General features: G+C 33.7%; 173 protein-coding genes and 2 tRNA genes (1 of these 175 running past the window's edge). 77 read left to right on the forward strand and 98 right to left on the reverse strand.

The window, feature by feature from the left end; all coding sequences use genetic code 11:
• From C1X07_RS07865 to C1X07_RS07885, 5 genes are all read right to left on the reverse strand, one after another.
• Nucleotides 1-1,050: the 5' portion of a molybdopterin-dependent oxidoreductase gene (locus tag C1X07_RS07865; RefSeq protein ID WP_103069425.1), read on the reverse strand. The gene continues 1,275 nt to the left of window position 1, outside the view; the window shows 1,050 of its 2,325 coding nt (coding positions 1-1,050); its start codon is at nucleotides 1,048-1,050; the stop codon falls past the left edge of the window.
• 4 nt (nucleotides 1,051-1,054) lie between these two features.
• The gene (locus tag C1X07_RS07870) at nucleotides 1,055-1,294 is read right to left on the reverse strand and encodes a hypothetical protein (RefSeq protein WP_103069426.1); all 240 of its coding nucleotides are present in this window, start codon (nucleotides 1,292-1,294) and stop codon (nucleotides 1,055-1,057) included.
• A gap of 7 nt (nucleotides 1,295-1,301) precedes the next feature.
• Entirely contained in the window at nucleotides 1,302-2,564 is a 1,263-nt protein-coding gene (locus C1X07_RS07875; protein ID WP_103069427.1) for an alginate export family protein, read from the reverse strand.
• Nucleotides 2,565-3,113: 549 nt separating this feature from the next.
• Nucleotides 3,114-3,725: a pyridoxamine 5'-phosphate oxidase gene (pdxH, locus tag C1X07_RS07880; RefSeq protein ID WP_103069428.1), complete on the reverse strand. Its 612-nt coding sequence runs from the start codon at nucleotides 3,723-3,725 to the stop codon at nucleotides 3,114-3,116.
• A complete protein-coding gene (locus C1X07_RS07885) occupies nucleotides 3,722-6,124 on the reverse strand; it encodes a heavy metal translocating P-type ATPase (protein WP_103069429.1) in 2,403 nt (800 codons plus the stop codon). The genes pdxH and C1X07_RS07885 overlap by 4 nt, the downstream gene beginning before the upstream one ends.
• Before the next feature lie 139 nt (nucleotides 6,125-6,263).
• Here C1X07_RS07885 and C1X07_RS07890 point away from each other — a divergent pair, with 139 nt between their 5' ends.
• From C1X07_RS07890 to C1X07_RS07930, 9 genes are all read left to right on the forward strand, one after another.
• Complete coding sequence (locus C1X07_RS07890) at nucleotides 6,264-7,112, forward strand: universal stress protein (protein ID WP_103069430.1); 849 nt, start codon at nucleotides 6,264-6,266, stop codon at nucleotides 7,110-7,112.
• Nucleotides 7,113-7,122: 10 nt separating this feature from the next.
• The gene (locus tag C1X07_RS07895) at nucleotides 7,123-7,974 is read left to right on the forward strand and encodes a universal stress protein (protein WP_103069431.1); all 852 of its coding nucleotides are present in this window, start codon (nucleotides 7,123-7,125) and stop codon (nucleotides 7,972-7,974) included.
• A 792-nt stretch (nucleotides 7,975-8,766) separates the two neighbouring features.
• On the forward strand, nucleotides 8,767-11,979 hold the full coding sequence (locus tag C1X07_RS07900) for a VPS10 domain-containing protein (protein ID WP_103069432.1): 3,213 nt from the start codon (nucleotides 8,767-8,769) through the stop codon (nucleotides 11,977-11,979).
• A 373-nt stretch (nucleotides 11,980-12,352) separates the two neighbouring features.
• Complete coding sequence (locus C1X07_RS07905) at nucleotides 12,353-13,216, forward strand: universal stress protein (RefSeq protein ID WP_164914117.1); 864 nt, start codon at nucleotides 12,353-12,355, stop codon at nucleotides 13,214-13,216.
• A 72-nt stretch (nucleotides 13,217-13,288) separates the two neighbouring features.
• A complete protein-coding gene (locus C1X07_RS07910) occupies nucleotides 13,289-14,137 on the forward strand; it encodes a universal stress protein (RefSeq protein ID WP_103069434.1) in 849 nt (282 codons plus the stop codon).
• Nucleotides 14,138-14,201: 64 nt separating this feature from the next.
• Nucleotides 14,202-15,056, forward strand: coding sequence for a universal stress protein (locus tag C1X07_RS07915; protein WP_241507213.1), 855 nt, complete (start codon nucleotides 14,202-14,204; stop codon nucleotides 15,054-15,056).
• Between the two features lie 82 nt (nucleotides 15,057-15,138).
• Complete coding sequence (locus tag C1X07_RS07920; protein WP_103069436.1) at nucleotides 15,139-15,561, forward strand: hypothetical protein; 423 nt, start codon at nucleotides 15,139-15,141, stop codon at nucleotides 15,559-15,561.
• A 33-nt stretch (nucleotides 15,562-15,594) separates the two neighbouring features.
• On the forward strand, nucleotides 15,595-16,107 hold the full coding sequence (locus tag C1X07_RS07925; RefSeq protein WP_103069437.1) for a hypothetical protein: 513 nt from the start codon (nucleotides 15,595-15,597) through the stop codon (nucleotides 16,105-16,107).
• 27 nt (nucleotides 16,108-16,134) lie between these two features.
• Nucleotides 16,135-16,800 (forward strand): hypothetical protein, encoded by a 666-nt coding sequence (locus tag C1X07_RS07930; RefSeq protein WP_103069438.1) that lies wholly within the window; start codon nucleotides 16,135-16,137, stop codon nucleotides 16,798-16,800.
• Nucleotides 16,801-16,817: 17 nt separating this feature from the next.
• Here the strand turns inward: C1X07_RS07930 and C1X07_RS07935 are convergent, their stop codons facing one another.
• The 17 genes from C1X07_RS07935 to C1X07_RS08015 form a co-directional block, all read right to left on the reverse strand.
• The gene (locus tag C1X07_RS07935; RefSeq protein WP_103069439.1) at nucleotides 16,818-17,231 is read right to left on the reverse strand and encodes a DUF6691 family protein; all 414 of its coding nucleotides are present in this window, start codon (nucleotides 17,229-17,231) and stop codon (nucleotides 16,818-16,820) included.
• Between the two features lie 4 nt (nucleotides 17,232-17,235).
• Nucleotides 17,236-17,793: a YeeE/YedE family protein gene (locus tag C1X07_RS07940; RefSeq protein WP_103069440.1), complete on the reverse strand. Its 558-nt coding sequence runs from the start codon at nucleotides 17,791-17,793 to the stop codon at nucleotides 17,236-17,238.
• A 78-nt stretch (nucleotides 17,794-17,871) separates the two neighbouring features.
• Nucleotides 17,872-19,284 (reverse strand): MBL fold metallo-hydrolase, encoded by a 1,413-nt coding sequence (locus C1X07_RS07945; protein WP_103069626.1) that lies wholly within the window; start codon nucleotides 19,282-19,284, stop codon nucleotides 17,872-17,874.
• Between the two features lie 117 nt (nucleotides 19,285-19,401).
• Nucleotides 19,402-20,199: a sulfite exporter TauE/SafE family protein gene (locus C1X07_RS07950; RefSeq protein ID WP_103069441.1), complete on the reverse strand. Its 798-nt coding sequence runs from the start codon at nucleotides 20,197-20,199 to the stop codon at nucleotides 19,402-19,404.
• Nucleotides 20,200-20,271: 72 nt separating this feature from the next.
• Nucleotides 20,272-20,898 (reverse strand): Crp/Fnr family transcriptional regulator, encoded by a 627-nt coding sequence (locus C1X07_RS07955; RefSeq protein WP_103069442.1) that lies wholly within the window; start codon nucleotides 20,896-20,898, stop codon nucleotides 20,272-20,274.
• Nucleotides 20,895-21,674 carry a patatin-like phospholipase family protein gene (locus C1X07_RS07960; protein ID WP_103069443.1) on the reverse strand — a complete coding sequence of 260 codons (780 nt, stop codon included), beginning with the start codon at nucleotides 21,672-21,674 and terminating at the stop codon, nucleotides 20,895-20,897. Before C1X07_RS07960 ends, C1X07_RS07955 begins: the two co-directional genes overlap by 4 nt.
• Nucleotides 21,675-21,687: 13 nt before the next feature.
• Nucleotides 21,688-23,109, reverse strand: coding sequence for a cardiolipin synthase (gene cls, locus C1X07_RS07965; protein WP_103069444.1), 1,422 nt, complete (start codon nucleotides 23,107-23,109; stop codon nucleotides 21,688-21,690).
• 25 nt (nucleotides 23,110-23,134) lie between these two features.
• A complete protein-coding gene (locus C1X07_RS07970) occupies nucleotides 23,135-23,971 on the reverse strand; it encodes a universal stress protein (protein WP_103069445.1) in 837 nt (278 codons plus the stop codon).
• A 91-nt stretch (nucleotides 23,972-24,062) separates the two neighbouring features.
• Nucleotides 24,063-25,106, reverse strand: a complete 1,044-nt coding sequence (moaA, locus tag C1X07_RS07975; protein ID WP_103069446.1) for a GTP 3',8-cyclase MoaA — start codon at nucleotides 25,104-25,106, stop codon at nucleotides 24,063-24,065.
• A complete protein-coding gene (gene moaCB, locus C1X07_RS07980; protein ID WP_103069447.1) occupies nucleotides 25,099-26,010 on the reverse strand; it encodes a bifunctional molybdenum cofactor biosynthesis protein MoaC/MoaB in 912 nt (303 codons plus the stop codon). The genes moaA and moaCB overlap by 8 nt, the downstream gene beginning before the upstream one ends.
• 75 nt (nucleotides 26,011-26,085) lie before the next feature.
• Nucleotides 26,086-26,529, reverse strand: a complete 444-nt coding sequence (locus C1X07_RS07985) for a molybdenum cofactor biosynthesis protein MoaE (protein ID WP_103069448.1) — start codon at nucleotides 26,527-26,529, stop codon at nucleotides 26,086-26,088.
• Nucleotides 26,530-26,539: 10 nt separating this feature from the next.
• Complete coding sequence (gene moeB, locus C1X07_RS07990) at nucleotides 26,540-27,640, reverse strand: molybdopterin-synthase adenylyltransferase MoeB (protein WP_103069449.1); 1,101 nt, start codon at nucleotides 27,638-27,640, stop codon at nucleotides 26,540-26,542.
• A 23-nt stretch (nucleotides 27,641-27,663) separates the two neighbouring features.
• Nucleotides 27,664-27,900, reverse strand: a complete 237-nt coding sequence (locus tag C1X07_RS07995; protein WP_103069450.1) for a MoaD/ThiS family protein — start codon at nucleotides 27,898-27,900, stop codon at nucleotides 27,664-27,666.
• Nucleotides 27,884-28,468 (reverse strand): molybdenum cofactor guanylyltransferase, encoded by a 585-nt coding sequence (gene mobA, locus C1X07_RS08000; RefSeq protein ID WP_103069451.1) that lies wholly within the window; start codon nucleotides 28,466-28,468, stop codon nucleotides 27,884-27,886. The genes C1X07_RS07995 and mobA overlap by 17 nt, the downstream gene beginning before the upstream one ends.
• 25 nt (nucleotides 28,469-28,493) lie before the next feature.
• A complete protein-coding gene (locus tag C1X07_RS08005) occupies nucleotides 28,494-28,829 on the reverse strand; it encodes a winged helix-turn-helix domain-containing protein (protein ID WP_103069452.1) in 336 nt (111 codons plus the stop codon).
• Between the two features lie 122 nt (nucleotides 28,830-28,951).
• Complete coding sequence (locus tag C1X07_RS08010) at nucleotides 28,952-30,127, reverse strand: molybdopterin molybdotransferase MoeA (protein ID WP_103069453.1); 1,176 nt, start codon at nucleotides 30,125-30,127, stop codon at nucleotides 28,952-28,954.
• A 227-nt stretch (nucleotides 30,128-30,354) separates the two neighbouring features.
• Complete coding sequence (locus tag C1X07_RS08015) at nucleotides 30,355-30,909, reverse strand: hypothetical protein (protein WP_103069454.1); 555 nt, start codon at nucleotides 30,907-30,909, stop codon at nucleotides 30,355-30,357.
• 339 nt (nucleotides 30,910-31,248) lie between these two features.
• Here C1X07_RS08015 and C1X07_RS24980 point away from each other — a divergent pair, with 339 nt between their 5' ends.
• From C1X07_RS24980 to C1X07_RS08025, 3 genes are all read left to right on the forward strand, one after another.
• Nucleotides 31,249-31,410, forward strand: coding sequence for a hypothetical protein (locus tag C1X07_RS24980; protein ID WP_164914118.1), 162 nt, complete (start codon nucleotides 31,249-31,251; stop codon nucleotides 31,408-31,410).
• 169 nt (nucleotides 31,411-31,579) lie between these two features.
• A complete protein-coding gene (locus C1X07_RS08020) occupies nucleotides 31,580-33,445 on the forward strand; it encodes a tetratricopeptide repeat-containing sensor histidine kinase (protein ID WP_103069455.1) in 1,866 nt (621 codons plus the stop codon).
• Nucleotides 33,446-33,461: 16 nt separating this feature from the next.
• The gene (locus C1X07_RS08025; RefSeq protein ID WP_103069456.1) at nucleotides 33,462-34,130 is read left to right on the forward strand and encodes a response regulator; all 669 of its coding nucleotides are present in this window, start codon (nucleotides 33,462-33,464) and stop codon (nucleotides 34,128-34,130) included.
• Nucleotides 34,131-34,893: 763 nt separating this feature from the next.
• Here the strand turns inward: C1X07_RS08025 and C1X07_RS08030 are convergent.
• Genes C1X07_RS08030 through C1X07_RS08040 form a run of 3 tightly spaced genes read right to left on the reverse strand, consistent with a single transcriptional unit; the run spans nucleotide 34,894 to nucleotide 38,916 of the window.
• A complete protein-coding gene (locus tag C1X07_RS08030; protein WP_103069457.1) occupies nucleotides 34,894-37,452 on the reverse strand; it encodes a TonB-dependent receptor plug domain-containing protein in 2,559 nt (852 codons plus the stop codon).
• Complete coding sequence (locus C1X07_RS08035) at nucleotides 37,453-38,361, reverse strand: FecR family protein (RefSeq protein WP_103069458.1); 909 nt, start codon at nucleotides 38,359-38,361, stop codon at nucleotides 37,453-37,455.
• A gap of 12 nt (nucleotides 38,362-38,373) precedes the next feature.
• Nucleotides 38,374-38,916: an RNA polymerase sigma factor gene (locus C1X07_RS08040; RefSeq protein ID WP_317046076.1), complete on the reverse strand. Its 543-nt coding sequence runs from the start codon at nucleotides 38,914-38,916 to the stop codon at nucleotides 38,374-38,376.
• A gap of 289 nt (nucleotides 38,917-39,205) precedes the next feature.
• Here C1X07_RS08040 and C1X07_RS08045 point away from each other — a divergent pair, with 289 nt between their 5' ends.
• The 18 genes from C1X07_RS08045 (at nucleotide 39,206) to C1X07_RS08130 (ending at nucleotide 61,059) form a co-directional block, all read left to right on the forward strand.
• Complete coding sequence (locus C1X07_RS08045) at nucleotides 39,206-40,231, forward strand: zinc-binding metallopeptidase (RefSeq protein WP_103069460.1); 1,026 nt, start codon at nucleotides 39,206-39,208, stop codon at nucleotides 40,229-40,231.
• Between the two features lie 95 nt (nucleotides 40,232-40,326).
• Nucleotides 40,327-40,752, forward strand: coding sequence for a DUF6438 domain-containing protein (locus tag C1X07_RS08050; protein WP_128755220.1), 426 nt, complete (start codon nucleotides 40,327-40,329; stop codon nucleotides 40,750-40,752).
• A gap of 801 nt (nucleotides 40,753-41,553) precedes the next feature.
• Complete coding sequence (locus C1X07_RS08055) at nucleotides 41,554-42,351, forward strand: glycerophosphodiester phosphodiesterase family protein (protein WP_103069462.1); 798 nt, start codon at nucleotides 41,554-41,556, stop codon at nucleotides 42,349-42,351.
• A gap of 183 nt (nucleotides 42,352-42,534) precedes the next feature.
• Complete coding sequence (locus tag C1X07_RS08060) at nucleotides 42,535-43,854, forward strand: lysine N(6)-hydroxylase/L-ornithine N(5)-oxygenase family protein (RefSeq protein WP_103069463.1); 1,320 nt, start codon at nucleotides 42,535-42,537, stop codon at nucleotides 43,852-43,854.
• Nucleotides 43,855-44,087: 233 nt separating this feature from the next.
• Nucleotides 44,088-45,713 (forward strand): class I tRNA ligase family protein, encoded by a 1,626-nt coding sequence (locus tag C1X07_RS08065; RefSeq protein ID WP_103069464.1) that lies wholly within the window; start codon nucleotides 44,088-44,090, stop codon nucleotides 45,711-45,713.
• Nucleotides 45,710-46,048 carry a cupin domain-containing protein gene (locus C1X07_RS08070; protein ID WP_103069465.1) on the forward strand — a complete coding sequence of 113 codons (339 nt, stop codon included), beginning with the start codon at nucleotides 45,710-45,712 and terminating at the stop codon, nucleotides 46,046-46,048. Before C1X07_RS08065 ends, C1X07_RS08070 begins: the two co-directional genes overlap by 4 nt.
• A gap of 11 nt (nucleotides 46,049-46,059) precedes the next feature.
• On the forward strand, nucleotides 46,060-47,106 hold the full coding sequence (locus C1X07_RS08075; protein ID WP_164914119.1) for an FAD-dependent oxidoreductase: 1,047 nt from the start codon (nucleotides 46,060-46,062) through the stop codon (nucleotides 47,104-47,106).
• Between the two features lie 7 nt (nucleotides 47,107-47,113).
• Nucleotides 47,114-48,586 carry a class I adenylate-forming enzyme family protein gene (locus tag C1X07_RS08080; protein ID WP_103069467.1) on the forward strand — a complete coding sequence of 491 codons (1,473 nt, stop codon included), beginning with the start codon at nucleotides 47,114-47,116 and terminating at the stop codon, nucleotides 48,584-48,586.
• Complete coding sequence (locus C1X07_RS08085) at nucleotides 48,576-49,493, forward strand: amidohydrolase family protein (protein WP_103069468.1); 918 nt, start codon at nucleotides 48,576-48,578, stop codon at nucleotides 49,491-49,493. The genes C1X07_RS08080 and C1X07_RS08085 overlap by 11 nt, the downstream gene beginning before the upstream one ends.
• A complete protein-coding gene (locus C1X07_RS08090) occupies nucleotides 49,494-49,730 on the forward strand; it encodes a phosphopantetheine-binding protein (protein WP_103069469.1) in 237 nt (78 codons plus the stop codon).
• A gap of 92 nt (nucleotides 49,731-49,822) precedes the next feature.
• A complete protein-coding gene (locus C1X07_RS08095; protein ID WP_103069470.1) occupies nucleotides 49,823-50,251 on the forward strand; it encodes a GNAT family N-acetyltransferase in 429 nt (142 codons plus the stop codon).
• 15 nt (nucleotides 50,252-50,266) lie between these two features.
• On the forward strand, nucleotides 50,267-52,018 hold the full coding sequence (locus C1X07_RS08100) for a C45 family peptidase (RefSeq protein WP_103069471.1): 1,752 nt from the start codon (nucleotides 50,267-50,269) through the stop codon (nucleotides 52,016-52,018).
• 12 nt (nucleotides 52,019-52,030) lie between these two features.
• Nucleotides 52,031-54,130, forward strand: coding sequence for an alpha/beta fold hydrolase (locus C1X07_RS08105; protein WP_103069472.1), 2,100 nt, complete (start codon nucleotides 52,031-52,033; stop codon nucleotides 54,128-54,130).
• Nucleotides 54,123-55,244, forward strand: coding sequence for a hypothetical protein (locus C1X07_RS08110; RefSeq protein ID WP_103069473.1), 1,122 nt, complete (start codon nucleotides 54,123-54,125; stop codon nucleotides 55,242-55,244). The genes C1X07_RS08105 and C1X07_RS08110 overlap by 8 nt, the downstream gene beginning before the upstream one ends.
• Nucleotides 55,228-57,447 (forward strand): GMC family oxidoreductase N-terminal domain-containing protein, encoded by a 2,220-nt coding sequence (locus C1X07_RS08115; RefSeq protein ID WP_103069474.1) that lies wholly within the window; start codon nucleotides 55,228-55,230, stop codon nucleotides 57,445-57,447. Before C1X07_RS08110 ends, C1X07_RS08115 begins: the two co-directional genes overlap by 17 nt.
• Nucleotides 57,440-58,063, forward strand: coding sequence for a class I SAM-dependent methyltransferase (locus tag C1X07_RS08120; RefSeq protein ID WP_103069475.1), 624 nt, complete (start codon nucleotides 57,440-57,442; stop codon nucleotides 58,061-58,063). The genes C1X07_RS08115 and C1X07_RS08120 overlap by 8 nt, the downstream gene beginning before the upstream one ends.
• Before the next feature lie 243 nt (nucleotides 58,064-58,306).
• On the forward strand, nucleotides 58,307-59,566 hold the full coding sequence (locus C1X07_RS08125) for an aminotransferase class I/II-fold pyridoxal phosphate-dependent enzyme (protein ID WP_103069476.1): 1,260 nt from the start codon (nucleotides 58,307-58,309) through the stop codon (nucleotides 59,564-59,566).
• 131 nt (nucleotides 59,567-59,697) lie between these two features.
• On the forward strand, nucleotides 59,698-61,059 hold the full coding sequence (locus C1X07_RS08130; RefSeq protein WP_103069477.1) for an MATE family efflux transporter: 1,362 nt from the start codon (nucleotides 59,698-59,700) through the stop codon (nucleotides 61,057-61,059).
• 240 nt (nucleotides 61,060-61,299) lie between these two features.
• Here the strand turns inward: C1X07_RS08130 and folE are convergent, their stop codons facing one another.
• The gene (folE, locus tag C1X07_RS08135; protein WP_103069478.1) at nucleotides 61,300-61,971 is read right to left on the reverse strand and encodes a GTP cyclohydrolase I FolE; all 672 of its coding nucleotides are present in this window, start codon (nucleotides 61,969-61,971) and stop codon (nucleotides 61,300-61,302) included.
• A 451-nt stretch (nucleotides 61,972-62,422) separates the two neighbouring features.
• Here folE and C1X07_RS08140 point away from each other — a divergent pair, with 451 nt between their 5' ends.
• The 5 genes from C1X07_RS08140 to C1X07_RS08160 all read left to right on the forward strand — a co-directional run bounded on the left by C1X07_RS08140 (nucleotide 62,423) and on the right by C1X07_RS08160 (nucleotide 67,479).
• Nucleotides 62,423-63,055, forward strand: coding sequence for an ATP-binding cassette domain-containing protein (locus tag C1X07_RS08140; protein WP_103069479.1), 633 nt, complete (start codon nucleotides 62,423-62,425; stop codon nucleotides 63,053-63,055).
• A 2-nt stretch (nucleotides 63,056-63,057) separates the two neighbouring features.
• Nucleotides 63,058-64,254 carry an ABC transporter permease gene (locus tag C1X07_RS08145; RefSeq protein ID WP_262494903.1) on the forward strand — a complete coding sequence of 399 codons (1,197 nt, stop codon included), beginning with the start codon at nucleotides 63,058-63,060 and terminating at the stop codon, nucleotides 64,252-64,254.
• Nucleotides 64,247-64,690: a hypothetical protein gene (locus C1X07_RS08150; RefSeq protein WP_103069627.1), complete on the forward strand. Its 444-nt coding sequence runs from the start codon at nucleotides 64,247-64,249 to the stop codon at nucleotides 64,688-64,690. Before C1X07_RS08145 ends, C1X07_RS08150 begins: the two co-directional genes overlap by 8 nt.
• A gap of 617 nt (nucleotides 64,691-65,307) precedes the next feature.
• Complete coding sequence (locus tag C1X07_RS08155; RefSeq protein ID WP_103069481.1) at nucleotides 65,308-66,576, forward strand: S8 family serine peptidase; 1,269 nt, start codon at nucleotides 65,308-65,310, stop codon at nucleotides 66,574-66,576.
• Nucleotides 66,577-66,963: 387 nt separating this feature from the next.
• The gene (locus tag C1X07_RS08160; RefSeq protein ID WP_103069482.1) at nucleotides 66,964-67,479 is read left to right on the forward strand and encodes a hypothetical protein; all 516 of its coding nucleotides are present in this window, start codon (nucleotides 66,964-66,966) and stop codon (nucleotides 67,477-67,479) included.
• A 79-nt stretch (nucleotides 67,480-67,558) separates the two neighbouring features.
• Here the strand turns inward: C1X07_RS08160 and C1X07_RS08165 are convergent.
• Nucleotides 67,559-67,640 (reverse strand) — tRNA-Leu (locus C1X07_RS08165).
• A 250-nt stretch (nucleotides 67,641-67,890) separates the two neighbouring features.
• Entirely contained in the window at nucleotides 67,891-68,613 is a 723-nt protein-coding gene (locus C1X07_RS08170; RefSeq protein WP_241507214.1) for an aspartyl/asparaginyl beta-hydroxylase domain-containing protein, read from the reverse strand.
• Between the two features lie 45 nt (nucleotides 68,614-68,658).
• Here C1X07_RS08170 and C1X07_RS08175 point away from each other — a divergent pair, with 45 nt between their 5' ends.
• The 9 genes from C1X07_RS08175 to C1X07_RS08215 all read left to right on the forward strand — a co-directional run bounded on the left by C1X07_RS08175 (nucleotide 68,659) and on the right by C1X07_RS08215 (nucleotide 81,621).
• Nucleotides 68,659-70,047: a dipeptidase gene (locus tag C1X07_RS08175; protein WP_103069484.1), complete on the forward strand. Its 1,389-nt coding sequence runs from the start codon at nucleotides 68,659-68,661 to the stop codon at nucleotides 70,045-70,047.
• Nucleotides 70,048-70,270: 223 nt separating this feature from the next.
• On the forward strand, nucleotides 70,271-73,396 hold the full coding sequence (locus C1X07_RS24985; protein ID WP_164914120.1) for a M43 family zinc metalloprotease: 3,126 nt from the start codon (nucleotides 70,271-70,273) through the stop codon (nucleotides 73,394-73,396).
• Nucleotides 73,397-73,531: 135 nt separating this feature from the next.
• The gene (locus C1X07_RS08190; RefSeq protein ID WP_103069485.1) at nucleotides 73,532-73,903 is read left to right on the forward strand and encodes a BlaI/MecI/CopY family transcriptional regulator; all 372 of its coding nucleotides are present in this window, start codon (nucleotides 73,532-73,534) and stop codon (nucleotides 73,901-73,903) included.
• Nucleotides 73,900-75,858: a M56 family metallopeptidase gene (locus C1X07_RS08195; RefSeq protein ID WP_103069486.1), complete on the forward strand. Its 1,959-nt coding sequence runs from the start codon at nucleotides 73,900-73,902 to the stop codon at nucleotides 75,856-75,858. The genes C1X07_RS08190 and C1X07_RS08195 overlap by 4 nt, the downstream gene beginning before the upstream one ends.
• A gap of 112 nt (nucleotides 75,859-75,970) precedes the next feature.
• Entirely contained in the window at nucleotides 75,971-77,071 is a 1,101-nt protein-coding gene (locus tag C1X07_RS08200) for a DUF4407 domain-containing protein (protein WP_103069487.1), read from the forward strand.
• Nucleotides 77,072-77,262: 191 nt separating this feature from the next.
• Nucleotides 77,263-78,969: a helix-turn-helix domain-containing protein gene (locus C1X07_RS08205; protein ID WP_103069488.1), complete on the forward strand. Its 1,707-nt coding sequence runs from the start codon at nucleotides 77,263-77,265 to the stop codon at nucleotides 78,967-78,969.
• Nucleotides 78,970-79,097: 128 nt separating this feature from the next.
• Entirely contained in the window at nucleotides 79,098-79,259 is a 162-nt protein-coding gene (locus C1X07_RS24990; RefSeq protein ID WP_164914121.1) for a hypothetical protein, read from the forward strand.
• Nucleotides 79,260-79,601: 342 nt separating this feature from the next.
• Entirely contained in the window at nucleotides 79,602-80,561 is a 960-nt protein-coding gene (locus tag C1X07_RS08210; protein WP_103069489.1) for an ornithine cyclodeaminase family protein, read from the forward strand.
• The gene (locus C1X07_RS08215) at nucleotides 80,554-81,621 is read left to right on the forward strand and encodes a proline racemase family protein (protein WP_103069490.1); all 1,068 of its coding nucleotides are present in this window, start codon (nucleotides 80,554-80,556) and stop codon (nucleotides 81,619-81,621) included. The genes C1X07_RS08210 and C1X07_RS08215 overlap by 8 nt, the downstream gene beginning before the upstream one ends.
• 140 nt (nucleotides 81,622-81,761) lie before the next feature.
• On the opposite strand, the gene C1X07_RS08220 is transcribed toward C1X07_RS08215, so the two are convergent.
• From C1X07_RS08220 to C1X07_RS08250, 7 genes are all read right to left on the reverse strand, one after another.
• Nucleotides 81,762-82,982: a M24 family metallopeptidase gene (locus tag C1X07_RS08220; RefSeq protein ID WP_103069491.1), complete on the reverse strand. Its 1,221-nt coding sequence runs from the start codon at nucleotides 82,980-82,982 to the stop codon at nucleotides 81,762-81,764.
• 18 nt (nucleotides 82,983-83,000) lie between these two features.
• Entirely contained in the window at nucleotides 83,001-84,293 is a 1,293-nt protein-coding gene (locus tag C1X07_RS08225; RefSeq protein WP_103069492.1) for an aminopeptidase P family protein, read from the reverse strand.
• Between the two features lies 1 nt (nucleotide 84,294).
• Nucleotides 84,295-85,542: an NAD(P)/FAD-dependent oxidoreductase gene (locus C1X07_RS08230; RefSeq protein ID WP_103069493.1), complete on the reverse strand. Its 1,248-nt coding sequence runs from the start codon at nucleotides 85,540-85,542 to the stop codon at nucleotides 84,295-84,297.
• A 122-nt stretch (nucleotides 85,543-85,664) separates the two neighbouring features.
• A complete protein-coding gene (locus tag C1X07_RS08235; protein WP_103069494.1) occupies nucleotides 85,665-86,675 on the reverse strand; it encodes a 4-hydroxyproline epimerase in 1,011 nt (336 codons plus the stop codon).
• Nucleotides 86,668-88,404 (reverse strand): DUF885 domain-containing protein, encoded by a 1,737-nt coding sequence (locus tag C1X07_RS08240; protein ID WP_103069495.1) that lies wholly within the window; start codon nucleotides 88,402-88,404, stop codon nucleotides 86,668-86,670. Before C1X07_RS08240 ends, C1X07_RS08235 begins: the two co-directional genes overlap by 8 nt.
• Before the next feature lie 83 nt (nucleotides 88,405-88,487).
• Complete coding sequence (locus C1X07_RS08245) at nucleotides 88,488-90,071, reverse strand: aldehyde dehydrogenase (NADP(+)) (RefSeq protein WP_103069496.1); 1,584 nt, start codon at nucleotides 90,069-90,071, stop codon at nucleotides 88,488-88,490.
• Between the two features lie 70 nt (nucleotides 90,072-90,141).
• A complete protein-coding gene (locus tag C1X07_RS08250; RefSeq protein ID WP_103069497.1) occupies nucleotides 90,142-91,071 on the reverse strand; it encodes a dihydrodipicolinate synthase family protein in 930 nt (309 codons plus the stop codon).
• Nucleotides 91,072-91,291: 220 nt separating this feature from the next.
• On the opposite strand from C1X07_RS08250, the gene C1X07_RS08255 reads away from it, so the two are divergent.
• Entirely contained in the window at nucleotides 91,292-92,152 is an 861-nt protein-coding gene (locus C1X07_RS08255; protein ID WP_103069498.1) for an AraC family transcriptional regulator, read from the forward strand.
• A gap of 41 nt (nucleotides 92,153-92,193) precedes the next feature.
• Here C1X07_RS08255 and C1X07_RS08260 read toward each other — a convergent pair whose 3' ends face one another.
• The 14 genes from C1X07_RS08260 to C1X07_RS08325 form a co-directional block, all read right to left on the reverse strand.
• On the reverse strand, nucleotides 92,194-93,426 hold the full coding sequence (locus tag C1X07_RS08260; protein ID WP_103069499.1) for a phytanoyl-CoA dioxygenase family protein: 1,233 nt from the start codon (nucleotides 93,424-93,426) through the stop codon (nucleotides 92,194-92,196).
• A gap of 65 nt (nucleotides 93,427-93,491) precedes the next feature.
• Entirely contained in the window at nucleotides 93,492-94,268 is a 777-nt protein-coding gene (gene speB, locus C1X07_RS08265; protein WP_103069500.1) for an agmatinase, read from the reverse strand.
• A gap of 12 nt (nucleotides 94,269-94,280) precedes the next feature.
• The gene (locus C1X07_RS08270; protein WP_103069501.1) at nucleotides 94,281-94,850 is read right to left on the reverse strand and encodes a GNAT family acetyltransferase; all 570 of its coding nucleotides are present in this window, start codon (nucleotides 94,848-94,850) and stop codon (nucleotides 94,281-94,283) included.
• A 23-nt stretch (nucleotides 94,851-94,873) separates the two neighbouring features.
• On the reverse strand, nucleotides 94,874-95,386 hold the full coding sequence (locus tag C1X07_RS08275) for a hypothetical protein (protein WP_103069502.1): 513 nt from the start codon (nucleotides 95,384-95,386) through the stop codon (nucleotides 94,874-94,876).
• A gap of 15 nt (nucleotides 95,387-95,401) precedes the next feature.
• The gene (locus C1X07_RS08280) at nucleotides 95,402-95,989 is read right to left on the reverse strand and encodes an alpha-ketoglutarate-dependent dioxygenase AlkB (protein WP_103069503.1); all 588 of its coding nucleotides are present in this window, start codon (nucleotides 95,987-95,989) and stop codon (nucleotides 95,402-95,404) included.
• A 131-nt stretch (nucleotides 95,990-96,120) separates the two neighbouring features.
• Nucleotides 96,121-96,576, reverse strand: a complete 456-nt coding sequence (locus C1X07_RS08285; protein WP_103069504.1) for a DoxX family protein — start codon at nucleotides 96,574-96,576, stop codon at nucleotides 96,121-96,123.
• A 51-nt stretch (nucleotides 96,577-96,627) separates the two neighbouring features.
• Nucleotides 96,628-97,194 carry a Crp/Fnr family transcriptional regulator gene (locus tag C1X07_RS08290; protein WP_103069505.1) on the reverse strand — a complete coding sequence of 189 codons (567 nt, stop codon included), beginning with the start codon at nucleotides 97,192-97,194 and terminating at the stop codon, nucleotides 96,628-96,630.
• A 56-nt stretch (nucleotides 97,195-97,250) separates the two neighbouring features.
• Nucleotides 97,251-97,889, reverse strand: coding sequence for a hypothetical protein (locus tag C1X07_RS08295; protein ID WP_103069506.1), 639 nt, complete (start codon nucleotides 97,887-97,889; stop codon nucleotides 97,251-97,253).
• A 160-nt stretch (nucleotides 97,890-98,049) separates the two neighbouring features.
• On the reverse strand, nucleotides 98,050-99,741 hold the full coding sequence (locus C1X07_RS08300; protein WP_103069507.1) for a hypothetical protein: 1,692 nt from the start codon (nucleotides 99,739-99,741) through the stop codon (nucleotides 98,050-98,052).
• A 79-nt stretch (nucleotides 99,742-99,820) separates the two neighbouring features.
• On the reverse strand, nucleotides 99,821-100,879 hold the full coding sequence (locus C1X07_RS08305) for a response regulator transcription factor (protein ID WP_103069508.1): 1,059 nt from the start codon (nucleotides 100,877-100,879) through the stop codon (nucleotides 99,821-99,823).
• Between the two features lie 195 nt (nucleotides 100,880-101,074).
• A complete protein-coding gene (locus C1X07_RS08310; protein ID WP_103069509.1) occupies nucleotides 101,075-102,844 on the reverse strand; it encodes a MutS-related protein in 1,770 nt (589 codons plus the stop codon).
• Between the two features lie 70 nt (nucleotides 102,845-102,914).
• Nucleotides 102,915-103,271: an MmcQ/YjbR family DNA-binding protein gene (locus C1X07_RS08315; protein ID WP_103069510.1), complete on the reverse strand. Its 357-nt coding sequence runs from the start codon at nucleotides 103,269-103,271 to the stop codon at nucleotides 102,915-102,917.
• 3 nt (nucleotides 103,272-103,274) lie between these two features.
• A complete protein-coding gene (locus C1X07_RS08320) occupies nucleotides 103,275-103,682 on the reverse strand; it encodes a GNAT family N-acetyltransferase (RefSeq protein ID WP_103069511.1) in 408 nt (135 codons plus the stop codon).
• Nucleotides 103,683-103,689: 7 nt separating this feature from the next.
• Complete coding sequence (locus C1X07_RS08325; protein WP_103069512.1) at nucleotides 103,690-104,307, reverse strand: DUF4230 domain-containing protein; 618 nt, start codon at nucleotides 104,305-104,307, stop codon at nucleotides 103,690-103,692.
• Between the two features lie 815 nt (nucleotides 104,308-105,122).
• On the opposite strand from C1X07_RS08325, the gene C1X07_RS08330 reads away from it, so the two are divergent.
• A complete protein-coding gene (locus C1X07_RS08330) occupies nucleotides 105,123-107,252 on the forward strand; it encodes a T9SS type A sorting domain-containing protein (RefSeq protein WP_103069513.1) in 2,130 nt (709 codons plus the stop codon).
• A gap of 192 nt (nucleotides 107,253-107,444) precedes the next feature.
• On the opposite strand, the gene C1X07_RS08335 is transcribed toward C1X07_RS08330, so the two are convergent.
• The 10 genes from C1X07_RS08335 to C1X07_RS08380 all read right to left on the reverse strand — a co-directional run bounded on the left by C1X07_RS08335 (nucleotide 107,445) and on the right by C1X07_RS08380 (nucleotide 117,855).
• Complete coding sequence (locus C1X07_RS08335; RefSeq protein WP_103069514.1) at nucleotides 107,445-107,810, reverse strand: DUF4260 domain-containing protein; 366 nt, start codon at nucleotides 107,808-107,810, stop codon at nucleotides 107,445-107,447.
• Nucleotides 107,807-108,559, reverse strand: a complete 753-nt coding sequence (locus tag C1X07_RS08340) for a cyclase family protein (protein ID WP_103069515.1) — start codon at nucleotides 108,557-108,559, stop codon at nucleotides 107,807-107,809. The genes C1X07_RS08335 and C1X07_RS08340 overlap by 4 nt, the downstream gene beginning before the upstream one ends.
• 1 nt (nucleotide 108,560) lies before the next feature.
• Nucleotides 108,561-109,346, reverse strand: a complete 786-nt coding sequence (locus C1X07_RS08345; protein ID WP_103069516.1) for a class I SAM-dependent methyltransferase — start codon at nucleotides 109,344-109,346, stop codon at nucleotides 108,561-108,563.
• A gap of 18 nt (nucleotides 109,347-109,364) precedes the next feature.
• A complete protein-coding gene (gene hemW / locus C1X07_RS08350; protein WP_103069517.1) occupies nucleotides 109,365-110,501 on the reverse strand; it encodes a radical SAM family heme chaperone HemW in 1,137 nt (378 codons plus the stop codon).
• Nucleotides 110,502-110,556: 55 nt separating this feature from the next.
• Nucleotides 110,557-111,114 (reverse strand): crossover junction endodeoxyribonuclease RuvC, encoded by a 558-nt coding sequence (ruvC, locus tag C1X07_RS08355; protein WP_103069518.1) that lies wholly within the window; start codon nucleotides 111,112-111,114, stop codon nucleotides 110,557-110,559.
• Between the two features lie 49 nt (nucleotides 111,115-111,163).
• Complete coding sequence (locus tag C1X07_RS08360) at nucleotides 111,164-111,643, reverse strand: hypothetical protein (RefSeq protein WP_103069519.1); 480 nt, start codon at nucleotides 111,641-111,643, stop codon at nucleotides 111,164-111,166.
• A gap of 98 nt (nucleotides 111,644-111,741) precedes the next feature.
• Nucleotides 111,742-112,197, reverse strand: coding sequence for a hypothetical protein (locus tag C1X07_RS08365; protein WP_128755222.1), 456 nt, complete (start codon nucleotides 112,195-112,197; stop codon nucleotides 111,742-111,744).
• A gap of 233 nt (nucleotides 112,198-112,430) precedes the next feature.
• The gene (locus tag C1X07_RS08370) at nucleotides 112,431-114,305 is read right to left on the reverse strand and encodes a M64 family metallopeptidase (RefSeq protein ID WP_103069521.1); all 1,875 of its coding nucleotides are present in this window, start codon (nucleotides 114,303-114,305) and stop codon (nucleotides 112,431-112,433) included.
• Nucleotides 114,306-114,920: 615 nt separating this feature from the next.
• Nucleotides 114,921-117,317, reverse strand: a complete 2,397-nt coding sequence (locus tag C1X07_RS08375) for a fibronectin type III domain-containing protein (RefSeq protein WP_103069522.1) — start codon at nucleotides 117,315-117,317, stop codon at nucleotides 114,921-114,923.
• Nucleotides 117,318-117,351: 34 nt separating this feature from the next.
• Nucleotides 117,352-117,855, reverse strand: coding sequence for a hypothetical protein (locus tag C1X07_RS08380; RefSeq protein WP_103069523.1), 504 nt, complete (start codon nucleotides 117,853-117,855; stop codon nucleotides 117,352-117,354).
• A 327-nt stretch (nucleotides 117,856-118,182) separates the two neighbouring features.
• Between C1X07_RS08380 and C1X07_RS08385 the strand changes: the two genes are divergently transcribed.
• Nucleotides 118,183-118,683 (forward strand): DUF456 domain-containing protein, encoded by a 501-nt coding sequence (locus C1X07_RS08385; protein ID WP_103069524.1) that lies wholly within the window; start codon nucleotides 118,183-118,185, stop codon nucleotides 118,681-118,683.
• Between the two features lie 15 nt (nucleotides 118,684-118,698).
• Here C1X07_RS08385 and C1X07_RS08390 read toward each other — a convergent pair whose 3' ends face one another.
• From C1X07_RS08390 to C1X07_RS08415, 6 genes are all read right to left on the reverse strand, one after another.
• Nucleotides 118,699-119,430, reverse strand: coding sequence for an SIMPL domain-containing protein (locus C1X07_RS08390; protein ID WP_103069525.1), 732 nt, complete (start codon nucleotides 119,428-119,430; stop codon nucleotides 118,699-118,701).
• A gap of 280 nt (nucleotides 119,431-119,710) precedes the next feature.
• Nucleotides 119,711-119,784: transfer RNA gene (locus tag C1X07_RS08395), tRNA-Asp, on the reverse strand.
• A gap of 86 nt (nucleotides 119,785-119,870) precedes the next feature.
• Nucleotides 119,871-120,800 (reverse strand): DUF58 domain-containing protein, encoded by a 930-nt coding sequence (locus C1X07_RS08400; protein ID WP_103069526.1) that lies wholly within the window; start codon nucleotides 120,798-120,800, stop codon nucleotides 119,871-119,873.
• Nucleotides 120,801-120,932: 132 nt separating this feature from the next.
• The gene (trxA, locus tag C1X07_RS08405; RefSeq protein ID WP_034247085.1) at nucleotides 120,933-121,250 is read right to left on the reverse strand and encodes a thioredoxin; all 318 of its coding nucleotides are present in this window, start codon (nucleotides 121,248-121,250) and stop codon (nucleotides 120,933-120,935) included.
• Between the two features lie 185 nt (nucleotides 121,251-121,435).
• Nucleotides 121,436-122,125: a hypothetical protein gene (locus tag C1X07_RS08410; RefSeq protein WP_103069527.1), complete on the reverse strand. Its 690-nt coding sequence runs from the start codon at nucleotides 122,123-122,125 to the stop codon at nucleotides 121,436-121,438.
• Nucleotides 122,126-122,385: 260 nt separating this feature from the next.
• On the reverse strand, nucleotides 122,386-124,281 hold the full coding sequence (locus C1X07_RS08415) for a tetratricopeptide repeat protein (protein ID WP_103069528.1): 1,896 nt from the start codon (nucleotides 124,279-124,281) through the stop codon (nucleotides 122,386-122,388).
• A 307-nt stretch (nucleotides 124,282-124,588) separates the two neighbouring features.
• Between C1X07_RS08415 and C1X07_RS08420 the strand changes: the two genes are divergently transcribed.
• Entirely contained in the window at nucleotides 124,589-126,142 is a 1,554-nt protein-coding gene (locus C1X07_RS08420) for a thiol-activated cytolysin family protein (protein WP_103069529.1), read from the forward strand.
• Nucleotides 126,143-126,216: 74 nt separating this feature from the next.
• On the opposite strand, the gene dnaE is transcribed toward C1X07_RS08420, so the two are convergent.
• The gene (gene dnaE / locus C1X07_RS08425; RefSeq protein ID WP_103069530.1) at nucleotides 126,217-130,599 is read right to left on the reverse strand and encodes a DNA polymerase III subunit alpha; all 4,383 of its coding nucleotides are present in this window, start codon (nucleotides 130,597-130,599) and stop codon (nucleotides 126,217-126,219) included.
• A gap of 225 nt (nucleotides 130,600-130,824) precedes the next feature.
• Nucleotides 130,825-131,667, reverse strand: coding sequence for a DUF6252 family protein (locus tag C1X07_RS08430; protein ID WP_103069531.1), 843 nt, complete (start codon nucleotides 131,665-131,667; stop codon nucleotides 130,825-130,827).
• 342 nt (nucleotides 131,668-132,009) lie between these two features.
• Between C1X07_RS08430 and C1X07_RS08435 the strand changes: the two genes are divergently transcribed.
• The 3 genes from C1X07_RS08435 to C1X07_RS08445 all read left to right on the forward strand — a co-directional run bounded on the left by C1X07_RS08435 (nucleotide 132,010) and on the right by C1X07_RS08445 (nucleotide 133,803).
• On the forward strand, nucleotides 132,010-132,522 hold the full coding sequence (locus tag C1X07_RS08435) for a 30S ribosomal protein S16 (RefSeq protein ID WP_103069532.1): 513 nt from the start codon (nucleotides 132,010-132,012) through the stop codon (nucleotides 132,520-132,522).
• Nucleotides 132,523-132,536: 14 nt separating this feature from the next.
• The gene (rimM, locus tag C1X07_RS08440; protein WP_103069533.1) at nucleotides 132,537-133,061 is read left to right on the forward strand and encodes a ribosome maturation factor RimM; all 525 of its coding nucleotides are present in this window, start codon (nucleotides 132,537-132,539) and stop codon (nucleotides 133,059-133,061) included.
• 82 nt (nucleotides 133,062-133,143) lie between these two features.
• Entirely contained in the window at nucleotides 133,144-133,803 is a 660-nt protein-coding gene (locus C1X07_RS08445; protein ID WP_241507215.1) for a tRNA1(Val) (adenine(37)-N6)-methyltransferase, read from the forward strand.
• Between the two features lie 126 nt (nucleotides 133,804-133,929).
• Here C1X07_RS08445 and C1X07_RS08450 read toward each other — a convergent pair whose 3' ends face one another.
• Nucleotides 133,930-134,241: a hypothetical protein gene (locus tag C1X07_RS08450; RefSeq protein ID WP_103069535.1), complete on the reverse strand. Its 312-nt coding sequence runs from the start codon at nucleotides 134,239-134,241 to the stop codon at nucleotides 133,930-133,932.
• Between the two features lie 600 nt (nucleotides 134,242-134,841).
• Here C1X07_RS08450 and C1X07_RS08455 point away from each other — a divergent pair.
• Nucleotides 134,842-136,020, forward strand: a complete 1,179-nt coding sequence (locus C1X07_RS08455) for an acyl-CoA dehydrogenase family protein (protein WP_103069536.1) — start codon at nucleotides 134,842-134,844, stop codon at nucleotides 136,018-136,020.
• Between the two features lie 120 nt (nucleotides 136,021-136,140).
• Here C1X07_RS08455 and C1X07_RS08460 read toward each other — a convergent pair whose 3' ends face one another.
• The 3 genes from C1X07_RS08460 to C1X07_RS08470 form a co-directional block, all read right to left on the reverse strand.
• Entirely contained in the window at nucleotides 136,141-136,413 is a 273-nt protein-coding gene (locus C1X07_RS08460; protein ID WP_128755223.1) for a helix-turn-helix domain-containing protein, read from the reverse strand.
• 289 nt (nucleotides 136,414-136,702) lie between these two features.
• Entirely contained in the window at nucleotides 136,703-137,449 is a 747-nt protein-coding gene (locus C1X07_RS08465; protein ID WP_103069538.1) for a tetratricopeptide repeat protein, read from the reverse strand.
• A 4-nt stretch (nucleotides 137,450-137,453) separates the two neighbouring features.
• Entirely contained in the window at nucleotides 137,454-138,035 is a 582-nt protein-coding gene (locus tag C1X07_RS08470; protein ID WP_103069539.1) for an RNA polymerase sigma factor, read from the reverse strand.
• Nucleotides 138,036-138,529: 494 nt separating this feature from the next.
• Between C1X07_RS08470 and C1X07_RS08475 the strand changes: the two genes are divergently transcribed.
• The 4 genes from C1X07_RS08475 (at nucleotide 138,530) to C1X07_RS08490 (ending at nucleotide 141,938) form a co-directional block, all read left to right on the forward strand.
• Nucleotides 138,530-139,210: a glycerophosphodiester phosphodiesterase gene (locus C1X07_RS08475; RefSeq protein ID WP_103069540.1), complete on the forward strand. Its 681-nt coding sequence runs from the start codon at nucleotides 138,530-138,532 to the stop codon at nucleotides 139,208-139,210.
• Nucleotides 139,207-140,418 (forward strand): BaiN/RdsA family NAD(P)/FAD-dependent oxidoreductase, encoded by a 1,212-nt coding sequence (locus tag C1X07_RS08480; RefSeq protein WP_103069541.1) that lies wholly within the window; start codon nucleotides 139,207-139,209, stop codon nucleotides 140,416-140,418. The genes C1X07_RS08475 and C1X07_RS08480 overlap by 4 nt, the downstream gene beginning before the upstream one ends.
• Before the next feature lie 100 nt (nucleotides 140,419-140,518).
• Nucleotides 140,519-141,073, forward strand: a complete 555-nt coding sequence (locus C1X07_RS08485; protein ID WP_164914122.1) for a DUF1697 domain-containing protein — start codon at nucleotides 140,519-140,521, stop codon at nucleotides 141,071-141,073.
• Nucleotides 141,074-141,149: 76 nt separating this feature from the next.
• Nucleotides 141,150-141,938, forward strand: a complete 789-nt coding sequence (locus C1X07_RS08490) for a hypothetical protein (protein WP_103069543.1) — start codon at nucleotides 141,150-141,152, stop codon at nucleotides 141,936-141,938.
• Nucleotides 141,939-142,001: 63 nt separating this feature from the next.
• Here the strand turns inward: C1X07_RS08490 and C1X07_RS08495 are convergent, their stop codons facing one another.
• Both C1X07_RS08495 and C1X07_RS08500 read right to left on the reverse strand, forming a co-directional pair.
• Complete coding sequence (locus C1X07_RS08495) at nucleotides 142,002-142,571, reverse strand: TetR/AcrR family transcriptional regulator (protein ID WP_103069544.1); 570 nt, start codon at nucleotides 142,569-142,571, stop codon at nucleotides 142,002-142,004.
• A 26-nt stretch (nucleotides 142,572-142,597) separates the two neighbouring features.
• Entirely contained in the window at nucleotides 142,598-143,071 is a 474-nt protein-coding gene (locus C1X07_RS08500; RefSeq protein WP_103069545.1) for a TspO/MBR family protein, read from the reverse strand.
• A 100-nt stretch (nucleotides 143,072-143,171) separates the two neighbouring features.
• Between C1X07_RS08500 and C1X07_RS08505 the strand changes: the two genes are divergently transcribed.
• Genes C1X07_RS08505 through C1X07_RS08515 form a run of 3 tightly spaced genes read left to right on the forward strand, consistent with a single transcriptional unit; the run spans nucleotide 143,172 to nucleotide 146,164 of the window.
• Nucleotides 143,172-144,257, forward strand: a complete 1,086-nt coding sequence (locus C1X07_RS08505) for a diphosphomevalonate/mevalonate 3,5-bisphosphate decarboxylase family protein (RefSeq protein WP_103069546.1) — start codon at nucleotides 143,172-143,174, stop codon at nucleotides 144,255-144,257.
• Nucleotides 144,258-144,307: 50 nt separating this feature from the next.
• Complete coding sequence (locus tag C1X07_RS08510; protein ID WP_103069547.1) at nucleotides 144,308-145,243, forward strand: mevalonate kinase family protein; 936 nt, start codon at nucleotides 144,308-144,310, stop codon at nucleotides 145,241-145,243.
• Between the two features lie 12 nt (nucleotides 145,244-145,255).
• Nucleotides 145,256-146,164, forward strand: a complete 909-nt coding sequence (locus tag C1X07_RS08515) for a geranylgeranylglycerol-phosphate geranylgeranyltransferase (protein WP_103069548.1) — start codon at nucleotides 145,256-145,258, stop codon at nucleotides 146,162-146,164.
• 60 nt (nucleotides 146,165-146,224) lie between these two features.
• On the opposite strand, the gene C1X07_RS08520 is transcribed toward C1X07_RS08515, so the two are convergent.
• Complete coding sequence (locus C1X07_RS08520; protein WP_103069549.1) at nucleotides 146,225-146,578, reverse strand: hypothetical protein; 354 nt, start codon at nucleotides 146,576-146,578, stop codon at nucleotides 146,225-146,227.
• A 1,022-nt stretch (nucleotides 146,579-147,600) separates the two neighbouring features.
• Here C1X07_RS08520 and C1X07_RS08525 point away from each other — a divergent pair.
• The 3 genes from C1X07_RS08525 to C1X07_RS08535 are packed head-to-tail and all read left to right on the forward strand — an operon-like array spanning nucleotide 147,601 to nucleotide 151,027.
• A complete protein-coding gene (locus C1X07_RS08525; protein ID WP_128755224.1) occupies nucleotides 147,601-148,221 on the forward strand; it encodes a hypothetical protein in 621 nt (206 codons plus the stop codon).
• 11 nt (nucleotides 148,222-148,232) lie between these two features.
• Nucleotides 148,233-148,751, forward strand: a complete 519-nt coding sequence (locus tag C1X07_RS08530; RefSeq protein WP_103069551.1) for a T9SS type A sorting domain-containing protein — start codon at nucleotides 148,233-148,235, stop codon at nucleotides 148,749-148,751.
• A gap of 5 nt (nucleotides 148,752-148,756) precedes the next feature.
• Nucleotides 148,757-151,027, forward strand: a complete 2,271-nt coding sequence (locus C1X07_RS08535) for an autotransporter outer membrane beta-barrel domain-containing protein (RefSeq protein WP_103069552.1) — start codon at nucleotides 148,757-148,759, stop codon at nucleotides 151,025-151,027.
• A gap of 227 nt (nucleotides 151,028-151,254) precedes the next feature.
• On the opposite strand, the gene C1X07_RS08540 is transcribed toward C1X07_RS08535, so the two are convergent.
• On the reverse strand, nucleotides 151,255-151,611 hold the full coding sequence (locus tag C1X07_RS08540; protein WP_128755225.1) for a hypothetical protein: 357 nt from the start codon (nucleotides 151,609-151,611) through the stop codon (nucleotides 151,255-151,257).
• A 449-nt stretch (nucleotides 151,612-152,060) separates the two neighbouring features.
• On the opposite strand from C1X07_RS08540, the gene C1X07_RS08545 reads away from it, so the two are divergent.
• Together C1X07_RS08545 and C1X07_RS08550 are read left to right on the forward strand one after the other, a co-directional pair.
• Complete coding sequence (locus tag C1X07_RS08545) at nucleotides 152,061-153,017, forward strand: carbon-nitrogen hydrolase family protein (RefSeq protein WP_103069554.1); 957 nt, start codon at nucleotides 152,061-152,063, stop codon at nucleotides 153,015-153,017.
• Between the two features lie 48 nt (nucleotides 153,018-153,065).
• Complete coding sequence (locus C1X07_RS08550) at nucleotides 153,066-153,905, forward strand: pseudouridine synthase (RefSeq protein ID WP_103069555.1); 840 nt, start codon at nucleotides 153,066-153,068, stop codon at nucleotides 153,903-153,905.
• A gap of 34 nt (nucleotides 153,906-153,939) precedes the next feature.
• Here C1X07_RS08550 and C1X07_RS08555 read toward each other — a convergent pair whose 3' ends face one another.
• The 7 genes from C1X07_RS08555 to C1X07_RS08585 all read right to left on the reverse strand — a co-directional run bounded on the left by C1X07_RS08555 (nucleotide 153,940) and on the right by C1X07_RS08585 (nucleotide 161,941).
• Nucleotides 153,940-154,767, reverse strand: a complete 828-nt coding sequence (locus tag C1X07_RS08555) for an alpha/beta hydrolase (RefSeq protein WP_103069556.1) — start codon at nucleotides 154,765-154,767, stop codon at nucleotides 153,940-153,942.
• Nucleotides 154,768-154,769: 2 nt separating this feature from the next.
• Nucleotides 154,770-156,179, reverse strand: coding sequence for a DUF2029 domain-containing protein (locus tag C1X07_RS08560; protein ID WP_103069557.1), 1,410 nt, complete (start codon nucleotides 156,177-156,179; stop codon nucleotides 154,770-154,772).
• The gene (locus tag C1X07_RS08565; RefSeq protein ID WP_103069558.1) at nucleotides 156,179-157,651 is read right to left on the reverse strand and encodes a cellulose synthase family protein; all 1,473 of its coding nucleotides are present in this window, start codon (nucleotides 157,649-157,651) and stop codon (nucleotides 156,179-156,181) included. Before C1X07_RS08565 ends, C1X07_RS08560 begins: the two co-directional genes overlap by 1 nt.
• Nucleotides 157,651-158,343, reverse strand: a complete 693-nt coding sequence (locus C1X07_RS08570) for a glycosyltransferase family 2 protein (RefSeq protein ID WP_103069559.1) — start codon at nucleotides 158,341-158,343, stop codon at nucleotides 157,651-157,653. Before C1X07_RS08570 ends, C1X07_RS08565 begins: the two co-directional genes overlap by 1 nt.
• Entirely contained in the window at nucleotides 158,344-158,826 is a 483-nt protein-coding gene (locus C1X07_RS08575) for a toxin-antitoxin system YwqK family antitoxin (RefSeq protein ID WP_103069560.1), read from the reverse strand.
• 150 nt (nucleotides 158,827-158,976) lie between these two features.
• Nucleotides 158,977-160,578, reverse strand: coding sequence for a 4Fe-4S binding protein (locus tag C1X07_RS08580; protein WP_103069561.1), 1,602 nt, complete (start codon nucleotides 160,576-160,578; stop codon nucleotides 158,977-158,979).
• A 61-nt stretch (nucleotides 160,579-160,639) separates the two neighbouring features.
• On the reverse strand, nucleotides 160,640-161,941 hold the full coding sequence (locus C1X07_RS08585; RefSeq protein WP_103069562.1) for an NAD(P)/FAD-dependent oxidoreductase: 1,302 nt from the start codon (nucleotides 161,939-161,941) through the stop codon (nucleotides 160,640-160,642).
• A 323-nt stretch (nucleotides 161,942-162,264) separates the two neighbouring features.
• On the opposite strand from C1X07_RS08585, the gene C1X07_RS08590 reads away from it, so the two are divergent.
• The 8 genes from C1X07_RS08590 to C1X07_RS08625 all read left to right on the forward strand — a co-directional run bounded on the left by C1X07_RS08590 (nucleotide 162,265) and on the right by C1X07_RS08625 (nucleotide 169,190).
• Nucleotides 162,265-162,975: a DUF547 domain-containing protein gene (locus C1X07_RS08590; protein ID WP_103069563.1), complete on the forward strand. Its 711-nt coding sequence runs from the start codon at nucleotides 162,265-162,267 to the stop codon at nucleotides 162,973-162,975.
• A 105-nt stretch (nucleotides 162,976-163,080) separates the two neighbouring features.
• Nucleotides 163,081-163,959, forward strand: a complete 879-nt coding sequence (locus C1X07_RS08595) for a hypothetical protein (RefSeq protein ID WP_103069628.1) — start codon at nucleotides 163,081-163,083, stop codon at nucleotides 163,957-163,959.
• Nucleotides 163,960-163,991: 32 nt separating this feature from the next.
• Entirely contained in the window at nucleotides 163,992-164,996 is a 1,005-nt protein-coding gene (locus C1X07_RS08600) for a glycoside hydrolase family 113 (RefSeq protein ID WP_103069564.1), read from the forward strand.
• Nucleotides 164,983-165,726, forward strand: coding sequence for a hypothetical protein (locus C1X07_RS08605; protein ID WP_103069565.1), 744 nt, complete (start codon nucleotides 164,983-164,985; stop codon nucleotides 165,724-165,726). The genes C1X07_RS08600 and C1X07_RS08605 overlap by 14 nt, the downstream gene beginning before the upstream one ends.
• Before the next feature lie 4 nt (nucleotides 165,727-165,730).
• Complete coding sequence (locus C1X07_RS08610) at nucleotides 165,731-166,993, forward strand: BamA/TamA family outer membrane protein (protein ID WP_103069566.1); 1,263 nt, start codon at nucleotides 165,731-165,733, stop codon at nucleotides 166,991-166,993.
• A 167-nt stretch (nucleotides 166,994-167,160) separates the two neighbouring features.
• Nucleotides 167,161-167,574 (forward strand): nuclear transport factor 2 family protein, encoded by a 414-nt coding sequence (locus C1X07_RS08615; RefSeq protein WP_206604216.1) that lies wholly within the window; start codon nucleotides 167,161-167,163, stop codon nucleotides 167,572-167,574.
• 8 nt (nucleotides 167,575-167,582) lie between these two features.
• On the forward strand, nucleotides 167,583-168,143 hold the full coding sequence (locus tag C1X07_RS08620; RefSeq protein WP_103069568.1) for a TetR/AcrR family transcriptional regulator: 561 nt from the start codon (nucleotides 167,583-167,585) through the stop codon (nucleotides 168,141-168,143).
• Nucleotides 168,144-168,212: 69 nt separating this feature from the next.
• Nucleotides 168,213-169,190 (forward strand): alpha/beta fold hydrolase, encoded by a 978-nt coding sequence (locus tag C1X07_RS08625; protein WP_206604217.1) that lies wholly within the window; start codon nucleotides 168,213-168,215, stop codon nucleotides 169,188-169,190.
• A 106-nt stretch (nucleotides 169,191-169,296) separates the two neighbouring features.
• Here the strand turns inward: C1X07_RS08625 and C1X07_RS08630 are convergent, their stop codons facing one another.
• The 14 genes from C1X07_RS08630 to C1X07_RS08695 all read right to left on the reverse strand — a co-directional run bounded on the left by C1X07_RS08630 (nucleotide 169,297) and on the right by C1X07_RS08695 (nucleotide 181,530).
• Nucleotides 169,297-169,902, reverse strand: coding sequence for an FMN-dependent NADH-azoreductase (locus C1X07_RS08630; protein ID WP_103069570.1), 606 nt, complete (start codon nucleotides 169,900-169,902; stop codon nucleotides 169,297-169,299).
• 6 nt (nucleotides 169,903-169,908) lie between these two features.
• Nucleotides 169,909-170,838, reverse strand: coding sequence for an NAD(P)-dependent oxidoreductase (locus tag C1X07_RS08635; protein WP_317046077.1), 930 nt, complete (start codon nucleotides 170,836-170,838; stop codon nucleotides 169,909-169,911).
• Nucleotides 170,839-170,870: 32 nt separating this feature from the next.
• Entirely contained in the window at nucleotides 170,871-171,737 is an 867-nt protein-coding gene (locus C1X07_RS08640; RefSeq protein ID WP_103069572.1) for a helix-turn-helix domain-containing protein, read from the reverse strand.
• Between the two features lie 72 nt (nucleotides 171,738-171,809).
• Nucleotides 171,810-172,520, reverse strand: a complete 711-nt coding sequence (locus C1X07_RS08645; RefSeq protein WP_103069573.1) for a TIGR04283 family arsenosugar biosynthesis glycosyltransferase — start codon at nucleotides 172,518-172,520, stop codon at nucleotides 171,810-171,812.
• Between the two features lie 30 nt (nucleotides 172,521-172,550).
• Nucleotides 172,551-173,264 (reverse strand): DUF547 domain-containing protein, encoded by a 714-nt coding sequence (locus C1X07_RS08650; protein ID WP_103069574.1) that lies wholly within the window; start codon nucleotides 173,262-173,264, stop codon nucleotides 172,551-172,553.
• A gap of 386 nt (nucleotides 173,265-173,650) precedes the next feature.
• Nucleotides 173,651-174,538: a DUF547 domain-containing protein gene (locus C1X07_RS08655; protein WP_103069575.1), complete on the reverse strand. Its 888-nt coding sequence runs from the start codon at nucleotides 174,536-174,538 to the stop codon at nucleotides 173,651-173,653.
• Between the two features lie 84 nt (nucleotides 174,539-174,622).
• Complete coding sequence (locus C1X07_RS08660) at nucleotides 174,623-175,510, reverse strand: sterol desaturase family protein (protein WP_103069576.1); 888 nt, start codon at nucleotides 175,508-175,510, stop codon at nucleotides 174,623-174,625.
• Nucleotides 175,511-175,683: 173 nt separating this feature from the next.
• A complete protein-coding gene (locus C1X07_RS08665; RefSeq protein WP_103069577.1) occupies nucleotides 175,684-176,799 on the reverse strand; it encodes an inorganic phosphate transporter in 1,116 nt (371 codons plus the stop codon).
• A gap of 195 nt (nucleotides 176,800-176,994) precedes the next feature.
• Nucleotides 176,995-177,963: an arsenosugar biosynthesis arsenite methyltransferase ArsM gene (arsM, locus tag C1X07_RS08670; protein ID WP_103069578.1), complete on the reverse strand. Its 969-nt coding sequence runs from the start codon at nucleotides 177,961-177,963 to the stop codon at nucleotides 176,995-176,997.
• A gap of 97 nt (nucleotides 177,964-178,060) precedes the next feature.
• A complete protein-coding gene (locus tag C1X07_RS08675) occupies nucleotides 178,061-178,873 on the reverse strand; it encodes a purine-nucleoside phosphorylase (RefSeq protein WP_103069579.1) in 813 nt (270 codons plus the stop codon).
• A gap of 10 nt (nucleotides 178,874-178,883) precedes the next feature.
• Nucleotides 178,884-179,489, reverse strand: a complete 606-nt coding sequence (locus tag C1X07_RS08680; RefSeq protein ID WP_103069580.1) for a TIGR04282 family arsenosugar biosynthesis glycosyltransferase — start codon at nucleotides 179,487-179,489, stop codon at nucleotides 178,884-178,886.
• Entirely contained in the window at nucleotides 179,486-179,983 is a 498-nt protein-coding gene (locus C1X07_RS08685; RefSeq protein WP_103069581.1) for a rhodanese-like domain-containing protein, read from the reverse strand. Before C1X07_RS08685 ends, C1X07_RS08680 begins: the two co-directional genes overlap by 4 nt.
• A gap of 14 nt (nucleotides 179,984-179,997) precedes the next feature.
• Nucleotides 179,998-181,065 (reverse strand): arsenosugar biosynthesis radical SAM (seleno)protein ArsS, encoded by a 1,068-nt coding sequence (gene arsS / locus C1X07_RS08690; RefSeq protein ID WP_103069582.1) that lies wholly within the window; start codon nucleotides 181,063-181,065, stop codon nucleotides 179,998-180,000.
• Nucleotides 181,066-181,194: 129 nt separating this feature from the next.
• Nucleotides 181,195-181,530: an arsenosugar biosynthesis-associated peroxidase-like protein gene (locus C1X07_RS08695; RefSeq protein ID WP_025742421.1), complete on the reverse strand. Its 336-nt coding sequence runs from the start codon at nucleotides 181,528-181,530 to the stop codon at nucleotides 181,195-181,197.
• A gap of 261 nt (nucleotides 181,531-181,791) precedes the next feature.
• Between C1X07_RS08695 and C1X07_RS08700 the strand changes: the two genes are divergently transcribed.
• A complete protein-coding gene (locus tag C1X07_RS08700) occupies nucleotides 181,792-182,829 on the forward strand; it encodes a LacI family DNA-binding transcriptional regulator (protein WP_103069583.1) in 1,038 nt (345 codons plus the stop codon).
• Between the two features lie 168 nt (nucleotides 182,830-182,997).
• Entirely contained in the window at nucleotides 182,998-186,177 is a 3,180-nt protein-coding gene (glpK, locus tag C1X07_RS08705) for a glycerol kinase GlpK (protein WP_103069584.1), read from the forward strand.
• Nucleotides 186,178-186,710: 533 nt separating this feature from the next.
• On the opposite strand, the gene C1X07_RS08710 is transcribed toward glpK, so the two are convergent.
• Nucleotides 186,711-187,580 carry a phosphatase PAP2 family protein gene (locus C1X07_RS08710; protein ID WP_241507216.1) on the reverse strand — a complete coding sequence of 290 codons (870 nt, stop codon included), beginning with the start codon at nucleotides 187,578-187,580 and terminating at the stop codon, nucleotides 186,711-186,713.
• A 492-nt stretch (nucleotides 187,581-188,072) separates the two neighbouring features.
• Nucleotides 188,073-188,420, reverse strand: a complete 348-nt coding sequence (locus C1X07_RS24765) for a hypothetical protein (protein ID WP_164914123.1) — start codon at nucleotides 188,418-188,420, stop codon at nucleotides 188,073-188,075.
• 113 nt (nucleotides 188,421-188,533) lie between these two features.
• Between C1X07_RS24765 and C1X07_RS08715 the strand changes: the two genes are divergently transcribed.
• From C1X07_RS08715 to C1X07_RS08725, 3 genes are all read left to right on the forward strand, one after another.
• Nucleotides 188,534-189,178: a hypothetical protein gene (locus C1X07_RS08715; protein ID WP_103069585.1), complete on the forward strand. Its 645-nt coding sequence runs from the start codon at nucleotides 188,534-188,536 to the stop codon at nucleotides 189,176-189,178.
• An 884-nt stretch (nucleotides 189,179-190,062) separates the two neighbouring features.
• Entirely contained in the window at nucleotides 190,063-193,944 is a 3,882-nt protein-coding gene (locus tag C1X07_RS08720; protein ID WP_103069586.1) for an RHS repeat domain-containing protein, read from the forward strand.
• Nucleotides 193,945-193,989: 45 nt separating this feature from the next.
• Nucleotides 193,990-197,683, forward strand: a 3,694-nt coding sequence (locus C1X07_RS08725) for a DUF6443 domain-containing protein (RefSeq protein ID WP_241507217.1), incomplete at its 3' end; no start/stop codon positions are given.

Genomic DNA, 197,683 nt, shown 5'->3' on the forward strand with positions numbered 1-197,683 from the left:
ATAATAAGCAGCCATGTACTTAATATCTTTAGCAGATACTCCAGATATTTTTTCAACTTTTTCTGGAGTATAATCTTTTAAAAACTCTTTATAAGCTTCAAAATCAATTTTTTCTGGTTTATCTTTAAATTTGAAATTATCTTCTAAACCATACCCCATATTAGTTAGACCTTTACTAAAGTTGCAATGCTTCTCAACAAAAGATGTATTTACCCAACCATTGTTTATAATTTCATAACAAATCGCATTTCCAACGGCTAAATCTGTTTGAGGCAGGAATAAAATTGATTTATCCGACGCCATACTTGTACGTGTCGTACGAGTAGCAAAATCAATAATTTTTACACCTCGTTTTAATCGCTGATCCAACAATCTAGAAAATAACACAGGGTGCATTTCTGCCATGTTATTTCCCCATAAAACAAATACATCTGCATGGTCGATATCTTCATAACATCCCATTGGTTCATCAAGTCCAAAAGAGGTTAGAAAACCAGTTACTGCGGTAGCCATACACAGACGAGCATTGGCCTCTACATTATTGGTTCCTATACATCCTTTAAAAAGCTTAGAAGCTACATATCCATCTGGAATAGTCCATTGCCCTGATCCATATATGGATACTGCATCTTTACCATGGTCTTTTATAGTTTCCTTCATTTTGGAAGCAATAAGATCCAGAGCTTCTTTCATTGAGGTTTCTACATATTGTCCATTTTTCTTAACCAGCGGTTTTGTTAATCTGTCTTTGCCATACATTGCCATTATAGAATGGTATCCTTTTACACAGCACAATCCCTTGTTTACGGGGGATTTTGGATCTCCTTTTACCGCTACAGCTTTTCCGTTCTCTGTTCCTACGAGAACTCCACATCCTACACCACAAAACCTGCAAGGAGCTTTTTTCCAGTCAATGTCTCCACTGGGTAGTCCCTTTTCTTGTTCATCGGCAAATAATATTCCGGGAAACATAGTTGCTGCTGCGGTCATAGCAGACAACATTGCCATCTTCTTTATGAATTTTCTTCTATTTGTGAGAGATGTATACATAATGCTAGTTGTTTTGTGGTGTATTAAATCCAGAAACCATAGCTAACAATTTTAAGCTGTCTATTGTTTCTATTTTTTCTTTAAGAATAGCTTCTTCGGCTTTGTTTTCTGTTTCTGTAATTAAGATGAGCAAATCCTTATTATCTGCAGGCATAACTTCGCATTGATCTATTGCTGATAAAGCATTGATGAGTTCATTTTTTTTTCCTTCGTGTGGATGTGCTAGATAGCTCTTAATAGGCATAATTTTGTTATTTATCTGTTGTAAATAGTGTTGGTTTAATTGTTACCATAATCCACCCCCAGTTATTGGTGTTACCATCAGAATTGTTTTTTAGGATTTCCATTCCGTCTGAAGCAAATAAGTGAGAGTAACCGGCTTTGATATTTATATTCTTTTGAAAGTTATAGGAATACACAAGGTCTATTTCTGATCCTAATTGTTTGGAGTCATCCCCAGGTAGATCAGAAGCCGTCATAAAATTATGAGCTGCAATGTTTAATGTAGATTTAGGATTAAACTTCACACTAGCTTTTAAGTACAGGTCAACTAGTCCTACATTACCAATATGATTACCAACATAGAAATAATCCATTAATCCATTAAATTTATGATTGGTGCCATAGAAAGGAGTAAAAGCTTCATTGTTTCCATTTGCTGGTGCACCGTTGTCATTACCACTTTGTAGTTCTCCTCCTAATACTAATTTCCATTGATCAGAAACTTTATAGTTTGCTTCTAATCCTAATAAGTAGGCACTTAGATCATTATTGTTAACATCGCTTCCAAATTGATAAAAGAGATTTGATACAAGACCAAATTTTTCTTTATTATATTTTAAATGAGAACCTACAGTTTGGCTATATCTGGTTTCATTATTATCAGAATTATCGGGATCTGTAAATTGTAATCCATTATTTAGAAGAAGAAGGCTTCCAGAAAAATCCTGCCAGTCTTTATGTAACCACGCATATTGAATACTTTTATAGGTGTTAGGAGTGGTTAAAGTAGTTTCTGTTAAAGACTCTTCTCCTTGGTTAAAAGCAAAACCTACATCAAACTTAAAAGAGGCTTTATTATATCTAAAAAGTGCAGCATCATGGCTTCTTGCTTGTTGCGCCCAACCAACATTACCAAATATACGTTGATCATCATATGAGATTTCCTGGCGACCTAATTTTAATGAGACATTGGGAGTAAAAAGAATTTCACCCCAAGCTTGATGAACGCTAAAACCATTTTTGTCTGCGGTATTAAGTTGTGGTACATCACCCCATACTCGTACATCTTGCATACTTAGATAAAAGTTTAATTTATCCATTTTGTAACCAGCATTGAGTCGGGTACGTTGGGATACAAAAGCCGCTGGATCTGTATTGTCTGGGAAAAGTGTTTTAAACCCATGTCGATATTCAAATCGCGGACGTACTTCTGCATCAATTTTTAATTGAGCATTAACGTTGATAAAGAATAATGTGAAAAAAAATAGGGTACTGATTTTAAAGAGTTTCATAGGAAGATTTGATTATAAATTAACTACAGTAAATGTTGATTCATTAATAATTACACTCAACTATATGTGTCAGATTTAGTGTTCGTAACGTAAAAAATGATTATATATAAAAGGTGTAAAATTTAACAAGCATTCTTGCTCTTCAATTAAATCCTAAGGAACCTATTAGCTTTTCTGGGATAAGAGAATAAACCAAATAGTTAGATGTCTTTTTTCACCTTATAATATAAGCATAAAACTATTCTCAAATGAAGTTTTAAAGCATGATAATTGTCATGAAACCAGTATATTAATTGAGTCTAAATAAGGATAAAATACTTTTTAGTCTTTTATTTTTTTTGGAAGTAACTCTAACATCCAGTGAACTAAATTAATATGAGAAAAAAGCAGGGAATTCTACAAAGTATAGTATTAAATATTAGCCTTTATAAATGTTAAAATTAACATTTAAAACAAGTCAAAATCTTTTTTGGTTTGTCGAAGTTTTTGGGGATTAAGAAAAATTATGTAAATTCATGTATTCCGTATTCATTTTTGATATTAGACAGATTACATCTCTTTATGGGTATAGCTGGTTTTTTTTGACCACCTATAATCCAACAATAACTGATATGTAATAATGCGTTGGATTCCTGTTAATGTATCTTGTTCTATAAATTCAATCTTATTGGGCTTAACAAGATAGCCTCCCCAATACTCTGGCTTTGGGATAGTTTGGTTTTTAAATTTAATTTCAAAGTATTTGAGACGGTCATCTAATTCTTTTCTGGAAGTAACTATTTGGCTTTGCTCAGATGCCCATGCGCTTAATTTGCTTCCTTCTGGTCTTGATTCGAAATACCCTTCGGATAGGTTTTTGGCAGTTTTTTGAGCTTTCCCAGAGATTAGAACTCTACGTTTTGCAGCTACCCAATTAAAGGCAAGAGAGACATTGTTGTTTTTTTTAATTGCTTTTCCTTTTTCGCTATTATAGTTTGTAAAAAAAACAAACCCTTCCCAGGTAAACCGTTTTAATAATACGATTCTGCTTTTAGGAAAACCATCTTCTCCATGGGTAGAAAGTAACATAATGTTGGTTTCATCCTCAGGGTGAGCTTTGTCTACTTCATAAAACCATTTTTGAAAATATTGTATTGGATTATGTTCTACAGAAGAATTCATTGATTTTTTTGAGTTAGTTTTCTTCCATGCCAGTTTGTGAGAACAGTAACATAGGCTACTATAGAAATAGAACTTAGAGGCATTAATATCGCTGCAATTACTGGGGAAAGTTGTCCAGTTACAGCAAAATATAACCCGACACAGTTATACAAAAATGATAAAACAAAACTTGACTTAATGATTCTGATAGTCCTTTTGGAGATGTCGAGATAGGTTGAGATTTTATCAAATTTTGAAGCATCCAGAATCGCGTCACATGCAGGGGAGAAAACATTTACGTTTTCTGATACCGAAATACCAACATCACTTTGAGCCAAGGCACCAGCATCATTTAATCCATCACCAACCATAATTACCTTTTGGTTGTTGTATTGTAATGATTTGATGTAGTTTAATTTGTCATCGGGTTTTTGATTAAATGATAAAGAAGTGTCTTTAGGAAGTATTTGTTTTAAATACTCTTTTTCACCATCATTATCTCCTGATAATATAGCAAGCTTATAATCCTTAAATAGTTGATTAAAGACTTTTTTTACGCCTTTCCTATATTGGTTGTGAAAAACATAACGACCCTTGTATTGTTGATTAGCACTTATGTGAACAGCTGTATTTGTTGTTTTAGAGTTTGGGTTATTTCCTACAAATTTTGCAGATCCTATTTTGATAGTATCTTCCTGTAATTTGCCTTCAATTCCTTTTCCTACATGTTCTTGATATTCGTCTAATGTTAAGATATCATGTTCTGCGAGTATATCATAGAGTGTTCTACTGAGGGGGTGATTTGACGCACGCAATGTGTTTTTTAGTAATGATTCTTCTTCTTGAGTAAGCTCCATCCCTTCATATGTAACCTTATTGGTAATTGTGGTTGTAATGGTGCCTGTTTTGTCAAAAATCATAGTGTCTGCCATTGCCAATCGCTCGATAGCGTCAGCATTTTTGAGGTAGAACTTTGTTTTTCCGAAGATACGGAGAATATTACCTAAAGCAAATGGTCTGGCTAGTGCTAATGCGCATGGGCATGCTATAATAAGCACAGCAGTAAAAACTTGCGCTGCTTTTGATGTATCTGCAAATAGCCAAAAAGACGTAGCGATAATTGCGATACACAAAATTGTAATAGTAAAATATTTACTAATTGTATCAGTAAGATTGGTAAAAGATTCGGATTTATCCTTATTAAATACATCATTACTCCACAATTGGGTAAGATAGCTTTGTTCTACTGATTTTAAGACTTCGACCTCTATTGCTCCATAGAGTTGTCTCCCCCCGGCAAAAAGAGTATCTCCGGATTGTTTGGATACGGATTCGCTTTCTCCTGTTACAAAGCTATAATCAATTTGAGCATTGCCCTCGATAAGGATTGCATCAACAGGAATTAATTCTCCATTTCGGATTAATAGTCTATCTCCTTTTTTAATATCATATACTTGAATATTTTCTTCTTTCCTTTCTTTTTGATGTAGTGCAGAAGAAATTCTTGTGACAGCAATGGGAAAATAGGATTTATAATCTCTTTCAAAAGATAAAAAGGAGTATGTTTTTTGTTGGAAAAATTTACCTAATAGTAAAAAAAACACTAACCCCGTAAGGCTATCAAAAAATCCAGTACCCCAGTCAAAAATGATTTCTGCGGTACTCCTTAGAAAAAGCACTAAAATACCCAATGCAATTGGAACATCTATATTTAATATTTTGGATCGTAATCCTTTATAAGCTGAAACAAAATAATCCTGAGCCGCATAAAACACTACAGGTAATGAAAAAGCAAACATCAACCAACGAAAGACATGTTTATATTGCTCTAGCCAGTACTCTGACACTTCAAAATACTCTGGAAAAGATAAGAACATTACGTTGCCAAAAGCAAAGCCAGCAATACCTAGTTTATAAATCAGGCTTCTGTTAATTTGTTGCTTTCCTGCAGAGTAATCATCTAGACTAATATATGGTTCGTAGCCTATAGAGTTTAATAAAACAACTACTTCTTTTAGAGAAATAGAGTTACTATTATATGTTATGCGTACGGTTTTTTTAGGAAAATTAACATGCGAAGCCGTAATTGTGGGTTGAAGTTTATGTAAATTTTCTAAGATCCATATACATGAACTACAATGTATATGCGGGATGTATAGTGTGATAATCTGAGTATTACCATCATTAAATTCGATTAGCTTTTCGGATATGGCAGCTGTATCTAGATAATCGTATTTCCCTTTTACTTCTTCGGGTATAGCACCTGGAGCAGATTGCAAGTCGTAATAACAATCTAAGTCGTGGGACGAAAAAATTTCAAACACCGTTTTACATCCATTACAGCAGAATGTTTTTTGATCAAATTTAATTACTGTTTTATTACAGTCATTTCCACAATGAAAGCATGTATGCTCAGACATAGAATTTATTTGTTACAAATTTCAAAAAGTTCTGTATGATATTATATGATAAATATCATGATCGTTTCACTGATAAAAATCATAGTTTTTAACTCTATTATTTTTTAGTTTTGATTGTAAGATATTGAAAACTAGAACAATGAGAAAAATATTAATTCCTACCGATTTTTCAGAAAATGCAATGAATGCTCTACGGTATGCCGTTGAGCTTTTTAAGTACGAACGCTCTGATTTTTTTATTTTGCATGCTTATAGCGATGAAGTTTATGATCATAACGATTTGGTTTCAAGAGATGTTTTTGAAGAATTAAAAGAAACCACGCATAAAAAATCTGATGCGGCTTTAGAAGATATTCTGATGTCTTTACATGAGATTTCTCCTAACCCAAGACATCAATATAAAATATTATCCAAGTTTGGAAGCTTAATTGATGAAGCAAATGATTTGGTAGATAAAGAAAATATTGATCTCGTTATTATGGGAACTAAAGGGGAAACGGATGATCGAAAACTAACTTTTGGAAGTAATACTTTACAAGTCTTAAAATATGTAAAATGTCCTCTATTGGCAATACCAAGTGAATGTGATTATAACCAACCAAAGAATGTTTTGTTTCCTACGAACTACATGTTGCCATTTAAAAGAAGAGAGCTAAAATTACTAAGTACATTAACCAAAAGCTTTAGATCTGTCGTTAACTTTCTTTATGTATCAGACTATGACACGCTATCGATTAGGCAAGAGGATAATAAAACTTTTTTGAAAGCATCGTTATCAGAGTCAGAATTAGTATTTTATCAAGAAAAAGGAGAAGATCTTACAAGTGCAATAAATCAGTTTATTGAAAAGAATCAAATAGATTTTTTAGTGATGATAAACTCTAGGCGTTCATATTTAGAGAGTATTATATATCAATCTACTATAGATAAAATAGGATTACATATTAAAATCCCTTTTTTGGCCATGCAGAATTTACAACGATATTAAAACCAATACGATGAAACATATATTATTGCCCACTGATTTCTCTGATAACGCATTTAATGCGATTACATATGCTATGAATTTCTTTAAAGATGAAGAGGTTACTTTTTATCTGCTCAATACCTTTACTCCTGTATCATATCATACGGGATATCTTGTTGAAAATCCCAACCCTTATGGTATGGAAGATATAGCTATGATGAACTCTAAGCGAGATGTTGAGCGAATAGAAGAAAGAATCAAGAAAGAATTTGCTAATCCAAAACACAGTTTCGTTAGATTATCAGCGTTTAATACATTGATTGGAGAAATTAAAGAAGTTGTCGAAAAACATGATATAGACCTTGTGGTAATGGGGACCAAGGGAGCTACTGGTGCCAAAGAAGTTTTTATAGGTACCCATACTATGTATACCATTAAAAAAGTAAATTGCCCGGTGATAGCAGTTCCTTCTGGTTATATATATGAAGAACCTAAGGAGATTCTGTTTCCTACAGATTTTAATCTAAATACCCATAATAGATATCTGTCTTTGATAAAAACCATTTGTGATAAACATGCGAGCAGGCTTAATATTTTGAATGCGTATTATGGAGAGCCTTTAAAAGAAAAACAGGAGGAGGTTAAAGGCTTTCTCGATACGTATTTTAGTGGGAATACTCACGCTTTTCATATTGCAGAAGGGGTGGATGTTATAGAGGCTGTTGAAGATTTTGAAAAGAAACAAAAAATCAATTTGTTGATTATGATCCATAACAAACATTCGTTTTTCGAAAATCTCTTGTTTAAACCAGTAATTAATCAGGTAGCGTATCATACCAATATTCCGTTTTTGGTAGTTCCTTCAGAAGAACGAATTCGCTAATTATCTTACGATATATTTTGATAATAAGTTAATTCATTATTAACTTGATAACAACATGCCCAAAGTGATTTGTAATCTTCTTTGGGTATGTTAATTTTTTTGAATTAAGTAAATTTTTTCAATGTACGTTTTTTCCTACACTGTATATTTGAAGTGTAATTCGCGCCATGTTAGTTGGTTGTTGATAGTTTTACTTGTATAAAAAAATGGAGAATCAGGATTTTAATGACCGTTTAGAAACAGATTAGAATTTATAATTCTTGTTATTTGTAGGTTTAATCGGTATAACTAAATTATAAAATTGATAAAATATCCTTGTAAAACAGCTATTTAAGGACTCTATATGTACTTAATCGAAAAAAATAATTATGCTCTGATTTATATTATTTTTTTATGAAATTTGTATTCTCAATTTAGCATTAGGTTTTTTAAAACGATTTTCACACAATAAAATTAAACCAATAAACCAATGATATACCCATTATATTTTCAAAAAATTAAGCAATAGCACTCGTTAAACAGACCATTTTTCTCTTAAAACGCATATGTAGTCGGTCGATATGAGTCGTTATATGTAAATAAATTTGTGTAACCAACAAATTATTTTTTTCTCATCAAACAGTTTCTGTTAGACAAGAAATTGTATGGGCAATGGCTTCTTATATCTTACGATATATCTTATACAAATAGGAAAATTACTTTAATGTTTATTTGAGTAAAAAAACTCAGGATCTATACTATATGATCTTGCTTGTTTGTAAATCTTAAAATCAAATCTTTCAATTAATTATTATGAAAAAACTATTTATTGCCCTTATTGGGTTTGCATGTACTATGTCTTATGCACAGTATAATATAGATGCCCCATGGGCTCAGGAAATCAACAGATTTGAAAGTTCAAATCAATTCCAATCAGAAGTAGAAGCATTTAATGAATATTGGAAAAACCATGACCCTAACCAAAAAGGAAGTGGATATAAACCTTTTAAGAGGTGGCAACAACACTGGCAATATGCGCTAACACCTGACGGAAGTATATCAACACCTCAAAATTTATGGGATCAGTGGGAGAAAAAACAAAAAATGCAACCAACTTCGGGAAGTCCGGTAACATGGACTTCAGTGGGGCCTTATGCTCATACGAATACGACTAGTTGGTCACCGGGTCAGGGTAGAGTAAATGTGGCGGTTACAGATCCTAGTAATCCTAATATATATTATGTAGGAACTCCGGCTGGCGGTATTTGGAAATCATCCGACAGAGGGCTTAATTGGACTCCACTGTCTGATTATTTACCACAAATAGGGGTTTCTGGTATTGCCATTGACCCAAAAGATTCTAACACAATATACATATCAACCGGTGATGATGATAATTCAGATTCTTATAGTGTGGGTGTGATGAAATCTATTGATGGAGGAGTTACTTGGAGTCATACAGGACTAAAATTTACCTCATTTTATGCTTCGAGCAATGATATTTTTATTCATCCAACTAATTCAAATATTTTGTGGGTAGCTACTGATCAGGGAGTTTACAAAACTACAAATGCGGGAACTACCTGGAGTAATACTTTGGTTGGTAATATTAAAGATATCAAAATTAAGCCAGGAGACCCTAATGTGGTTTATGCGGTTACCAATAATGAGTTTTACAAATCGATAAACGGAGGCGATAGCTTTACTAGAATACAAAGTAACCTTCCTTTACATTCAGGGAGGATGACTATTGATGTTACTCCAGCCAATCCTAATTACGTATATGTATTAAGCTCTAAAACTGATCAAAGTTTTCAAGGCTTATACAAATCTACTGATAGTGGTGTTTCTTTTACTAAAACTTTAGAAACGGCTAATATATTCGAAAACAAGCAAGCATGGTATGATATGGCTTTGGCAGTTTCGGATACAAACCCCGAAATAGTTTTTGTAGGTTGTCTAAACGTGTGGAAATCTACTAATGGAGGAGATGCCTTTACCAAAATTAACCATTGGAGCAATCATACACAAGTTACTTATACCCACGCAGACATCCATTTTTTAAGATACTATAATGGTAAGTTGTTCTGTGGAAGTGATGGTGGTTTTTATATTTCAGAAAATGATGGAGCTAGTTTTACAGATTTGACCAAAGGATTACAAATAGGTCAATTCTATAGAATATCAGTAGCAGAGAATGGAAGCTCTGATGCGCTCGTTGGTGGATTGCAGGATAATGGAGGATATGCTCGTAATGGTAATACATGGAATGTATATCACGGAGCAGATGGTATGGATTGTGCGGTAGATCCTGCAAATGAAAACAGGTATTTTGGGTTTATTCAAGAAGGAGGTTCTTTACATTTTACAAGTGATAAAGGATTAACGCATGAAAAAACTGTTTATGGTCCCGAAAAAGGAGAATGGATTACCCCATTGATAGCTTCTCCCGATGGAAATATATATGCAGGGTATTCTAAGTTTTATAAATTAAATCTTACAACCAATTCCTTTGTTAAGGTATCTGATTTTAATTTTGGAGGAAGGCTTAAGCATTTAGAGCAGGATCCAAATAATGTTAATGTTATATATGCTGCTACTTGGAGAACACTATATAAAACAACAAATCAAGGAGTGAATTGGTCTTTGGTACGCCATTTTGTTAACCCAATTTCTTCAATAGAAGTGCATAATGATAATAGTAATATATTGTATGTTACTACTGGAGGCTCCTATAATGGTGGTGGAGTTTATATGTCTGTTAATCGAGGAACAACTTTTGAAAACATTAATAATAACTTACCTGATGAAGGAAAGTTGGTTATAAAACATCAAAAAGGTACTCAGAATATTTATGTAGGAACTCATCTTGGTGTATATCTCAAAGAAGGTGATAAAAACTGGGTAAATTATTCTTCGAATTTACCAAATACCTCTGTAAAAGATCTTGAAGTAAACCTGAAAGATCAAGTACTGATTGCGGCAACTTATGGTCGTGGAATATGGAAAGTTCCTTTGGCAACCTCAGGAATCGGGGACACTATAGCGCCAACGTCACCTACAGGATTGGTTGCTTCAAATATTACAGAGGCTTCTGTTGTATTATCTTGGGAACCTTCTACAGATAATGTAGGTGTTATAGGCTATGACGTGTATCAGGATGGAGTAGTTGTGGCATCTGTAAATGGAACCACTGCAACAATTGGTAATTTATTAGAAAATACTACTTACAAATTCAATGTTAAAGCATGGGATGCAGCTGGTAACCTTTCTCCTTTTAGTGATATGATTGTAGTAACCACAGGGAGTAGGCTCTCCTATTGTAGGTCTTATGGAAACTCTACAGAGAATGAGTATATAAGTAGAGTGCAATTATCTGGGGTTAACAATGAAAGCAGAGGGAGTGTTCCTGGTTATGAGGATTATACATCGATAAGTACATCTTTACTTAAAGAAAAGACATATACTATTTCTATAAGCCAAACCTCTTTGGGTACTCAATACTTATTAGGGTATACAGTATGGATTGATTTTAATCAGGATGGCGATTTCGAGGATAATGGAGAAGAAGTAGTTCGAGTTTGGCCAACAAAAAATAAAACGGTAAGCGAAGTTTTTACTGTGCCATGGGGAGCTCTTTTAGGAAAAACTAGAATGAGAGTAAGTATGAAGCTTGCAGGGTTTCCAAAGAGTTGCCAACAATTTAGTTATGGAGAAGTAGAAGATTATTCTGTAGAAATTATTGACAATCCGAATATGAGATCTGGGAAAACAGAAGTAGGAAGGTATGGTGTCAACAAAGAATTAACCATTGTGCCAAATCCTGTAAAGAATGGGATATTAAAGTTAAAGTTTTCTGCTACTAAGGATGCTAGGTACGAAATTGTAGATCTGGGAGGTAGAGTACTTGTTTCTGGAGCATTGGTGTCTGATTCTATTTCAATTACTCAGTTGAAAAAGGGACTTTATGTATTAAAAGTCATTACAGAAGGGCAAGAATATTCTGAACGGTTTGTAAAAGATTAGTAATCTGCTTACCAATAAGAAAACGAGGCTGTCTGAAGAGTATGTTTAAAAACCACATTGTCAGTCAGAGCTTGTCGAGGACTAATTGATGATTAGTAGTGTAAAAACTTCAACAAGTTCACTTTGACAAAAAGGTTAGCTTTTCAGACGGCTTCGTTTTTTTAGCAAGTCAATACATTGATATACAATTAATTGGTAAAAAATAAGTTGTGTATCAATGTGTTGATCATTTAAAAAAATATAAATAAGTGCTTTGTTACTATCTCATCAGTTATGAAGTAATCTTAAAACAATTCATCAAAGAGCTGAGATTTGTCATAGAATTACTGGTGTTTTAGAAATATTTTAGTGATATGATAATATGATAAAAGAGATGAAACAAATTCTAATTCCAACAGATTTTTCTGACAATGCTTGGAACACGATATTATACGCTATAGAAATGTATAGACATTTTTCTTGCGAGTTTTGTTTGCTTAATACTTATGATCTCGATCCGGTTCAATTGTTAAATACGGTAAGCTCCCAACGAGTAGGGCATTTATACAAAGCCGTTAAGATAGAATCCGAGCAAGGACTAAAAATGACTCTCGATGATATCTATAATTCTGAACCTGGTTTTGATCATACTTTCAAAACTATTAGTGAAAAAGGAGATTTAGTAAAAGTTATTGATAAACTCCAAAAAGAGATTTCTTTTGATATGATTATTATTGGGACCAAAGGAGCAACAGGTGCCAAAAAAGTTTTTTTAGGGAGTAATACACAAAGAGTAGTTAAGAATATATCGAATTGCCCCGTTCTAATTATACCAGAAGAATCTTACTATAAGAAAATTTCGGAAATAGCTTTTGCAACAGATTTTGAAAGAATGTACTATAAATCTGAGGTAATTCCAATATTGGATTTTGCAAAAAGTAATGAGGCAACTATTAGAGTAATTCATATTTATGATAGACCAGGGTTAGATGCTATCCAGCAATATAATTCTACCTCTTTAGAACAGCATTTTAAACATGTAAAATATGACTTTCATGTTATTTCTAATTTTTCAAACATCAAAAATGCTATTCAAGCATTTATAGAGGAGTTAGAGATTGATATTTTGATAATGATTAATTATAAGCATAGTTTTATAGAAGGGGTGTTAAAGGAAATGGTTATCAAAAAGATGACATTTGATATTACTATTCCTTTTTTAGTAATTCCAGGAGATGTTGAGGTGAAAAGTGTTTAAGGATATGAGATTTGTCATAGTAATTATGATATTTTAAAAATAATTTTGAGGTATAACCTAAACCTTAAAGCAATGAAAAAAATACTTGTCCCAACTGATTTTTCTAATAACGCTTATAGTGCTCTTTTTTATGCAACTCGTCTATTTCAAGATCAAGCGTGTCAATTTTATATTTTAAATACATTCGAGGTAGATACGCCAACTCTAACTAGTAGAATAGATACTGAAAAGGGAGAAAAGTTATACAAAAGATTAAGTAATGAATCTCAAGAAAAGCTTACAGAGACATATCATTCTATTGTTAGGGATTCTGAAGATTTTAAACACACCTTTGAAACTATTTCTGTGTCCAAAAAACTTACTGATACTATTAATAAAACAATTAAAAGTAAGAAAATTGATCTTGTAGTTATGGGAACCAAAGGAGCCAGTGGTGCCAAAGAAATTCTTATAGGAAGTAACACAGTACAGGTTATAGAAAAAATTAAGGATTGTCCAATATTAGCTGTGCCAGATGAGTTTGATTTTAAAAAACCAACAGAGATAGGTTTTGCTACGGATTTTAAGTCACTTTATAATCCCGAAGAACTAAAACCTCTTTTGGAAATTGCTACTGCGTTTTCATCCAATATAAGAGTAATGCATATTCATGAAGAAGAAAAGTTAGATGAAATGCAAGAATATAACCTAGAGAGTCTTAAAGAAAATTTTAAACAGCTTAATTATTGTATACATTGGATTCCTCGGTTTGCTCAAAAAGCAAAACTTATTAATGAGTTTATAGACAAAATGAATATTGATATGCTATGCATGTCATACTATAAACATGGTCTTATGGAAAGTATCACGCGCGAACCTGTTATTAAAAAAATTGGTTTCCATCTTTCTGTACCGTTCTTAGTTATTCCTGAACTAAGCTGATAATTGTCATAGTTTTTAGTGGGTCAGATTCCTAAATTTATGGAACTAATCTTAAAGACCTATTATGATGAAAAAGAAGGTTTTATTACCCACAGATTTTTCAAGAAATGCTTGGAATGCTATAACATACGCTTTAGAATTGTACAAAAACGAAACTGTTGATTTTTATGTTCTTAATGCTTTTAATGTGTCAGGTTACGCATTAGATAGTATGATGGTTCCCGAGCCAGGAGAACGCCTATATGATGAGGCAAAAGAGAAATCAGAGCAAGGATTAAGCAAAATTCTGGAGAGATTGAGTTTTAGAGATGACTACCCCAATCATGCGTTTTTTATGGTTTCTCAATACAATGATTTATTAGGAGCTATAAAGAATATTGTAGAAAAGCAAGATATAGAGATGGTTGTCATGGGAACCAAGGGTACAACCAATGCCAGTGATTTGATTTATGGTAGCAATACGGTTTTGGTTATGGAAAAAGTAAGAACATGCCCCGTAATGGCAATTCCTTCAGAAGCAAATTATAAAGAGCCTAAGGAGATTGTATTTCCTACTGATTATAGAACTTCTTTTAAACGTAGAGAACTTCAATATCTTATAGAAATAGCAAAAATTACCAAAGCGGCTATACGAGTCCTTTATGTTACGAATGAAGATGAATTGGATGAAGAACAAGAAAATAACAAGAAACTTCTTGAAGAAAATTTCCAGGGTCTCGATCATAGTTTTCATACATTAAGTAATGTAGATGTAAAAGGAGGTTTAAGCGCATTTGTAGAAAGCAGAAGCAGTGATATGGTGACTTTTATTAATAGAAGACATAGCTTTTTTGGAAGTATTTTTTCTAAACCAATGGTTAAAAATTTAGGATATAATTCTAAGGTACCCGTCCTAGCATTACATGATTTTACAAATTAGACAACTTAAGAGATAAATTCGGCAAGCAGTTAGATTGTGATAACTGCTTGTTGATTATTGTATAACGATAAAATATAAACAGATGAAGTACATAGGAATCTGGATAGATAAAGAAAAAGCTCATGTGATCACACTAAAAGAAGGTGGCGAAGACATGATTACAATAATGTCAGAAATAGAAAACTTTCGTATTCATGGTGGCTCTGGAACAAAAGTTAAAGGAGGACCTCAGGATGTTGTACAGGATAGTAAATTTTTGGAACGTGAAAAACATCAATTTAAAGCATATTTTAAGAGAGTAATAGCTTATGTAAAAGAAGCAGACAAGATCATAATTTATGGACCAGCAGAAACTCCAGAAAAATTCAACAAAGAATTAATCGAAAACTATAAAGAAATTGGTAAGAAGGTACAAGATGTTCTTAAGGCAGATAGTATGACTGATAACCAAACGAAAGCTTTGGTGAGAACATATTTTAAAAAATACCAGCAGCATACTCTTTAAAAAACACTTACTGCAAAATGATATTGTAAACACATGAAATATACCATTAAAATTATATTATTGTCAGTTTCGGTATTGTTTGCAGGGTTTTGGGCGTGGTATGAGTATACATATTCTATGGATACAGTCATTCCTTTCGAGGTTCATAACCCCAACCTTGAAACTAAAGTCTTAATAGCTTCTCAAGGAAGTAAATTCAAGGACTCATTGGTCAAAAGCATCCTTAAGTATTATCAGAAAGATGACATATATTTTAAGGTAATAGATGCGTATACGTTATTTACAGTAGATATTGATAAGTGGGATGGTCTAATCATAATAAACTCATGGGAGTATGGTAGCCCTCCTCGCAATGTAAAAAAATTTATTAAAAACCATCCCGATCAGGTAGGTAAATTAATTATCCTTTCTACTGTAGGGAGTAGTAATATCCTTTTGAAAGATGTAGATGTAATATCTGGAGAATCAATTATCGAAAAAACACCAGAGTATACGAAGATAGTAGTAGAAAGGTTAAACAGAATACTGTATAAAGAAAACTATTAAAAGTTTAATAAACTAAAACTGGTATATATGAATAAGTTAGTTGTATTTCTTATAATTGCGATTGGATCATTTTATGGTTGCACATCTAGTGAGTTGGTTGAAAACTGGAAAAACCCTGATATTGAAACATTCGAAGCGCAAAAAGTTTTGATAATTGGGATGACTCAGGATGAAGGTGTAAGGAAAGTATTCGAAAAGAAACTGGCAGCAGAACTCAAAAAGAGCGGGGTAAATACTGTTAAAAGTATAGACTTTTTTGAAAACTCTTTTACCAGTTCTCCAAAAACAGAAGAAGAATTAATGAGTTTAGAATCTAAGCTAATAGCCCAAGGTTTTGATGCAATTTTACTTTCCAAAGTATTAGGAGTAGAGGATAAGGTTACCGTAGTAAAAGCATATAGAAATCTAGACCGAACTTTCAAGAGTTTTAGAGATGATTATTATCAAAACCAAGAAATATATCATGATGAAGATTATTATGAAGAGTATCAGGTTTTTCATGCAGAATCATCTCTCTATTGTATTTGCCCTGATAAAGAGAGAGAATTAATCTGGAAAGGATCTATAGATATTACGGAGCCCGAAAACATCAGAAAAGCTGTTGGTGATTATGTTAAAGTATTGGTTTGGGCATTAAAAGGGCAACAATTACTAATTGTAGAGGAACTTATCGGGGAAAATATCGATATATAATGCCAAATATTACAGAATTAGTGGGGTAGTTTGTTTTTAACAATTCCATACAAAAAAGTACCAAGAATTGAAGATATAAGAACAATAATTATAGGAAAATAACCCGCTCCTAATAATGCAAATATTGGACCAGGACATGCTCCCGCTAGCGCCCATCCCAATCCAAATAAAATCCCACCTAGGATATATCTACTAAATCCTTTTTCTTTTGGGGTAATAGTAATAGGAGCTCCATAAAAAGATTTTGGAGCATATTTTTTTATAAGTTGTGTTACGATAATGCCTATTCCTACTGTAGAACCAATAATTCCGTACATGTGAAAGGATTTAAACTGAAACATTTCATAAATTCTAAACCATGAAGCTGCTTCAGATTTAAATAAAATAATTCCGAAAAAAACACCAATACCTAAATATATAATTGAGCGCATATGTTTAAAAGATTAGAGGGAAAATAATATGTACCATAGTTAATCCACCAATAAAAAAGCCGATTACAGCTATAAGTGAAGGTATTTGTAGATTGCTTAGCCCAGAGATAGCATGACCAGAGGTGCAACCACCCGCATAACGTGCTCCAAAACCTACCAGAAACCCACCTATAATGAGTAAAAGAAGTTCTTTAGGTTGGGTGAACACTTCGTTAGAAAATAATAAATCAGGCATATACATCTCTCCAGCAGTTGTAAAGCCCTTAGATTGAAGGTCATAAATTACTTCGGGATTAATATGTACAGTATTGTCTGTAGATAAAAAGTTAGCAGCGATAAACCCGCCAATAACTACTCCAAGAACAACAATAAGATTCCACTGCTGAGATTTCCAGTCAAACCTAAAAAAACTCGATACTTTTCCGGCGCCACAGATGGTACAAATTGTTTTTAGATTTGAAGACATTCCAAATCGTTTTCCGATCATTAATAGTATTGTTAATACTAATGCCATTAGTGGGCCAGATAGATACCAAGGCCAGGGATTATAGATCCAATTCATTACATGATATTTGCAACAAAGAAAAAGAATTCTAAATTGCTCGTCAGTAACATATGTTACATAGCCCTTATTTTTAGGTTACTTTAAAGTAGACGGGCATACAAAATCTGTGGTTGTAATACCTACATTTTTAATATCCTTAAATCCACCAGCAATGTCGATGAGGTTATGAATACCACGACTTTTTAGGATTGATGCTGCAATAACAGAACGATATCCTCCTGCACAATGTATATAAAATGTTTTGTCTGTAGGAAACTCGGTTAGATAATCATTTATAAAATCCAGAGGAGAGTTATGAGCCTTGTCAATATGTTCTGCTACAAATTCACTTTCCTTACGTACATCAAAAATTGGGACTTCTTCGTTGTTTATAATGTTTTTCAGTTCTAAAGCAGGAATAGAAGTTACCGTATCATAATCTTTACTTGCTTTTTTCCAGGCTTCAAACCCACCTTCAAGATATCCAAGCGTATTGTCAAACCCTACTCTTGATAATCGTGTAATCGTTTCCTCGACTTTTCCTTCAGGTGTTACTAAAAGTATGGGTTGCTTTGTATCGGCAATTAAGGCACCAACCCATGGAGCAAACCCGCCAGCAATACCAATAAATATAGATCTGGGAATATGTCCTTTTACATATTCATTCTGATGTCTTACATCAAGAACTACAGCGCCACTTTCGTTAGCCAGAGCTTCAAAATCTTCTGGAGACAAGGGTTTTGTTCCTTTTTGGATGATTTGGTCAATATCTTCATATCCCTCCTTATTCATTTTTACATTAAGAGGAAAATATTGAGGTGGAGGTAACAATCCATCGGTCACTTCTTTTACAAACTCTTCTTTGGTCATATCAGCTCTAAGGGCGTAGTTCATTTTCTTTTGATTACCCAGTGTATCTACCGTTTCTTTCATCATATTTTTGCCACAAGCCGAACCAGCACCATGAGCAGGATATACGATGACATCATCTGCCAAAGGCATGATTTTGTTTCGTAAACTGTCGTAAAGCGTTTCTGCCAATTCTTCCTGAGTCATATTAGCAGCTTTTTGTGCAAGATCGGGGCGCCCTACATCACCCAAAAACAAAGTGTCTCCACTAAAAATCGCATGATCTTTACCATCTTTATCTCGAAGAAGATAAGTAGTACTCTCCATAGTATGCCCTGGAGTGTGTAATGCAATTATTGTGATTTCACCCAAACAAAATTCTTGACCATCATTAGCGATAGTAGCTTGAAACGAGGGGGCGGCACTTGGTCCAAATATAATATCTGCGCCGGTCTCTTTGGCTAGGGTTACATGACCACTTACAAAATCTGCATGAAAATGTGTCTCAAAAATATATTTGATTTTTGCATTATCATTATTAGCTTTCTCTATATATGTTTTTATTTCCCTAAGAGGGTCTATGATTGCTACTTCACCATTACTTTCAATATAATAAGCTCCTTGAGCTAGGCATCCTGTATATAGTTGTTCTATCTTCATTCGTTCTAGTTTTAAGATTTCCTCCATTTTGTAAAGAAAAACTTTCAATTATTGTTTATTGTTCAAAAGTAAGGCAATTATTAGTGCAATACAGTAACAATTGTTACAAAGCTTATTTTAGCTTAATTCTTTAATCAAAATATAAATACCCATAGCCAAAACAAACCAACCAAACCATTTTTCTAATTTTTTACCTTCGATAAAATTGGATAAATACATGCCTGTAAAAATACCAATTATTGAGATTGTGGTAAAAATGAATAAAAAACTCCATTCTATCTTCAGGTTTTCTACATCTCCGATAAAGCCTATTAGAGATTTAATAGCGATGATAAACAAAGAAGTAGCGACTGCTTTTTTCATCGGTAGTTTTGCCAATAAAACCAAAGCAGGAATAATCAAAAAGCCACCACCAGCTCCAACAATACCTGTTGTCACTCCGACAACAGTGCCTTCTAATATAATCAATAGGTAGTTATATGGTGTCTTAGCTTTTGGAATAGTACTCTTTTTATTGTTTTTTATCATTGATATTGAAGCCAAAAGCATGATAATGGCAAAGAAAATCATGATCCCAATGTTTTTGGTGACCATAAAATTGGTAACACGAAAAAGATGATCAGGTATTGCAGAGACCAGATATTTTCGAGTTAAGTAAACTGCGATAAACGCTGGTGTAGCAAATACTATTGCAGTACGGATATTCACTAACCCTTTTTTTAAATTATTGATAGTACCGACCAATGCAGAAACTCCTACTACAAAAAGCGAATAGGCAGTTGCCGTTACAGGATTTATATGCATCAGATATACAAGTATAGGTAAGGTTAGGATAGACCCTCCACCTCCTATCAATCCTAGAACTATTCCTATGATAAGTGCCCCTGTATATCCAAGAATTTCTGTAACCTCCATATTGTATTTTTTCTCAAAAATAGCTTGAGAGAAGAGGTCTTACAGTAACATTTGTTACATTGGAACTATAAATTATAGTACTTCAAGGTTGTTTCTGTTGAGCTTTACAATACCATCTTTTTCAAGCTTTTTTAGTAATCTCGAGATAACTACCCTAGAGGTATGAAGATCATATGCTATTTGTTGATGGGTAGTATTGATTGTTTTTGATTGATTGATTTTGGTTTTTTCTTTAAGGTATTTTAATAGTCTGGTATCCATTTTCAGAAAGGCAATACTGTCTATCGTTTCGATCGTCTCTATTAATCGCTTATGATAACTGTCAAAAACAAAATTCCTCCAAGATTTATATTTTGTGGTCCATTCTTCCATTTTTTCAACTGGTATCATGACTAATTTGGTATCTGTTTCTGCAATGGCTTTAATTTCACTCGTATGATGCCCCAGGCAGCAAGAAAGGGTCATTGCGCAGGTATCTCCGCGTTCCAAAAAGTATAATAATAATTCATCTCCCTCGGTATCACCTCTCAGAACTTTAATGGCTCCACTAATGATCAAAGGCATGAATTTGATATAACTCCCTGGTTTAATGAGTTCAAAACCTTCAGGTACTTCTTTAAAAGTACCTATTCTGTTTATTTCCTGTAGGAGCTCCTCTTCAAAAAGGTTACCGTAATTGCTTTTTATTTCTTCAATCATTCTTCTAGATTTTTTAGAAATAATTCTAATTGTAATTTTGCTTCGTCGTATCCCAGATCATACACTTTATCCTGATTGCTAGTATTGAAAATACCGTGATTAGCCAGGTTTTTTGGTTGGATTATAATATCACATTGATTAAATTTAACTTCAGCATTTGGCATGGCTCTTAAGTAGTATGCACGTTGCATTACATTGTATGAGTGCTTAAAATCTGTAATCTTAGGTTTCTTGATTGGAGATACATCGACACCAATGATAACATCACAATAGTTTTTTAGTGGTAAAACAGGGAAATTGTCCAAAATACCTCCGTCTGCATATAAACTTTCACCGACCATAACGGGAGTAAAAACACCAGGAAACGCTGCAGAAGCCAGCAAGGGTCTAGTCAATTCTCCGCTCTTAAATACTTTTGCTTTTCCTTCTATTAGGTCAGTAGCAGTAACAAATAGTTTTTTTTGTAATGTCTCAAAAGAGTTTTCAGGAAAGTATGTCAATAGATCGCTTTGAAATTTTTCAGAATCCAAAAAACCTGGTTTTTTACGAGAAAATCGATTAAAATTAAATAAAGGGGTTTTTTTGAAAAAATCTTTCATTTCATTAGGAGAATACCCCCCAGCATATAGTGCGCCAACAATAGCGCCTGCGCTAGTACCAGAAACAAAATTGGGGGTTACTCCTGCTTCTTCCAAAGCCTGTGTAACACCAATATGGGCAACACCTTTAAATCCTCCTCCTGAAAGAACCAATCCTATGTTTTTTGAAATTTTCATACTAGTAGTGAATTTATAAAACCGGGCTAAAGATTTTTGCAAAACCTTCTTTTAATTTTTCGCTCCAAGGGCGTTGTATAAAAGTATTAAAATCTAATGATTTACTGTTTTCAGAATCTCTTAAAAATTCATCTCTAAGTTCTAAAGCAAAACTATCATCATAAATAACTGCATTTACTTCATAGTTTTGTTCAAAACTTCTAACATCGAGATTTGTTGTTCCTACAGATGATATTGTATTGTCGGCTACTATAGTCTTACTATGTATAAAACCCTCAGGAAACAGATGTATTTTTACTCCTGCGTGTAGTAGTTCTTCAAAATACGAACGAATACACCATTTTACAATAACATTATCAGATTTTTCTGAAAGTAATATCCGTACATCGACCCCGCTCATTGATGTAATTTTTAGTGCGTCGAGAATTGATTCTCCAGGAATGATGTAAGGGTTGGTGATATAGACATATTCTTTGGCTTCAGTGATGATAGAAAAATACATCTGTTGAGTTGCTGAAAAATCAGAATCAGGACCACTATGCACAATCTGAACCGTAGATCCTTTTAACTTTGGATATGAATAGAAATATGATGTGTCTAATATATCATCATTAGCACTTACCATATACCAATCCATAGCAAAAATGCTTTGAAGACTATGTACTACAGGTCCTTTGAGTTGTAAATGAATATCATGCCATACTCCAAGGTTAACATCTCCTTTTACGTATTTATCAGATACGTTAATACCTCCAGTAAAAGCAATTTTGCCATCTACAACTATTATTTTGCGATGATTCCTATAGTTTATTGATGATAAAAACTTGCCAAATCTTATCGGGAGAAATTTATGGACTTCTACTCCGATGTATTCAAGTTTTCGAATATATTTTTTGCTTAGAGATATACTGCCAATACCATCATAAAGAACCCGTATTTTTACTCCGTTTTTTATTTTTTCCTGAAAGAGATTATAGAGATTAGCTGTTAATTCACCTTCTTCAAAAATGTAATATTCCAGATGAATAAAGTGCTCTGCGTTTTTTAAAGCTTCAAAAATTGCTTGAAAAGTAGCCTCGCCATTCTTAAGTAATTTTACTTCGTTTCCTGTACAAGGTGCAAAATAAGAGTTTCTGGTAATTAGAGAAACCATCTTATGATGTTCTGCGTATTCTTCTTTTGTTATAGGAGAATAGAGGTTTAACGCTTTTTTTATGTATGAGGTTACTTTTGGTGTGTGTTTGAGTTTAAAAAGTTTGTTTTTTCTTCGGTTTCTGCCTAACATCAGGTACAAAAAGATTCCACCAATAGGGATAGTAAAAATGGTAAATAACCAAGCTAATGTTTTGGTAGGGCGCATCCCATTTAAAAGTAACCTGATGACAATAAAGCCTCCAACTAGGATATAGAGTACTATAGCTATAGATAATAACATTAACGATTCAGATTTAATCGGTACGTCAGCTATGCATGATTAGTAAAGGAACTCTTGTTCCATAACTTATTTTTGAGGTTTCAGAACCTTTAAAAAAGCGTTCTAAAAAAGTTTCCCTTTGAATAAACATGGCTGTCATATCTACATCCATGATTTGAACAAAGCTGTTAATCGCTATTGCCGTCGGTACATTAATAATTGAATGAAATGTATGATTTATTTCTTTAAAAAAGCTCTTCATGTGTTTTTTATCATCAAATTCAGCCATAGTAATCGTCTCGTCTTCTTTGATTTTAAGGATTCGAAGGGAGGATTTGTATTTTAGAACGGTATCCATTAGTGGTTCGATACCTTTGGTATTAAAATGATCCCAATAATCAATCGTATATAGAATTGTTTTAGGAACAGAAAAAGTAGCTCCTTGTGGTATAGCAATCACCGGGCAATTAATTTTGCGAATAACATTAAGAGTATTACTGCCAAAGATAACTTCTGATGCTCCTGTAGCACCGTTTGTTCCCATAATGATGATATCAATATTTTTGGATTTTACAGTTTGCATAATTGCATCTGTAAAAATATCATAATCTGTGATGGTGTGAAATGTATAATTTTCTTCTGTGCATCTATCTTTTAGCTCTAGAGCAATTTGATTAAGTTTCTTTTTGGCATCGCTAATCACTGATTGATGAATAGAGGTATTGGCAGGAGCAGACATTAGCTCATCAGTTGTATATCTGGATGCTTTTTGTACATTTAGGATATAAAAAGTACAGGGCTCATTTTTAAAAAAATCCAGTGCATAATGCATCGCATTTCTGGAATTGTCAGAAAAATCAGTAGGGAGCAGTATATTTTTCATAGGTATATTATTTATACCTTTAAAAGTAAGTGAGATACGATCAAATAACTATGATATTGGTCATGGTATATAGTCTACTACAGAGGCAGTTTTAACCACCAATGGCAATCATACTTCTATTGTTAGAGTGCGCACTGGGTTGACCAAACTTATCTAGCGTATCCATTCCGTTACGAATTTTTAATTTGGATTGCACTGTTTTTTGAATAATGGGAGTTATTGATTTGCCTGCTCTTAACGGAGTTAGGAGATCAGATTCTTTTGAGGAAAATAAGCAATTTTTTATCTGTCCATTGGCAGTAAGGCGTATTCTGTTACAGCCATCACAAAAAGGATTGGTAACAGAGCTTATAACGGCAAAATTGCCTTGATATCCTTTTATTTGATAACTTTTGGTAGTATCATTGGGAGCATCTTCGAGCTTTACAATATCTTCTTTTTTATAGGATGAACGCACTTTTGATAAAATTTCTTCCAAAGAAACCAATTTATCCATATTCCATCGGTTTCCATCAAAGGGCATAAATTCTATAAATCTAACTTGTATGGGGAGTTTTTTGCTTAAGTTAATAAAATCGATAATTTCGTCATCATTAAAGCCTTTCATCAAAACACAATTTACCTTTACAAAAAAACCTTCATTAACTAATAAGATGATGTTTTGATACACTTTTTCAAAATAAGATCGTCGGGTAATCTCTTTATTTTTATGAGAGTGTAAAGAATCAAGACTAATATTAAGGGTTTTGATTCCGCACTTTTTAAAATGATCTATAAATCTATCTACGATAACACCATTTGTTGTTAGTGTTAATTGTACTGGCAGCGAGGCAAGTTTTTCGAGGATAAGAGCGGCATCTTTACGTACTAGAGGTTCTCCACCAGTGAGGCGAATTTTTGTAACTCCCATTTGCACAAATTTTTTGGCAATGGTGTAAATCTCTTCATAAGTCATAATGTGCTCCTTGGGGGAAAGTTGTATGCCTTCTGCTGGCATACAATAGGTGCATCGCAGGTTACATCGCTCAGTAAGTGAAATACGAAGATAGTTATGCTTTCTGCCAAAGGTGTCTGTAAGAGGAGAACCTTCTTCGAATTTCTTAGCGGCATGCGACCTGAAGCTTAATTTAGTCATGTCTTGCTCCTTTTAAAATTCTAAATACATGCAATACTTCAGGGAAAATAGACTCCATAGACTCTTTAGCCCCGTTAGTAGATCCAGGAAGCGCTAATACCAGTGTGTTTTTGATTGTGCCTGCTACACTTCTAGAAAGCATAGAATATGGCATGCGGTCTTGCCCATATTTTCGTATTGCTTCTTCAATTCCAGGGATATTCCTATCCAGTATCGGGCGTAATGCATCCGGGGTTACATCCCGTTTGGATAAGCCCGTGCCTCCGGTATAGATGATAAGATCAGCCCCTTGTTGTTGATATTCTTTGGCTTTTTTCTGTATGATTTCTGCCTCATCGGGGATAATGATATAATCCATAATGGCTACATCAGAGCTCTCTAGTTTGGATGCAATAGCTTTACCTGCTTTATCTTCTTTCTTTCCTTCAGAAATAGAATCAGAACATACAATGACCGCTGCTTTAAGATCTCTTCTGAATTTATCTTGATAATCTGATTTTCCTCCTTTTTTCTTAAGCAGTTTAATATGATGAATTTCGACTCCTTTATCGATAGGTTTAAGCATGTCATACATGTTTAGTGCAACCACGCTTGCTCCATGCATGGCTTCTACTTCGACACCTGTTTTGTAAATAGTTTTTATGGTTACCAAAACTGTAATTTCGAGACCATCGACAGTATATTCAATTCCTGTATATTCTATCGGTAGAGGATGACAATCAGGAAGCAGATCAGGGGTTTTTTTTACACCAAGTAGACCAGCTGCTTTGCTCATAGCAAAGACATCCCCCTTTGGTACCGTACCTTTTTCTATAGCTTTGATAGTTTCGGGTTTACTAACTTTTACTATTGCCTGAGCAGTAGCAATTCTTAATGTAGATGTTTTATGCGTGATGTCAACCATATTGTAAGTCTCTATTTTTTAGTACCAGTATCTCTTTATTATTCTATTGCTTTATTCAAGAATTCTTTAATGAAATCAACTATTTTGTTTCCATTGATGAGTTTGGTCTTCGAAAATCTCTTTTCCAAAAACGGGAACATCTGCTTTGATGGCTTCAACGACAAATTCGAGAGCTTCAAAAACTACTTTTCTTCTGGGAGATGATACAAAAACAAAAAGGCATATCTCTCCAGCTTGTACAGTACCTAAACTATGATAAATATGCATACAAGTAAGGTCATATTTTTCGAAAGTAGCTTCTCGTATTTCATAGAATTTTTGATTTGCCATTTCTTCATAAGCAGAATAATCTATAGCAGTAACCGTTTTGCCATCAATCTGATCGGCACGTACCTGTCCTAGAAAAATATTATGTGCTCCGATACTTGTTTTTGTTTGATGTTTGGCGATAGATGTGCCGATAAATTCTGATGAGATAGCACCTTGTACAAATACATTTTTGGGTTTCTTTTTTTCCATATTATTTTTTTTAACCAGTTAAATTGGATTCTGATATTGTATTGTAAAGAGCAATAGCTCCTCCTTTTATATGAGATACATCTTTAAAGCCGTTCTGAAACAGAATTTCGACAGCCTTTTTACTTCTTATACCAGATTGGCAAAAAACTATTGTTTTCTTTTCTTTAGAGATAGTAATTAGTTTTTGCTCCAAAGATCCTAATGGGATATAAATAGGATCTAAATAATCTATTTTTGGTTGTTCATGAGTTTCACGAACATCGATAAATTGTGCATTTTCTATCGTAGTGGCATCATTTGCGGTAATTTCCATGATTTGACTCACGCCGCAAAATAGATCATAGTCAATTGTCTCAAAACTATTGGCAGATGCCTGTACTTTTGATATTTCAGACTCTACACGGTTAATTGTAAAAGTCGATGATTGCGTGGATAGGCAATCATACATAAATAATTTTCCGGCAAGAACATCGCCTAGACCTAAAATGATTTTTAAAACCTCATTGGCTTGCATACTACCTATAATGCCTGGAAGTACTCCCAAAACACCTATTTCTGCACAAGAAGGAACACTACCTGCTTTTGGTGGTTCGGGGAAAAGGCATCTATAGGTAGGTCCGTTTTGATAGTTAAAAACTGATACTTGCCCTTCAAATTTAAAAATAGCTCCATAAACCAAAGGTTTATTTGCAATAATACAGGCGTCATTAATCAAGTATCGGGTAGAGAAATTATCAGTTCCGTCTACGATTATATCATACTCAGAGAAAAGAGAAACTGCGTTTTTTGGAGTTAGTTTTTCTGGATATGCGGTTATAGTTATCTCTGGATTAAGGTCTGTAAGGCGTTGTTTTGCTGCCAGAGCCTTATTTATTCCCAAAGATGTTGTGCCGTATAGAATTTGCCGATGCAGATTAGAGATATCTACGGTATCATAATCAACAATACCGATTGTGCCAATTCCTGCAGCGGCTAGATATTGCAATATAGGGCAACCTAATCCTCCGGCTCCAATAACCAATATTTTGGAAGCATCTAGTTTCTCCTGACCGGCAGAGCCTATTTCTGGCAGAATAACTTGTCTGTGATATCTAGAATTAAAAGAATTCATTATCTATATTTTGATGATTTAGATTACCCTCCTGCAAATGGTGGCAACAAAGCTACTTCTACTTCTGAGTTAATAATATGACTTTGATCAACTAATTGTTGATTAATAGCAACTTTAAAATCTGTACCCTTTAGTTTTGGGTATTGATTTTTTAATTTCTCTACTAATTGAGAAACAGAACAGGCATCTGTTTGCAGCTGTTCTTCGCTAATTGTGGTAGCTTCTGCCAGCATACCAAAATATTTAATGTTCAATTGCATTTGTAATTGCTTTTAGATCTTCGATAGTATTTATATTGGCTACCAAAGCATATTCTTTTTTTAAAAGTGAGATCGTTTTTGTTTGTAATGCCGAAACTAGTTTACGCAAGCGCCTTTCTTCAAGAAGAAGTAATTCGAGGCACTTGTGCGAGCATCGTTTTTTATATAAAGCAGTTAACGGAATAGTTTTTCCTTCTGCTTCAAACTGAACAATATCGTTGTCTTCTTTTTTATAATGTAATAGCTTTTCTAAGAGTGTAGTGGTTAGTAGAGGGGCATCGCAACTTACAACTAGATTGTTTTCTGTTTTAGAATGAGTTAATCCTGCATGCAACCCTGCTACTGGTCCAGAATCGGGTATAATATCCTCAACTCTTTTAATACCAAAAACATCATAGTCTGTGTTACTGCTAACGATAATGATTTGATTAACCAGAGGCTGTAGGGCTTCGATACTATATTGAATAAAAGGCTTGTTATTAAGTAATAGCAGACCTTTCTCCTTGCCCATTCTCGAACTTTTGCCCCCTGCAAGGATAATTCCTGTTATGTCTTTTTCTTTATTCATAGGGGTATTATTCGATATTTTATAACTATAAAGAGATTCGTTTCAGTTCTTTGTCCAGAAACTCCCAGCATTTTTGGTTGATAGTGTCAAAAGTTTGGATTACTTTTTCTCCATAGACGGTTAGGTTTGCACCGCCACCGCCTTTGCCGCCTGTAGTAGTAACAACCAATGGTTCTTTGGTAGCTTTATTCATACTATCCAATAGATTCCATGCTTTTTTATAAGACATTTCTAAAGAACTTGCAGCTTTACTTAATGAGCCGGTCTGTGCAATGGCTTTTAATAATTTTACTCTTCCCTCTCCCAAAAACATCCCATGCTCAGACTCTATCCAGATTCTACTTTTTATCTTATAATCCATGTTATATTGTATAAAAGCGTTATACCTTCAAAGATACAACGATTTTTGTAGATATATTTTTCTTTATCAGAATTTTAATAAAATAATACGGAATAGATAGTCTATTGATATTTTTTACGCATTTATGGCAAATTAATGATCTGTACGGTATCACCAATGGCAACTTCTGTAACTTCTTCAGGTAGGTAAACCATTGCATTAGCTAATGCAAAAGATCTAAGCATAGAAGAAGCCTGCCCATCAAGGATAGTTACTTTGCCGTCTTTTAGAGATGCTTTTAAGAACTCTGCTCTTTGTCCTTTTTTTACGTAATTAGCTGTAGAAGTAGCTGAACCTCGCTTTAAATAGTGATCTCGAAGTCCTGATATTTTGAGCAGTGTAGGAAGTACATAGATGTAAAAACAACTAAGGGCAGAAGCAGGATTACCTGGTAAAGCGAATATGGTTGTTCTTTGTTTTTTTGCAAAGTAGAGAGGTTTTCCCGGTTTTTGTTTCACTTTATAAAAAACTTCTTCAACATCCAATACATTTAGAGCTTTGCCTACAAAATCGTAATCTCCTACAGATATTCCACCAGAGATAAGTACTAGATCATAGTTGTTGATGGTATTTTCGATAAGAGAAAGTGTAACATCATATTCATCTTCTACTTTAAAAAATGATATGTCATCAAATCCCTTTTGTGCAAGTGCTGCCGAGAGCATTATAGAGTTGCTCTCATAGATTTGTCCGTGTTTTAGCACTTGTCCCGGGGGGACTAATTCATTTCCTGTAGCAATAATAGCGATAGATGGTTTTTGATATACATCGACATGTGTTATCCCCAGTGATGCCAGATACCCAATCCCTGCGGCAGTAATAGCGGTGCCTTCTGATAGGGCGATATCTTTTTCTTTTATTTGCTCTCCAAGAGGGCGAATATTAGCGCTTACAGCTACTGGCTCTTGCAGTATCACTTGGCTATTTTGTATGGCTACTTTTTCTTGCATCACTACCGCCTTTGCACCAGCTGGAGCAGGGGCACCTGTAAAAATCCTTATAGCTTCTCCTTGCCCGATTTTTGGATCGGTATCATCACCTGCCTTTACTTCGCCAATAAGATTATATGTTTTCTCATCTATGGACCCAAGCGCATACCCGTCCATTGCAGATTGCCTGAAAGGTGGCATATTGATAGGAGATAAAATATCTTTTGCAAGTACATATCCCAGTGCTTCTGAAATAAGTATCGTAATAATAACATCTGTTTTATTGATATTGCTATTCGTTAATTCGAGAGCTTTTTCTACAGTGACCATAAGATGATTTTGTTGTGTATGCAAAGATACTTCGAATTTTGATATGTGTTGCAACGTATTGTATAGTAGATCAAATAAAAAGACCTCGTAGGTATAAAACCTATGAGGTCTAATTTATACTTTACAGTGGGGTTGTCTGAAAAGGGAAAGAAGTATTGTCTGATTGAGCTATTATTTGCGTTTTCCAATTACATTTCGACAAGCTCGGTTTGACAATTTGGGGGATATCATAAAGATACAATTGTAGTAATCCTGAGAGTTGGGTTGATTTGAGAGATAATAGTAATACTCTTATCCGTTTTTTCGATCACCTTGGTCTCAGGGATAATGTCTACCACTTGGTTTTTATTTTTGAGGTAGTAAGCATTTTCTTTTTTTTGAACTGATTTGAGGGCTGCTTTTTCATGTTTAGGTTCTTTATCCGCTTTTAAATAAATAGATAATGGTCGTTGTTTGAAGTCAATTAACCATGCAATCAACTCTAAGTTTGCCGGAGTAGTTGATTTTGTTTCTCCTGTTAAGAAGTTGATAATGGGTTTAAACTTATCACCATTAATTCGATCGATCGCATACGATTTGTTTTCACCTTCTTCGAATTGAAAAAAACGATTTAGGATACTCTCATCATATTTTTCTTTTCTTCGGTTTAACAGCCATAGGCAAGCTTCTTTGATCTGTTTGCGGGTAGGTGCGAGAAGGTAGCTACTCATCTCTCCGCCTTTTTCACTGTTGTACTTTTCGAGAATCTCGTTCATGTAGGTCACACTTGTTTTTGTTTTCATAGGTATTCGGGTTATTAGGAATTTTTAGGATTTCTAAGGAATCTTTGGAATCCTTGGAATTGTTTATACGTGTAGACTTGGGGTCTCTATATATTCGCATCAACAACTAATCCCAGTTTCATTTTGCTAACATAGTAAATGTATGGATTTAGTTCTTACGGGAATCCGTAATTCGATGGTTAAAGCTCAAATGGAAAGCGGCTAAACATCATCGAACTGGATTCTGACTTTCCGAAAAAACAAAAGGAGTACTCCTTTATTAATTGATTGCCACTCCCAAATCCCTGGTCAAAATCAGGCGGCAATCCCCCATGTTAAACCTTATAAAAATTTAAAATTATGAAAGCGATATTTTATATACTAATAGCCCTACTTATGACCGCAAGCATTACTTCATGTACCGCCGAAAACATTAATGATGATACTAATATATCTGCAGAGCAATTTGCAACTGATGGAGACAACGGAAGTGTTGATCCTGCAGATCCTAGTGAAGGTTAAATTAAAAAGTTAGTTGATAGGGTGTATATAGTATGATGATTATACTATATGCACCCATTTTATTTAGTATTTTAGAAGAATGAAACTTTGGCGTGTCATTTCCTCTTTTTATCTCATAGTACTATCTTTTATTTTATGTAGTACTATAACCGGTTTTAGCCAATCGAGAATGAAAAATGTATTGTCTTCTAGTGAATTAGATGATCTTTTGGAATATTATGAATTAAGCAAAGCAGATTCTTTGAGTAGTCAAGAACGATTACAATATCTTAATTCTTTTATAGAAGGAGCATTATCTTCAAATCAAGATTCATTAATTTATAAAGGGTTGATGAGAAAGACATGGTTGCTAAGTAAAATTAAACAATATGATAACGCTATTAAATATTCTCATCAGTTGTATGATTTGGCTAAGAAAAATAAAGATACTCTCTATATTGGTTATGCTTTGACCAAATTAGGGAGATATCATAAAAATAATAATGAACTAATCGAAGCTTTTAAGTATTTTAATGAATCTTTTAAAATTAATAGAGCTGTTAAGGATAGTTTGAAAGCGGGACAAAACTTACTCTATTTGGCTAACATTCAAACCTTTTTAGGTGACTATTCTGGTAGTAAGACCACAGCGATCGATGGAGTTAAATATTTAGAAAATGGATCTGATTTAAGAACTCTTGCAGGACTATATCATCGTATTTCTGTCGCTAATTTGGAACAAAAAAGCTATCCCGAAGCTTTGAAATATAATACTCGAACTATTGGATTGGCTAAGGACAGCACATCTATTCGAGCTATTGGAGTTAACAATATTTTGATATTTAAAAACACCAAAGCTTTGATATTAGCAAGACAAGGGAATTATCAGCAAGCAATAAATTTATTGAAGACATTATCTTCAGATTCTATTTTACAACAAGATAAAAGAGAATATACCAGAGTACTTAATAATCTTGGATATATTCAATGGCTAGAGAATAACGAAAATAAAGAATCTGAAGAGTTATTACTCACCGCATTAAAAATCCGAGAAGACTTAAAGGATATTCAGGGCTTAATTTCGAGCAATTATTCTCTCGCGAAATATTACTTTGACAAAAATAAAGTAAAATCCCTATCCCATGCGGAAGCCGAATACTATAATGCGAAACAACGACGTAGTTTAAGGGCAATATTAGAAGCCTTGGGACTTATATTTGAGCTAAGAGAGGCGACTAGCGAAGAAGCTAAAGAGTTTAAACAAATCCACAATGAATTAAGAGAGATTAACCAAAGCAACCGGGAGATCTATGCCGTAACTCGCTATGAAAATGATAAACTCTCTAATGAAAATTTGATCCTTAAGGCAGAGACCGCCAGAAAGGAGCGACAAAGAGTAATCTATTTGTTTACAACACTATTTCTTATTCTGGGAGGGGGAGTGGTTTTTTATATGTTTAGACAACAATATAAACGAGAAAAAATACGCGAAGTCTATAATGCCGAGGCACGTATTTCTAAAAAACTACATGATGAACTGGCCAATGATGTATACCAGCTAATGACCCAGATGCAAAATGATCAAAGTGATCCCGAGGTATTAGATAAGTTAGAAGAGATTTATCATAGCACTCGAGATATATCCAGAGAGTATAATAGTTTTAGAACCGGTAAAGAGTATGTCACAGAGCTTAGTGGTATGTTAAGCAGCTATAGCTCTAATGGCACCAAAATTATTATAAAAGATATTGAAGAGATAAATTGGCATGCCATAACTCCTGAAAAAAAGATCATTGTTCACCGATCTTTACAGGAATTAATGGTAAATATGAAAAAACATAGCCAGGCCGCAATAGTCGCAATCACCTTTAAGAAAACGCCCAAAGGTATAGTAATTACGTATGCAGACACGGGTATTGGCGTATCAGCAGAAGAAATAATATATAGTAATGGACTTCGAAATACGGAAAACCGTATAAAAACAATTGGAGGATCATTTATCTTTGATTCAGAGAAAGGAAAGGGCTTTAAAGCCAAGATAAATTTTCCTACTTAATTATAATAGAGAGCTTATGTTTAAGAAAGTACTAGTTTCAGAAGACCTTGGTAGTATCAGCCATGGTATCGCTCATATTCTTCGTGAAAGAACTGGGATTGATGAGATACAACAAGCACAATATTGTGATGATGCCTTTTTAAAATTTAGAAGGGCAAATAGCGATCAAGCTCCTTTTGATCTATTGATTACAGATCTTTCGTTTAAAGAAAGTCACAGAGAACGAAAATTGGTCTCAGGCATTCAACTTGTTGAAGCTATAAGATCAATACAGCCTAACATTAAAGTTATTATATATTCTATGGAAGACAGACCCGCTAAAATCAAATCTTTTTTTGCCGAACAGGGTATAGATGGGTACGTATGTAAAGGACGCTATGGATTAAATGAATTGGTAAAATCTGTTACCGAGGTATTTAATAATCTTAGATACGTATCGCCCCAGTTAGAGAGTGCAATGAACAAAAACAACGTATTCGAACTACAAGACTATGATATTTTGTTGCTAAAACATTTATCAGATGGTCTCACCCAAGAACAAATTGGGGATTATTTTAAGAAGAATCATATTTCTCCTAATAGTACAAGCTCTATAGAAAAGAGACTGAACAAATTGAAATATAATTTTAAAGCCAAAAATGCAATTCACCTCGTTGCTATGACCAAAGATCTTGGATTGTTGTAATTGGGCACCGGTAGACAGGTATCTGGTGTTAGAAGTTAGAACCTTCTGGATCTGGAGTTGGTTTTGACACTTCTCGATTATAGTAAAAACGTTTTTTACAAATGAGTGTATAAAAAATTAAGAGTCAGGAGATTGAATTGTTGCACTATTAGATTCACATTTTTTTAACGCTATTATTGCCAAAACCCAGATGTAATTTTCGTTTATTAGCTTTAACTTTGATGAGTCTTATGAGCTACTAGGATTAGTTATAACCTGTAGCGAAAATCTTTTAAAAGCATAAGTTACTTAGTCTTCATAAAACTAAAATCAATCGTAAATTTATGATGTAGCTTCGTTATAAAACAGAAACAACCCCGCAATTGTAAAACTTTGGCGAGCCAACAAAAGCAGGGTCTGAATAACGATTGATTTAATAAACCAACCATTATAAGGATATGTACTATGATTTAGTTTGGTATTTTCCTACAAGCACAAGATAGTAAGAAGCTTTTAAATAATTACGGTTTCCCGTAAAATATTTACTGCTTTTTTTATCCTTTTCCTCTTTAATTACTTTTAGGCACAAAATAGAAAGCTGTAAAATCAAGCAGTTGAAGTTTGGATATAGGTTTTGATATTAGAAAATCAAGCCTTAAAGCTAGTGCTATTTGTTATAAAACGTGATGTTTAGTTAAAAAATACTGTACCTTTTTTACCTCTAAGTACAATTTTAGGTAGAGGGTAGATATCTCATCGTTTTATAAGAAAACAATTAAGTTACTTAAAAACTAAGTCTAAAAGTAAGATTAGGAGTGATCCCCAGAGATGATTTGTTAACTTCTCTTAATTCGTAGGAGATATTATTATCAGCATCGGTTAGCTGATAGAGGGGGTAACTTCGGTTTAGGATATTTTTTTGTGCGTATAGATTCAATAATGAGAAGCCCATACGGCTTTTAAATTTGTCATTTTTTGCAGACCAGTTAAAATCGTACACTACAGAAAAATCTAGTCTGTGGTAGTCAGGAAGATTCTTAGAGTTTACTATATCATATTGAATAAATGCCTGATTGTTTTCTACAGTAAAGCCTAATGCAGGAGTGTATGGAGTTCCTGTACGGTATTTCCATCCAAGAGAAAATTGAAATTTTTTCCATTGATAGGCATGTGACCAGGAAAGAGAATGAGCAATGTTATTATTCCCTTTAAAGGATTTACCTTGATTAAGTGTGTCAAATACAAATTCGGTATCAGAAAAAGAATACCCTAACCATGTAGAATATTTTCCTGATTTCTTTTTGATTAAAAGGTCGATTCCTTTGGATACACTTTCTCCTTCAGATAGCAGACCCAACGCAGACTCGAATCCTCTGGTTAATGAAGTCAATCCTTTTAAATGCTTATAATAAGTGTCTAGCTCAATATTCCAGTTATTTTTATGAAATAAACCTCCCAATGTATATTGATGACTTCTTAATAGGGGTACTTCTCCCTCTTGTGCTATGGTCCATATTTGATTTTCGAGACCAAAGTTAAAGGTGGCAAATTCTATAACCTGACTGATAGATTGATTTTTGACCTCTGCAGATCCTTTGACCCTAAAGCGTTTTCCTAGTTTTCGTTCTACATAAAATCGAGGCTCAATAAATGTAGATTGTAATCCAGAGTAACAACTACCTCTTGCTCCTATGCTGATAAGCCATGTTTTGGGGGCACTGTATTGCAATTGAGAATAAAAACTATGAGTAGCATTATCCTGATCATTTTGGACAACAAAATCATTTTCTCGTATAAAAAAGTCGACTTTATTATTATATAACTGGTATCCGTTAGAGAATGTAAAAAGAGAATTGATAGCCCAGTCAGAATGAAATAACAGACCATACTCTTCGATAGTGTTTTCCTTTACTATGGTTTGATCTTGATTGATAAAGAGATTTCTTCCGTTATAATCTAGAGTATATTCAGAGTATGATGCTTGGGTTTCTGTAGAGAATTGAGGATTCCACTTGCTTTTCCAGGAGATATTTGTTCCAAAATTTTTGATTGCCAACTCATCACTGGATGTATCATCAAATTCAATATCCTCGTAAGAGTAATCGAGCTTGTTTTGAGTAAAAAGATTAGAGATAGAAATATTATCCTTTTCAGAGATGTTGGCGATTAATTTTAAGGAGGCATCGGCAAAATAGAATAGTTCTTTGCTTTCAGAAAACTGGGGGTCAAAAGTAGATCTGTTATCCGTAATACTGGTGTTCTGGAAAGCACGATCAGAATAGGTATTGATTGTTGGGGTTTCGATAATATCTGTTATAGACCTTCTTGTAGATAACAAAACAGCAAGTTTTTTTGATAGAGGTAGTTTTAGGTATCCATCTGCATGAGTCATATTAATTCCTAAGCCACCATGAGTTTTGTCAGGAATTTTCTGATCTGTTTTGATGTCAATAACTCCCGAAACACGATCTCCATATATAGGTCGGGTGCCACTCTTGTAAATAGTAATATCTTGGGTAATGTAAGGATTGAAAGCAGAAATAAGCCCAAAGAAGTGATCCGAATTATACATTTTAATACCGTCCCATAAAATTAGATTTTGATCAGGAGTCCCTCCTCGTATATATATTCCAGAAGCAGTCTCAAGAGGACTTTCTATACCGGGCAATAGCTGTATGTTTTGCAAGATATCTGGCTCTGATAAACCCGAAATTATATTTAGGTTATTCGGTTGGATTTTTATAGAGCCATCTCGGGTTTTTACAATCCCAGAGGTTAGATATTCTTTGATGATCACTTCGTGTAGCATAAATCCTTCAGGGGATAATGCATAGGTGTTACATTCTTTAGGAGCTATGTCTTTTGCGCGAAACATGAGGGTTTTATAGCCCAGATAAGATATAGAGAGCGTGTCTGAAGGTTGGTTGTTTTTTAATGTAAAAAAACCTTTTTTATCAGATACAACTCCAGTGTTTTGTGCTTCGTTCAGTATAGTGGCACCTTCTATAGGGGTGTTTTTTTCATTGGTTAAATACCCGCAAAAGGTAATTAGTGGATTAAGTTTTACAACGTAATAGCGATGATCAATTTGATTAAAAAGTATAGGGTGTTGCTTAGATATTATTGCTATAATTTCTTTTAGAGAGACAGAGTTCTGTTCTATGGAGATCACTATATCAGAAAAGGAAGAGGTATTATACGAGAATTTTACATCAAAAAGAGCTTCTACCTCGGTTAGAAAGTCATCTAATGAGAGATCAGTATAGGATACGTCTTTCTTTTTTTCTTGTGCATGAATGTGTAGTGAAAAAAGAAAAACAAACAATAAGAATAGGTGTTTCATTTATTCTTCAGACAATTCTATAGTATCATTGTTTGTAAAAATAAACTTAATATTCATGGCGTCAAAAATAGTCTGTAAGGCATTTTGCAAATTATTGTGTGCAAACCCTCCTGTATATCGTTGGGCAAGGTCAATATTTCGAGATTTGATAGTGATTTTGTATTGTTTTTCCAAAGCAGAGATTACTTGTTGTAATGGAGTATTAGTAAAACTACTCTCTCCTATAGTCCATGAGGGAACGGAATCATTTAGTTTCCATTCTTCAAATGATGATTTGATACTTCTTACTGCTTGCCCTCGGGTAATAATTCGTGAAGAAGTACTGTTTTCTACCTTAACCTTACCTTCATAACAGATCACCTCAAAAAAACCAGCGCTAGCATTAACATTAAATTGAGTGCCTAATACAGAAACCGAATTTTTATCTGATTTCACAGTAAATGTATTTCCTTTTTTAACTTTAAAAAAAGCTTCCCCTTCTAAAAAGACAGTCCTTTCTGTTTGTTCCCAGTTTCCTTTTTTATAATAAAGCTTGGATTTGGCATTTAGAATAGCTTCAGAGCCATCGGGTAGCGTAACAGCTAACTGCTCTCCAAAACCTGATTGGTGAGTGATATTTTGATTAAAAAAGAAAGTATATCCCAGTATTAACGCTATACTTGCCACAGCAGCATATGCCCATCGGGGAATAAGCGGTATTACTTTCTTTTCTTTTGAAACATCTTCTTTTATACGGTCAAAAAGTTGTTCTCTATCTACTGTAGGTACATCCAATAATTTTGTTCCTTCCAGAATGGTTTCATACAAAGTATAATCCTTAGACTTCTTAAAAGCATTGATTTCTTTTTCGGATAATTCACCGCTAGCCCATTTGGCTAAAAAATCATCTGTGTTATCTGGTTTTTCCATCTTAATACTTGGTTAGACGACTTGACCTAATTTTTCTCTTAACTCTACTAATGCCAAATGCATTCTTCGTTCTACTGCTTTTTGCGTTAAGCCAATAATCTCTGCAATCTCTTTATATGTCTTTTTGTCTTTTCTGCTTAATAAAAATACTTCTCGTTGTTTTGGAGGAAGTTCAGAAATACTACGTTGCAATCGTATCATAAACTCTTTTTCTTCCATTAAAAACTCTGGACTATAGTCGTACTGTATAGAAGAAAAACTCTGTTGATTGTATTTTAAGATTACTTTTTTGTGTTTTGCTTCATTAAAAAAAGCATTTTGAGCTACTTTCATCAAAAAAGATTTAGCTTTTTCAAAAAGCACTTTTTTACAATTTTTCCAAAGCTTTACAAACGCATCTTGTGTTATATCTTCTGCTTGTGTCATGTCTCCGCATTTATAATAAATAAAATTTAGAATCACCTCAGAATGATTATCAAAAATCATCTTAAAAGTTTTTTCATCACATACAGACTTTTGTTTTTCAGGCATCTTAGAAATACTTAGCTTTTTCAAAACTAAGATATTTAAAGAAAAAGTATAGAAAGATGTTATTTTTTCTTTCTATGCCGTGGTTGAGTATTACTATCATTACTTATCAGGCATTCTTTTTTTCCTATGATCTGTAGTTGTGCTATTCCTATCTATTATAACAACACCACAAGTTGCATTTACCCTATTTTCTTAATTATAATACTTGAAGAATTTTGATGAGATTGAAAAAAGTGAATAAAAAAATAGGGTGCATTACCAGTTTGTTGTTGTGTAAGAAAGGACGTTTAATTTTTTTTAAAACTGATAAAATATGAAGAGCCTAAAAAGATGGAATTACATAATCATCATTTTCTTAAGTGTTATTACAATTTCTATACAATCCTGTAGTAAAGATGATGATGCTGTAGCGCCTCAGGAAAATACTGATGTAAATGCTGATAATGATGCCGATGGCAGCACAGGAGGAGATACCGGAGGGGATACTAGTGGTGATAATGATAGTGGGAATGAGGACGAAGAATTAAAAATGATAACCCTTTATAAAGTTGATGGCGAGAAAATAATAAAAGAAAAAGATTATGATGTAACAGGAAGAGCGTTGGAATTTCAAAAAGACACTAAAAAACACGAAGAGATATGGGAATTGGTAAAAAAGATTGTTCCGTTGGTGTATAGATTAAAAATGAATGAGTTTGTAATCTATTCTGCCCAGGAAAGTGGTGTTGCAGGATATGTTGTAGAACGAACAAAAGATCTTTCGCAATGGCAAATGGGGATAGCAATTGATTATGCCTATTATGGAGGGTTTAATGTAGATGGAGAACTGGCATATACTATTGTACATGAGTTTGGGCATATTATTACTCTGGATAAAGTACAGGTTGATTCTTCTGTAGAACCAGCTGATTGCAAAACCTATTTTACTGGAGAAGGGTGCTCTAGAGAGAGTTCTAATATCAATAACATATATCAAAATCATTGGGCAGATGTTTGGCCAGAATTTGAAGAAATAAAAGACGAAAAAGGAAGGCAAAAATTCTATAATAGTTATAAAGAGCGTTTTGTTACCCAATATGCATCTACTAATCCAGGAGAAGACATAGCAGAAGTCTTTGCTACGTTTGTTACACGGGCATCTGGTGTAAATGGAGATAGTGGCGCAGAAAAAAAGATCCAGATCATGTATAATGATAGTGAAATGGTAAAGCTGCGAGATTATATCAGAGGGAATATTGCAAAAAGTAGCAGAAGCTTCTTGCCGGCTCCAGGATCATGGAAAAATGCGAATACTTTTGGTAATAAAAAGAAATCACATTGTAGCCTCCGTAAGCACTAAAAAGAAAGCCAGACGAGTGGCTTGATAAATCAGACCACTCATGTTTATAAAATAATAAATATAAGTAGATGAAATATATGATAATACTATTGGTAATGATAAATTTTTCATGCCAATCCACCAAAGGTACTTCCGAGATTACTACAAAAACCGAACCTCTGGTGTTTTACTCCAAGGGACCTTGTCGAGGCAAATGTTCGGTTTATGATTTAAGAATATATAAGGATGGTTCAATTTCATATTTTGGAATTGATCATGTTATTGTCAAAGGAGATCTACAAAGTAAACTGGAAGATCAAGAGCTCAAAGAATTAAAAGCGATGCTAAAAAGAGGCGAACACAAGAACCCAAACTTTAAAAGGGTTTTGGATTGGTCGGTTACTACATTAAGGATTAATGGAGAAGAATATCGATATTATCCTTCCACGGTCAGTGGTTTTGTAAAAGAACTTGATGTTAAATTAAGAAAAATTGTTCATAGAATAATACACAATCCTAATGTTCAGAGTGAAGAAGGTTAGTTATGATATGGCTAACCTAGTATTATAAGAATAGAAAAACTAAGGGATAATACATAATGTGATTTGATTTTATAAAAGGTTTGCCCTTATTCTCTATTTTTCTTGAGTCTGGTAAGCTATTAGCTTATCAGACTTTTTTAGTTTACGAGCTATACAATATTATCTATTGTTATGTTCGGTAATTTAAAGATGTAGGCTCAAAAAAAACGTGTTAAATAATTATCAAGGATTAATGATCAGTAAATAGATAATTATCATTGATGACATCCGTATTTTAAAAAGATTTAGCCGTAAATGCCTCATTATCTGATGTTATATTTTTGATATTTTTGAAATAGAAAACAAAGAAATTCAGTTTTTCTAAAAAAAAATTGTTATACTTGTACTAATAAAATCATAATTATTTCGAAAAAGTCTACCCTCAAAGAAATAATTTATTCAAATTAGGGTTTTCCCCTCCCTTAAATATGTTTTGTAAAAGATATCTCATGTGACTGAGAGAAGCATAGCCATGCCTTAAACGAAAAAACAGTAAGAAAGTTAATACTTATATATTTTCTATAGCATAGTATTTAATGTTAAACAAAGTAACTTGAATACTATACAAAAGCAACTCCATACTAGAATGTAAGTATAATCATTTATTAGAATTTGTACAATCCTACCCCCTCCCCAGAAAATAATACCCGGCAAAATAGAATGTATCATATCCTAAAAGTAAAGCAAAACTAATATAGGATAAGTATTAGTACTCCTTAGAAGTAGATATGACTTTTAATTTTTTGTTATAAAATAAACTTTATGGAAGTGATTTGCTATAGTTGTGGAGGAGGAGAAAAACCAGAAAATACTATTGAAGCAATACAGCATTGCCAAAATGTAAATCCGGATTGGAGAATAGAAATGGATTTACAAATGAGTAGAGATGGAGAGGTAGTTTTGTTTCATGATACGGATACAAAAACAAAAACAGGAGTTAAGCATTGTATAGCTGACCTGAACTTAAGTGAGATAAAACAATTAAACTGTGGTTATAATTTTAAGTTAAAAAATGAATATCCATATAGAAAGAACGCTGTAAAAATCCCAACTCTGAAAGAAGTATGTGACTTTTTTCCAAATGCCAAATTACTACTTGATATACATACCAAAAAAAGGGAAGCGATAGATGAAATTGTAAGTATCATCGAACAGAGAAATATGCAAAGTAATATTGTGGTGGTTAGTCACTATGATAATGTTCTGTTAAGGTTTAAGAAAAAAAGACCTAACTGGAAATATGGTGCTGCTACCATGGAGACAGCAAAGATGGTATATAGTAGTTTTCTGTTCTTAGATAGGTTTTTTCCTGTTCGATCAGACATTTTGATAGTACCTGTTAAGTTCGGAATCATGAAACTTTTAACGTCTAGGGTAAGTAATCATGTAAGTAAAAGAAATAAAGAACTTTGGGTGTGGTTGGAGCTATGGATTTGGTTAAAAAAGGGAAAACAAATATCCACCATCAAATCAAGACAAGAATTAAATAAATTGAAGAAAAAAAAAGTTGATGGGATATTCACTGAATACCCTGAGAGGCTAAACAAAGAACTTACTTAACTTATATAAACAAAAAAACAAAGGGATAAACCTTTCATTTATAACCTAAAACACAAAATACTTTTTGAGAAACAGATGAGTTTTTTGAAACCGAAGATTTTGGTTTCATTGCCTTTAATGTTTTCGATCTTGTAAGGGGCTTTAAGTAAGAATTAGAGAAACAAATAATAAAGTAATAAGAATATGAAAACTCCTTTTTATGACTTAATAGGTGTAGGAATTGGTCCTGCTAATTTAAGTTTGTCTGCGCTTTTAACTCCTGTAAAGGAGATTAAATCATTATTTCTTGACATGAAAGCATCATTTATATGGCATGAAGGAATGTTATTGAATGGCACTACCCTTCAGGTGTCTTTTCTTAAAGACTTAGTCACTCTGGTAGATCCTACAAACCCTTTTTCATTTCTTAATTTTTTGTCAGAAAATAAAAGAATTTACAGGTTTTCAATTGCGGGAATCCAAGAAATTAAAAGAAAAGAATTTGATCAATATTACAAGTGGGCAATTCGTAAGATGAATAATCTAGTTTTTAATGATAAAGTTATTAGTGTAAAATTTGTTAATGGTCATTTTATCATTGGTACAACCAATAACTCATATTATTCTAAGAACTTGGTTATTGGAACTGGTCTTGTACCTTCTGTGCCCAAGTTCGAAGCGGTTTATTTTGGTGATAATGTATTTCATAGCTCAGAATTTTTAAAGAGAAATATATCATATGAAAATAAAAAAGTAGTAATAATAGGAGGAGGACAAAGCGGAGCCGAGATCGTAAACCACCTTATTAACTTGCCCGATAAGAATGTACCTCGACGAATTGATTGGGTGTCAAAAAGATATAACTTTCTTCCAATGGATGATTCTCCATTTACAAATGAGTTATATACACCATCGTATAGCGAATATTTTTTTAAACTACATAAAGAAAACAAAAGAAGATTGATCAAGGATCAAAAACTCACCTCAGATGGTATTAGCGAAAGCTTGTTGTTGGATATTTATCAAAAATTATACGAAATTGAAGTTGTTAGTGATAAAAACAAACTATGTTATTTCCATCCATCATGTGAGCTTAATGATATCTTTAAAGAAGGTAATCGCTATAAGATAGTACTCAATCAATTGTTAAATTTAGAAAAGAATGTTATTGATGCAGATATTGTAATTCTGGCAACAGGTTATAAAGAGAAGTTACCTGATTTTATGGAATCTATAAAAGGAAGATATAAGAATGATGAGCAACTTCTAGAAACAAATGATGATTTTTCGCTTCCTTGGTATGGTCCCGATAAAAACAAAATTTATGTTCAAAACGGAGCAAGAAAAATATGGGGAGTTCCAAATCCAAATTTAAGCCTTAATGCATGGAGAGCAGCCAAAATTATTAACTCGATATTAGAAAAAGAACAGTATCGCCTGGATGGTGAAAGCTCTGTTTTTGATTGGAAAAACAAAAAAGAATTACCTAAAATAATGACTCAAAGAAAAATTGAAACTCCGTGATTTTTCTTTGAAAACATTTATCCTCTTCTTTAATGAGATAATTATAGCGTTGTTTTACCCCAAATGGTAAGTATATCTTTTAGTTCTGCTCAAAACAAGTCATTAAGAAGTAAAGAAGCTCCAGTCTCAAAACACTTTCAATAGTATGTAATAAGCATAACTAAGTATTTCAATACTCACCGAAATGATTCTATGCGATTCCATCTGACTTCTAAAATATATAATACAAACAGATGAAAAAAACTAAGAAATATTTATTAATTCCGGCGATGCCTACTCCAAATGGAAGGCTTCACCTAGGGCATATTGGAGGACCTTTTTTAAAAATGGATATTCTTGCCCGATTATTACAATGTAGAGGAGCAATCGCAAAAGTGATGTCCGCCTCAGATATTTATGAGTCATACGTATTACTCAAATCCCACCAGCTTAATAGATCCCCATATGAGGTAAGTAATCATTTTCATAATCTTATGAAAGAAGATTTGAAAGCTTTAATGATCGACTGTGAGTATATAAACCCCTTTGACGAAGCTTATAAAACACAAGTAGACAATACATATAGAAATACGATAAAAGAGCTTTGTGAACAAGGAGCTACGCATAATCGTAAAGAAAAGGTTTTTTATAGTAAGAGGACAGATCGATACATTGCAGGTGCTTGGATTCAAGGAGATTGCCTTTATTGCAAAAATCCTACAGGGAGTTATTTATGTGAGGCTTGTGGTATGCAATATAATCCAGAAGATATACTAAATGTAAAATCAACTCTAGGAGAAAATGATATTGAAGACTGTGAAGTTAATACACTTTTTTTGAGAGTTAAACGTCGCAAAGAGCTATTAGATCACATGGCGCATATGGGATCCCGCAAAGAATTTGTCGAGATAGTGAATAAGTACCTCAAAACTTATAACGGAGAGATAAGATTGACAAACCCAGGTAATTGGGGAGTGCAATGGGGAGAAGAGAAACTTGAAGGAAGCAATTACCATGTAATTTTCCCATATACAGGATTGTTTTCACTTTCTAGAGTATGTGGTCATATATATGCCAAAAACCAAAAACTTGATAAAAATCCATTTGATAAAGATTCTGATGTGATTACAATGGCAAGCTTTGGTATTGATAGTACTGTACCTTGGTTTGTTGGAGTCTTGGGATCAATGATAGAATCAGACAAATTTAAACCTTTTGATTACTTGCTTACCAATCATTTCTATAGATTAGAAGGACGCAAGTTTTCTACAAGTAGACTGCATGTTATTTGGGCAGGAGATATAATAAAAAAGACCAAGGCAACAAGTGATGCGGTTAGATTTTACTTGATTAAAAACCATCCAGAACAGTGCGAAACAAATTTTGATGTTAGAGAGTTTATTAGGTTTAACAATAACTTTTTGTTAAAAGAAGTAGATGCATATATCCAGATTCTACGTCAACCTTTATTCTCTGAATACTCTATAAAAGATATTCCAAGAGAATTGATAGAAGCGTTAATGAATGCATTGGATAAACAAAAATCATTCTTGATGCCACCTAATCAGAAATTGACAGAAGCATCACAGTTTATGCAATCTTGGTTTGGAACCTTACAAGAAGAATGGAAGCAATATCCATATTGGTCATTAAAAGCAATCTCGATGTTCTATTATCCTGTAATGCCTGAGATGAGCATTGCGATATGGAAGGAATGCGGACATAAAGATAAACCTGTATTTGATCAGTTTTTAGAAAAAAGAACTATTAATAAAAAGTTTAGACAAGAGCATTTTTTCGAATTTTTGAAATACAGTGAGTTATCACCCTGTCTCCCAAAAACAATCACTGATTCTACCTTAAAACTAAGTAAAATATGAGTACAGCAAAATTAAGCTTTCTACCTCCTACAGAAAATAAAGATGTTATGGTTGTAGAAGAATTACTTATGAATCTCGAAGAACATAATAAAGCACCTTTTAAAGTTTCTAGATGGGAAGTTTATCCAGATAAATCCAGCCCTATTGATACTCACGAGGTTAGAGAGTGTTGGTTTATTGCCAGAGGAAAAGGAGAGCTAATTCGTAATGGAGTTAATGAAGGAATAGTCTCACAAGGAGATGTGCTGTTTTTTGATTCCTATCAATCTCATTCAATTCATAATATAGGAATAGAGAATCTGTTAGTTTTTTCAACATGGTGGAATGCTAAATGATCAATAATAATATGCAAAATCTTATAATTATTGGAGGGGGCTACATTGGAGCATGGTGTGCTTATTTTGCCGCTAAATCTTACCCTGATTGGGAAATTTCTATTCTAGACAAATCTATTTTAGGAAGCGGAGCTTCTAGGTATAGTGCCGATTTGGACTTTCCAAATAATCGTACAGAGGTAACAAAAGAAATTTCAGATGAATCGCGAAGATATTTTGAAGAAATTAAATCAGAAATATCCGATTTTCCATCAATAAAAGTACGAGCATATGCAATTGGAAATTCATCTGGTTTTGATCAAAATAATTTAAGGAAGAATGCAGCAGGGACACAAGCAAAAAATACCTCTTTACAGATATCTGGGAAAAACTTTGTTCTCAAAAAAGAACAACGACTAGTTAAGCTTACAGAATGTTATCGTGCCAATGCAAAAACATCTATCCCCAAACTCATTTATAAGGCAAAACAGATTGCCGCAAATACTAGAGTAATTGAACAAGCTAAAGTAATTGATGTTGTTTATGATTCTAACACCAATATAAATAAAGTAATAGTAGAGGATAAGCGGGTTTTTTACTCAAGATTTGTAATCACGGCCGTAGGACCCTGGGCGCTAGAAAAGACATGGATAAAATATTTTAGAACAGAATGGCGTATCAAAAAGATCGTCTGTTTTTATGTTCTTTTACCTCCGGATGATAAAGATAGTGTTCTGTATTTACTTGATGACGATGCTTTTTTAATGCCAATGAAAGAAGAAAAAAAATGGCTATTGAGTATAACCAGTTATCAATGGGATTGCATTCCCGAAGAAGAGCTGAAAATCAACCCTGATGAAACCAAAAATGCACGTAGTATTTTGTCCAAATATGCTCCTGACTTAGTTCCCTATTTGGCTCCAGGGCGTGTGTTTTGTGATACGTATTCGACATCAAGAAGTCCAGAATCTTTTCTTGCCATCAATAACAATACGCATATGCTGGTAGGTGGATCCAGTGGTTCTGGGTATCGGTTGGCACCAGCAGTGGCAAAAAGAACAATAGAATCTTTAATATGATCACACAATGAAATTCAATAATAAAAATTTCTCAAAAATTGATCCCGAAAAGATAGCTTTATATGGAGTTACAGAAAATGTAGAGATTTCTTTTCAGAAACTTCTTAATGGAGTTGCCAATCTAGAGAAGATATGTAATACCTATAATGTACCCGAGAATAGTGTAATTACCATAAGTTGTAAAGGAAGATTACATCAGGCATTGTATCTTTTGTGTGGTCTTAATCTACCCTATATTATTAGTCCGCTTAATCCAGAATACAAAAAAGAAGAGCTAGAAAGAATCTTGAATCATTCAGAAAGCAAACTTGTGATATCTGATCAGGATTCATTTGAAGGGATTACCGATTGCACGCTGCTAGTAAAGGCTGATATAAACTCTTTATGTGATAAAACAGCAACAGCAAAAACAGAATTAAACATCAAAGGAGAGTTACTCATTTATACTTCAGGAACTACAGGAAATCCAAAAGGAGTGCTTCTATCGGCTTCGCAAATACTCAAAAACACCGAAGTAGCAATTAACTCTTTTGGATATAATAAAGATTGGATTTCTGCTAGTCTTCTTCCAATGTTTCACACCTTTACTCTAATAAGTGATCTGATATCCATATTACGTGTAGGAGGAAGATGCATCATCTGTCCTACATTTAATGCACTTACCTCGTTAACAATTAAAACAATTTTAAAAGAAAAAAGTATAAAATCCTTTAGTGCCGTACCCATAATTTTTCAAGCGATAAATGCACTATTCCAATTAGAGGATATGTCAAATCTCATGTTTGCTATTTCGGGAGCGGCGCCTCTTACCGAAAAAGTCAGATTGGATTTTTATAGCAAATTCCATGCTCAGATTGTACCATGCTATGGTCTAAGTGAAACTACTTGTTTTGCAACAATAAGCCCTTTACAGGAAATAAAACCAAAGGCAGTAGGCAAACCTGCTGGAATTATGATAAAAGTTGTCAATATGCAGTGTTTGAAAGAAGAATTATTACCAGGACAAGTAGGAGAGATAGTTATGAAAGGTGCCAGTGTGATCGGTTCTGGATATTTTAAAGATCAGGTGCACAGAGACAGTTATACATTGGACGGGTATTTTAGGACAGGTGATCTCGGATACTTTGACAGTGATGGCTATTTGTATATCTCAGGAAGAAAAAAGAATATGATCATAAGAGGAGGTAAAAAAATATACCTCGAAGATGTAAATCATTGTATTGAAGAGTTATCATGGGTTAATGAATGCGTAAGTATTGCCATCGTTCAAGAAAACGAAGAGGATGAAAGTATAGCTTTTATTGTAATACAACAGCCAGAAAAAAGAAGCAAACAAGATATTTTACAGCATGTGAGTGCTAAGTTAACACTACTTCACTTACCTGATCATATTGAGTTTATTGATAAAATACCAAGAACTAAGACTGGTAAACCAAGAATTCAACAATTAAAAAACATAATGTTATCCAATGGTATTTGATTGTCATGCACATATCGCCTCTTCCAAAACGCTTCCGATTTCCTTTGTTAAAGGAATGGTCAATAATCTTGTCGCATCCATGCCGAAGCAATTAGAAAAGAAACAAGAAGAATATCTTCAAAAGGTTATATATCAATTAATGAATCATGATGATGAAGGAGAGATGATGATAGAGGAAATGAACAAAGCAGAAATTTCGAAATCTGTTTTATTAATTATTGATTACGGAATTGTTTTTCCTGATGATTTCCCTGTATTGGAAGAAGTCTTTCAGCTTCATAGAAGAGTTCTAGAAAAATATCCAGATCGTTTTATCGTTTTTTCGGGAATTGACCCCAGAAGAGGAAAAAAAGGGTTGGATCTTTTCGAAAAATCAATAAAAGAATGGAGATTTAAAGGGTTAAAATTGTATCCTCCCTGTGGATTTAATCCTAGTGATCCCATTGTTTTTCCTTTTTATGAAATAGCACAAAAATATCAGATTCCTGTATTGTTACATACAGGACCCACAAGTCCTTCTTTGCCTTTTAAATATAGTGCTCCCGAGTTAATTGATGAAGCCGCATATCGGTTTCCAAAAGTAAATTTCATACTTGCTCATGCTGCATTTATGATGCATGAGCAAGCTAGTATATTGGCTGAGTACAGACCAAATATATATTTGGATGTTTCTGGATTTACAAATGCTATAAGAATGGAACGATTTAAAAGCATACTCCTGGAGCATAAAAAAAGAGGAATCTTAAATAAAGTCTTATTCGGTACCGATTGGCCCATACATCGCTTGAATGGAAATCAAAAAGACCTAGTAGAAATGTTTAGAACAAAGGCAGAAGAAGTCTTGACAAGTGAAGAGATAGAAAATATAATGTACAATAATATACATAAAATCATAAAGCCGAATTAAATGAACGATATTTTAGAATTAATAGTCGCCAAAACAAAACCTTTACGGGATATTGAATCCATAAATAAAGAAGATGAATTAGGAGCATTAGGAATAGATTCATTGAATTTTTTATTACTCATCCTTGATTTAGAAGCACATACTCAACAAAACATCTTTAAACCTGAAAATATAGCAGAGTTAAAAACTGTGGGAGATATTTTGAGTAAAATAGAACATTGTAAATCCGAAGAATAGAATAAGACGAGCCATAACAAGATTTTTTTGATATATAAAAGAATGATCATTGGGTGAGTTCTATGTGATATCTAAAACAATATAATAAACACATGAAACAAATAATTAAACTACTGAAAGAAGATGAAGAAATAATGTCTTCTTTTTTGACAATGAAAGAATTAAGACCAAATATAGAAGAAGAGAAATACCTTTCATTAATAAAAGAATTAGAAGAGATTTCGAATTATCAGTTGCTGGGGGTTCAAAAAGGAGATAGAATTGAAGCTGTAGCTGGATTTAGAATAAGTAAATCAATAGCTTGGGGCAAGTATTTGTATATCGATGATTTAGTCACTCTTCCTGGTAACAGATCAGAAGGGGCAGGGAAACTAATGCTAGACTGGTTATGTAAATATGCAAAAGAACATGATTGTAATCGGTTGGATTTGGATTCTGGAGTGCAGCGTTTTGGAGCACATAGGTTTTATCTAAGAGAACGTATGGATATTCTCTGCTATCACTTTGTTAAGACTCTCTAAACTTCTTTTTAAGCTATGTTGACAAAATCTGCGTTAAAAAGTTCAGGGTTAAAAGGATCATTTAAATCAACAAATGATATTTTTAAAGCTTTTGAAATTGATGGTTACAAAGTAGTCAAAGAGATAGAGTATCATGGGATGCGAGGTTTTATGGCTACTAGCAGGTATGCTACCAATTATGAATCCAGGCAGCCTAAGAAAACCTTTTATGTAGAAGGAAATTCCTATCAAATGGGATATTTGCTGGGACAACTCGACCCCAAGGCAGTTAGTAAAATGGCAAATGAATATGTGTATAATTTTATTCCTGCCATGATTAATCCACAAGTCGACCCTAAAAAATTTCGTGTTTTATGGAAATTGCTCTGGAAATTTATAACAGAAAAAACAAAACAATTAAATAAAAAATATCCTGAAGATATACCAGAGATGTACACTCAAGAGATCAAAGGATTGGTAGATGGAGTATCAGATACGTCTGATGAATTAGTGACTTTTGAGAATTTATGGAATTTGAACACAGCTTTTGATCTTATTTTATCAAATCTATATACGGGATATGGGGCAACAGATTTGGAAATATACATTAGAAAAAAGATGCCGTCTTTTCATACAAATATGCTGATCCCTCCAATTTTTTGTAATGGATTCTCCGTATTTGGAAATGCAACCGCTTCAAAAAAAGACCATTATTTTGGCAGAGATTTTATGTTAAGCGCCGCCGAAGTATTACAATATACTGCGACAATGATCATATATAACTCAACAGATACATGTAAGGGTAAGACTCCTATTCCTTTTGTAAGTGTATCGGCTCCGGGATTTGTTGGTTCCCTTACAGCAATGAATGCTGCTGGGATTGGGATTGGAGTAAACACTGTACCGGCTGCTAATTGCAATCGTAAAAGACCAGGTCTAAATTCAATTATGCTTGTACGTCATTGTGCCCAATTTGCAAGCTCTGCAAGAGAAGGAGTAGAGATAATTAGAGATGCTCAAAGAGGAGTCTCATGGCTATACATACTGGCAGATGGCTTCAGTGATAAAGCAGTGGTTGTCGAGGCAGGAAGAAAAGAAGATCACATAGAATTCCTAAAATATATACCAAAAAAGTACAAAAAATTACTGCCGAATAAAGAGTTTATTAAAAAAAATCAGTCAGAACCAAAACAATGTAAAGGAATCATGGAACGTTGGAATGACTATGAATATCCAGAAGAATACTTAAGGTTTAATAAAAAGTTATTTACTTATTTTAAGAAAAACTATAAGTCATCAGAGTTTTCTATAAATGGATTTATTGATAATCATTTTAAAGAAACCAACTGCCCCAACACCTACTATTTTGCACCCATTAGAAGTCCACAAAAAGAAGTACTTGTAGTCACCAATATGTATATTATTCCTGAGATGAGGTGCTGCATGATGAATACATATACAGTAAAAAAAATCAAGACCCCAAAAGGCGTAAAAACAGCTAATAATACCTATGATGATATCCAGTGGAGATACGATATGCTTAATTACCTTATTCAAAAAGAGTATGGAAAAATCAATTCTAATGTAGCAATGGATATTTTATCTTTTTTGGATCCCGAAGAAGAATTTCCTGGGTACTATATGAAAAATCCAACGAGTACAGATGGTATGACCAGAACCATAGAAGGTACAAAATCTGTTTGTGACCTTAAGAACAAAATCATAAAGAGTCAATTCGGCTATTTTATGGATGAATGGATACAATTAACATTACCTAATTATATTTAAAAAGCTTTATATATGAAAAAGAATATATTCCTCACAGGAGGGACGGGTTTTCTGGGTGGGTATCTCATTGCAGAATTGTTAAAGACAACACCGCATACAATATATTGCTTGGTACGAGAAGCTAGAAGAACTTCTGGGGCTGATCGACTTTGGCAGCGTATTGAAAAAGAAGTAGAACTGGAAAAAATAGATAGGTCTCGAATTATTCCTATTGAAGGAGATATCACAGAACATAAGTTGGGATTAGAAAAAGAATTTACAAAACGTATTGATGAATTTTGGCATTGTGCGGCAGTATTATATTTTGAGCATCATAAGAAAGAGGAAACTTTAAGGGTTAACTGGGGAGGGATGAAAAATGCACTGCAATTTGTTGTTGATCATAAAATTCAACATATCAACTTTGTTAGCACAGCTTATGTTTCAGGAAAAGAAACAGGGTTAATCAAAGAAGAGATTTACGAACATACGTCAGAGATACACAATCCATATGAGCTTTCTAAAAGAATGTGCGAAAAAGAGCTATTAGATTGGCATAAAAAATATGGCTTTACTTTTCGAATTTTAAGACCATCAATAATTATTGGTGACTCTACCAATTACGGGGTAGATTCAAACTCTGGTCTCTATGGATATCTAGCTATTTTATTAAGGCTAAAAGACAAGCTAGAACTTAAAATGCCAGAATATTTTAAGTACAATTCTCTAAAAATGCTAATTACAGAAGGAGCTTCAGCCAACCTCATCTGTGTTGACCATGTTGTTAAATTGTTAATGGCGGTTTGTGAAAAAGAGGATACCAAAAATGATGTTTTTCATTTAACTAATCCACACCCTACTCCTTTAATACGCTATATGAGTACAATTGGCGATGCTTTTGGGATTAAGTCATATGCTGTGTATGATAAGAATGAATTAGGTCCAATTGATAGATTATTATTACATGAAGAAGATATTTTTGATTCATACCTTCAGACAGTTCATTATTTTCAATGTGATAAAGCCTTTGCTATTGCAAAAATGGACAAGGATCTCCCAAAATTGGGGTACGATGTAGAGTATAAAGTAACTGTCAATGCCAAAATCAAATTCGATGAAGATAAAAAGGTACAACGAAAAAGATTACAAAGTGTAGTACACAGGTTAACTGCAAAAAAACTTAAAAAGAAAGGGAGAGAAGACCTCGTATACTATGTTGGAGGAAATGGACCTACCTTGGTTATTCTAAATGCTTATGGACAAAGTTTGTCTTTTTGGGATTGGGTGGTCAATGACCTTTTTAAAAAATACAATGTAGTCATATGGTCCATGCGAGGAACTGCTTCGCAAAAAGGAGGAGTCGAGCAAATTTTTCCAATTCAAACACATGTTGAAGACATTAAATACATTTTGGATAATGAACATATAGAAAAGTGTCATATCATGGCTTGGTGTACTGGTCCCAAAATAGCATTGCAGTTTCAGGCAGATTATCCAGAACTTGTTCATAAAATGATCTTTTTGAGCAGTTGTTTTAAAGGAATCTCAGGTTTTGAAGAATATCATACAGCCTATGAAAATGATATGCAACAAATATGTGATAGAGTAGATCAAAACCCTCATATAGCTTCTATTATTATAGAAGCATTAAAGAATATCCTGATCAAAGAAGAAGAAGTCATAGCTTTTAAAGAATTGCAGGATGATGACCAAAAAAGAGATTTGGTTCAGGATATCTTATCCCTTATAGGAGAGGATATTAAACCAATGATTATAGAACCTTTTTTAACCCCCTCCAGTGTTTTAAATTACGCAAGACAACTTCTTTTATTATGGGAAAAAGATGTGACAGACTTGTTGACTCAACTTAACATCCCGGTACTAATGGTAACAGGAAAAGAAGATAATATTTCCTCTTGCGAAATATCACGAGCGGCGGCACGACTATCCAAAAATGTAGATTGCGCAATCATTGAAGGAGGTACTCATTACTTACATTTTGATAATACAAAATTACTATTAGAAATTGTAAACAGTTACTTATGTGCACCAATGAATTTCGAATTTAAACATGGTTTGGTAAAGCTGGAAAATGAAGTAGTTTCTAAAATTGAAAATGTCATCAATGAGTAGTTATACGGTAATACAGGTGACAACCTCAAAACTTTTGAATGCTTTTATTGATTTTCCTTATCAATTATATAAGGAAGACTCTAATTGGGTACCGCCCATAAAATCTGTTTATAAAGATCTTTTTGTGCCAACAAAGAACCCCTTTTTCAAAAAAGGTGATATGCAACTATTTATGGTCGTTGAAAAAGACAAAATCATAGGAAGGGTTGCCGCTATTGATAATACAGAGCACAATGAGCTTCATAAAGAAAATATAGGTTTTTTTGGGTTTTTCGAATGTATTGATAATCAAGAGGTAGCCGATTTGCTTTTTGAAAAAGCAGCTGAATGGGTAAAAGAAAAAGGAAGATGTGCTCTTAGAGGACCTGTAAGTCCTTCGACGAACCACGAATCTGGATTTCTGGTAGAGGGGTTTGATGATACACCTCGTCTTATGATGCCATACTCCAAAGTGTATTATCCCGATTTGGTCAGACAATCTGATTTTGTAAAAGTCAAACAACTTTGGGCATATAAAATTGCCAGCAAAGATGTAGCAAACACGCCTAAAATTGAAAGAGTAGCAAGGCTCATAAAATCAAAGAACAAAGTTCAGCTTAGAGAGATTAATATGAAAAAGTTTCAGGAAGAAATTCATACAATTGTCGATATATACAATAGATGCTGGTCAGATAACTGGGGATTTGTTCCTATCTCTAAAGAAGCAGCTGTTTTGATGGCAAAAAGCATGAAACCCATTGTAGAAAAATCATTGATTCTATTTGCTGAAATTAATGATAAACCGGTTGGAATGATCGTAACATTGTATGATTATAATGAAATACTTAAAAAGATGAAAGGGAGATTATTTCCCTTTGGTATTTTCCATCTATTCAATGCCAGAAAAAAAATTACATGGTTACGCATGATGCTAATCGGGGTGATTCCAGAATATAGAGGAAAAGGACTAGATGCTCTATTGTATTACCAATCTTCCGTAAATGCCCTGAAACTAAAAAAAGAGTATTGCGAAGGAAGTTGGACTCTGGAAGATAATGATGCCATAAATAAACTGGCATCTATGATGGGAGGACAAATTTATAAAAGATATAATCTCTATGAGAAAGCTATTTAATAAAATATTAGGGAGTAAAGAAAAACTCTTACTTAAGTTTTTGCTACCGTCAAAAGAAAAACTATGGCTCTTGCACAGCTCTCTTTTTGATTTTTTTCTTCCTTATGAAGGGAAGGACCCTAAAATAAAAGAGGCAATCATTATGTCCAAAAAACAACAGTATGAATCGCTTCAAACCAATGATCAGGCAAAATGGATCATGATTATCATGTTTGATACGAAACGGTTGTTAAGATTGGGGTGGATAAAAATGTATTACAAATATGTAGAAAAGATTGAGCCTCCTCTTAGTGAGATTTATTCTTCTCGAAAAAAAATCGAGGATTTCTTTAAAGAGATTAAACAACATTCATTACTCAAAATGAGTTATGAACAAAAATTACGATTTGTCAATCTACTTACAGGATCTGAGATAAATTTTTACCGTAGAATTGGATCAGGATTAAGAGTGTATTATATCGTAAACGCGTATAAGGGAGAAGTCGGGAGACGTATTTCTAAAATTGGAGATTATAAAAAAGATGCTTTTACTCCAGACCTTGATATAGAAATCCCTCAATTTAAAACACCTCTAAAGTATGACCCAAAACGCAAAGAAATTATTGGTGATCTAGATTATGTAATAATTGGAGCAGGACCTTCAGGATGTCTGGTAGCATCAGAATTACAAAAAAGCGGAAAAAAAGTAGCGATTTTAGAACTAGGGTCTTTTTTTATTCCTGGTACATTTGATGGTAGAGCAGGCTTGCATTTTTATGAAGATAAAGGATTTAGAACAACCATGGACGGAGGTGTGTTTGTTCTTAACGGAAGTGCCGTGGGTGGAGGAGCTACAGTAAATGTAGATATGGCGTTTCAACCTTCGTTGCCAACGATAAAATCCCGTTTTGCCTTATGGCGAGATAAAGAATATATTGATGATAATTTTTGGACTCAAGAAGATTTGACAAATGCCCACTCCAAAGTATTATCAAAATTAGATACTCGATTAGTAGCTTCTGATGAAGTGAATGCACATAATAATATCCTAAAAGAAGGAGGTGAATTGCATGGGCTTACTGCATCGTATTATAGATTAAATACCTATAAACCAGGAGCTTCTCCTTATAAGCGAACAGACAAGAAAGACCCTGTAGAGTATTACCTCTTAGAACCCATGCAGGATCGATCAAATCCCTTGACGCTTATTCCTAATGCAGAGGTATTACATATTGAAATGGAAGGAGAAAAAGCAACAGGCGTCCGATTTAGAATCCGACAGCCAGAGAAATTTCCGGGAACTATTCATGATCCTTTCAAATTAGACTTACCTGTTCAGGTTCCTATTTTCATAAAATCTAAACACATTATTACCGCTGCAGGAAATCTGGGAACATCAACACTTTTAAAACGGTCCGGGTTCAGAAACAAAATGATAGGAAAAGGATTTGTAATGCATCCTTTTATGTTGGTTTTAGGTCTCTTTGAAAAGAAAATTGACAATCACCTGGGAACACAATCTTCAATTTACATTGCTGATTATCTGACTTCAAATCATAAGTCTCCAAAAGCAGATTTTCTTTTGGAGTCAGCAAGTGCGCGTCCAGAAATTGGAGCTATGCTTTTTCCAGGAAGCCCAAAGCAAGTATTAAAAATAGTAGAAAATTATAGGCATATAGGAGGGTTTGGAGTATTGCTTATAGAAGAAATGCAAAAAAAGAACAGAGTAGAAAGAAGTATAGAAGGAAAACCAGAAATCTATTATGAGCTTAGTAAAAATGATCTTTCCAGATTTAGATTTGGAGTAGCAGAAGCTGTCAAAATAATGTTTAAAGGAGGTGCAAAAAAAGTCATTATTCCAAGTTTTGAAAAGCTTTCTGGGGACCCCAATTCTGATAATGGTTTTAACATCGTAAATAGTATTGAAGAAGTAGATGAAATTGTTCAGAAGCTACAATTTAGACCTAATCAAACGATGCTTTTTGCCGCCCATATGATGTCTGGAGTTAAGCTAAGCAAGAATGCAGAATTAGGATGTATAGATCAGGAATACAAGCTTTATAATACAGAAAATGTCTATGTGGTAGATAGTAGTGTTTACCCCTCTTCTGTTGGAGCAAACCCAATGGAAACTATCTATACAACAGCACAAGTATTTGTAGATACGCATCTAAATGTAACGTCTAAAAAAGAAGAATTTTTAAACACAATAGATCATGGATGAAAAAGAATTTGTAATCTATAACACAGAACTTTTTAAAAAGATAGCTCCTAGGTATAAATGGTTAGATTTTATAGCATCAAGATGCCGGATCACATTTTGTAAATTTACAGGATCGGTCAATTCATTAAAAATATTGGATGTTGCCACTGGAACCGGTAAACAGGCTTTTGCTTTTGCCAAGAGAGGTGCAGAGGTAATGGGTGTAGACCTTTCTGAAGATATGCTTCAATTTGCCAGACAAAACAATTCTTTTAAGAATGTTGATTTTAGATTAGCAAATGGTACAAAACTACCTTTTGAAGATAAAAAATTTGATTTGACAACCATGTCTTTTGCGTTGCATTGTATGACCGAAAAAGTAAGAGAAGATACTTTGGCAGAAATGAAGAGAGTTACCAAAGATAAAGGTCGGGTTTCTTTTATAGATTATCATAAGCCTAAAAAGGGATTAGGAGTTCTTATTTACAAAGGATTGGCAAAACTTGAAACTCCTTTGTACAAAAAGTTTCTTGATACAGATTTTGATGAGACGTTACAAAAAACGGGTTTAAGAAAAGTAAGGCATAAAAAAATTTTTTTTGGGACAATGCAAATGATTAGTTGCGAATTTGATTGACTTGACCAAAAAATAATTTTATGGGCTTAAATTGTAATTAGAATTTGTAGTAAATACTTGCTGATTATTATGTTAATATTGATAAATTAGTACTTTGATAATGCTGTAATACAGCTACTTGAAGAGTGATTTTTTTCATTGTTTTTTTGAGTAACGTATGATTTTAAAGAAAATAAAGGTTTTTAAAACATTACTTTTTACACAATAGATACTACCATATAACCTCTTAAATTAAACACGTAAATGAAAGATATTTTTCACAAAATAAGAAAGAATAAAGGACCGCTAGGGAATTGGGCAAAACAAGCAGAAGGATACTTTGTTTTTCCAAAATTAGAAGGAGAGCTCTCTAGTAAAATGAAATTCAATGGAAAAGATGTAATTACTTGGAGTATTAATGATTATTTGGGACTCGCTAATCACCCCGAAATTAGAAAAACAGATAATGAAGCTGTCGCAGAATATGGATTAGCCTATCCTATGGGAGCTAGGATGATGTCTGGGCATACCGTATTACATGAAGAACTTGAGGAGAAACTTGCCGCTTTTGAAGGCAAGGAAGCCGCATATCTTTTAAATTTTGGATACCAAGGAATGGTCTCGGGAATTGACACATTAGTCAACAGAAAAGATATTATCGTATATGATGCAGAATCTCACGCTTGTATCATTGATGGGGTTCGATTACATCATGGAAAAAGATTTACATTTAAACATAATGATATAGAAAGTCTGAGGCTAAACCTGAGTAGAGCTACTAGAATTGCTGAAGAAACAGGAGGAGGAATTTTGGTTATCTCTGAAGGCGTTTTTGGTATGAGTGGGGTTCAGGGAAAACTAAAAGAAATTGTAGCTCTGAAGAAAGAGTTTGAGTTTCGTCTTTTGGTAGATGATGCCCATGGGTTTGGGGTTTTGGGTAAAACCGGAGCAGGAGCCTCTGAAGAGCAAGGAGTAATGGATGGAGTCGATGTTTATTTTGCTGCTTTTGCCAAATCTATGGCAGGGATTGGAGGTTTTTTTGCAGGAGACAAGGATGTTATTGATTACATGAAATATAACATGAGATCACAAATGTTTGCCAAATCGTTACCAATGGCAATGGTAAAAGGTGCTTTGAAAAGATTAGATATGATCATGACAATGCCCGAATTAAAAAGTAGGCTTTGGCAACGTACGTTAGCCTTGCAAAATGGACTTAAAGTAAAAGGATTTGATATAGGAAAAACGAATTCGTGCGTTACCCCTGTGTTTTTGAAAGGTAGCATCCCAGAAGCGATGCGGTTAGTGTATGATTTAAGAGAAAATCATCATATTTTTTGTTCTATAGTAGTGTATCCTGTTATTCCTAAAGGACTTATTTTGCTTCGATTGATTCCAACAGCCGCTCATACGGAAAGCGATATAGAAAATACAATTAATGCGTTTTCAATCATTAGAGAAAATCTAAAACAAGGAGCTTATAAGGAAAAACAATTGGATGAAATGAAAAAAATTGCCTTGTAGCCATTTATAGCCGCTACCCAAATATCAATGTTTAATATCTAATACTTATTTCACTAGGAATTCTATTTCGGTAAATGCATAGTGCCAATAGTATAATTAAGCCTTTTCCAACTTAAACTTGTCAAGAATTAATGAATCAGATTTTATTAGTATTTAGAAATGAAGAAAATCAAAAACTTCTAAAAAAAATGTTTTTGAATTCTTTGCCTTTAGCTTTTGCAGGTTTGTTATCTGTATTAATAGGTTTTATCGATGCGTTTTATTTATCTAACTACTCTTTGGATGCTTTTAAAGCTTTGTCTCTTGTTATTCCAATACTGGGAATTGTAGGTAGTATAGGGATAGCAATAGGAGCAGCTCTGATAAATTCTATTGCAAACTATGAGCGCGCAGGGAAAAAGGATGTTGTCTATTTTTCGACACTTTTTCTTACAATTTTTTGTTATGTCGTGATTGCTTTGGGAGCATTTTTATTCCACGATAGTTTTTCTGGATTTAATGACCTTAACCTAGACTCTAATCAAACGATTCAAGAGTATTTTACCGAGTATTGGTTTGCTATTATTCCACTCTACTTGTTGGTTTTGATCATAAATATCATCACGCAATATCTTTCTTATAGAGATAATAATCGAGAGATTATTAATGTTTTACTAATAGTAGTATTTCTAAATGTCATTTTGAACCCTCTACTTATCTTTTATTTTGATTTAGGAGTACGTGGAGCTGCCTGGGCATCTATATTGTCATTGTTTTTTGGGATTGTCTTTTTTTCTATGAGAGACAATAGGCTAGTTAAGCTAGGAAGGTTGCTATCTAGTTCCTTCACTTATGCAAAGCAAATGGGGGTTGTTATAAAGGCACAATTTAAAGTTGCCTTTTCGGTATTTTTGGCAATAGCCATATTTGCAATCGGAAGTATTTTCTTTAATCAATTGGCAATAAAACAAGGGAGTGAATTTTTGGCTCTAATTGGACTAATAGAACAATTAAAATTAATGATGATTTTTCCTACTCGTGGAGTTACAGGATCTTTTTTAATTATGTTTGAAAAGTCTATTGCAGAAAAAGAAACTCAAAAGTATTGGAAGATATATTGGTCTGCGACTTTAATTATCGGTTTGATATGTCTTATTGAAGGCGTTTTGATATTTGTTTTTTCTGATTCATTGTTAAATCTTTTTAATATCGAATCAGATAGTTCCAGAGATATGATAGCAATTTTATTAACTTCACTATATCTCTATTTTCTTGTCAATATACTTCCGAGAGCCAGTCAGGTAGGGTTTATTACTTTAGGAAAAAGCTACTTACTTTTTTTGCAAAGTCTTTTTTCGATTCTTCTGGGATATCTATTTACCTATTTTCTGGTCGAATATTTTGGAAAAAAATGGTTTGTAGATGGTCAAACAATAGGAGTTCTGGTAGCTACAACGGTTTTTCTTATTCTATTCAGGAATATGCTTAATCAAAGAATACACCGCGACACATGAGTAGATTAACTTTTAGTATGAGGTAGGTATAAATAGGTGGTAAACTTTATCAGAGGATTTTATTTTTTAATGCAACAATAAGATTATATAAAAGCTCTAATTGATATCCTATTACTACTAGTTATATGGTAAGTAGGGGTACTAAACAAAACCCAAATCTACTGATTTGGGTTTGTTTTACTATCTAAACCTAGGTGCAGTTGTATTTTGTTCAATGAATTGAAATTGTTTTTAGAGCTTTTAGAAAGACGAATTATTACTCTGTTTAACAATCTCAAAAAACTCACTTCGGAAAGAAGATTCTAGAAATTTTCCGCCATATTCAATAGTCGTTGTAAAACTGCTTTTATCTTTAATTCCTCTAGAAGAAACGCATAGATGTTTAGCATTTACAACCACAATTACATCTTCTGTTTCCAAAGTTTGTTGCAAATCCTTTAAAATTTGTAAACAAAGTCTTTCCTGAACTTGAGGGCGGTGAGAATAATAATCTACCAATCGATTAATTTTTGACAACCCAACCACTTTATCTTTTGGGATATACCCTACATGGGCGGTGCCAACTATAGGTAAGAAATGATGTTCACAGGCAGAATCAATTATAATATCTTGCTCTACCAATATTTTCTGATATTTATATTTATTTTCAAAAGTCGATATTTTTGGACGATTTTTGGGATTTAAACCATAAAACAACTCTTTCACATACATTTTGGCAACTCTATAAGGAGTTCCAGAAAGACTATCATCCATCAAATCGAGACCCAGTTCTTTCATTATTTCTGAAAAATGATATTGAATTTTTTTGATTTTATCATCGTCAGATTTTTCAAAAGCATCTTTTCGTAAAGGAGTTTCTGTGTTTTTGGAAAAATGCATATCTCCTGTCCACTCTATTTCTGTTTTATTCATTTCGTTACTACTAATTAGTTTTACAATTTTTTTGTCAGAACCGACAATTCGTTGTTGATAATCAACATTTAGGGCAGGTTGTCTTTGTCGTCAAAGTAACCAGACTATCTTTAACAAAAGCCAACTTATCCCGGAGCATATTCATATTTCAGTTTTAATTGATCAGATCTCTGGATCGTATTAGGAGAATGTACTAACAAGTTCCACACAATAAAATGATCGTTTTGAAAAAATATTGACCTTCTGCAGAATAGGAAAAGAAAAGGAGTTATTAAGCAATGTATTACATATAAACTACTAGCCGTAATTTTTGGTAAATATGAGTTGTTATAAATGCGTGATACGTTCAAAATAATATATAATGATCTAAGTTAAAGCAAAGGTACTATTATTTATTTAACGCAACTTTGTTGCATTAATAAAGTTTGTTTATTTTTGTCAAAATAATTTGATGATACAAACTAGTTCTCTTGAGTTTACATATCAGGGTAGAGAAAAATGTACTTTAAGTTTTCCAGATATTGATTTGCCTCCACAAGAAGATTTATTGATTTTGGGACCTTCGGGTATTGGCAAAACTACATTATTGCATCTTTTGGCAGGTCTCTTACCTCCAAAAGGAGGAGATGTTTTCATTTCTAATACTTGTATAAATAAGCTTACAAGAAAGCAATTGGATTGTTTCCGTGGGCAACATATAGGATTAATTTTTCAACGACCGTATTTTGTAAGGTCTTTAACCTTGCTAGAAAATTTAAACATACGTGAGCAACTTTCGAAAAAGAAAAAAGATCTTTATAGACGAGAGGAACTGGTTGAACAATTGGGTCTCTCGAATCTTCAGAACAAAAGAATCCACCAATTAAGTGAGGGGCAACAACAACGACTGTCGATTGCTTTAGGTGTTATACATAAGCCCAAAGTTATATTAGCAGACGAGCCTACATCTAATCTAGATGATATTAATTGCGAAAAGGTTATTCGCCTACTAAAAAAAGAGGCTCAAATCTGTAAAAGTAATTTAGTGATCATAACTCACGATCATAGGGTTAAAACACATTTTGATAATCATTTAGTTTTATAGAATTGTTATATCTGGCTTACAAAAATCTGATTTCTAAACCTTTAAACACTACCTTAAGTGTTTTGCTATTGATGTTAAGTATTTCATTAGCAACTTTTGTTTTACAAGTAAGAAATCAATTGAACCAACATTTAGAAAAAAATATTAAACCCTTCGATATGGTTATTGGGGCAAAAGGGAGCCCTTTGCAGCTAGTGTTATCTTCTGTTCTACATATTGATAATCCTACGGGAAATATACCATTTAAAGAAGCTTTGAAGATTAGTAAAAACCCTATGGTTAAAGAAATAACTGCGGTTTCTTATGGAGATAATTATAAGGGAGTTAGGATTTTAGGAACACCAATTGAGTATTTGACTAAATACAATGCAAAATTGCGTGAAGGAAAGTTGTATGAAAAACCATTTGAGGTGGTTATTGGAAATTATGTAGCCAAAAAGAACAACTTGAGTGTAGGAGATACTTTTGTAAGTGCCCATGGTCTAGCCGAAAACGAATTAGAAAAACATAATGAGAAACCTTTTGTTGTTACAGGAATATTAAAACCAACAGGGTTGATTATTGATGATCTAATTATTACTAATCTAGAAAGTATTTGGGAAGTACACGAGCATGAAGATGAGCATATCCACCATGAAGAAGAACATGATGAACAGCGGGAAGTAACCTCTTTACTAGTTAAATTTAGAAACCCTATCGGAGCTTTACAAATGTCCGGGCATATCAATAAAAATACTACAATGCAAGCAGCACTTCCTAAATTTGAAATCGAACGATTAATGAAATTTTTAGGAATCGGATTTAAGACAATTAATGGTATTGCTATTGCAATACTACTGGTAGCTGGACTCAGTATATTTTTTAACTTAATAAAAACGGTAAGAGAAAGAAAACAAGAGCTAGCCTTATTGCGAACCTATGGAGCTAATACCTTGCAATTAGTGAAGTTGGTTTTCCTAGAAGCACTTTTTTTATCTTTATTAGGATCTGTTTTAGGGTGGTTGATAGGGAGAATAAGTCTTTGGTTTTTTTCAACGTTTGCACAAAATTTATATGGATATCATTTTGTATTTAGTCCTCCTAACAATAGAGAGCTTATAGTATTAATACTGGTTATCTTGACAACTTTGTTAGCAGCAATTTTAGCCTCATTGTCGTTGTTTAAATTAAATGTTTCTAAAACAATATCAAATGCATAAAACAATCTTCTTAATTCTATTTTTTGTACTAATCAAATTCAATTTGTTTTCTCAGGAGAAATTGACCTGGAAAGAATTTGCCAATGTAAAGTTTCATAATATTTATAGTGCGGCGTATGATGATTTCTTTTTAAAACCTAGCTTTGGTTCTACCATAAAGTCATATCGAGGTAAGAAAATCCGAATTAGAGGTTACTTTTTGGATTTTTCTTTTGACGGGGATGAGTTCTATATGATTTCTAAGAATCCAAAATCTTCTTGTTTTTTTTGTGGAGCTGCGGGACCAGAGAGTATTATTGAAGTTATTTTTAAACAAAAACAAAAATTTAAAACAGATCAAATTGTGGAGATTACAGGTGTTCTTGAGCTTAATGCAGATGATGTAGATCATTGTAATTATATATTAAAAGAGGCTGTTGGTAAATTAGTAAATTAAAGAGAACTAAGCTCTTGGGTAAATAGAACACTTTTTTTGATAAGGTTTTGTCTTTTGCAAAATCAATTCTTAGCCATTAATTGTTATGAAGATTTTATGGATGTATCTATAAATGGCTGCAGTATGTAAAAAGCGATGTCATAGTTTTACGGGTGATCTGACATATTTATTTTTAAGCTTTATGGCTATGTAAAGGGTTTTTATTCGATCTAAAATTGCTCTCCTGCCAATTTCTAATACGTATGCAATTCTTAAGTTTTTAGAATATTTGTGAGATTTTCCTTATCCCAAATTAGATAAATACCTGTATTGAGAAGCATTTACTGGGCATGGTTGCGATTATTTATAGTTAAAATAAAGTTAATTAAAGTTAAATTTAGTTAATGTTTGATGATAAATATTCAGTGTTTTCCTACAGTTATCTTGTGCAAGATTTTTCTTATCAAATACTTTTTAAACGCTATTTTTACTAAAGCAACAGAGTTGCAACAAATATTTTTTTTATGTAGTAATTTTCTCTTAATGTTTGTTGCTTAAGGGGTTGACTTACGGTTTTGCCATAATGTGTTTTCTTGAAGAATGTATAATTTTGCGGTCTAACACAAAACTCAAGTATTATGAAAAATTTCAGTAAACTTGCTTTGGGCACTATGCTTACGGCATTAGTTATTACTTCCTGTCAAAACGAAAACTTATCTGATGGGGCGGTAGAATCGGTTGTAGAACCAACAAGTACAGAGGGGAAAATCATTCCTGGTCAGTACATAGTTGTTTTTAAAAACGCTAAAATTGCACCTACTTCAAAAACTCTGGAGAAATCTTCATTTTCTAGCAGAACTGAAAAAGCCAAATCTGTTAGGGATCTTTCAGAAGTTTCTATTAAAAAAATGAATTCTATTTTGTCTGATAATGATTTGGATCAAAGACAAGTTCTTGATTATTATACTACAAAATTGTCTGGGATGGCAATTAAATTGGAAGATGATGAATTTCAAAGATTGTCAAAAGATCCTAATGTAGCTGCAATTGAATTTGATAGGATAGTAGAGTTACCAGAATTTGAAGTTGAAGAAGTGATTTCTCAAGGAAAATCACAAAAAATGGCTCAGCAAACACCATGTGGTATAACAAGAGCTGGAGGTGCTACAAATGGTGCTGGTAAGGATACATGGATTTGGGTAATTGATACTGGTATCGACCTAGATCATCCTGACCTTAATGTGATTACAGATAGTAGATATGCAAAATCTTTTGCAGGAGGTTCTGCTAACGATTGTAATGGACATGGAACTCATGTTGCTGGGACTGCCGCAGCTATTAACAATAATGTTGGTGTTGTAGGGGTTTCTGCCGGGGCTAGTGTTGTGCCTATCAAAGTTTTGGGATGTAATGGTAGTGGTAGTACATCTGGGATACTATCAGGAATCAACCATGTAGGGCGATATGATCTTGCTGGTGATGTTGCTAACCTTAGTTTAGGAGGTTACCACGGTTCAGGATGCTCTAGTAATTCTTCTTACCGTAGCGCGCTATTAGCGTTAAGTAATGCAGGGACTTATGTAGCACTTGCAGCTGGTAATAGTAGAGCAGATGCTTCACTTTATGCACCAGCTTGTATTAATGGTAGTAACATATATACCGTTGCATCTATGACTTGTAACCGTGGATTTTCTTCTTTTTCAAATTATAACATGAATCCGATAGATGTTATTGCTACAGGAAGTAGTGTAAGAAGTACTTATTTGAATGGAGGATATGCTACATTAAGTGGTACTTCAATGGCTTCTCCTCACGTAGCAGGAATTATGCATGCCAGAGGTAGCGGACCAAGATCTTCTGGATCTGTTTCACATCGTGGAGAAAGCTACCCTATCGCTGTAAGATAAAAAATCATTTTTTACGTTGAAAAACGTGTAGTTACAAAACCACTTGTTGGAGAACAGGTGGTTTTACTATGCTTTTTTGTTACAGATACAGCTAGCAAAAACTAGATTTCTTGAATCCTTAAGTGTTTAAGCCAGGTATGATTATGAATCGTATGCGAAGTACCATAATCACCGCAAAATACATAGTAAGTCTTGCCATATTTTACAAACCAATCTAAAATTCTATAAAGTCGATCTCTTGTTATAAATGTCTTTTACAAGATTTTGTTTTTTTAGTATTTCATGTTTTATGGGGGTATACTAATACTATTCAAAAAAATGATATTAGATAAATAGAATTTATACTTTATTCATAACTTTGAGATACAACTAAATACAATAAATATCATGAAAAACATCAGTAAATTAATCTTCCTTGTCTCGTTATTAGCTTATACTTCTTGTAAGCAAAACCCTGCTGAATCTCCAGAACACAAAGCTATGGTAGAAAAACATGGAGAAATGGAAACTTCTCACGAAACTATGACCAAAGAGCATAGCAACATGAAAGATGATCATCAAGAAATGGTAGATGCTCATAAAAGTATAGAAAACGACTCTATTCATTTAGTTATCGAACAAAAGCATTTATCCCTATTGGCTAAACATGGTGAGCTTATTAAGACCCATGAAGCTTTAATGCAAAAACATGCTGATTTGGAAACTAAACACGCTTCTGGTGAGATTACTTTAGAGCAAATGACTACAGAGCATGAATCTATGAAAGCAGAGCACGAAAGTATGGAGAAAGAACACCAAGAAATAACTAATGAACATAGACATATTACAGAAGAAGACGAAAAAATGATGAAAGAAGATCAGGAAAAAGCAGCAGAAACAGAGTCTGATCAAAACAAAGAATAGTTAATTCTATCCCAAAAGAAAATCTCTTCTGATTTCAAATAAAAAAACCAGATCAATTGATCTGGTTTTTGTTTTGCTGTGCGGGCGGAGAGACTCGAACTCTCACACCTCGCGGCACTAGATCCTAAGTCTAGCGTGTCTACCAATTCCACCACGCCCGCATTAAAAACTTTTACAATACTTAGGACTTTTTGCAAAAGTGAGTGCAAATATACATAATACTTATAAATCTCCAAGAACTTAAATTATTTTTTTTCAAGAATATTGAGAATAAAAGAACTATTTGATTTCTTATCTCTAAACTTTAATCTGATTGAAGTATTTTAAAACGAAATTGAAGGAGTTACAAGTGTTGTATTCCAGTAGTTTAAGTTTGTTGTGTTTCAAAGAGGTCTTCTCTTTTATCACTAATCACAATTCTGATTCTAATTGATTAATCAAAGCAATAGAAGTTTCAGAATTCATTTTTTTTAGCTCTTCGATCATTCTAAGCTTGGTTTCCTTAGAATATTGAGGAGGTTTGTTTTCTAATTCAAAATTATAACCAGATTGTAAGAATAGCTCATCAGACCATTCATTACGAATGCAATCTATAATCAAATGAATACGATCAGTTGTACCATTATTTTCTACCCAATGAGGTAAATTAAAGTTTCCGTACCAGGATTCTCCAACGGACATGGTTACTTTTTGATTATTTATATAAAAAAGAACATTGTTATTTGTAGTAATTGGAATATGTATTCTAAAGCTATTGTCTTCATACCCCAAATTATGATCCCGATGTTCCTTTATTTTACCGTTAGGAGAAAGATTAAGTAAACGGATAGACTCTTTCTCGCATTCAAAAAAAGCGATTACTTCTCTAAAATATGGGCAATTATCAAGTAAAGGAGTGTTCTTGTAATTCTCTGAACCAGAAGAATGCGCATAAATCTGATTGACCTCTCCATTTAATGACCTAAGGGCAATAGATTTCCAATCTCCCGAGTAATCATTAGTATTAAAATGAGAAGTGAATTGGTATGATTGACAATAATTCAAGTCTCTTAATAGGCGATCTTCAGAAAATAAAAAGGGGAGTTTTAAGAATGCATTTTCCATCAAATGATAACATGACTTTAAAACAGCCAAATTACTTCATTTTTATTACTTTTAGGCGAAAATAAATTCAGATTCATGCAAAACATACAATCTTACGTTCAAGAACATAAAGATCGATTTATAAATGAGCTAATCGAATTGCTTAAAATCCCTTCTGTTAGTGCAGATACGGCTTATAAGGATGATGTTATCAAAACAGCAGAAGAGATAAAAAAAAGCCTTGTTAATGCAGGGTGTAGTGCTGTAGAAATATGTGAAACTCCTGGGTATCCAATCGTATATGGAGAGAAAATTATAGATAAAAACCTTCCTACTGTATTAGTATACGGTCATTATGACGTGCAACCAGCAGATCCTATTGACTTATGGGACAGCCCTCCTTTTGAACCAATAATAAAAAATACTGATATTCATCCCGAAGGTGCCATTTTTGCAAGAGGAGCCTGTGATGATAAAGGGCAGATGTATATGCATGTTAAAGCATTAGAGATCATGACACAAACTGATCAATTACCATGCAATATAAAGTTTATGATAGAAGGAGAAGAAGAAGTAGGAAGTAAAAGTTTGGGATGGTTTGTAGAGCGTAATCAAGAGAAACTTGCTAATGATGTTATTCTAATTAGTGATACAGGGATGATAGCCAAAGATGTTCCTTCTATCACTACTGGTCTGCGAGGGCTTAGTTATGTTGAGGTTGAAATAACAGGTCCCAATAGAGATTTACATAGTGGCCTGTATGGAGGAGCTGTAGCGAATCCTATTAATATCTTAACAAAAATGATAGCATCCCTGCACGATGAGAATAATCATATAACTATTCCTGGTTTTTATGATAAGGTAGAAGACCTTTCTACAGAAGAACGGGCAGAAATGGCTAAAGCACCTTTTTCACTTGAAGATTATAAAAAAGCATTGGATATTAATGCAGTATATGGAGAAGAAGGATATACAACCAATGAGCGTAATGCTATTAGACCAACATTAGATGTAAATGGAATATGGGGAGGATATACAGGAGAAGGAGCTAAAACAGTTATTGCTAGTAAAGCTTATGCAAAAATATCTATGAGATTGGTTCCTAATCAGGATTGGCAAGAAATTACAGAGTTATTCAAAAAGCATTTTGAAAGTATTGCTCCTAAAGCTGTAACCGTAAAAGTAACACCACATCATGGTGGGCAAGGGTATGTAACTCCAATAGATAATATCGGATACAAAGCTGCTAGTAAAGCATATCAGGATACTTTTGGGAAAACCCCAATCCCGCAACGTAGTGGGGGGAGTATTCCTATTGTTTCTTTGTTTGAAAAAGAATTAAAAAGTAAAACAATCTTAATGGGATTCGGATTAGATAGTGATGCCATTCATTCCCCCAATGAACATTTTGGAGTATGGAATTACCTAAAAGGAATCGAAACGATTCCTTTATTCTATAAATATTTTACCGAGTTAAGTAAATAACTTCAATCTCAAAAAAAGCTATAGAAAAGCCACCTTAAACAAGGTGGCTTTTTTTGATGGGATTATTATTTTTTAAGACTTAATGAGTAGTTATTTGTGTTTAAATGTTAAAAAAATAAAATATAGGTAATATAGTATAGTGTTTGGTTATAATAGTATAATTCTAAAAGAGCTAATAGTTTTAATTTCACATCCTAACTATAACACACAAACCTGATTAATTATGAAAATTAAGACTTTTTTCTTAGCTGTTTTGCTATGCGGTTATGCCCCATCTATTACTGGGCAACAGGAACATGTTGATGCAAAACGATGTAAAACAAAAAATGCAAACGATTATATTTTTTCTGCTAGCCCAATGGCTAAAGCAGAGTACGACAACTTTAATAAGTATACCAAAAACTTTGTTCAAAGTAAAAAGCTATCTCATAAAGCTGGAGAGACCTATACGATACCGGTAGTTGTTCATGTGTATGGGACGCAGCAGCATGGAAAAACTGTTGATTACAATAAAGTAAAAGGAGCGCTAGATGCTCTTAATAAAGATTTTAATGGACTCAATGATGATTTTAATAGTATTGATCCTGTTTTTGATGGGCGTAAATCAACATTAAACATACGGTTTGCCTTAGCAAAAATTGATCCTAATGGGGGGAGTACCAATGGAGTGATTATCCATCCTGTAGCCTCAGGAATGGGAAACTATAATAGTCCAGTAGTAGCGGCAGATGGCTGGGATAATTATAAATACATGAATGTTTATATCACAGGTGATCTTTATGGAGATGGGGTATCTAATAATTCTGGAGTAGCATGGTATCCAAATACAACAATGTCTAACGAAAATATTGCACGAGTGGTTTATAATGGGCAATATTTACATGGCAATACCAATAAAGAATTTGCATCTGTGTTTACACACGAATTTGGACATTGGCTTAATTTGATACATACTTTTGAAGGTGGGTGTAATGATCCCAACGGGGATCAGGTGAGTGATACTCCAAAAGAAGATTCTAATTCTGGAGACAAAGGATGTACAGTAGGGGCCAGTGAGTGTGGTAACTTAATTAACTATGAAAATTATATGGGGTACGATTCTGCTTCTGGTTGTGCAAAAATGTATACCCAGGGTCAGGTAAATAGAATGCTGGCAGCTTTACAACACCCTACAAGAAAACCATTGTGGCAACCGGCAAACTTAATTGCTACAGGAGTAAATTTAACCGGAGCTTCATTGGTAGTTGCTAATAACACTGTTGAAGAATCCTTGTCTAATAATGGAGCATTGGTAGATGAGTTTTATGATATAGATATCCAGGGAGGAACTTTTTCATTAAACTCAGGAACATTATCAGAAGGAACTCATTTTAATTCAAACCTTCCTCAGGGAATTTCTGCGACAATAACCGTAGTAAATAACACAAAATTAAGAGTGACATATAATGGAAGTGCTAATAATCATGCTGTTGTAAATAATTTTTCAGGTTCCATTACTCTTAAAAATGCGATTATTTCAGGAGGAACAAGTGTACTAAACTCGGATAAGGTTTCATTTGATTTTTCATTTTATGACCCATACAAAGTAGTGTATGTAGATAATGATGACTATACAGCAAATGCAACTACTACATGGACATTTTTTAGAATAACCGGAGCAGATAGTAACAGTTTTGGAACTTTCTTTGAAAATAATGCTCTTAAGTTAGAAACATATACAAAAGCATTAGTTTGCCAATCAGGAACTAGAAACCCTATGCCAATTGCAGAAAATACGGTGATCTCTTCAACAAGTAGCTGGGTTAATGGAGGCGCATATCCGGATTTACATGTGATTAGAGATTCTGGGTATACAGCTTGGGATGGTAAAATAGCGTATATAGGGTTTCAGTTAGAATTATATTCTGGAAAAACCAATTACGGATGGTTTAGAGTTCAGGTTAATGCAGACGGATCATCATATACCCTTTTAGATTATGCATATAGTACAGAACCATTTGGAGCTATTAAAGCAGGGAGTAAAATATGGGGAGGAGGAAATAACCCTACTTGTAATGATGGTATACAGAATGGAGACGAAACAGGTATAGATTGTGGAGGGTCATGCGCGCCTTGTGTTGTAATTTCCTATTGTAATTCTAATGGTAGAAGTACAGTTGATGAATATATTAGCCGAGTGCAGTTAGGTACTATTGATAAAACATCTGTAGGAGAGAGCTCAGGATATGCAGATTTTACTGCAGAATCTACAATATTGTCCAAAGGAAATCCAAATACAATTACGATTACCCCTACCTGGAGAGCAACCGTATATTCTGAAGGATATAGCGTGTGGATAGATTATAATCAGGATGGAGATTTTATGGATGCAGGAGAACAAGTATGGAGTAAAGTAGCTTCAAAAGCTACATCGGTAAGTGGAGATTTTATAGTTCCATCTGAAGCTAAAAACGGAAACACACGAATGCGGGTTTCTATGAAGTATAATGGGATACCATCATCATGTGAATCCTTTAGCTATGGAGAGGTCGAAGACTATACCGTTTCTATAAAGACAGGGGGTACACCCACTTGCTCAGATGGTATTCAAAATGGAGATGAAACAGGCATAGATTGTGGAGGCTCATGTATACCTTGTAACACTAATGATGGAGTCGTATATGTGGATGTAAATGATATCTCTGTAAATTCATCCAGTACCTGGAATTTCTTTAGAATTGAAGTTGGTGATGATAAAGATTACGGAGCATGGTATACATCAAACTCTATTAGATTGGTAACTTATAACAAAGATATAGTGTGCGAGGGTAGTAGTAAAAACGTAACTTTAATCGGAGAAGGAACAGAAGTTGGACCGACAAGTAATTTTATATCAGAATCTAATAGCTACGTTATAAGTTCTTCTGGATATACCAATTGGAATGGAAAATCGGGATACGTAGGGTTTACTTTTAAGATTAATAATAACACCCATTATGGATGGTTCTATATTACCGTTGCCAACGATGGACTGTCGTATACTATTTTGGACTACGCATATAATACTAATCCAAACCAAGGACTTTTAACAAAAAGAACAGCTGTTGCAAGTTCTGTAAGAACAGAGAATTTGATTAAAGTATATCCTAATTCATTTACTCAAATTACTAATGTTGATGTAACAAAATTAGGAAAGGAAAGATTTACAATAAGTATATATGATATGTTAGGAAGACGTATTGATTATAAAGAATATGATAAAAATCCTGGAGTAATATCTCTTGGCGAAAAGATAGCGAACAAAGGGAGTTATTTTATGAAGATAAAATCAAAAACAATGTCAGAAATACACACTTTGGTAAAAAAATAGTCTGGTATATTGATTTTTTTTTGCAAAAACTACCTAGAAAATGTAAACGTAATTTTACTACATTTTTAGGTAGTTTTTTTGCATATTTAAAATATTGTTCTACATTTGTAGAGTAAACTCTAACTATGTAGAACAATGCAATTGTCAAAAGCAGAAGAACAGTTAATGCAATACCTCTGGAAACTAGAAAAAGCCTTTCTTAAGGATTTACTGGATTCTTTTCCGGAACCTAAACCAGCAACTACTACAGTAGCAACACTACTGAAGAGAATGACCGATAAGGGGTATATAGCGTATAAGCTTTATGGCAAGTCAAGAGAATATTACCCATTGGTAAAAAAGACAGATTATTTTTCTAAACATGTAAATGGGTTGATTAAGAATTTTTTTAATGATTCGGCGTCACAATTTGCCTCTTTTTTTACTTCAGAAACTAATTTGTCTACTTCAGAATTAGAAGAGCTAAAAAAAATAGTAGATAAACAAATTCAAAAACAAAAGCAATGATTGTATATTTAATAAAATCATCTCTTTGCTTAGCGCTGTTATGGGGGTTTTATGCCTTGTTTTTAGAGCAAGAGAAGATGCATCACCTCAAAAGGTTTTACCTTCTTTTTAGTTTGATTTTTGCATATACTATTCCGTTGATCACCATAACCTATACAAAAGATGCAGTAGTTAGTCTCGAAGAATCACAACAGCCGGTAACCTATATTACCCAGGTGCATAATTTACAACCTAAAGAATCTTCTATAGATTATATTTCTTGGGTCTTATGGATCATTTATGGGGTGGGAGCTCTTATTTTTGCGACTAGATTTGTAAGGAATATTTATAATTTGATCAAGAAAGTAAAGAAGAATGAGAACCTAAAAGAATCATCTCATATTAATGTGCTACTTAGTAATTCGATTGTGCCCTACACTTTTTTAAAATATATATTTGTTCCTAAGAAAGAATTTCAGAAAAAAGCTATTCCAAAAGAAGTGTTACTGCATGAGAAAACTCATGTACAACAAAAACATACCTTAGACATTCTATTTGTAGAAATTTTGCAGGTGGTTTTTTGGTTTAATCCACTATGGTTTTGGATAAAGAAATCCATTAGATTAAATCATGAATTCCTTGCAGATCAAAAAGTGTTGAAACAACAATTTTCTATACACCAATATATGAACTTACTTGTTAATTATCCAAACAGTACTCATCATGCTGAATTAACAAGCTCTATTAATTATTCATTAACTAAAAAACGAATCGTTATGATGTCACAACAATTTTCTAAAACAAGAGCAGCAGCTCGTGTGTTGCTGCTCTTACCAATGCTCTTAGGTTGTATGCTATTATTTAATAACAAAATTATAGCACAACAAAAAACAATTAAATACAAAAAAACAGTAGCGTCTACTCATCCTGATAAAAAGATTAAAATTCGTGTAAAAAACGAACAGATTACTGTAAATGGTACTGCAACAAGGTTGTCGGATTTTGCCAATACAATTGATAAAGTGACAAAGCAATGGAAAGACGATGAGCTATCAGAATTTCAATTTGATGTTCAGATTATGAATTCTGAAGATTCATTTGTTCAAAAACTTAATGATGCCTATAGAAATACCAGGTTATATAGTGCAAATCCTGATGGGCATGATTTGATTCCACCTCCACCACCTCTTCCAAAGCGTTTGGGGATAAAAAAAGAAAAACATAGTAGTATACCTTCTCCTGCACCAATAGTTAAAAAAGGAGAGGAAAGTGATATTCCGCCACCACCAGCACCTCCCAAAGCACCTGAACATACCCCAGATTCTCAAGAAGAACTTCATGAAATAGAAGTTGAATTAGAGGAACAGGCAATGAAAGCGATAGAAGAAGCAGAACAGGCGATGGAAGAAGCAGAACAGTCTAGAATAGAGGTCGAAATAGAAAGTATGACAGAAAGAGAGCAGGCTGAAATAGAAAAAGAAATAGCAATGACAATGGCAGAGAATGCCCGCTATGAAGCTGAAGAGATGAAGGCAATTGCTATGGTAGAGGTCAGGGAAGCCAGAGAGATAGCTATGGAAGCCGCCAGAGAGGCAAGAGTAAGGGCTATAGAAGAAGTGCATAGAGCTCAAGAGAGATCTCATAGAGTGAGAGAAGAAGGAATGAGGAGAGCCGAAAGATCGAGATTAGAGGCAGAAGAAAAAATGATGAGGCGCACAAGAATTGCCAGAGAAGAAGCACGAGAAGCTATGAGACATGCAGAGAAAGCTAGAGAAAAAGCAAGGTATGGAGCAGAGAAAGCTAGAAAACGAGCCGAAAAAGCACGCGATAAAGCAATGGATCAAGCCCGAAAAGCACATAGTGAAGCAAGAAAACAGGCTGAAAAAGCTAGAAAAGAAGCCCAAAAAGCTATGATGGAAGCTCGGAAAGAGCAAAGAAAAGCAATAGAAGAGGCAAAAAAAGAGATGAAGAAATAAATTACCTTTTTTTCTAACCTTACTATAGAAAACTCCCTTCGAGGGAGTTTTGTTATGCAACATTTAGCTATAAATCAGCGTTATACCTATTGTCAATCAAAACCCTTAGATCATGTTGAAACGTTTTTTTATTTTATGCTCAGGAGCTGATGCTGATGTATTAGCCGATTGTTCTGGAGGAGAACAAAACAAATATGTTGGTATTGGAGCAACCGTTTTTTTTACAGCAATAATGGCTTTTATTGCAGCTAGTTATGCATTGTATACAGTATTTGATAATTATATTACAGCTGCCTTTTTTGGATTAATCTGGGGATTTTTAATTTTTAACCTGGATAGGTTTATTGTGTCAACCATAAAGAAAAAAGATAGTTTTATGGATGAGCTTTTGCAAGCATCTCCTAGGATTATTTTAGCGATAATCATTGCCATTGTTATTTCTAAACCCTTGGAATTAAAAATTTTTGAAAAAGAAATTGATCGTGTATTACTCGAACAAAAAAATGAATTTACGCTAGCCAATAAAGAACAAATAGCAACACAATATACTCCAGCGATTACTACTTTAGATTCTAATATTAGTACATTGAAGGAAGAAGTGTCAACCAAAGAAACGGAAGTCAATAATCTTTACGAAACCTATATTGCCGAAGCAGAAGGAAAAAAAGGAACTGAGATTATAGGAAAAGGTCCCGTGTATAAAGAAAAGCGTGAAAAACACGATGCGGCTTTGGGAGAGTTAACTGAATTAAAGAAAACGAATGCAGAAAAGATCGCGTTGTTAGAACATAAAAAAAATGAATTAACAATAGCCTATAACAACCAAGTTTCTACTTCGCAGCCAATTATTGATAATTTTGATGGATTGATGGCTAGGGTAAACGCTTTAGGTAAATTACAATGGTTACCATCTCTTTTTATCTTTTTGCTATTTCTCGCGATTGAAACCTCTCCAATTTTCGCAAAATTACTTTCTTCAAAAGGAGAATATGATTTTAAGTCAGAAGATATAGAGAATGAAGTAAAAACATGGGTAGCGCAAAAAGAAAGCCAACGAAAAGTAGTATTAGAAGCAGATCATACTATTAATGATAAAGTGTATGGAGATCTTACCGAAGAAGAAGAATTATATGCGTACAAAAAGAAAATAGCTAGAGAAATGATGAAAAAACAACAGGATGCCTTTTATAAACGGCAAACGGGAATCCTATAATGTATTATTCTGGATAAGAAAAAATACCTCTCAAATTATGACTATGATTTGAGAGGTATTTTTATATCAACTCTAGCTTTATTTTATCAAGTCTGGTGTATAGAGATATTTCGGTTTTAAGAAAATTTTACGATTTTTTATAGAAATCATAATCCATCTCTTATATTGCAACGGATATATGAAAATACAGTATGTTGGACAAAAGAATAAAGAATATTTATGGTATTGTTTTGCTTTTTGCAAGCTTCATCTTTTTCTCTGGAAAAGATATTGATATTGTAGTGAAAAAAAAAGATGATAAAATAAAATATTCCGTTTCAGATTCTTTAGAGAATAAATCATACGACGAGTTATGGAAGCTTTTTGTTACACATTATAAAGATTCAGTTTTTGCCAAAAAAATATCGAACACCTACCTTAATAGAGCAAAGAACGATAATGATGTTATTAAAACAGCAAATGGATATCGAATGTTTTTTGAAATTAATGCAGATGATCCAAAAATAGCCTTGGTGTACGTAGACTCTATGATTGCTATTACCAAAGGAGTAAAACATGAATACTATCCGGCAAGAGGGCATCTTTTAAAAGGGTATCTTTTACAAAAAACAGAAAAATTTGATCAAGCGCTAGAAGCGTATATGCTTTCTAAAAAGTATGCCGAGATAAGTAATAATATGGAACATTTAATTGTAATAAGGCATAATATTGCAATACTCAAGACAGCCATAGGAAAAGATTCTGAAGCCTTAGAAACCTATAAAGAGAATTATAATCTTTTAGTGACCAAAGACATCATTAAAAAATTTAGAAGTGAATATATAGGAACGCTCTATCAGTTATCTGATAGTTATAATCGATTAAAGAAATACGATAGCGCACATTTTTATTTAAAAAAAGGTATTAAAGCTACTTTATCTGGTGATAAACCCTATTTCTACACTAATTTGTTATCATCTTATGGTATTAATAGCTATTATAGAAAAGAGTATACTACGGCATTAGATAGTTTAAAAAAATCATTAGCATTATCTGACAGAAAAAAACCTTTTATTACCTATTTATATTTGGGAAAAACACTATTAAAATTAAAGCAAGAAGAAAAGGCTATTGACTATTTGAAAAAAGTAGATTCTGCAGTACATGTATCTAACTATAGCCTAGAAACAAGAGAAGCATTTACACTATTAATTGATCATTTTAAAAAGAACGATGATAAAAGTAATCAGCTTAGAATAATGGAAAAACTGATTACCCTGGATAGTAGTTTTAGTATAAAAAATAAAAGATTACATATAGATCTTGTAAAAAAATATAACGTAAAGCTTATCCAGGATAAAGAAGAATTAATAAATAGTATTAAGAACCAAAGTGAAACAACTATAAACAGAATATGGCTTTTTGGTGGGATAGTAGTGCTGATAATAAGTCTGGGATATTTCTATTATTACAAAAGGAGAAAGATAGGCTATGAAAAAACATATAAAGAAATACTACTAAGCGTACAAAAGAAAAAGCAAAAGACAAAAGATATAGAACTGGCTCCAGAACTTAAACAGGAAATTTTAAAAAGATTAGATGAGCTAGAGAAAAACATGTTTTTTCTAAAAAATGATTTAACACAATCTAATGTGGCCAAAAAGTTAAAAACAAACTCTACCTATTTATCCAGGATTATTAATATGGATAAACAAAAAAACTTTGCAAATTATATTAATGATTTGCGTATAGAATATTGTTTACAACAAATTAAAAATGACAAAAAATTCAGGCATTATTCTATAACATCGATGGCAAAAGAAGTTGGTTTTAACAACATTCAGTCCTTTGTTAAGGCATTTTATAAGCAAAAGGGGTGTAATCCGACAGAATATTTAAAAAGCATTGAAAAGCATTGATTTATATGTGTTTTGGGTGAAAAAAAGCACTATATATTTATAAATCTTACCCAAAACGAAATCGAATGTTTACCAAAAATTAATGTTTCTTGTTTACATTTATCGTATAGTATCATTCAAAAATAATTATGAAAACAAACAAAAAAAAGAAGATCGGATTTAAAAAAATAGAGGTAACAAAACTTACTAATCCCAGTCAAAAAGAAATAAAAGGCGGAAATTTGGGAGGATGTAGTGATGGTCAAGTTCTTTTTACTAAATTCCCCGACGATCTTAATGGCTGTGTATAAAAATAATGTTTAGTTTATAACTAAGGTTGTTCGATATATGGGCTATTACAAAAAATAGCAAAAATCTAAGATGTGTATCTAGAAAAGTGATTTTTATTCTAAAAACCTGATCTCGATATACATCTTCTTCATATCTTTTAAGAACTACACGGTTCGACAATTTTCTTAAACATAAAAAAACATAAAATTACTTTCAATTCATAATAGATTATGAATGTAAGGATATAGTGAGAATCCTATGACAATAGTGAACTGATACTATATTATCTAAGTATGATATGATTTTGATGACATTAGGGTTAAAGCGTATATGGCAAATTTTGATTTGCTTACATTTAACCTATGGATAAAATCATTCAGATTAGTAGTACATTTATCGAAAACAACACTGATTTTAAAGAGCTAATATCTAGATTAGGTAAAGGTTTTGCTTCAAATTCTGTTTTGGTACCAATGAGGCATCATCATGATTTTCCAAACCCTTCGGTTAAGGAAGATTCTACTTTACTATTGATGCCAGCCTGGAATCCAGGTAAAGAAGCTGGAGTAAAGATTGTAACCGTTAGCCCTGAGAATGGACAGTTTAATTTGCCTTCTATCCAAGGGACTTATCTATATATGGACGCAGTTAAGGGCACGATTAAAGCTATTATTGAAGCAAAAGGCTTAACTGCAAAACGTACTGCTTCTGCTTCTGCATTAGCATCACTTTATCTTTCTAAAACAAATGCATCTTCAGTATTAATGATAGGAACAGGAGCACTTTCTATAAATCTTATTAAAGCACATGTAAGTGTAAGACCGATTAAAGAAGTATATGTTTGGGGAAGAGATTTTGAAAAAGCAAAAAAAATAGAAAGAGAGCTGGATACAGAAAAATTTGAAGTACGGGCAATAAAAACAATAGAAGAAAAAATTTCTACTGTTGATATTATATCCTGTGCAACCTTATCCAAAGATCCGTTGGTTTTAGGGAAATATTTACGTCCCGGACAGCATATCGATCTTGTTGGAGCCTACAAAAAAGATATGAGAGAAGCAGATAATGAAAGTATAAAAAAGGGTTCTGTATTTGTAGATACTTTTCAAGGAGGGCTTAAAGAGAGTGGAGATATTGTTATTCCTCTTCAAGAGGGAGTCCTTAACGAAAAAGAGATTAAAGCAGATTTGTTTGGGCTATGTTCAGGTAATGCTCTAGGTAGAGTAAACAATAATGAGATAACTATTTTTAAATCAGTAGGACATGCTCTTGAGGATTTAGTTGCAGCGAAATATTATTATAATAAATATACTAATGAGTAGTAGTACATATCAAAAAATTCTAAAAAAGATAGTCTTAAAACCAAAAGAAGAGTGGTTGCAGATTAAGACTATTGATATGCATACCGGTGGAGAGCCGTTACGGGTAATAATTTCGGGGTTTCCTGAACTAAAAGGAAACTCGGTATTAGAATACAGAAGGTATTGTATGAATAATTATGATCATTTACGAACCTCCTTATTATTTGAACCTCGAGGTCATGCGGATATGTATGGCTGTGTTTTAGTACCTCCAAATGACGATGATGGTGATTTTGGAGTTTTGTTTATACATAACGAAGGGTATAGCACCATGTGTGGCCATGCAATTATTGCACTATCAACGTTGGCTGTAGAAATGGAATGGATAAAAGTTAAAGAAGGTGACAATGTGATAAAAATCGATGCTCCTTGCGGTCGGATTACGTCTTATGTAAAAGTGAAAAACGAAAAAGTAACCGGGGTTCGTTTTCATTGTGTTCCCAGTTTTGTTGTAGGACTTGATAGAAAGGTTTTAGTCAAAGAGATAGGAGAAGTTATTTATGATTTAGCATATGGAGGAGCTTTTTATGCTTATGTTGATATGACTAAAAACAACCTTGATTTTGATTTAACTTCGGATTCTTATAAGATGCTTATTTCTGCAGGAATGGATATAAAACATGCGGTGATAGAACAGGATAAAAGTATTTTACATCCATTTGAAGAAGATCTTAGTTTTCTGTATGGAACTATTTTTATTGGGGATTCTTTACATAAAAATGTAGACAGTAGAAATGTATGTGTTTTTGCTGAAGGTGAGGTAGATAGGTGCCCTACAGGATCAGGAGTTTCTGGTAGGATGGCTATTCATAAAGCAAGAAATGAAATAGATTATGGAGAAACTATGGCAATAGAAAGTATAACAGACTCAATATTTATAGGGTCTGTTTTTTCTGAAGAAGACTACGGTTCTTATAAAGCTGTAATACCACAGGTAGAAGGAACGGCATATATTACAGGAATGCATACCTTTATAATAGATCCTGATGATCCAATGAAAAATGGATTTATACTGAGGTAATTAATAAAGGAAACTCGATCAAATAAACCTATTCGTATATCCTATAACAATTAACTCTTGACATGGAGTTATTTTTTGGTTAGAATGACCTCCTCTACAGTATAGAGGAAGTTATTCGTTTAGTATTGTAAGGAGTGGTATTATGATGCAACCCCAAAAGGATCATCTATAGAATACGCAGGTTGCGTAAACCATTTGGGACCATTATCTGTCATATAGATATGGTCTTCTAATCTAATACCAAATTGACCTGGCAGACATATCATTGGTTCGATACTAAAGCACATTCCTGGAGCGAGTATTGTGTCTTCATGCCTTGCGATATATGGCCATTCATGTATGTCTAATCCTATGCCATGCCCAGTTCTATGAGGCAATCCAGGAAGGTTATAATCTGGTCCCAGACCCTTTGCTACTAGAGTATCTCTAGAAGCGTTATCGATTACTGCACATGATTTTCCTAATTGTGCCGCTTTAAAAGCAGAAAGCTGAGTCTCTTTTTCGAGATTCCAGATTTTGCGTTGTAAATCATTTGTTTTGCCATATACATATGTACGTGTAACATCTGAAATGTAATCATGCAATACACACCCGGTATCTATCAATACCATTTCATTTTCTTCTAGATTTTTTGGAGACTTTACTCCATGAGGGAAAGAAGAATCTACACCAAATAATACAATGCAAAAATAAGAACCAGAAGCAATACCATATCGTTTATGAGCTTCATTAATAAAATAAGTAACTTCTTTAGCACTAATTCCTGGTCTTAATATCCTGGCTGCAGCTTTCTGAACCTCCAAAGTGATATCCATTGCTGTTTGTATAATAGCTATTTCTGAAGGAGATTTTATCATTCTACAACCCGCGGTAACAGGCTTGGCATTGATTAATTGATATGTGGATTGCACTTTTAGGATTCCATCAATAACAAAAAAAGGAGTAGCTTCGTCCATTGCAACTTTTCCTTGATTTATATTTTTTGTACCAAGTATTTCAATACACAATGAATAGGGGTTTTCGTGCTCTTCCCAGCAATGAACAGGACCTTTAACTACCATAAAATCCAAAATAGTTCCTTTTTCAAATTGTGGAGCTATATAATGGATCTCTCCATCAGAGAATAGTAATGCGCCTACCATTCTTTCACTTGGATTCCATTTTGTTCCTGTGAAATAGAATAAATTGGTTCCGGCATGAAGGTATACTACAGCAATCTCTTGCTGTTTCATAAGCTCACATGCTTTGTTTATTCTGGATTGAAACTCTTCTTTCTGTATAGGTGTAGCAAGATGAGCTTTTGGCTGTATGGCGTTTAATTCTGTCTCGATGGTAGAACCACCTATTCCCAATGCATTCATAATATTAAAAGAGTATTGTTATATATTTATCAAGTCTTCAATTTCTTCAATTTCAATTGGCATTTCCTGTGTAAGGTTTATATTTCCGATATCTGTAATTAGGTAATCATTTTCCAAACGACAGCCAATACCTTCTTCAGGAATATAGATTCCAGGTTCACAAGTAAGTACCATTCCTGGTTGTAAAGCTTCTGAGTATAAACCTACATCGTGTACATCTAAGCCAAGATGATGAGCCGTTCCATGCATAAAGTATTTTTTGTATAAAGGTTTTTCGGGGTCTTGTTTCGCCACCTCAGAGGCATGTAATAATCCTAATTTGATAAGCTGCTCTTCTACTAAATAAGCCATTTGTTTTTCGTAATCAGCAGGGATTACTCCTGGTTTTAATAATTTACTTCCTTCCTTAAGGCAATATAAAACTGCTGAATATATTTCTTTTTGCCGTTCCGAAAATTTACCATTTACAGGAATACAACGTGTCGTATCACTGTTGTAATTTCCATAACAAACACCAAAATCCAATAGTACCATATCTCCTGCTTTACAAATATTATCATTTGTATTATAATGTAGAGCACAAGCATTTTTTCCTGAAGCGACTATTGGTTTAAATGCATGCCTTGTACCTCCATTTTTTATTATTGAAAAAGTGAGTTCTGCTTCTAACTCATATTCTTTGCAATTGGGTTTAATTGCTTTGAGAACTCGATGAAAACCTTCAATACTTATATTAGCGGCTTTCTGAATTAGTGTAATTTCCTGGCTTGCCTTAATAGGGCGCAAAGCCCTTGTGATTTTTGCAGCTCTATGATACTGATGTAATGGGTATTTTTCTTTACACCACTGTATTGTTTTATCTTGTAGTGTTTGTTGATTATAGGTAGCTCGTTTTACATGCTCATTATGACCTAAATAAAAGCCGTCTGCTTCAAAAGCGATAAGTTGCAGGATTTTCTCAAAATCATTAGTCCATTCAATTCTTTTAATTCCTGAGATTTTAGAAGTATGTTCTTTGCTTAGTTTCTCGCCATCCCATATTTTTATATGTTCATTGGTTTCTTTTACAAAAAGAATTTCTCGATTTTCTGATTTGTATGCGTTGGGATATAACACTAATATTGTTTCTTCCTGATCTATTCCAGATAGATAAAACAAGTCGTTGTTTTGGGCAAACCCCATTACATCATCAGCATTAGTATGTTTGATATCATTAGAAGAAATAATGGCAATAGTATTTTTCTCCATCATAGAGGTGAATTTTCTCCTATTTGTAATAAACAATGTACTGGGTATAGTTTCGTAACGCATATCAGAAAGTTCTATCAGGGTGAAAAGGACTGAGGTCTAATGATGGTTTTTTATCAGAAACAATTTCTGAAACCAGTTTTCCTGTAGCAGGTCCCAAGCTCCATCCCATCATAGCATGCCCTGTGGCTATTGTTAAATTTTTATAAGATTTGGTTCTGCCAATATATGGTAGTCCATCTGGAGAACATGGTCGGAGTCCGCAGTCTGCACTTTTTATCTCAGAATCTTCTATCTGAAAATTATTATAGTAAGAGGTAGCTGCTTTGGCAATGGCTTTAACACGAACAGGGTTAATCTTATGATTGATACCTCCAATTTCCATTGTTCCTGCAAATCTTGTAAAACCATTCATTGGGGTTACTGCAACCTTAGCTTCTATTAAGATAGCAGGAGTCTCAATTCCCGTATTTCTATGTACATTAATTCGATATCCTTTTCCAGCTTGAACGGGTATTTTGATACCTAATTTTTTTGTTAGTAAGGGACTCCATGAACCTGCTGAAATAATTACTTCATCTGCATTTAGAATTCGTTCTGAGGTTTGTACCTGACTGATTGTTTGATTAGAATATTTAACATCCTGTACTTCTTCATTAGTATAGAAAATTACTCCTTTTGATTTGAGGTGGCTCATCATATCTCTCATAAACTCATGAGGAGTCATATGAGCATCAGAATCATAATATATAGCTCCTTTGATGTTCAGGTCAATATTTGGTTCATATTGCTTTACATCTTCTTTGGTCAAAAGTTTGACGTTTAGACCTTCAGAAATTCCTCTCTGTCCGGTTTTCCATTCTTCTTCACCCGATTTTTCGTTTTGATAGAGCATAAGAAGCCCTTTTCTTTCATAATGAAAATCAAATTCCTTTACAGTTTTTAGTTCTTCATAAAGAGTTCTACTTAAGAGATTGATGTCTTTTATAACAGGAATAGCTTTTTCTACATTGGTTTTGGTAGATGATTTTTTGAAGGCCCATGACCATTGTAAAAAATCTTTATTCAGTCTTGGTTTAACATAAAAAGGACTGGCAGGATTAAACATCCACTTTATTCCTTTGTTGATCATTCCTGGTGCGGCCAGTGGTATAATATGGCTGGGGGTTATGTATCCAGCGTTAACAAAAGATGCTCCTTTGGTAATGTCAGATTTATCAATTATTGTGATTTGATGCCCTTCTTTTTGAAGATAATAGGCAGAACATAAACCGATGATTCCACCGCCAATAATAATAATTTCTTTACTCATAATCGTATATATTTTAACAAGCTCAGTGTGGTCTTCTACTACGTTTAACTTTTTATACTATTTTCATTTGTTTTAGCAAAATCAATAACTAATTAAAAACCCGCCTGAGCTTGTAAAAATTTCTAAATAACCTGAAACCCATGCGCGTAGGGATCATCTTCATCATCAATGATTATAGTATTGTACCCATACACTTTTGCCCATCCTTGAATGCTGGGGATAATAGCTTTTATTTTACCCAGTTGGGTTTCTTCTTCGATTCTACCAATAAAGGTACTTCCTATAAAACTCTCATGAATGAATTCTTGCCCTTTTTTTAATGCTCCTTTAGCATGCAATTGTGCCATTCTTGCAGAAGTTCCTGTGCCACATGGAGATCTGTCAATAGCTTTATCCCCATAGAAAACGGCATTTCTGCCTGATGAATTGGGATTAATAGGATCACCTGTCCAGAGCATATGAGTCACATCTCGAATAGTGTTGTTTTCTGGATGAATAAATGTCTCAGGATATTTTTTATTGATACCCTCTCTTATCACCTGAGAGTATTGAATTAATTTGCTAGCTGTAAAATTCTGAATCCCATCAAAGTTTTTTTGAGGATCTACAATGGCATAAAAGTTTCCGCCATAAGCAACATCAAAAACGAGCTCTCCCAGTTCTGGGCATTCTATAGTTAATCCCTCGGCAGCCAAATAAGATTTGACATTTTTGAGTTTTACCCAATCTACTTTTTTGCCCGTTTGTTGATATTCTATTTCTACCAAACCTGCAGGAGCTTCCATTCTAATTTTTCCGGGAGTTTTGGGGTGTATTAACTCTTCTTCAATACCGATGGTAATGGTTCCTATGGTTCCATGACCACACATAGGGAGGCATCCTGAAGTTTCTATAAACAAAATTGCAAAGTCATTATCAGGGTGATGAGGCTCAAATATGAAACTTCCGCTCATCATGTCATGACCCCTGGGTTCAAACATCAATCCTTTTCTTATCCAATCATATTGTGCAAGGAAATGTTGACGTTTTTCGCTCATCGTTTTTCCGATAAGATTAGGTTTTCCTGTGGCAACAACTCGAACAGGGTTTCCGCAGGTGTGGGCATCTATACATTTGAAAGTAGTTCTACTCATTTTTCGTTTTTTGGAGATAAGTATCGACTCTATTTTCTAAAATAGAAAGTGTTACTGTTCCTTGTTCTAAGATAATTTCATGAAATTCTCGTATATCGAATTTACTTCCTAACGTTGTTTCGGCTTTTTTGCGAAGTTCTCTAATTTTTAACTCTCCGATTTTGTAGGATAAAGCTTGTCCAGGCCAGGAGATATATCGATCAGTTTCTGTATGTATTTCATGTAATGATAGTGCTGTGTTTGAAGACATAAAATCTATGACTTGTTCTCGCGTCCAACCTTTGGCATGAATACCTGTGTCTACAACAAGGCGACATGCTCGCCACATTTCATAAGTTAGTTTTCCAAAATGCTCATATGGAGTAGTGTACATTCCCATTTCTTCAGCAAGAAACTCTGAGTACAAGCCCCATCCCTCTCCATAAGCCGAGAGATATAGATCTTTTCTAAACTGTGGGATACTATCTCCTAACTCATTATTTAAACTTCCTTGTAAATGATGTCCTGGTACAGCTTCGTGTACCGTGAGTGATGGTAGTGTATAGAGGGTTCTGCTAGGCAAATCATAGGTGTTTACCCAGTAATACCCTGGCTCAGTGCTATTAGCTTCTGTTCCAATATATCTACCACCTGTATATTTTGGAGCTATTGCATCTGGTACAGGTGCTACACCATATGGCTTTCTGGGTAGCGTTTTAAAAAACCGGGGTAATTGCTCATCTGCTCTTTTTGCCATATCTCGTGCAATCATAAGTAATTCTTCAGGTGTTTTTGCGTAGAATTGCTCATCGGTGCGCAGAAATTTAAAAAAGTCATCAAAACTACCATTAAAATTGAGGTCTTTTATAATTTGCTCCATTTGAGCTTTTATTCTGGATACTTCTTTTAGACCAATAGCATGGATGTCATCTGCAGTGTATTTTGTACTTGTAGTATAAAAGTTTATTCTATTTTGATAATACGCTTTTCCGTTTGGAGTTTGAGAAACCCCTATGGTATTTCTTGTTTTTGGTAAATACTCCGTTTCAAAAAAGGTTTTTATTCTTTTGAACTGTGGAGTAACTTTGTTTTTGATTATTTTTTTTGCAGCATTACGGATAGAATCTTTTTGATCTTGGTGTATAGATTCTGGAAGGTTTTTAAAGGGAGAATAAAAATAGCTATTTTCTGTACTGTCGACTATATGCTTATTATAAGAAGATTCGTATCCCTCAAAAATCACTTTAGGTTGAGAAACTCCTTTTTCAAGCCCTTTTCGTAAGTTTACTAAGTGTTGATCTACAAATTCTGGTATTGCGTTAAGAATATTAAGGTAATTTTTAACTTGGTTATAATTCGTTAGCGATTTAACACTGTAATTAAGATTGTTATGAAATCCTGAATCTGATAATAAAGGGTTAAGGAAGCTTTCAAATTCATAAAAATCAACAGTTTGCTGTAATACAAATTTTAATAATTCATAGGATATTTGATCCGTTTCTTTGAATTTTGATGTATCAAGATTATTTAATTCGTCTATCTTTTTTTTTGCGAAATCAGCTTCTTTTTTAAAGTGCTCCTCAGTGAAAAGACCCAGAGGGTATTTTTCATGATCATATCCTTTTCGTTCTTCAACTTCAGAGATGATGACATGTAATAGATTTACAGTGTTTTTTTCTTGCTTTTCTGTTTTAGTACAACCAAAACAGAAAAGCAATGCTAGTATTAGGGGGATTTTAATAAACTTCATTTCAATAAATATATAATACCAGTTCTTATATTTTGATACAAGAACTGGTATAGGGGTTAGCGATTTATTTTTTTAAAGCAGGATCAAATTTTACTATCTGTATACTTGCCATTAATCAATCTCAAAATTCCTAATGGGTTTTCATTTTTAAGAGCATCTGGTAACAACTCGTTTGGCCAGTCTTGATAGCTAAATGGTCTTACCCAACGTCTAATAGCGTTTGTACCTACTGCCGAAAATCTAGAATCTGAAGAAGCAGGATATGGACCTCCATGAGTCATAGAGGGGCATACTTCTACTCCTGTAGGAACTCCATTAAGAATTACACGTCCTACTCTGTTTTGAAGAGCATCAGTAACATCTTCTAAATCTTGATATTCAGTTTTTTCTGCAAGAATGGTTCCTGTTAATTGTCCTTCTAAGCTATTAATGATTTCAATAAGTTGGGCTTCATCTTTACATCGCACTACTAAAGAAAAAGGTCCAAATACCTCTTGGTGCATTTCTGGATTGATTAAAAAATCAGTACCTGAGACTGCCGAAACTTGAGTAGGCGCATAATTTGGTTCTATCTCTTGTGTTAACGAGGCTATTACCTCTACGCCAGATTGAGAAGATACATTTTCTCTATTTTTCACAAAATCCCTTTTAATATTAGGATGTAACATGCATTGAGGTGCAATAGCAGTAGATTTTTTTGCTAAATCTTTAATGAAATTACTAGTATTTTCATTGTCTATAGTTAGGATTAGTCCTGGGTTGGTACAAAATTGTCCGGTACCCATAGTAATAGAGTTAGCATAGGCAGTTGTAATTTCATCAGCACGTTGTGCAATAGCTCCTGGCGTAATAATCACTGGGTTAATACTGCCCATTTCTGCAAAAACAGGAATTGGCTCTTCTCTGTTTGCCGCAAGGTCAAATAAGGCTCTTCCGCCAGAGATACTTCCTGTAAACCCAACAGCTTTAACTTTTGGGTGTTTAACCAGAGCAGTACCAACAACTCTACCACTACCAGTGATATTAGAGAATACTCCGTTCGGCATGCCTGTTTTTTCAGCGGCTTTTATAATAGCTGACGCTACCAGTTCTCCTGTTCCCGAATGCATAGAGTGTGATTTGACAATAACGGGAGATCCTGAAGCTAGAGCGCTTGCTGTATCCCCGCCAGCTGTAGAATATGCTAACGGAAAATTACTGGCTGCAAATACTACTACAGGACCTAATGGAATATTAGTTTTTCTAATATCTGGCTTTGGAACGGGAGATCGTTCTAAATCGGCAGTGTCAATATTATTTTCTCTCCATTCATCCGTACTGATCAGCTTTGCAAATGAGCGTAATTGCCCGATTGTCCTTCCTCTTTCTCCTATTGCTCTTCCTTCAGGAAGCCCTGTTTCTGAAGTGTATGATTGTATTAATTGATCGTCTAATGCCAGTATTTCATCAGCAATTGCATTTAAGAATTCAGCTCTTTTGGCTCCAGAAATATTTCTATATTCCTTAAAAGCTTGGTGCGCTAGTTTTACCGCTTGATCCACTTCTTCGGTAGTGGCTTCATAAAACTCGACCTCATTTTCAATATTCAGTTTTGGATTGAATGTTTTATGAGAAACAGACCCTAAGGCGGATAGTTTATTTCCTATATAATTTTTTCCTGTTATCATATTGATCAATGGTTTTAATGTAATTTGTTAATTGTATTTCTGCTTAATACTATTTTGGGGTAAAAAAGATTTAGTTAATCACAGGATTTAACTCTTTATAATCTGGAAGAACTGGTCTGTTTTTTATTCCATTTTCAATAATTTCCAAAACTTTTTTACGCTCATCTCCAATAAGAGGTAATCTGGGAGCACGTACATTTTCTGTACCAATTCCTGTAGCTACTTCTGCAAGTTTTATATTTTGTACTAATTTAGCATTTATATCTAATTCAAGTAAAGGTAAAAACCAACGATAGATTTCGATAGCTTCTTTAATTTTTCCTGCTTTTTGAAGTTCATAAATAGCGACAGTTTCTGCAGGAAAAGCATCAACCAATCCAGCTACCCAACCATCGGCACCCATTAGTAAACTTTCTAAAGCTAATGTGTCTACGCCACTAAGAATCTTTAATCGATCGCCAAAACGATTTTTAATTCTGGTTACATTCGAGATATCTCTTGTAGATTCTTTTACTGCCTGTATGTTATCAAAAGCCAATAACTCTTCAAACATATCTAAAGTGACTTCTATTTTGTAATCAACAGGATTGTTGTATATCATTATAGGTAGATCTGTGCTTTTGGCAACTTCTTTGAAGTATTCTACTGTTTCCCGATCGCCTGCATTGTATCGCATAGGAGGAAGCATCATTAAACCGCTTGCACCATCTTCTTTTGCTTTTTTAGCCGCCTCTATTGCTCCTTTGGTTGTTTGTTCTGCGATATTCATGATAACAGGAACTCTATTATTTACAATATCCACCGTGGTTCTCACTAAAACCCTCTTTTCATCATCGCTTAAAGTACTGGCCTCGCCCAAAGTTCCACCAAGTATAATTCCATTAACCCCTGCTTCTAGCTGTGCATTGATATTAACTTCAAACATTTCTAAGTCTAAAGTATCGTCTTTGGTGAATTTTGTAGTCACTGCAGGCATGACACCTTTCCAATCTATTATCATAATTATATTTTTTTATTCAAAGATATTGGGAAACTAATTAATGATATACTGAGAAATTATCTAAACCTGATACTATATTACCCTATATTGGCGTAATTTACTTAAATAATGAATAATATTAATTAACTTCGGTGAAGTAAACATGGTTAAAGAGTTTTAATATGGATTAGAATAATTACTATGTGCGTTCTATAGATCTTTATAAAATAGATATGAATAAATGAAAGTTTTACCCTTTAAAATACCGAAGACTTCTACAGATACGCTAATTGTTCAGGAGGATAAAGGGACTATGTTTTATGATACCCTACATCAACATGAAGAAATCCAGATGTCATTAATTGTGTCTGGAGAAGGTAGTTTGATCGTTGGGGATACAATTACAAATTATAAGCCCGGTGATATTCTTGTTTTTGGTAGCCAGGTACCACATGTGTTAAAAAGTATTTCTTCTACTCTGGATTCGTATATGATATCAATATTTTTTACTAAAAAATCATTTGGAGAAAGTTTTTTTGAGCTAGCGGAATTTAATGAAACGACGAACTTTTTCAATAGTTTATCTTATGGAGTTAAAGCACTTTCAAAAAGAGAAGAATTAAAAGATCAGTTTTTAGAAATTCAGAAAAAGAAATATCGATTAGATCGGTTTATAATTTTTCTACAGATTTTAAAATTGTTTGGTAATTCTGATATAGAGACAATATCTACATCAATTACAAGAAAAAATTATACTGATAACGAAGGAAAACGAATGGCTAATGTTTTTCAGTTTGTTATGAATAATTTTTATAGAGATATGAGTTTACAAGAAATTTCTGATGTTGCTAGTATGACTCCCAATGCTTTTTGTAGATATTTTAAGCAACGTACTAATAAGACTTTTTTTCAGTTTTTAACAGAAGTAAGAATAGAGAATTCTTGTAGAATCCTTTCTAAAGAACCAGATGTTTCTATTACCGAAGCCTCTTATTCGAGTGGATTTAAAAATTTATCAAATTTTAATCGAAAGTTTAAATCAATAAAGGGAATAACCCCGTCTAAATTTAGGAAAAACCTACATGATAGTCATCTTCTGTAAAATAATGTTTTTTCTTAGTTATAAGAATCATTAATTACTTCTCAAATTGGAGGGTACTCTGCAATTTTATTATTGGTTTTTGGGCTTTTAGGGTTGCCACAAACGGGAATAGAAGGTTCGTGGTTTATGTTATAAGGTATGCCTCCGCTTTTAGTGGGTAATATAGAAGTTGATTCGTGTTTAAAAACATGAACATCTGATCTGGTGTATCTCCCTGCCATAGCTAACCGTACACGATCATCAGATGTATTTGCATAAGAAGCATGAGTGTTTAAAGAGGTGAAAATGATGGCTTCTCCCGCTTTCATTTCTAGATTTCTGATCGTGATATCATTAAAAAGAGAAGGGATTGTTTTTTTTATTTTTTCGAATATGAGCTGTGCTTTTTTAAAATTACCGGTTGTGTACCAAATAGTTTTTAATGTTTTAATGATTTCAGAATAGGATAAGGACATGAGGTAACCAAATAAATCATCTTGGATATTGGTTACAATTCTCTCAAAACGACCATCACGAAAAGAGCCTTCTATCATACGGAGGCAGCCAGTTTCTTTATTAGTATCCCGAAGCGCAATCCAAACTGTTAGTTGTACAATTGCAGGATGTGTTGGGTTGGTTGGTTCTAATTTTGGTTTTTCGTCAGATTCACGAAAAGTACCGGTTTGATGCCAAAATGTTCCTTCCTGACCAGGTTTTTTTTCGAAGAACTGGGATCTCCAACATAGTAAATCATCTCCTAAAAGACTTTGAAGGGGCTGTGATAATTTTGGGTGTACCAAAACATCCCAAAGTCTTCGATATTTTGATCCCTGAAAAAATCCCAGATAATTAATAGAATAGTCATTAGATGCTTTTAGAGAATGTAAGATGTCTTCTCCAAAAGCAGTGGTTTTATGAAAATGATTCTTAAACAAATTATCACACTCGTTAGCAAGGTCTTCTGCTTCTTTGGTATTCATGACTTGAAATGGACCATGGATACCACTATTTATAAATTTGTCTATTTCTGATTGAGAAAGATAGTTTTCTTTATACTCTTCTTTTCTTTTACTTCCCAATACATCAAATTCACCTAAATCTTCATCAATATTTGCCAATAAATCAAAGCTTTTGCCTAATAAGAACCGAAGAGGTTTAATGATGAGTTTAAGTACTGTAGTCAAAACGGCAATAAAATGTAATTCTATGGTCTGAGATGAGTTTAATTTTGTTCGTGCCCAATAGCTATCGAGAGCTTCATAGCCATCTGTCATAAAGTGATCTTTTGTATTCACATATTATATTTTTGTTATTAATATTTAATCAGTTGTATAGATATAAAGATTAGGACAGTTTTGGGTTAAATCATTTTCCCTAGAATTTCTTTCATCATTTTCGCAGCCAAAAAGGCAGTCATATTTTGAAAATCCCTGTTAGGGTTATATTCTACAATATCCGCTCCAATCACTTCACTTTTGATGTTTTGAATTATGTCAATTACTTGTCTTGAGGATAACCCGCCAGGTTCATGATGCGAAACTCCAGGAGCATATGCCGGGTCGAATCCATCCATATCAAGAGAGATGTAAAGAGGGTTTTTAAATTCTGGAATTTTATGTATATCCAAATTCTTCATTTGATGAATTTCTACATTAAACCTTTCTGCCTGTTCAGCTTGGTGAGTATTTAGTGTTCTAATACCAACCTGAACTAATTTGGCTGCAAATTGATTTTCCATAATCCTGGCAAAAGGGCACGCATGGGAGTATTTATCACCATCAAAGACGTCATATAAATCAGAATGTGCATCAATATGCAAAATATCTAATTTTGGGTATTTAGTTTGGTAAGCCTTAATGATCGGAAATGTAATAGAGTGATCCCCTCCGAGGGTAAATATTTTGTGGTTGGATTTTAAATGATTTTCGGTTATTTTTTCAATTTCAAAATATTCTGAGATATTGAAGTCTCCTTTGTCTTTTATAGTGTCAGTTTTAATAGTTTTCCCGTTTTCTGTAAATAGATTTAACGATCCACAATGAAGTGCTTCTCTTATTAAGGGAGGAGCAAGCGCAGAACCTCTTTGGAAAGAAGATTTTTTGTCAAACTGTATTCCTTGTATAATTATTTGTTTCACTGTGTTTAGGTGTTACTTCTTTAATACAGATTTTTGCATGTCAAAAGCTAATCCGAGATAGGTGTTATTGTTAAAGTCAAATTCATCTATTATTTCCCATCCTAACTTTTTGGTATGTGCTTTTTCTGAGATTACATTAACTTTATTTATAAATGTAATACTTATAGGGTATTTCTTCGAAAATTCAATTCTCATTTCTTCAAAAATTAAATTTAATAAACCTTTACCGCGATAGGCTTTATCAATACATACTGGTCCATATTGAAAGCTGTTTTTTGTTGAAATTTTACGTTCGCCAAAAGATAATTTGGGAAAGCGAGATACCATAAAATTAAAAATATCCCATTGTTTAAAGTATTCCCAACTTCCTGCAAATGCATATGCTACTATTGTTTTTTCTTCATTTTTGGTAATAAAAATTCCATTCTGCCTTATGATTTCTTCAATTTGGGCAGGGGTGAATGGGGTGGTGACAAAACCAAATTCTCGCTCTTGCAAAGTTAAATTACTATACAAATTCTTTGCCTGAAGTGAAAGAACTCCTTTTATATCAGATGTATTGCCAATACACGTTTTTATCATTTTTTTTGATTTACTCTTGGTTTTTATTCGATAGTAAAACTTTGTTCAAGACGATCAAATCCAGCTTTGTTCATAGATTTATCTTCGATAGCTTCTTGCTTTAAAATAGCAATTGTTTTATTGTTTTTGTAAAAAACATGGATGACCCCTTCATGGGTAACTCCAAGTAGATTCAATTGAAATCCAGTGGCGATAGAATGTATATTGTTGAAGTTATCGTTGGTCGGGGTTTTAAAGTTTAAATTTGAGTTTTTATAAATACTATTGTTTCTAAGTTCCTCCTGAAAATCAGATAGCCAGGTGTTTAGATCCAGACTGTCATTGATCCAAGATATAGTAATAACACCACTAGAATCAAATCCATCTTTTTCGACAGATACATAGAATCCTTTATTATCGTAGTCTTGCTCATCTGTTATTTTCCAACCCGATGGGCAGATGAATTGTATCCTGTCTTTTTTAAACTTGGTCTCTGGAGATTCTTTACAAGAAATTAAAATACAGAAAAATAGTAAAATAGATAAGGGATGTTTCATTTTTATCTCTTTTGTTTACTTAAACCCAGATTCTCGAAAAGTTATATTTATTCTACCATTCTTATATTTGGGGTTTTTGAGTAGACTATGAGTATATCTGCTTTGACAGTATTCGCCCATAATTAGTAAACTTCCGTTTTCTAAGTCTAAGGTATAAATATTTTGATTAAGATTTTCTTTGAAGCTAAATTCGCGAACTTCACCTAGACTAATTGAGGGCAAAATAGTTTTGTGTCCAGATGTTTGTTGGTCATTATGATAGGGTGCATAATAGTTTCCGTTTGGGTAATATAGGCACATAGCAATATCAAATTCGAGGGTTGTTAATCTCTCGATTCTTTCCTTTAGTTTGGCCATTAGCCCTGACCAGACAAAAACTTTTCCATGAATATGCTCTGGATGACTATTTTGTTGAATTAAGCTTTCTGTAGAAAATAATATTTTAAAACTATCGGTTGTTATGGTTTTTCCACCTGCCCGAATGGTAAGTTGAGATTTATCTATACGACACTCATTAATTAACACATGATAAAGCTCTTCGGCTTCTTTTTTACTTAAGAAATCATGTATATAATCTACAGAGCAGTGTAATGGTAGTTTCATTGAGTGTCTTGGCTTAGAATCGTATCTCGCTATGATCAAAACGAGTGAGATTCTCTATTTATAATAGGAAAAGATACAGTTTTATACGCTCTTTTTACTTCATAACTACAACGAAACTATTCTTTCTTATGTCATTGAGATTGTAAAGAGCTTATGTATACCCATGCAATAAATAAAATTTGTAACGGAATTCTAAACCATAAATACATTAATCCATTACCATCATATGTTCCTTTTTGGTAGTTTATATGCTCTATACAAGCTTTGATATTTGTCGGTAATATCATCAAAAAGAATAAAATTAATAGCCAAGCTGTTAATGGTCGGATATAAGAGATATGCAGACCAATAGCAGCAAGAATTTCTATGATTGCAGTAAAATATATTATTTCTTTTTTGAAGGGGACAAAATTGGGGATCATCATTGCCATCCCATTAGTAAACATAAAGTGTCCTAAGGCTGTAAAAAGCAACATTGCAGACATTCCTATTCGGGCAGAAAAGGCAAAGTCGTATTTACCTAAAACCATTCTTATGGATAGTAAAGAAAGTATAGAAATGGCACAGAGTATAATAAGTGGCTTCATTTTTTTTTTACAAATGTCAGAGAAAGTCTTTGCTCAAACAATGAACCCAGGTTAAGAAATTCGTTTTCTTATGCGACTAAGCGCTTGCGGGGTTATCCCTATATAAGAAGCCAGATATTTTAAAGGTATTTTTCTAATCAAATAAGGCTGTTCGGTAAGTAGTTTTATATACCTTTCTTCTGCAGTGTCATTAAGTAGGGATTGTTCTCTTTTGGATTTTGTAAGGAAAATGTTTTCAGCTATTTTTCTTCCTATCTTATTACCGATTTCTGTTTGATTATAGATCTCCTGAAGATCTTTGTGTGTTATCTTCCAAAGAATTGTTTCGGTCAGGGTTTCTGTTTGATAAGTACTTGGAGTTTGGGTTATAAACGAGTTATACGCACTGATGAATTGATTTTCAAAATAGAACCCAAATGTTATATCATTTTCTTCTTTCGGAATAAAAAAACGTATCGAACCTTTTTCTATAAATGAAAGGTGTTTTTCAATTTGTCCTACTCTTAGGAGTGTTGCTTTTTTCGGGTAGTGACTTTTGGTAAGTTTAGAGGAAAATATTTTCCAATCATTATCACTTAAGGTAACAATTTTTTCAAAATATTCTCGAATTTGGTTCATTTTTAAAGTAAGGTTGTGATGTTTATTAATGAATTAATATCTTATATTTTTTTTGATTACAGTTTTATTTCTATAAACATATTCTTGGTGTTTTTTTCAGTTGGAGGAGGCTCTAAGTGGGCATGTTGGGCGTCATAGATTTTACCAGATATTTTTTCTATTTTGTATGATGATTCCTGAAATTCTGAAATGACAGTTATGTCATAATAATTTTTATTTTCTCTAATGATCATATCGTTTTCAGAATTTACAATGGTAATAGGATCAACCTCATGGCTTACATTCATGCTTTCTATTACAAAATCAATGTTCTTCTTTATTTCTTCTGTTTGTTTATAAAAAGGAATGTTTTTTTGATCACTACCATTTATAGGATTAGAAATAGAATTATAAGAGGCTGTTTTTTCTAATAAATTTATTACTACATCAAAATATAGAGTTGTTTTTTTGGGTAAGTATTTTATAGGGTTGATAAATGACACAAGAACTTGCTCTCCATTGGTCATCACTTTGGTTTTGGAGAAATTTTTTACATCCGCTCTATCGTCAATCAGCTTTAGAGCTAATCTCACGATTGAATCTTTTCCTAATTGTATTGTTTCTTCTACTTCTTTGGTCATTTTTACTTCCTGAGAAAAACAAAGTATTTGATTGAGTAAGAATAAAACTAAGGTAGATGTTTTTAAGGCTTTCATGAGCTATTCTCTTATTAAAATTATCATATGGAAAAAATAAATCTAGGATAATCAGGTATAATTTATAAACTTATAAAAAAAACCTTTTACAAATTAGAAAAACAGATGCTTGGTATGGTAATATTGTTTTCTTTTATATCAAAAACTAATTTTTTTACGATTACTTTTTTCTTTTTACGATTTTTAAATCACCTTTAACATTGGTTTTTATGATTTCCCATCCTTTATTTAACTCTATTTCGTAAAACTCTCCAAGTATTTTGTTTCCGTCAATTTGTATGGGTAATGGAAATGAAAATTTTAATAGATCTTCGATCCAGGTTCCTAAAACACCTGTAGTCCCTAGTTTGCCGACCTCATCTTTAATATGAAAATTTCCAAAATCCGATTTGGAGTTTGCTGTGCCTTTTATCGAAGCATAAACGGTTTCTTTAGGGTTTAGAGATAGTGTACCATACATGTCGTAAGAACGACCATAAAAGGGGTCAATAGAAGTGACAGATAAGGTTGGTTTATCCATAAACATCTCTGTGTAGAAACTAATTAGTTTTTCTTGCTTTACTTTTTTTTCTAATTCTTCTTTGTGTATTAGGTCGAAGTTATTCCTCTCATTTGCTTTTTTTACAGTGTTTTTATCAATGAAAATTGGTTCATTGAGATATTGAGTTTCGTATATATTTAAAAAATTGTATATGTGATCTAGACCATTTCTCCAATCGATTTGTAGATAGTCGAAAATCAATCCATATGCGGGTCCGGTGGCATATGGAAATGGTCGGGTATAGGTAGGAGCTGCTTCTCTTTCATTAATTTGGGAAATCGCATCGTCATATTTATTTTTGGTATTAGAGAGTCTTATGCCTGTGTACTCTGCTAATCCTTCTAATGTTTCTATTTCGAGCTCTTTGGTGAGAAATTCATTGTATTTAGTTTGCCTAAGTTTTCTAAAGATCATAGCATCAGTAACATGGAGTTGGATTTCTGATAAATCTTTATTATTGTTAATTGCATGTAGCGCAAGTTGCAGGGCATAGAATTCTAAGCGAAGCCATTGTCTGGCATCATAATTATCCAGATAAGATATTGGTTCGCCATTAAAGGTTTTGTGTTTTCTTTGGAGTGTATGAAATAATTCGTGTATAATTGTTGCTCCACCATCATTAAGATAATTGGTTAAAATTGTTGCGTATTCTTTTCCCTTATATTCTTGAACAGAATTGGTAAGACTTAGCGCATTTTTGGAGACTTTTGTATAAAAAAGAGTAGTATCTTTTGTTTTACTATTGGCTAATGGATTTAGAGAGTAAATTGTATAATCAAAGTCTAAAATAAGAAAATCGTTATGCCAAATATTTTCTCCCCATAATTTTCCATTATCATTTGTTAAGAGAGTTTTTGTCTCTAGAATTCTTTTTTTTATGAACTTAGAATTTCTTTCGGGTAAACTTGATAGGTTGTTTTTTACCTTTTTGAGCAGGGTTGACCATTGGTTAGAAATGTGTAAATTCTTTAAGTCATCATCTGTTGAGATTTGGTCGTATTTTGAGTACCATTTTTTATCCGCAAGATATTCTAACAACTCAAAAGCTTGGTTTGATTGATTATTCAATGCGTATATGCAAGCTCCACTATAATAAACTCCTTCATTTTTTATTTGAAAATCAACTTTATCAAGAAGTAGTGTGAATTGATTAGAAGCTTCTTGATAATTTTGTGAATCATATGCTTTTATTGCTGATTGGTATACTGCATTAATATCTATTTCTTGAGTGAAAGCAGAGAACTGGGTAAAGAAAAGTAAGATTGAAATTATTTTACTATTAGATCTATTGATAAAATTTGATATTTTCATTTGTATTTTTTATGAGATATATCTACAAATGAATGTTTTTGGTAGCGAAAAAAGTGATAAACTGGGGGTGAGATTAGTACTAGTCTGGGGGATGTTTTTTTAATTTTTTAACCAATTCTTGTCTATTAGAGATTTCTAATTTTGAATATAGGTTTCGAATATGTGTTTTTACGGTACTGAGAGAAATAAAAAGACTAGAAGCAATTTCTTTATTAGACATACCCTTACAGATGAGCTTGGCAACTTTCTCTTCTTGACTAGTTAAACTAGAAACCTCATATACAATTTCTTGCTTTCGTTTTGTTTTTACTCTCTGAAACATGAAAAAAATGATTACAGATAAGATTAATACAACTGTGCTTAAAAAATAGTTTATGTTCTTATGGTATATGTAGTTTTGTTTAATGGCAGAAAGTGATAGTACAGAAATTTTTTCATGATATTGTAAATGATATGATGTCCCAGTATAATATTGATTTAGCTGGTTCTGTATGTTGTAGTAAAAATTAGAGTCTTTCTTAAAATCTTCTTCTAAATCAATAATATTTTTTTTGATATGGGAAAAAGCCAACAGTTTAACCAAGGGATCAGATAAAGAATCAGTACAATACGATTTAAATTCTTTAGAGAAACTTTTTTTTGCTTGTAGTATTGCTTCAGTATTTCTGGTTTCGATATATTCCTTGAGTAGTTTGGATTCGTATTTTAAAGATTTTCGCCATAGCTTATCTGCTGAATTGGAATTTTTTGAATTACTAAACCAAACTTTATTGTTGTTGGGAAAATAAATAGTATCGGTATTTGAAAAAATAAAATTGTGGTAATTTTTGTTAATACCATTATCAAACAATTGAAAACCAGTATTACTTTCTTTGAGGTTAGAATGGATACGATATAGTTTATTTTTATCGGATAGCAATTTTCCGTTCATCTCAAAATAGCCTGTGCTATCTGTTTTTACAGAGAATAAGACTTGTTCTGTAGAAATTAGATTTTCTTCATCATATCTCAATAAACTAAGATATACCACCTTGTTTTTTTCTTTTGAATTGATATAGCCTGATATACTATACTGACTATAACAGGATATGTTAAAGAGAAAAAAAATAAAAATTGGTAAGTAAACCTTATGTTGCATCTTAAACCTTTTATCATTATTTAAATCCAGTAATTTTTAACTAAATAAAAATGGAAGTAAAACAAATATGTCTGTATAAATCTGTTTTTGCGCTTTAATTTTTCTTTATAAACTTAAAAAAAAATGGGCTATTACAAATAGGAAAAGATCATGATATTTAGAGAATTTGGATATTATATAGATTAGATTCTTATGCTATACAATACCCATCTTTTTTAATAAGAAGGAAGCATTCATATTTTGGCAAACCCCGTCTTTAAATTTGTAATCAAAATATAATTCATCATTTACGATTTGAGCATCAAAAAATCGATTTTCAACTTGGGGTAATTCTATTGCTATTTCGCAAAGACTTAAATCATGTGTTGCAATGATTCCTGTAGCCCCAGCTTTTACCAGTTTTTCTACAAATTTTCGCGAACCGGCAGCTTTATCCTTACTATTGGTTCCTTTAAGAATTTCGTCCAAAATGATAAAATATTCATCATTTTCGAGGGCATTTACGATTTTTTTGAGTTGTGTTAATTCTGAGAAGAAATATGAAGCATCATCACTTAGCGAATCTGAGGTTCTCATACTACTAATCAATTTGATGGGGCGATAATCACAAGATTTAGCACAAATAGGGAGTCCTATGTTAGACATTACAATTTGCAGAGCTACTGTACGTAAGAAAGTACTTTTTCCAGCCATATTAGCTCCAGTAATGATTAGAAATTGTTCATGATTAATCGTTATATCATTATCCACTCTTTTATTTGTGTTAAGCATAGGGTGCCCTAGTTCTTTTGCTTTAAGTATGTTATCGCCAGTAGTTATTTTTGGATAAATATAATCGGGATGATTAAAAGCAAAATTACCCAGAGAATTGTAAGCATCAAAAAAAGCAATAACTTCAAACCATTGATCAACTTTGTTGTGGTTTTTGTCAATCCATTGCTCAATACGATAACACTGCATAATATCCCAAAGCATTAATCCATTTGCCAGAACACCAAACATCATATTGTTGCGTTGATCTAAAGCATTTAGAATACTAGCAAACTTTTTAAGTGTATTCGAAGCTTTTTCTTTTTCATGAATCACCAACTGTTGTTTTTCTTGCAATAAAACAGACTCAAATTTGGTGTTTTCAATTTTATCAACAAGCTTATAATATTGCTCAAAGGTATCTTTTGCCTGATTCGAATCGGTGTATAATTTGTTCACTTTTTTTAGTTGTGTTCCTGTTATACCGAGACCTATAAAAAACCACATTAAAAAATGATTGAAGGTGATAATCTCAGTAAATAATAAAATTAGCATTACCAAAGAAATTCCTGATACAACGATAGGAAGCCAACGCATAACTTTAGGGACAAAGGAGGTGTAGTTTTGTAGCCATTTTTGAATCATAGAGACTGATACAGTTGTATTTACCAAAGAAGCAATAGCACTAAATTCCTGACGCCACACTCCTAGTTTTGAAGTATTTTTTATGGCTTCTTGATTTTTTTCAATATGATTAATCGAATTTGCACTAAGTACTTCGGCTAATTTATTTTTGCCGGCTAATGTAGCAGTTCGATTGGCATATTGAAAGAAAGATTGTTGCCCGAACAAATCAATATCATGACTATAAAAATGAGAGGGATCAATATACTCATTTCCTGGGCTAAGATCATCTATATGACCATTAAAAACGTCAAGCTCTAATTGGTTAATTTCTATAAGTTTCTCTAATTTATTTTTGACATATGATAGATTGCTATGTCTGGTTACCAGATAAATAAATGCTGCAATCCCAATAACGATACTACCTATTATAATTTGAGTATTCGGATATCCAAAATAGATCCCAGCTATTAATAATAAAAAAACCGTTAATCGTACTGTACTGGATATTGCCAGTTGGTTTTTTATTTTTTTTAAAGAGGTTGTATGTATAGAGATTTGTTCTCTGTAAAATTCTTTTGGGTTGTTCATTTTATATTTATGAAAAGCATAGAAAAAGAAGCTTCTTTAGTATTGAATCTGTTATTTTTCCTTTTTGCTGTTAAAGATTTTCTAATTCTTGTTTTACTTTTTTGGTTAGACTGCTTACGACTAGATCATAGGAGTGATCAATCAATTCTAGTATCATATTAGTCGGTAAACTTTCAGAAACGTTAACAGTATTCCAATGTTTTTTATTCATGTGATATCCAGGGGTAATTTCTGGATGATATTCTCGAAGTTCGACTGCTCGATCAGGATCACATTTTAGATTTATACTAAATGGGATTCGTTCTAATCCTGTAAGAGCAAACATTTTTCCCATTACTTTAAAGACAAGGGTGCTTTCATCGAATGGAAATTCTTCTGTAACACCTTTTTTAGAGAGGCAATAGTCTCTGAACACTTCGATATTCATTTTTTAATCATTTAAGGTTTTTCCCATAATCTTTGATGGATCCAGAATAGCTTTAAAACCAAATTGATTATACAATTTATGTGCATCATTGGTGGCTAACATCCATCTACCTACACCTTGTAGATCCGGGTGATCCATAATAGATTTTAGTAATAGTTTAGAATATCCATTTCCACGATATTCTTCAATAACAAATACATCCATCAAATACCCAAAAACAGCGTAATCAGTTAATACCCGTGCAAAACCAATTTGTTTACTGTTAAGGTACACTCCAAAAACCATCGAGTTTTCTATAGTGGTAATCACTTCTTTTTTTGTTCTGCCTTTAGCCCAGTATGAGCGGGTTAAAAACCGATGGATAAAATCGACATCTAATTTTTTTTTATTGGTAGAAATAATTACATCCATTGTTTTTTTATTCTAACTGTTTTGTGTCTTGATTATTGTCATTAAGTTTTAATGCCGAATAATCTAAAGTCCATCCAATAGACTCTGCTAGGGTTTCCATAAGAGAAATTGCTGTTAAAGCTTCTTTTTTTGCCGAATCCATAAGACCGCTTTGAGGTATTTTATCTTTAATAAATTGTTTGGCTTCTTTGTTAAGGTCAGTAAGATCTGCAGAAGTAAAAGGGTTTAACCAGCCTTCTTTTTTGTCATAGTATTTAAAATCTGTTTCTATGGTTAAAAGTTTTGGTTGTGGGAAATGAGTGAGTATAATCCGTTTGTTTTTGGTATCACTTTCTAGTGTTACCTGCGATAAATCAAATCCTACATAAGCTTTGGCTTCGATAATAATTAAAGCCTTTTTTGTACCCGAGAGTAATTTGAAAAATTTATCCTTTACACTTTCATAATGGTAAATTTCGGCAAAATCACCTTCGACGGTAACAAGCTTGCAAACACTTTTTATTTTTTCTTTAAGAACTGTTGATTGTGTTTGTATAGATGATTTGTTTTTTGCAGCGCTAAATCTGGCAAAAATAAAATATGCAAGAAATGCACCTCCCAAAAGTCCTATAAACAATAACTCCATGGGTGTAAATATAGGAAGAATATGATTTAAAGAAGTGAATGTTTTATGTTAATCCGAGGTATAAGAAAGGCTATGGATAAGGAGGGAATAGCAACTAAAACTTTTCGTTTTGAGTATAGAGAATATAATAAGTGGGTGAAATTTCCCCACATTTAGTGGAAATTTCCCCATGTTCTACGGATATTTCCCCGTTTTGATAAAGGAAACAAGATGAGGTTTTTTTACTAAGTGATATATGTGTGGCTAAAAAAAGATAGTGTAATTTTTTTATAATCAATATTTTAGAGTTTGTTGTTTAAGGGTTTTCTTACAAATTTGTATAAAAAACAATTTTTCATTTTTTGTTAAATAAAATACAGGCATGAATATTGTTTTTGTTTAAGAGAATTAAACTTAACGTTAAACATTAAGTCATAAGAAGACCGAATATGATTAGAGATTGATGTAATACTAACCACACTACAGATTTCTCTAATTGTATTCTTTACCCTTAAAACCTAAATATTTATGAAGTCTATTTTATCTTCACTGACATTTTTATTTGTCAAAAACATTCTACACGAGATTCAGAATAACAACCACAGAATCAATCTTCAGAGGAAACAAAGTTTATTGAAAAGAACATATAGGATATGAAAAGGAGAATTCAGTTTTTTAAACAAACTCCTTGGGTCATCTTATAGTATAATTTATTTGAGTAGCATATCAACGCTATTCCTACAAGGTGTTCTTATTTATTATGAGTTTTAGCCAGTACCACTCATACTATCTAATATGCAAATTTTCTAATACCAACACACAAAAACCTTTTAATTATGAAAAATACATTACTCTTATTTTCCGCTTTATTTGTTTTTAGCTTTATGTACTCAAATCCGTGGGATAAGCACCAACCTATTGTTAAGAAGAAATATCATAAATCGATGAAAAGTTGGGCTTCCTACTTCCTTCCATACAATCAGCGATATCAATTAGATGATTCTTCTTCATGCCCTTCGGGTTATTGTGTAGGATCTTCATTCTATTTTTTAAGTAATGCTATGGCAGGAAATCAAAGCCCTGTGGATGTAATCCATACAATGTCTGTTCAGGGGGCTACTAGTGGCTCTGTAGAAATGAGAGAAATTATCTCATTACAAAATCAAGTAAATCAGATATATCAGGGTGCAAGTCAAACAATGATTAATCAAAATTGGAATAGCTTTTTTACTGGTTTAGGATTGACATCATCGAACTACCCTGGAACTATTCCTAGCGAGATAAATGCTGTAGTTTCTAATTATCAATCAGGACAGGGAGTTAATTCACCGAATATTCAGAACCAGCTTGATGTTACTATAGAGCGTGTTCTAAATACAATGAGGCAACATTTTTCTACTAATCCGGTTGGCGGATTAACAATGACCAATCTGATCTTTGAATACAGTGGATCTTCTGTACTAAGTAGATTGGATATTGGGCATATGGTAACCATATTTAGAACCCCTAGTAACAATTACATATTTTTTGATTCGAATGTCGGATTTGGTCTTTTTGAAAACTTTACTTCATTGAGTGGATTTCTTAATGAATATTATAGAAGAGCTAATAGAGTAGATTCAACAAATAGATATAGAATTGAAATTCCATCTAATATAAGAGTTCATACCAATGCTTCTGGTAATTATGGTCCTAATTATCAATTATGTGTTCAGGCTTCTGCTTCGAGAGCTAAAAATAGTGATATCACCATTTCTGCAGAGTTAGAAGACAGGTTAGATTTTTGTAGTAAAAAACTTATTCTAAAAAACCTGAATTATGAAGATTTAAATGTAAATGTTTGGGGGTACAATTGGGCAGGGGCATATTCTATTATAGAACATGGTGTTTCGCTAAAAAGCGGAGAGGAAATAAAACTATCGTATAGAGATGATAACTATTACTATAAAGACAATAAGGTAACTTTTATTGATTTGGATAGTTATGGTACGCCGCCCAATCTTGATTTTACTGACAATCTAAATTTTGCAACTTCTAAAGTGACAGGAGCAATAACATATAAACCTGCTGTGTTATGGGATGAATCAGTAATTGTTGGAGATTATAACTCAGATCAGGTTGTGTATAATAAAACATTAGATCTTGATGGTATTGGGAATCATTCTAAGAATAATCGAATAAATGGCTATGTTATTGGAGAGACCCAGTATATAGAATTATCAAAATGGGATATGCAAAAGTTTGATGTCTCAAAATTGAAGAAGATAAAGTTCGAAAATGTAAATTATGATAATATGGCGACCAGGAGGGTAAGATTAGGGAATAGCGCATGGGATTTGTGGCCTGATATTAATCAAGGGACAGTATTGGAGTTTGATTATAAAGGTGATGGTAATGTCAGCCATGAAGGTAGTGTTGTGCAGCAGATTGATTTGTATCATACAGGACCTGCCAACTATTATTCTGGGGATGAATTTGATTTTAATTGGTACAATGCAAAGCAAATAAATTACCGCCCTTTTTGGTTGGGTAGCGGAGATATTCCAGTGTTTACACTTGTAGATTTTGAGAACGGATATTATTCTGGCTATGTGGATCCAGATGGAGTAAATAGTCATTCCAGGCAGATGTATATCAATATTGATATTAGTCTGGATGGAGAAACATTATCAATACAGCTTTATGGTCATGGAGATAGAGTAAAGCAAAACCAAAATGTTAACGAGGTAGAGGAGGATTTGAAGTTAATTTATCCTAATCCTGTGAAGGGCAGTTTTTCGATTAAATCGAAAGAGAAACTTTATAGTAATACAATTAAACTAATTGATTTAAAAGGAACTGTGCATGTTTTAAAGATTAGTCAAAATAATAAGGTTGATATCTCGGGATTAGCCAAAGGGATGTATGTTGTAAAGTTACAAACAGGAAAAAATACTAGTAAAACCTATAAGATTATTAAGGAGTAGAGGTATGGACGAATCTTGTTGCTGAGAAAATTTTTATAGCCTTAATTATTAAATAAAAAGAACAATTGAAACTTTATTATGTATGAGTTGAGTTTGTGTTAAATGCACGTTGTTTCAATTGAGGCTCTCCAGGTGTGAATAACTGGAGAGCCATTTTTTTTAGGTTTGCCGTTTAAAAAGAGTAATACAGGACTATTTATGAGTCGTTCTTTCCCCAATTACACCTAAGTGAGTGAATTTGAAACCTTTTTCGTATTTAAGACCGTATCTAAGAACTCTGTCAAATGCAGCATGAGAAAAAAGAATTACCCCGACTAGCTGTAGCGCTTCTGTCGACATGTAAAAACCAAAACCATAAATTAAGATAGCTACGCCTTTATGATGAAATAGGTTGTAACTTAATGTTCCGACTTTAGTATTTATGATGTACCCTAGTATTCCAATATCTGGCAACATAAACAAGACAAGAAATAACCACCATGGATATGATAATACGCTAAAAGTACAAACCCCCAGTCCTAACATTGCAATTTCTTCAAGTTGTAAAATTGTTTTCATTCTTCGAATATTTTATAGAGTACAGGCTTGCTTGGAGAGGCATCATTAACAAAGGGTGCTATCTGGAGGTTAAGAAGGTATTGCCCATCAAGGATTTTGTCATTTACATAAATCATTTCTGTGATAGTTGCAGCATGTCTTGGTTTTTCAGGGTAATTCCAAAAAGCTTTATGAGCCAATAATTTCCCTTCGTCTTTTTCTTTGTCGACCGATGGTAGATCAATAAGAAGATGTTCGATACCTAATTCTCTAAGATATATAACAGCTTCTTCTTCTAGGTAAGGCCAATTGGTATTAGAATACTGTCTGGTATTTTTGTCGTTTGTGTTGGGTAGTGTTCTTATAATTATAGCTTCAGGAGTTACAGAAGATAATGAGTTTACAATATGCTTCTTGGTGAATACCTTATCTCCTCCCTGTTCTTCTGGTTGAAGGGAAACAACTTCGGCAATAAAAAAAAACTGCTTTAGAGCATCATTGATACTGTGAAACTCTGGAGTAATATGACCAACACATTCTGTATGAGTTCCGTGACCATGTGGATTAAAAAAAATATTATTAAAGTTAGTCGAAGCACCTTTGGATACTTGCCCAACCCATTGCCCATCAGTAACAGGCTCTATCCTTGGTTTGGGAATATACCATGCATTTACATTTTCTTTATCAGCTCGTAAAGGAATGGATATATCCAGAGGTTTGGAAAGATCAACTTTATAAGATTGATTGTTGTGTTCTATTGTTGTAATCATATTAAACTTTTTCGACTACTATAAAAAGATAGTCACCTTTGGTATTTTTGTAAGTTGAAATTATATCTTTTATTTTTCCTGAGACAATATCTTTTTCGAGAGTAGCTAACCCTTGATTTACTTCTTTGATGTTTGCCAAAGATGAAAAAGAGGATATACCATGGCGTACTGTAGGTTTTAGATATAGCGAAGGGTTGTTTTTTCCTGAGTACAAAAAAAGATCTTGCAAATCAGGTAAGATATTGTATTTCTCGGTAGTTTTTATATATAAGTTATTTGCTTTCAAAGTGGATTCTATCTGGTGGTAGGGTGGCATTTGGGCAATAGAATCTGCCATCATTTTTGGAAAATAATGGTTTAGCCAATACCCTTTCATTTGATTTGGAGTGGCTGTGAAGATTACAATTTTTCCATTTGGTATTAATACCCTATTAAGTTCAGAAAACCCTTTAAATATATCAGACCAATGATGTATGGTTAGGCTTGCAATAATCCCATGAACACTTTCTTTGGGTAATTCTATATTTTCAGCTTTTCCTATTTTCCAGCTTATTGAATTATTTCTAGATGCAGCTTTTTCTAGCATTTCAGAAGAAGGATCAATTCCGATAAATTGATATCCTTTTTCCGAAAAAATAGTAGTATAATTTCCTGTTCCACACCCTATATCAAGGTATGTTTCTTCTAATGAAGGGCTTAAAAGTGATTGTAGTCTACTAAAAAGGTAAGGGTCAGCTTTTCGGGTCAGATTGTAGTTAACGCCGATTGTGTCATATTTTTCTTGCATAGCCCCAGATTTACAATATCACTCTAAATTTAATAAGAAAAGATCACTTGCAATACCATCGGTTAAAAACTTTCCTTTTTTGCTGACTAGTAAAGTGTCATTGTCTAAGGATATAAGGTGTTGATCTATAAATTTTTGAACTTGTTTTAGAAGATGTTCTTTATATTTTTTCCCAAAATCCTTTTCTACTTTTTGTATTGATACACCCCAGATAGTACGCAATCCTGTCATTATGTATTCATTGTAAACATCTGTAGTGGTTAAATTTTCGATTTCTTTTGGGAGTATATTTTGATGAATTTCTTTGAGGTATTTTGTATTGTTGTTAATGTTCCAGCTTCGTTGTTTTCCATTAAACGAATGGGCAGAAGGTCCTATTCCCAGATAATGTTTTCCTTGCCAATAGGCAGTATTGTTTTTGCTGAAATATTCTGGTTTGCCAAAATTAGATAATTCATAATGAATAAAACCTTCATGTTCTAGGGTGTCTACCAGAATTTTAAAATGTTCTTGTGCTAAATCATCATCAACAGAAGGGATTTTTCCTTTTTCAATCAATTTAGGTAATGCAGTGTTAGGTTCAACCGTTAAAGCATAACATGAAATGTGTGGAACTCCAAAGTCCAGAGCCAATCTAATGTTCTGTTTCCATCGTTGCATGGACATATTTGGGATGCCGTAGATTAAATCTATTGAAATATTATCAAAATAACTAGTAGCGATAGTGAGGCATTTTTTGGCTTCCTCTGCATTATGTGCCCGGTTCATCATTTTAAGATCTGTTTCAAAAAAAGATTGAATACCAATACTTAATCTATTTACTTTGCTTTTGGCTAGAGATGTTATTTTTTCTTCGGTTAGATCATCTGGGTTTGCTTCTATTGTAATTTCTGCGTCTTGATCAACTTTGTAATTCTTATAGATTGTGTCTAAAATAAGTTGCAATTCATCTACGGATAATACTGTTGGCGTACCTCCTCCAAAATAAATGGTTTTGATTGTTTCTTCAGAATCCACTTCTGATTGTCTTAATTTGATTTCATTGCATAATGCAGTAATCATCTCATCTTTTTTTTTCATAGAAGTAGAGAAATGAAAATCGCAATAGTGGCAAGCTTGCTTGCAAAAAGGAATATGTATATAGATACCGCTGATGATGTTTAATTTTATTTAGTTGAGAGAAATTAAAATCAGAAAATTTGTTTACACTTTACTTCTTTACTCGTTTCTCATTTTGTTTTACAAAAGCTGCCCAACCTGTGTAGCTTTTACCAATAATATCTGCCCTACCCATATTATAAAAATGGCATACTGCTGCAGCGAGACCATCTGTAGAATCCAGGTTTTTAGGTAAGGTTTTAAGTTTTAATAAGCTTTGTAGCATTTTGGCAACTTGTTCCTTGCTAGCATTACCATTACCGGTGATAGCCATTTTGATTTTTTTGGGAGAATATTCTGTGATAGGGACTTCTCGACTTAATCCAGCCGCCATTGCTACTCCCTGAGCTCTACCTAGCTTAAGCATAGATTGCACGTTTTTACCAAAGAAAGGTGCTTCAATGGCTATTTCGTCTGGATGATAAGTGTCTATTAGCTCTATTGTTCGTTCAAAGATGAGTTTTAATTTTAAGTAATGATCATCGTATTTACCAAGTTGAAGTTCATTTAATTGTAAAAAAGACATTTTTTTCTTGTGAACTTTAATAAGTCCAAATCCCATAATGATGGTTCCTGGGTCAATACCCAATATGATTTTTTCGTTTTCCAATTGAAAGCTGCATTTTTACAAAACTACGCAATTATGAATAAGTATTGTCTTATTCGATATGTAATACCAAAGGAAGTTTGTATAGTGTATTAACTGGCGTGCTACGTGTATGTGCTGGTTTAACTTCTGGTAGAGAAGCAATACTTTTTTTTAAACTATCTTTTAGATCAGGAATATGAACTTTTATAGAGGGAGGTAATTCGAAATCTTCGAGTATTATCTTGCCTTGATTAGTAATAAGTAATGGTACCCATATGGTGTCGTTAATAGGTTCTTTTACTGTTATGGTGTGTTTGGCAAGATAGTTATATATGTGTTTGGTGATTGTATTTTGGAAACATTGCTCGAGCTCTTCTACAGCTTTGTACTTACAAGCAGCAAATAAAGGAGGTTGTTCTACTTCGTTTCTATTAAGTTTTTTCAGCCCTTCTTCTATAATGTCGTCTTTGCTTTCTTTTTTTAGCACAAAATCTTTGCATGAAAATACCATAACAACCAATAGACTTATATACCAATATCTTAGATTCATTATCCGTAAACTATTTCGGATTGCCAAGCTACATAAAATTTTTAAGAGATAGAAAGGAATAGAGGGTTAAAAGATAAAGCAGAGTGTAATCTTAGATGTTAATCATTATCGATATTTTTTTTATGTGAAGATAGGTCTATTACGCTATTATTAATTTGAAAAATTATAGGTAAAGTGTATGTGTTTTCAAAGGTCTTTTCTTCTTCCAAACCAGTGTCAGTTTGCAACCAAGGAATCGTATATGGTAGGGCTTCAAGAGTTCTTATCGCTTCTAGTTCTAGTTCTGGGGATGATGATTTTGCTTGTATATCTATAATTCGCCCAATTTGATCAACTTTAAAGCGGGTGTAAATCCTATTGGTTCCGGATTTTGCATATGGTACAATTGCAGAAATATTGTAATTAGTATCCACAAAGGTTTGTATAGCACTAGTAATGCAGTTTCTTCTTATACGTTCGTTTGTTTCATTTTTACATTTTAAGAAAGGGTTGTTTTGTGAAAATGAGGATAAGAATACCATTAGTGAAATGGATAGTGTTAAAAATGATCTCATATTTTGGGGAAATTTTATGATCAATTAGTAATTTGTTTGCCGTTTACTAAGGCAAAAAAAATAAATAAAAAAGTAATGGAAAGCACAAAGAATTATTAATAACCTATAAGATGAGTATATTCATATTGGCGTAACAAATCTGAAACATTATGGACATATTTATTAAAATAAAAAGAAGGATTTTGTACTGAAACAAAATCCTTCTTTTGGTTTTTGTAATACCAGGTTATAGTTTATTTCTTAATAAATCGAATAGTTTTGTTAATTTCTTTTGATTGAATGTTCAAGATGTAAATTTTGGGATCTAAATGGGATAGATCCAGCATTAGATTATCTCCTAATGTTTTTTGAAGGAAGATATTTCCGTAAATATCCATCACTCTTATAAAAGGGTTTTCTAGATTACCTTTGATATATAGTACATCACTTACTGGGTTTGGGTAAATGACTAAATTTTTATATCCTATATTCAATATTGGAGGCGCCTGAGTCGATCCCAGTTGTATAGATTTCCAATTAGAATAGTCACTACTACCTGCACTATTTGTAGCTCTTATACGAAAATATTGCGTGCTTGCTGATGCTAATCCAGTAAAATTATAAGTATTAGTTGTCGAGGACTCTTTGGTTTTCCATGCCCCATTTTCCCATAATTGAACATCATATGATGTAGCTCCTGAAGAAGCTGTCCAGTTTGCCGTAAATGATGATGATAATATATTAGAGGCATTTAGCCCAGAGGGTGTAGAAGGAATTGTTGTTTGTCCCCCACCAGAAAGAAGTTTAACTGTAGAATAATCAGAATATTCACTACTACCTTTACTATTAGTAGCCCGCACCCGAAAATATTGCGTGCTTGCTGATACTAACCCAGTAAAACTGTAAGTATTTGCAGTAGAAGATCCTTTAGTTTTCCAAGCTCCGTTTTCCCATAATTGAGTATCATAAGAAGTAGCGCCTGTTGATTGATTCCAGTTTGCGGTAAACGAAGTGGCTGTTACATTAGATGAGTTCAATCCAGAAGGTGTAGCCGGAATAGTAGAATTAGATGTAAGATTCACTGCCAGGTAATTAGAATAATCACTACTGTTTGTGCTGTTAACAGATCTTACTCGAAAATGTTGCTCACTATTTGGTTGTAATCCAGTGAAATTATAAGTGTTTGTTGCTGGAGATCCCTTGGTTGTCCATGTTCCATTTTCATATAACTGAACATCATAAGAAGTAGCACCCGTTGATGTATTCCAGTTTGCTGAAAAAGAAGTTGAGGTGATATTGGATGCAGACAAGTTGGTTGGTACTCCAAGTGTACCGCCTCCAGAATTTCCTAAAAGATCGTTGGTTATTGTTTTTATTTCATTTTGACATACTTCGCAAAAGGTGCTATTAAGGTATCTCATTTTGCAATTTTGATGAGGGCGATACCATGAAGGGCTTTCTTCATGTTTATAGACACCCACACCGTTTTTTCCTATAAGTTTATTCCATTTAACAGTAATAGCATCTCCATTTTGAGTTAGGTTAGCTTTTTCGGCGGCATATTGACTTCCTGCCCAATATTCATCTGCTAGTTTTGCATATGAGTGCCCTGCTTCGTGCAATGCAAGACCTAAGGCATCTGTATGTGTCGAAAAAGTTGCTATTTCACCACCAGAACCTCCATATTTTGAGTCATTGACAATTAGAAATATTTGATCATAATAGGGTGTGTTGGCATTTGCTACTTGGGTGACGAGACTTGTTTTTGAAGCAACTAAAAGACGATCCATCCCGGCATAGCCATATGTACTACCAAAATAATTGTCAACAGGACTTTGTGGAGTACGACCTGCTCCACTTGCATTAGACGGTGCTTTAATCGCAAAAACATTGAAACTTGTTTTAATGGAGTTATACGGAGCTGTTTTAAAATAACTGTCTGTTACCTTTCGTACATCTGTAAGGTATTTATTCATCTCATGACTCTGATAACCATCTCCTAAAAAAACGATATTGACTTTTTTAGAGGTAGAACCGTTATTCATGATATTAATAACTTCAAAATTTTGAGCTTGTAAACATTGGCTTAATACTAATATGACCATTAGTAATAGTTTGGCTTTTTTCATTTGATTTGAGTTTGTGGTTAATTCTTAAGATTTGCTGGGATTTTTTAATAAGAAACTTCGATATGAACCAAGATGTTTAATGGTTATATAAATAATTCTTATGTGTTTTATAAAAGAAGTTAGAGGTTTTTTAAAACAACAAATGTTTTTGTATTCAACCTAGATTATATTTTTTTGTTTTGATTATTGAAAATCAATTTATGACTAAAGAAATACAAGTTTTTACTATAAAATATAGGAAGGATCGGTTAATATTTTCTAAGTTTTCCCTTTTAGAAAAATTAAGATAATGATGAGGTGTAATTCCAATAATTATTCTCACATAAGAAAATTGAAAGAAAAAGAGTTTGAGTGATCATGTGTTAGAGTTTGTGTTAATTTGTTGAACAATATACAAAATTAAATTAACATAAATTTAGAATATGTAAGAAATTACCTATTAAATTAATTGTTTTTTAAAATGTAAGATTTGTATTTTATTTTTTTATGATCAAATGACGTAGTTTTCATCATATTTGGAGGAAATGAAATAAGGGATACGATTTAAATAAAAAAGAAGGGTTTTAAAATATTTTAAAACCCTTCTTTTCGCTTCTATGAATAGAGCATTATAATTTATTCTTTGATAAAACGAATGTTTTCGTTAATATCTTTTGATCTAATGTTTAAGATATAAACCTTAGGGCTTAAATGAGATAGATCTAATTCTAAATGATCTCCCAAAGATTTTTCTACAAAAACATTTCCATAAACATCCATTACTTTTACAACAGGATTCTCTAAGTCACCTTTGATAGACAATATATTGCTTACAGGATTAGGGTGTATAAAAATATTATTTTCTACAGGTGGAGCAGCAGGAGCCGTGGGAAGTTGAATAGACTCATAGTTAGAATATTCACTACTGCCAAGGCTATTAGTAGCCAGTACACGGAAATATTGAATACTTCCAGAAACTAATCCTGTAAAATTATAAGTATTAGTCGCAGGAGATCCTTTTGTAACCCAGGCTCCGCCTTCCCATAATTGAATATCATATGAAGTAGCTTCTAAAGAAGCAGTCCAGTTTGCAGTAAAAGATGTTGGAGTAACATTAGCAGTACTTAAACCTGAAGGGACAGCAGGGATACTACTTGGTGCAGTAGATACAAGAGTTACTGTGATATAATCGGTATAGTCACTACTACCTGCAGTATTAGTAGCTCTAATACGTAAGTATTGAGTACTTTCTGATGCTAAATTTGAGAAATTATAAGTGTTGTTTGGAGTAGATCCTTTTATGGTCCACGCTCCATTTTCCCATAGTTGCATATCATAAGTAGTGACACCAGTAGAAGTAGTCCAGTTTGCTGTAAACGAGGTTGTTGTAATATTACTAGAACTTAGATTGGTTGGGATTCCTGGAATAACAGGACTAACAAGGTTTACTATAAAAGAAGCAGAGTAGTCACTATTTCCTGCGCTATTCTTGGAGCGAACACGGAATGTTTGCGAACTATCCAACGCAAGACCAGAGAAATCAAAAGTATTCGTTACAGGTGATCCTTTTGTGATCCAAGTTCCATTTTCCAGTAGCTGAATATCATATGATGTGGCTTCAGCTACTGCTGTCCAATTGGCTGTAAAAGATGTTCCAGTAATGTTAGAAGCATTCAAACCAGTTGGGATTCCTGGAGTAGCCGGGGCAACAAGGTTTGCTGTAAAAGAATCAGAATAATCGCTACTTCCAGTGCCATTATGAGCCTGTACTATAAAATGTTGAGTACTATTCAAAGCTAATCCAGAAAAATTATAGTTATTCGTTGTTGGAGATCCTTTTAAAACCCAGCTATTATTTTCCCATAAATAAACATCATAAGAAGTAGCACTAGGAGATTTATTTGCTGTCCAGTTAGCCGTAAAAGAGGTTCCAGTAATATTAGCGGTATTTAAGCCTATAGGTACTGTTGGTACAAGAACAACTTGAAAGAAATCAGAATAATTACTACTACCAAGACTATCAGTGGCACGTACACGAAAATACTGATCTTCATCTTCTGGAATTACAAGTTGAGAGAAATCAAAACTATTGGTAGTTGGAGATCCTTTGGTAACCCAAGCGTCGTTTTCATATAATTGAACATCATAAGTAGTGGCTCCTGGTGATGCTGTCCATGTACCTGTAAAAGAGTTCGTCGTTATGTTTATTGCTGCTAGATCGGCTGGTACTGGTAAGCCAATCCCTGTATTGGTCATAAGAGCGTTAGTTTTGACTTTTATTTGATGTTGACATACAGGGCAAAAGGAAGCCGCTAAAAATCTCATTTTACAATTCTGATGAGGACGATACCAGGTAGGAGCCTCTTCATGTGGGTAAATACCAACACCTGATTGCCCTAGAAATTGATTCCAGACTATAGTTGTTGAATCTAAATTTTGAGTTAAATTAACTTTTTCGGTCTGTGCTGTTCCTGCCCAATACTCATCTGCCAATTCGCCATAAGAATGACCACCTTCATGTAGTGCAAGATCAAGAGCATCTGCATGAGTAGAGAAAGTTGCATAATTACCTCCTGATCCACCATATTTGGTGTGATTGACAATTACAAATAACTTGTCATGAAAAGGTGTGTTTTGATTAACAACGTTATTAAGTAAATCTTGTTTTGAAGGAACCAAAAGGCGATCCATTCCATAGTTACCATATGTACTACCAAAATAGTTGTCAACAGGAGTTTCTGGTGTTAGACCTGCACCACTCTCATTTGAGGGTACTTTAATAGCATACACATTAAAACTTGTTTTAATTTCGTTATATGGTGCAATATTAAAATAAGCATCCACAACTGCTTGTACATCATTGATATACTTCGTCATCTCATTGCTCTGATAACCATCTCCAACAAAGACGATATTTACCTTTTCGGAATTAGATCCATTATTCAACATATTCACAACCTCAAAAGTTTGAGCTTGAGGATACTGCCATAAAATGAGCATAAGGGTAATAAGGGTGGGGTAGAGTTTTTTCATTAGTTTTGGGGTGTTTGGGGTTTGCGTTATTAAGTTATAGTTTAATTTTTTTTAAAAATTGGGAGTTAGGTTTATCATCAGCATACTCTATAATTACGTATTCTATAGCTTTCTCATATCTTGCTCTAAAAGAAACAATAGAAGACTCTTTGGTTATCGGTTTATATTGTAATTGATGTTGGTCATTTTCATATTCAACATGCTGGTGTAGAGGATTTTCAATAATTGTACTTTTGATAATATGAAAATCTGAATTAGCAAGAGATATTTTATACTTATCTTTAGGAATAGAAGGGATACGATCAAAATCTTTTTTTAGAAAACCTTCGGCTAGGTTTTTATCTCTTAGTGAGATGGATATACCTCCTGATTGGTTGTTGTCTTTTTTGAACTCTAAATTAAATATTAGAATGATATCCTCTTTTGGTGGAGATATACGATCAGTATCTTCCAGGTAACTGTTGTTTTCAGAAGTTGTGAAAACTCCTTTTGAACAGGAAATTAATAATAAAAACGATGTTATAAAGATTAATTTCATTTTGTAGGTATGAATTTTCTTACATAAATATATGTAAAAAAATGATAAAAACAAAAATAAGTTAAAATACAGTTAAAATTTTAACAAATTTGTAAAATTATACTAGTGTAAATATTTAAAAATAAGATCATTTTATGGTTTTACAGTATTATTATAAAGTGTTAAGTGTATTTTTAGGCGTTGAATATTAGTCGTTTGTAAAGTTTTATTCCAAGGAAAAAAGCCATGCTGTTTTAAGTGTTAATGTTTTTTTCTTCTTTTTGTAGGTAGTTTTTGAGAAGCGTAACAAACTTGAAACATTACCGTCATATAGTTAAAACAGAGCGCATGGATATAGCATTAATCATAATTGGTTTTTTATTTTGTCTTTTGGGGATAATAGGGAGTTTTCTTCCTGTACTGCCAGGACCATTTACTTCTTGGATTGGGTTGTTAATTCTTCATATTACCGATGCAGTTCCTCAAAACTGGACTTTTTTGGGAATTACACTTGGGATTTCGCTTGTAGTTTGGGTTTTGGATTATGTTGTTCCGGCTTTGGGAACTAAAAGATTTGGAGGAACCAAATACGGGATGATTGGTAGTTCTATTGGTCTTATTATAGGTATAATATTTATGGGACCTTTTGGGATCATTATAGGACCTTTTGTTGGGGCTTTTATAGGAGAGTTGATAAAAGATAGCAATGAATCTTCAAAAGCCTTAAAAGCTGCGTTTGGTTCTTTTATCGGCTTTTTGGCAGGGACCTTTCTTAAGTTTATAGTATCAGTTGGTTTTCTGATCTTCTTTTTTATTAAAGTATCAGAGAATTGGGGGAATCTATTCTAGTAGATGTGGTTTGAATTATTTTATGGTATACACTAGTTTTGTAGTGATTGAAGCGGTTTTTTCTTTGGAAGAAGTGTTTAGTGCTCCACCCCAGGAGTGATCTTCTCCAGAATGTCTTCCTGTAATTTGAAAAATTCCCATTTTGGCAACAGTAAGTTCGTCCAATGTTGATCCAGAATTTTTGGCTATTTTCTCAGCTCTTAATTGTGCATTCTCGGTAGCTTTAGAAATCATTTCTATTTTTAACTCGGCAAGTTTGGTATAGTAGTATCTTGGTTTTTTTGAATAAAACTGAACTCCTTGATTAAGGAGCTCCGTAATCTCCCTGGATATTACCTCGACTTTTTCTATTTCACAAGAGCTTATTTTAAGAGTTTGCGATAATTGATATCCAGTAGGACTTTCTCCAAGATAATTACCAGTGTCAGAGTAGTTCGATTTTGTAGTGCGATTCGTGATTACAGCATCAAAAACTACAGTTTTGGGATCGATGTTATTAGAAGTCAAGTATTCTGCAACTGTATTTTTGTCTGTTTTAAGGTCTATGTATGCTTGTTGTAAATCATTATTTGTTTTTGTGAATTCTCCTTCCCATACTATAAGGTCAGAAGAAAAGCTTGTTGTGCCATGTCCTGTAACGGCGATTGTTCTTTCTGGCTTATTTCTGTTCATATATGCATTTCCAAGAACAATAGAAGAGGTGATAATGGCTAATGAGAATACAACAGAGCTAATGTTAGTTTTCATTTTCTTTAAATTTTCTTAGGTCTAAAGTATAAATAAGGGTTGTTTTAAAACGCCCTGAATTCAGGGTTTTTGAAAATGCTAAACAGGGATAAAGAATACCCAAGGTTGTTTTTGTTGAATAAAACACGAAAAGAAATGAATTAAAAAAAGCCTCTCCAAATTTATATGGAAAAGCTTCTCATTGGTTTACTACTAAACCACTCACGCTAGGCGTGAGACAACACAACATCTTCTTGCTAAAAAAAAGCCTCAATATATATTGAGGCTTTTTGCAATTTTGCGGTCTGGACGGGACTCGAACCCGCGACCCCCTGCGTGACAGGCAGGTATTCTAACCAACTGAACTACCAGACCAAAGCCTTATTGCGGATGCAAATATACACCTCATTTCATTATCCGCAAGCATTTTTTGTGTTTTTTTTCAAAATAGTTTTATGTTTCTAGGCAAACTTCTGTCTTTCAATAAAATATGTAGTCAAAATTTTATCAAAATTTTTAGTGACATCCGCCTCTACATACTTTATCCCATATTGAGCACATTTCATTTTTAAATCATAAAAATATGAGGATACCGCTTCTTGATAGTTTTCTTTAATATTATCGGCATAGAGATTAATAAAATCTCCTGTTTCTACATCTACAAATCGAGTAGGTTGATTGCTAAAATCAAAATGGAGTTCTTTCTCACTATCAAATGTGTGAAAAAGAATAACTTCATGTTTATTGTATTTAAGATGCCGAAGAGCTTCAAACAATTTCTCAGGATTTGAAGTGGCTTGAAACATGTCTGTAAACAAAAAGATTAGCGACCTGCGGTGTATTTTCTCTGCAATCAGGTGTAGAAAAGTATAAGTGTCGGTGTTTTTGCCTTCAGAAACGTTGGTTATGGTAGAGTTTAGCCTATTAAGTAGCATCTGATGATGTCTCTCACTACCTTTCTCAGGAGCATAATAATCATACTCATTGCTATAAATGCTAAGCCCTATAGCATCACGTTGTTTCTTTAATATATTCATTAAACAAGCAGTTGCTAGTACCGAAAAACTTATTTTGTTTAATGACTCCAGATGGTGTTCTTTTATTTTGGGGTAATGCATTGAGGAAGAATTATCAATGATAATATGGCACCTTAGATTTGTCTCTTCCTCATATCTTTTGGTAAAAAGCTTATCCGTTTTGGCAAAGAGTTTCCAGTCAATATGTTTTGTGCTTTCTCCATTGTTATATACTTTATGCTCTGCAAATTCTGCAGAGAAACCATGAAAAGGACTTTTGTGCATGCCAGAGATAAAGCCCTCTACAACTTGTTTTGCAAGTAATTCAAGATTGGTGAATCCACCTGTTTTATTGATTTCTTTTTGAATATCCATCAGTTATTCTTTCATAAAAAGTGAAAACATGAATGATTAGTTTGGTAACAATATACGTATTGCAAAATAGTATTCATAAAAAAAGGTTTGACTTTTAGGTCAAACCTTTTTTTATTTTTAAATGCCAAATTTTTACAAAAGAGAATCTAATGCTTCAGCATATACATTTTTTGGAGAAACACCTACCTGGCGACCTACAACTTCTCCATTTTGGAAAACTAATACTGTAGGAATATTTCTTACACCATATTTAGCAGCAAACTCTTGATTAGCATCAACATCTACTTTACCTACAACGGCTTTCCCGTCATATTCTTCGCTAATTTGTTCTATGATAGGGCCAACCATTCTACATGGACCGCACCAAGCTGCCCAAAAATCTACTAATACAGGTTTGTCACTTTTAAGTACTACTTCGTCAAAAGTAGCGTCTGTTATTTCTAGTGCCATAGTAATTTATTGTTTAAAAATTCTTGTTATTTTAATATTCACAAAATTAGTCAATAATTCTGCCAAAGCTTACATTCATAATATTAGTTTTGACTATAGAGTTATTTGATTTTCTGATACCAAATATAATATGAAAGTATTACTTTATAACTAATTAGGTGTCAAAATGATGATTATAAGTCGAATTATTTTAGAATTTTAAGCTCTTTTAATAAGTAATGTATTGAGACCAAATGAGAAAATAATACAATTGGAACTATTACAGAGGGTAACCATACGTAAGGAAGATATAGTAAGGCAATATTAGGCTGATCAAAAGCAAATTGCTGAAAAGGAGAAGGGAAGGAGAGAATCGCATTAAGTATAATAAATAATAATAACAATAAACAAACAATATTCCAGGTTAGGAGAACTCTAGGTCTAATGATTTTATTTATATATCCAAAATAGAATATAAAAGGAGCTGTGATTCCTGCAAGAATGTCAAAATTTCTACCCGAAAATGTCATAAGCTCAGGTATAGCTTTGTGCAAAAACAACCAATATAAAACAAGCTCTACGGGTATCCTTACAGTATGAAGTAATGTTAATGTTTTAATACTAAGAGTATGGATAAATAGCTTCCCTTTTTTGGTAAAAAATAAAGAAATAATTAGAAGTAAAGGTGGTACAAGAGCTAAGCCAAAACGAGGTGGAAAAGATGTAGTATCTTGATAGAAAAATGAATATCCCAATATTCCTTGTATAGATGCCCACCCAATAAGTATGAACAAAACTTTTTTTGAATTGTTACATGCTTTGTAAAACAAAAAAACACTAATACCTGTGGTGAGTATAAAAACAATTGAGACATACGATGCTATATTTTCTAACATAACTATGGTTTTATGATTAAAAAAACTATTCCAGGTGTTTTGTTTATCACATTTTTTTTAAACAGATAAAAAATGAACTAGCCAAAAAAAGGCGTAAATGGTTTGTTTTGTACGATATAGCAAATGTAAAAGGTTTGCGAATTAATACACTTGTCCTATGGCAAGAAAAGAAATGGATGTTTTTGATGTAGTAAGACGTATTAAACTGTTTAGAGCTGAAGGTATATGATCGCTTCATTAAAACAAAGGATTCTTTGTGGCTAGAGAGTGTCTAAAAACTGATATAAATCTGTGTTTTTGTCTAAATTAAGTTTCTTTTTGAGGCGGTATTTTGATTTTAATACGCTATCAGGGAGTACATTAAGAATGGAAGCGATTTCTTTGGTTGTTAGTTTCATTCTTAAAAAAGCGGCTAATCTAATTTCTTTTTCGGTAATCTCACTGTAGATGTTTTTTAGCTTAAGATCAAAATTATTGTGTACGTTGATAAAATATGATTTGAAAACTTCCCAATCTTTATCTTCTGCACTTTCTTTCTTTAATAGCATCACTAAGCGTTTAAATTCTACTTTAAAAAGATCAGGAGAATTTTTGATTCGCTCTAAATTTTCTTTTAATTCCTGAATAAAGCTATTTTTTTGTACCAAATGCAGGGTCTGAGAAGTCAGCTCTTTCTTCTTATGCTCAATTTCTTGTTTGTAGATTGTCTCTTGTTTTTCTCTTTCGATTTTATTCTTTTTTAGCCGTTGTCTGAAACCAAAGAACAAAAGCCCTGATATTACTATAAAAGAAGCCATTCCTCCGGCATATAAGGCTTTGCGAAGATTACCAATTTCTACTTGTTGGGTTAATGTTTTGATTTCTTCTTTTTGTAGCGCAATTGCAGCTTCTTTTTTTTCTGTTTCATATATGGTGCGTAGTTCTTCTATTTGTTGCGCTTTTTTTATAGAAAAAAGACTGTCACTTATTTTTTGTGATTTGTGTAAATCCTGTAGGGCATTTTTATCTTTATTTAGTTTCTCGAGAATAGTAGATCGTTTTGTATACAGATCTTTTAAATGTGACATTGCCCCAATTTTTTCGGCAATGTCTACCGCTAAATTAATGTGAGTGAGTGATTTGTTATTGTTTTTTAGGTTTTTATGGACATCGCTTAACCCTTTTCGTGAATTTATTAAAGCAATTTTTATATCTTCTTTCTGGGCTATTTCTTTGGCTTCTGTAAAATTCATTTTGGCTTTTTTATATTCCTTTTGGTCAATTTGTAATTGCCCCAGATCATTAAGTGAACTAGCTAAAGAAGCCTGTGTTTTGTGCTTTCTTGATAACTCTATTGTTTGTTTTAGATAAGTTTCGGCATCACTAATTCGTCCTAATTTTTTTAAAGTTTTTGCTGCGGAATTCTTTGCGTATGCCAAATAAACCACATCGTTTTCTTTGGTATAAATAGCAATTGCTTCTTCAAAATATTTTAAAGAATTTTCATAATTCTCTGATGCGTACTCTAAATCCCCTAAAAGCTTTAAAATATCAGCCTTTCTGGTTATATCCTTTATCTCAGTAAATAATTCCAGGGCTTTTATTGCTTGTATCATTGCCAGTTTATAGCTCCCTTTTTCCACATATATATTGGTAAGACTATTGTATTGGGCTCCTGTAAATTTTGCCTTAGCTATATTGTTTTTCTCTTCCTTTTCTATAAGTTGAAGGTTTTCTTGTGTAAGTTTTATTGCACCCTCAAAATCTCCTTTACTTCTTAAGATATCTGCAATTGAGTGATTTGAAAATAATAAGCCTCGATAAGAACCGATATCATTAAAGGTAGCCTTGGCTTCATTGTAATAATACAAAGCAGAATCTGAGTTGTTTCTATTGGTATAAAAGTCAGCTAGATGTAATAAACCTTTTCCTATACCTTTTTTATAATTAATTTTTTTAGATATTTCTAGTTCCTCTTCGGCATATCGTTTAGCTTCTAATGGTTTGGAAAACATCAATTTTTCATGAAGTAGTGTAAGAATAGTTACTCTTGTACTATCTTGATGGGGATAGCTGTTTAAAACATTTTTTAAGCTATCTACTAATTTCTTGTCTTGGGCAGATAATTCGGGAATGAATAGAATAAAAGTAAGAACTAATAAAACTAAGAATCTCATAATATAGAAATGTTTATCTTCTGTCTAAGATAAACATTAATTACTCAGAAACCTTTCCTTGTCCGTGTTGTAATGAATCGAAGTTTATGATCGAAGTTTGCTTTTTTGCCTCATTTTATTTGTGATTTCATGTTAACTAGCTGAAAATAAAAAATTTAATAATGACAGATTGTAAGATGTCTCAATACGTTTTTGTTTTTTGAAGTAGTGATTTTGACATCTGTCCATGCTTTGTCTATACCTTAAATTGGGTGTGAGTCTTGTTTTCATCTAGTTTTGAATTGTTGAATCAGTAAAACAAAAAAACATGAAAACTTCAATTTTAAAAATGCCCCAAGCATTCATTTTGATTTTTTTAGTAATGGCTTTAGTGGCATGTAATTCTTGCAGTAAAGACGAGGATGGTGGTGGGCCGGAAGTTCCGGAAAATCCAGAAGCAAATACGATTAATGACTTTGTGAAAAACCTGGACTATAATCAGGATGAGCTACTGGGTGTAGAGGATACAGGGGGAGAAGCCCTGTTAAAAACTTCTGGTGATAGTTCTACCGATAGCTCTTATGGAGAGGGGATTAATACAACCTGTGTGCGTGTCGATTATAATTTAAAAGCTAATTTCGAGGATGTAGCTATCCTTAGACCTACTAATGGTATCGTGTGGCCAGGGGCGTTAGTAAAAGGAAATGGATCAATGCGAGATGGTTTGCCAGAGGCTTTTACGTTAGGGAGAGCGCCAATGACATTGCGTTTGGATCTTCCTGGTATTGGAAATCAAGGAAATATAATTGTAGAAGATCCTAGAAATTCAAATGTACAAGCTAAGATTGATGATGCTCTTGAGTGGTGGAATGCTAATGCGTATCAAGAGGGGTATGTTAATGCTGCTAATTCATCATATAGCGCTTCTACATCGTATTCTTCGAAACAAATGAGTTTGGAAGTTGGTCTAAATACAGAATGGGCAACTGGAGATGTTTCTGCACAGTTTAACTATGAAAGTACTACAACAAAGAGAATTGCTATGATGGTTTTTAAACAGGTTTTTTATACCATTACGATGGATACTCCAGATAATCCTGCGTCTGTTTTTGGTGCTACAGTGGGATTGTCAAATATAAAAGCTGCTTTTAGCTCAGCGGTGCCTCCAGCTTATGTACATTCGGTTAATTACGGAAGGATTATAATGTTTCGAATGGAAACTACGGCAGAAGCTACCGAAGCTCAGTTAACAGGTGCTTTTAATTATGCAAGTGGGTTAACAAGTGCCTCTGGAACTGTAGAAGCTAAGTATAAAGAAATATTGCAAGAATCTAATATTACCACAGTTACTATCGGAGGAAATGCAGCTGTGGCTTCAGAAGCTGTTTCTGCACAGAATTTCGGGGATTTACAAACCATTATTAAAGGAGAAAATGCGGTGTATAGCAGAGATAATCCTGGGGTGCCTATCGCGTATACGATTAGGTTTTTAAAAGATAATACTTTGGCGAAAATGGGGTATTCTACGGGTTATGTGGCGCTCAACTGTACTACTGCAGGAAGAGTGCATAATGAAATAAGATTTGTGAATGAGGTAGCGGATAATTTTAGGATAGGGATAGAATATAAAAATAAGCTAAGTAGTACTGTAACATATGATAATATAGTGTGGAAAAATAATAAGGTTGATGGAGAGACAACTTCTATTATACCTCCTGAAGGTTCTTATGATATTTTCTATCATGTAGAAAGAGCAAAGATTGGTGCTGGTTACGAAAGTAAATTAAGAGATAATATTGGAGGATATGTACATGATCATGAAGATTGTTGGGAGTCTTATAGAGAACCATGGTTAGAGGTAAAGGTAAGAACTTGCAGATAACTTGAGTTTAATTTGGAGCTGACATCTTAAGTTGTGATTCAACAACTTGATGTCGGCTCCTGTATTTTTACTTTTTAATTCAACTTATAATGTATAGATTCCTCTTCCAGTGCAACGAGTAGTTCTGGAGAAATGTTTACTTTTTGTTTTCGGCTAGGCATATGTAGCTTTAGTTTTTCTGCCATTTCATAAATCACAAAATTTAAAGTATGATTTCCCGAATGGGTGTCCAGTAGTTCTTTTAAGTGATCAATCCCAGTGTCCGAAAGTGTGTTTATATCTAGTTGTATCGTAAGTTTTCTGGCATAGGTCTCCATAACGTCATGTAGTAGTTGGAAACTATTAAACTGTATTCTAGGGTCTCCTTTTTTACCTGTATCACGATTTACCCACCCCTCTTTTATAAAGGCTTTGGCATATACAAATGTGCTTTTTACCAGAAAAGGGCGGTGTTTTAGATATTCTTCACCAAAAATCCTGAATTCATGAGCTGTGTTATAGTCTTCGATTATAAAAGTTGCCCACCCTTTACCATTTTTAGATGTACGGTGTTCTACATTTGTAATTACACCCCCAAAAGAAATTTCGCGATTAACATTATTTTCCATATCTGCAAAATTTAGCAAGGTGCCATTGCAGAAATATTTTATTTCATATTTAAAATCATCGAGTGGATGTCCTGAAAGATAGATTCCAACTACTTCTTTTTCGCGCGCTAATTTTTCCATAGTTCCCCACTCTTCACAAGGAGGGACTACAGGTTCTGGTATTTGAACATCACTGGCTTCTCCAAACAAGCTTACTTGAGAAGAGTTTTCGCTTTCCTGAAATTTAGAACCATAACGTACAGCTTTTTCTAAGAAAGTCACTCCATCTCCTTCTTCATGAAAGTACTGACCTCTATGGGTGTCAGAAAAAGAGTCAAAACCTCCAGCAAGGGCTAAACTCTCAAATGCTTTTTTGTTAGCCGCACGAAGATCAATACGTTTGGCTAAATCAAAAATAGATCTATATGGAGCTTCTTGTCTGTTTTCAACGATAGTAGCTACAGCACCCGTTCCTACTCCTTTAATCGCTCCCATTCCAAAACGAACAGCTCCATCTTTATTTACAGAAAACTTACGAAATGATTCATTAACATCGGGACCTAGTACATCTAATTTCATTCGTTTACATTCTTCCATAAAGAAAGTAACCTGCTTGATGTCATTCATGTTATTGGATAATACAGCCGCCATATATTCTGCAGGATAATGAGCTTTTAGGTATGCGGTTTGGTAAGCAATCCAAGCATAACAAGTAGAGTGAGACTTGTTAAAGGCATAGGCAGCAAAAGCCTCCCAGTCTTTCCATATTTTTTCGAGCCTATCTTCGGCATGTCCTTTTTCTGAAGCCTGTTTAATAAATTTAGGTTTCATTTTATCAAGAACGGCCTTTTGCTTTTTACCCATGGCTTTACGCAAGACATCAGCTTCACCTTTGGTAAAATTTGCCAGTTTTTGAGAAAGCAACATCACTTGCTCTTGATAAACGGTAATTCCGTAGGTTTCTTTTAAATACTCTTCACAAGCTTCGAGATCATATATTATCTCTTCGGTTCCATGTTTTCTATTGATAAAACTAGGGATGTATTCTAATGGTCCTGGTCGATAGAGCGCATTCATTGCAATAAGATCGGCAAAAACAGTAGGTTTAAGCTCCTTCATGTATTTTTGCATCCCTGGGGATTCGTATTGAAACACCCCTACGGTTTCTCCACGTTGGAAAAGAGCGTATGTTTCTTCATCGTCTAGCGGAAAATTTTCAGGATCTAATTCTACTCCGTGTTTTGCTTTTACGATTTTAACGGTGTCTTTGATTAGGGTAAGTGTTTTTAACCCTAAGAAATCCATTTTTAGTAGACCAGCATTTTCAACCACGGAGTTGTCAAACTGGGTACAATACATGTCGGAGTCCTTAGCTAATGCTACAGGAACGAATTTGGTGATATCATCAGGAGTAATGATTACTCCACAAGCATGGATTCCGGTATTTCTTACAGAGCCTTCTAATACTCTTGCCTGGTTTAGTGTTTCTGCTTCAAGGTCACTACCGTCGGCAATATTAAGTAGCTCATTAACTTTTTCTAATTCATCACTTCTAAATTTTTTCTTCAGGACAGCTTCTTCTACGCCAAAAATTTTCCCCAGTTTGGACATGTTGGGGATAAGTTTGGCAATACGATCAGCATCTCCTAAGGGGAGGTCTAATACTCGGGCAGTATCTCGTATAGAAGATTTTGCTGCCATTGTACCATATGTAATAATCTGTGCAACCTGATTAGCCCCGTATTTCTCAATTACATAGTCCATAACTCGTCCTCTTCCTTCGTCATCAAAATCAATATCAATATCGGGCATACTTACACGATCGGGATTTAAGAAACGCTCAAAAAGGAGATCGTACTTAATGGGATCAAGATTAGTAATCCATAAGCAATAGGCTACTGCTGATCCAGCTGCTGATCCACGACCGGGACCTACAGAGACTCCCATATCCCTTGCTGCCCTAATAAAATCTTCTACAATAAGGAAGTATCCCGGATACCCTGTTTTTTCAATTACCTGTAGCTCAAAATCAAGTCGCTCGTCAATTTTTGGAGTTATTTCTCCGTATCGTTTTTTTGCTCCTTCGTAGGTAATATGTCTGAGGTACTTGTTTTCACCACGCTTACCTCCATCAATTTCGTCTTCTTTAGATTGAAACTCTTCAGGGATATCAAAAGCAGGTAATAATACATCTCTGGCAAGCACAAAAGGCTCAATTTTATCGACAATTTCCTGAATATTTATAATGGCTTCAGGCAGGTCTTTGAAGAGATCTTTCATCTCTTCCTGTGATTTAAAATAATATTCCTGGTTAGGTAAACCATAACGATACCCTCTACCTCTACCAATAGGAGTGGCTTGTTTTTCCCCGTCTTTTACACATAATAGAATGTCATGGGCATTGGCATCTTTTTTTTCGCAGTAATATGTATTATTAGTTGCAACAGTTTTGATGTTATACTTTTTAGCAAATTGTATCAATACCTGATTTACCCTATTTTCATCTTCTTGATTATGGCGCATAATCTCGATATACAGATCATCACCAAATTCTTGATGCCACCAGAGTAGCGCTTGTTCGGCTTGCTTTTCTCCAATATTCAAAACCTTACTAGGGACTTCTCCATACAAGTTTCCTGTAAGAACAATGATATCTTCTTTGTATTTTTTGATAACTTCTTTGTCAATTCGAGGGACGTAATAAAACCCGTTAACAAATGCGGTAGAAGACATTTTTGCCAGATTGTGGTATCCGTTTTTGTTTTTGGCTAATAGTACAATTTGGTATCCATTATCTTTTCGGGATTTATCGGTATGATTTTCGCAAACAAAAAATTCACAACCTACAATGGGTTTTATCTCTACACCTTCGGGTTCTTGACCGTTTTCTATTGCTTCTTCATTTGCTGCTTTTACACTTTTATTGTGATTGGCAACTCCCTGAACAAAATGAAAAGCTCCCATCATGTTGGCATGATCAGTCATGGCAACCGCATTCATTTTATGCTGTGCCGCTACTTTTACTAAGTCAGGAATGCTTGTTGTTGATTGTAAAACAGAGAATTGGGTGTGGTTGTGTAAGTGGGCAAAACCAACCTCATCTAGTGCAGCAATATTCTCATCAATCTCTTGCTGGGAGAGGTCAGATCCTCCTTTTTTTGCAAGTGCTTCTTGTATTTTTTGAGAAGCCTTTTTGAGATTGATATGTTTTAGCCCGATTAATTGAATTGCTTCGGGATTAGCAGTTTTAAAATTTTGGAAATAATCAGGTTCTACATCAAGTTCCTCTTGTGTGTAGACTTGTTGACGGATTAACTCTAGAAAACATCGTGTAGTGGCTTCTACATCGGCAGTTGCGTTATGTGCTTCTCCGAATGCAGTATCAAAAAGATGTTGATGTAGTTCTGTAAGTGTAGGAAGTTTAAATTTACCTCCACGACCACCTGGGATTTGACATAATTCTGCGGTGGTCTCCGTACATGTATCTAAAACGGGGAGTTCCTGTAAATCGTTTTCTAAGCCAAGACGATAGAATTCTGCTCCCATAATATTAACATCAAATCCCACATTTTGTCCAACGACAAACTTGGTTTTTGATAATGCGATATTAAACTTGTCTAATACCTCTTGTAATGTAATTCCGTCTTGAGCTGCGAGCTCGGTCGAAATACCATGAATCTTTTCTGCATCATATGGGATATTAAATCCATCGGGTTTTACCATGTAATCCTGGTGTTCAATACAATTTCCCATAGCATCGTGTAGTTGCCAGGCAATTTGTATACATCTAGGCCAGTTGTCACTATCACTAATAGGAGCGTCCCATCGTTTTGGTAATCCGGTGGTTTCAGTATCAAAAATCAAGTACATAAAAAGAGGTATTTCAAGAAAATTATCCCTTACAAAGGACTTTCAAAAATAACTAAAATGATACTTCGATTTTCTAAAAGTTATTCAGAATTATTAACGATAACCATAATAACATATAAATTGCTATCAAAACATTAAAAAAGCGCTTATTTATTTAAATAAGCGCTTTTCATAAGCTTAGTTGAGTAGGGTAATATCTAGGGGTAGTTTTGGGGGTTATTTTATTTAATAGCCAAATTCAAAGTAGCCATTTGAGACATTAATACCACTTCTGGTATCAAATTCAAAACTTCCACTAATACATTTGGTTTCAATATTGTGTTCTGCTATAGTTAGTTTTCCTGATAAAGCAGAAGATTTATCATTCTTTAAGGTATAAGAAGCACTATAATTTCCAGATCCGCTTAATGAATATTCTCCTGGGGTAGTTGTAGCCATAAATACTATTGCTATCTCTTCGGTTTCATTCATCGCAGTAATAAGGATAGAGGCGTCATCGACTCCAAATAATTTGGCTTTATGATTATCTGTAATCATTTCTGTGCCATCAATCATAGCTGTTAGAGAAGCATTGAGTAAGCAGGTGTTTACTACAGGAGGAACTTCTTCCTCTTCTATAACACCATTTTCTATTGGTAATCTATAGAACCATCCGTTATTAAAATCTGTAGTATTGCCGTTACTGTCCTTAAGGTTTTTAAAATGAAAATTACCTGAGATTTCATTGTTATAAACCTCTGTAATGGTAACTTCACCTTCAGTTTCTTCTTCTTTGGATGTAAATTCGGTCTGGTTTTTCTGAAAACTTGCTTTACTAATTGTTTTTTGCGTGATCTTATAGGTTCCTACCTTGGTAGAGGTAGTTGTAAAGCTTATCGATCTATCTGCATCGCTTCCAGATATTACTAATGTTCCATCATCATAGATAACAGCCTTTTTGATAGACGATCTAAATAATTCGCCATCAATTTTTGCCTGTAGAGCAGGGTTATTGATTTCGATATCAGTAGAACAAGAGATAAAAAACGAACAGATTACTGCTAATAGTAGGGTAGTTTTTTTAATCATAGGCTTGGGGCTTTAATATGATTTATTTATGGGTAAACCATAAACTTACATTTGCGCTAACAAACATATAATGAATATTTTAAGAAAACAATTTTTTCATCGAAAAAAAGCATGTTTTATCGATGAAATACACAAATTGATTGTTTTTTGAATAAAAAAGTAGGTGAATTAGTCGGTTTTTGTCTTAGAAAGAATATTTCTGAGGTTGATTTTTTTCTGTATTTACGTAAATAGTTATCGTCCAGAGAATAAACTTTTGCGTTATTAATTTAGTTTCACTTAAAAGTGTTACCTTTGCGCCCTTAATTATGAATAGGGTCGTGTACCCAAAAATTAATTTTTATGCCTGTTAAAATTAGATTACAGAGACATGGTAAAAAAGGAAAACCTTTTTACTGGATCGTAGCAGCAGATGCTAGATCAAAAAGAGATGGTAGATTTCTTGAGAAGTTAGGTACTTACAATCCTAATGTAAACCCAGCAAGTATTGACTTAGATGTTGATGGGGCTGTAAAGTGGTTACAGAATGGTGCGCAACCTACTGATACTGCAAGAGCTATTTTATCTTATAAGGGAGCTTTACTTAAAAACCACCTAGCGGGTGGAGTAAAAAAAGGAGCTTTAACTGAAGAACAAGCGGCAGAGAAATACCAAGCTTGGTTATCAGAAAAAGAAGGAACTGTTGATGCAAAGAAAGAAGCATTAGCAAAAGCTGAAGCAGATGCAAAAGCAAAAGCTTTAGAAGCTGAGAAAGAAGTGAATGCTAAGCGTGAAGCGGCTGCAAAAGCAGAAGAAGCTGAAGCTGTAGCAGAAGCAGAAGAAGTAACCAAAGAAGCTGGCAACGAGGAAGAATAGTTGTATTATTGACGATGAAGAAAGAAGATTGCTTCTATCTAGGTAAAATCGTAAGTAAATTTAGTTTCAAGGGGGAGGTACTTATTAAATTAGATACTGATGAGCCCGAAAGTTATGTAAAAATGGAATCAGTATTTGTTGACTATAACAACAATATGGTTCCATTTTTCATTGAGAAATGTTCGTTACATAAAAGCGATTTACTACGTATAAAATTTGAGGATGTAGATTCTGAAGAAGATGCAGATGACCTCATGAAGGCAGAATTGTACCTTCCACTCACACTATTGCCAAAACTCGAAGGGAATCAGTTTTATTTCCATGAAATAATAGGTTTTACAATCGTAGATGCCTCATTTGGAGAAGTAGGGGTTATTAAAGCCATTAATGACTCAACAGCGCAAGCTTTGTTTGAGATAGATCGTGATGGAACGGAAATCCTTATTCCTATGAATGACGAATTCATTGATAAAATCGATAGAAAATCAAAAACAATAACTGTGCATACTCCAGAGGGATTAATTGATTTATACTTATAAAATTGTTTTATTACTATTTTAATATTAAGAGATGAAACCTTTTGCATTTAAACAGTTCATTGTTAATCAAGATAGATGTGCTATGAAGATTGGCACTGATGGCGTACTTCTTGGTGCATGGACTCCATTAGATGATACGCTAACTTCTATCTTGGATGTTGGTGCAGGAACTGGAGTAATAGCACTAATGGTGGCTCAGCGTTCTCATGCAGAGGTGATTGATGCGGTTGAAATAGATGATGATGCTTATGAGCAGGCAGTAGAAAATTTTGAAGCTTCTTCATGGGGAGATCGATTATTTTGTTACCATGCCTCTTTTCAGGAGTTTGTAGAAGAAATTGATGATCAATATGATTTGTTGATAAGTAACCCTCCTTTTTATACTGAAGATTATAAAACGTCAAGTGCCAAACGTGATATGGCAAGGTTTGAAGATGCACTTCCTTTTGAGCATTTGTTAGTTGGAGCCTCTGGATTATTGTCTGATCATGGTAAATTAGCATTGATTGTACCCTATCGAGAAGAAGAGCGAGTTTTACAAATAGCTATGAAGGTAGGTTTGTTTATGCAAAAAATTACTAGAGTAAAAGGGACTCCAACATCAGAGACAAAGAGAAGTTTACTTTTGTTAGGACGTGATGAGAAAAGTATAGAAATTGACGAGTTGATAATTGAAAATTCTAGGCATCAATACACAGATGAATATATCAATCTTACTCAGGATTTTTATTTGAAGATGTGAGCGGCTTTTTCTTGAAAAAATAAAAAAGGAAGGTGTATGAAAACCTTCCTTTTTACTAAATTCAATCACTCTACAAAGTCTAATTTATTATCACCATAAATTTAAACTCTTACTTGTTATCAAGGTTTACTTTTTGGTAATCCATTTTCCGTGTGCATCACAGAAAACTACCATTTCTTTTTCACCTTGTTTTATCATTAATTTAAATTCTGAAGCATCCTCTTTTGCAGCTGCTTTCTCGATTGTTGCGCCAGCATAATCTTTTGCAACAGCATCAAGAACTGGTTGAGGTAAGTTCTCAATTGCTAGATCTACATACTTTTCCTGAATGGGAACAATAACTTCATTGTCACTAGATGCTACTTCTTGAGCATTTGTGTTTTGAGATACTGTTAATAATCCAATAGCCAATACAGGTACTACAAATAAATTTTTCATCGTTATCATTTTAATTTTATATAGTTTGTTACATCATTTTGATTTTATCATATAGAATAATTGTGCCAATGGGGTTTAAAAATAAAATGCAAATATAAAATACTGTATATTAGGATATTGCGTGTTATTGCGCTAGTATTGTTCAATTTTAGAGTTTTTTGGTTTGTGTAGAAAAAAGAGATTAACTGCGGAATTTATACACGAATTTTTGTTTTAAACCATTACAATATTTATTAAGATTAATGATAGTTTCAGAATTAGTGTTTTTACTATAGTGTAGAATTTGATTTTAAATAGAAACTGATGTTAGAGAATCAATTTTGAATCACGAGTAGTTTGTCGTATTTGGTTTGCTTTGTATCTAATTAGAGGTTAGTTTTTTTGTGTGATATAGTGATATTTTGATTTTGTTATCGCTAATGAATACTCTAGATGAAGATATTTAGCTATTTTTTTGATCAAAATCAATTAATAGTATATGTAAAATGATCAATAATTTTAAAAATGTCAAAAAAATTGGCTGCTTTTTTTTCATTACCTACATTTGTTTAGTAGCATACTATTAGATAGATACAGTAATTTTGAAAATACCTTAAAAAGATGAAACCAGATTTATTTCAGGCACCGGATTATTACCAGATTGATGAATTATTAAGCGATGAACATAAGATGGTTCGTGATGCAGCTCGTAGTTGGGTAAAACGAGAAGTATCTCCTATTATTGAAGATTTTGCCCAGCGAGCAGAATTTCCGACACAAATCATCAAAGGTCTTGCAGAGATAGGTGCATTTGGACCGTATATACCCGAAGAGTATGGTGGAGCAGGATTAGATCAAATTAGTTATGGTTTAATAATGCAAGAAATAGAAAGAGGTGATTCTGGAGTTCGGTCTACATCATCTGTGCAATCTTCTTTAGTGATGTATCCAATTTGGAAATACGGTTCTGAGGAGCAACGAAAAAAATATTTACCTAAACTAGCTTCTGGAGAGTTTATAGGATGTTTTGGTCTTACCGAGCCTGATCATGGATCGAATCCTGGAGGTATGACTACTAATTTTAAAGATAAAGGAGATCATTATTTGCTCAATGGTGCCAAATTATGGATTTCTAACGCTCCTTTTGCTGATATTGCTGTAGTATGGGCAAAAAATGAAGAAGGAAGAATTCACGGTCTTGTTGTAGAACGTGGTATGGAAGGATTTACTACTCCAGAAACACATAATAAGTGGTCGCTTCGTGCATCTGCAACGGGAGAATTAATTTTTGATAATGTAAAAGTGCCAAAAGAGAATTTGTTACCTGGTAAAAGTGGACTTGGCGCGCCACTGGGGTGTTTAGATTCTGCGAGATTTGGTATTGCATGGGGAGCTATAGGAGCGGCTATGGATTGTTATGATACTGCTTTGCGATATGCTAAGGAACGTATTCAGTTTGATAAACCAATTGCGGGAACCCAATTACAACAAAAGAAATTGGCAGAAATGATTACAGAGATCACCAAGGCACAGTTATTGGCATGGCGATTAGGGGTGTTGCGTAATGAAGGTAAAGCTACTTCGGCACAGATTTCTATGGCAAAACGTAATAATGTAGAGATGGCGATTAAGATTGCCAGAGAAGCAAGACAGATTCTTGGTGGGATGGGGATTACTGGAGAATACAGTATTATGAGGCATATGATGAATCTAGAAAGTGTAATTACTTATGAAGGAACACATGATATACATTTATTAATTACCGGGATGGATATTACAGGTCTGCCTGCATTTAAATAAGAGAAGAGAAGAAAAAAATGCCTGTCATCCTGCATTATTTGTTGAAGGGGCAGGCATTTTTTTTGAATACATTTTTTAGATTATAAAAATACATGTCTGCTGATACTTTAGATTAAGTATTTATCCTACTATGGGGTGTAATTCCCTGACTTTTGTTTCTTTTGTAAAAAAGCCAAATCTAAACCCTACCGCTTCTTCATAAACATAACTTTGTAAAGCAATATTGTACTGTACTGGAGCATTTAGAGATTTCATCATTTTGATCAAACGATATAATTTGGTTCTTGAAACTCCTAATTTTGTCGCTAATTCTGCTGGCGTTCCTGTAGCTTGCATGCGAATCAATTGATCGATTCGCTCAATAAGCTCAATGTGTTTAATGATAACATTCATAATTGTTTCTTTTAGTTAAGATTGAATTATTAGATTAATCAATGTTTATTAATGGGGTTAGTTATAGGTTTATGTCATAAGAAACCATTATGTTACCCTGATGAATGTTAAATTTTATAAAAGAGGTATGTATTAAGTTTTACTATTAGCTTATTCCTAGGTTTTTAGTGATACTTTGTTGTGAAAGAGTAATGCTATTTATAGATTAGATGTAGTAAGAGAAAGAGTAAAGAAGTTTATTGCTTTGTTAGGTAAGAAATAGAGAGAAAAGGATATAGGTTTAGCCGGGTTACTTTGCTAATGCCTTGAGTAAATTTGATGCTTGTTTCTTGTAGACTCCATCATATCCTACTATTTCTTTAAGTATAGAAGTTGCTTTTTTGGGTTTATTTAATTTTAGATAAGTGAGAGATAAATACCATTGTGCAATTTCATAATATTTGCCTTTCTTTTTAATTTCTTTAAATTGAGAAGCGGCTTTTTGTTCTTCATTTAGATTAAGATAGCTATTTCCTAAATATAATTGTAATTGTTGCTGTTCTGCCAGTTTGGGGTGTTTTTCTAATGCAAGTACAACAGAATCATATGAACCATTAATATAGTGTTTGATAATGCTCTTTACCTCGGTAATAGTGTCAAAACTTCCTCGCACCATATCATTTACCGGAAGAGGTTTGTAGTAAGAACTATATAAATTCTGGGTTTGGTTTCTGGAAGTGGTGGTACGCCAGATTAACGAGCCTATTCCTAATAATACGATAATAGAGGCGGCAATTTTCCAAGAAGAAGAAGGTATAAAGGAAGAAGTGATCTTTTTTTCTTCTTTGATATCGATGCTGATTTCTCCTAATTGCTCTTTAAAGTTTAAAATATCTTTATCCCCCAGGGTTTCATGAATTGCTCTGTGTTTTTCAACTTCCTGTTGTAGCTCAATACTATTAGCCATCTCTTTCTCAAAAGCCACCAAATCTTCCTGGGATAATGTGTTTGCAAGATATCCTTCTATTTTCTCAAATATTTCTGGAGTTCTTTCCATGGGATCAGTCTTTTTCAGAATTTAGCTGTAGCTCATGATAGAAAGGATCATTTTCAATCATTTCTATAAGAGATTGTTTACATTCGAATTTTTTCTTTCGGGTATATCCTTCAGAATATCCCGTAATACGAGCAATTTCTTTCATGCTATTTCCTTGGAAAAGCAAGCTTAATACTTCGCGGCAAGTGCCACTTAGATTAAGAAAATGCTTTCGGTATATATGTTCACGTTCTTTATGTTCGATATCTTCTATGATTTTAGGAGGAATACTCTCTGCATCAGTTTGTAAATCCTCTGTGATCACTAGTTTTTTAATTTTTCTTAATCTGTTTCTCCATATGTTTTTACAAACTCCATAAAAATAGGTTCGTAATGACGACTGAAGCTCTAAAGAATCTGTCTTTAGTTTTTGATAAATAAAGACCATTGCATCCTGAAATACATCTTCAACATCTTCTTCGTTACCAGAATTTTGAAGAATATAGTGCCTTATATAAGGTAAATTTTTCTTATAAAATGCAGTTATAACAAGCTTATTTCCGGTGGCAATACCTTCTATAATTTTGTGATCTTCGGTGTTACTCATAAGTTAATGTTCTATAACAACAAATTGTTACCTTTTTGGATTATAGTTATTATATGATTACTTATCTATAAAGGGGATAATATTATAAAAAAGAACCAGAATACACTTAACAACAGAATTCGTTTTAAAGTATAAAATTAGATGTAAAAGTAACAATTTTACCTGCTATGCTATTAACATAACAAGAAACAATTTAAGAAATTAGTCTTGTTTTTGTGAAAAAAGCATAGTTTGTACTAGATTAGATAGAGGTGATTGTATGGATTGATGGTAATGATTATAAGTTAGAAAAAAAAGGAATCTGTATGGGTTCAGGTTGATTTTTTTTAGCATAGTTGTGTTGTTGACTTGCGGTGTTGATAGAGGTCAACGTTGTGTGCGTCAACGATAGTCATGGATTAAAGAGTTTATGTTTATTAAGGTATATCAATACTTGTCTTATGATATAACAAAAGTTATAGTACCTTAGCCTTTAGTAAAAAACATCTGTACCTATGAAAATATTCGGACATCGTGGTGCGACAGGTTTAGTAGCCGAAAATACTTTGGAGTCTATTTCAGAAGCCCTACAGTATCCTATAGATGGGATTGAGATTGATGTGCATTGTTGCAAAAGTGGTGAGCTGGTGGTGATTCATGATGAAACATTAGATAGAACCACTAATGGCACAGGAAAAATATCTGACTATACCTTGCAGGAGTTACAGGAGTATAGAACAGAAGAAGGGTTTGCGATTCCTACCCTTATTCAGGTTTTGAATCTAGTAGATGCTAAATGCGTACTTAATGTAGAGTTGAAAGGAATGCAAACTGCAGTTCCAGTAGTTCTTTTGCTAGAAGAATATATAGCGACTACCGATTGGAAATATGACGATTTTGTTATTTCTAGTTTTGATCACCAACAATTGTCTGAAATTAGCGCAATCACTACAGGTTTTAGGATAGGGGTATTAACCGAAGAAAATATAACCGAAGCTTTGTCGGTAGCAAAAGAGCTGAGTGCTTTTGCTATACACCCTCCGATCTCTTCTCTTACAAAAGAAGAAGTAACTCTGGCTATTGATCAAGGGTTTAAAGTGTATGTGTGGACTGTTAATGACGTAGAATTAATCCAAGAATCAAAATCGTGGAAAGTTGATGGTATCATTACAGATTTTCCGAATTTTGCAGTATGAATTATGATTTAATTATTGTTGGTGGTGGTGCGGCAGGGTTTTTTACGGCTATTAATGTGGCTGAGAGGGATTCTGGATTAAAAATTGCTATTCTCGAAAGAGGTAAAGAGGTATTGTCCAAAGTTCGTATATCTGGTGGAGGGCGTTGTAATGTAACCCACGCGGAGTTTATCCCTAATGAGTTAAGCAAAAACTATCCCAGAGGAGAAAAAGAGCTCAAAGGACCTTTTCATACATTTATGACAGGGGATACTATGGATTGGTTTGATCGTCGTGGGGTAGCACTCAAGATCGAAGATGATGGTAGGATATTTCCCGTTTCGGATTCTTCAGAGACTATAATCAATTGTTTTTTATCTGAAGCAAAACGACTGGGGATTGAGATTTTGAAAAACCATGTAGTTAAGAATTTTTATCCAAATGATGCCGGATGGGAGTTACAGACTAATCAAGGGGATTTTACCGGTACAAAATTAATGATAGCTACCGGTAGCAGTCCCAAGATCTGGAAACAACTTGGAGATTTAGGGCTTAGAACCGTTGATGCAGTTCCTTCGTTATTTACGTTTAATATTAAAGATTCAAGGATTGCAAATCTACCAGGAGTGGTTGCAAATGCTTCAGTAAAGGTTAAAGATTCAAGATTATCAAGTGAAGGTCCTTTGTTGATTACGCATTGGGGTATGAGTGGTCCGGCAATTCTTAAGCTTTCTGCATGGGGAGCTATAGAACTTAATACCAATCAATATAAATTTGAGATTATAGTCAATTGGCTTCATCAGTATTCGCAACAAGAAATTTTTGAAGAGTTGAAGGAGTTAAAAGCCCAAAGCCTAAAACAACAACTCTATACCTACTCGCAGTTTGAATTGCCAAAACGTCTTTGGCAGAGTTTGGTTTTAGCTTCAGGGATCAAAAATAATACGCGTTGGGCAGATGTAAATAAAGCACAACTTCACAGGTTGTCAGAACAGCTAACACAAGGAGTGTATAGTGTAAAAGGTAAAAGCACATTTAAAGAAGAATTTGTAACAGCAGGAGGTATTGACCTAAAAGAAGTAAACTTTAAAACTTTTGAAAGTAAAAAACACCAACATTTGTATTTTGCTGGAGAGGTATTAAATATCGATGCAGTTACGGGAGGGTTTAATTTTCAGAATGCCTGGACAGGTGCGTATATTGCAGCACAGGCAATAACGACTGGTTAGTTTTGTTTTTAAGAAGAATATGTTATGAGGAACTTGTTAAGCTTGTTAAAGAATGTATAACAAGTGATGTTTATAGTATATTTTGAAAAATTGTATGCAGATGAAAACATATATAGCTTTATTAAGAGGGATTAATGTAAGTGGTCAAAAAGTAATAAAAATGGCTGATCTTAAAGATAAGCTCCAAAATATTGGATTAACTTCAGTTACGACTTATATACAGAGTGGAAATATTATTTTTAAATATAATAACGATAGTACAAAGACTGTGAGCCAATTGATTAAAAAAGAGATTTTAAAACAATATGGATTTGAAGTCCCTGTTTTGGTTCTTACTCCAGAAATATTAGTATCTATTTATAAGAACAATCCATTTGCAAAACGACTCGAAACTGAAGAGTTAGAAGAAAAAAAAATGTTTTTTACGCTACTCTCTGATGCACCTGATATGGCCGCAATAAAAGAACTTTCTTCTGATTTATATAAGCCAGAAGAATTTATAATTACTAATCGGGTGGTTTATTTCTACGCAGCTAACGGGTATGCCAGAACGAAGTTAACTACCAATTTTTTTGAAAAAAAGTTACACTCTATAGCTACTACCAGAAATTTAAAAACAATGATTAAGCTATTGGAATTAAGTGATTTGAGTTAAATGATTACGGTATTTCTATTAGTTGTTCTCAGTAATTTTTCGTAACTTAATAGAGTTTAACCAATACCTCATTACTATGAAAAAAATTACTTTTATTATTTCCCTCATATTTTTGTTAAATAATGTTTTGCAGGCTAAAACATTTAATGAAAAAGACCCGGTGAAGAGGTTGCTAGTAGATTATATTAATAAAATGAATGCATTGACTCAAGGGACTCAAAAAGAAGATGTATTGAATTTATTTGATGATAAATATAGTGGAAATACGGTATTTGTGAATTTGTCAGGAACTTTGGTGAGAAAGAACTATAGTAAAAAAGATATTTCTTCTCAGTTAGATGATATTATCCATGATGATAATTATAAGTTTAGATTGACATTAGACAAAGTTGTTTTTCAGAGCCAAAAAGAAAGAGCAGGAACCATTTCGGCGGTGATAAATTTTGAATCATTTATAAATAAAAGATTGGCAGAAAAAGGAACTATGTTAATGGACATGGTAGTTGTACGTGTTAATGGAGGGTGGAAGATTGTGCAAAATAATATGGTTCGGGTCTCTGAAGCAAAAGATATAGGAGAGTGTGTATGTTATTTTTATGAAAAAGGAACAACAAAATTTGTTACCGAAGTATATTTTCCTTCAGGGCTAGAATATAGCCAGGAGCTTAACGCATTTCATGTAATTACCAAGGATAAGAAACGTATTGTGAAATCTGACAAAAAAGAATATTACTGGAATGAAGATACAGGAAAGCTGAGTTATAAAGGTGGCTTAATTGGTCAAACCAGTGATTCTAGAAAAGCAATTGAATATGTATTAAAAAATATGTATAAAGAATCTTGTGTAAATATTGTATTTAACTAAGGTCTTGTATAGTTGATTTAAAAAGGATCCAGCTAAGAAGCTGGATCCTTTTTTATACTTCTTTTAGATAATAGTTTGATCTTTCAGAAAACCTCGCCACGAAATTTCTATAGCTTGATTGATATGCTTTTCCTGAAGTTTTACCTGCTCATTTTCATGAATCTTTACCAGTGATACTACATTTCCAAAAAACAATTCTTCCATTACCAACGTGTTATACGACTTAAAAGTTTTTTGCTTAATACCTTTTTTAAAATAGTCTTCAATATCTCCATAGTATTGTCGTGCTTTATCTTTTAGAGATTGTGGGATTTCTGGAGAACGAGCAATCTGTTCAGAAAAAATAAATGCTAGAGGATTGTTTACAAAATAATAAAACAGATTAAGCCACATAACGGTAAACTGTTTTTTGATATCGTCCTCAGGGATATTACGCATAACTACTGTCCCAAAATCCTGAGTTAGCATTAAATAAAGTTCAGTAATAATTTCTTCCTTATTTTTAAAATGATGATAAACTGTTCCATTCGCTACACCAGATTCTTTAATAATCTGAGAAAGAGAAGTAGCATTGATACCTTGCTTAGTTATTAATTCTAGAGTAGTCTGTAAGACTATTGCTTTTTTACTCATACAAAATCATATTCCTTATTCCTAGTTTAATTTAGTTGCCATATACCAAAGTTTAATGCAGTCACAAAAGCGACCCAAATGACATAAGGGATAAGTAGGTAAGCAGCCGTAGAATTAACTACAGTAAACCATTTGATCGTAAACAGCAATAGGATAAAGAGGGCTATAATATCCAGTAATGCGATCAATGGGTTTTGTAATCCAAAAAAAATAATGGGCCAAGCTGCACTAAGCAATAACTGGAACCCAAAATGGTATAACGCTGTTTTTACCCATTTATGATAAAAACCTTTGCTCCAAACAATTCCAGCTGCAATTCCCATTAGAATATATAGTAAAACCCAAGTAGGCCCATAAATCCAATTAGGAGGAGTAAAAGAAGGTTTGTTTAAAGATGAATACCATGTGTTAAGTGATGTTTGAGTGGCAATACTACTCAAAAATCCAATTAAAACACACAATAATAACGCAATACTAATACGAAATAATTTTTTTTTCATTGAAATTAGTTAGTACAGTACTAAAATAGCAATTTATTTTTACTACCCTATGCTTATAATGTACTATAGCACTTATCTTTGCATAAAATTATTATATACTATGACAGATTATCCCGAGTTTGCCTCTTCTGTAATTTCAGAATTACCTGAGAAAGGAGTGATATCATGCTCTTCTCCTAGTAATATTGCCTTGATTAAATACTGGGGTAAACGACCAATTCAATTGCCAGAAAATGCGTCAATTAGTTTTACACTAGATAGTTGTAAAACAACCACGGATTTATCATACAGGAAAAGAGATGTTGAAGGAGATGATTTTGATTTTGAATTGTTTTTTGAAGGGAAGCCTAAGCCAGATTTTAAACCTAAAATTGAAAGCTTCTTTGAAAGAATATATCAGTACCTTCCTTTTTTAAAGAACTATGCTTTTACTATCCATACTACTAATACATTTCCGCATAGTAGCGGTATTGCGTCCTCAGCAAGTGGGATGAGTGCTTTGGCTTATTGTCTGATGCAATTAGAAAAAAGAATTAACCCAGATATTTCTGAAGCAGAATTTATACAGAAATCTTCATTCTTGGCTCGCCTAGGGTCTGGAAGCGCGTGTAGAAGTATTGAAGGGCCCGTTACTGTATGGGGGGAACATTCTGATATTGTCGGTAGCAGTGATGCTTTTGCGATACCTTTTCCGTCACCAATCCATCCAAATTTTGAAAACTATCAGGATACCATTTTATTGATCGATAAAGGAGAAAAACAGGTAAGTAGCACTGTAGGACATAATCTAATGCATGGTCATCCATTTGCGTCGAAGAGATTCGAGCAGGCTTCGGGTAATATATCTTTGTTAAAAGAAATATTGACATCAGGAGATTTAGATGCATTTATTGAGGTCGTAGAGAGTGAAGCACTGACTTTACATGCGATGATGATGACATCCTTGCCTTATTTTATTTTGATGAAACCTAATACGTTATCCGTTATTCAGGAAATTTGGGAATATCGTAATACTACAGGATCCAAAATTTGTTTTACCTTGGATGCAGGTGCTAATGTACATATATTGTATCCCGATTCAGAAAAAAAGCAAGTTTTAGAATTCATAACCAATAAGTTAGTTGCGTATTGTCAGAATGGACAGTATATTTGCGACAAAATAGGATTAGGGGCAAAATTATTGTAACTTTATCTTAAGTAAGGAGACATATTAGATATAACCAGGACAAAAAAATAATGAAGGGACCGTTATTTTATTCAAAAATACTTTTATTCGGAGAATATGGCATAATTAAAGACTCTAAGGGTCTTTCGATACCATATAATTTTTTTAAAGGAGCGCTAAAGGTTTCGGAAACACCTGACCAAAACGCTATACAATCAAATGATAATCTTAAAAATTTCGCAAAGTATCTTGAAGAGATTCAAGAAAAAGGAATAGTACAATTTGATTTAGAGAAACTCCACGCTGATATCAATTCAGGAATGTATTTCGATAGTAGTATCCCTCAAGGATATGGAGTAGGGAGTAGTGGTGCTTTGGTGGCTGCTATTTATGATAAATATGCATCTGATAAAATTACGGTATTAGAAAATCTTACTCGAGATAAATTGTTAAAGCTGAAAGAAGTTTTTGGTCTTATGGAATCTTTTTTCCATGGTAAAAGCTCAGGATTGGATCCACTAAACAGTTACCTTAGTTTGCCAATTCTAATTCATTCTAATGACAATATAGAACCAGCAGGGATACCTTCGCAAAGTGTAGAGAATAAGAAAGGAGCAGTTTTTTTATTAGATAGTGGGATTGTAGGAGAAACAGCACCAATGGTCAGCATTTTTATGGAAAACATGAAACAGGAGGGTTTTCGTAATATGCTCAAAAACCAATTTGTAAAATACACCGATGCATGTGTAGAAGATTTCTTGCAAGGAGATGTTAAATCCTTGTTTTCTAATATAAAAGAACTATCTCATGTGGTTTTGGATAATTTCAAACCAATGATACCTAAGCAGTTTCATAATTTATGGAAAAGAGGGATAGAAACTAATGATTACTATCTCAAACTATGTGGTTCTGGTGGTGGAGGCTATATATTAGGCTTTACACAAGATTTTGATAAAGCAAAAGCTTCACTTAAGGATTATAAACTAGAAGTGGTTTACAATTTTTAAAAAGCATCGTTTATGCTTACCAGAAAAAATAAACTCATTCTTCTCAAATTACTGAGTTTGTTTTCTGTGGTTAGAGGATATAATATTCTTATTATTGTATTTGCACAATATCTTACATCAATATTTATTCTGGCACCACGAATTAGGATACGAAATGTTATTCTTGATCCTAATCTGTTTGTTATCGTATTAGCATCTGCAGGAGTGATAGCTGCAGGATATATTATTAATAATTTCTATGACAAAGAAAAAGATTTAATCAACAGACCTCAGAAAACCATGTTGGATCGTTTGGTCAGTCAGCGAACCAAGTTGACAGGGTATTTTGTTCTTAATTTTCTTTCGGTTGTATGTGCCAGTTATGTTTCGTTCAGAGCTGTTGTTTTTTTCTCTTTATATATTTTCGGGATTTGGTTATACTCACATAAATTAAAAAAATTCCCAATAGTAGGTAATATAGTAGCTTCTTTACTTGCGATTACTCCATTTTTCGCAGTATTTATCTATTATAAAAATTTTGATGAAGTGATTTTTGTGCATGCTACATTTTTACTTCTAATGTTAGTAATGAGAGAGATGATAAAGGATTTAGGAAACCTTAGAGGGGATCTTGCTCAGAATTACAAAACAATACCTATAGTCTATGGAGAGTTAATTTCTAAAAGAATAGTAAGTGTTTTGATTCTAGCATCTGGCGTCCCTATTTATCTGCTGTTAACCCGATACGAGATTGGGTATATGTACCTTTATTTTTACTCCTGTATTGCGCTCCTTATTATGTTTTTATTAGGCTTATGGCAATCCAAAGGAAGAACGCATTATGTCTGGTTACATAATATATTAAAATTAATCATTGTAGTGGGAACATTTAGTATTATTCTTATTGATGTGAATATGGTTTTAGATAGAGTTCTTTGGTAAAAAAAAGCAGCTGAGTATATTACAGCTGCTTCGTTTGGTTTAATGAACGGGTGGCTAAACTTATGCTCCCAGAGGTTTTTTAATTCTTAAAGAGATATGGTATACTCTGTTAGGTGATTCTGATGTCTTAAGATCTGTTTTCTTGTAGTTTAGTCTTGATTTTATGTAAGATTTAATTATGTGTCTTTTAGAATCTACATTTAATACTACGATTTCTCCTTCTGTATTAATCGTGAATTCAATTTTTGCTTGAAGCTCTTCTTGCTCTAATAACTTAATTTCTGGTTTTTCTAATAGAGATGCAATTTGCTCTCTTAATTGTTGATTAGTGTCTTTTTCTGGATTGTTGTTGTTTGCAAATAACTGGCTTGTACTTAATACAACTGCGAATAATAAAACTGTTAACTTTTTCATTTTTTTGGTTTTTTTGATTTGAGTATTTAAGTATTGTTTGTTTTAATTTGATGAGACAAATGTAGTGTCGAATACCTCATTATTTTTAATTCTTATTTTATTAGAATGTGTTACTATGATTACGTTTAGGTTAAAAGGAGTATGGTTTAACGAAAATTAAACTTTGCAGAATAAATACTATTTAGAGGTGTACTTTTTAAGAATGGATAAGAAAATGAAGATTGAATATCAAATTCTTAATGTTCCTACAGTAATAGTATCATATTCTGACTTTTTGTAGATGTTCTAATGTTACCTTAGGATTAAAATATGGTTTTCCCATAATGCACAAGAGAATGGTTAAAGGTTTGTGAGTCAAAATTTTATTAGAGTTTTGCCACCATAATACTGGTTTTGTATTATGCAAAGAAAATACATTGCTAATAGTAAATAATTTAGACTAGACAACATTCCAAATCGCCTAGTATCTTATTAAAAGATTTTATAAAAGCCCTGATCTACATAAAATAGGGCAAGTTTTTTAAGTGATTTAACCTTTCGAGGTTAGGAAGAACTGAAAAACTATCAGGAATTGACTCCAAAAGTATACCTAAGTTAGTTTTTCAGGTTTAACAGCTATTAAAAATGGAGGCAATAACACTAAATTGTTTTTAGTATAAAAGTTATCTAATTCTACTGCTATACCTACTTACTATATAGAGGTCAAGTAATTAATAAAGGAGGAATTAGAAGGAGATTGTTATCTATTTCGCTCTCTACACCCATTAAGGTCGTAAGCTTAAATTCGAATTAAAAACAAACGTATTAAATCCATAACAGCTTACCTTGTTATATCTAAGTATTTCCTACAATGTTTTTGAAGTATAGTTGATATTATTTTGAAGTTAAATGACTGATTTGTAAGTTTTTGATGTTTGTATAAAAAATGTTAATAGAGATATAATGAAAACGTTTACTTATCTATGATTCCTTTTGTTTTTAATTACTAATCTTGTCAAGTTTTAAAAAAATAAGGATTTAGTATGAATAAGTATTTTGCAATATTTGTTATTAATACAATAATGTGTTTCACATCGTTTTCACAAGATCTTTTTGTAGATGTGGGTATCAATTATACCAAATTTGATTATAAAAACTCATTAGGAGACTCTAATATAGAATTATTGAAAGAATCTGGTTTGTTTTTTGCCACTGGAGTATCACATAGTATTTCTTCAAAAGACAGATTGTATCATTTGGTTAGTTTGAATTATAACCAATATAATTCTCGTGCATTTAACAACGAAAAGATTTATTCTTGGGAAACATCCTATATAGGTATTCAGAATATGTTAAAGTATAAGGTGTTTGAGGCTAGGAGTAGTTTTAGCTTAGATGTTGCAATTGGGTTGAATATCTCTCATATAGTTTATGGTAGGCAAACTCTTAATAATAAGATTATTAATATTTCAAGTCATGAAGAGTTTTCAGGGATTTTCCTACAACCTGTAATAGGATTAGAAACTTCTTATAAAGTAAGTCGATTTTTAGCGTTGAAATTAGGGTATAACTACTCAATAGCATTTAACACAAAAAAAAACATAGAAAAATTAAAGTTTTTAAATAATCAAGTATTCATAGGAGTAGTTTTTCCTGCTCAATAAAATTATTATTTATGAAAAAAAAAGTACTTTGCTTTTTGTTGTTCTGTGCAATATTTTTAATTTCTTCAATCACATTTTCTCAAAATGCTAATAAAATATTGTTTAGATCAACTTTGAGTCGACTGTCAGGACTTCAATCGAAGACTATTTCTGAAAACAATAAAAAATATACTGTTATACAAAGTGTTGGCCAATCTAGCATTATCGGAACTTTTTCTAAAAATAAAATCATTGTGAGACAAGGTTTTTTACAACCACTTACAGCCATTGAATATCATTTAAAAACAAACAAGTTAAAGTATTGTGTTTATCCCAATCCATTTATAAGGAATTTAAATATAGTATTTAAAGAAGAGATCAAAACAAATATTCTTGTAAAAATCTTTGATTTATCAGGTAAACTACATTTTGTGAAGACTTATAACGCAAGGGGTAGTATTGATTTGCTCCTGGATTTACCTAGTTCAGTATATGTTGTAATAGTTACTGCCAACAATAAAAGAAGCGATAATTTAATATTAAAAAAATAAACAGTATGGGATATAAATTATTAATTATGTTATTCCTGGTTAGTCTTAATTTAATAAGTCAAACTGATGGGATGAGTTACCAAGCAATTATTTTAAACCCTGAAGGCGTTGGAACAGAATTACCTGGAGAAAATGATTATAATGGAGTTTTTAAAAGTAAATCTATTTCTTTAAGGTTTACTGTAACAAATCATACAAATAGTATTGAGTATGCAGAAAAACATTTCACGAAAACTGATGAATTTGGTATGGTTAATGTCGTGATAGGTGCTGGAATACCAGAAATTGGTGAGTACACTGATATTTTTTGGGATGGTGAAAAAAAAACATTAAAGGTTGAAATTAGCTTTGGGGGTAATTATGAAGAATTAAGTATTCAAGAACTTTTATTTACGCCGTACGCATTTCATAGAGAGATCATTGCAACGGGGGATTTGAGTATAGAAGGAAATACTCTTTTTGCGGGGAACTTAGTTGTAGACGGAACCACAGATCTAAATAACTCTCTTTCTGTTAATGATGGTTTTTCAACGAATTTGACAGGTACTTTAACGGTAGGAGGCGAGACTACTTTAAATGAAAATTTAGTTGTAGATGGAACTACAGATCTAAATAATTCTCTTTCCGTTAACAATGATTCTCCCACGAGTTTGACAGGTACTCTAACAGTAGGAGGAGGTGTTACTTTAAATGACAATTTGGTTGTAAATGGAATTACAGATCTAAAGAACTCTCTTTCTGTTAATAATGGTTCTCCCACGAGTTTGACAGGTACTCTAACAGTAGGAGGAGATGTTACTTTAAATGAAAGCCTGGTTGTAGATGGAACCACAGGTCTAAACAACTCTCTTTCTGTTAATAATGGTTCTCCTACGAATTTGACGGGTACTCTAACAGTAGGAGAAGATGTTACTTTAAATGACAATTTGGTTGTAGATGGAACCACAGATCTAAATAACTCTCTTTCTGTTAATAATGGTTCTCCAACAAGTTTGACAGGTACTTTAGAAGTTACTGAGTCTACAACTTTAAAAGACAGATTAGATGTTAATGGACAAACTACGATTAAAGCAGTCCTTAGTGGAGGAGACGAAAATTATAACAACTACCCGTTTAGAGTAGAAGGAGGAAGCAATGGGGTTGCAATAAAAATTGATTCTGAAACCCCAGATAGTAATAATAATTTTATCACCTTTTTTGATAAATTAGATAATCCAATAGGGCGTATAGAAGGTCAGACTGCTACAGATGTACGTAATGAACCTGATTTTATTTATGACCAAAGTATACTAGTTGCAGAGCAAGCAAAAGCGATTGCTAATCAGGCGTTAGCAGCTATTCCTGTGACTAGTGGAGGGGTTGTAGTCACAGTTGGTGTTTGTGGAGGTTGTATAGCAGCGGCAGCGGCAGACCTTGTGTTGGCTACAGCTAACTTAGCCGCATTCAATGTGTTTGCTTTTGAGAATTTAGGTGTTTCCTACCAATCAGGGTCGGCAGATTATGCAGAATGGTTAAAGAGACAAAACCCTGAAGAAATAATAAAGCCATCTGATATTGTTGGGATAAGAGGAGGGATGATTTCTAAAAATACTACGAATGCTAATCAATTTTTGGTTATTTCAACAAAGCCGGTTGTGTCCGGAAATATGCCTTCAGTTGACCAAAAGAAACTATATAACCAAGTAGCTTTTTTAGGACAAGTTCCTACTAAAGTTAGAGGAAAAGTTAATGTAGGAGATTATATAATTCCTTCTGGAAAAAATGATGGAGTTGGGGTGGCTGTATCTCCAGAGGAAATTTCTCCAAAACAATATAAACTTATAGTTGGTATTGCTTGGTCTCCAATCTTATTTGATATAGATAGTTACTCTCTTATCAATATGGCTATCGGGTTAAAGTCTAATGATCTAGCTGTGTTGGTGGAGAAGCAAGAAGAAAGAATATCTAATTTAGAATATAATTATGAAGTATTAAATCAAAGAATGACAGCTTTTGAATCTGGTAAACTCATTGAACCAATATTGAGTAGTGATAAAGTTGTACATAAGGATATGACAATATCTAAAAATAAAGATACGGTTAAAATGCCAATGGAACTTACTGATAAAATTTTAAATGATGCGATTACCTATTTACAGGAAGAATACATGAGAATAGGTGTAGATATAAATAAACATATTGGGTTAAGTAAGTTACTTAATGATAAAGATTATCAGAAAGAAATATTTAATAAGACAAAAAAGCGATATAAAGAAATGTATAATAAGTACTATTGATAAGCAGTAAGTATTTATATTTTGTGATATGTCTGATTGAATAGTAAAAGTTTTCTATAATGTAAGTAAGTAGATATTTATTATGGGTTGAATGCAAGTCAGAATACGGATTCTCCAATTTCCAGGCAGGTATTTCTTAAGTCTTAATAAATCTTGATAAGATTTTTAAATAAAAAAGCAGCTGTACTATTTTACAGCTGCTTTATCTTATAATAGGTGGTTAACTATTATGCTCCGATTGGTTTTTCGATTTTTAAAGAGATTTGATATACTCTATTTTTGATATCGGATGCTTTAACTTTGATTTTTTTATAATTCAGTCTTGATTTTATGTAAGATTCTATAACTTGTCTTTTAGAATCTACATTCAATACTACGATTTCACCTTCAGTATTTATGGTGAATTCAATTTTAGCTCTTAATTGTTGTTCTTGTTCTAATAATTTGATTTGAGGTTTTTCTAAAAGAACTGCAATTTGATCTCTTAGTTGTGGGTTAGAATCTTTTTCTGGTTTGCTATTAATAGCAAATAATTGACTTGCACCTAGTACAAGGACAAATACTAAAACTGTTAACTCTTTCATTTTTTGTGGTTTTAAATTAAGTTTATAAATATTGGTTATCATACTGTTACATAACAAAAGTAGAATTGAATATTACCTTATTTTAATTTTTAATGTTACGATAATGTTTCATTAATGTTATGTAAACGTTAATTAAAGAGAAATTTAACTTTAATTAAACTTTGCAGAATAAATACTTTTTTATGTTTACTTGTAAAGAATATATATGAAATTGAGTCACAAGTGTTAAATTTGTATTTTTTAGATTCAAATACTATAGGATTTTCATTTTTCATCAACTTTTCAATGTTACCTTAATGTTAAGTTGTGGTTTTTCCGCAAGACAGATTTGAATTATAATGCACTGAAAATCAATTTTTTATATGTTAACTAATTGTTAACTATATGTTGGGAATTTCCTAAAAACCTGAATTATTAGGGCATAGAACCTCATTACTAACACATTTTTTATGAAAGATCAATTACTAACAGTTGCATTGGCTCAGATTTCACCAGTTTGGTTAGATAAAACTGCAACCATAAACAAAATAGAGAAGGCCATTAAGGAAGCGGCATCCAAAAAATCAGAGCTTGTTGTTTTTGGAGAAACACTTCTTCCTGGGTATCCATTTTGGATATCTCTTACAGATGGAGCTCAATTTAATAGTACAGTGCAAAAAGAAATACATGCGCATTATGCTCAAAATGCAATCGTAATAGAAAATGGAGATTTGGATTCTATATGCGATCTTGCAGAGAAGAATAATATAGCGATTTATCTGGGTATTATTGAACGACCACTTGATAGGGGAGGTCATAGTTTATACGCGTCATTGGTGTATATCGATCAAAAAGGAGAAATAAGGTCTGTACACCGTAAATTACAACCCACTTATGAAGAACGATTAACATGGTCTCCTGGGGACGGAAATGGACTTCTAGTACATTCTCTTAAGGCGTTTACTGTTGGGGGATTAAACTGTTGGGAAAACTGGATGCCTTTACCTAGAGCCGCGTTGTACGGTCAGGGAGAGAATTTACACATATCTGTGTGGCCAGGAAGTGATTACAATACTAAGGATATCACTCGTTTTATAGCCAGAGAATCACGATCATATGTGATTGCCGTCTCTGGTTTGATGAGAAAAGAAGATTTTCCGCCAAATACTCCATATCTAGATGAGATTTTAGAAAATACTCCTGAGGTTTTGGGTAATGGTGGATCATGTATTGCGGGGCCTGACGGTGAATGGGTGTTAGAACCTGTGTTGTATAAAGAAGGATTGCTTATAGAAACATTAGATTTTAATAGAGTATTACAAGAACGTCAAAATTTTGACCCTGTAGGTCATTATTCACGACCTGATGTAACGCAACTACATATAAATAGAGAGCGGCAAAGTACAGTTCGGTTTGCTAAAGAATAGTTGTTGTACCTATGCTTTAAACAATTATCTTTGCACAAAATTTAAGATATGAGTCGTGGAGATAATTCCCCAGGAGGGAAAAATAGAGGAAGACAAGATGGGAAATCAAAAGGGAAGTCGTATGGTCGAAATAATGCGTCAAGAAAAAAGACAAGTGCTCCCCTTAAGAAGATTTCTGATTCTGATGAGATAAGACTTAATAAGTTTGTAGCGAATTCTGGAGTTTGCTCCAGAAGAGAAGCAGATCTATATATAGAAACAGGAAGTGTGTGGGTAAACGGTAAACCGATTACCGAAATGGGCTATAAAGTAAAGCTAACCGATGAGGTTAAGTTTGATGGGCGACTAATCACCCCACATAAAAAAGAATATGTTCTTCTTAATAAACCAAAAGGTTTTGTGACCAGTACAAGTCCTGAGAAAACCAGAACAGTAATGGATCTAGTATCCAATGCCTCTAAATCAGTACTTAAACCAGTAGGTAGATTAGAGAGAAATACTACTGGATTGCTTTTGTTTACAAATGATGTAGACTTAGAAAAAAAATTAACACATCACAAGAGTGAGGTGCGCAAAATATTTCATGTAGAACTAGAACGTAATTTAAAATATGAAGACCTACAGAAGATAGAAAAGGGAATCAAATTAGAAGAAGGTTTTGTAAATGTAGATGAAATCTCTTACATAGAAGGAGCTTCTAAAAATGAAATAGGGATTCAATTACAATCTTCTAAAAATGGAATAATTCATAAACTTTTTGAACACCTTAATTATAGTGTTGTTAAGTTGGATCGAGTAATTTTTGCTGGATTAACTAAAAAAGACTTACCTCGTGGACATTGGAGGATACTTACAGAGCAAGAAGTAATTAATCTTAGGATGATGTAGTACTTTTGCAAAACAACAATAATTTGATAATACTCTAGTATCTGCTTAATAATTCCTTGAGTTCATCATAGTATTGCTTGGTAATATAAATGCCATTATGACCAGCACCTTTAATCGTACTATATTCGATTTTATTAGGGTATAACGATTTTAATCTTTTAGAGTTTTCTTGGGGGTTAATTAGTACATCATTGGTGCCATGAAAAATTTGAATTGGGCATGCTACATTCTCTAAAAATTTATAAGAAGGAATCTCGTAACGAATAAGCATTTTTGGCACAGGGGTGATGTTTGCTATAAAATCATCCCAGGCATAATAAGGTGCTTCCAATATTAAGAGTTTTGGATTGTTTTTTGAAGCGGTATATGAAGCAAACCCTGTACCTATAGAAAAACCTAAAACAATGATGTTTTTTTCAGGATATCGTGTTTTTGTATAGTCATATATTTTTTGGGCATCATTATATAACTCAGATTCTTTTTGATAAAAACCATCACTTTTTCCATAACCTCTGTAGTCAACAAACAAGATGTCATAGTTGTTTTTTGTATATAAAGAAGCACGTCTTCCCCATTCATGAATTGCTCCGGCATTACCATGATAATATAAAATAACACCTTTGCTGATGCCTTTAGTTTTAAAAAGTACTGCATTTAAGATCACATCTTTTTCTACAGGAATATTAATTTCTTCAAAAGGCTGGTTAAATGAATAGGTATAGTCTTTTTCAAGAATTTTAGGGCTGAAAAAAAAGTGCTCTTGCCTAAAATATAGATATAAATACCCAAAAAGAATAAGAATAGTTATAAATAGGGTGAACCTAATAAATCTACGCCCTATTTTTCTATAACTAATCTTCAAAATTATGGAGCTTCTTTTAAATTGCTTTCTTGGATTAAGAATTTTGGGGTAGAATAATCCTTTAAAATCTCTCTACCAAAAATAATAAAAACAATAATATACTCTAGCGATACCATCCAGAGGTTTTCTTTAAAATCAGGATGGATATATGCTGTATAGCTAAAAATGATCATAAAAGACCAGGCAATTGGGAATTTGTAATTAGTAAATATACAGAGAGATAGTGGTACAGCAATATACCAGGGGTGTACAGTTGTTGATAGGAAGTAATATCCAGAGATACCCAAAAGCATACCTGCAATGAGTTGTGGTGTTTTTTCGTTATTTCTAATAAAAGACAGACCTAAAAGAATTGCAATTACTATTAAAGGTAAAATCTTACCTGCGGTTTCAATAACATTCCAGCCCACGATTTGATAGCCTATCCAGCGAATAATAAAAAAGATACTTGCATTAAATTCAAAATTTTGAAACCACAGACTAATTGTTTTACTGAAATTATTTAAGAACTCTACTGATAGAAAAGGCGCAAATGTTAAAAAGACAGTACAAATGACTATACTATAAAACCCTGTGAGTTGCAGTAATCCTAACCTTACACTACGTTTGTCAAAGCCTTTTTCTTCTTGAAGAACAAACTTTTGAAAAAACAGGGGTAAGAATAACAAAGGAATAAGTTTTACAGAAACAGAAAGCCCTAAAATGATTGCAGCCCAATACCAATATCTTTTTTGTAAAAGATATAATGACCAGACGATAAAAAACACCATTATGGCTTCAAAATGAAGGTTCCCTGTTAACTCTATAATGATAAAAGGGTTTAAAATGTACCAAAAGATTCTTTTTTCAGGAAGATTGAAAGATTGTAATAATCTTCTTCCGAAGAAAAAAGTACCAATATCTGCCAAGATAATGAGTATTCTAAATACTATTGCAGAACCCAGAATACTTTTACTAGCAAATAAGGCAGCAATAAAATAACAAAATTGGCTTATTGGTGGGTAATTGGTATAGTGACTTCCATTAAGTTTACCCATGCCATTATACAATTCCTGAGCCTGTGCTATTGTAGCATTTCCTTGTGATATCCAGACCTCAGGAAGTGAGAGATAAGGATTAAAACCTTCAAGAAGCATACGTCCATCCCAAATAAATCTATAGAAATCTTGCGAAAGATTAGGGGTTGCGATTAAAAAAACTACACGAAACAATAGCGCGGCAATAGCCAGAAGCTTCCAGTTATTAGGATTGAGTTGAATGATTTTATAAGAGACTAAAAATAAAGCAGTCCAAAGACCGATCATTTTAATAAAATCAGTACGTTCTAATTGGTAAGCGAAACTCCAATAAAAAAGAATCGCAGTAAAAATAAGGAGTATAGAAAATTTATTATATTTCCATTGCTTAAGCATTATAACTTTGAAGTTATAGATTTAAAAAATACAAATCCAAAACCTAGAAACAACATAATGTGAAATATAAAGAGTCCAAAATCCTGGAGTTTAAAAGCGCTATATAAAGCAAAGCCAAAGTATCCCATGAGCATTGCCTCAATTACGGTATTTCCAGAAATATTTTTGTTTACATATTTGTTGCCTTTCCAGGAGTCCTTTAGTGTGTTTATATTAAACTTTGGGGTACGTACAAATTCACTTTTCTTCCCAAAGTGTCCTTCTAGAACTGCCATAGAGTTATGTACAGAGAAGCCCATCGCAATAGAGAAAAAGGTGAAGAACATTTTTACATATTCCATAAAATTCCAAAACCCTTTGCCATGAATCTTTTTAAAAGTATGCCAATAACAAAAGAAAAATATAACAGTACTCATTGCGAAGAATGCAATTACATTAAAGTACCAGCTAAACAATGGATTGTTATTTTTGATATACATTACAGGAACACTTAGTATTGCTACCAGTAATACCAATAAAAACATACTACTGTTTAATAAGTGGAAAAAGCTATGAAATTTAGTCTTAAAAGATACAGTTTTGTCTTTAAGCATATTCCAGTATAACTTCTGAAAGTTTTCTGCAGCACCTTTATTCCATCTAAATTGTTGAGATCTCGCAGCGCTAATTACTACTGGTAGTTCAGCAGGGGTTTCTACTTCTTCCAGATATTTAAATTTCCATTTCTTTAATTGCGCCCTGTAACTTAAATCCAAATCTTCGGTTAAGGTATCTCCTTGCCAATTACCAGCATCCTCAATACAGGTTTTTCTCCATACACCTGCAGTACCATTGAAATTAATAAAGTGATCTTTATAGTTACGTCCTACCTGTTCCATGGTGAAATGAAAATCCAAAGCAAAAGCTTGTATTTTGGTAAGCATCGAATAATCTCTATTGATGTGCCCCCATCGAGTTTGTACCACACCAATATTTTGTTCTTTGAAATACGGAATGGTTTGTAGAAGCCAGTTCTTTCCAGGAAGGAAATCGGCATCAAAAATAGCTATAAATTCACCTTTGGCAATTTTGAGACCTTCTTTTAAGGCGCCAGCTTTAAATCCAGTTCGATCCTCACGACAAATATGTTTTATATCTAAGCCTGTTTGTTGCAACTTTTTGATATGATCAGCAGTAGAGGTAACAGATTCATCAGTAGAATCATCTAACACCTGAATCTCTAATTTATCTTTCGGATAATCGAGTTCCGCAATATTATCCAATAAACGATCCATTACATATAGTTCATTATAAACAGGTAACTGAACCGTAACATAAGGAATTTCTTCTGTTTTTGAAAAATCAAAAGTAGGAGAATTGTCCGGTTGCTTTCGAGACTTCAGATAATTAAAAAGTAAATTCAGCTGAGCCAAACTATACATAAATATAATTAGCAAAGCTAGTGTGTAGGTTATGATGATAGCAATATCCATTACGTAAAGCTATATTTAAAAATCCAACTTAAAATCTTAACGCCTGCAAATATAGCACCTTTTATGGTTCCTGAAACTTTTGAGACACCAATTCTCTTTTTGTAATGCACGGGTACTTCTGTGTAGTTATAACGTTTCTTTAACACTTTTAGCTGCATCTCTACGGTCCAACCATAGGTTTTATCTACCATCCCGAGCGCTAGTAGTTTATCATAGCGTATAGCTCTAAAAGGACCTAGGTCTGTGAAATTTGCCCTAAAAAAAAGTTTCATCAGCCCCGTAGCTAGCCAATTTCCAAAAATTTGAGGTATAGTCATAGAGCCAGATTCTCTTAATTCCTTAACTCGGGATCCAATTACCATGTCTAGATTATCTTCTATAATAGGAGCAACTATCTTTGTGAGTTCTGCTGGATAATCACTATAATCTCCATCTAAAAACACAATTATATCTGGTTTTATTTCCTTTTTAGCTATGTGTTCCATTCCTTTCAGACAGGCATAGCCATACCCTTTTTGTTCTTCTTTTACAACTGTCGCACCAGCATTTTTAGCAACTTCTTCGGTACGATCTGTTGAATTATTGTTAACGACAATGATTTCGGATACTATATCCGGAATCTCTTTGATTACATGTACAATGGAATCTTCTTCGTTAAAAGCAGGTATGATAACGTTTATAATGGGAGGCATTTATAAGGAAGCATTAGGATTGTCTCTTTTAAAACTAAAGATATCGGTCCATTCACCGGTTTTTTTATTATTGATATATCGTTCGGCTTTAAAAAGTTTATTCTTTTTATATAATAAACAGTATCCTTCTTTTTTATTATTTCTGTATTGATACTTTCTGGTTATTTTGGCTGCAATATCGTAAATAATCCACCATTTCTCCGCTTTATCGTTCACAAAATGTCCTTCTTTCAGTAATTTACCATTTTCAGAGTGAAAATACCAGTATCCATTTTTCTGATTGTTTTTGAAATGTCCTTCTTTAGAAACCTTTCCGGTAGGGTGATAAAAATACCAAAAATCTACTTTGTTATCTCCCAGTTTCCATCCCTGTGCTTTGATAGTGCCGTTTGAATAGTATTCATAGTGGTATGCTTTTGTAGATATAATTTGCTTTCCAGAAAAGGAAAGGAAGAATAAAAGAACAAATAACTTTTGAATCATGATAATGATTTTATGTACTATCTCTTAGACGTAGGCAGGTAGCGTTACTAACATTTTTGAGAATAATTTTAATAAAAAACGCCATACCCAAAATGATATTGGATATGGCATTTAGACTAAATAGTTATGTCGACTATTATTTTGGTAAGATTACTTTTTGTTTACAAAATCCATTAGGTCAACATCATTTCCTAATAGAATTTCATTAGAGTTAATTCGCCCATCTAGAGTGTCATTTTCTAATTTTAACACACCTCTGGGGCAAACGGCAGAACAAACCCCGCATCCTACACAACTAGAGCGTACAATATTTTCTCCTTTTTGGGCATAGGAACGTACATCTATTCCCATTTCGCAATACGTAGAGCAGTTACCACAAGAGATACATTGCCCACCATTAGTAGTAATTCTAAATTTAGAAAATAAGCGCTGTTGAAACCCAAGAATTGCGGCCATAGGACAACCAAATCTACACCATGCGCGGTTACCCAAAATAGGGTAAAAACCTGTGCCAATTACACCAGAAAATATAGAGCCGATGTATAATCCATAAGCTGATCTAAGACTTCCTGATTTAACAAAAAAGACTTCAGTTGTAGTACCAGTGTAGTGCATCACTAATAATGAGATGATAACAACAAAGTATCCTATTGCACCATATCTGGCATCTTTACCTAATTCTTTTCTTTTAAAAATCATTACAATAGAAAAGACTAGGGTCAGTATAGTAGTAATGATGATAAGAAATGTGCTTCTGGTTAGCCAGTATTTATTAGGATCACTTCCTAGATACGTATATATCATTGCTGTGGTCATTACAACAGAGAATACCAATACGGTATGGATTAACCAACGTTCTATCCTCCAGGCACTAACTTTTTTACTTGATAGTTGTCTGAAAGAATCTCCGGCAGTTTCTGCCAATCCACCACAACCGCAAACCCAGGAGCAGTACCATCTTTTCCCAAATTTATAAGTTAATAGAGGCGATATAACGAATATGGATACTATACCAAAAATTAGCATTCCCAAACCTAGGTTTTGGGATGATAGCAATCCATCAATAGACCAGTTATCAAATAAATAATAGTTAAGAGGCCATACACTTTTTAAATCATAATAGGGTAGGTTATAATCAGGGCTTGTATTTAATCTAGCCATAAATTCTGGGATCAGAAATGCGAATCCAAGTTGAAAGAACATTACTGAAACCGTTCTTATCTGCTGATAACGATTGTGTCTATATTTAAGGATAAATTTATACCCAAATGCTATGATGGCAACAGTGTATAAGGTTCCATATACAAACCATTGACTGGCAGGGTTACCACTTAAAATTCTACTAAGAGGGTCAAACAAAGCAACCAGACCAGTATTAGGTTCTCCATTTGTACCTAATCCAAGTAATTCGGCTTTAAAATATAGTACAATGTAAAAGGCAGTTAGTCCTACACCGGTAAGCCACCCTAAAATACCTCGCGAAGAGATGGATTTAAACCAGACACCATCATTTTTAATACCTTCCAATTTTTTGAGGTAGATATCATTTGCAAATAGAATAGTTCCTACTGTAATGAATACCAAAGACAAGGTCAAAAATATTTCTTGATTCGGGAAATTAGTATTAAAAATGGCGAGTGCCAAAATAAAAAGCCCAATCAACCCAACTGCCAGAGCTATTTTTTGTTGTATTGAGACACCCTTGGTATTAGGATTTGCAAGAGACATGCTATGATCTAATTTATTACTCATTTTACATTTTTTAATCAGATCTTTAAAATATTGGAGATTTAAAAGATCATCAATTTATTATTTACGCGGTTTGAAACAGTGATTTTTTATAAGCTGAGAGAATGTCAGGCTCATGAATGGTATAGAACTCTGGGTCAAAATTGGCTTCTGGTAAGTGTTGCATTACATAGTCAACATCTCTTTTTTCGGTGAGCCATCGATCAAAAACTTCATGGCGCATTCGTATTCCAAACGTATTTATTCCTAAAAATTCTCTTGATTCTTTATGGTATGATACTGTAATACATTTGGTGTCATCTTGATGAATCCAATGAAATTGTTGTTCGTATTCTTTGGGTTTGCCAAATACCCATCCATAAGTTTGATATTCTATATCAAGAAATTTGGCACTATTAAACCAATGCCCGGGCTTGTACTCGGTTTTATTGCCACAAATAGTTTGTGCAAGAGTTTCACCCATCATACGACCAGTATACCATACAGCTTCTATTGGTCGACGATTTCCTATAGGTTCGTGTTGTTCTGCGCAATCACCGATGGCATAAATATTAGGTATATTGGTTTCGAGAAACCTATTTACTTTTACACCTCGACCTAATTCTATACCCGAGTCTTTTAAGAAATCTACATTAGGCGATACCCCAGGTGTTAACCCTACTACATTACAATCAATCACCTCTCCGGTTTCCTGAACCACAATAGATTTTACTTTACCATTATCGTCTGCGATTATTTCTTTTAGATTTACTCCTAATCTAAGATCTATATGGTGATTAAGAATATGCCTGTTGATCATTCCACTCTCACCAGCAGGTAGTACCGCATCCCAAAAACTATTTTCTCGCACTAAAAATGTAACGGGAATATTACGAGAATTGAGCATTTCTGCCAATTCTATTCCTATCAATCCCCCACCAACAATTACAGCTCGTTTACATACTTTATTGTCTGGGGCATGTTTTTCAAGATTTTCTAAATCCTGTTTGTGATACATACCCATTACTCCATCGAGATCCTGACCTGGCCAACCAAATTTGTTAGGTTTAGAGCCTACTGCAATTATGAGTTTATCATATGCGAGGGTTTCTCCATTAGCAAATACAAGAGTATTGGCTTGATGATCTACTTTAGAAACAAAACCATTTTTAAGTTCGATACGATTCTTTTTCCAAAACCAATTTTCATAAGGTTGCGTATGTTCAAATTTCATATGACCCATATAAATATACATTAGCGCCGTACGAGAAAAGAAATAATCAGTTTCTGCAGAAACGATAGTAATTCTTTTGTCAGACATCTTACGAATATGCCTGGCAGCAGTAACTCCTGAGATTCCATTTCCGATAATTACAATATGTTCCATATATTATATACTTGTTGGTTGTCATTATTTATAATGAAGTGAATACTTCGGTCAATAAGTCGTTTATAAATATAATAACTTAAGAAGCTGGTTTAATTTAGAATCAATCTAAAAATCAAAGTTCATGTAAGGATTTTAACCCTTTATCGAACATGATTTACTTTCCAGGAATTGTGTAAGGAGAGATCTAAATAAAATCAAAAATTGTTTGTAAGTTGATAGTTTTCCATTCGACTGAATGCCCATTACCCAGGTAAAATTAACATTTCTAGAATATTATAAAGTTTCAGTTTTAATAGAATACTTGATAAAAAAGGTAAAAGATGAAAAAGATAACAATCTTACTATTTATACTTTCTGTTCAATATGGATTTTCGCAAAGCACTGCAGATTTTTTTGCTCAGGCAGATAGCTTTTTTAAAACCTATATATCAAATGGGAGAGTAGATTATAAAAATATAAAAAAGGATACTTCTTCTTTAGATAAATTATTGGATATGGCAGCAGTAATAAAAGTTGACACAAACGACCCCAAAACGTATAAGGCTTTTTATATCAATGCATACAATTTGGCTGTAATCAAAGGGATAGTTAACAGATACCCTGTTAAATCACCTATTAATATTAAAGGATTCTTTGATAAAACAACATATACTGTAGGAGGAAAAAAAACGACACTTAATGATATAGAGAATAAGCTTCTTCGTAAGAATTTTCCTAAAGAAGCTCGTTTTCATTTTGTATTAGTATGTGCTGGTCTGGGATGCCCACCCATTATAGCTTCGGCATATAAGCCCGTAACCTTAGAAAAACAATTACAACGCCAAACAGTTAAGGCTCTTAATAATCCCAACTTTATAAGAGTAAAAGGGAAAAAAGTACAACTATCTCAAATATTCGAATGGTACAAAGGAGATTTTACACATGATGGATCCGAAATAGATTATGTAAATAAGTATAGAGAAGAGAAAATCCCTACAGGAGCCAAAGTATCCTATTATCCTTATGACTGGAGCTTGAACCATGTTAAATAATCCTAGCTTTTAAATAATAATTAATAGTAAATAATAAATTTTTATCAAAGTGTACTTATATAAGGCAGCTTTGACAGAAAACGTATGCAAGTAAAAACCGTAAAAATGAAAACAAAAAAAATAGTATTAGCAACATTAAGTTTTTTTATCCTGACTATTGGATTAGCTCAAGATGGAGATCAAGATCAGGGAGGCTCAGTAATTCAAACGTTAACGCCTTCTAAGTTGATCGGAAAAGGGCAGTTTGATATCAAATGGTTTAATAATCTATATACTCAAACCGAAAGTACTTTTAGTGATGGTAAAGAGCCCAGACAAACCTTTTTTACATCTACCTTAGAAGGGTATACAGGGGTCGGAAACAACAAAAGATGGAATGTTGGACTTATCCTGGAGTTAAGATCAAATGTTGTTGGAGATAGAGATGCACTCGATGTTTTTAAGTTTGATGGAGAAAGTAACTCTGCAAGATCCGGACTTACTTCTATAGCGCCTTCTGTAAAATTTGTTCCCTTTGAAAATGTAAATAACTTCTCGATTCAAAGTTCATTTTTTATCCCTTTAGTGGATAACGAATCTGAAAATGGAGTTTTTCTCGATCAAAATGGGTTTATCTGGCAAAATAGGTTTTTCTATGATTATACATTTCCAGGTAATAAATTTCAAATTTTTGGAGAGTTAAATTCTGAATTTAATTTTGGAAAAGAAGAAGATAGTTTTGCCAATAATAGCCTTAGGCTTACACCAGGAGTATTCTTTAGTTATTTCCCAAGTTCTAAATTTACTATCCTTGCTTTGGCACAACACTCTGAGCTTATTGATTTAGGTAATGACTTTGATCAGAATTTTACAGCATTAGGAGGAGGCGCCAAATATCAATTGACAAAACAATTAAATCTCGAAGCCTTATACACTAATTTTGTGGATGGTAGTAATACAGGTTTGGGAGAAACTTTTAATATAGGATTAAGAGCGGTATTCTAATAAAATCGTATTTTCAGCAGTAAAAAAATAAAATGAAAAAGGTTTTTTTACTGCTGTTACCCTTTGTTTTTTGTACTTGTTCTGGGCAAGATTCCAAGATCAACGGAGTTAGCTTTGTAGGCTCTCCACAAGAAATTACTTCCACAGAAATTACTCCTGTTGTAAAAGTAAATGCAAATTGGGCGGCAGTGATGCCTTTTGGTTTTGTAAAGAGTTTAGAAACACCAACAGTAGTTTTTAATATAGAAAGACAGTGGTGGGGAGAGCGTAGAGAAGGCGCGAAAAAAACTATAGAATTATTAAATGAAGAAGGAATTAAGGTAATGCTTAAGCCGCAGATTTGGGTTTGGAGAGGAGAGTTTACAGGAAATATAAATATGAAGTCTGAAGAAGATTGGGAAACGCTTGAAAAATCATATCAAAAATTTATTATGCTATATGCAGAACTGGCAGAAGAAATGAAAGTTCCGGTATTATGTATAGGTACCGAATTGCATACGTTTGTGCAAAAAAGAAGCAAGTTCTGGAATCAATTAATAACCAAAATAAGAACAGTTTACAGAGGAAAGCTTACTTATGCTGAGAACTGGGATCAATTTGATAAAGCACCGTTTTGGGATCAATTGGATTATATTGGGATTGATGCATATTTCCCCGTTTCACAAAGTAAAACACCTACGGTAGATGAACTCAGGAAAGGATGGCAAAAACATAAAAACAATATTATAGTATTGCAAACTAAAGTGAAGAAGCCAGTTTTATTTACAGAATATGGATATCGTAGTGTTCATTTTACAGGTAAGGAACCCTGGGATTCTAATCGTTTAGAAGGTAATGTGAACTTACAGGGACAGAATAATGCATTGACAGCTTTATATCTGGAGTTCTGGAATGAACCCTGGTTTGCAGGAGGATTCCTTTGGAAATGGTATCATAATCATAACGAAGTAGGAGGAGAAAAAAATAATAGGTTTACCATACAAAATAAACCAGCAGAGGATGTAATACGATCATTTTATAAAAATGATAAGAGTTAAATACATAGAATCTATTGTTTTGATCTTTTGTTTGCTTTCTTGCGATACAAAGGGTACAGAGATTATAACACCATCTGATTCTTTGGCATCTCTGATAGCTGCAAACTCTGTAGAAATTGATAATGTAATTGCTTGTGCTTCGGCTACAAAAGAGAGTGATGATAAGGTGACTACTTATGTGTATCCCAGAACCGGAGCCACCGATATACGATATTATGAGACATCAAGTATTGAGGACGATAAGGATGACTATCAAAATTATACTCGAGTACCTATAGAATCAACAGATTTTTTTAATGGATATTTGAAGAAATTTACACAAAAAACTACTCATGAAAAATGGGTGATTATTACCTTTTTTGAAGATGATAAATTACATTTATCAAATCCAATTCGATTAAAGCATCGTACTAAGCCTACAGAATTTGTGAATACAGTTATGATTGATTTATCTGAAGAACAAATGCCTGTTTTTATCTGGGATGATGGAGTTTTTAAAGAAAATAAAATTTACTTTGAAGTGATTTCGGATGAGAGAAATGAATTACTTTCTGGGACGTATACTTTCGAAAAACGATTTCAGTATTATAAACTGGATAATGTAGTTTTAAATATAACAGAACAAACACCTCCACAATTAAACCCAAAAGATTCTTACAATTTTACTTTGATGGGAGTAAGTGAGGACAATTGGGTGAATTTATTTATAGAAAAAAGCTTTGAGCCATAAGATTATGAAAAATCTAATAGTATATATAATATGTTTTTTTTCCGTTGTAGGAATTGCGCAACAAGCAAGGGTGGCAAATATTATGGTGCAGGGAAACAAAAAAACCAAAGCATCTTTTATAAAGAAAATTGCTCATGTAAGAATTGGGGAAACTCTGGATTCTTTAGTTTTGGATGGAGATATTAAGAAAATAAAAAGACTTCCATCTGTAGCCAATGCGTATTATCAGGTGTTTAAAGCTGAAGAGGCAAATGAATATAATGTTTTCTACAACATAGAAGAAAATTTTACAATTATTCCCAGTGCTAATGTTTATACTACTAATAATGATGAATTTGCCTTTAGATTAGGGCTTTATGAGTTTAATTTATTTGGTAGAAATATTACTCTGGGAGCAATCTATCAAGATGATATTTATAGTTCGTACGGAGCAAATTTTAGAGCTCCTTTTTTGTTTGGGAAAAAGCTTGGATTGGCACTTAATTACAGCAATCTTACCACCGAAGAGCCAGTGTTTCTAGAAAGTGGTATAGCAGATTACAAATATAACAACACCTCATATGAGGTGTTGGGGTTATACCAATTTGATTTCAAGAATAGAGTAGAGTTAGGTGTTAATTATTTTAATGAAGATTATACCTATAAGAGAGGAGCAACAGGAGAAGGAATACCTCAGGATTTTAATGTAAATAAGTTGCTGTATAAACTAATTTATGAGTATGATAACCTTGATTATGAGTATCAATATGTTTCTGGTTTTAGGAGTATTGCCAATTTTCAATATGTGATTAGTACCGAAAATGTATTACCGGACTTTTTAATCGGGTGGAATGACTTTTTGTACTATCATAGAATTGGTAAGAAGGGCAATTGGGCTTCGAGATTACGGTTGGGATTGGCAACAAATGATAATTCTCCATTTGCTCCATTTGCGGTAGACAATAACTTAAATATTAGAGGAGTTGGTAATACAATTGATAGAGGAACGGGAGTCATTGTTTTGAATACAGAATATAGGCATACATTATATGAAAAAGATTGGTTTGTACTACAAAGTAACCTTTTTGTAGATGGTGGAAGTTGGCGTAATCCAGGAGGAGATTTTGGAGATTTTGGAGATTCTCAAAACTTTAGATTATATCCCGGGGTAGGACTACGTTTTATGCACAAAAAAATATTTAATGCCATTTTTAGAATTGATTATGGATATGGTGTTACCGATGATGCTACTAATGGATTTGTATTTGGGATCGGTCAATATTTTTGAGAGCTTTGTTTTTATCTAAAATACTATTGGTTAAATATAAGTTAATTATTTACCGAACGTTTGGTAAAAAACTATTTGATTGTATATTTGTTCTATAATTAATGTTTAAGAAAAAAACGAAACAGATTTAATTACTAAAAACAATAGTTGCTAAAATTTGAATTATTATGGAAAAAAAGTTTCCTTTACCTCCGTTTTCTGAAGAAACGGCAAAACAGAAAGTACAAATGGCAGAAGATGCCTGGAACAGTAGAGATGCAAAAAAAGTCAGTAAAGCATACACTATAGATAGTGAATGGAGAAATAGAGATCAATTCTTGACAGGAAGAGATCAAATTGTTGAGTTTTTAACCGATAAGTGGAACAATGAACATGACTACAAATTGAAGAAGGAGTATTGGGCGCATTCTGATAATCGTATAGCAGTAAGATTTGAGTATGAATATAAAGATGAAAGGGGAGATTATCATAGAGCATATGGGAACGAGATGTGGGAGTTTAACGCAAACGGTTTAATGAAAAAGAGATATGCAAGCATTAACGATACACCAATAAAGGAAGAAACGAGAAAATATATTTAGAAATCATTATGAGACCAGTTAAAGTAGAAGAAAAGCAATTAATTGAGGGACTTAATAGAGTTTTTAGAGAAAAAGGATATGAAGGAGCAAGCCTTAATGAATTGGCAGAAAGTACTGGTCTCAAAAAAGCAAGTCTATATCATCGATTTCCTGAAGGTAAAAAAGAAATTGGATTAGCCGTTCTGTCCTTTTCTTCAGAATGGCTACAAGAAAACCTTTATAGAATATTAAATGATGAAAATATTCCCGTATCAGAACGATTAGAACAAAGCTTATCCAAGATAAGTGACTTGTATGATAAAGGCAGAGAAACTTGTATTCTAAGAGCTTTATCAATGGAAGCCGGTATGCAGATTTTTGGAAAAGAAATTAAAGAAGAAATGAACAACTGGATAAGCAATTTCACGAAACTAGGAATAGATTTTGGATTTGATAAACAGGAGGCTGAGGCAAAAGCAAAAGAGACTTTGATAAAAATACAAGGAAGTTTGGTAGTATCAAACGTTATGTCTGATACTACCATATTTATATCAACATTAGAAAGTATAAAGAACCTATATAATAATTAATCTATTTTTTTAAATATTAAATTTACCGAACGTTCGGTAATAAATAGTCGAATAATAAAAATTACAATCATGAGAATACAAAAAATGACGTTAATCATTGTTATACTAACGAGTATAACCACAACGACAAATACATTTGCAAACCTTGCAGAGACAGTAAATGACGAGAATATAATTTTGAGAACATCTACAAAATATAAAACAGTAGAAGTAAATGGATTAGAAATATTTTATAGAGAAGCGGGGTCTAAAAACAAACCTACCATCCTTTTACTCCATGGATACCCTACCTCATCACATATGTTTAGAAACTTGATAGTAGATCTGGCGGACGATTATTACATTTTAGCACCAGATTATCCCGGATATGGAAGATCCGAGCAACCTGCGATGTCTGAGTTTGAGTATACTTTTGATAATATGGCTACAATAGTGGAGGGTTTTTTGGATACATTAGAAATAAACAGATTTAGTATATATCTTATGGATTATGGTGCTCCTGTGGGATTTAGGATTGCTTCCAAATACCCAAATAAAATTGAGTCATTAATTATTCAAAATGGGAATGCTTATGACGAAGGAATTAGAGATTTTTGGAACCCTTTAAAAACGTATTGGAAGAACCCATCTATTAAAAACGGTAAGGCTTTAGAAGGTTTTCATAGCATAGATGGTTTAAAATGGCAATACACTCATGGGGTTAAGGATACAAATAGGATTAGTCCTGATAATTGGGAAATCGACTTACAACATTTAACTCGTAAGGAAAATAACGAGATTCAATTGGCTATGTTTTATGACTATAGAACCAATATTCCTTTGTATCCTAAATGGCAAAAATACTTGAGGGATCATCAGCCACCAACACTAATTGTATGGGGGAAAAACGATTCTATTTTTCCTGCTGAAGGTGCTTATCCTTATAAAAAAGATGTAAAAAATATAGAATTCCATTTATTGGATACAGGACATTTTGCACTAGAAGAAAAAGGTGATGAGATTGCAAAATATATTCTTGATTTTTTGAAGAAAAACAATATTAGATAAAGTATTATATTACTAAACTCATCCAGGCTTTTTAATCCAGTTTTGGATATAAATTATACCACTACCAGCAACATCAAAAAACCTGGATGAGTTCAACTAATCTTTTTTATATAGTTGCAATTGTTTGTAAAGCTTTTTCTTTCATTATTTCATAAGTATTAGGATCCATTGTGGTTCCTTCGAGAGAAAGAAAGGTGATGTCTGTAATGCCGATCAAACCCAAAATAGCCCGTAAATAAGGGTTTACAAAATCTAAAGCTTTCATCTCGTCTGAAGTATATACTGCTCCTGCGGTTATGATGATGTAGGCTTTTATGTTTTCTAACATCCCAATAAAACTACCTTCATCGCTAACTCTAAAAGTTTTATTAATCCGGCTAATGTGGTCTATCCAGGCTTTTAAAGCAGAAGGAACCCCAAAATTGTACATAGGCGTACTTAGTAGTAGTACATCAGTATTTTTTAGTTCAGAGATTAAAGTGTCTGATAATGCTGTAGCTTCAATTTGTTCAGAAGTTAAGTTTTTTTGAGCGCTGTAAAACCCTTCAATGGTTTTTTGGTGAAGATGAGGGATAGGAGTTTTGATGATATCCCGGGTAATAACAATACCATTTGGATGTGAATTTTTCCATTGTTGTTGAAACTGATCTGCAATCGCTCTACTATCAGAATTTTCTATTCTCGAACTGGCATCTATTCTTAATAACTGCATAATATTTTATTTTTTATGTTTTAAAAATTTGTAAATAGCTGAAAAATCCAAATCACCTAATCCATGTTGTTTTGCTTGAGCAAAGATTTCTTTGGTGACATTCAGGTTGGGTGTAGCTACACCATTTTCGTAGGCAGAAATACTGGATAGATGTAAATCTTTTTGTATCCATTTTAATGGAAAATGAGCTTCGTAAGTATCATTTTCCAGTTTTGGTCGTATGATAGACATCACAGGAGCTACTACCGGGGAGCTAAGTAAGATGTTAAATAGTTTTTCTTTTTGTATTCCCATTGCTTCTCCCATGGTCAATGCTTCGGCAAAAGCCACCATAGATTGCCCCAATAACTGATTAATCAACATTTTCATTGCTGCTCCTTTTCCTATTTCACCAAGGTGTATTGTTTTTTTACCCATGATATCAAAAAGAGGAGAAGCTTCTTCCAGATCCTTATGATTCCCTCCGGTAAGAAATAATAGCTCTCCGCTTTCTGCAGGACCTTTTGTGCCTGCCACAGGAGCATCAATATATCTAATTTGATACTCCATTGATTTTTGATGCATCTCTTTGGCAAAAGAAGGATTAACAGTACTAGAGTTAATCCAGAGTTGATCTTTTTTCATTCCATGTAATAATCCAGATTTTCCTGTTGCGATCTCTTTAACGACTTCTGGAGTAGAAAGCATGGTGATCACAATGTCACAGTTTTGTGCTACTTCTTTGGGAGAATTACCCAAGATTGCACCTTTCTCGAGTAGAAAACTCCCTTTGGCTTTGGTTCTGTTGTATATAATAAGTTTATATCCTGTTTTTTGTAGATTAGCAGCCATGCGGCTTCCCATGATACCGAGTCCAATAAATCCTATTTTTTTCATTTGTAAATGTTTTAGGTTTGGAGACAAATGTCTTTGAAGTAAGGAAGGGAAAACTTTCAAAAAGTAGAAAAATCGTGTTTTTCGGTCAAAAATTATATAAGAAGATCTTTTCTATGACGTATTTGAAATTGTTTAGGAGAGATTTTAAATTTTTTTTGAAATGCTTTGATAAAATGTGAAGTGTTTTCATAGCCAACTAATAGAGCTATATTGGTAATAGAATCGTCTTTTTCTTTAAGCAGTTGGGCAGCTCGTAGAAGTCGTTTTTCGATTAACCATTTCTTTGGCGAAATATTAAATTTAGACTTAAAATCTCTTCTAAAAGTAGAAATACTTCTACCGGTTAGATATGCATAATCTTCTATGTCCAAGGGCTTATCAAAGTTTTCAGACATAAAAACCTTAATGTTTTTTCGTTCTCTGTTTTTTATGGATTGCAGTTTATGAACAAATTCGGTTCCTTTTTTCGATATACTAATGAGGTGTAAAAGTTCTAATAACTTGGTTTTTGTAAACTGATTTTGATGTTTCCCCCGATATAGCGTAATAAGAGTATCGATATACAATTTGAGGTTTTGTTCATATTCTATTAGCAAAAAAGTTGAAGGATATGTATGCTGTGAGGTTTCAAAACTCATTAAAAACTCATCTGTGATTTCGGAGTCAAAAAAGAAAACTATTGCTTCAAATTCTTTGTTTTTAGGAATAATATCTGATATGACATACATCCCTTTAGGTAGTAAAACCATTTGATTTTTGTTTACCAAAGTAATCTCTCCTTCAGGAGTTTCTACACGTAGAGCACCATTTAATACCAAAGTTATAGCATGTGAAGCAAGGTAACGCTGGTTTTGAAAATCGGTATATTGTACAGTTTTTTGGATTACGCAAGAGAGCCCGTCTACAAGGATTTTTTCTATTTCCGGATGTTTGTAAAATAGTTGAGGTACAACTTTCATAATAAACAAAAATCACCTTAATCAGGATTTATAAATACAACTTTTTACTAAAAGTAGTGATTTTCGGTCATATTATGATACGACTTTCTCTTTATAATAGCGATATAAATCTTCTGAAGAGGCGCCCATCCATTTTCTCATATGAATATTTAAAAAATGATATTGTAAGCGCCATACGCCAATCTCTTCATACCTTCTGGCAGAGGTAATTACATATTCTGGGATGATTACAAACTGATTGATTGCAAAGAGACGATCTACCAAATCATTATCTTCATAAACAATATAGGATTCATCATACCCATTAATTTCTTTAAAAAGTGTGGTTGTTATAAATTGACTTTGATCTCCTCCACGACATTTTTTACTTTTAAATTGTGTTAACCATCCAAGAAAACGAAGCCACCAATGAGTAGAGTCAAATTTCATTCTAAAACATCCGGCATTATTTTCTTTTTCGACCTCTTTAATTATAAAGAGGTCATAATGTTCTGGAGGAAAAGAATCTGCATGCAGAAAGTATAAAATTTCACCTTTTGCGATCGCTGCACCCGTATTTAATTGTTTAGCTCTACCTTTTTCTGAAGGAATAAGTTTAATGGCAATTTCTTTGCCTTCTGCAATCGTGTTTACAAGATCTTGAGAACCATCTTTACTACCTCCATCAACAATAATAATCTCCTTTATATTATTTTTGGAGTACAAGTTATGTATCAAGCTCGAAATTAGCTTATCTATAATTTCGGCTTCATTAATGATGGGGATGATGATTGATATTTTCAATTTTGTAAGGAATTCGATTAGATAGTAAATTTACTCATTTAGACTCCAATCATATTCTTTGTACCCTTTTTTTGGTTGCTTTTCTATTTTTACAGCGGCGTAGCGATTAATAAAATCCTTAACATCTCCTCCATTTACTTTAAAATCTTTTTTGTACCAGGTAAATATTTTTGAGACATTAACCTCTTTATCTGTGATTGTATTTCGTGTTGGATCATTGATAAACTTTTTGGTTTGTTGATCTAACGCATTCTGAACGTTATCACCTGTATAGGCTCTATTCCAAACCACGGGACAAGAAAAAGAAGCGCAATTAATAGCAAAGTGAATTCTAGGGTCTCCAAATTTCCTTAGGATTTTATGTTCAAGATCCCCCAAGCTATACCACTCGCCACTGATTTTAAAGAATTTTTTACCCCAGGGATCTTCAAGATCTTTTATACTGTTAATAGGATAACTATCTATAACAAGCTTAATAGTATACGCGTTATAGGCATTTATCCAATAGGCTAGCTTTTCTTCTCGGGTCCAGTTTTCTTTGGGAGGATTCTCAGAGAGTTCTGTAAAATATTTATAAAGCAAGGAACTATCTCTCATAAATCCGTTGTAATCTACTTTTCCTTCTTCAGAGACGCTTAATAAAAGAGCTTGATCCCAGGTACTGTGATCAAAAGTGTTCTGCGATTGTACTTGACTAATAAATAATATAAATGCTGATATTAATATAAATTTTGGAGCTTTCATCTCTATAATTTTTTAAACTGATTACTATAATATTTGGATAGTTTTAGATATTTGTTTTTACAAATATTGATAATCCAAAATCTAGGTTTTTAGTAGAGAATTAAGAATTGAACTTACATTTAAAACTAAATTTTTATTGTTTTGTGAAAATGAATTTGGCGACAAAAAACATAAATATTTTTAACTTGGATAGGGTTTTGGATAATGTGTAAATTTTTGTTTTTCAGGTAAATAAGTGTTTTTTTTTGAAGAAAGGTGTTCCTTGCCAAATAGATAATCGAGAAAGGTGTTTTTTTAGTTAATTTTAACTTTTTTATTGGAAAAAAATATCCTTTGCAAGTAAAAGAAATATAGAAAAAACGTCAGAGAATTTCTGAATGGTTTTATTACTCATTTAAATCCCAATTATATTTTTTAAAACTTCTTTTTGCATTATCCTTTATAGTAACTTTTGAGTATTTGTTTAGGAAGTTAATTAAAGATCCATCCGTCCTAAAATCTTTTGCAAACCAGGTAAATATCTTAGAAAGTTGCACACTATTTTCTGTGATAACATTTCGTATAGGATCATTTATAAAATTAACTGTCAATTTCTCTAATTCTGAATCAACATTTTGTGAAGTAAATGCCTTGTTTAATAACAGAGGACAAGAAAAAGAAGCACAATTAATCCCAAAATGTATTCTAGGGTCCCCCATTTTTCTTAATATCCTATGTTCTATATCATTAAGTGTATACCACTTGGTCTCTAATTTGATAAAACGAAAATCCCATGGTGCTTTAATGTCTTTAATACTTTTTAAAGGGTAATTATTGATGATTAATTGAATAGTAAAAGCATTATAAAGATTTATCCAATAGGCTAGTTTATCAGATTTAGTCCAGTCCTTTTTGGGGATATTTTTACTTAATTTATCTAGATATGCCTTTAATTCTTGACGATCTTTTTTAAAACCTTTATAGTTTACAATACCTTTATCAGAAACATGTTTTTGTAGTAAACTATTCCACAATTGATGATCGAATATTTCTATGTTTGTTTTTTCGTTTTTATTACTGATTGATACTTTTTCTACTTTAGGTTCTATTTTTTCGATAGTAGTATCAGGAGTTTTTTCTTCTACAGGAACGATTACTTTAGGAGCTTTATTTCTTTCTTCAATTGTTTCTATACTTGTAGGAAGAGTAGAGTCTGAGGCTTCTTGAATTACCTTTTTGCTCCCTCCACAACCAAGTAATAAACTGATTGATATAATTAAAAATAAGCTTCTCATATTTTTTTCTTATTTAGAGGTCTTTTTTGTAAAAAATCAAAATTATGTAAGGTATACCTTCATTAGGTTGATTGTGTTGTAATACTATTTTTTTAATTTAATAGGGTATATCTCCTGTTGGATAAAATCCTTGGGGAAATATTCATCACCTTCAAAACCGAGCTCGATATCTTTTCCATCTTTTGGTATGTGATTGGTCTTAAAGATATAATCCCAGATACTTAAAGTAATACCAAAATTTACGCCATACTTTACATGTGGGGGTAAATTTCTAGCATGATGCCAAATATGCATTTTGGGATTGTTGAATATATATTTTAATAGTCCATAATCCCAGCCTAGATTAGCATGATTAAGATGTCCAATAGTCAACGCAAAGAAATGTACAATTGCTACATCTTGTGCATCAAACCCTCCAATAATGGCGATGGGGAGATAAAGCAATGATTTATATATCACGGGCTCCATCCAATGGTATCTTAAGTGAGCAGAAAACCCCATCTCTTTTACAGAATGATGTACCTTATGAAAGTTCCATAAAAAAGGAATACGATGGAGTAAACGATGCGTATTCCATTGTGTAAAATCACTTACAAGAAAGAAAATTAACAATCCTAGTGCCTTTGGGAGAAGATCGATATCAAAAAGTTGAATATCCGAAAGGTTTAGCCCAATAATCTTTAAAGTGTCATTTAGAAAAGCCTCAGTAGTATTAGAGAGGGCAATTAAAACAATTAGATTTAGTAAAAAGAAGTTAAAAAACATATAAAAAGCATCCAACCAGAAATCTCTACGAAATCGAGCTTGGTTTTTTCTCCATGGTATTAGAATTTCTAATATCCATACCACAAGAGAGACAATAATTAGTCCATAAAAATAGTTGTCCCAATTGCTTTGAAATAAAATCTCATTCTTAAGGTAGTTCCAATACCCCAAGTACGAGTTTTTTATAATTTCGATGTACTTTTCCACAAAAGTAAAAATAAGAATAACAATAAGATTATAGTTTATAACTACTATTTTTCTCTTTTTAAAGTCAAGAGTTTAACTTTATTTTTTGTTATCCAATTTACAAAAGTATAGAATTTAACTTTTTGTAAGAAAATGGCTTTATACGGTCTTCAATATGAAAGAAATGATTGTAATCATACAATATTTTCAAGAAGTTTAAATAATAACCCACTTGCAATAGCTGCTGTGGGTAGTGTAAGTACCCATGATAGTAGTATTTTGGAAATCATCTTAGGATCTGCCTTTTTGGTTACAGATCCTATACCAAAAATAGAACCTACAGACACATGAGTTGTAGAAACGGGTAATCCATGAATACTAGCTGTTGTAACTAATAATCCTGTTATCATATTTGCGGTGAACCCTTGTCCAGAATTCATAGGTGTAATTTTTTTACTCATAATAACACCTACCTTTTTTGCATTAATGAGTCCTCCCAAAGCCATTGTTATTGCAACGGCAATCATCCCCCATTTAATATCCAGGGTGTTAATAATTAATAATAGACCTACAATTTTTGGAGTATCATTAAGCCCTCGTGCAAAACTAACAATCCCAGCACTTAAGTAATGTAGACTATCTAATATTTTTTGTGCATTAATACCTAGTAATTTTCCATTATAGGTTTCTACGGCAGTATGACTTACAGAGGTAGTCGTTTTGGTAGCGGTTATTGAAGTCATATCGTGAGCCGAAACGGCTAATGTCTCGAGATCTTGTTTTTTGTCAATATAGATACCACTGTTTTTTGTGATATTTAATTTTTTCCTGACATACCTAAAAATAATGTATAAAAGCAAACTTAATACTGCAGCCATTAATGGGCTTACGATGAGAGGCATTAAAAATGTTTTGCCAAGCTTAGCATAGTTGAATTCATTTCCAATAGCCATTATTCCTGCTCCAAAAAGAGCACCTACAAGACTATGTGTTGTTGATATTGGCATTCCTATTTTTGTGGCAATGAATACTGTAAATGCTGCCCCTAATGCAATAGAAATAGCAAAAACGGGCATCTGTATTAACTCATCAGGAACCAATCCTTTTCCCGAAAAATTTTTAACCAATTCCTCTGCTAAAAAAATAGCGGCAATAGAACCTGAGAATGTAGTTATTGTAGCCCAATTTATTGCCTTTTTATAGCTAGTGGTTCCGCTTCCGAATAGGGTGGCAACACCTTTAAAATTATCATTTGCACCATTACTATATGCTAAAAAACAAGCGGCAATAAAAAGAATAATTAATATCATCTATATTAGGTTTTAGTATTATTTGTCGATAATCTGACGAGTTGTATAAAGCTACCTTACATAATTTGTGAAGTAATACCATTTACACTTTGATTTTTTTCACGGTAAATTCAAAGTGTAACCGGAATAAAGTAAAAAAAGAAATCAAAGGTATGTTTTTGCTTTTGATTTCTTAAATATATGGTAGTCTTAGTTTTAGCAGCATCCACCTCCATCATAATGGTAGGTAGATTCACTAATAAATATATCATTTCGTCCTAAACCGGCTAAAGCTCCGGCAGTTTTATCACATATCGCTATAGGTTGGTTTTTAAGTAAAACATGCCCTTTTTTATCATCAAAATAATCTTCATCTCCAAAATATATAGCTGCTTTTCCAGTAAATACACAAGGACCATCTTCTGGCATTGGATCTTTAATAGCCGCTACTTCTATAGATTCGATATAAATAAGTTCATCTGTGTTATAGTGCTTTGGATCCAGAATTCGGTAAGGTTTGCGTGCTCTAATCTCTATGGTGCCAAATCCTACATCGGTTAATGCTTTTACATATTCTGCAATAGGTAAACTTCCGCTCAAGCATAGTGCTCTTAATCGCTCATCGTTACGTAATGAATCATTCATAGGTTGTTCGCAAGTAGGATCACTCATTACTAATCTCCCATGTGGTTTTAGCACACGGTACATTTCTTCAATTGCTTTTTTAAGATCATCTGCTTTAAAAATATTAAATAAACAGTTTTGAGCAGCAACATCGATACTATTATCTTCTACCGGAAGGTTAAGCGCATCTCCATGTCTTAAATCAACAAACTCACTTTTAAACCAGTCGTTTTGAGCTTCGGCTTCGATAAAATTTTTGCGAGAAGCTTCTAGCATTTCATTTACTACATCAATTCCAATAACACCACCTTTTTGACGAGAAAAATAGGAGAATTGTAATAATTCCATTCCACCACCAACACCAACATATAGTGTTTTAGGAGAGTTTGTTAAATCACGTGCGTTTACAGTGCTACCACACCCATAATTCATTTCTTGCATGATTTTAGGGATCTTTAGTCCGGGTAGTTCCCAAATTGGGTTGGTAGTGCAGCATAATCCTATATCTGGTGTTAATGCTGCTTCTTTATAAACGTCGTGTGTAGTATTTAAATAACTCATATATCAATTTTTGTTTCTCCTAATTAGAAAAGGAATATAGCTTATTTTGGGTTGTAATTGCTTTTGTCGAAAAGGATGGGTAAAACTTTCATCTGGCTTATAATGATTTAATAAGTTCTTTGAATAGTAATATCATCTTGGGTTCTGCTTTTCCTGCCATTGCAATAATCTCATCAATGTTGATTGGTTTTAAATTATCAGGATCGCATTCATCGGTCAAAACAGATACTGCTCCTACAGGAAGGTCTAAATGATTAGCTACAATTACTTCGGGCACAGTGCTCATTCCTACTGCGTCCGCTCCAATAATTTTGAGGTAACGATATTCTGCTCTGGTTTCGAGTTGTGGTCCGACAACAGAGGCATACACTCCTTTATGAAGATCAATGTCATGATCTTTGGCAATAGATTGGAGCTTGGCATTAATATCAGGATTGTAAGGGGCACTCATATCTGTAAAACGACTTCCTAACTGCTCTACACCTTTAAAGGCCAGAGGAGATCCTCCTTGCAAGTTGATATGATCATCGATAAGCATTAATTCTCCTTTTTTGAAATTGAGATTAATAGCTCCAGAGGCATTAGAAACCAGTAAGGTTTTGATTCCTAGTTTATGCATTATACGAACAGGGTAGGTTACATCCTGAAGGGTGTACCCTTCATATAGATGAAAACGACCTTGCATAACCATAACATTTTTACCCTCTAATTTTCCATAAATTAATTTTCCTTTATGAAACTCTACAGTAGCCGTTGGGAAATTTGGAATATGATTGTAGCTTACCTCTTTAATAATTTCAATTTCATTAATTAATCTTCCTAGACCAGTTCCTAGAATAATTCCTATTTCAGGGTTTTCAAAACCTTTTTCCCGAAGGAATTCTGTTGTCTCTTCGATGTATTTGATCATAATAATTTTGTTAGCTTATAAATTTCTGGAAAACGGCAATGTCTTTAATATCTTCATAGTAATCAACATCATTGCGTTCTTCCAGTAATTTTAGGTTGTTGTCTTTAATATTTTTTAATGTGTCTTGAAGAACAGTATCTGTTCCCCAGGTTTTATTTTTAAAAACTTGTGAATTTAAGGATTTCATTCCAAATAAGTAATACCCTCCATCTTCGGCAGGACCAATTACATATTCATGGGATTCTAATGCTAGAAATGCATTTTCGATGTCTTTTTGACTCAAATCATACATATCACTGCCTATGATAATTATATTTTGATATCCATTCGCAAATCCTGTTGCAAAAGCATGCTCCATACGTTGCCCTAAATCATCACCGACTTGTTGTTTTTTATCATAAATTTCGGGATTCCAGAAATCATTTTCTCTCACTTTTACAGAATAATGTACTTCTTTATCTACGGTAAGATTTTTGGTGATTCCTACTGTGTGTTGTAATAGAAACTTATAAATATCTAAAGCTGCCGTATCCCCAATAGTTGCGGCTAATCGTGTTTTGCATTTTCCCAATTCCGGGTTTCGGGTAAAGATTAGAAGTAAATTTTTGTCTTTCAATTCGAGTAGATTTTTGTTCCTTTAAGCAACCATTTTCCCCATTCTTCAGAATAGGCATGTACTTCATTTGTTAGTTTACCATTAGAGTTTAATACAGGATAACCTTTGTTTTTCCATTCAAAAATACCTCCATACAAATTATAAACATTCTTATATCCGGCTTTCTGTAGCTTTTCTGAGATATCTTCTGATCTAATTCCCAAACTACAATAAACAACTATATGGGTGTTCTTTGATAAGTGTTGCTGTGTTATTGATGCTATTTTAAAATGATCATAACCTACATGGATAGCATTTTTTAAATGGCTAATGTTATACTCTTTTTCTTCTCTAGCATCCAATACCACAACTGTATCCTGAACGATTTTTAATGCCGAAACTGAAATATAAGGAATACTTTTGTTATTGTATTGATCCAGTAATTCATCCAGTGAATTCTGAGCCCTGGTAAATATTGATAAGAATAGTAGTGTTGAAATTGTAAAATAGTGCATAGGACTGAATGGTATTATGCTACAGTTCCTTGACAACTACTTCCTGCTCCTGCAGTACACCCATAGCAGTGTTGCGAGATAATAATATTTCTATTCTGAAGTAATTCTTCATTATACTCACTTATATGTTTCACTTTACTAGCTACTTTAAGACCGAGCATCTGGTTGAAATCACAGTCATATAACCACCCATCCCAACTTACAGAAATAGTATTAGTGCACATTACATTTGCTACTGCCGATGGATTATATGCATCGACCAAAGCATACATATAGTCTTCATAGTTTTCTGAGGCAATTAAGTAATCCAGAAACCTACTAATGGGTAAATTAGTAATCGCAAATAGGTTATGAAATTGAATTCCAAAATCTTCTAATAGTGCTTTTTTAAAATCTTTTTCCATCGATGCTTGATCTCCCGGTAAAAATGCCCCAGAAGGATTATAAACCAAATCCAATCGAAGGTTGTTTCCGGGCATACCATACCCTCTATCATTTAATTCCTGAAGCGCTTTTATAGATTTGTCAAAAACACCATTACCTCTTTGTTTATCGGTTTTTCCTCTGGTCCAATGTGGCATCGATGATACTACATGTACATTGTGTTGTTTAAAAAAATCTGGAAGATCGTAGTATTTTTTATTAGCTCTAATAATGGTTAGATTACTACGTACAATAAAATCTTTAATCCCTGCTTTACTGGCTTCTTCTACAAACCATCTAAAATTTGGGTTCATTTCGGGTGCTCCACCTGTTAAATCAAGAGTATGAGCTCCCGTTTTTTTGATAACCTCTAGGCATTGCTGCATGGTTTCTTTGGTCATAATCTCCTTACGATCAGGACCTGCATCAACATGGCAATGTTCACAGACCTGATTACACATATATCCAACATTGATTTGTAGGATTTCCAGTTTTTTAGGACGCAAAGGAGAATGACCGATTTCTGCAATTTTATCGGCAAACTTAGGAAGCTCACCATTAGCAAAAATTCCATTACTTAAAATCTCTAACTGCCTATTGGCATTTGCAAGCTGATCATTGCGTTTATGTAAAGATTGTTTTTTTTTGGCTTCTGTCATCTTCTATTCTTGGGTTATACTTCTTTGGGGCTGATGTAATTTGAGTGAGTAATTTCTGTTTTTATTGATTTTGTCTGTCCTGAGAGGGATGGTAGATAATCATTGATAGAAAGGAAACTCATGATTAACTTACATCGAGAGTTTTTCATATTTATTCATCATTTGTACACCATGTACTAATGTAGCTCCACTTTCTATAGCAGCACCAGCATGTACAGCCTCCATCATTTCTTCCTTTGTTATACCTCGCTGTAATCCATCTTTGGTGTATGCATCAATACAATAAGGGCATTTTACTACATGAGAAACGGCAAGAGCTATTAATGATTTTTCGCGTGCACTCAATGCCCCTTCTTCAAAAACTTTTCCGTAGTAGTCAAAGAATTTAGTGCCTAATTCTTCACTCCATTCTGTGATTTTTCCAAATTTTCTTAAGTCAGCTGGGTCATAATATGTTTTTGACATATAGTTTTTGTTTTGATTACAGACATGACATCTGTCGTGATTATTATATTAATACTTACAATAAAATTATTTTATTTCTAGATACAAAAGAATAGGTAAGATAAAAAATGCTAATTAATAAAGAAGTCGATTTTTTAACAAAAAAATCGGAATAATACTACAAACTGATCGACATATTAATACTACATTAAGAAAAAAGCTTAATTTAGGCGCCGAAGTTCTACAGTTCTTCCTATTAAATATGATGTATAAATTGAAACTATGAGGAAAAAAGTAACCCTTAAACAACTTGCCAGAGAATTAAATCTTTCTATTTCTACAGTTTCAAAATCATTAAAGAACGATCCAGAAATTAGTCAAAAGACCATTATTAGAGTGCATGAACTTGCTGATTTTTATAATTATAAACCAAATGCACTGGCAGTAAGTTTAAAAAGTAATAAAACAAAAACAATAGGAATCATACTACCAGAAATACTGAATCATTTTTTTGCAAAGGTTCTGTATGGTATCGAACAAGAAGCCTCAGAAAAAGGATATAAGATTGTGACTTGCATTACAAATGAATCTTATAAGAAAGAGGTAGAATATGTAGAGATGTTAAACTATAGTAGCGTTGATGGTTTTATTGTATCTCTAAGTCAGGAAACGCAGGTGCTTAACAAATTTGAACATTTTAAAGAACTAAAAAGAGACAATGTTCCTATTGTAATGTTTGATAGAGTAACAGAAGAGATAGAATGCGATAAGGTGATTGTAGATGATAAACAAGCATCAAAAACAGCGGTGCAATATCTAATCGATACAGGTTGTAAAAAGATAGCGGTGATTACAACAATTGGGGATCTAAGTGTGGCAAAACTACGTTTAGAAGGAGCAAGAGAAGCTATTGGTGCTAATGATCAGGCTTCCTTAATAGAATTGTTAGTCAAAGACTCTATAATAGACCTGGCAGTGAAGAACTCTAATAACAATGAACAAGAGATAGAGCAATTTCTTAAAGATAATGATATTGATGCGGTTCTGGGATTAGATGAAACAGCCGCGGCAATCACAATAAATATGTCAAATAAGTTAGGATATAAAATCCCTGAAGATATTTCGGTTATTGGATTTACAGATGGTTTATTGTCTAAACATTCATATCCAAAACTTACAACCGTATCCCAGCATGCCGAGAATTTGGGAGCAAGAGCTGCTCAAATTCTAGTTGATCAATTAGATAATTTTGTTGAGAACTATAAAACAAAAACAGAGGTTGTCAAAACATCTTTGATCCTTAGAGATTCTACTCATTAAAACAATTTCATTTTTGTAATAAATGACACTATTATAATACAGGATATCTTGTGTGATTATCTTTTTTGAACTATATTATTGGTTTAACCCTAATACATAATCTAGGGTTATCGTTTTTCTATAAACACCACTTCAAAAAGAAAAAGGATTACAGACAAATATTCAAATATGGTAAAAAAGTATATCATTTCATTTGATCAGGGAACAACGAGTACAAGGGCTATTATTTTTAATAATTTGGGAGAGATTTGCGGGATTTCTCAAAAAGAATTAACTCAGTATTACCCAAAATCAGGATGGGTAGAGCATGACCCTATTGAGATTTTTAACCATCAGGAAGAAGTATTTAGTGATGTTATTGAAAAATCCAATGTTTCTATCGAAGAAATAGCAGGGATTGGGATTACAAATCAGCGAGAGACTACTGTGGTTTGGGATAAAAATACCGGTAAACCTATTTACAATGCAATTGTTTGGTTGGATAAAAGAACGACCAAAATATGTGAAAACTTAAAAGCGCAGGGATTAAGCGAATATGTGTCTAAAAATACAGGATTAGTAATTGATTCTTATTTTTCTGGAACCAAGTTAAAATGGATATTAGATAATGTTGAAGGCGCCAGAGACAAAGCTCTAAAAGGAGATTTGTTATTCGGAACCATAGATACCTGGTTAATTTGGAAGTTTACAAAAGGCAAATATCACCTCACAGATCATACTAATGCTTCAAGAACAATGCTATATAACATCATTAACTTGGATTGGGATGAAACATTATTATCTGCCATGGATATTCCAAAATCCATTTTGCCAAAGGTTCAATACTCATCATCAGATTTTGGAAGCATAGAATATAAGGGACAAAGAGTCCCTATTTATGGAGTTGCCGGAGATCAGCAGGCATCATTGTTTGGACAAGGAGGATACAAAACCGGAATTGCCAAAAACACCTATGGGACAGGTTGTTTTATGCTACTTAATACAGGTAAAAAACCGTATGAATCCCAAAATGGATTAGTAACAACCTTATGCTGCAGTCTTCCCGATACACCTATAAAATATGCATTAGAAGGCAGTATTTTTGTAGGAGGAGCCTCTGTGCAATGGTTACGAGATAAACTCAACATAATTGATAATGTAGCAGAAACTGAAGCCATCTGTACATCTACAATTTCTACAAATGATCTGTATGTAGTTCCTGCCTTTGCGGGATTAGGAGCGCCACACTGGGATATGCAAGCCAAAGGAGCAATATATGGTCTTACGTTGGACTCTGGCAAAAATGAAATCATTAAAGCTACTATAGAAGCCATAGCCTACCAAACGCGCGATGTGCTCGAAGCTATGGTAGAAGATAGTAAAAAACAGATGAAAGAGCTCAAGGTCGATGGGGGAGCATCTGCCAATGATTACCTTATGCAGTTTCAATCTGATATTCTTAATGTAGATGTAGACCGCCCAAAGATGGTAGAAGTAACCGCAATGGGGGTTGCATTTTTGGCTGGGATCAAAGCAGGAATCTGGACCAAGAAAGATATTCCAAAAATAAGAACTGTAGATAAGGTATTTGTGCCCGAAATCACCGAACATGAGAGAAGTCGAAAGTATATGGGCTGGCAACAAGCTGTAGAACGTACCAAAACAGTACATACCAATATGCTTGCGGTAAAAGAAGAAGGACCTATTCGATTTTCGGTCTTAGATCGTAAAGCGCAGTTGCGCAATGCCAAAAATAAAAAATATGACCTTGTTGTAATCGGAGGAGGAGTTACGGGAGCAGGAATAGCCTTGGATGCAGCATCACGAGGGTTAAAAGTATGTTTGGTTGAGAAAAATGATTTTGCCTCGGGAACCAGCAATAAATCCACAAAACTTATCCATGGAGGACTCAGGTATCTAAAACAGATGGAAATCGGTTTGGTAAAAGAATCAGGCAGTGAACGAGCAATGGTTCATAAAATAGCTCCACATTTGGTAGTTCCCGAAAAAATGTTACTCCCCCTTATTGAGGGAGGTACCTATGGTAAAATAATGGCATCAATTGGGCTTAAAGTATATGATTTCCTGGCTAATGTTGAAGGAGACGACAAACGAAAAATACTAAGTACCCAGGAAACATTAGACAAAGAACCCCTGCTTAGTAAAGAAGGACTTACAGGAGGAGGGTATTATGCAGAATATAGAACTGATGATGCTCGACTTACTATAGAATTATTGAAGAAAGCAGCTTCTTTTGGTGCTAATAGCATTAACTATTGCGAGATGACCTCTTTTAATTATGATGAAAATGACAAAATTAGGAGCTTACAATGCATAGACCATAATACAAAAGAAAGTTTTACCATTAGATCCAGAAATTTTGTTTCGGCAGCAGGACCGTGGGTAGATCTGTTGAGAGAAAAAGATCACTCTATGAATAATAAGCACCTGCACCTTACAAAAGGAGTACATCTTGTATTTTCTAGAGAACGATTTCCACTTACTCAATCTATTTATTTTGATGTACCAGACGGAAGAATGATTTTTGCTATCCCCAGAGGAAGAGCAACCTATGTAGGAACAACAGATACAGATTACAGCGCTAATCTAAATAGAGTAGTTGCCACTCAGGAAGATGCAGCATATCTACTAAATGCAGTAAATCATATGTTTGCCGATTTAAAACTTACACAAGATGATATTGAGTCTAATTGGGCTGGACTAAGACCGTTGATTCATGAAGATGGTAAAGATCCTTCAGAATTGTCTAGAAAGGATGAGATATTTGTGTCAAAAACAGGATTGATCTCTATAGCCGGCGGAAAACTAACGGGGTATCGCAAAATGGCACAAAGGGTAATTGATACTGTGCTTAAAACCATGAGCGATAAACGAAGAAATAAATTTTCTAAATCGTATACCGAAAAAATAGCATTAACCAGCGAACCATTAAAAGATACAGAAGAAGTAAATGCATATTTGAATCAGGTTGCACAACAACTTAAAGAATTAAAAATAGAAGATCCTTATTATGGATGGTATCTGGTGTCGACTTATGGAAAACAAGCAGATATTATTATTGATAAAGTGAGTTATTTTGCAAATGATGAAGTGATCGATCGATTAATTAGAGCCGAACTTTGGTATAGTGTTCACTATGAGATGACCAATGGTCTGGCGGATTTTTTTGTAAGAAGAACAGGTAGGCTTTATTTTGATATCAATAGCATACATCAATATAGAAAACTAGTTCAGGAAGACCTTATTAAATATCTAAACTGGGATGAAACTCGACTCGAAGCAGAAAACAAATACCTAGATCTACTACTACAAGATGCAGCTACCTATTACCAAAAAGAATTTGATTAAAACAAGATGTATTAGAACTTCTACAGACTACTATTGATGTACCCCCCAACATCCGACTCCCGACCTCGGACCCCGGACTTCCCTCTTCGGACTTCAAACTCCCGACCTCTGTCTTCAAACACCCAAAAGACTAAAGCCGAAGTACTACAGTCATAAATCTTGTGTACTTCGGCTTTGAGATCAATAGTTATTGTTAGGGGTAATTTAAACGAAAACTAATATGTAATTGCTACTTTATAGAGATGAGTAAAAGCTCATATCTCTGTTTTGTATTGATGACAATGTATTTACTTAAACCATGTGATAAAAGTATAGCAAACACAGCACTATGATGAGAAGAATTAGATCAATGCAAAATTTTTATCGACCAATTGAATGTATTGTATAGACGAATGGGAAACTACTGCAAAATAAGGTAAAACTTTAACCACACACCCAACATCCGACTCCCGACCTCGGACTTCCGTCTTCAGACTTCAAACTTCATCATTCGATATTAATTACCTTAAACTAAGCAACATTGATAATCCGGGTTAAAATCGACCTACTACTCCTATTCGTCCGGCCCCCAAGGTAAGATTCCATTTTATTTTGTCCTTTTTATTATAGGCGTAGCGTTCATTTTTCTTCAAATAGTTATCTATTCCATCTACCATGATTATACTAATCGCAATACCAAGAGTTACATCGGTAAGCCAATGTGCCCCTTCCCACAAACGAGAAACAGGCGAAATTAGTCCAACGGCATAAATACCTCCTTTTATAAATGGGTTCTTGAATTGTTTTCCAATGGCATACGCTGTTGTAAATGAAAGAATGGTGTGTCCCGAAGGAAAAGAATGATAACCAGCCTCACTAGAATAAAACCGAAAACTTAAATTCCCCTCATCCATAGTAGGTCGCGCACGACCAACTAATGTTTTACTAACCGTCTGGAATAGCCCTCCGGCGGTAGCCGAAGCAATCAAGAGAACTCCTGTTTTTCTGATTTTTTCATTTTTTGTTATGAGCCCTAATGCATACACGCTGGTTGTTAATCCATAGTTGACCAGAGGTTTTCCAAAGCGAAAACCAACTTCTTTTATTCCATCGGGAATATCTTCTGCCTGATCTCTGAAATAATCATCAGCAGGCTCATCCAGCGCCAATAAAGCGGTAGTCCCTGCTATAATCCCCCCAAAAGTAGCCCAATCTTTTTCTTTCCACCTAAAAGGTTGTGTATATGTATGTTTTACTCCACCATATATCGACAATCCATCATATTTGATCATTTGCCATGTTGTAGGCTTTTTAGGAAGATCTTTTGTGTGTAAAGAATCTTGCTCGCTTTGAGGGTTTTGAGCATAGCTGGCAAAAGCCATAAAAACAAGTAAGGCGCAGGTAAGTAGGTTCTTAGGGTACATCTTTATAAAACTTTGGTAGGCAAAAATAACAACTTATTGATGATAAACCATCAACCAGGTAGATATAATATCACTTCACACAATATTACATTCAATCTAAACAAGATTGCTATAAACTATGGTTCTTACTATTTCATGCATCCTTCGACCTTTGTCTTCAAACACCCAAAACACTAAAGCCGAAGTACTACAGTCATAAATCTTGTGTACTTCGGCTTTGAGCTTGATAGTTATTGTTAGGGGTAATTTAAACGAAAACTAATATGTAATTGCTACTTTATAGAGATGAGTAAAAGCTCATATCTCTGTTTTGTATTGATGACAATGTATTTACTTAAACCATGTGATAAAAGTATAGCAAACACAGCACTATAATGAGAAGAATTAGGTCAATGTAAAATTTTTGTTGACCAGTTGAATATATTGTATAGACGAATGGAAAACCGCGGCAAAATAAGGTAAAGTTTTAGCCATATGCCTCCCACCAAGCCCTCAAGGACATATGTCCGACTTCAGACATCGGTCATCGGACTTCAAGCTTCCGTCTTCGATCCTCAACTTAAAACTCTCAAAACTCCCGACAACAGTAGTGCAATAAGCATCTACAGCGCTGCAAGACACACTTACATCATTACAATAAGCATCTACAGTACTGCAAGACACACTTACATCGCTGCAAGAGGCATCTACAGTACTGCAAGACACACTTACATCGCTGCAAGAGGCATCTACAGTGCTGCAAGACACATTTACATCGCTGCAAGAGGTATCTACAGTACTGCAAGGCATAGTTACATGACTGCAAGAATTATTTACACTAAAAAATGATTGATTATTCAAAAAAATCAACAATCACGGGTAACATAATCTCAACTCATTACATATACATATACCAATTTATATTCGAATAGGTGTTAACACACGAATTATTAATCACTTAAAAACCAATTTTTATGGATCAAAGACAGATCAATCGATTAGAGATGTACCAGGCTGTACAAACATTTATGGACACCAACACCAATATCTGGAACGGTGTGCCTGTATTAGTTACTTTTAAAAATGAGTTTGACGAATTATTGCTTCAAATTGGAGATAGTAAAGAAGGACAAGAAGCCTCCAGAGTTTTTCTAGGTGCTAATAAAACTACTCAAAAGCGTTTTGTTTCAGAAAAAGGGGATATTCTTAATGATGCCCTAGAAGCCTACGCAGCGATAGAAGGTAATGCGGTATTAGAGCAAAAGGCTGCAAAATCATTTTCTGACCTATATCGATTACGCAATCAGGATTTTGTAACGGTAATAACCGAGACTATTGCACTATTGGATCAAAATGTAGCTCCACTTGGGGATTATGGAGTGACAGAGGATCAGGTTACCGATCTCAAAACCAGTTTTGATAGCTTTTTGGTGCTTAACGGCGAGCCACGGCAATATCGTATTGCCCAAAAACAAGCAACCACTGACCTGTCAGACCTTTTTGATCAAACTACCACTTTGCTTACCAGTAAGTTAGACAAGGTTATGAAACGTTTTAAGCGAACCAACACTACTTTTTATAACGGTTATCTGGCAGCAAGAATTATTGTAGGAGATTGATGTCCATATTCACAAAACAATGCAAAAAGAGACTGTCTAAAAAGTATTTTTTTGTCAAACAGAGCTTGCTGAAGTTCTTAGATTATTGATAATCAATTAGTCTTGGACAAGCTCAGACTGACAATTGGGTACTATATACTTTTTAGATAGCCTCTTTTTAATAACAAAAGCTAAATGAAAAACGGTCAACATTGTTTAGGGATAGGCACATAGTTTTCAGACATCCAGTACCAGGCTTCGGTCTCCGGACTTCAGACTTCCGTCTTCAAGCTTCTGTCTTCGGACTTCCGACACCCGACTTCAAACCCTCAACATCAAACTCTCTTCAAAAAAAACAATAATCAAGGGTAACAAAATCACAACTCAGTACATATATAGATACCTATTTATATTCAAATTGGGAATAACACATAGGTTATTAATAACGAAAACTAAATGAAAAACGATCAGCATTATTTAGGGATAGACAACAACCAGGCTTCCGTCATCGGTCATCGGTCTTCAAGCTTCGGACACCGGACTTCGATCTTCGGGCATCAAAAAAAACAAAAAAAATCCCCAATTCCGAAAAATGAAACTGGCTACGCTTAATATTGCATCAGGAAAACTTTAAAACATAGTATAATGGAAACAAAAAAGGAATACAAAAACATGATACATACACTGATTTACAAAAGGATAGAGCCTATAAAGACATAATTACTTCGGGTTTTTTTGCTCGACACACATTTACGATTGCCAAAAGTCATACATCTGATCAAGGCATGCATTAAAAAACAATTAATACAACAACAAATATGAAATGAGCCATAACAATTCTTGATACCAGCCGAGATGATTACTGGCGAATTCCATTTGACCTCTAAAACAATAAAAACTAACATATGAAATATCCATTTTTACGTTATTTATGTGTATGTATTGGAGTATTACTATTTCAATACACCACTGCTCAGCAGGATTATTATGGGGGATATACCCCTGCCGCCACTGCTGCGCCTGCTGCTGCCAAAACCGCCAAAGCCAGTAGCGCCACTGTAGATCTTACTACAGGAGCCGCACAATATGCAGTACCTATCTATACCATTAGCCAAAATGGGGTTAGTTGGGGAGTAGGACTGCAGTATCGATATACGGGTCTTAAGGTATTAGAACAACCTTCTCATATCGGTCTGGGGTGGAGCCTTGCTGCTACCGGGATGGTCTCCAGAGAAGTACGAGGGCTACCCGATGATCACCCAAAAGGATACTACGGCTCAGAAAACATACGCCAGACCATTCTGGATCCGTATTATAATTTTGATCCTAATAACAGCCCACAGACCAATGGCAAAAAAGTGATGAAAGAGCATGATGCCTATCGCCTGGCCAACGGACTTATCGATGGAGAGCCAGACTTGTTTCATGTAAGTGTAGGTAGGCTTAATTTTTCGTTTAAACTGGGGTTAAACGGACAACCCGTTTTGATGTCTCATCATAATGTAAAAGTAAGCTTCAACTGGAATAGCATTGAGGTGATCGACTCTGAAGGAGTCACCTATGTCTTTGCAGCAAAAGAGGTGTTTTTACCTAAACATGAAACCGGTGGGCTTTTCATTCCTCATCCGGATGCTAAATTCTCATATGCTCGAAGCTGGTATCTTACAGCAATCCAGCCAAAGAATACTAACCAACAAATCACCTTTGAATATCAAAATCACTTGCAGAAGATAAAAACTTTTGTTCCAAAAATCTATTCACAAAAAGGAAGGCAATCGGAATTTTTGTACAACTTAAGTTCTGGAGTTCCTGTTGCAGATGGAGAAACAGACACACATGCAGATCCATATATCTATAGCCATATACGATTGGATGTAGATGTAACCGTACCGGTTTTAAAGAAGATCAACTTTGCAGAGGGGACATTGCATTTTAATACCCAGGCTGTAGCTGGAGGAGCGTTTTATCAATATGCCAATATCCAGCTCAAGGATTTTAATAACAAACTGATCCATACCTATGACTGGACAACCACAGGAAAAAGAAAACTCCTAACCCAGATCAGAAGGGATAGCGAGTTTACTTTTGGTTTTGCATATCACCATCAAAACGATGCGAATATGATGCCCGATTTTGAATATAATAAAGAAGAGGTGACCTCCAGAATGGATAAATGGGGATACTACAAAGGATCAAAAAGCCAGAGTAATCAGATAACTTCGGGAGCATCGGATGCTTCTAGTTTTGAGAGTACCGTTACTGGAGCGCTAAAAACCATAACCTATAAGACAGGAGGGGCAACATATATTAACTACGAATCCAATACCACCAATACCAATAGCAGTTATGGCGGGATACGAGTACATACGGTGCAAAACTGCCCCGAGGATACCCAGCAATGTACCGAAAAACGATACGACTATATCGATGACTCATTAGCATCAAGTGGTAGAGATATCTCCTGGGACGGAAACCCAAAAAACAAAAGTATATTCTATAGCCAGGTGAGTATGTATAACCGATATATGGATGGAGATACAGAAGTAAAAAACGGAAAAACCGTGTATACCTTTGAAGACCCTAATGTCTTTAGATACCCATCTCCTCCCGTTTCTGGTAATCATAACAAACCTCCTACAGGGCAGGTAGAAGGGGGTGTACCCATAAAATCGGTACATACTTATAAAACCAATACCGATGTATTTCCTTATGTAGATCAACTGATCTCTGAGCAAACTTATGAGTATGAAAAAGTACCAGCACAAGTAGACGGGTATGGTAAATCGCTAAACCCTAACTACCCATACGGAATCAGAGTACAGCCCACCACAGGGATAAAAAGAGAATGGCATATTGATCAACGGGCACGTTTATTTGCAGAAAGTAGCCATCCGCAGATTCCTGGCAGTGTTCTTAACTTATATATTGCTCCTTTTGCATCACACTACGTCAATGGTACACAAGCTGAATTTGAAACGTATTGCAACACTTTAATGAGCCAGGTAGGTATTAGTGTGAACTCTGGTCAATGGCTTAATCTACAGGAATATATTCATGGAGTAGGTACAGGAGCTAGTGGAGAAAATAAACACTATAAAATCACTGCCTATAAAGAAACCAATGTACTGCCCAGACAAAAAAGGGTACGAGGTAAAACCTATTCTGATACTAATCCCAGTGATTTTTCAGAAAGCATGCAAGAGTTTACCTATGACACCTACAATCAGGTAGTATCTCAAGAACAGCAAGACTCTAAAGGGGTAACCAAAAAAGCAACATACTATTACCCCTATCACCCGCAGGTAAATAATACCAGGCTTATAACCGATCATCGTATTGCCTCTCCTGTAAAAACAGAAACTTTTACCGGCACCAAAAAGCAGAGTACAGCGGTAGTAAACTTTGCCATCTGGAATGCGGGCTACTACCTACCTGCTAATCTACAGGCAGCCAAAGAGAATACCCCTCTAACAGAGCAAACCATTTATCATAAATATGATGATAAGGGTAATCCTCTGGAGGTATCACAAGGCAAAAGCCCACATGCGGTATACATCTGGGGATATCATGATGTATATCCTATCGCCAAGATCGGTAATGCTACCTATGATCAGGTCGTATCTTATGTTGCAGATTTAAAGGCAAAATCTAATGCAGACATCGATCACACTCTGGATTATACTGGTACCGAGGGAGCCCTACGACAAGCACTGGATGCCCTACGACAGGCGCTACCCAATGCCGTAGTAACTACCTATACCTATGATCCCCTGATCGGGATGACCAGTACTACAGATCCCAGAGGGTATACCATCTATTATGAATACGACAGCAAAGGGCGTTTGATACAAAATAGAGATGCTGATAAAAATATTCTCGAAAAGATATATTATGACTATGCCGATACAGAAAATTCTCTTGGTTATGCTCCTCTTGAAGCTTCAATCACGACGTTTCCAACACTTGGGATCACTACAGAACCTGTTAACTTTAACGCATCTGTACAAGGAGGGTCTCCTAATCATACCTATAAATGGGAGTTCGAAGCACCAAATGGTACCATTACAACGGTAAACCAGCTAGCGTTTCCTTTCACGTTTAATCAAAGCCATGTTGGAGAGGTAACCGTTCGTTTTAAAGCTACCGATAATGTAACGGGTATCACCAAAAGTGTAACCAGAAAGGTCACTGTATATGCTGCATATAATGTAGATATTCAGTTTGCATCACCGGTTAAAGTAAACACCAATGCCACCTTTACAGCAATTTCTGAAGGGGGATCAGGTAACTATAGCTATAGCTGGAGTATAAATAGAACCAATTCTCCTTTTCTGTCTACCCAAAAATCATTTAATGTGAAATTGGGATATGATTTTTATGGTACAAACAGATGGGTAACCTGTGATGTTACAGATAATGTAACCGGGCGTACGTTTCATCTTGTAAAACCGCTAACGGTTAATCAAGCTACAGTAAGTCAAAGCTGGAGCTCTGTATTCTCTGATATCAATAGTTCGTATCATAATCAGAGGTTTAAAGTACACCCTAGCTCGGGATCAGGACAATATACATACAAATGGAAAGGTAGTGATGGTCGTGAGTGGAGTGGAGATACCTTTAGTGTATATTTAGATAAATGTAGAGAATCCAAAAGTATAGAATGTACCGTAACCGATAAGATTACGGGAGCCAAACATACCAAAAGAATGGATTTCTATTTCTTCCCTTCGCGATGTAATAACGTTGACCCTATTGATCCGGGAGGTCCTGGAGATCACCCGCATTAAAAACAAAACATATTCAATAGTGTACAACATATTAAAAAACATAACATGCAAAAATTATATATATATATCTGCTGCTTATTTTTTATAGCACCCTGCTCCGGGATATTTGCGCAGCAAATACACCGTAGTAATGAGAATCACGTGCTCAAAGTATCAGCCCAGCAAGAGTTTAAAACAGTAACTCAATTTGAAAATGCTCCTTTGGATCAAAAGGTAGCTAGTATTACATATTATGATGGATTGGGGAGACCCAAACAAAGTATTGCCATAGGCGCTAGCCCGGTATTATCTTCGGCAACCAATCAACTACAGATGGATTGGACTGCAGGAACAGGAGGAACATCTTTTTTTAACCAGAATGGGCAAACCTCAGAAAATCAAAGAGAAATAGGGGGTGATCCTACAGGAGCACAGTCCTTATTATGGAAATGTGGTAATGATCCCCAAAACGATGGTGATGGCGGTTGGAATACCGATTATTTTGATATTGATAATACCGTAGGATATCGCTATAGCGTTTGGGTAAAACGAACTGGATCTCAAGATGGAGAAACCTATCATGGTACCCAAAATGTTACAGATCTTAATGGTGGAGTGCATGATAATCCATACTTCTGGTATGGGGATCTGCCACAACTAAATACATGGTATCTAATCGTTGGAGTGATCCATCCACACAACTATACTGGTGGTGATCAGGGTATCAGTGGGGTATATGACACCAATGGCAATCGAGTACTGGATGGTAGAGAGTTTAAATGGAACAGTACCAAAACCAACTCCAGATTTAGAAGTTATCTCTATTACAGTACCAATACCAGTGTACGACAATACTTCTGGAATCCTATGGTACAAAAGCTTGATGGTAGCCAAAGTAAAATAGCAGATCTTAATCAGCAAGAAACACCAAGACATGGGGATATCATCGCCCATACCGAGTATGACGGATTAGGAAGACAATCAAAACAATACCTCCCTTTTACCAAAAACGGAGAACTGGGGAGTTATAGAAAAGTAGATACCAATAAGGATATCAATACCTATTACCTTACTGCTTATGCCGATGATTTCGCTGGGATAACCAATCCTGAGCAGGTCAATGCATATGCCGAAACAATTCATGAGCAATCTCCTCTTGGTCGAACCAAAGAGGTCGCTGCACCAGGTGCCGCATGGAAATATATAGAAGGGGATCTACAATACGAAAACCCTGTGTATACCTATTTTCCTACAACGGTGAGTTATGATAAATTCTGGGAAGCGCAGGATATCTTTTATATCGAAGGAGAAAACAACCTGCCAAGTCAGTATCAAAATGGAGATCTTTTATTAAACAATTACGTTAATTTTAAAATTGAAAATGGAACCCTTACGGTAGGTGTTCACACCACAGCTCCCAACGGAGGTACGCATAAGTTGCCTTTGGGTAAACTAAGACATATCCCTATCTCACACGAGATCAAAAATATTGATTTGGGAGTGCTTAAAGATGCAGATGGTAATTTTACCGACTATAGATTGGGGATTCAGGATAATTACCTGACCATTACCCCTACAAGAAGCAATCCAAGACCGGTCTCCAAAGGGATACACCAGATGTTTAATAATAAGATCACTTATGATCTTACACAGATACAATATGTAACCTATCAAAATGTATATCGCAGCAAACCCGATAGCCATACTGTAAAATCTGAGCACGACCTTAATAATGCTACAGACGTACTGCGCTTTGATGTAGTGATGGTGGGTGGAGATAGCAAAAACCCTTCGTTGGTGGCTAATGGGCACTATGCCGCCGGGCAACTGACCAAAAGCATTGTAAAAAATGAAAACTGGAAAGCTGCCGATGGTACTAACAATACTGTCGTATCCTTTACCGATAAAAATGGTCGTGTAGTACTAAGCAAAGCATATAATGGGGCGCAAGAGCTGGATACCTATAACGTATATGACGATTTTGGTAATCTTACCTATGTCATCCCACCAAAAGTAACTCCTGGCGATGGGATCTCGACTATAGAAATGGAAGAGCTTATGTATCAGTACCGATACGATGAGCGTAACCGATTGATCGAAAAGAAAACCCCAGGTATGGGATGGGAGTATATTGTATACAACCAATTTGATCAGCCTGTAATGACACAGGATGCTGGCTTAAGAAAAGAAAACTCGGGTAAACCCTGGGATCAGTGGTTGTTTATCAAATATGATACCTATGGCAGGGTGGCCTATACCGGGGTAGCACTAAATGGTAGTACCCGAAAAGTATTACAAAACAGAGTAAACTCTGATACCTATCAGCTCTATGAATCCAAAAGTGCAACCCCGATTACTATTGGAGGAACTACGGTATATTATACCAAAGCAGCATACCCGACAAGCATGTATAAAATACATACCATCAATTACTATGATGACTATGTTTTTGATATCCCTGCAGGACTTGCTAATCCTGGTACAGTATATGGAGTGCCAATAACGAGCAATACCAAAACGCTACCCACGGGGAGCAAAGTGCGTATACTGGATACCAATGACTGGATTACCACGGTAACCTATTATGATAAAAAAGCAAGAGCGGTATATGCGGCGAGTAAAAATGACTATCTTAGCACAACCGATATTGTTGAAACCGAAATTGACTTTGTAGGAAAAGTGATCCAAAGCAAAACCACACATACCAAAGGCAGTAATACCCCTATAGTAACCATAGATAGTTTTACCTATGATCATCAGGGGAGAGTACTGACTCAAACCCAAAAGATCAACGGGCAAACCCCGGTAGTCATCGCTGCAAATCGCTATGATAAAATGGGGCAGGTAACAGCCGTAGAAGTAGGTGGTGGACTACAGACTGTAGATTACAAATACAATATCAGAGGGTGGTTAAAAACCATTAATAATGGTACTACCGATAATGGAGATTTATTTGGATATGCCATTAATTATATGACTCCGACCGAAAATCTTGGTGCTACAGGAGTATATAATGGTAATATCAGTGAGATCACCTGGCAAACTGCCAGTGATCATACCAAACGTGGGTATGGATATCAGTATGATGCCCTAAACAGGCTTACCACTGCTACCAGTACTGATGGCAGGTATACCCTCTCTGGCATTACCTATGATAAGATGGGTAATATCATGACACTAAACAGGCAGGGGCATACCAATGCGGCAGCAACCACATTTGGAGCCATGGATCATCTGACATATACCTATAATGAAGGGAACAAACTGCTAAAGGTTACCGATACCGCTCATAAAACCTATGGTTTTAAAGATGGTACCAATACTGGTAATGACTATGAGTATGACTATAATGGTAGTATGACGATAGATCGTAACAAAGGGATCACCAATATCACTTATAACCATATGGATCTACCGCTGGAAATCACCTTTGATAACAGTAGTAGCAAAAAGATCAATTATGTATATGATGCAACGGGTAGCAAGCTAAAAAAGACGGTTACCGATGGATTAAATACTACTGTAACAGAATATGCCGGTGGGGCACAATATAAAAACGGTACACTAGAGTTTATACCACATGCCGGGGGGTATATAGAGCCTTCTGCAACCGGATTTAAGTATACCTATCAGTACACAGACCATTTAGGTAACGTTCGACTCTCCTATACAGACCGCGACAATAGTGGGACGATCACCAATGACGAGATTGTAGAGGAGAATAACTACTATCCCTTCGGACTACAACAAAAAGGATACA

Source organism: Aquimarina sediminis (assembly GCF_002895435.1).
GTDB classification, from domain to species: domain Bacteria; phylum Bacteroidota; class Bacteroidia; order Flavobacteriales; family Flavobacteriaceae; genus Aquimarina; species Aquimarina sediminis.

Excerpts from the sequence above, each read along its gene's own strand:
- C1X07_RS07870 (WP_103069426.1), bottom strand. The coding sequence starts at position 1,294 with ATGCCTATTAAGAGCTATCTAGCACATCCACACGAAGGAAAAAAAAAT.
- C1X07_RS07875 (WP_103069427.1), bottom strand. The coding sequence starts at position 2,564 with ATGAAACTCTTTAAAATCAGTACCCTATTTTTTTTCACATTATTCTTT.
- pdxH (WP_103069428.1), bottom strand. The coding sequence starts at position 3,725 with ATGAATTCTTCTGTAGAACATAATCCAATACAATATTTTCAAAAATGG.
- C1X07_RS07885 (WP_103069429.1), bottom strand. The coding sequence starts at position 6,124 with ATGTCTGAGCATACATGCTTTCATTGTGGAAATGACTGTAATAAAACA.
- C1X07_RS07890 (WP_103069430.1), top strand. The coding sequence starts at position 6,264 with ATGAGAAAAATATTAATTCCTACCGATTTTTCAGAAAATGCAATGAAT.
- C1X07_RS07895 (WP_103069431.1), top strand. The coding sequence starts at position 7,123 with ATGAAACATATATTATTGCCCACTGATTTCTCTGATAACGCATTTAAT.
- C1X07_RS07900 (WP_103069432.1), top strand. The coding sequence starts at position 8,767 with ATGAAAAAACTATTTATTGCCCTTATTGGGTTTGCATGTACTATGTCT.
- C1X07_RS07905 (WP_164914117.1), top strand. The coding sequence starts at position 12,353 with ATGAAACAAATTCTAATTCCAACAGATTTTTCTGACAATGCTTGGAAC.
- C1X07_RS07910 (WP_103069434.1), top strand. The coding sequence starts at position 13,289 with ATGAAAAAAATACTTGTCCCAACTGATTTTTCTAATAACGCTTATAGT.
- C1X07_RS07915 (WP_241507213.1), top strand. The coding sequence starts at position 14,202 with ATGATGAAAAAGAAGGTTTTATTACCCACAGATTTTTCAAGAAATGCT.
- C1X07_RS07920 (WP_103069436.1), top strand. The coding sequence starts at position 15,139 with ATGAAGTACATAGGAATCTGGATAGATAAAGAAAAAGCTCATGTGATC.
- C1X07_RS07925 (WP_103069437.1), top strand. The coding sequence starts at position 15,595 with ATGAAATATACCATTAAAATTATATTATTGTCAGTTTCGGTATTGTTT.
- C1X07_RS07930 (WP_103069438.1), top strand. The coding sequence starts at position 16,135 with ATGAATAAGTTAGTTGTATTTCTTATAATTGCGATTGGATCATTTTAT.
- C1X07_RS07935 (WP_103069439.1), bottom strand. The coding sequence starts at position 17,231 with ATGCGCTCAATTATATATTTAGGTATTGGTGTTTTTTTCGGAATTATT.
- C1X07_RS07940 (WP_103069440.1), bottom strand. The coding sequence starts at position 17,793 with ATGAATTGGATCTATAATCCCTGGCCTTGGTATCTATCTGGCCCACTA.
- C1X07_RS07945 (WP_103069626.1), bottom strand. The coding sequence starts at position 19,284 with ATGAAGATAGAACAACTATATACAGGATGCCTAGCTCAAGGAGCTTAT.
- C1X07_RS07950 (WP_103069441.1), bottom strand. The coding sequence starts at position 20,199 with ATGGAGGTTACAGAAATTCTTGGATATACAGGGGCACTTATCATAGGA.
- C1X07_RS07955 (WP_103069442.1), bottom strand. The coding sequence starts at position 20,898 with ATGATTGAAGAAATAAAAAGCAATTACGGTAACCTTTTTGAAGAGGAG.
- C1X07_RS07960 (WP_103069443.1), bottom strand. The coding sequence starts at position 21,674 with ATGAAAATTTCAAAAAACATAGGATTGGTTCTTTCAGGAGGAGGATTT.
- cls (WP_103069444.1), bottom strand. The coding sequence starts at position 23,109 with ATGTTATTATCTATAGCTATAGTACTCTATATCCTAGTTGGAGGCTTT.
- C1X07_RS07970 (WP_103069445.1), bottom strand. The coding sequence starts at position 23,971 with ATGAAAAATATACTGCTCCCTACTGATTTTTCTGACAATTCCAGAAAT.
- moaA (WP_103069446.1), bottom strand. The coding sequence starts at position 25,106 with ATGACTAAATTAAGCTTCAGGTCGCATGCCGCTAAGAAATTCGAAGAA.
- moaCB (WP_103069447.1), bottom strand. The coding sequence starts at position 26,010 with ATGGTTGACATCACGCATAAAACATCTACATTAAGAATTGCTACTGCT.
- C1X07_RS07985 (WP_103069448.1), bottom strand. The coding sequence starts at position 26,529 with ATGGAAAAAAAGAAACCCAAAAATGTATTTGTACAAGGTGCTATCTCA.
- moeB (WP_103069449.1), bottom strand. The coding sequence starts at position 27,640 with ATGAATTCTTTTAATTCTAGATATCACAGACAAGTTATTCTGCCAGAA.
- C1X07_RS07995 (WP_103069450.1), bottom strand. The coding sequence starts at position 27,900 with ATGCAATTGAACATTAAATATTTTGGTATGCTGGCAGAAGCTACCACA.
- mobA (WP_103069451.1), bottom strand. The coding sequence starts at position 28,468 with ATGAATAAAGAAAAAGACATAACAGGAATTATCCTTGCAGGGGGCAAA.
- C1X07_RS08005 (WP_103069452.1), bottom strand. The coding sequence starts at position 28,829 with ATGGATTATAAGATAAAAAGTAGAATCTGGATAGAGTCTGAGCATGGG.
- C1X07_RS08010 (WP_103069453.1), bottom strand. The coding sequence starts at position 30,127 with ATGGTCACTGTAGAAAAAGCTCTCGAATTAACGAATAGCAATATCAAT.
- C1X07_RS08015 (WP_103069454.1), bottom strand. The coding sequence starts at position 30,909 with ATGAAAACAAAAACAAGTGTGACCTACATGAACGAGATTCTCGAAAAG.
- C1X07_RS24980 (WP_164914118.1), top strand. The coding sequence starts at position 31,249 with ATGAAAGCGATATTTTATATACTAATAGCCCTACTTATGACCGCAAGC.
- C1X07_RS08020 (WP_103069455.1), top strand. The coding sequence starts at position 31,580 with ATGAAAAATGTATTGTCTTCTAGTGAATTAGATGATCTTTTGGAATAT.
- C1X07_RS08025 (WP_103069456.1), top strand. The coding sequence starts at position 33,462 with ATGTTTAAGAAAGTACTAGTTTCAGAAGACCTTGGTAGTATCAGCCAT.
- C1X07_RS08030 (WP_103069457.1), bottom strand. The coding sequence starts at position 37,452 with ATGAAACACCTATTCTTATTGTTTGTTTTTCTTTTTTCACTACACATT.
- C1X07_RS08035 (WP_103069458.1), bottom strand. The coding sequence starts at position 38,361 with ATGGAAAAACCAGATAACACAGATGATTTTTTAGCCAAATGGGCTAGC.
- C1X07_RS08045 (WP_103069460.1), top strand. The coding sequence starts at position 39,206 with ATGAAGAGCCTAAAAAGATGGAATTACATAATCATCATTTTCTTAAGT.
- C1X07_RS08050 (WP_128755220.1), top strand. The coding sequence starts at position 40,327 with ATGATAAATTTTTCATGCCAATCCACCAAAGGTACTTCCGAGATTACT.
- C1X07_RS08055 (WP_103069462.1), top strand. The coding sequence starts at position 41,554 with ATGGAAGTGATTTGCTATAGTTGTGGAGGAGGAGAAAAACCAGAAAAT.
- C1X07_RS08060 (WP_103069463.1), top strand. The coding sequence starts at position 42,535 with ATGAAAACTCCTTTTTATGACTTAATAGGTGTAGGAATTGGTCCTGCT.
- C1X07_RS08065 (WP_103069464.1), top strand. The coding sequence starts at position 44,088 with ATGAAAAAAACTAAGAAATATTTATTAATTCCGGCGATGCCTACTCCA.
- C1X07_RS08070 (WP_103069465.1), top strand. The coding sequence starts at position 45,710 with ATGAGTACAGCAAAATTAAGCTTTCTACCTCCTACAGAAAATAAAGAT.
- C1X07_RS08075 (WP_164914119.1), top strand. The coding sequence starts at position 46,060 with ATGCAAAATCTTATAATTATTGGAGGGGGCTACATTGGAGCATGGTGT.
- C1X07_RS08080 (WP_103069467.1), top strand. The coding sequence starts at position 47,114 with ATGAAATTCAATAATAAAAATTTCTCAAAAATTGATCCCGAAAAGATA.
- C1X07_RS08085 (WP_103069468.1), top strand. The coding sequence starts at position 48,576 with ATGGTATTTGATTGTCATGCACATATCGCCTCTTCCAAAACGCTTCCG.
- C1X07_RS08090 (WP_103069469.1), top strand. The coding sequence starts at position 49,494 with ATGAACGATATTTTAGAATTAATAGTCGCCAAAACAAAACCTTTACGG.
- C1X07_RS08095 (WP_103069470.1), top strand. The coding sequence starts at position 49,823 with ATGAAACAAATAATTAAACTACTGAAAGAAGATGAAGAAATAATGTCT.
- C1X07_RS08100 (WP_103069471.1), top strand. The coding sequence starts at position 50,267 with ATGTTGACAAAATCTGCGTTAAAAAGTTCAGGGTTAAAAGGATCATTT.
- C1X07_RS08105 (WP_103069472.1), top strand. The coding sequence starts at position 52,031 with ATGAAAAAGAATATATTCCTCACAGGAGGGACGGGTTTTCTGGGTGGG.
- C1X07_RS08110 (WP_103069473.1), top strand. The coding sequence starts at position 54,123 with ATGAGTAGTTATACGGTAATACAGGTGACAACCTCAAAACTTTTGAAT.
- C1X07_RS08115 (WP_103069474.1), top strand. The coding sequence starts at position 55,228 with ATGAGAAAGCTATTTAATAAAATATTAGGGAGTAAAGAAAAACTCTTA.
- C1X07_RS08120 (WP_103069475.1), top strand. The coding sequence starts at position 57,440 with ATGGATGAAAAAGAATTTGTAATCTATAACACAGAACTTTTTAAAAAG.
- C1X07_RS08125 (WP_103069476.1), top strand. The coding sequence starts at position 58,307 with ATGAAAGATATTTTTCACAAAATAAGAAAGAATAAAGGACCGCTAGGG.
- C1X07_RS08130 (WP_103069477.1), top strand. The coding sequence starts at position 59,698 with ATGAATCAGATTTTATTAGTATTTAGAAATGAAGAAAATCAAAAACTT.
- folE (WP_103069478.1), bottom strand. The coding sequence starts at position 61,971 with ATGAATAAAACAGAAATAGAGTGGACAGGAGATATGCATTTTTCCAAA.
- C1X07_RS08140 (WP_103069479.1), top strand. The coding sequence starts at position 62,423 with ATGATACAAACTAGTTCTCTTGAGTTTACATATCAGGGTAGAGAAAAA.
- C1X07_RS08150 (WP_103069627.1), top strand. The coding sequence starts at position 64,247 with ATGCATAAAACAATCTTCTTAATTCTATTTTTTGTACTAATCAAATTC.
- C1X07_RS08155 (WP_103069481.1), top strand. The coding sequence starts at position 65,308 with ATGAAAAATTTCAGTAAACTTGCTTTGGGCACTATGCTTACGGCATTA.
- C1X07_RS08160 (WP_103069482.1), top strand. The coding sequence starts at position 66,964 with ATGAAAAACATCAGTAAATTAATCTTCCTTGTCTCGTTATTAGCTTAT.
- C1X07_RS08175 (WP_103069484.1), top strand. The coding sequence starts at position 68,659 with ATGCAAAACATACAATCTTACGTTCAAGAACATAAAGATCGATTTATA.
- C1X07_RS24985 (WP_164914120.1), top strand. The coding sequence starts at position 70,271 with ATGAAAATTAAGACTTTTTTCTTAGCTGTTTTGCTATGCGGTTATGCC.
- C1X07_RS08190 (WP_103069485.1), top strand. The coding sequence starts at position 73,532 with ATGCAATTGTCAAAAGCAGAAGAACAGTTAATGCAATACCTCTGGAAA.
- C1X07_RS08195 (WP_103069486.1), top strand. The coding sequence starts at position 73,900 with ATGATTGTATATTTAATAAAATCATCTCTTTGCTTAGCGCTGTTATGG.
- C1X07_RS08200 (WP_103069487.1), top strand. The coding sequence starts at position 75,971 with ATGTTGAAACGTTTTTTTATTTTATGCTCAGGAGCTGATGCTGATGTA.
- C1X07_RS08205 (WP_103069488.1), top strand. The coding sequence starts at position 77,263 with ATGTTGGACAAAAGAATAAAGAATATTTATGGTATTGTTTTGCTTTTT.
- C1X07_RS24990 (WP_164914121.1), top strand. The coding sequence starts at position 79,098 with ATGAAAACAAACAAAAAAAAGAAGATCGGATTTAAAAAAATAGAGGTA.
- C1X07_RS08210 (WP_103069489.1), top strand. The coding sequence starts at position 79,602 with ATGGATAAAATCATTCAGATTAGTAGTACATTTATCGAAAACAACACT.
- C1X07_RS08215 (WP_103069490.1), top strand. The coding sequence starts at position 80,554 with ATGAGTAGTAGTACATATCAAAAAATTCTAAAAAAGATAGTCTTAAAA.
- C1X07_RS08220 (WP_103069491.1), bottom strand. The coding sequence starts at position 82,982 with ATGAATGCATTGGGAATAGGTGGTTCTACCATCGAGACAGAATTAAAC.
- C1X07_RS08225 (WP_103069492.1), bottom strand. The coding sequence starts at position 84,293 with ATGCGTTACGAAACTATACCCAGTACATTGTTTATTACAAATAGGAGA.
- C1X07_RS08230 (WP_103069493.1), bottom strand. The coding sequence starts at position 85,542 with ATGAGTAAAGAAATTATTATTATTGGCGGTGGAATCATCGGTTTATGT.
- C1X07_RS08235 (WP_103069494.1), bottom strand. The coding sequence starts at position 86,675 with ATGAGTAGAACTACTTTCAAATGTATAGATGCCCACACCTGCGGAAAC.
- C1X07_RS08240 (WP_103069495.1), bottom strand. The coding sequence starts at position 88,404 with ATGAAGTTTATTAAAATCCCCCTAATACTAGCATTGCTTTTCTGTTTT.
- C1X07_RS08245 (WP_103069496.1), bottom strand. The coding sequence starts at position 90,071 with ATGATAACAGGAAAAAATTATATAGGAAATAAACTATCCGCCTTAGGG.
- C1X07_RS08250 (WP_103069497.1), bottom strand. The coding sequence starts at position 91,071 with ATGATAATAGATTGGAAAGGTGTCATGCCTGCAGTGACTACAAAATTC.
- C1X07_RS08255 (WP_103069498.1), top strand. The coding sequence starts at position 91,292 with ATGAAAGTTTTACCCTTTAAAATACCGAAGACTTCTACAGATACGCTA.
- C1X07_RS08270 (WP_103069501.1), bottom strand. The coding sequence starts at position 94,850 with ATGATAAAAACGTGTATTGGCAATACATCTGATATAAAAGGAGTTCTT.
- C1X07_RS08275 (WP_103069502.1), bottom strand. The coding sequence starts at position 95,386 with ATGAAACATCCCTTATCTATTTTACTATTTTTCTGTATTTTAATTTCT.
- C1X07_RS08280 (WP_103069503.1), bottom strand. The coding sequence starts at position 95,989 with ATGAAACTACCATTACACTGCTCTGTAGATTATATACATGATTTCTTA.
- C1X07_RS08285 (WP_103069504.1), bottom strand. The coding sequence starts at position 96,576 with ATGAAGCCACTTATTATACTCTGTGCCATTTCTATACTTTCTTTACTA.
- C1X07_RS08290 (WP_103069505.1), bottom strand. The coding sequence starts at position 97,194 with ATGAACCAAATTCGAGAATATTTTGAAAAAATTGTTACCTTAAGTGAT.
- C1X07_RS08295 (WP_103069506.1), bottom strand. The coding sequence starts at position 97,889 with ATGAAAGCCTTAAAAACATCTACCTTAGTTTTATTCTTACTCAATCAA.
- C1X07_RS08300 (WP_103069507.1), bottom strand. The coding sequence starts at position 99,741 with ATGAAAATATCAAATTTTATCAATAGATCTAATAGTAAAATAATTTCA.
- C1X07_RS08305 (WP_103069508.1), bottom strand. The coding sequence starts at position 100,879 with ATGCAACATAAGGTTTACTTACCAATTTTTATTTTTTTTCTCTTTAAC.
- C1X07_RS08310 (WP_103069509.1), bottom strand. The coding sequence starts at position 102,844 with ATGAACAACCCAAAAGAATTTTACAGAGAACAAATCTCTATACATACA.
- C1X07_RS08315 (WP_103069510.1), bottom strand. The coding sequence starts at position 103,271 with ATGAATATCGAAGTGTTCAGAGACTATTGCCTCTCTAAAAAAGGTGTT.
- C1X07_RS08320 (WP_103069511.1), bottom strand. The coding sequence starts at position 103,682 with ATGGATGTAATTATTTCTACCAATAAAAAAAAATTAGATGTCGATTTT.
- C1X07_RS08325 (WP_103069512.1), bottom strand. The coding sequence starts at position 104,307 with ATGGAGTTATTGTTTATAGGACTTTTGGGAGGTGCATTTCTTGCATAT.
- C1X07_RS08330 (WP_103069513.1), top strand. The coding sequence starts at position 105,123 with ATGAAAAATACATTACTCTTATTTTCCGCTTTATTTGTTTTTAGCTTT.
- C1X07_RS08335 (WP_103069514.1), bottom strand. The coding sequence starts at position 107,810 with ATGAAAACAATTTTACAACTTGAAGAAATTGCAATGTTAGGACTGGGG.
- C1X07_RS08340 (WP_103069515.1), bottom strand. The coding sequence starts at position 108,559 with ATGATTACAACAATAGAACACAACAATCAATCTTATAAAGTTGATCTT.
- C1X07_RS08345 (WP_103069516.1), bottom strand. The coding sequence starts at position 109,346 with ATGCAAGAAAAATATGACACAATCGGCGTTAACTACAATCTGACCCGA.
- C1X07_RS08360 (WP_103069519.1), bottom strand. The coding sequence starts at position 111,643 with ATGAATCTAAGATATTGGTATATAAGTCTATTGGTTGTTATGGTATTT.
- C1X07_RS08365 (WP_128755222.1), bottom strand. The coding sequence starts at position 112,197 with ATGAGATCATTTTTAACACTATCCATTTCACTAATGGTATTCTTATCC.
- C1X07_RS08370 (WP_103069521.1), bottom strand. The coding sequence starts at position 114,305 with ATGAAAAAAGCCAAACTATTACTAATGGTCATATTAGTATTAAGCCAA.
- C1X07_RS08375 (WP_103069522.1), bottom strand. The coding sequence starts at position 117,317 with ATGAAAAAACTCTACCCCACCCTTATTACCCTTATGCTCATTTTATGG.
- C1X07_RS08380 (WP_103069523.1), bottom strand. The coding sequence starts at position 117,855 with ATGAAATTAATCTTTATAACATCGTTTTTATTATTAATTTCCTGTTCA.
- C1X07_RS08385 (WP_103069524.1), top strand. The coding sequence starts at position 118,183 with ATGGATATAGCATTAATCATAATTGGTTTTTTATTTTGTCTTTTGGGG.
- C1X07_RS08390 (WP_103069525.1), bottom strand. The coding sequence starts at position 119,430 with ATGAAAACTAACATTAGCTCTGTTGTATTCTCATTAGCCATTATCACC.
- C1X07_RS08400 (WP_103069526.1), bottom strand. The coding sequence starts at position 120,800 with ATGGATATTCAAAAAGAAATCAATAAAACAGGTGGATTCACCAATCTT.
- trxA (WP_034247085.1), bottom strand. The coding sequence starts at position 121,250 with ATGGCACTAGAAATAACAGACGCTACTTTTGACGAAGTAGTACTTAAA.
- C1X07_RS08410 (WP_103069527.1), bottom strand. The coding sequence starts at position 122,125 with ATGTTAGAAAATATAGCATCGTATGTCTCAATTGTTTTTATACTCACC.
- C1X07_RS08415 (WP_103069528.1), bottom strand. The coding sequence starts at position 124,281 with ATGAGATTCTTAGTTTTATTAGTTCTTACTTTTATTCTATTCATTCCC.
- C1X07_RS08420 (WP_103069529.1), top strand. The coding sequence starts at position 124,589 with ATGAAAACTTCAATTTTAAAAATGCCCCAAGCATTCATTTTGATTTTT.
- dnaE (WP_103069530.1), bottom strand. The coding sequence starts at position 130,599 with ATGTACTTGATTTTTGATACTGAAACCACCGGATTACCAAAACGATGG.
- C1X07_RS08430 (WP_103069531.1), bottom strand. The coding sequence starts at position 131,667 with ATGATTAAAAAAACTACCCTACTATTAGCAGTAATCTGTTCGTTTTTT.
- C1X07_RS08435 (WP_103069532.1), top strand. The coding sequence starts at position 132,010 with ATGCCTGTTAAAATTAGATTACAGAGACATGGTAAAAAAGGAAAACCT.
- rimM (WP_103069533.1), top strand. The coding sequence starts at position 132,537 with ATGAAGAAAGAAGATTGCTTCTATCTAGGTAAAATCGTAAGTAAATTT.
- C1X07_RS08445 (WP_241507215.1), top strand. The coding sequence starts at position 133,144 with ATGAAGATTGGCACTGATGGCGTACTTCTTGGTGCATGGACTCCATTA.
- C1X07_RS08450 (WP_103069535.1), bottom strand. The coding sequence starts at position 134,241 with ATGAAAAATTTATTTGTAGTACCTGTATTGGCTATTGGATTATTAACA.
- C1X07_RS08455 (WP_103069536.1), top strand. The coding sequence starts at position 134,842 with ATGAAACCAGATTTATTTCAGGCACCGGATTATTACCAGATTGATGAA.
- C1X07_RS08460 (WP_128755223.1), bottom strand. The coding sequence starts at position 136,413 with ATGAATGTTATCATTAAACACATTGAGCTTATTGAGCGAATCGATCAA.
- C1X07_RS08465 (WP_103069538.1), bottom strand. The coding sequence starts at position 137,449 with ATGGAAAGAACTCCAGAAATATTTGAGAAAATAGAAGGATATCTTGCA.
- C1X07_RS08470 (WP_103069539.1), bottom strand. The coding sequence starts at position 138,035 with ATGAGTAACACCGAAGATCACAAAATTATAGAAGGTATTGCCACCGGA.
- C1X07_RS08475 (WP_103069540.1), top strand. The coding sequence starts at position 138,530 with ATGAAAATATTCGGACATCGTGGTGCGACAGGTTTAGTAGCCGAAAAT.
- C1X07_RS08480 (WP_103069541.1), top strand. The coding sequence starts at position 139,207 with ATGAATTATGATTTAATTATTGTTGGTGGTGGTGCGGCAGGGTTTTTT.
- C1X07_RS08485 (WP_164914122.1), top strand. The coding sequence starts at position 140,519 with ATGAAAACATATATAGCTTTATTAAGAGGGATTAATGTAAGTGGTCAA.
- C1X07_RS08490 (WP_103069543.1), top strand. The coding sequence starts at position 141,150 with ATGAAAAAAATTACTTTTATTATTTCCCTCATATTTTTGTTAAATAAT.
- C1X07_RS08495 (WP_103069544.1), bottom strand. The coding sequence starts at position 142,571 with ATGAGTAAAAAAGCAATAGTCTTACAGACTACTCTAGAATTAATAACT.
- C1X07_RS08500 (WP_103069545.1), bottom strand. The coding sequence starts at position 143,071 with ATGAAAAAAAAATTATTTCGTATTAGTATTGCGTTATTATTGTGTGTT.
- C1X07_RS08505 (WP_103069546.1), top strand. The coding sequence starts at position 143,172 with ATGACAGATTATCCCGAGTTTGCCTCTTCTGTAATTTCAGAATTACCT.
- C1X07_RS08510 (WP_103069547.1), top strand. The coding sequence starts at position 144,308 with ATGAAGGGACCGTTATTTTATTCAAAAATACTTTTATTCGGAGAATAT.
- C1X07_RS08515 (WP_103069548.1), top strand. The coding sequence starts at position 145,256 with ATGCTTACCAGAAAAAATAAACTCATTCTTCTCAAATTACTGAGTTTG.
- C1X07_RS08520 (WP_103069549.1), bottom strand. The coding sequence starts at position 146,578 with ATGAAAAAGTTAACAGTTTTATTATTCGCAGTTGTATTAAGTACAAGC.
- C1X07_RS08525 (WP_128755224.1), top strand. The coding sequence starts at position 147,601 with ATGAATAAGTATTTTGCAATATTTGTTATTAATACAATAATGTGTTTC.
- C1X07_RS08530 (WP_103069551.1), top strand. The coding sequence starts at position 148,233 with ATGAAAAAAAAAGTACTTTGCTTTTTGTTGTTCTGTGCAATATTTTTA.
- C1X07_RS08535 (WP_103069552.1), top strand. The coding sequence starts at position 148,757 with ATGGGATATAAATTATTAATTATGTTATTCCTGGTTAGTCTTAATTTA.
- C1X07_RS08540 (WP_128755225.1), bottom strand. The coding sequence starts at position 151,611 with ATGAAAGAGTTAACAGTTTTAGTATTTGTCCTTGTACTAGGTGCAAGT.
- C1X07_RS08545 (WP_103069554.1), top strand. The coding sequence starts at position 152,061 with ATGAAAGATCAATTACTAACAGTTGCATTGGCTCAGATTTCACCAGTT.
- C1X07_RS08550 (WP_103069555.1), top strand. The coding sequence starts at position 153,066 with ATGAGTCGTGGAGATAATTCCCCAGGAGGGAAAAATAGAGGAAGACAA.
- C1X07_RS08560 (WP_103069557.1), bottom strand. The coding sequence starts at position 156,179 with ATGCTTAAGCAATGGAAATATAATAAATTTTCTATACTCCTTATTTTT.
- C1X07_RS08565 (WP_103069558.1), bottom strand. The coding sequence starts at position 157,651 with ATGGATATTGCTATCATCATAACCTACACACTAGCTTTGCTAATTATA.
- C1X07_RS08570 (WP_103069559.1), bottom strand. The coding sequence starts at position 158,343 with ATGCCTCCCATTATAAACGTTATCATACCTGCTTTTAACGAAGAAGAT.
- C1X07_RS08575 (WP_103069560.1), bottom strand. The coding sequence starts at position 158,826 with ATGATTCAAAAGTTATTTGTTCTTTTATTCTTCCTTTCCTTTTCTGGA.
- C1X07_RS08580 (WP_103069561.1), bottom strand. The coding sequence starts at position 160,578 with ATGAGTAATAAATTAGATCATAGCATGTCTCTTGCAAATCCTAATACC.
- C1X07_RS08585 (WP_103069562.1), bottom strand. The coding sequence starts at position 161,941 with ATGGAACATATTGTAATTATCGGAAATGGAATCTCAGGAGTTACTGCT.
- C1X07_RS08590 (WP_103069563.1), top strand. The coding sequence starts at position 162,265 with ATGAAAAAGATAACAATCTTACTATTTATACTTTCTGTTCAATATGGA.
- C1X07_RS08595 (WP_103069628.1), top strand. The coding sequence starts at position 163,081 with ATGAAAACAAAAAAAATAGTATTAGCAACATTAAGTTTTTTTATCCTG.
- C1X07_RS08600 (WP_103069564.1), top strand. The coding sequence starts at position 163,992 with ATGAAAAAGGTTTTTTTACTGCTGTTACCCTTTGTTTTTTGTACTTGT.
- C1X07_RS08605 (WP_103069565.1), top strand. The coding sequence starts at position 164,983 with ATGATAAGAGTTAAATACATAGAATCTATTGTTTTGATCTTTTGTTTG.
- C1X07_RS08610 (WP_103069566.1), top strand. The coding sequence starts at position 165,731 with ATGAAAAATCTAATAGTATATATAATATGTTTTTTTTCCGTTGTAGGA.
- C1X07_RS08615 (WP_206604216.1), top strand. The coding sequence starts at position 167,161 with ATGGAAAAAAAGTTTCCTTTACCTCCGTTTTCTGAAGAAACGGCAAAA.
- C1X07_RS08620 (WP_103069568.1), top strand. The coding sequence starts at position 167,583 with ATGAGACCAGTTAAAGTAGAAGAAAAGCAATTAATTGAGGGACTTAAT.
- C1X07_RS08625 (WP_206604217.1), top strand. The coding sequence starts at position 168,213 with ATGAGAATACAAAAAATGACGTTAATCATTGTTATACTAACGAGTATA.
- C1X07_RS08630 (WP_103069570.1), bottom strand. The coding sequence starts at position 169,902 with ATGCAGTTATTAAGAATAGATGCCAGTTCGAGAATAGAAAATTCTGAT.
- C1X07_RS08640 (WP_103069572.1), bottom strand. The coding sequence starts at position 171,737 with ATGAAAGTTGTACCTCAACTATTTTACAAACATCCGGAAATAGAAAAA.
- C1X07_RS08650 (WP_103069574.1), bottom strand. The coding sequence starts at position 173,264 with ATGAAAGCTCCAAAATTTATATTAATATCAGCATTTATATTATTTATT.
- C1X07_RS08655 (WP_103069575.1), bottom strand. The coding sequence starts at position 174,538 with ATGAGAAGCTTATTTTTAATTATATCAATCAGTTTATTACTTGGTTGT.
- C1X07_RS08665 (WP_103069577.1), bottom strand. The coding sequence starts at position 176,799 with ATGATATTAATTATTCTTTTTATTGCCGCTTGTTTTTTAGCATATAGT.
- arsM (WP_103069578.1), bottom strand. The coding sequence starts at position 177,963 with ATGAGTTATTTAAATACTACACACGACGTTTATAAAGAAGCAGCATTA.
- C1X07_RS08675 (WP_103069579.1), bottom strand. The coding sequence starts at position 178,873 with ATGATCAAATACATCGAAGAGACAACAGAATTCCTTCGGGAAAAAGGT.
- C1X07_RS08685 (WP_103069581.1), bottom strand. The coding sequence starts at position 179,983 with ATGCACTATTTTACAATTTCAACACTACTATTCTTATCAATATTTACC.
- arsS (WP_103069582.1), bottom strand. The coding sequence starts at position 181,065 with ATGACAGAAGCCAAAAAAAAACAATCTTTACATAAACGCAATGATCAG.
- C1X07_RS08695 (WP_025742421.1), bottom strand. The coding sequence starts at position 181,530 with ATGTCAAAAACATATTATGACCCAGCTGACTTAAGAAAATTTGGAAAA.
- C1X07_RS08700 (WP_103069583.1), top strand. The coding sequence starts at position 181,792 with ATGAGGAAAAAAGTAACCCTTAAACAACTTGCCAGAGAATTAAATCTT.
- glpK (WP_103069584.1), top strand. The coding sequence starts at position 182,998 with ATGGTAAAAAAGTATATCATTTCATTTGATCAGGGAACAACGAGTACA.
- C1X07_RS08710 (WP_241507216.1), bottom strand. The coding sequence starts at position 187,580 with ATGTACCCTAAGAACCTACTTACCTGCGCCTTACTTGTTTTTATGGCT.
- C1X07_RS08715 (WP_103069585.1), top strand. The coding sequence starts at position 188,534 with ATGGATCAAAGACAGATCAATCGATTAGAGATGTACCAGGCTGTACAA.
- C1X07_RS08720 (WP_103069586.1), top strand. The coding sequence starts at position 190,063 with ATGAAATATCCATTTTTACGTTATTTATGTGTATGTATTGGAGTATTA.